The 209884-nt window shown below is 43.9% G+C and carries 183 protein-coding genes (1 of these 183 only partly in view); 117 read left to right on the forward strand and 66 right to left on the reverse strand.

Annotated features, from left to right (window positions below):
• Both CXF65_RS12600 and CXF65_RS12605 read right to left on the reverse strand, forming a co-directional pair.
• Window positions 1-173, reverse strand: partial view of a hypothetical protein gene (locus CXF65_RS12600; protein WP_101212303.1) — the 5' portion only. 949 nt of this gene lie to the left of the window's left edge; only the first 173 of its 1122 coding nucleotides appear in the window; it begins with the start codon at window positions 171-173; the stop codon falls past the left edge of the window.
• A gap of 151 nt (window positions 174-324) precedes the next feature.
• Window positions 325-1230: a LysR family transcriptional regulator gene (locus CXF65_RS12605; protein ID WP_101212305.1), complete on the reverse strand. Its 906-nt coding sequence runs from the start codon at window positions 1228-1230 to the stop codon at window positions 325-327.
• Window positions 1231-1365: 135 nt separating this feature from the next.
• Here CXF65_RS12605 and CXF65_RS12610 point away from each other — a divergent pair, with 135 nt between their 5' ends.
• Genes CXF65_RS12610 through CXF65_RS12620 form a run of 3 tightly spaced genes read left to right on the forward strand, consistent with a single transcriptional unit; the run spans window position 1366 to window position 3096 of the window.
• Window positions 1366-1764, forward strand: a complete 399-nt coding sequence (locus CXF65_RS12610; protein ID WP_101212307.1) for a DoxX family protein — start codon at window positions 1366-1368, stop codon at window positions 1762-1764.
• 32 nt (window positions 1765-1796) lie between these two features.
• Window positions 1797-2351 (forward strand): NADPH-dependent FMN reductase, encoded by a 555-nt coding sequence (locus tag CXF65_RS12615; protein WP_101212309.1) that lies wholly within the window; start codon window positions 1797-1799, stop codon window positions 2349-2351.
• Complete coding sequence (locus CXF65_RS12620) at window positions 2344-3096, forward strand: YoaK family protein (protein WP_201565488.1); 753 nt, start codon at window positions 2344-2346, stop codon at window positions 3094-3096. Before CXF65_RS12615 ends, CXF65_RS12620 begins: the two co-directional genes overlap by 8 nt.
• Window positions 3097-3320: 224 nt before the next feature.
• On the opposite strand, the gene CXF65_RS12625 is transcribed toward CXF65_RS12620, so the two are convergent.
• Window positions 3321-3647 (reverse strand): GNAT family N-acetyltransferase, encoded by a 327-nt coding sequence (locus tag CXF65_RS12625; RefSeq protein WP_025652375.1) that lies wholly within the window; start codon window positions 3645-3647, stop codon window positions 3321-3323.
• Window positions 3648-3948: 301 nt separating this feature from the next.
• On the opposite strand from CXF65_RS12625, the gene CXF65_RS12630 reads away from it, so the two are divergent.
• The 3 genes from CXF65_RS12630 to CXF65_RS12640 all read left to right on the forward strand — a co-directional run bounded on the left by CXF65_RS12630 (window position 3949) and on the right by CXF65_RS12640 (window position 6608).
• A complete protein-coding gene (locus CXF65_RS12630; protein ID WP_101212313.1) occupies window positions 3949-4656 on the forward strand; it encodes a pirin family protein in 708 nt (235 codons plus the stop codon).
• A 181-nt stretch (window positions 4657-4837) separates the two neighbouring features.
• Window positions 4838-5773, forward strand: coding sequence for a pirin family protein (locus CXF65_RS12635; protein WP_101212315.1), 936 nt, complete (start codon window positions 4838-4840; stop codon window positions 5771-5773).
• 226 nt (window positions 5774-5999) lie between these two features.
• On the forward strand, window positions 6000-6608 hold the full coding sequence (locus tag CXF65_RS12640) for a nitroreductase family protein (protein WP_101212317.1): 609 nt from the start codon (window positions 6000-6002) through the stop codon (window positions 6606-6608).
• A 158-nt stretch (window positions 6609-6766) separates the two neighbouring features.
• Here CXF65_RS12640 and CXF65_RS12645 read toward each other — a convergent pair whose 3' ends face one another.
• From CXF65_RS12645 to nadR, 3 genes are all read right to left on the reverse strand, one after another.
• On the reverse strand, window positions 6767-7207 hold the full coding sequence (locus CXF65_RS12645) for a DUF962 domain-containing protein (RefSeq protein WP_101212319.1): 441 nt from the start codon (window positions 7205-7207) through the stop codon (window positions 6767-6769).
• A gap of 162 nt (window positions 7208-7369) precedes the next feature.
• Window positions 7370-8122: a nicotinamide riboside transporter PnuC gene (gene pnuC / locus CXF65_RS12650; RefSeq protein WP_101212320.1), complete on the reverse strand. Its 753-nt coding sequence runs from the start codon at window positions 8120-8122 to the stop codon at window positions 7370-7372.
• Window positions 8123-8242: 120 nt separating this feature from the next.
• A complete protein-coding gene (gene nadR, locus CXF65_RS12655) occupies window positions 8243-9289 on the reverse strand; it encodes a multifunctional transcriptional regulator/nicotinamide-nucleotide adenylyltransferase/ribosylnicotinamide kinase NadR (protein ID WP_101212322.1) in 1047 nt (348 codons plus the stop codon).
• A 569-nt stretch (window positions 9290-9858) separates the two neighbouring features.
• Here nadR and CXF65_RS12660 point away from each other — a divergent pair.
• The 4 genes from CXF65_RS12660 (at window position 9859) to CXF65_RS12675 (ending at window position 14171) form a co-directional block, all read left to right on the forward strand.
• A complete protein-coding gene (locus CXF65_RS12660) occupies window positions 9859-10071 on the forward strand; it encodes a PspC domain-containing protein (RefSeq protein WP_101212324.1) in 213 nt (70 codons plus the stop codon).
• 539 nt (window positions 10072-10610) lie between these two features.
• Window positions 10611-11597 (forward strand): glycine--tRNA ligase subunit alpha, encoded by a 987-nt coding sequence (gene glyQ, locus CXF65_RS12665; RefSeq protein ID WP_025652383.1) that lies wholly within the window; start codon window positions 10611-10613, stop codon window positions 11595-11597.
• 9 nt (window positions 11598-11606) lie between these two features.
• Entirely contained in the window at window positions 11607-13700 is a 2094-nt protein-coding gene (glyS, locus tag CXF65_RS12670) for a glycine--tRNA ligase subunit beta (RefSeq protein WP_101212326.1), read from the forward strand.
• Window positions 13701-13808: 108 nt separating this feature from the next.
• A complete protein-coding gene (locus CXF65_RS12675; RefSeq protein WP_227523267.1) occupies window positions 13809-14171 on the forward strand; it encodes a hypothetical protein in 363 nt (120 codons plus the stop codon).
• A gap of 96 nt (window positions 14172-14267) precedes the next feature.
• On the opposite strand, the gene CXF65_RS12680 is transcribed toward CXF65_RS12675, so the two are convergent.
• Window positions 14268-14744: a cell division protein ZapA gene (locus CXF65_RS12680; RefSeq protein WP_101212328.1), complete on the reverse strand. Its 477-nt coding sequence runs from the start codon at window positions 14742-14744 to the stop codon at window positions 14268-14270.
• 255 nt (window positions 14745-14999) lie between these two features.
• A complete protein-coding gene (locus CXF65_RS12685) occupies window positions 15000-15440 on the reverse strand; it encodes a hypothetical protein (RefSeq protein ID WP_025652387.1) in 441 nt (146 codons plus the stop codon).
• 207 nt (window positions 15441-15647) lie between these two features.
• Here CXF65_RS12685 and CXF65_RS12690 point away from each other — a divergent pair, with 207 nt between their 5' ends.
• The 4 genes from CXF65_RS12690 (at window position 15648) to CXF65_RS12705 (ending at window position 19018) form a co-directional block, all read left to right on the forward strand.
• Window positions 15648-16313: a UPF0149 family protein gene (locus tag CXF65_RS12690; protein WP_101212330.1), complete on the forward strand. Its 666-nt coding sequence runs from the start codon at window positions 15648-15650 to the stop codon at window positions 16311-16313.
• Between the two features lie 59 nt (window positions 16314-16372).
• The gene (locus CXF65_RS12695) at window positions 16373-16855 is read left to right on the forward strand and encodes a nucleoside deaminase (RefSeq protein WP_101212332.1); all 483 of its coding nucleotides are present in this window, start codon (window positions 16373-16375) and stop codon (window positions 16853-16855) included.
• Between the two features lie 33 nt (window positions 16856-16888).
• The gene (gene argE / locus CXF65_RS12700) at window positions 16889-18139 is read left to right on the forward strand and encodes an acetylornithine deacetylase (protein ID WP_227523268.1); all 1251 of its coding nucleotides are present in this window, start codon (window positions 16889-16891) and stop codon (window positions 18137-18139) included.
• 141 nt (window positions 18140-18280) lie between these two features.
• Window positions 18281-19018, forward strand: coding sequence for a LysE family translocator (locus CXF65_RS12705; protein ID WP_101212334.1), 738 nt, complete (start codon window positions 18281-18283; stop codon window positions 19016-19018).
• Between the two features lie 103 nt (window positions 19019-19121).
• On the opposite strand, the gene miaB is transcribed toward CXF65_RS12705, so the two are convergent.
• Window positions 19122-20615 carry a tRNA (N6-isopentenyl adenosine(37)-C2)-methylthiotransferase MiaB gene (miaB, locus tag CXF65_RS12710; RefSeq protein ID WP_101212335.1) on the reverse strand — a complete coding sequence of 498 codons (1494 nt, stop codon included), beginning with the start codon at window positions 20613-20615 and terminating at the stop codon, window positions 19122-19124.
• Between the two features lie 667 nt (window positions 20616-21282).
• Here miaB and CXF65_RS12715 point away from each other — a divergent pair.
• From CXF65_RS12715 to CXF65_RS12730, 4 genes are all read left to right on the forward strand, one after another.
• Window positions 21283-23307 (forward strand): lytic transglycosylase domain-containing protein, encoded by a 2025-nt coding sequence (locus tag CXF65_RS12715; protein WP_264754741.1) that lies wholly within the window; start codon window positions 21283-21285, stop codon window positions 23305-23307.
• 512 nt (window positions 23308-23819) lie between these two features.
• On the forward strand, window positions 23820-24611 hold the full coding sequence (locus CXF65_RS12720; RefSeq protein ID WP_227523270.1) for a hypothetical protein: 792 nt from the start codon (window positions 23820-23822) through the stop codon (window positions 24609-24611).
• Window positions 24612-24990: 379 nt separating this feature from the next.
• Window positions 24991-25974: a malate dehydrogenase gene (locus CXF65_RS12725; protein WP_101212575.1), complete on the forward strand. Its 984-nt coding sequence runs from the start codon at window positions 24991-24993 to the stop codon at window positions 25972-25974.
• Between the two features lie 214 nt (window positions 25975-26188).
• Window positions 26189-26428 (forward strand): DUF2789 family protein, encoded by a 240-nt coding sequence (locus CXF65_RS12730; RefSeq protein ID WP_101212337.1) that lies wholly within the window; start codon window positions 26189-26191, stop codon window positions 26426-26428.
• A 149-nt stretch (window positions 26429-26577) separates the two neighbouring features.
• Here the strand turns inward: CXF65_RS12730 and ribF are convergent, their stop codons facing one another.
• Complete coding sequence (gene ribF / locus CXF65_RS12735) at window positions 26578-27618, reverse strand: riboflavin biosynthesis protein RibF (RefSeq protein WP_101212339.1); 1041 nt, start codon at window positions 27616-27618, stop codon at window positions 26578-26580.
• Between the two features lie 278 nt (window positions 27619-27896).
• Between ribF and CXF65_RS12740 the strand changes: the two genes are divergently transcribed.
• Entirely contained in the window at window positions 27897-28505 is a 609-nt protein-coding gene (locus tag CXF65_RS12740; RefSeq protein WP_025652399.1) for a GNAT family N-acetyltransferase, read from the forward strand.
• An 84-nt stretch (window positions 28506-28589) separates the two neighbouring features.
• Here the strand turns inward: CXF65_RS12740 and CXF65_RS12745 are convergent, their stop codons facing one another.
• From CXF65_RS12745 to ampD, 3 genes are all read right to left on the reverse strand, one after another.
• Window positions 28590-29222: a hypothetical protein gene (locus tag CXF65_RS12745; protein ID WP_101212341.1), complete on the reverse strand. Its 633-nt coding sequence runs from the start codon at window positions 29220-29222 to the stop codon at window positions 28590-28592.
• A 127-nt stretch (window positions 29223-29349) separates the two neighbouring features.
• Window positions 29350-30900, reverse strand: coding sequence for a murein biosynthesis integral membrane protein MurJ (murJ, locus tag CXF65_RS12750; protein WP_025652401.1), 1551 nt, complete (start codon window positions 30898-30900; stop codon window positions 29350-29352).
• Between the two features lie 175 nt (window positions 30901-31075).
• On the reverse strand, window positions 31076-31666 hold the full coding sequence (gene ampD / locus CXF65_RS12755; protein WP_101212343.1) for a 1,6-anhydro-N-acetylmuramyl-L-alanine amidase AmpD: 591 nt from the start codon (window positions 31664-31666) through the stop codon (window positions 31076-31078).
• A gap of 177 nt (window positions 31667-31843) precedes the next feature.
• On the opposite strand from ampD, the gene CXF65_RS12760 reads away from it, so the two are divergent.
• The 13 genes from CXF65_RS12760 (at window position 31844) to lpxC (ending at window position 48075) form a co-directional block, all read left to right on the forward strand.
• Window positions 31844-34039, forward strand: coding sequence for a DUF4105 domain-containing protein (locus CXF65_RS12760; protein WP_198552009.1), 2196 nt, complete (start codon window positions 31844-31846; stop codon window positions 34037-34039).
• Window positions 34040-34048: 9 nt separating this feature from the next.
• On the forward strand, window positions 34049-34888 hold the full coding sequence (locus tag CXF65_RS12765; RefSeq protein WP_101212347.1) for an SDR family oxidoreductase: 840 nt from the start codon (window positions 34049-34051) through the stop codon (window positions 34886-34888).
• 57 nt (window positions 34889-34945) lie between these two features.
• Window positions 34946-35959, forward strand: coding sequence for a hypothetical protein (locus tag CXF65_RS12770; RefSeq protein WP_101212349.1), 1014 nt, complete (start codon window positions 34946-34948; stop codon window positions 35957-35959).
• 61 nt (window positions 35960-36020) lie between these two features.
• Window positions 36021-36749: an orotate phosphoribosyltransferase gene (gene pyrE, locus CXF65_RS12775; RefSeq protein WP_101212351.1), complete on the forward strand. Its 729-nt coding sequence runs from the start codon at window positions 36021-36023 to the stop codon at window positions 36747-36749.
• 57 nt (window positions 36750-36806) lie between these two features.
• Complete coding sequence (gene gshB, locus CXF65_RS12780) at window positions 36807-37778, forward strand: glutathione synthase (RefSeq protein ID WP_101212353.1); 972 nt, start codon at window positions 36807-36809, stop codon at window positions 37776-37778.
• 256 nt (window positions 37779-38034) lie between these two features.
• Window positions 38035-38478: a DUF2147 domain-containing protein gene (locus tag CXF65_RS12785; protein WP_101212355.1), complete on the forward strand. Its 444-nt coding sequence runs from the start codon at window positions 38035-38037 to the stop codon at window positions 38476-38478.
• A gap of 221 nt (window positions 38479-38699) precedes the next feature.
• Window positions 38700-39785: an undecaprenyldiphospho-muramoylpentapeptide beta-N-acetylglucosaminyltransferase gene (gene murG / locus CXF65_RS12790; RefSeq protein ID WP_025652409.1), complete on the forward strand. Its 1086-nt coding sequence runs from the start codon at window positions 38700-38702 to the stop codon at window positions 39783-39785.
• Between the two features lie 79 nt (window positions 39786-39864).
• Window positions 39865-41301, forward strand: a complete 1437-nt coding sequence (gene murC, locus CXF65_RS12795) for a UDP-N-acetylmuramate--L-alanine ligase (protein WP_101212357.1) — start codon at window positions 39865-39867, stop codon at window positions 41299-41301.
• A gap of 31 nt (window positions 41302-41332) precedes the next feature.
• Window positions 41333-42433: a D-alanine--D-alanine ligase gene (locus tag CXF65_RS12800; protein WP_227523271.1), complete on the forward strand. Its 1101-nt coding sequence runs from the start codon at window positions 41333-41335 to the stop codon at window positions 42431-42433.
• 523 nt (window positions 42434-42956) lie between these two features.
• On the forward strand, window positions 42957-43751 hold the full coding sequence (locus tag CXF65_RS12805) for a cell division protein FtsQ/DivIB (RefSeq protein ID WP_025652412.1): 795 nt from the start codon (window positions 42957-42959) through the stop codon (window positions 43749-43751).
• A gap of 162 nt (window positions 43752-43913) precedes the next feature.
• Window positions 43914-45206 carry a cell division protein FtsA gene (gene ftsA / locus CXF65_RS12810; protein WP_198015442.1) on the forward strand — a complete coding sequence of 431 codons (1293 nt, stop codon included), beginning with the start codon at window positions 43914-43916 and terminating at the stop codon, window positions 45204-45206.
• A gap of 305 nt (window positions 45207-45511) precedes the next feature.
• Window positions 45512-46711 (forward strand): cell division protein FtsZ, encoded by a 1200-nt coding sequence (gene ftsZ / locus CXF65_RS12815; RefSeq protein ID WP_025652414.1) that lies wholly within the window; start codon window positions 45512-45514, stop codon window positions 46709-46711.
• Window positions 46712-47157: 446 nt separating this feature from the next.
• On the forward strand, window positions 47158-48075 hold the full coding sequence (gene lpxC / locus CXF65_RS12820) for a UDP-3-O-acyl-N-acetylglucosamine deacetylase (protein ID WP_101212359.1): 918 nt from the start codon (window positions 47158-47160) through the stop codon (window positions 48073-48075).
• 298 nt (window positions 48076-48373) lie between these two features.
• Here lpxC and CXF65_RS12825 read toward each other — a convergent pair whose 3' ends face one another.
• Window positions 48374-48889 (reverse strand): hypothetical protein, encoded by a 516-nt coding sequence (locus CXF65_RS12825; RefSeq protein WP_101212361.1) that lies wholly within the window; start codon window positions 48887-48889, stop codon window positions 48374-48376.
• A gap of 253 nt (window positions 48890-49142) precedes the next feature.
• Between CXF65_RS12825 and CXF65_RS12830 the strand changes: the two genes are divergently transcribed.
• Window positions 49143-49868 carry a CHAP domain-containing protein gene (locus tag CXF65_RS12830; protein WP_025652418.1) on the forward strand — a complete coding sequence of 242 codons (726 nt, stop codon included), beginning with the start codon at window positions 49143-49145 and terminating at the stop codon, window positions 49866-49868.
• A gap of 385 nt (window positions 49869-50253) precedes the next feature.
• On the opposite strand, the gene CXF65_RS12835 is transcribed toward CXF65_RS12830, so the two are convergent.
• Both CXF65_RS12835 and CXF65_RS12840 read right to left on the reverse strand, forming a co-directional pair.
• Window positions 50254-51027 carry a hypothetical protein gene (locus CXF65_RS12835; RefSeq protein ID WP_101212363.1) on the reverse strand — a complete coding sequence of 258 codons (774 nt, stop codon included), beginning with the start codon at window positions 51025-51027 and terminating at the stop codon, window positions 50254-50256.
• Window positions 51028-51273: 246 nt separating this feature from the next.
• Window positions 51274-51585, reverse strand: a complete 312-nt coding sequence (locus CXF65_RS12840; RefSeq protein WP_025652420.1) for a YhbY family RNA-binding protein — start codon at window positions 51583-51585, stop codon at window positions 51274-51276.
• Between the two features lie 349 nt (window positions 51586-51934).
• Between CXF65_RS12840 and CXF65_RS12845 the strand changes: the two genes are divergently transcribed.
• The 7 genes from CXF65_RS12845 to CXF65_RS12875 all read left to right on the forward strand — a co-directional run bounded on the left by CXF65_RS12845 (window position 51935) and on the right by CXF65_RS12875 (window position 59614).
• Window positions 51935-52567 carry an RlmE family RNA methyltransferase gene (locus CXF65_RS12845; protein ID WP_101212365.1) on the forward strand — a complete coding sequence of 211 codons (633 nt, stop codon included), beginning with the start codon at window positions 51935-51937 and terminating at the stop codon, window positions 52565-52567.
• A 346-nt stretch (window positions 52568-52913) separates the two neighbouring features.
• Window positions 52914-54809: an ATP-dependent zinc metalloprotease FtsH gene (gene ftsH, locus CXF65_RS12850; RefSeq protein ID WP_025652422.1), complete on the forward strand. Its 1896-nt coding sequence runs from the start codon at window positions 52914-52916 to the stop codon at window positions 54807-54809.
• A 166-nt stretch (window positions 54810-54975) separates the two neighbouring features.
• Complete coding sequence (folP, locus tag CXF65_RS12855; protein WP_101212366.1) at window positions 54976-55872, forward strand: dihydropteroate synthase; 897 nt, start codon at window positions 54976-54978, stop codon at window positions 55870-55872.
• A gap of 136 nt (window positions 55873-56008) precedes the next feature.
• Window positions 56009-56290: a succinate dehydrogenase assembly factor 2 gene (locus CXF65_RS12860; RefSeq protein WP_101212368.1), complete on the forward strand. Its 282-nt coding sequence runs from the start codon at window positions 56009-56011 to the stop codon at window positions 56288-56290.
• A 141-nt stretch (window positions 56291-56431) separates the two neighbouring features.
• Entirely contained in the window at window positions 56432-56890 is a 459-nt protein-coding gene (locus tag CXF65_RS12865) for a hypothetical protein (RefSeq protein ID WP_101212370.1), read from the forward strand.
• A 205-nt stretch (window positions 56891-57095) separates the two neighbouring features.
• Window positions 57096-57809 carry a YidB family protein gene (locus CXF65_RS12870; RefSeq protein ID WP_101212372.1) on the forward strand — a complete coding sequence of 238 codons (714 nt, stop codon included), beginning with the start codon at window positions 57096-57098 and terminating at the stop codon, window positions 57807-57809.
• A gap of 347 nt (window positions 57810-58156) precedes the next feature.
• On the forward strand, window positions 58157-59614 hold the full coding sequence (locus CXF65_RS12875) for an anion permease (RefSeq protein WP_101212374.1): 1458 nt from the start codon (window positions 58157-58159) through the stop codon (window positions 59612-59614).
• Window positions 59615-59636: 22 nt separating this feature from the next.
• Here the strand turns inward: CXF65_RS12875 and CXF65_RS12880 are convergent, their stop codons facing one another.
• From CXF65_RS12880 to CXF65_RS12895, 4 genes are all read right to left on the reverse strand, one after another.
• Window positions 59637-60743, reverse strand: a complete 1107-nt coding sequence (locus tag CXF65_RS12880; RefSeq protein ID WP_101212376.1) for a regulatory protein RecX — start codon at window positions 60741-60743, stop codon at window positions 59637-59639.
• 57 nt (window positions 60744-60800) lie between these two features.
• A complete protein-coding gene (recA, locus tag CXF65_RS12885; RefSeq protein ID WP_101212378.1) occupies window positions 60801-61859 on the reverse strand; it encodes a recombinase RecA in 1059 nt (352 codons plus the stop codon).
• A gap of 1030 nt (window positions 61860-62889) precedes the next feature.
• Window positions 62890-63687, reverse strand: coding sequence for a tRNA (guanosine(46)-N7)-methyltransferase TrmB (gene trmB, locus CXF65_RS12890; RefSeq protein ID WP_101212380.1), 798 nt, complete (start codon window positions 63685-63687; stop codon window positions 62890-62892).
• A gap of 130 nt (window positions 63688-63817) precedes the next feature.
• Window positions 63818-64252 carry a hypothetical protein gene (locus CXF65_RS12895; protein ID WP_157824077.1) on the reverse strand — a complete coding sequence of 145 codons (435 nt, stop codon included), beginning with the start codon at window positions 64250-64252 and terminating at the stop codon, window positions 63818-63820.
• A gap of 472 nt (window positions 64253-64724) precedes the next feature.
• Here CXF65_RS12895 and CXF65_RS12900 point away from each other — a divergent pair, with 472 nt between their 5' ends.
• Entirely contained in the window at window positions 64725-65654 is a 930-nt protein-coding gene (locus CXF65_RS12900) for a DUF2628 domain-containing protein (RefSeq protein ID WP_101212384.1), read from the forward strand.
• 34 nt (window positions 65655-65688) lie between these two features.
• On the opposite strand, the gene CXF65_RS12905 is transcribed toward CXF65_RS12900, so the two are convergent.
• Complete coding sequence (locus tag CXF65_RS12905; protein WP_025652434.1) at window positions 65689-67548, reverse strand: monovalent cation:proton antiporter-2 (CPA2) family protein; 1860 nt, start codon at window positions 67546-67548, stop codon at window positions 65689-65691.
• Between the two features lie 89 nt (window positions 67549-67637).
• The gene (locus CXF65_RS12910; protein ID WP_101212386.1) at window positions 67638-68342 is read right to left on the reverse strand and encodes a hypothetical protein; all 705 of its coding nucleotides are present in this window, start codon (window positions 68340-68342) and stop codon (window positions 67638-67640) included.
• Between the two features lie 201 nt (window positions 68343-68543).
• On the opposite strand from CXF65_RS12910, the gene CXF65_RS12915 reads away from it, so the two are divergent.
• On the forward strand, window positions 68544-68858 hold the full coding sequence (locus CXF65_RS12915) for a hypothetical protein (protein ID WP_101212388.1): 315 nt from the start codon (window positions 68544-68546) through the stop codon (window positions 68856-68858).
• Window positions 68859-68922: 64 nt separating this feature from the next.
• Here the strand turns inward: CXF65_RS12915 and CXF65_RS12920 are convergent, their stop codons facing one another.
• The 6 genes from CXF65_RS12920 to gmk all read right to left on the reverse strand — a co-directional run bounded on the left by CXF65_RS12920 (window position 68923) and on the right by gmk (window position 77044).
• On the reverse strand, window positions 68923-70116 hold the full coding sequence (locus CXF65_RS12920; protein ID WP_101212390.1) for a cation diffusion facilitator family transporter: 1194 nt from the start codon (window positions 70114-70116) through the stop codon (window positions 68923-68925).
• Window positions 70117-70276: 160 nt separating this feature from the next.
• Window positions 70277-72574: a primosomal protein N' gene (locus CXF65_RS12925; protein WP_198552010.1), complete on the reverse strand. Its 2298-nt coding sequence runs from the start codon at window positions 72572-72574 to the stop codon at window positions 70277-70279.
• A gap of 144 nt (window positions 72575-72718) precedes the next feature.
• Window positions 72719-73099: a RidA family protein gene (locus tag CXF65_RS12930; protein WP_025652439.1), complete on the reverse strand. Its 381-nt coding sequence runs from the start codon at window positions 73097-73099 to the stop codon at window positions 72719-72721.
• Window positions 73100-73275: 176 nt separating this feature from the next.
• Window positions 73276-75462 (reverse strand): RelA/SpoT family protein, encoded by a 2187-nt coding sequence (locus tag CXF65_RS12935; protein WP_101212393.1) that lies wholly within the window; start codon window positions 75460-75462, stop codon window positions 73276-73278.
• Window positions 75463-75936: 474 nt separating this feature from the next.
• Window positions 75937-76197, reverse strand: coding sequence for a DNA-directed RNA polymerase subunit omega (gene rpoZ / locus CXF65_RS12940; protein ID WP_025652441.1), 261 nt, complete (start codon window positions 76195-76197; stop codon window positions 75937-75939).
• A gap of 220 nt (window positions 76198-76417) precedes the next feature.
• Window positions 76418-77044, reverse strand: coding sequence for a guanylate kinase (gmk, locus tag CXF65_RS12945; protein WP_025652442.1), 627 nt, complete (start codon window positions 77042-77044; stop codon window positions 76418-76420).
• A gap of 349 nt (window positions 77045-77393) precedes the next feature.
• Between gmk and ispH the strand changes: the two genes are divergently transcribed.
• The 12 genes from ispH to CXF65_RS13005 all read left to right on the forward strand — a co-directional run bounded on the left by ispH (window position 77394) and on the right by CXF65_RS13005 (window position 89555).
• Window positions 77394-78350 carry a 4-hydroxy-3-methylbut-2-enyl diphosphate reductase gene (gene ispH / locus CXF65_RS12950; RefSeq protein WP_101212395.1) on the forward strand — a complete coding sequence of 319 codons (957 nt, stop codon included), beginning with the start codon at window positions 77394-77396 and terminating at the stop codon, window positions 78348-78350.
• A 1-nt stretch (window position 78351) separates the two neighbouring features.
• Complete coding sequence (locus tag CXF65_RS12955; protein ID WP_025652444.1) at window positions 78352-78597, forward strand: hypothetical protein; 246 nt, start codon at window positions 78352-78354, stop codon at window positions 78595-78597.
• Window positions 78598-78746: 149 nt separating this feature from the next.
• The gene (locus CXF65_RS12960) at window positions 78747-79562 is read left to right on the forward strand and encodes a thioesterase family protein (RefSeq protein ID WP_101212397.1); all 816 of its coding nucleotides are present in this window, start codon (window positions 78747-78749) and stop codon (window positions 79560-79562) included.
• A 474-nt stretch (window positions 79563-80036) separates the two neighbouring features.
• Window positions 80037-81569: a catalase gene (locus CXF65_RS12965; RefSeq protein ID WP_101212399.1), complete on the forward strand. Its 1533-nt coding sequence runs from the start codon at window positions 80037-80039 to the stop codon at window positions 81567-81569.
• 448 nt (window positions 81570-82017) lie between these two features.
• Window positions 82018-84027, forward strand: coding sequence for a molecular chaperone HtpG (gene htpG, locus CXF65_RS12970; protein WP_227523272.1), 2010 nt, complete (start codon window positions 82018-82020; stop codon window positions 84025-84027).
• 346 nt (window positions 84028-84373) lie between these two features.
• The gene (locus tag CXF65_RS12975) at window positions 84374-85855 is read left to right on the forward strand and encodes a C13 family peptidase (protein WP_101212401.1); all 1482 of its coding nucleotides are present in this window, start codon (window positions 84374-84376) and stop codon (window positions 85853-85855) included.
• Between the two features lie 103 nt (window positions 85856-85958).
• A complete protein-coding gene (gene fghA / locus CXF65_RS12980; RefSeq protein ID WP_025652450.1) occupies window positions 85959-86849 on the forward strand; it encodes an S-formylglutathione hydrolase in 891 nt (296 codons plus the stop codon).
• A gap of 145 nt (window positions 86850-86994) precedes the next feature.
• Complete coding sequence (locus tag CXF65_RS15220) at window positions 86995-87348, forward strand: TIGR03643 family protein (protein ID WP_198015446.1); 354 nt, start codon at window positions 86995-86997, stop codon at window positions 87346-87348.
• Between the two features lie 125 nt (window positions 87349-87473).
• The gene (gene rpe / locus CXF65_RS12990; protein ID WP_025652452.1) at window positions 87474-88163 is read left to right on the forward strand and encodes a ribulose-phosphate 3-epimerase; all 690 of its coding nucleotides are present in this window, start codon (window positions 87474-87476) and stop codon (window positions 88161-88163) included.
• A 105-nt stretch (window positions 88164-88268) separates the two neighbouring features.
• Window positions 88269-88604 (forward strand): hypothetical protein, encoded by a 336-nt coding sequence (locus CXF65_RS12995; RefSeq protein ID WP_101212403.1) that lies wholly within the window; start codon window positions 88269-88271, stop codon window positions 88602-88604.
• Window positions 88605-88738: 134 nt separating this feature from the next.
• The gene (locus CXF65_RS13000; RefSeq protein WP_010201409.1) at window positions 88739-89050 is read left to right on the forward strand and encodes a hypothetical protein; all 312 of its coding nucleotides are present in this window, start codon (window positions 88739-88741) and stop codon (window positions 89048-89050) included.
• Between the two features lie 193 nt (window positions 89051-89243).
• Window positions 89244-89555, forward strand: a complete 312-nt coding sequence (locus tag CXF65_RS13005; RefSeq protein ID WP_010201404.1) for a hypothetical protein — start codon at window positions 89244-89246, stop codon at window positions 89553-89555.
• 143 nt (window positions 89556-89698) lie between these two features.
• On the opposite strand, the gene rpmG is transcribed toward CXF65_RS13005, so the two are convergent.
• Together rpmG and rpmB are read right to left on the reverse strand one after the other, a co-directional pair.
• Window positions 89699-89854, reverse strand: coding sequence for a 50S ribosomal protein L33 (gene rpmG / locus CXF65_RS13010; RefSeq protein WP_010201403.1), 156 nt, complete (start codon window positions 89852-89854; stop codon window positions 89699-89701).
• 134 nt (window positions 89855-89988) lie between these two features.
• Complete coding sequence (gene rpmB, locus CXF65_RS13015; RefSeq protein WP_010201401.1) at window positions 89989-90225, reverse strand: 50S ribosomal protein L28; 237 nt, start codon at window positions 90223-90225, stop codon at window positions 89989-89991.
• A 485-nt stretch (window positions 90226-90710) separates the two neighbouring features.
• On the opposite strand from rpmB, the gene CXF65_RS13020 reads away from it, so the two are divergent.
• Together CXF65_RS13020 and purU are read left to right on the forward strand one after the other, a co-directional pair.
• Window positions 90711-98534 carry a hypothetical protein gene (locus tag CXF65_RS13020; RefSeq protein ID WP_157824078.1) on the forward strand — a complete coding sequence of 2608 codons (7824 nt, stop codon included), beginning with the start codon at window positions 90711-90713 and terminating at the stop codon, window positions 98532-98534.
• Window positions 98535-98736: 202 nt separating this feature from the next.
• The gene (gene purU, locus CXF65_RS13025; protein WP_101212581.1) at window positions 98737-99666 is read left to right on the forward strand and encodes a formyltetrahydrofolate deformylase; all 930 of its coding nucleotides are present in this window, start codon (window positions 98737-98739) and stop codon (window positions 99664-99666) included.
• Between the two features lie 129 nt (window positions 99667-99795).
• Here the strand turns inward: purU and CXF65_RS13030 are convergent, their stop codons facing one another.
• Window positions 99796-100560, reverse strand: coding sequence for an inner membrane protein YpjD (locus CXF65_RS13030; RefSeq protein WP_037025430.1), 765 nt, complete (start codon window positions 100558-100560; stop codon window positions 99796-99798).
• A gap of 462 nt (window positions 100561-101022) precedes the next feature.
• On the opposite strand from CXF65_RS13030, the gene ffh reads away from it, so the two are divergent.
• The 7 genes from ffh (at window position 101023) to CXF65_RS13065 (ending at window position 107470) form a co-directional block, all read left to right on the forward strand.
• Complete coding sequence (gene ffh / locus CXF65_RS13035) at window positions 101023-102567, forward strand: signal recognition particle protein (protein ID WP_025652459.1); 1545 nt, start codon at window positions 101023-101025, stop codon at window positions 102565-102567.
• A 195-nt stretch (window positions 102568-102762) separates the two neighbouring features.
• Window positions 102763-103446 carry a tRNA (adenosine(37)-N6)-threonylcarbamoyltransferase complex dimerization subunit type 1 TsaB gene (gene tsaB, locus CXF65_RS13040; RefSeq protein ID WP_025652460.1) on the forward strand — a complete coding sequence of 228 codons (684 nt, stop codon included), beginning with the start codon at window positions 102763-102765 and terminating at the stop codon, window positions 103444-103446.
• Window positions 103447-103543: 97 nt separating this feature from the next.
• Window positions 103544-104386 (forward strand): undecaprenyl-diphosphate phosphatase, encoded by an 843-nt coding sequence (locus tag CXF65_RS13045; protein WP_101212406.1) that lies wholly within the window; start codon window positions 103544-103546, stop codon window positions 104384-104386.
• Between the two features lie 67 nt (window positions 104387-104453).
• The gene (locus tag CXF65_RS13050; RefSeq protein WP_101212408.1) at window positions 104454-105377 is read left to right on the forward strand and encodes a class I SAM-dependent methyltransferase; all 924 of its coding nucleotides are present in this window, start codon (window positions 104454-104456) and stop codon (window positions 105375-105377) included.
• A gap of 157 nt (window positions 105378-105534) precedes the next feature.
• Window positions 105535-105774 carry a hypothetical protein gene (locus CXF65_RS13055; protein WP_101212410.1) on the forward strand — a complete coding sequence of 80 codons (240 nt, stop codon included), beginning with the start codon at window positions 105535-105537 and terminating at the stop codon, window positions 105772-105774.
• Between the two features lie 87 nt (window positions 105775-105861).
• Window positions 105862-106800 (forward strand): 4-hydroxybenzoate octaprenyltransferase, encoded by a 939-nt coding sequence (gene ubiA, locus CXF65_RS13060; protein ID WP_025652464.1) that lies wholly within the window; start codon window positions 105862-105864, stop codon window positions 106798-106800.
• The gene (locus CXF65_RS13065) at window positions 106793-107470 is read left to right on the forward strand and encodes a DUF4112 domain-containing protein (protein WP_025652465.1); all 678 of its coding nucleotides are present in this window, start codon (window positions 106793-106795) and stop codon (window positions 107468-107470) included. Before ubiA ends, CXF65_RS13065 begins: the two co-directional genes overlap by 8 nt.
• Window positions 107471-107576: 106 nt before the next feature.
• Here CXF65_RS13065 and CXF65_RS13070 read toward each other — a convergent pair whose 3' ends face one another.
• The 3 genes from CXF65_RS13070 to CXF65_RS13080 all read right to left on the reverse strand — a co-directional run bounded on the left by CXF65_RS13070 (window position 107577) and on the right by CXF65_RS13080 (window position 109345).
• Window positions 107577-108200: a hypothetical protein gene (locus tag CXF65_RS13070; protein WP_101212412.1), complete on the reverse strand. Its 624-nt coding sequence runs from the start codon at window positions 108198-108200 to the stop codon at window positions 107577-107579.
• A gap of 80 nt (window positions 108201-108280) precedes the next feature.
• Window positions 108281-108718, reverse strand: a complete 438-nt coding sequence (locus CXF65_RS13075) for a secondary thiamine-phosphate synthase enzyme YjbQ (protein ID WP_025652467.1) — start codon at window positions 108716-108718, stop codon at window positions 108281-108283.
• A 9-nt stretch (window positions 108719-108727) separates the two neighbouring features.
• Window positions 108728-109345, reverse strand: coding sequence for a hypothetical protein (locus CXF65_RS13080; protein WP_101212414.1), 618 nt, complete (start codon window positions 109343-109345; stop codon window positions 108728-108730).
• 171 nt (window positions 109346-109516) lie between these two features.
• Between CXF65_RS13080 and yiaA the strand changes: the two genes are divergently transcribed.
• Window positions 109517-110083, forward strand: a complete 567-nt coding sequence (yiaA, locus tag CXF65_RS13085; protein WP_198552011.1) for an inner membrane protein YiaA — start codon at window positions 109517-109519, stop codon at window positions 110081-110083.
• Window positions 110084-110133: 50 nt separating this feature from the next.
• Here the strand turns inward: yiaA and mnmD are convergent, their stop codons facing one another.
• The 4 genes from mnmD to ispZ all read right to left on the reverse strand — a co-directional run bounded on the left by mnmD (window position 110134) and on the right by ispZ (window position 114033).
• On the reverse strand, window positions 110134-112173 hold the full coding sequence (gene mnmD / locus CXF65_RS13090; RefSeq protein ID WP_101212418.1) for a tRNA (5-methylaminomethyl-2-thiouridine)(34)-methyltransferase MnmD: 2040 nt from the start codon (window positions 112171-112173) through the stop codon (window positions 110134-110136).
• A 349-nt stretch (window positions 112174-112522) separates the two neighbouring features.
• A complete protein-coding gene (locus tag CXF65_RS13095; protein ID WP_101212420.1) occupies window positions 112523-112978 on the reverse strand; it encodes a hypothetical protein in 456 nt (151 codons plus the stop codon).
• On the reverse strand, window positions 112975-113304 hold the full coding sequence (locus tag CXF65_RS13100) for a YciI family protein (protein ID WP_101212422.1): 330 nt from the start codon (window positions 113302-113304) through the stop codon (window positions 112975-112977). The genes CXF65_RS13095 and CXF65_RS13100 overlap by 4 nt, the downstream gene beginning before the upstream one ends.
• A gap of 177 nt (window positions 113305-113481) precedes the next feature.
• Complete coding sequence (gene ispZ / locus CXF65_RS13105; RefSeq protein WP_101212424.1) at window positions 113482-114033, reverse strand: septation protein IspZ; 552 nt, start codon at window positions 114031-114033, stop codon at window positions 113482-113484.
• Between the two features lie 171 nt (window positions 114034-114204).
• Here ispZ and CXF65_RS13110 point away from each other — a divergent pair, with 171 nt between their 5' ends.
• Window positions 114205-115086 (forward strand): PHP domain-containing protein, encoded by an 882-nt coding sequence (locus CXF65_RS13110; RefSeq protein ID WP_101212426.1) that lies wholly within the window; start codon window positions 114205-114207, stop codon window positions 115084-115086.
• 241 nt (window positions 115087-115327) lie between these two features.
• A complete protein-coding gene (locus CXF65_RS13115; protein ID WP_198552012.1) occupies window positions 115328-116782 on the forward strand; it encodes a sensor domain-containing diguanylate cyclase in 1455 nt (484 codons plus the stop codon).
• Between the two features lie 168 nt (window positions 116783-116950).
• On the opposite strand, the gene truD is transcribed toward CXF65_RS13115, so the two are convergent.
• Window positions 116951-118180 (reverse strand): tRNA pseudouridine(13) synthase TruD, encoded by a 1230-nt coding sequence (gene truD, locus CXF65_RS13120; RefSeq protein WP_101212431.1) that lies wholly within the window; start codon window positions 118178-118180, stop codon window positions 116951-116953.
• 452 nt (window positions 118181-118632) lie between these two features.
• Here truD and CXF65_RS13130 point away from each other — a divergent pair, with 452 nt between their 5' ends.
• The 5 genes from CXF65_RS13130 (at window position 118633) to CXF65_RS13155 (ending at window position 123592) form a co-directional block, all read left to right on the forward strand.
• Window positions 118633-120270, forward strand: coding sequence for an FAD-dependent oxidoreductase (locus CXF65_RS13130; protein ID WP_101212433.1), 1638 nt, complete (start codon window positions 118633-118635; stop codon window positions 120268-120270).
• 108 nt (window positions 120271-120378) lie between these two features.
• Window positions 120379-121035, forward strand: coding sequence for a GNAT family N-acetyltransferase (locus tag CXF65_RS13135; protein ID WP_101212435.1), 657 nt, complete (start codon window positions 120379-120381; stop codon window positions 121033-121035).
• A gap of 493 nt (window positions 121036-121528) precedes the next feature.
• Window positions 121529-121897 carry a hypothetical protein gene (locus CXF65_RS13145; protein ID WP_101212439.1) on the forward strand — a complete coding sequence of 123 codons (369 nt, stop codon included), beginning with the start codon at window positions 121529-121531 and terminating at the stop codon, window positions 121895-121897.
• A gap of 43 nt (window positions 121898-121940) precedes the next feature.
• Entirely contained in the window at window positions 121941-122441 is a 501-nt protein-coding gene (locus CXF65_RS13150; protein ID WP_101212441.1) for a DUF4870 domain-containing protein, read from the forward strand.
• Window positions 122442-122488: 47 nt separating this feature from the next.
• On the forward strand, window positions 122489-123592 hold the full coding sequence (locus CXF65_RS13155; RefSeq protein ID WP_157824079.1) for an XAC2610-related protein: 1104 nt from the start codon (window positions 122489-122491) through the stop codon (window positions 123590-123592).
• A 124-nt stretch (window positions 123593-123716) separates the two neighbouring features.
• Here the strand turns inward: CXF65_RS13155 and gorA are convergent, their stop codons facing one another.
• The 3 genes from gorA to CXF65_RS13170 form a co-directional block, all read right to left on the reverse strand.
• Entirely contained in the window at window positions 123717-125081 is a 1365-nt protein-coding gene (gene gorA / locus CXF65_RS13160) for a glutathione-disulfide reductase (RefSeq protein WP_101212445.1), read from the reverse strand.
• A gap of 221 nt (window positions 125082-125302) precedes the next feature.
• Entirely contained in the window at window positions 125303-125755 is a 453-nt protein-coding gene (locus CXF65_RS13165; RefSeq protein ID WP_101212447.1) for a threonine/serine exporter family protein, read from the reverse strand.
• Window position 125756: 1 nt separating this feature from the next.
• Window positions 125757-126572, reverse strand: coding sequence for a threonine/serine ThrE exporter family protein (locus CXF65_RS13170; RefSeq protein ID WP_101212448.1), 816 nt, complete (start codon window positions 126570-126572; stop codon window positions 125757-125759).
• 163 nt (window positions 126573-126735) lie between these two features.
• Between CXF65_RS13170 and CXF65_RS13175 the strand changes: the two genes are divergently transcribed.
• The 3 genes from CXF65_RS13175 (at window position 126736) to CXF65_RS13185 (ending at window position 128535) form a co-directional block, all read left to right on the forward strand.
• Window positions 126736-127017: a DUF503 domain-containing protein gene (locus CXF65_RS13175; RefSeq protein ID WP_101212449.1), complete on the forward strand. Its 282-nt coding sequence runs from the start codon at window positions 126736-126738 to the stop codon at window positions 127015-127017.
• Between the two features lie 335 nt (window positions 127018-127352).
• Entirely contained in the window at window positions 127353-128207 is an 855-nt protein-coding gene (locus tag CXF65_RS13180; RefSeq protein WP_101212451.1) for a M48 family metallopeptidase, read from the forward strand.
• A gap of 148 nt (window positions 128208-128355) precedes the next feature.
• Complete coding sequence (locus tag CXF65_RS13185) at window positions 128356-128535, forward strand: DUF503 family protein (RefSeq protein WP_227523274.1); 180 nt, start codon at window positions 128356-128358, stop codon at window positions 128533-128535.
• Window positions 128536-128571: 36 nt separating this feature from the next.
• On the opposite strand, the gene CXF65_RS13190 is transcribed toward CXF65_RS13185, so the two are convergent.
• Both CXF65_RS13190 and uvrA read right to left on the reverse strand, forming a co-directional pair.
• A complete protein-coding gene (locus CXF65_RS13190) occupies window positions 128572-129678 on the reverse strand; it encodes an ArsO family NAD(P)H-dependent flavin-containing monooxygenase (protein WP_101212453.1) in 1107 nt (368 codons plus the stop codon).
• A gap of 123 nt (window positions 129679-129801) precedes the next feature.
• A complete protein-coding gene (gene uvrA / locus CXF65_RS13195) occupies window positions 129802-132696 on the reverse strand; it encodes an excinuclease ABC subunit UvrA (protein WP_101212455.1) in 2895 nt (964 codons plus the stop codon).
• A gap of 805 nt (window positions 132697-133501) precedes the next feature.
• On the opposite strand from uvrA, the gene CXF65_RS13200 reads away from it, so the two are divergent.
• The 15 genes from CXF65_RS13200 to CXF65_RS13270 all read left to right on the forward strand — a co-directional run bounded on the left by CXF65_RS13200 (window position 133502) and on the right by CXF65_RS13270 (window position 149472).
• Window positions 133502-134866, forward strand: a complete 1365-nt coding sequence (locus tag CXF65_RS13200; RefSeq protein WP_101212457.1) for an MFS transporter — start codon at window positions 133502-133504, stop codon at window positions 134864-134866.
• 150 nt (window positions 134867-135016) lie between these two features.
• Window positions 135017-135649 carry a DUF3833 domain-containing protein gene (locus tag CXF65_RS13205; RefSeq protein WP_264754740.1) on the forward strand — a complete coding sequence of 211 codons (633 nt, stop codon included), beginning with the start codon at window positions 135017-135019 and terminating at the stop codon, window positions 135647-135649.
• Window positions 135650-135891: 242 nt separating this feature from the next.
• On the forward strand, window positions 135892-136527 hold the full coding sequence (ssb, locus tag CXF65_RS13210) for a single-stranded DNA-binding protein (RefSeq protein ID WP_025652640.1): 636 nt from the start codon (window positions 135892-135894) through the stop codon (window positions 136525-136527).
• 572 nt (window positions 136528-137099) lie between these two features.
• Window positions 137100-137789, forward strand: a complete 690-nt coding sequence (locus CXF65_RS13215) for a hypothetical protein (protein ID WP_101212460.1) — start codon at window positions 137100-137102, stop codon at window positions 137787-137789.
• Between the two features lie 75 nt (window positions 137790-137864).
• On the forward strand, window positions 137865-138383 hold the full coding sequence (locus CXF65_RS13220) for a BLUF domain-containing protein (RefSeq protein ID WP_025650791.1): 519 nt from the start codon (window positions 137865-137867) through the stop codon (window positions 138381-138383).
• 66 nt (window positions 138384-138449) lie between these two features.
• A complete protein-coding gene (locus tag CXF65_RS13225) occupies window positions 138450-138887 on the forward strand; it encodes a BLUF domain-containing protein (protein WP_025650790.1) in 438 nt (145 codons plus the stop codon).
• Between the two features lie 356 nt (window positions 138888-139243).
• Window positions 139244-139582 (forward strand): IS630 transposase-related protein, encoded by a 339-nt coding sequence (locus CXF65_RS15140; protein ID WP_101212462.1) that lies wholly within the window; start codon window positions 139244-139246, stop codon window positions 139580-139582.
• Entirely contained in the window at window positions 139569-140081 is a 513-nt protein-coding gene (locus CXF65_RS15145) for an IS630 family transposase (protein WP_264754742.1), read from the forward strand. The genes CXF65_RS15140 and CXF65_RS15145 overlap by 14 nt, the downstream gene beginning before the upstream one ends.
• 269 nt (window positions 140082-140350) lie before the next feature.
• On the forward strand, window positions 140351-140674 hold the full coding sequence (locus tag CXF65_RS13240; RefSeq protein WP_025650789.1) for an H-NS family nucleoid-associated regulatory protein: 324 nt from the start codon (window positions 140351-140353) through the stop codon (window positions 140672-140674).
• 325 nt (window positions 140675-140999) lie between these two features.
• Window positions 141000-141815, forward strand: a complete 816-nt coding sequence (gene gspN / locus CXF65_RS13245; protein ID WP_101212466.1) for a type II secretion system protein N — start codon at window positions 141000-141002, stop codon at window positions 141813-141815.
• Window positions 141816-142712, forward strand: a complete 897-nt coding sequence (locus CXF65_RS13250) for a type II secretion system protein N (protein WP_101212468.1) — start codon at window positions 141816-141818, stop codon at window positions 142710-142712.
• 155 nt (window positions 142713-142867) lie between these two features.
• Window positions 142868-145138, forward strand: coding sequence for a type II secretion system secretin GspD (gene gspD / locus CXF65_RS13255; protein ID WP_037025903.1), 2271 nt, complete (start codon window positions 142868-142870; stop codon window positions 145136-145138).
• 487 nt (window positions 145139-145625) lie between these two features.
• Window positions 145626-146666: a TatD family hydrolase gene (locus CXF65_RS13260; RefSeq protein ID WP_101212470.1), complete on the forward strand. Its 1041-nt coding sequence runs from the start codon at window positions 145626-145628 to the stop codon at window positions 146664-146666.
• A 97-nt stretch (window positions 146667-146763) separates the two neighbouring features.
• Complete coding sequence (locus tag CXF65_RS13265) at window positions 146764-147633, forward strand: ThiF family adenylyltransferase (RefSeq protein WP_101212473.1); 870 nt, start codon at window positions 146764-146766, stop codon at window positions 147631-147633.
• A 21-nt stretch (window positions 147634-147654) separates the two neighbouring features.
• On the forward strand, window positions 147655-149472 hold the full coding sequence (locus tag CXF65_RS13270) for an ATP-binding protein (RefSeq protein ID WP_227523275.1): 1818 nt from the start codon (window positions 147655-147657) through the stop codon (window positions 149470-149472).
• Between the two features lie 184 nt (window positions 149473-149656).
• On the opposite strand, the gene efp is transcribed toward CXF65_RS13270, so the two are convergent.
• Window positions 149657-150229: an elongation factor P gene (gene efp, locus CXF65_RS13275; RefSeq protein WP_101212477.1), complete on the reverse strand. Its 573-nt coding sequence runs from the start codon at window positions 150227-150229 to the stop codon at window positions 149657-149659.
• A 165-nt stretch (window positions 150230-150394) separates the two neighbouring features.
• On the opposite strand from efp, the gene epmB reads away from it, so the two are divergent.
• The 8 genes from epmB to CXF65_RS13320 all read left to right on the forward strand — a co-directional run bounded on the left by epmB (window position 150395) and on the right by CXF65_RS13320 (window position 161512).
• Complete coding sequence (gene epmB, locus CXF65_RS13280; protein WP_101212480.1) at window positions 150395-151402, forward strand: EF-P beta-lysylation protein EpmB; 1008 nt, start codon at window positions 150395-150397, stop codon at window positions 151400-151402.
• A gap of 154 nt (window positions 151403-151556) precedes the next feature.
• On the forward strand, window positions 151557-153374 hold the full coding sequence (locus CXF65_RS13285) for a hypothetical protein (RefSeq protein ID WP_198552013.1): 1818 nt from the start codon (window positions 151557-151559) through the stop codon (window positions 153372-153374).
• A 354-nt stretch (window positions 153375-153728) separates the two neighbouring features.
• On the forward strand, window positions 153729-155822 hold the full coding sequence (locus CXF65_RS13295) for an EAL domain-containing protein (protein ID WP_025650779.1): 2094 nt from the start codon (window positions 153729-153731) through the stop codon (window positions 155820-155822).
• Window positions 155823-156209: 387 nt separating this feature from the next.
• Window positions 156210-156671 carry a c-type cytochrome gene (locus CXF65_RS13300; RefSeq protein ID WP_101212482.1) on the forward strand — a complete coding sequence of 154 codons (462 nt, stop codon included), beginning with the start codon at window positions 156210-156212 and terminating at the stop codon, window positions 156669-156671.
• A 113-nt stretch (window positions 156672-156784) separates the two neighbouring features.
• A complete protein-coding gene (locus CXF65_RS13305; RefSeq protein WP_227523278.1) occupies window positions 156785-157756 on the forward strand; it encodes an AAA family ATPase in 972 nt (323 codons plus the stop codon).
• A gap of 89 nt (window positions 157757-157845) precedes the next feature.
• Complete coding sequence (locus CXF65_RS13310; RefSeq protein ID WP_101212486.1) at window positions 157846-158883, forward strand: hypothetical protein; 1038 nt, start codon at window positions 157846-157848, stop codon at window positions 158881-158883.
• A complete protein-coding gene (locus CXF65_RS13315) occupies window positions 158880-161156 on the forward strand; it encodes a transglutaminaseTgpA domain-containing protein (protein WP_101212488.1) in 2277 nt (758 codons plus the stop codon). Before CXF65_RS13310 ends, CXF65_RS13315 begins: the two co-directional genes overlap by 4 nt.
• 68 nt (window positions 161157-161224) lie before the next feature.
• On the forward strand, window positions 161225-161512 hold the full coding sequence (locus tag CXF65_RS13320) for a DUF4031 domain-containing protein (protein WP_101212490.1): 288 nt from the start codon (window positions 161225-161227) through the stop codon (window positions 161510-161512).
• Window positions 161513-161595: 83 nt separating this feature from the next.
• On the opposite strand, the gene CXF65_RS13325 is transcribed toward CXF65_RS13320, so the two are convergent.
• Window positions 161596-162114 (reverse strand): DUF302 domain-containing protein, encoded by a 519-nt coding sequence (locus CXF65_RS13325; protein WP_101212492.1) that lies wholly within the window; start codon window positions 162112-162114, stop codon window positions 161596-161598.
• 156 nt (window positions 162115-162270) lie between these two features.
• Entirely contained in the window at window positions 162271-163179 is a 909-nt protein-coding gene (locus CXF65_RS13330) for a LysR family transcriptional regulator (RefSeq protein WP_101212494.1), read from the reverse strand.
• A 196-nt stretch (window positions 163180-163375) separates the two neighbouring features.
• Here CXF65_RS13330 and CXF65_RS13335 point away from each other — a divergent pair, with 196 nt between their 5' ends.
• Window positions 163376-164500, forward strand: a complete 1125-nt coding sequence (locus CXF65_RS13335) for an S-(hydroxymethyl)glutathione dehydrogenase/class III alcohol dehydrogenase (protein WP_025650771.1) — start codon at window positions 163376-163378, stop codon at window positions 164498-164500.
• Between the two features lie 177 nt (window positions 164501-164677).
• Here the strand turns inward: CXF65_RS13335 and CXF65_RS13340 are convergent, their stop codons facing one another.
• Together CXF65_RS13340 and CXF65_RS13345 are read right to left on the reverse strand one after the other, a co-directional pair.
• Window positions 164678-165373, reverse strand: a complete 696-nt coding sequence (locus tag CXF65_RS13340; RefSeq protein WP_101212496.1) for a haloacid dehalogenase type II — start codon at window positions 165371-165373, stop codon at window positions 164678-164680.
• A gap of 70 nt (window positions 165374-165443) precedes the next feature.
• Window positions 165444-166097, reverse strand: coding sequence for a DsbA family protein (locus tag CXF65_RS13345; RefSeq protein WP_101212498.1), 654 nt, complete (start codon window positions 166095-166097; stop codon window positions 165444-165446).
• 396 nt (window positions 166098-166493) lie between these two features.
• Between CXF65_RS13345 and nfsB the strand changes: the two genes are divergently transcribed.
• The 7 genes from nfsB (at window position 166494) to CXF65_RS13380 (ending at window position 174505) form a co-directional block, all read left to right on the forward strand.
• Window positions 166494-167150, forward strand: coding sequence for an oxygen-insensitive NAD(P)H nitroreductase (gene nfsB / locus CXF65_RS13350; protein ID WP_101212500.1), 657 nt, complete (start codon window positions 166494-166496; stop codon window positions 167148-167150).
• A 571-nt stretch (window positions 167151-167721) separates the two neighbouring features.
• A complete protein-coding gene (locus CXF65_RS13355; protein ID WP_025650766.1) occupies window positions 167722-168378 on the forward strand; it encodes a 2Fe-2S iron-sulfur cluster-binding protein in 657 nt (218 codons plus the stop codon).
• Window positions 168375-169367, forward strand: coding sequence for an FAD binding domain-containing protein (locus CXF65_RS13360; protein ID WP_101212502.1), 993 nt, complete (start codon window positions 168375-168377; stop codon window positions 169365-169367). The genes CXF65_RS13355 and CXF65_RS13360 overlap by 4 nt, the downstream gene beginning before the upstream one ends.
• Before the next feature lie 2 nt (window positions 169368-169369).
• Entirely contained in the window at window positions 169370-171793 is a 2424-nt protein-coding gene (locus tag CXF65_RS13365) for a xanthine dehydrogenase family protein molybdopterin-binding subunit (RefSeq protein ID WP_101212504.1), read from the forward strand.
• A 106-nt stretch (window positions 171794-171899) separates the two neighbouring features.
• On the forward strand, window positions 171900-173228 hold the full coding sequence (locus CXF65_RS13370; protein ID WP_101212506.1) for an XdhC family protein: 1329 nt from the start codon (window positions 171900-171902) through the stop codon (window positions 173226-173228).
• Window positions 173225-173914 (forward strand): nucleotidyltransferase family protein, encoded by a 690-nt coding sequence (locus CXF65_RS13375; protein WP_101212508.1) that lies wholly within the window; start codon window positions 173225-173227, stop codon window positions 173912-173914. The genes CXF65_RS13370 and CXF65_RS13375 overlap by 4 nt, the downstream gene beginning before the upstream one ends.
• Window positions 173915-173932: 18 nt before the next feature.
• Window positions 173933-174505, forward strand: coding sequence for a GNAT family N-acetyltransferase (locus tag CXF65_RS13380; protein WP_101212510.1), 573 nt, complete (start codon window positions 173933-173935; stop codon window positions 174503-174505).
• Window positions 174506-174533: 28 nt separating this feature from the next.
• Here the strand turns inward: CXF65_RS13380 and CXF65_RS13385 are convergent, their stop codons facing one another.
• The 6 genes from CXF65_RS13385 to CXF65_RS13410 all read right to left on the reverse strand — a co-directional run bounded on the left by CXF65_RS13385 (window position 174534) and on the right by CXF65_RS13410 (window position 179233).
• Window positions 174534-175205 (reverse strand): class I SAM-dependent methyltransferase, encoded by a 672-nt coding sequence (locus tag CXF65_RS13385; protein WP_101212512.1) that lies wholly within the window; start codon window positions 175203-175205, stop codon window positions 174534-174536.
• 557 nt (window positions 175206-175762) lie between these two features.
• Window positions 175763-176377: a hypothetical protein gene (locus CXF65_RS13390; RefSeq protein WP_025650759.1), complete on the reverse strand. Its 615-nt coding sequence runs from the start codon at window positions 176375-176377 to the stop codon at window positions 175763-175765.
• A 40-nt stretch (window positions 176378-176417) separates the two neighbouring features.
• Window positions 176418-177047 carry a hypothetical protein gene (locus CXF65_RS13395; RefSeq protein ID WP_025650758.1) on the reverse strand — a complete coding sequence of 210 codons (630 nt, stop codon included), beginning with the start codon at window positions 177045-177047 and terminating at the stop codon, window positions 176418-176420.
• Window positions 177048-177331: 284 nt separating this feature from the next.
• Window positions 177332-178087 (reverse strand): phosphate/phosphite/phosphonate ABC transporter substrate-binding protein, encoded by a 756-nt coding sequence (locus tag CXF65_RS13400; RefSeq protein WP_025650757.1) that lies wholly within the window; start codon window positions 178085-178087, stop codon window positions 177332-177334.
• A 3-nt stretch (window positions 178088-178090) separates the two neighbouring features.
• On the reverse strand, window positions 178091-178585 hold the full coding sequence (locus CXF65_RS13405) for a PAS domain-containing protein (RefSeq protein WP_025650756.1): 495 nt from the start codon (window positions 178583-178585) through the stop codon (window positions 178091-178093).
• A 285-nt stretch (window positions 178586-178870) separates the two neighbouring features.
• The gene (locus CXF65_RS13410) at window positions 178871-179233 is read right to left on the reverse strand and encodes a roadblock/LC7 domain-containing protein (protein WP_010201036.1); all 363 of its coding nucleotides are present in this window, start codon (window positions 179231-179233) and stop codon (window positions 178871-178873) included.
• 665 nt (window positions 179234-179898) lie between these two features.
• Here CXF65_RS13410 and gdhA point away from each other — a divergent pair.
• The 5 genes from gdhA to CXF65_RS13435 all read left to right on the forward strand — a co-directional run bounded on the left by gdhA (window position 179899) and on the right by CXF65_RS13435 (window position 187204).
• Window positions 179899-181245, forward strand: coding sequence for an NADP-specific glutamate dehydrogenase (gdhA, locus tag CXF65_RS13415; RefSeq protein WP_025650755.1), 1347 nt, complete (start codon window positions 179899-179901; stop codon window positions 181243-181245).
• Window positions 181246-181575: 330 nt separating this feature from the next.
• Complete coding sequence (locus tag CXF65_RS13420) at window positions 181576-183468, forward strand: glycosyltransferase family 2 protein (protein WP_157824081.1); 1893 nt, start codon at window positions 181576-181578, stop codon at window positions 183466-183468.
• 102 nt (window positions 183469-183570) lie between these two features.
• The gene (locus CXF65_RS13425) at window positions 183571-184782 is read left to right on the forward strand and encodes a glycosyltransferase (protein WP_101212516.1); all 1212 of its coding nucleotides are present in this window, start codon (window positions 183571-183573) and stop codon (window positions 184780-184782) included.
• Between the two features lie 112 nt (window positions 184783-184894).
• A complete protein-coding gene (locus CXF65_RS13430) occupies window positions 184895-186175 on the forward strand; it encodes a hypothetical protein (protein WP_101212518.1) in 1281 nt (426 codons plus the stop codon).
• Window positions 186176-186226: 51 nt separating this feature from the next.
• Window positions 186227-187204, forward strand: coding sequence for a glycosyltransferase family 2 protein (locus tag CXF65_RS13435; RefSeq protein WP_101212520.1), 978 nt, complete (start codon window positions 186227-186229; stop codon window positions 187202-187204).
• A 177-nt stretch (window positions 187205-187381) separates the two neighbouring features.
• Here the strand turns inward: CXF65_RS13435 and CXF65_RS13440 are convergent, their stop codons facing one another.
• Window positions 187382-188176 carry a hypothetical protein gene (locus CXF65_RS13440; protein WP_101212523.1) on the reverse strand — a complete coding sequence of 265 codons (795 nt, stop codon included), beginning with the start codon at window positions 188174-188176 and terminating at the stop codon, window positions 187382-187384.
• 233 nt (window positions 188177-188409) lie between these two features.
• Between CXF65_RS13440 and CXF65_RS13445 the strand changes: the two genes are divergently transcribed.
• Entirely contained in the window at window positions 188410-188991 is a 582-nt protein-coding gene (locus tag CXF65_RS13445) for a PepSY domain-containing protein (RefSeq protein WP_101212525.1), read from the forward strand.
• Window positions 188992-189154: 163 nt separating this feature from the next.
• Here the strand turns inward: CXF65_RS13445 and hutI are convergent, their stop codons facing one another.
• From hutI to hutU, 5 genes are all read right to left on the reverse strand, one after another.
• Complete coding sequence (hutI, locus tag CXF65_RS13450) at window positions 189155-190471, reverse strand: imidazolonepropionase (RefSeq protein ID WP_101212527.1); 1317 nt, start codon at window positions 190469-190471, stop codon at window positions 189155-189157.
• 201 nt (window positions 190472-190672) lie between these two features.
• Window positions 190673-191779 (reverse strand): formimidoylglutamase, encoded by a 1107-nt coding sequence (locus CXF65_RS13455; protein WP_101212530.1) that lies wholly within the window; start codon window positions 191777-191779, stop codon window positions 190673-190675.
• Between the two features lie 22 nt (window positions 191780-191801).
• A complete protein-coding gene (hutH, locus tag CXF65_RS13460) occupies window positions 191802-193364 on the reverse strand; it encodes a histidine ammonia-lyase (protein ID WP_101212532.1) in 1563 nt (520 codons plus the stop codon).
• A 119-nt stretch (window positions 193365-193483) separates the two neighbouring features.
• Window positions 193484-194845 (reverse strand): YjiH family protein, encoded by a 1362-nt coding sequence (locus CXF65_RS13465; protein WP_101212534.1) that lies wholly within the window; start codon window positions 194843-194845, stop codon window positions 193484-193486.
• A 70-nt stretch (window positions 194846-194915) separates the two neighbouring features.
• A complete protein-coding gene (gene hutU, locus CXF65_RS13470; protein WP_101212537.1) occupies window positions 194916-196634 on the reverse strand; it encodes a urocanate hydratase in 1719 nt (572 codons plus the stop codon).
• Between the two features lie 305 nt (window positions 196635-196939).
• On the opposite strand from hutU, the gene CXF65_RS13475 reads away from it, so the two are divergent.
• The 4 genes from CXF65_RS13475 to CXF65_RS13490 all read left to right on the forward strand — a co-directional run bounded on the left by CXF65_RS13475 (window position 196940) and on the right by CXF65_RS13490 (window position 200580).
• The gene (locus CXF65_RS13475; protein WP_101212539.1) at window positions 196940-197737 is read left to right on the forward strand and encodes a UTRA domain-containing protein; all 798 of its coding nucleotides are present in this window, start codon (window positions 196940-196942) and stop codon (window positions 197735-197737) included.
• 429 nt (window positions 197738-198166) lie between these two features.
• Window positions 198167-199003 (forward strand): amino acid ABC transporter substrate-binding protein, encoded by an 837-nt coding sequence (locus tag CXF65_RS13480; RefSeq protein WP_057761253.1) that lies wholly within the window; start codon window positions 198167-198169, stop codon window positions 199001-199003.
• Between the two features lie 74 nt (window positions 199004-199077).
• Complete coding sequence (locus CXF65_RS13485) at window positions 199078-199761, forward strand: amino acid ABC transporter permease (RefSeq protein ID WP_179797881.1); 684 nt, start codon at window positions 199078-199080, stop codon at window positions 199759-199761.
• 75 nt (window positions 199762-199836) lie between these two features.
• Entirely contained in the window at window positions 199837-200580 is a 744-nt protein-coding gene (locus CXF65_RS13490) for an amino acid ABC transporter ATP-binding protein (RefSeq protein WP_101212541.1), read from the forward strand.
• 112 nt (window positions 200581-200692) lie between these two features.
• Here the strand turns inward: CXF65_RS13490 and CXF65_RS13495 are convergent, their stop codons facing one another.
• The 5 genes from CXF65_RS13495 to CXF65_RS13515 all read right to left on the reverse strand — a co-directional run bounded on the left by CXF65_RS13495 (window position 200693) and on the right by CXF65_RS13515 (window position 205201).
• Window positions 200693-201646, reverse strand: a complete 954-nt coding sequence (locus tag CXF65_RS13495) for a DMT family transporter (protein WP_101212543.1) — start codon at window positions 201644-201646, stop codon at window positions 200693-200695.
• 298 nt (window positions 201647-201944) lie between these two features.
• Window positions 201945-202679: a lysozyme inhibitor LprI family protein gene (locus tag CXF65_RS13500; RefSeq protein ID WP_157824082.1), complete on the reverse strand. Its 735-nt coding sequence runs from the start codon at window positions 202677-202679 to the stop codon at window positions 201945-201947.
• Window positions 202680-202699: 20 nt separating this feature from the next.
• Window positions 202700-203347, reverse strand: a complete 648-nt coding sequence (locus CXF65_RS13505) for an anthranilate synthase component II (RefSeq protein WP_101212546.1) — start codon at window positions 203345-203347, stop codon at window positions 202700-202702.
• Window positions 203348-203419: 72 nt separating this feature from the next.
• Window positions 203420-204838 carry an anthranilate synthase component I family protein gene (locus CXF65_RS13510; RefSeq protein WP_101212548.1) on the reverse strand — a complete coding sequence of 473 codons (1419 nt, stop codon included), beginning with the start codon at window positions 204836-204838 and terminating at the stop codon, window positions 203420-203422.
• An 87-nt stretch (window positions 204839-204925) separates the two neighbouring features.
• Window positions 204926-205201, reverse strand: coding sequence for a Trp family transcriptional regulator (locus tag CXF65_RS13515; protein WP_101212549.1), 276 nt, complete (start codon window positions 205199-205201; stop codon window positions 204926-204928).
• 502 nt (window positions 205202-205703) lie between these two features.
• Between CXF65_RS13515 and CXF65_RS13520 the strand changes: the two genes are divergently transcribed.
• Both CXF65_RS13520 and CXF65_RS13525 read left to right on the forward strand, forming a co-directional pair.
• The gene (locus tag CXF65_RS13520; protein ID WP_101212551.1) at window positions 205704-207791 is read left to right on the forward strand and encodes a TonB-dependent receptor domain-containing protein; all 2088 of its coding nucleotides are present in this window, start codon (window positions 205704-205706) and stop codon (window positions 207789-207791) included.
• A 222-nt stretch (window positions 207792-208013) separates the two neighbouring features.
• The gene (locus tag CXF65_RS13525; RefSeq protein WP_413772506.1) at window positions 208014-209291 is read left to right on the forward strand and encodes a PepSY-associated TM helix domain-containing protein; all 1278 of its coding nucleotides are present in this window, start codon (window positions 208014-208016) and stop codon (window positions 209289-209291) included.
• Window positions 209292-209884: the final 593 nt, after the last annotated feature.

Here is a 209884-nt window from a genome sequence, read left to right on the forward strand (position 1 = left end):
ACTCTAACCATGTCCGCACTTTGGTAAAACTGAACGCAGGGCTCATCGATAAAGCGCTCTCTAAATGCCAGTGCTTGCTTGCGGGCGATGTTGAGGCGCTCTTGTGGTAATGGACTTTGACGAATATCATCAAATTCCTGAATGGCTTTCATGCCGAGTGATGTTAAATCCATGTTGCATTTCCTTATGACTGATGGATAGATTTCTGAAGATTATAGTAGCAACATTATTTTGTTCTTGATAGCAGTATTTAGAATACTGCTAGGTTTACCAAGTTTTATCAAGTAGGTTAATAAGGCATATTAAATAGTTCTATTGAGCGTATCAAAATTCATCCCAATAAGGGTTATCACCAAAACGTTCTGCAATAAATTCAATTAGATAGCGGCAGCGCTGTGATAAAAAGCGGTTCTTTGGGTAAACGGCATAGGCATGGAGTGCGGGTAATTTATATTGCTTGAGAATAGGTACTAGCTCACCTTTGGCCAATCTTTTATAAGCGATAAAAGTTGGGATAAAAACGATGCCGTGGCCTTTTACCGCCAAATCAACTAAGAACTCACCATTAGTCGCTTTGATCTTGGCATTAATAGTATGGTTATGTTTTTTCCCCGTCGCATCAGTCAGCTCGAGATTGCTGGTTTTACTAAGACCATACTGCAAAAACTCATGTTCTTGTAGCTCTTCTAGTGTCTCAGGCATACCCATCTTTTCTAAATACTCAGGGCTGGCGCAGAGTGCATAACGAATCAGCGCCATACGCTTTGCTTGATAACTGGAGTCTTGTAGCTCCCTAATACGAATGGCCAACTCATATCCTTCTTCAATCAAGTCAACGTGTCGATCAGAAAAGTCTAATTCAAAGTTCAGGTTAGGATGCTGGTCGGCGTATTCTGCGATGACATCATTTAAGTGCATCAGTCCAAATGACAAGGGCGCGGTCATTTTTAGCGTACCTTCAATACGCGTGGGGGCACCACTGGTTTGCTCATTGAGCGCATCCACCTCACTCAAGATATTGTTCACTTGCTGATAATATTGCTCACCAGCCTGCGTTAAGTTGGATTGGCGCGTGGTTCGGCTGATTAATTGGCTACCCAAACGTGTTTCCAAATCCTTTAAACGACGGCTGACGGCAGACTTGGCAATGTTTAGCTGTTCTGCAGCTTTAGTGATACTACCTGCTTCGACGATGCGTACAAACATCGCCATATCCTCTAGCTGTCCCATTATTGATGCCTCACAATTGTTATCAAAATCAGAACTCATATTTGTGATTATTGCTGTTTATCTAGGTTCAGTCAATATATACAATGGCGCTATTACTTAGTCAAACACTAACAAACACTTTACTGGAGAGTACCTATGAACAATTTACAGAATCTTAGCGCACCAATTGGTCGCCTATTTTTATCGATGATTTTTATCTTTTCAGGCTTTGGCAAAATCTCAGGTTATGCAGCGACGCAAGGTTATATGGATTCGATGGGTGTGCCTGGTATGCTATTACCGCTAGTCATTGCGCTTGAATTGCTAGGTGGTATCGCTATTCTAATCGGCTTCAAAGCTCGTCTGTTTGCTGTCTTAGTTGCAGGTTTCAGTATTTTATCGGCGTTTATGTTCCACCAATTTTGGTTGGATGAGTCACAAATGAACCCATTCATGAAAAACATTGCGATGGCTGGTGGTTTCCTAATGATATTTGCTCATGGTCCGGGGGCTTATTCAATTGATAATAGCCATACTCGCAAAACCTCAGTATAGTCATTGAAATTTCATCACAAAAAGGAGTCGCTATGAGCGCAGCAACGACCATTGCCTTAGTCATCGGTAGTTTGCGAGAAGAGTCGATTAACCGCAAGTTTGCAGAATATATTGTGTCGCAGTTACCAGAAAGTGTCACGGTAAATGAAGTCAATATTGCAGACTTGCCCCTTTATAATCAAGACTATGATGGCACAACGATTGAAAGCTATGAGCGGGTGCGTCAGCAAATTAAAGATGCTGATGCCGTGTTGATGGTGACACCCGAGCACAACCGTACGATGCCAGCAGCGCTGAAAAATGTGATAGATATCGGTTCACGTCCGTATGGTAGTAGCGTCTGGACTGACAAAAAAGTCGCTGTGGTCACGGCTTCTCCAGGTACTTATGGTGGTAGAAGTAGTGGCCTTGATGTGCGCAAGAGTATGCAGATGCTATCCGCAAAAATGATGATTAGCCCTGAAGTTTACTTGAGTCATGCTACTGACAGCCTTGATGAAAGTGGTGTCAGCAGTGAGCGCACGCAGAAGTTTTTGCAAAAATTTGCTAGTGAGCTGGCCAAATTTGCAGAAAACAGCGGTGTCTAATTCAGTACCTGACAGCAGCGCATCTAAGCGTAGCGCGCACGGCAATAATCAACCAGCACCGTTAAGTTTTTGGCAGCGTTATCAAGCGCCTGTCTTATTAACGCTGGTTGGCGGTGCTATTGATACGATTGGTTTTATCACTTTATTCGGCTTTTTTACGGCCCATGTCACGGGTAACTTGGTGATGGCTGGTAGTGGATTGGTCAACGGTGAAGACGGGCTTTGGATCAAGCTTGCAGCTTTACCGTTGTTTATTTTGACGGTGATGGTAACCAAGGTATTTATCGATAAAAGTCATAAACCACAGTTGATGTTGAGCCATTTGTTTTTGGCAGAGGCGCTTTTCTTAACTGCATTTATGGTAGCCGGTCTATATTTCCAGCCTTTTACAGATGCTGGTGATATCACGGTTGCCATGACTGGCGGTTTAGGCTTGATTGCTTTGGCCATTCGCAATACAGCCAGTAAAACGGTGATCAAACATATGAGTCCGACGGTATTGATGACCGGCAACACCACACAGCTTGGTATCAATCTGACGGATTATTTGCGTAATCGAACGCCTGACAATGCCAAAAAACTGGTGAATAGCTCAGCGTTGGTATTGAGCTTTTTGCTGGGGGCGCTAGTGGGCGCGCTGTTATATCTCAAGTTGAGCTTTTGGGCCGTTGGCTTGTTCGTGCTACCCGTATTATATTTATCGGTTATGGCACGTGATAAAGACTTTTTAAGTCATATTGGTTAAGTGTTTTTACGCTATTCACAGTCGATCGCTGTTGGACTAACTATTTTGAAGCCTATACCGTGCTAGCAGTATTGAAACTGTAAAAACAAAAAACGCCTTATCTAGCAGATAGGGCGTTTTTTGTTTTTAAGTTATAGTCAGTGAAAAGCAATATCGATATATCAGCAATACCGTCGCGCTTTTAAGATATTTTAACTATATATGGATTTCAGCATAGTAAACACTTAAGGCGTTGCGTTATGGAACACAGAGTTGTCTTGGTACTCTGGATGTTTATCAATATAAGCTTTTACATAAGGGCAAGTTGGTTTGACTCGTAGGTGCTTAGCCGCGGCATCGTCTAGGATAGTCTTGACTAAATAGCCTGCAATACCACGTCCGCCAAGCGCTTCTGGCACTTCAGTATGTTTATAATCAATGCCTTTTTCGCCTTGACTGGTAGTAAAAAACTCATAGTCTTCAAAGGCGATATGACCATCCACGTCAATTTCAAAACGTTGTTGTTCAGTGTTATCGACCACTTCATAATCCAATGGTTGCTTGGTTGACATACTTAAACTCCTTTGTATAGTAACGCTTACTTTTTTAGTGCTTTATTAATGTTTTTGATTATCACTATTCAACAGACCCTAACGTTTCTGAGTCGATCTCAATCATAGTAACAGTTAAAAATACTGTCTCTGTTATGATTATATTACCTTATCTAAACCGCTTTATTGTTCTCTGAATTAGAATAGTCATTTGCGATTATCTTGGTTTATCTATCCTTAGACAACAATTATAATAGCTCCATTGTTTAAATACATTCACTAATAATAAATTTATAAACCTATTGATAACCAAGGATAACTTATGAAAACTATCTATCATGCAGCAGATTCTCGTGGCGACGCTAACCACGGTTGGTTAAAAAGCCGTCACACCTTTAGCTTCGCTAACTATCACAATCCAGAACGTATGGGCTTTGGTGCCTTGCGTGTGATTAACGATGACTTCGTTATCGGTGGTCAAGGCTTTGGCAAACACTCACACCGCGATATGGAAATTATCAGTATTCCATTGTCTGGCAAGCTTGGTCATGGTGACAACATCGGCAACAATGGCATCATTGAAACAGGTGAAATCCAAGTGATGTCGGCCGGTACTGGTATCACTCATAGTGAGATGAATGGCGATGACAAAGAAGACGTAAAATTCTTACAAATTTGGGTTATCCCAAACAAAATGAATGTTGAGCCTCGTTATCAGCAAGTACGCATGGATGAAATCATGCAGCCTAATGAGTTTAATCAAGTGCTATCACCAAATGCTGACGATGCGGGTGTCTGGATTCATCAGAATGCTTGGTTCAGCATGGGTGACTTTGATAAAAACGTGACGCAGACTTATGAGCTAAAAGACCCAAACAATGGCGTTTATATCTTTGTCATTAGCGGTAAAGTCGTCGTAAATGACAACACTTTGAATACTCGTGATGGTCTCGGTATCTGGGATACTAAGAACTTCACAATGGACGTCATCGATGACGCTAAAGTCCTATTGATGGAAGTACCTATGTAATTTTAGGCAACTTAGGTGGTTTCAGGTCGCCCTGAGTCTAGCTAAAAAAAACTAACAAGATAGTTATCGGAGTCGGTAGCTATCTGTTAATAAAGTCTAAAAGCCAGATGCTAGCAGCGAACATCTAATAGTCAGAACTGAGAGACAAATGCATCCCCTATCACATAATAAGAGGTGACTCATGACAATTAAAAAGTTTGAACCACGCATTGCTGATGTCGGTGGTATACCGATAGGCTTATTGCCGAACAGAGGCAAAAAGCCTATCGGTGCTTGGTGCTTTTTGGATCATGCTGGCCCTGCTGAATTTGGTGAAGACGAGTCAGGCATGCAAGTCGGCAGACATCCGCATACCAATTTGCAGACCTTTAGTTGGATGATTGAGGGCGAGGTTTTACATAAAGACAGCTTGGGTAACGAGCAAGTCATCTCCAAAAACCAAGTCAATGTCATGACCGCAGGTACAGGTCTCAATCAAGGTATCAGCCACACCGAGCAGAGCGTGTTTCCTGACACTGGTGGCTCAGCAGATGCCGCCCGTGGCATCAGCATGGTACAGTTGTGGATTGCGCTACCGACAGATCAGCAAATCGAGCGCAACTTCCATCATTATCCAGAGCTGCCAATGTGGAGCGAAGATAATGTTGATATGATTCTCACCACGGGTAGTTATACTAGCGTAACTGGCAAGCACTATGAAGCGCCTACCATACAGTATTCAAAATTGATCGGTATCGACGTCAACTTCACGCAAGATGGTGACGTGACGCTCAACTTAGAGCCAGACTTTGAATACGGTATCTTAGTCTTAGAAGGCGAGATTGAGTCTGAGGGCGAGATTTGCGGGCAAGATGAGCTATTCCGCTTCCACGATACTGATGTTGTTAATAACAAAAGCATCAGACTGGTTGCGAAAAAAGGCACTCGGGTGATGTTCATCGGTGGTGAACCATTGAATAACCAAGTACTACTGTGGTGGAACTTTGTTGCCGACAATAAAGCGGAAATTGAACAATCGATCATCGACTGGAACAATGGTCATGAACGCTTCGGTAATGTCGATTCTGATATGAAACGTCTACCGGCACCAGAACTACCAGAAGGTTTTAAAGGTTGAATTATGTAATAAAACTTATTTAATATTGACAACTATTAATTTTTTTTACAAAAAAGGAATAGGGATTTAATCCGTTGTTTCTTATAATAAAGCAGATTGGATTGGGGTATGATTGTTCACTAGCGCTCGTTAATGTGAATGCGACAATGTTAGTAAGTAATCACACCCATCTAACCTTTATCCTATTGGTCTCAATCAATTTATATAAATATCATGGAGAATGACTATGTCAGATTTACAGAAATTACATGAACTTGCTGAAAAGCGTCGTTCTATCTATGCGTTAAACGATCAATTACCAGTCGAAAAAGAAGAAGTGGTTAAATTGGTTGAGCATGCTATTTTACATACGCCCTCATCATTTAACTCACAATCAACGCGTATCGTTGTGTTGTTCGGTGACGATCATCAAAAACTTTGGGATATAACCGAAGCTGCTCTACGTGATATCGTTGGTGACGATGAGAAGTTTACCCCAACCAAGCAAAAAATCGGTGGCTTTAGAGCAGGCGCAGGTACGATTCTGTTCTTTGAAGATCAGACCGTGGTAAGAAACTTACAAGAAGCAGCGCCATTATATGCTGACAAATTCCCTGTATGGGCAGAGCATACCAATGCCATGCATCAGTATGTGATATGGACAGCGCTTGCTAGCATCAATGTTGGTGCGAACTTACAGCATTATAATCCAGTCATCGATAACAAAGTTTCTAGCACTTGGAGTATTGACGACCATTGGGATCTAACGGCACAAATGGTATTCGGTGGTATCGAGCAGTCAGCAGGCGACAAAGAATTCATGCCTGTTGAAGCGCGTATGAAAGTATTTGGTTAAGCCATTGTATTTAGCTAAAATGTAGATAAATAAGAATAAAAAAGCGCCGCCCAACCATCCGTTGAGCGGCGCTTTTTCTGTTTGAAGATTATCAATTAATCGTCGTGCAAATGATTGATAACTACTAATGAGCTGCTACTTATACTTGCAGTGAATGACTATTTACGTCGCATCAGGCTGTTGGCGACCCACGCTGGACCAATTAATAAAAACTGTAAATCTTCAAAAAATGAGGGTTTTTTGCCTTCGATTTTATGACCGATAAACTGCCCAATCCATGCAACGATAAAGATAGCTGCCCAAATTTTAAAGCCTAAAGGGAATAACGTCATCACAGAAAGACAGATGAGAATAAACATGCTCATGGCCAAAAATAATGGTGTCGAGAGTTGCATATAAAACAGTAGTACTAAGGCGCTAAGCACCAAAGTAAACCAAACTGATAATGACATGCCCATTCCTAACAGGCTGACAAAAATAGTGGGGACACAGAGCCAATGGATTTTTTTGTTCACTAGGTTTTGATGACTGACAGCATACTCACTGAGCCATTGCTCAAGGGTACGTTTAGACATCTTCTTTTGATGAGTGCGAGACATACTAACCTCCGTGTTAGTAAATGAATGACTGGTAGTAGCTCAATGAATGAATCTACTGACAACTACCAGTTGTAGCACTAATTTGTGTAATCTACCATATTATCTGGTAAACCGCGCAGTCAAACTGCTTATATTATCGAGTGGAAGATAGTCCATTTTATGCTAATAGTTGTTGCTCGCTGCTAGTTGTTGTTCGCTGCGATACCATTCATAAAGACCCACGAAAGAGTTCACTTGGTAGATGATGGTTTGAATGGCAAAGATATAATTGCCTGACATTAGGTTTACGATGAGCCAGACAAAATTAACGATAATCCATAGCCACCAGCTAAAAGAATAACGCAGAATCATTGCGGCTTGTGCAGTAATAGACAATACAAAAGCAATGACATTAATCCAAAAGAAGGAGATAAAGCCTAAGAATAGACTGTTATCATCCTCTACCACGGCATAGCCATAATTCGCCAGCAAATCATTGACGGTGGGGAAGAGTACCAAACCGATAACAATAAATGCGGCGGTAATTAACCAAACCGCTTTGCTAGCAGATTTTGGGATCATGTCGCCATCAGGGTCAGTGTGCTTTGACCAATAAAAGATACCGTATACATGGGTAAAGAAGTTAAATAATGGTGCTAACATTAGGCCGACTGCCCCCGAAGTCGCTTGTACTACGACTTCGCCAGCGGTTGCGCCCATACCAAAACCATTGCCCATGACGTTTTTTCGGAACGACAGCGATACCACACAGATCAAACCGATAAATGAAACCGCCAAATAAAACCAATCAAGGGTGCGATGTTCGGTAGTGAGCCAAAACCCTGCTGATAAGGCAATAACACCGCAAATAAACCACGTTATGATCCATTGTAGCGCCCATTTCCCAGTAATATTGTCTAATAGCTGAATGCGCATAACTGTTTTTTCCTAAAATAAATATGGCTATCAACAAGGTGCTGATAAAAGACGCTAGGGCACGCCCTAACAGCCGCAATGTTATTATAAATTCATGAATTTTGGGTATATTTTATTACTCTATGGTTTTTTACCATAAATATGCTGATCGATATATAGCAATGCTTGCTGGTAGCGCGCATCGTAATCAGGCTGATCAACCATGTACGGCTTAATATCATGACGGGCAAAAATATCGACGAGGCGCTGCTCAAAGCGTCCACGCGCCTCAGGCGTGCCTAATGAGCGCATGCCATCGTCCACCCACGGCGTATTATTATCTAGCATAATCGTATGATCTAAACGAAACTCATCGATACAGGCAGCGACAAAAGGATGGCGGCGACCTTCGTACTCTTCACAAAATGCTTGAGTAGTCACAAAGTCGGTATCGACGATGGTGACAGGGGCCGTGGCCTCAGCCGCTGCTTCTCGTATTGCCTGCGCATGGTTGAGGGCAATAGGGCCATAATCGCTATACTGTAGCCCAATCTCGCTGCCGCCTAAGTCCGTGCCGACATACAATCGACCCATCTCAAGCGCAAAGCTAGCACCATAATAATTGGCCAACTTATGCACCAGTGTGGTCTTTCCTGAGCTTTCGCCACCAACGATAGCAACGGTCTTGGTATAATCGCCACGTGCTTGTGGATGCAGCGCTGACCAGTACGCCACAGGATTACGAGCGATAGCAAAAGAGTCAAACTCAAGCTGTAATGAGGTAGTGACTACTTGCATCTGCAGTTGCTCTTGGATGCCGCTTTGCGCCAATGGATGGTTATCCGCCACGAATAATACCGTCTTTTCCGGTAGTGCTAATGCCTCTGCCAAACGTTGCAACTTGGCATTACTAACAGCGACATCAATATGAACATCAGCGAAATGCTCGTGCAGTGGTAGCTCAATTTGATCAGTGGTATGAATATGAATAAATGCTAAGTCAGCGCAGGCCATCTGTAGCCAACGCGCTTTGTCCTGTAAGGTAATGGTAAAGTCTGGATGCGGTGATGGATGCGCCATGATGACGATATGCAAGGTCTTCGCTTGTCCTGCTGCTTCCAATATACTGCGCATCTGCCCCAAGTGTAGAGGCTCAAAATGCCCAATCATTAAACCCGTCTCGTACATAGCTGTCCTTATATATGTCTTATTTTGATTTTGTTATATTTTACTGCTTATCTAATATGGGTCTGATGCGGCTTTATTAATTTATCAGCATGGTATAAAGGTTTGAACATAGTTACAGGTAGGTTATTGTAAACAGCCGTTTTATGCTTAGAAAAATACCACAAATCTACCAAATTTATCCTGCATGATTTAATGTTTTTCTGCTTTTATGGTTATGTTTACAATATGTCATAATTGATTGGAATATCAAAAGGTTAGAGTCGCTGTAGTAAAGCCGTAAGGTTATAGAAATAAACCTCACTCTGAAACATTTTGAAATATCTATTTAAAATCAGGGGTTTACGAGGCCTAATGACAGATTAGGGCAAGTTTAAGTAGCATAAACTCACAAAGTACGTCTACATACTCAACAGATAAAAATTTAAACATTGCTATAATTATTCATAAGTTGAGAACGCTAAGCATTTTTGAGAATAAGTGTTTTTAAAAAAATAAGTTTTTTTAACAATAAGTTCTCATATGAAACTAAAAATAAGTAAAAGATAAACTATATCAGAGAGGTATTTGATTTGGCTAAGTTAGCAAAATTACATCGCTCACAGAATAATCGCATGATAGCCGGTGTGATGGGCGGCATTGCAGAATATGTCGGCTGGTCACCTACTTGGGTCAGGTTGTTATTCGTCATTGTTTCTTCATTGAGTGCAGCTGTACCCGGTATTTTGATATACATTATCCTATGGATAATTATGCCAAAAGCCTCTAGCGAGTCGTACCAGTAATAGGTCTTTAACAAAGCAATCGTAAAATCATCAATGTAAATGTAATCAGTAATAGCGTTAAGAACAAAAAGGTTAATATCAAAGCTAGAGCCCATTAAAAACAAAAAGCCTGACCAATCAGGATACCAAAGACATACTTTTCCTCCTGCCCAAATGTTCACGCATTTGGGTATTTTTTTGCCATTTGAGGTTGGCTTCATCACCTCGTTAGTGATGTTTTTATTGCTCGATGAGCAAATATAGTGAGTGAAAAGTAATATCGATATATCAGCAATACTGTCGCGTTTTTAGTATATTTTGACTAGATGCAATATTTCTAGGTTGTTTCTTCAGTTGCCTGATAAATTTAGTTAATGTAAATATGGATAAAATAGTTATTTTTTAGTAAGGTGAGCAGGCGAATAGAGTCGTTGCCGAATAGGCTATACGAGTACTATCAATATTTTATTTCATAATACAAACTCCACAGTGGCTTTATGACGATGCCCCAAACTATGACAACTCAAACTATGACAACTGAAGCGAAAAACTCTCAACCGATGACTTTTCAAGATTTAATCCTAACCCTACAGAATTATTGGGCCGACAAGGGCTGTGTAATATTACAGCCTTATGATATGGAAGTCGGTGCGGGTACTTTTCACACTGCGACGTTTTTGCGCTCCTTAGGTCCTGAGCGTTGGAATGCTGCCTATGTACAGCCATCTCGCCGTCCTACGGATGGGCGCTATGGTGACAATCCAAATCGCTTGCAGCATTATTATCAATTTCAAGTAGTGCTCAAGCCGAATCCACCTAATATTCAAGAGCTATATTTGGACTCACTAAGAGCCATTGGTATCGATCCGTTGGTACATGATGTGCGTTTTGTCGAGGACAACTGGGAGTCGCCTACGCTAGGTGCGTGGGGACTTGGTTGGGAGATTTGGCTTAACGGTATGGAAGTGACCCAGTTTACCTACTTTCAGCAAGTGGGCGGCATTGAGTGTTTCCCAGTGACTGGCGAAATCACTTATGGTCTTGAACGCTTGGCGATGTATGTGCAAGGCGTTGATAGCGTTTACGATTTGGTTTGGGCAGATGGTGAATTTGGTCGTGTGACTTATGGCGATGTTTTTCATCAAAATGAAGTGGAACAGTCTACCTATAACTTTGAGCACGCTGATGTGCCAATGATGGGTCAGATGTTTGACTTTTATGAGCAGCAAGCAGATAAATTGGTTGCTGAAGGGTTGCCATTACCTGCCTATGAAATGGTATTAAAAGCATCACATGCTTTTAATTTACTGGATGCACGCGGTGCAATTTCGGTGACCGAACGTCAGCGCTTTATCTTACGTGTACGTACATTGGCGCGTAAAGTTGCCATTGGTTATGTGGAAGCGCGTGCCAAGCTGGGCTTCCCATTAGCCGATGAGGCGCATCGTCAAGCGGCGCTCGATAAGTATTTGCCAAAAGAAGACGCTGCAACTGAAAGTGCAGAAAACAATCAAGCTACTGACAACAACCAAACTACTAATAAATAGGAGCATCCCATGAGTACTATTCTATTTGAACTGGGGTGTGAAGAGCTACCTCCAAAAAGCCTGAAACCTTTACGTGATGCGCTACAAGCCAGTATCACCGAGCAGTTAAATGAAGCTGAAATTGGCTTCGATAATATTAAAGCCTTTGCCGCGCCGCGTCGTTTGGCGCTTCAAATTGAGGGTATCAGCGACAAGCAACCGGATCGTAGCGAGCAAAAACGTGGTCCAGCGATTAAAGCCGCATTTGATGCTGATGGCAATCCAACGCGTGCGGCGATGGGTTTTGCTAAAGGCTTGGGTATTGAGGCCAGTGAGCTGATAACAATCAACACCGATAAAGGTGATTATGTCGGTTATGAGCAAACCATTCAGGGTCAAGCAACGACTGAATTGCTGCCATCCATTTTTCAGACGGCGCTGGATAATCTACCCATTGCTAAGCGTATGCGTTCAGGCGCAAGCCGCAATGAATTCGTGCGTCCCGTACAATGGGCGGTATTGATGCAGGATAGCACTGTCATTGATGCGACCATCCAAGGGCATCAGACCGGCACGCAAACCCGTGGTCATCGCTTCCACAGTCCTGATTATCACGATATTGGTCATGCCAATGACTATGAAGAATTACTAAGTGGTTTAAAAGTAGTTGCTGATTTTGATAAGCGTCAAATGCTCATCAAAAACCAAGTCAAAGCCTTGGCTGATGAAGTCAATTCTGATGCTATTGTGCCGCAAGACTTGTTAGATGAAGTGACTGCCTTGGTTGATTTTCCGATTGCCTTACGAGCAAGCTTTGAAGCACGCTTTTTACAAGTACCGCAAGAAGCGCTTATCTCGACCATGCAAGCGGATCAAAAGTATTTTTGCTTAACGGATAAAACAGGCAAACTACAACCGTACTTTATTTTTATTACTAATATCGAGTCAAAAGACCCCAATCAAATTATTGAAGGTAATGAGAAAGTCGTGCGTCCACGCTTGGCCGATGCAGAATTTTTCTTCTTACAAGATCAAAAGCAGCCACTATTTGCGCTGACAGAAAGTCTAAAAACTCGTGTATTCCAAGACAAGCTAGGTACGATTTGGGAGAAGTCTGAGCGTATTGCTAAGCTTGCCGCCTTTATTGCCGCCTTGATGCAACAGCAGGGTCAGCAGATTGATATCGATGAAACGGTACGTGCGGGCATTTTGTCCAAAGCCGATTTGGCAAGCTCATTGGTTGGGGAATATCCCGAATTGCAAGGTATCGCCGGTACCTATTATGCGCGTTTGAATGATGAGCATGAAGCGGTCGCCGCAAGTTTAGAAGAGCAATATCTGCCCAAGTTCAGTGGTGATGTATTACCACAGACGCCAATTGGTATTTGCTTAGCACTAGCCGACCGTTTAGATACGCTCGTTGGTATTTTTGCGATTGACCAAGCACCGACGGGCTCAAAAGATCCGTTTAGCTTACGTCGCTCAGCGATTGGTATCTTGCGTATTTTGATTGAAAAGCAGTTACCGATTAATTTGGTAGCGCTCGTTGAGCAGGCGATTAAAGGTTATAGCACGAGCGATGGCAGCAAGATTGCCAAGATGGGCGATACCTTTACCCAAGTCATGGCGTTTCTAAATTCGCGTTATCGGGCGATGTATACCGAGCAAGGCGTTAGTGTCGATACCATTCAGGCAGTGCAAGCGATTAATCCGCATATGCCGCTTGATTTTGATCAGCGTATTCGGGCGGTACAAGCGTTTAGCGCATTACCACAAGCGTCGATGTTGGCTGATTCAAACAAACGTGTCGCCAATATTTTAGCCAAATCAGAAGTAAGTGTCGCCGACAATGTTGATGAAGCGTTATTGTCCGAGCCTGCCGAGCAAGCTTTGTACACGAGTGTGCTGCAAGCACAAACGGCAGTCACGCCAATGCTGGAGCAGGCTGACTATACGCAAGTATTGCAAACGCTTGTTAGTCTAGATGAGCCGTTGACGCAGTTCTTTGCTGATGTCATGGTCAATAGTGAAGATGCGGCGCTAAAGAACAATCGCTTGGCATTGCTTAAGCAAGTTCGTGCATTGTTCCTAACCGTCGCTGATATTAGTGAGCTGCAGCTATAGTTTGAAGACAATCTGAGTATCTATTCGTTCAGTATCTTCCGTATCTATGCGCTCAGCCTGCAGCGTTAAGTTTATAAAGTCTTAATCCATACTCTAAGGAGCAATGCTGTGTTCGCTGCTATTATGATGATAATTATTATCTGGATTGTGATGTGGGGCTTTTATAAGTTTATGTACCCGCGTGCGCCTAGAAGCATGATGCCAAAAGATGGTGATGTGACCACACCGCGTCACTGCGATTTTTGTGGTAATAGCTTGGCTGAATATCGCGGCGTCTTAGAAACTAAGCCGAACTTGGTGGCAAGTAGCGACAGTGCCAGTCATTTAAGTGCCAGTAATTCAAGTGCCAGTCATTTAAGTGACAGTAATTCAAGTGACAGCAATCCGCAAGTTAATAAAGAACTGTTCTTTTGCAACTACGAGCATCAAGCGGACTTTCATGCTGGCAAGGTTTATAGCTCTGCAGATTAACGCAGTGTTTACTGGTTATCGTCAAAAAATAAGCGCTTAGCTGTCATCAGCTAAGCGCTTGTCTTTTTAGAATGCTAATTTAATATCAGTACAAACTTACAAGATAGAGTGTGCATCTTTCATGATTTTATTGAGCAATGCTTCAGACTGTTTATCTCCTTGAATACGATCTTCATCGCTTCTTTGATAAGTATGAATTTTCTCGTATAAATTTAAGCAGCACAGTACTAGCAAGCTCTCTTGGCTCAGGCTTGGCGCATCGCGTTTTAGGTCGAGCGCATAATTATTGATATAAGAGACGGCTGAGTGTAGCTCTTCTTGCTCGTGCACTGGGCAATAGATGGGATAGGTCACCCCAGCAATCGCAATATCTACTTTTTTGATTTGTGGCTCAGGAGTGCTGTTTGTTTTAGGCGCAGGTTTAGCAGCGCCGCTCTGTGGAGCTGAAGTATTTGCAGCTGAAGTATTTGGCGCGATTCTTTGGGATTTAAGCCCATTGGTTGGTAGTTGGTTATTTTGTGATGGATTGTTTGGCGCTTGCTTGTTTAAAGGGTTGGTCTGGTCATCAGTCATGATAAATCCTACAATATATGTCATTAAAGTGAGTAATATAAGAGATTATAAGTGTGAGTCTAGTGGCTTAATCAACGCTGTATTTTTAATAATGAAGGTACTTGATAACTAAAGCACTTAATAGCTAAAGCACTTGATAGCTAAGACAGTTGATAATAAAGGCACTTAGTCAACGTGGCTTTTATCGATAATAAAGTTATTTAAGCAAAAAGACTTAAGCCAAACTCACCACTGACTATCTCGTGCCGCTATGTATCAACCTTCTGCTTGATCGATACGGGTTAAGCGTTTTAACACCACTTGCGTCCGTTCAGCGGCCAACTGATTCTTCTTTTGTAAGTCGCTGTTTTGCTGTTTGATATCGCTGTACTGCTGCTTTAATTCATTATTATGCTGTAGCAGCTCGCTGTTTTCTTGTTGTAATTGGCTGATTTGCTTTTGCAGTTTATCTTGCTCTTCACCGATCATATGATGGGCCTCTGCCAGATTTTGATAGCGCTTATCGAGATCGTTCAGCTGTTTTTTGGCACCGTCACGTTCTGTATAACTGCTATCCAGCTTGCTTTGCAGTGCGGTAAGTTCTTTGGGATCGGTAACAGGGTGTTGTTTGAGGCTGCTAAGTTCAGCACTGACAAGCTGATACTGTTTTTTGATGTCGAGTATCATTTTTTCTAATATTCTAAGTTGATCATACATAGTCAGTTTTTATCCTTAACAAGTAAGCGTGAATGAATTTTGTTCTCTGCGTTTAATAATGCCATAGGTGACCGCATAATATCTATATCAACAAAGTAATTGTATGCCGCTTTGTTTCGTAACTTCTATCAGCCGCCGCTTTATTAATGATAGTGCGCGGCATCTGTTTCTATTTAACACTACTAATCAATTACTAGGACATCTATTATGAATGATAATATCTCTGGCTGGAATACATGGCTGGCCGCGTTTGACGATTGGACTGACGTGTCTATCAGTGAGGTACACGGCTTAATGACGGGACTGATGACCGCTTGCGATGCACCTGGTGAAAAGGTATGGGCCAAGGTGTTTGAGGAGCTGAGTTTTGCGCCATTGCCTGATGAAGCACTAACCTTGTTGACTGAAGAAGCGGAGGACACCGTGTTTCAGTTAAAAGACAAAGACGACGCTTATTCGTATACGCCGCTGGTACCAGATGATGAACATGACTTGTACGAGCGCGTGATGGCACTGAAACAGTGGGCGAATGGCTTTATGACGGGTTTTGGTATTACTGATTGCCGTCTGAGTAGCGATGAAAACGAGATGCTATCGGATTTGGCTAAAATCGGCGGGATTCGTTTAGAAGATGACGAAGACTTTGAAGGTGGTGAAGAGTCTTATCTGCATATCTATGAGTTTGCGCGTATGGTACCAGTGAGCTTTGCCACCCGCCAGCGTAAGCCTGTCAAAGATATTGCGCTGATTTCGGGACTGGCTATCGATGCCAAAACCACCAAAGAGCTACAAGCTGAAGGTAAGGCTTCTAATACTAAGCCAAAACCAATGCCGCCAGTCGTTGATATTATGAATCAAAATCATCCATCATAAGTGATGTGATTGGCAATACAAATGATGTGTTGCGGTAAAAGAATAAAGAGGAGTCTGAGATGATAACTGACCATGATATGCAGCATTTGCGTCGCTGTGTGGCGCTTGCAGCCGAAGCGCTAGAAGCGGGTGATAAACCTTTTGGTAGCGTATTGGTCGATAGTGATGGTCAGGTATTACGCGAAGATCGTAACCGTGCTAATTCGGTCGACGCGACTTATCATCCTGAAATTGCTGTTGCACAATGGGCCGCGCAAAACATGACAGCGGATGCGCGTGCCAAAGCCGTGGTTTATACCTCAGGTGAGCATTGTGCCATGTGCTCGGCGGCTCATGCATGGGCAGGTCTTGGTCGTATCGTCTACGTTAGCTCCTCAAAGCAGTTAGGAAAATGGATGGAGGAGATGGGCGTGACCTCAACATCGCCCATCAACTCATTGAGTATTCAAGAAGTGGCGCCAAACGTACCAGTAGAAGGTCCGATTGCAGGCTTGGATGAAGAAGTCAAAGCATTACAGCGTCGCTCATTGCAAAGAGGGTAGCTCTTTTATTTTATACCGTAATAAGGATGTTTTATGACTATAAAGAACAGCATCGATAATAATAGCACTGATAATAACAGACAAACCTTGGCAACTACTGCTTATCCCACTCAAAGTATTGATTGGCTCACGCGCTTAATTGGCTTTGATACCGTCAGTCGGTATTCAAACTTAGCCCTAATTGAAGATGTAAAAGCGTACTGCGAGCAATTAGGCTTAACAGTCGATTTGACTTTTAACGAAGCCAAAAATAAAGCCAATTTATTCGTTACTGTGCCAGCAGGGGCAAATGCTGACGAAGTCAATCATGGTCTCGTGCTATCTGGTCATACTGATGTCGTGCCAGTCGATGGGCAAGAATGGACGTCAGAGCCGTTCACCGCGACCATTCGTGGTGACAAGCTATATGGACGCGGCGCTTGTGATATGAAAGGCTTTATCGCCTGTGCCTTGACGCTATTGCCACAAGCTGCAAAGCTATCTAAAAATGGTCAGCTACGTCGTCCATTATATTTGGCTTTATCATTTGATGAAGAAGTAGGCTGTTTGGGTGCACCATTAATATTGGCAGATTTAAAAGCACGGGGTATCACCCCTGATTATTGTATCGTTGGCGAGCCGACCAAGATGACGATGGTGGTGGCACATAAAGGCATCGCGGTTTATCGTTGCCGTGTGCATGGCAAGTCTGCGCATTCGTCATTGACTGCACAGGGCGTCAACGCTATTAGCTATGCCAGTCGTTTGATTGGTTATGTTGATACCTTAGCGGAAGAGATCAGTCATCGTAGTGATAATGATGCACTGTTTGATGTGCCTTATTCGACACTGTCTGTAGGCACAATAAAAGGTGGCACGGCGACCAATATTGTCCCCAATCTATGTGAGTTTACCTTTGACTATCGCAATCTGCCGCATATGACTCAAGACGATATCCTCGCGCCGATTCAGGCGAAGGTTGCAGAGCTCAGCGCACAAATGAAAGCACGCGCGCCGGAGACGGGTATTGAGCTGATGCAAGAAGAAAGCGTACCAGCAATGACCGATAGCGACAGCGCCGAGTTACAAGCGTTAATAGCTGCTCTGACGGGTGATGATAAACGTCATAAAGTCGCTTATGCGACTGAGGGTGGTCAGTTTACCAATAGCGGCATCCCCACAATTATCTGCGGTCCGGGTAGTATCGAGCAGGCTCATAAAGCCGATGAATATGTTGAGCTAAGCGAAATTGAACGTTGTGATGGTTTTTTAGAGAAGCTATTAGACAGCTGCACAGTCAACTGATGGATTAAATCAGAAACAGCTTTTTTCTATTATCAGTAAGTCGCGAGCTAGCATAAAATACACCGTCTTTATGGCGGTGTTTATTTTTTTAATTTTTTCGCGTATTCAATTTATTCTAAATAAAAGAGTAGGGGTTGGTCGATGTCTTGGCATCTGTTTGCGATATTTTTTGCAAGTACGTTTTTTATCTCGGCGACCCCTGGTCCCAACATGCTCTTAGCGTTTCAATATGGTATGAACTACGGCGTGAAGCGGACGCTATGGACGCTGGCAGGATTAAGCCTTGGTTTGTTCATTCTGCTACTTTCTACGTTGCTCGGATTGGATGCGATCAGTCGCCAATCACCTTGGCTGCTCACTGTTATTAAAGCAGTAGGCGCAGCATATCTAATTTATTTGGGTATCAGCTCATGGCGTGATGCAGGCGAGGGCAGCTTGATGAATGATGCTCGCGAAATGGGCGAAGAAGTGGCGGCTGACTATCCTGATACGATGCAAACTATGACAGATAAAGAAATGCCGCAGCCGCGCTCGCTATCTAGTGCGGCGGTCAAAGTATCGCCAAGTAATAGCACCTTATTTCGTACCGGTATTTGGGTATCATTGTCCAATCCCAAAGCTATTTTATTCTTCGCTGCTTTCTTTCCTAAATTTATCAATTTCAGTGCGCCGCTATGGCCACAATATATTCTATTGACCGTAGGGTTGTTTTTGAGCGAGACGATTTGGCAAATCGTTTATACGCTCGGTGGCAAGAAGCTGGCGGGCTGGCTGGATGTTGGCGAGCGTTTGGCATGGCTAAATCGCGGCTGCGGGGTGATATTTATTTTAATTGCCGCGGCGTTATTGGCTGAAGTGTTGAATAGTTTTATGGCTTAAAGGTCTTTGTCAGCAATTTAACAGGCCTTGGGCTTACTCATAAAAAAGCCGTTCACTATTAAATAGCGAACGGCTTTTTCATTCATTCAATTTTTCTAAAAATTTAAGCCAATACCTCGACTAGCTCACCTTTCACCATATGCGGACTCACAAAGTCAGTAATACGTACGCTCACGATTTTACCCAACATTTCATCCATTGTATCAACGTCATAAGGGAACATGACCGTACGTGTATTATCCGCCGTACCGATTAAGCAATCAGGATGACGATTGGCGACTTGCTCAACCAATACACGAGTGGTAGTGCCAACCATTTCATGGGTTTTGGCGAGCGTTGAGTCGATGATGACTTTTTGGAATTCAGCTAATCGCTCTTTTTTAGTCTTGAAGCTCACATCATCGGGTAATTCTGCTGCTGGCGTACCCGGACGCTTAGAGTAAATAAAGCTATACGAATGATCGAAGTTTAATTCTTTTGCCAAGTTCAAGGTATCTTGGAAGTCTTGCTCCGTCTCACCGGGGAAACCAATGATAAAGTCGCTCGATAAGTGAATATCAGGGCGAATGGCTTTGAGCTTATTGATCTGGTTGATATAAACATCAATGGTATGGTTACGCTTCATCGCCGCGAGGATAGCGTTCGAGCCACTTTGTACTGGCAAATGCAAGTGCGATACCAGCTCTGGTAATTGCGCATAAGCATCAATGATATCGTCGGTAAATTCTAATGGATGACTGGTGGTATAACGAATGCGCTCGACACCATCGACGTGCGAGACATAATGCAGTAGTTCTGCGAAACGGCAAATACTGCCATCATCTTTTTGGCCGCGATAGCCGTTGACGTTTTGACCCAATAGATTGATTTCACGCACGCCTTGCTCAGCTAAGCTGTCAATCTCTGCTAATACATCATCCAGTGGACGCGATAACTCTTCACCGCGCGTATAAGGAACAACGCAGAATGAACAATACTTTGAGCAGCCTTCCATAATGGATACAAAGGCCTTATAGCCTTCAACGCGCGGCTCAGGTAAAAAGTCAAACTTCTCGATACTAGGGAAGGATACATCTACCGTACCGATACGATTCTTAGGCGCAATTTCACGTTGCTCGTTTGATTGATCATAGAGTTCAGGCAAACGATGCAAGGTTTGTGGGCCAAAAACCATATCGACATAAGGTGCGCGCTTTTGAATGTTATCGCCTTCTTGCGAGGCCACACAGCCGCCGACACCGATCACGAGGTCAGGACGTTTTTCTTTTAACTTGCGCCAGCGACCTAATTCTGAAAAGACTTTTTCTTGCGCTTTTTCACGAATGGAGCAGGTGTTCATTAGCAGCACATCGGCTTCGTCGATATCGTGCGTCACTTCCATACCGTGTGAATCACCCAGCACGTCGAGCATTTTGCCAGAGTCATAGACATTCATCTGACAGCCCTGCGTGGTGACAAACACCTTTTTAGTCGGCGCTTTATTGACAGGCGTTTGGGCTGAACTTGGCTCGTTGAGTGCAGTGACAGCAGGCGCGGTGACAGTCGTCTCAGCAACGGCAGCGTCATTAATGCGGGGATTAAATACAGTAACACTCATAAGGATAAGTCCATGATTGACTAAAATGTAGCGGGGTAAGCGATTAACAGGTGGCGTATTTTATCACAACCCTGTGCCAATGTGAAAAGTAAGCGTGTGCTTTCGATTATAATCAGGATAAATTATTCATAATAGTATCAATTGCTTATCAATAATAGAGCAGAGATTGAAAATCGCTAACCTTTAATAAAGTATTTAGCTTGTACTGTTGTTGATGCTAAAGGTAGGCATGCATAAATTAGTGCTAAGGCGGATCAATATTACTACCGTAAGTAGTGGATATTGGTAAGGCGCAGCTAATTTGTCTTATTATGGAAAATTTTATTGTTTATCTCTACGAGTTAGCCATACTATTATCATTTTTATGCTTCTATCACTTTTATGTTTCGTGCTGCTGTCCTAATTATTAACAAATGGTAAGGATGCTGGTTGAAAGTTAAACAACTATAGTATGATGAGCCTATTCTAAGAGTGTCCTCGACAAAACATTATTCTTGATAAAACATTTCCTCAACAAAGATAAGCACCGACAAGCCAACGATTAAATACCACTACGATGATAAAGAGAGTAAGTATGACAAAGCGCCGCGCTGCCAAACGTAACCATAGCGACAGTTATGACGTCAATGCCATACCCACAGCCAAGACTAGCGAGCAAGCCAGTCCTATGAATACCAGATCGCTGCGCATTGGAGCGCTGAGTGTCGCCACGGCAATGGGCGCCTTAGGTTTGTCTCAGGTGGCGTGTGCTGAGCCAGTATCTTACGGCACTTATCAGCAAGACAGCAGTATTGACTCATTCACGGCAGCAGCCATCGCCGCCGATCGTGGTGATGTCAGTGCGCTCTATAATTATGAGCAAATGATGAGTGGCGGTTTGTTTGCGATGTATCCGACTTACTGGCGGATGAATTTAGATCTAAATTCCCAAAGCTCGGCAGCAGTGTCGCAGTTTGTGCGTCAATATCCAGATACGGTCATGGCCGAAAAGCTCGTGGCTGATTTTGCGGAAACCAAAGCAGGCTCTAATGATTATGCCTCAGTACGCCAAGTGGCAAATTTGATCACCAATGCCGATGCCAGTGAGAAGTGCGCCGTTGCGCTTGGGTTTAATAATGGTGGCGATACCATGCGCGCCATGGCAGCCAAGCCGGATGTTTGGCTGACGACCAAAAAGCAACCCGCCTTGTGTGATCAGCTGGCGATGGAGATGAACAACAACCCTATGATTAGCAATCAAGATCGAGCGGCACGCCTGAAGCGCATGCTACGTAAGGGTAAAACGGGCGATATCATGGCGTTGTCGTCACGTCTGGGCACGCCTATTCCTTATTCTGCACTCAGTGAGATTCAGCTGAGCCCGTCTTCATTTTTTACCCGTTTTACCCGTGAGCCAAACAGTCAAACCAATCAATACTTGTACTTATATGCGATGGGCCGCCTAGCAGATAAATCTTATCGTGCAGCCGCGTTGCAGCTAGATTTTGATATCAAGCAAGACAATCAGCGTTCAGCGAGATTGTTAAATGATGAGACGCGTCGCTATGCGTATCGTACCCTTGGGGTGCAACGTATGAACCATAATACCGATGATGGCTTTAATGCTGAGGCGGTTGATTGGTTCCGTAGTAGCTTAGACGATGACTTTAACTTTGAAGAAGCCGAAGACTACGCCATGGCGGCCATTCGCTTTGGGCGTTGGGATGATGTGGTCGAGGCCATCGCTCACATGGACAGTGAAACGCAAAAAGGCAATCAATGGCAATATTGGTTGGCACGTGCTTATGAGCAATCAAGCGATGCTAACAAGCGCAATACCGCTAAGAAGATGTATCAGAATTTGGCAAAAAGTAATGAGTATTACGGCTTAATGGCAAAAGACAAAGCCGGTCAACGTTTTGATGCCAGTCGTTTGGGTGGTAGCAACTTGCCAAATGTCAGTACTGCCGATCGTGCACGCGTCATGCAAAACGCTAACTTCGCTCGGGCGTTTGCTTTATACAATGCTGATGCCAGTCGTGCCTATGCCAATCGTGAATGGAATTGGGCTGTCAAGCAAGCACGTGACAATCGTGATGATAATTTGATTATCGCTGCGGCGAGCTTGGCACATGACATGGGCTGGCTCGATCGAGCAATTTATGCTGTGGACAATACTGACAGAGTCGACAGCTTGGCTTTATCGCATCCGATGCCGCACCAAGATGCCGTCGTTCGCTACAGCCAATCAGCGGGGATTGATCCGGCATGGGCTTATGGCATCATGCGTCAAGAGAGTCGATTTGTAGCCTCAGCGCGCTCAGGTGTTGGTGCCAGTGGGTTGATGCAAGTCATGCCTGATACAGCAAAATATATCGCCCGTAATTTAGGTGAGACTTATAGTGCCAGTCGCGCTAACAGTGGCGATACCAATATCCGTTATGGGACTTGGTATATGGGTGATATCTTGGGCAAATTAAACTATCAGCCAGTACTGGCAACAGCCGGCTATAATGCAGGTCCTAATAATGCCAAGCGCTGGCAGCCAGTTTATGGTTCACTCGATGCTGACCAATACGTTGAGTCAATTGCTTTTCCGGAAACGCGCAATTATGTGAAGCATGTCATGGAAAACGCCACGATTTATAGTAGCTTATTGGGTCGTAGTCAGCCTATTAGTCAACGCATGGGAACGATTCCTGCTGCATTCTAAAGTGCTCACTTAGCAAAAAAGAAACCATTAACTAAACTGTTAATGGTTTCTTTTTTTTACCGATTTATTTTTAAATACAAATTGTATTTGCACCAATCAGTTGTTCTTCTGCAAGGCATAGTCAAAACATCCTAAAAACGCGACGCTATTGCTGATATCAATTTTTTGTCGCCTCCGTCTGCGCAGGCACAGCAAGCAAGAAAAATTGATATCAGCAGTGCGTGATGGTTCGATATTACTTTTCATTCCCCATAGTTGTTTGTCTTCTAAGCAGTTTTCATGCTACTTCTTCTGTTTAAGCGACACTTAAGTGATGTTTACGTTTCTGCTATAGATTAAAAAAAGCATTTTGCTACCATTGCTTTAGTTAGTGTCCGTATTTTTTGTTGGTTTATTTTTAGCTTGGTTTGATGAATATTGCTACTTTGATTACTTTTATCCAAGCTTACCCACTCTTTTATCATTGCTAGATGCCTTAATCCCTTATGATCAAAAAATATTTCAATCTGACTATGTCAGTGCACGCTAGATTATCGCAAACTAATCGTCAGTTACCGGATCAGACGCGGGTGGATGTGCTGTCGACATCAACGCCCATTAAGCCATCTGCATTATTGAACGACGATGCAGTAAGCAAAAAGCCTGCGATAAGTAGAAAGTGTAAGGATAAAGGGTATACGGCGATGAGTGGTGCTGCCTTGCTAGTGCTACAAAGCGCGATGCTGATGCCAGCTCATGCGGCCAGCGCTGTTAAAAGCGGGCAGCGGGTACTGATGATTGAGATGACACCGGCACTGTGTAGCTTGCAGCCAACACGAGCGCGTATGCGTCAATGTTTAGAGGGTTATTCGTTAACCGTATCAGGTCTGGATATGGGTTATGGCGAGCGCTGCGGGCGTGGTGCCGAGCCACGTCTGACCCCATTGCAGCTAAAAGTTGTCAATCGCATCATGCCAGACACCACGGTACGTAGCCAAGTATGGCAACATTATGGTGCCTGTAGTCCATTGAGTGCCAGCAATTATTTTCGCCAAATCACGAACTATGCCAGCGCTCTAAAACTGCCTAACGAGCTGAATACGGGCAACAGTTATACTGTCTCAAAATCACGTTTTATTGGGCAGATGACCCGCCTTAATAGTGGTATGCCAGCTTCTAGCATCGACTTAATTTGCCAAGCGGGCAGTCGACGCCAGACAATATTGACCGATGTCCATGTTTGCTATGAAGGTAGCGAATTTGGTAGCTGTAATGAGGTAGTAGACAATTGCGGCAAAAAGTTCATTATTTCAGGTGGTAAGTAACGTCCTTTGCGACGGCTAATTGATTGATATGTGTTAATTTACAAACAGGATTGCTCTTAAATTATTGTTGCTAACACTGTTTTTTTTATCCCCTTCTCTTTATTCTTAAACCTTTATACCAAAGGCTTTGTTATCAGCTTTGTCTTGCTATCCGTATAAAATGTAACAATATAGTCGTGCATAGCCTTCTTGCTTTCTCTAGACGATTAATAGGCTGAGGTGCTACACTAGCTATCGGTTTATGACTGCTATATACAGTGAGCAGATCGCTATCTCAAACGATATTCATCAATCAGAACCATCCATTAGAATCATTAATCAGAACTATTCATTAGAATCGTGAATTATCTAATCTATAATTAGGGAGTATTCAATGTCAATGAAACAGCCTTTACGTGTTGCCGTCACTGGTGCCGCTGGTAATATCAGCTATGCTATGTTATTTCGTATTGCCTCTGGTGAGATGCTAGGTAAAGATCAGCCAGTTATTTTGCAATTGCTTGAAATCGCCCCAGCACTTGACGCCCTAAAGGGTGTGGTCATGGAATTAGAAGACTGTGCATTTCCATTATTGGCCGGTATCGTTCAAACTGATGATGCGACCGTTGCATTCAAAGATGTTGACTATGCTCTGCTAGTCGGTTCACGTCCGCGTGGCCCAGGTATGGAACGTAAAGATTTGCTAGAAGCCAATGCTGCGATTTTCTCAGCGCAAGGTAAAGCACTGAACGACGTTGCTAGCCGTGATGTAAAAGTATTGGTCGTCGGCAACCCTGCGAACACCAATGCGCTTATCGCTCAGCGTAATGCACCAGATTTAGATCCACGTAATTTTACGGCTATGACTCGCCTAGATCATAACCGTGCGATGGCACAGTTGGCTGGCAAAACGGACAGCACCGTTAATGACGTGAAAAAAATGATCATTTGGGGTAACCATTCATCAACTCAGTATCCAGATCTAACGGCTGCAACTGTAAACGGCAAGCCAGCACTAGATTTAGTCGATCGTGAGTGGTACGAAGGTACTTATATCCCAGAAGTACAACAACGCGGCGCTGCAATCATTAAAGCTCGCGGTGCATCATCTGCTGCTTCTGCGGCCAACGCAGCCATTGCCCATGTACGTACATGGGCGCTAGGTAGCGATGAGAATGATTGGGTCTCTATGGGCGTTTACTCAAACGGCGAATACGGTATTGCTGAAGGCTTGATCTACTCATTCCCAGTGACCTGTGCTAACGGCGACTGGTCTATCGTAGACGGCGTTGACGTGTCATCGGATTTCTCAAAAGAGAAAATGGCAGCCACTGAACAAGAGCTTAGCGAAGAGCGTGATGCAGTATCACATTTGCTACCATAAGCAGATAATCTATTGATACAGTAATATTAAAAGTAGTATAGAGAGAAGCCTTCTGTCATTAGAGGGCTTTTTTATGTCTTGAGTAACCATCAATACAATTGCTAACGTTAGCTAAACGTTGATTAACAGCTATTAGTATCAAGCTTGCTACAATGAAGTGGTGTATTCTAAATAATAAAGACAATTAAACCGGTAGTATTTAAGGAGAAAAAGTATGCTAGGTGAACCTGAATATAGTATGAATGAGTTATTCGCCCAATTAGGACTAGATAGCTCTGACGAAGCGATTAGTAGTTTTATTGAAAAGCATCAACTGACTAAAAACGAAGAGTTGATAAAATCTGATGTCTGGAATGACAGTCAACGGATGTTTTTACAAGAAGAGTGGACGCAAGATGCTGCATGGGTTGAGACTATTGATGAGCTAAATGTGCGGATGCATCCAGACGCATAAAATCAGCAATACCGTCGCGTTTTTAGGATATTTTGACTATAAGTTTAAAAACAAATAATAAGTCGATTAAAAAACCCACAATTCTATAAATTTAAAATTGTGGGTTTTTGCTGTTCTATATCTCAATTATAATAATTTTAGTTAAGATGCTAACTAGGCTGCTCGGCTCGCCATTCGAGTAACGCTTTTACATCGTTATGGATACCGACTTTTAGCGCCTCTAAGCCATCATAATGACGTTCACCATGTAGGTAATGTAAAAAGCGTACCTGTAGAGTTAGGTCATACAAATCCGCTTGCAACTCTGGAAAGTGCACTTCCAAACGCCAGTTATGCTCTTTATCAATAGAAGGTCTGATACCAATGCTGGCGGTGCCAAATAAGCTATGCGGACGCAAGCCTGCCACGCCTATTTTTCCATCAGTTGCTTGTGTAGTCAAACCATTGGTGATGACTTCGCCATCATCATCTAGACTCACCACATCGACGGCAAATATACCATGTAAGGCTGGCTTTAAGCGTTTTAAGTCAATATTCGCCGTAGGGAAGTCCATAGTGCGACCGATTTTATCACCGCCGACTACCAATCCTGTCATGGCATAATCGCGACCAAGTAGCGCATTAGCAGCGTCAAGGTCGCCAGCCAATAATAAGTCGCGAACGCGAGTGGAGCTAATACGTGCCGCTTTTTCACTACGATCAGTAACCGTATGTAGGTTGGTCACATCTAAGCCATAATCCCGCAAAAACTGACTGTCGCCAGTACGGTCATGACCAAATTTAAAGTCATCACCCAACACCAAGGATTTGACGTTTAAGCGCAGTGCCAAAATATCCGCAAAGGCCTTGGCCGATAGCGATCGAAAATCAGCATCAAAGCCTGCTACAATCAAAGTTTCAACACCATATTCGGCGAGCAATGCTTGTTTTTCTGCCAAATTGGTCAGGCGCACAGGGGCAGTGTCAGGGGCAAAAAACTCACGAGGTTGTGGCTCAAATATCATGACGGCAGAGCCAAGGTTTTGTGCTTGGGCAATCTCCCGAACTTGGGACAGCATCGCTTGATGACCCAGATGGACGCCATCGAAATTACCGATAGTCAACACGCAAGGTGCTAGGTCTATCGGGCTAGTGTTGGTAGGCAAAGCGCTCGGCGACGCAATCAGTTGCTCAAGAAAGTAGGTATTCATAAGTTTTCAGCTATGATAAGACCAGATAAAAAACGAAAAAACACACCTATACTAAAAATCGATGTGTCTAAAAGCAGCCATTATAAAGTAAAATAGCCCTACTAACATCCTATAGTCCTTCCATAATCGAAGTAAGAGGCGATAAGTATCATTATTTATCACTGCTGTATCAATTAAATAGATAGTTCATTTACCAACATTATTGCAGATGGACAGCACTTAATGATTGTCACTTACCAGCAGCTATTACCAACCACGCCATTAACGATGGAGATATTATGACTGACGTTGCCCTGACTACTATACCGCCTATTTTATCAAAATATAATCTAAACGATTCGTTCGTTGTCGAGCGTGCAAGTCAGAACGATTTATCAGAAATTTTGGCTATTTATAATCAAAGCATCGCGGGCAAACAAGCAACGGCCAATCTGACACACGTGACTTGTGAAGAGCGCGAGGCTTGGTTTGATGAGCATTTAAATAGTGCTACTCGACCTATTTATGTCGTGAGAGCAGTGGCGACGGCTGGCGAAAGCGCAGAGCAAACAGCGTCAGCACTGATAGTGGCGTGGGGCAGCTATAGTGATCTGTACGCACGTATGGCCTATCATATCAGCAGTGAGATTAGTATTTATCTACATCAGGACTATCATGGGCAGGGCTTGGGTAGCTCGCTGATACGCTGGATGATGACACAAGCGCCAAGCCTCGGTATTAACAATATCGTCGCCCTTGTGTTCGCCCATAATCAGCCAAGCTTAGGACTGTTCCGTAAGTTTGGCTTTGAGCAGTGGGGCTACATGCCAAAAGTTTGCGATATGGAAGGGTTTATCGCTGATGTCGTGATGCTAGGTAAAGCAGTGACAGCAGATGAATTGTTGTGAGATTGAGATAAAGTATTGCCAAAAAAGCCACTTTAAAAAAGTGGTTTTTTCTAAATTGCTCATGGAAGAATACAGGGTGGCGTCTTAACCCAAAATTTTCCATTGCCCCGCTATTTTTTGCAATTCATAAGTCAAGGGTGCGGGCTCACTCTGACCCTTTAGCATCAGCTCACCAGTGATGGTTGCACGAGTTTTATCAGCATTATATGTCGTATCAAGGATAGTAACACCATCGACGGTTTGCTGAAAAGCAGATTGCGTCTTAGCAAGCTCTGCTTCAAAGTTTGCCATGTCTACTTTATAGTATCCGGCTGATTTTTTCACGTCACCTTGATATAAGCTATCTAATGCTTGCTTAACCGTGTCTTCTGGCGTACCAGATTGAGTCGGGTTAGTGACTAAGCTTGGCTGCTTGGCGTTTTCTTTATCTGCGCTTATCACAGGGTTAATATTGTCACTATCAATAGCTGTTTCGTCTTCAGCGCTATCAGTCATTTGCTCGCCTGCAACCGTGCTCTTCGTATCAACGCCTGCCGTTTGATTGGCTGCATCGATTTCAGGGTTGTCAGCGATGGCGGCTGTATCGCTTGCTGTGTTTGCGCCATCTGTTTCTACATTATCGTTGTTGCTACAACCACTGATGAGCAATCCAGTGCTCAATACACCAGCGGTTATTAGCATTGGTAAGCGTTGCAGCATCGAATGCTTGATTGTCATAGTAACCCTCAGATTTTATTTATTTATCAATAAACAATTATGGCAACTATCAGCGGCATTCACTGTCAATTCTCATATTAAGCTTGTTTTGGTTTAGTAAGTCATTTATTCAACATTCACAGATAAATTAGCCATGCTTTAGCTGACGTGGACGGAAGCCTGTTGCTAGTAATACCACCCCATAAACCAAAGCACCTACTGCACACATAATGAGCAGAGCCGCGATACGTCGCCACTGAGCCTCGTCGGCTGGGAAGTAGGGCAACATGATATAAAGGATGGCAACCATAGAGGCGGTAGAGATTGCAAACTGGGCAAACAGCTTTTTCCAATGGTTGCCAAAACGGAAAATATCGCGCTTATGTAAGAAATAATATAATAAGCCCGCGTTTACGAAGGCCGCTCCTGTGGTCGCAAGGGCAAGACCACCATGCAGAGGTATCTCTAAAAAGTAGAATATCCCGATAAAAATCACACTAAAAACCATATTGGCAAAGACCGATATGATACCGATTTTTACTGGCGTTCTAGTGTCTTGACGGGCAAAAAATGCGGGCGCAAATATTTTAATGAGCATAAAGCCTAAAATCCCACCGGCCATACTGCGTAACGCCAGCGAACTCATTTGCGCATCACGCAAGGTAAATTCACCACGCAAAAACAGCGCTTGCATCAGCACATCAGCCAGTATAAATAGGGCGGCTGAGGCTGGCACACCGACTAAAATAATCAGTCGTGCTGCCCAATCGATGGTCTTTTTAAAGCTAACGTCGTCTTTTTGCGCCTCACTCTTTGATAAGCTTGGCAAAATGACTGTACCAATCGCTACGCCAATCAGTCCTAACGGCAACTCGCTCATACGTTCTGCCGCGTAGAGCCAAGAAACCGATCCGCCAATCATTAATGAGGCAAAAATGGTATTGAGGAGCAGATTAATCTGAGTGACAGAGACGCCAAAAATGGCAGGTAGCATAAGCTTCAAAATACGTCTTACGCCTTCGTGCTGAAAGTCGACCTTGGGTGCGACCAGCAGCTTTTGTTGCCAAAGCTGCGGTAGTTGTAATAAGAGCTGTAGTAAACCAGCGATTGCAACGGCATAACCAAGCGCCATAATCGGTGTATCGAACATAGGGGCAAAAATTAATGCGCCGCCAATCATACACAAGTTTAGTAACACCGGTGCAAAAGCGGGCGCAGCAAAACGCCCGTAGCTTTGCAGAATACCGCTAGCAAAAGCGGTCATAGAAATAAATAATAAATAGGGAAAGGTAAGACGCAGCAGCTCGGCGGTGATGGCAAATTTACCAGGTTGATCAGCAAATCCAGGAGCAAATAAAGTCACTACCCACGGCGCCATCAAAATGACGACCACGGTGAGCATGGATAGAATCAACAACAGCGCCCCTGAGGTACGACTGACTAATATCTGTACCTGTTGTAAGCTATATTTTTCTTTGTATTCGGACAGTACTGGCACGAAAGCTTGGCTAAACGCGCCTTCAGCAAACAGACGCCGCAAAAAGTTTGGTATCTTAAAGGCGACTAAAAAAGCATCCATCAGGCCACCTGCGCCAAAGACACCTAATAACACAATATCGCGTACCAAACCCAAAATACGCGACAGCATGGTCATGCTACTGACCACCATGGTTGAACGAAATAACCGACTTTTTGCCATGAGAACCTATTCTGCTAGTTTGTTTAGGGATGGTTGTTTGCTGATTTACTGTTGTCAAAAAACTGACGGATTATAGCATTTTCATGGCATATCTATAGCATAGATAAATGAATTGAATGTGGAATTGAATGCTGCTGTTATTATGAGTAATCGCTATCTTGCTAATTGTCATAGGTTAGTCGTTCAGCTTTCGCGCTACCAGCCCGCGCAACTTCGCCCAGTCAAAATAATCGCCAGGATCTGTCTTTCGACTCGGTGCGATATCGCTATGACCAGTTAAGTGTCGGCGGGTTTTGGGGTAGGCGTCATATAGTGCAGCGATAACGGCTGCAAGTGTGTCATATTGCACAGAGGTAAAGGACACAAAATCTGACCCTTCCAGTTCGATGCCAATGCTATAATCATTACATTCAGGACGGCCAAGATAGCTGGATCTGCCTGCATGCCATGCGCGCTCGGCAAAGTTTACAAACTGTGTGATAGCACCATCACGTTCTATAAATAGATGTGCTGAGACCTCTGCGCCCTGAATGGTTTGAAAATAAGGATGCGCATCCCAGTCTAATTGATTGGTAAATAATGCTTTTACATAATGAACACCATCACTGCCGCAGACGCCAAACTCATTCGGTGGTAGGCTAATATTGTGAATGATAATGGTGTCAATAGTCAGGTTGTCGGGTCGTTTATTATAGTTCGGCGACATAAGCCAAGTGGCTGAGGATAAGCGCCCGTCTTTGATAGTCATTGGCGGTGTCATGGACATAAGTGCTCTCTTTTATTATGGGGTTAATAAGTGCGTAGCAAATACTCGTGATTACCAATTTTTTATTAATTAATAGCGAAATTTTTTAAAAAACAGCTAATCATAACCTTCTTTTGACGATTAGATAGACCCAATAACGCGATAAGCGTATGGCTCTTACAGTGCGAGATATTACTCATGTCTATATATTCAAACCTTGTGGTGCACTCCAACCTGTTGACGACAGATTATACGCCAACGAAGATGAGCAGGCGCGCGCGTTTACCATTAATGGTTGCAGGTCTGTTGCTGACGGCACAAGCGCAGGCATTTTTGCCAACGCCAGCAGAGCTTGTGACCACAGGCGCGTTAGCGTTGGATAACAAAGCTGATGCTGAGCTAGATAATAACATCAAGCCAAATAGCACCTCAAATAAAGATGTCACTGATCAGCCACGCACCAATAAAACTACTAGCGGTGTCGATAATAACGTCAGTAGTATTACCAACATTACTGCCGAGCAGCTGCTAGCATCGTGGCGCGAGAAGGCAAAAACAGAAAACCTAGCTCAGCATACGACATGGCGACGTTTATTGTACTTCTTTGATGATCAAAAAAACTTAATTGGTAAGAAAAAAGACACAAGTCTCGTTGAGGATGCTAGCTTCTTTTTGAGTGAAAAAGGTCAACAAGACTCAGGTGCAGAGCTTGATGCGTTGCTGGTCGCCCTTGCTGAAGAATTAGCGCCGACGCCTAACACGACCGTTAAAAAAAACACAGCGATTAAAAACAATACCGCTAATAACTCGGTGCTCTGTCGTTTCCCAGCGCGCGTTCAATGGCTGACTGATACGCTAAATATTGATAAGACAAACTGGCAAGCTGAGTGTCCAGAGCTGAATGAGTGGATGCAAACACTAGCGCCCGAGCAGCTGTCTATTATGTTTGCCGAAGAGTATTTGGACAATCCTATATCAGCCTTTGCCCATACTTTATTGCGTATTGACTCAAAGGCCAGTGTGGCTGATCCCAGTCAGATTCATCATGCCTACGCGCTGAATTATACGGTCGATGGTGATCCAGACGACAGCTTTTTGATTTATGCTTTCAAATCTATGACAGGTGGCTATGATAACGCCATCGAAATCGATCCTTATCCAGAAAAGCTGGCGAAGTATCTCAAAGACGATGAGCGTGATGCGTGGACGTATCAGTTGAATTTGACCCCAAGCGAGGTGCAGCAAATCATGTTGCATGTTTGGGAGACCAAAGGGTTAGAGTTACCGTATTACTTCACCACCGATAATTGCGCCTCTGAGGTTTTACGTCTTATCGACGTCGTGCGCCCACAGCAGCATTTATTAAGCCGACTGCCTTATGCCGTCGTACCTTCTGACGTCATTCAGCTGCTTAATGAAGAAGACTTACTGGCAAACCCTAGTTATACGCCAGCTGATGATACTGTGCGTCAAGCCGCGCTCAATCAAGCCAAGGTCGCCGCTAAGCTAGGTTATCAGCCATTGCCTAAAGAGGCAGCCCAAGAGATCAAATCTGCAGAGCGCAATCCAGCATCCAGTATGTCAGCAGATGGTCAAACCATACGCAACCTGCCTATCGTCGCTTCGAACAATAACCCAATAGATAGACATCCATTGCAAATGGCACAGATTGGTGTCGGACAACGCGGTGACAATAACTATATCGATGTGGGTGTGCGTGCAGGTTTTCATGACACCCTTGATCGTACCACTGGGTTTTCACAGTTTTTTAATTTAGAAGGGCTGGCAGCGACGCTACGCTTTTATGATAATGATGACAACAGTAACAATAAACAGCCGGACAGCGTAGTCTTGCAGAACATTACACTGCTGCGTGGCCGCTCATTTAACCCAGTAAATAGCGCTAAGCAAGGCAAAACTTGGGGTGTCAGTGTCGAGGCAACCCGAGTAAACGATGGCTCACAGCAAGCTGGCAGCGATCATTTGGTCGGGAGCGTGGGCTATGAGACGGGCTGGTCGTGGGCGTTTGGTACGCCAAGCGCTGGTACTGGCGAGATGCCGCCGCAGCTATGTTACGCATTGCTATCAGGCACGGGGCAAGCAGGGCGCGGTATCAATAAAGGCTTTCGAGTAGGTGCAGGCGTGAATGCTGGTTGCCGTTATCAGATTAACAATCAGTTACGCGCGCAGGCTGAATTGCAATTGCCATATTGGTATCATGGCAGCAGTGATGACTCTAACGCTCGCGGTCACTACTGGCAGCCGGTCTCAACGTTAGGTCTGCAATACGATATCGATAAAAAACAAGCATTACGCATCAATGCCAACTACGACTGGCAAGATCGCGTCGATGCCAATGACGATGTGCAATTGTCATACAGACGCTATTTTTAAGGATATAAAATGAGTACGCAAAATTTACTGATTATCGGACAAGGTGATATCGGATTGCCAGTCACTAATAAACTTGCTGAGGACGGTTTATCGGTCACAGGTCTTGCCCGCAGTAAACGCGAACATTATGATTTGAATAGTAATGCAAAGTTTATGCAAGCTGATGCGTTGACACTTAGCGCTGAGCAGCTGCAAGAATTTACTCATATTGCAATTATCGTCACTCCTGATGAGTATTCAACCAGCAGTTATCACGACAGTTACTTGGCGATTAATCAACATTTAGCAGAGCTTGCGGATAAGCTAACCAGCCTTGTGCGCGTTGTTTTTATTTCCTCAACGGGTGTTTATGGGCAGGATAGTGGCGAATGGATTGATGAAAATACTGCGCCTGTTACGCCTGAGCGTGAAGCTTCCAAAGTGATATTGCAAGCAGAACAAGCGTTGCAACAAGGTTTTAGTAATAAAGCCATTATCATTCGTCCGAGCGGAATTTACGGACGCGAGCGTCTCATGCGCCTGCGTAAAGCCCGTGAGCCACAGAAAGAGCCCGTTGCAGCAGCGCACTGGAGTAATCGTATTATGGATCGTGATTTGGTCAATATTATCACCAATGTCCTGACCATCGACGCACCAAAGCCCCTTTATATCGCCACTGACTATGCGCCAGTCACGACTTTTGAGCTAGGCGTTTGGCTAAGTGAGCAGATAGGAGAGACGCCTCCTGCTATTGATGATAAAAAAACAGCGGTTACGGGGAAACGCTTACATAGCAACATTCCGTTAGCTTGGCTCAATTATCCTGACTGGCAAGCAGGTTATCGTGATATTTTGAGTTATCAAGAGTAAGATGATAGTTTGATTTAATTAGAATTGTTTTTATGTTTTATAGTTTATGGAGATTTCATGACCCAGCCTTCTACTTCTGATGATCGCTTACCCAGTGCTGAACGCGCAGCAATAGGCGATAAGCTGGCAGAAAACCATGTGCAAAAAAAGGCTGAGCAATCATCTATGCTAGCTGATTCACAGCAGCCTGCAATCGTCCATCCCAATTTTGATCCCAGTCAATCGCCCCTTGATCCTGCACGTCCGTTAAGTGATATCCCAGAACCTGCTCGACGCTTAAATGGTCAATTACGACGGCTTTATGGGAATTCTGCGCGCTTTTATCAGCCTAATGAGGCGACACTATCGAAGTGGGCGCTTATTGCCTCAGAGGCGCTGACTGAGCATTTGTCATTACTCAATGCCGCCCAACTTGTTGAGTTTCCCGACAGCTTTTATCACAATCATAGCGAGCAGCCATTATTATCGCCATTAACCGATATGACTTTGTTGGACATGTCAGATATTCAGCAAGTACTTCGTGCTTATCCAAAACTGCATCGTTACGGTTTTACGCTTGCGGATAGTCCGCTACAGAGCGATCCGAACAAGATTAATAAGAGCACCAAAAGCACTTCAGCGTCGCTGCGTGCATTGACCAAACGCTATAATCCTGATGAATTACTCAACAGCCTCTATGCCGATGATTGGCAAGTGGTTTTGCAGCCGCAGCAGTTTGAGACAGGCGAGGGCAGTTTGGCGACGGATATTATGGCGTGTAGTGTCGCCGTTCATGCCCTAAAGCAATGTAGTACGCGCAAAAGCATCAATCATAGCTATAGCGCTGCGCAAATCTGTCAGCATGTACGCAGCTATCTGCTTAGCCAAATTGTTTGTGAGCCCGCCCAGCGCCATGCTTATCGTCAGATGCGCATATTTGCTGGGCATATCATTGTTGCCGCTTATCATTTAGGCTGGGAGATACAAGTACGGAACGATGGCCAAAGCTATTTTAATGTCTCATCACGTAGTGGCTTACTGACTCGCTATGCCAATATGCAGGATTATGAGATCAATGGTTGGTCAAGCTGATCAATAATGCGTACAATAATGCCAGTTTTTCGCCCCTCTTTTTGCTGATAGGAATGTCATAATGTCTCACGTAGCACGCTCTCAAGACTCCACGTTTTCATCTCATCAATTCATTCAATTGGCCTTAGACAACCAAGTCCTGAAGTTTGGTGAGTTCGTGCTCAAGTCTGGTCGTATCAGTCCGTATTTTTTTAATGCTGGCTTGCTGGCAACGGGTGAGATGTTGTCATTACTAGCACGTGGTTATGCAGATGCTTTGGCTGAGAAAATGGCCGAACAGATGGCAGCTAACAATAACGGTGCAGAGCAGCAAGAGCTGGTCATTTTTGGTGCGGCCTATAAAGGCATTCCATTTGTGGCTGCAACCGCGCAAGCGTTATGGCTGCATCATGGCATTAATGCCGAATGGGGTTATAACCGTAAAGAAGCCAAAACCCACGGTGAAGGGGGTAATTTGGTAGGTGCTGATGTCAGTGGCAAAGCCGTTTGGGTACTTGACGATGTGATTACGGCGGGCACAGCGATGCGCGAAGTGGTCGATATTTTAGAGCAAGCAGGTGCTAGTGTGGCCGGTATTATAGTGGCCCTCGATCGTAAAGAAAAAGGCCAAAGCGATCATTCTGCTATTCAAGAGCTTGCTGCGACCCTAAAAGTACCAGTACGTGCACTCGTCGATATCGACGATTTAATCAGCTATTTAGCGGATGACCATGACGTACAAAGCGGTCAGTATAAAGATGCGACGCAACTGGCAAAAATGCAGCATTACCGCGCGCAGTACGGTGTATAGTTGGGTACTGAAGTTTGAATCTATTCTAATAATAATATAACGTAAGTGAGCCTTATCATGAGCCAAGAAAAGCAAAAAAAATCTCTAAAAATACTCGTCATTATGGATCCTATCGAGCGGGTTAATTATAAAAAAGACACCAGCCTTGCGATGATGTGGGCAGCACAAGATCGAGGACACACACTGGGCTATTGCCAAATACATGATCTATGGTTGGATCGTGGGCAGCTGATGATAGATGCGCAGCCAGTAACCGTTGCACGCAATCCTGAAGATTTTTATACGCTAGGCGACAAGGCGACAGTGTCCGTCAGCGACTATGACGTGATTTTGATGCGTAAAGATCCCCCGTTTGACATGCGCTTTATCTATGCGACTTATATGCTCGATCATGCCAAATCGGCAGGTGTGTTGGTGATCAATGACCCACAAGCAATTCGCGACTGTAATGAGAAATTGTTTGCAACTTGGTTTAGCGACTATATGAGCCCAACGATTGTGACCAGTAAACAAGCGCATATTCGCAAGTTTATCGCTGAACAGCAAGACGTTATCGTCAAGCCGTTAGATGGTATGGGCGGTACTGGTATTTTTCGTTTGACTGCTGATAGCCCAAACATTGGAGTGACGCTGGAGATATTAACTGAGCTTGAGACCTTGCCAATTATGGCACAGCGTTATTTACCAGAGATCAAACAAGGCGATAAGCGCGTGCTAATCGTCGATGGCGTGGTAATCGATTATAGCTTGGCGCGTATTCCTACCAAAGGCGAGACCCGTGGTAATCTGGCTGCCGGCGGTAGCGGTGTGGCTATGCCGCTGACTGACGTTGAGCGTCAAGTCGCAGAAGTGGTCGCGCCAATCGTCAAAGAAAAAGGACTAATGTTCGTCGGCTTAGACTTAATCGGTGGCCGTATTACGGAGATTAACGTCACTAGTCCAACTTGCGTACGTGAGATTGATGACCAATGTGGCACCGATATTGGTACAGACTTTATCGTAGCGATTGAAAATAAATTGGCTGTCTAAGTTCAATAGCTATTTCAAATAAACAGTTATTTGAGCTAAATAGTCATTAACCTTTATAATTATTAAACTGTAAAGCTATCAAGCTTTAGTAGTAAGAAAAGAGTGATTGAAAAGAAACTTATGTTCATAAAAAACCTAATAATTATGCTAAGATATCTTGATTATTTATCATAATTTTATATGATAGGACAGTATTATCGAGCTATAAGATGATACCAAGCACTGTATCAACTCTTTCATAACACAAGGACGTACTATGAATACATTTGCAAAATCACTCTTACTTACCGCAGGCCTAGCATTGGGTTTTAGTGCCAGTGCAGCAGACCAACTCAACAATACCAAATGGACCACTTACAACGATAGTGGTAATCCCGATGCGGTGTTAAGGTTTTCTGAAAGCAACGGTAAGCTTTCGGCCAAAATTGTTGAGATTTTGGACCCTCGTGCCAAAAATAAAAAAGTCTGTGATGAATGTAAAGGTAAATTTAAAAACAAGCCTTTGACGGGAGCGACGGTGCTGTGGGATTTAGAGCCAGATGCTAACGATCCTAATAAATATGTCAATGGTAGCGGTATTGAGCCAGAGACTGGCAGAACCTTTTCTGGAAAAGCAGAATTACAAGGCGATACGCTGAAGCTACGTGGCTATAAAGGCATCTCATTACTGGGTAAAACTCGTATTTTAAAACGCCGTTAAGCATTGACGTTTTACCCTTCAATCTAAGTCATCAACAAAGCCAAGTCGCGATTGCTCACGGCTTGGATTTTTGTTATTGGTAAACCAGAAATTACTGTATATAAGACATTGATTTCCTCTATACTATGCGGGCTTTTACAGTGTCAGTATTCTCTAACGATCGATATGACTGCAGGCTGACAAACCCTTCATATAAATAAAGAAAAGATAGGCAGACGTTCATGAAAACACCGCATATATTGATGATGGCTGCTGGCACAGGTGGGCACGTATTTCCAGCGCTTGCCGTGGCCGAAGCACTAACCGAGCGCGGTGCTATTATCCATTGGTTAGGGACGCCAAACGGTATGGAGAATGGCTTGGTTGCGCCGACTGGGTATCAGTTTCATGCTATCGATATGCAGGGCCTGCGCGGTAAAGGGCTAGGGCGCTTACTAAAATTGCCGGTTACCTTACTCTCAGCTACCATGGCCGCCATCAAAGTCATTCGCAACAATCAGATTGATATTGTCGTTGGCTTTGGCGGTTATGTGACTGCACCCGGTGGGATTGCGGCGCGTCTGACCAAAACACCGCTGATTATTCACGAGCAAAATGCCATTGCTGGTATGAGTAATCGTTATTTGGCTAAGATGGCCACTAAAGTATTACAAGCATTTGAGAATACCTTTGCGAATAGTCAGCTTGATGCTAAGCTTGAAACGGTTGGCAATCCAGTGCGTAACGCCATTACGGGGGTTGCCGAACCGACTGAGCGTTATGATGTCACTGATAGCTCACCACTTAAGTTGTTGGTCGTAGGCGGCTCACTTGGTGCGCAAGTTTTAAACGAAATCGTACCAAAAGCGCTGGCATTAATAGACCGTCCTTTTGAAGTGCGTCATCAGTGTGGTCGTAATAACGACGCAGCCACGCAAACGGCTTATGATAGTGAGAATTTAAGTGCGCATCACTTTACCGTACAGCCCTTTATCGATGACATGGCAGCGGCTTATAATTGGGCGGATATGATTGTTTGCCGCGCAGGCGCATTGACCGTTACCGAAATCCAAAACGTCGGTATCGCTGCGATTTTTGTGCCGCTACCGCATGCCGTTGATGACCATCAAACAGCGAATGCGCGTACCTTGACATCACACGAGGCAGCGATTTTATTACCGCAGTCTGAGCTGACAGCGAAGCGTTTAAGTGATGAGCTTGCTGTACTGGATAGACAAACCTGCTTGACGATGGCCAAAAAAGGCCATGCGCTCGCCAATCGCCGCGCCAGCCAGCAAGTCGCTGATATTATCTGGCAAGCATTATAAGCGTCGGTCTTAGCATTAATTTTGTCAGCGATTTTTTACTTTAGCAAATTTCATTAGCCTTACATAAAGAGAAAACCCTATGTCTATTTCTGCGAAAGCCTTACCTAAGCGTTTGATCGAAATACCAGAGATGCGCCGTATTCAGCACTTGCATTTTGTCGGTATTGGCGGCTCGGGGATGTGCGGTATCGCAGAAGTGATGAAGAATCAGGGCTATCAAGTCAGCGGTTCTGATATTGCTGATAGCCTGGTGACTCGCCGTCTACAGCAGATTGGTATTGAGATATCGATAGGTCACGATTCCAAAAATATTGCCAATGCGGATGTCATCGTTGTATCGTCAGCGATTGATCGCAGCAATCCTGAAGTAAAAGCAGCGCTTGAAGCGCGTCTGCCAGTGGTACGCCGCGCCGATATGTTGGGTGAATTAATGCGTTATCGTCATGGCATTGCCGTGGCCGGCGCGCATGGCAAGACCACAACGACCAGTTTGCTCACTACGATGATGGCAGAAGGGCAGCTCGATCCTACCTACGTGATTGGTGGTAAGCTGAACGCTTCTGGCAAAAATGCCGCACTGGGTAGCAGCCGTTTCTTAGTAGCAGAAGCCGATGAGTCTGATGCCTCGTTTTTGTCTTTGCATCCGATGGCTGCAATTGTGACCAACATCGATCAAGACCATATGGAAACGTATGAAAATAGTTTTGACAAATTAAAAGCCGCTTATATTCAGTTTTTACAAAATATGCCGTTTTATGGTTTGGCCGTCGTGTGCGGTGATGACCCAGAATTATATGCGATGATTGATGATATTGGTCGTCCCGTATTGACCTTTGGGCTTGAGCCTTTTAACGATGTACAGGCCGTTGACTTGGTGACAGAGGGCACAAAAACTCACTTTACCGTATTGCGCCGTGACCGCGAGCCTTTACGTTTGACCCTTAATATTCCTGGTACTCATAACGTCTACAATGCGCTTGCCGCTATTACCATGGCGACAGATGAAGGTGTCGATGACGAGGCCATCAAACGCGCCTTGCAAAAATTCGAAGGCGTGGGTCGTCGTTTTGAGCAGCATGCCTCTGTCAGTATCGATGATGGTGACGTGTTGTTGATTGACGATTATGGTCATCATCCAAAAGAAGTCGACGCGACGATTAAAGCGGCGCGTCAAAGCTTCCCTGAGCGTCGTTTGGTAATGATGTTTCAGCCGCACCGTTATAGCCGTACCCGCGATTGTTTTGATGATTTTGTCGAAGTACTCTCCAGCGTAGATGAGCTATTATTATTAGACGTATATTCAGCAGGTGAAAGCCCGATTACTGGTGCTGATACCAAGTCATTGGCACGTAGCATTCGGCTGCGCGGTGAAGTTGAACCGACGATTATTGACAAGGACAATTTAGCACCGGTCATGCAGCGTTTACTAAAAGCCAATGATATGCTGATTACCCAAGGTGCGGGTAATGTGGGCCAGATAGCAGTCGATTTGGCCGCCAATAACCTTTATATCTAATAAGCTAAAAAGAATTCTAGGAACTATCCTTATGACAAGCAATAATCACCAAAAAAATGCAAACGACCTTCATAAAGCCAGCGATAATGTTGAAGGTAAAGCAACGATTACCAACCCAGAGACAGCACTAGCGGCGGCGGCTCAAGCGGAGCAAGACAAGCTTGCAAGTGATAAAGTCGCTAATGATAGGGCAGAACTAAGCAATAACAACAGCGAAGTAAAAGATGCTGGCCAGTTTGGTAAAGTAGCCGTTATTTATGGTGGCAGTAGCAATGAGCGCAGCGTGTCGTTAGACAGTGGCGCCGCTGTCTTGCAAGCGCTACAAAACCAAGGCGTTGATGCCACTCATTTTGATCCTAAGCATCAGGACATTACTGAGCTGCGTGATTATGATCGCGTGTTTAATGTGTTGCATGGTCGCGGCGGTGAAGATGGTTTGCTACAAGGCGTGTTGCAATGGTTTGATATTCCGCAGACAGGTTCAGGCATTTTGGCATCAGCGCTGGGCATGGACAAGGTTCGTACCAAGCAATTGTGGCAAGGCTGCGGCTTAGCGACGGCACCATTTTCACTATTGACGGCCGATACCGACTGGCAGCAAGTGGTCAATATGCTAGGTCTGCCACTCATTATCAAGCCCGTTCATGAAGGTTCGAGTATTGGCATGACCAAGGTTAATAACTTGGACGAGTTGCCGGCGGCTTATGCAACAGCGGTACAGTGCGGTGATGCTGTCATGGCTGAGCGCTGGATTACTGGTCGCGAGTTTACGATTGTTATTATCGATGACGAAGCCTATCCGGTCATTCGTCTTGAGCCTGCTGATATCACCAACTTCTATGATTTTGAAGCCAAATACAATCGTAACGATACCAGCTACTATATTCCGTGCGGCTTAAGTGACGCTGATGAAAAGCATTTACAAGATTTGAGCCTTGCTGCATTCCGTGCTGTTGATGCCAAAGGGTGGGGGCGTATCGATGCTATGCAGGACGAAGCAGGTAACTTTTGGTTGCTTGAGATTAATACCGTCCCGGGTATGACCAGTCATAGTTTGGTACCGATGGCAGCTAAGGCGCGTGGTATGGATTTCAATACGCTGTGCTGGCACATCCTTACGCAAACATTATAAACAGTTGGTAGATTCAGCTTAAATGTTCTTGTCTGGCTTAATATTCATAACGCAGTTTGTGATAATCGCTATTGATACTATAGAAGTTTGAAAAGTGATTATTAATGGGTAAAAATAATCGTCAAATAGATACTGACATTATTGAATATTTATGAATATAAGCAGAAATGAATGTATCGCTAGCCCTGCTATACCACAGCTTCGTGTAAACTTGTGTAAATTCGTTGTTAGTAGTAAGGGTTAGGCTATTGTTTGACCGCAAAATACGTTAATATTGTAATTATTGAATCGTTTTAGTGATATTTATGTTGTTTTATGAGTATATGTTATAAGTTCTTCATAAAATGAGAAAAATGTTACGTTTGAAATCAGATAACAGGGTTATATCACTCATTTTCGCTAAATATTTTGCTAACATATTCAATCCGTCATTCTCTGCGTCCGTGATGCAGATTAACTTTTAATAGAACGCACTATTGGCTTTATGCAAATAGTTTTATGCAAAATAGGGACAAAGGTCATTATGGCTCAAACTGTCAACGACGTAACTGACTTGATGAGTGATAAAACCCGTCGCCCAAAATCTAACTTCCAAGTACCGACTTCGGTCAGATATTTTTTTATGGTACTGGTGTTGGGTTTATTAGTGCTTATATTGATTATGGGTGGCAAAGCCCTACGCGATGCACCTCCAGCAGCTATTCATGTCAGCAATCAAGGTTTGACAGTCGCTCAGTATCGAGCACTACAGCAAGTGATGAACCAACAGAAAGTCAGCAGTTTTTTTACGTCTGATTTACAAGCACTAAGGGACATCACTACTGGCCTTGCTTGGGTTGACCAAGTGAGTGTGTCTCGGGATTGGCAACGTGGTATCGTCGTCACAGCACTTCCCAAGCAAGCAGTTGCTAATTTTGGTACCGAGCGTTTGGTTGATGCAAAAGGGGCTGTTTTTGTTCCCGCTGACAGTAGAGATTTGACACAAGCGCAATTTGCTACGTTACAAGGTGAGATAACGCAAGCACCGGTTATCATGCAACAAATGCAGCAAATCAATGATTGGTATGCGCCACTTGATATGCAAGTCGCTGATATTATTCTGTCACCAAGAATGACGTGGCTCATTCGTTTTGATAATGGTCAGCGCGTCATTGTTGACAATGAAAACACCGCACAAAAACTGCTGAATCTAAGTCAATTATTAGGTAATCAGTTAAGTAACCGCCGAAAAGAGATACAGTCGGTCGATTTACGTTACAAAAACGGTTTTACCATTGCTTGGAATATGGCACAACCCGAAGCCGAAGCAGCAAAATAATTGACAGTCAGAAAACACAGTCAATAATAAGTAAGCAGAAGTATTGTATAAGCATCAAAATTGAACGTACAGTAGGATATAACAGCGTAGTAATAGCGCTTTTTTAATGATTTAATGGGGACGTCATTTGGTCTCCTGTTTAGCGATAATTTGTCTGGTACCATGAAAAATACTGAAAATCTGGTTGTTGTCCATCTAAGTGCCACGGCAGTTTATGTCGTTATTGGCAGCGTTGTCTCTGCAAAAGACATTCGTATCATGGGTGTGGGGCAAGTTAAAAATAGTGACTTTTATCAAGGTCAAATAAAACATCGTGAACGCTTGCAAGGCGCTATCAAACAAGCCATTCAAGAAGCAGAAGATACTGCTAATTGCCGGGTGCATAGTGTGTGGTTGACCCTAGCGACGCCTGAGCTACTTAGCAAAAACAGTGCTGGCGAAGTGAGAGTAGAGGACGAAGTCGTCCGTGCCAAAGACATGGTACAGGCTTTATCCAATGCCAAATCACGCGACTTATCTTCAGACTATTATTTGATGCATTGTTGTCAGCAAGGTATCTATGTCGATGAACAAGACTTTATGGTCGACGATGCGATCGAAACGGTGGCGCATAATATCAGCGTGATGTATCACATGATGATGATGCCAGTCGCCAGCCGTCAAAATATCCAAAAATTATTACAGAGCTGTGATGTTGGTATCGATCATATTGTCTTCGATGCAGTGACCAGTGCAGAATATAGCCTGATGAGCGACGAGCGTCAGCAGGGTGTGTGCTTGGTCGATATTGGCGCGAGTACGACCAGTATTTGTGTCTACAAAGAAAACAAGCTGATCTTTACACATTGTATCGCCACAGGCAGCCATGAAGTGACGATGGATATTTCAGCAGATGTTGGCATATCAATGATAGAAGCTGAAAAACTTAAAAAATCGCATGGTACGGTTGATGTCAATAGTGTCGATCCTAGCTCGTTCTTTATTTTTAAACCGCAAGGGACCAGCGACGAGATTAATATCGGTATTTATAATTTAGCCCGTATTATCGAAGCGCGTTATGTGCAGATTTTTACTGAAGTGGCGCGTCAACTGCATGAAGCGGATTTGATTAGCTATATCGACAAAGGTATCGTGCTGACAGGCGGCGGTAGTGCTATCAAAGGTATGATACCCTTTGCTAAGAAGTTGCTAAAAATGCCAGTGGTGATGACCAATACTCATCCGGCGATCAGTGCTTATAATCATTTTGATAATGACGAGTCCTTTAAGCAGCTGAATATTCAGGTCAATGATCGCGCTTATCAAACAGCATTTGGTACATTACTATATAGTCAAAGCGAGCAGTTTCGCCACAGTGAAAAAAGCGAGCCGGAAGCGCTTCAAAAAAATAGAGTGACTGGCGTCTTTCAAAGCGCAGGGCAACGTTTTGCTAGTGTGCTCAAAAAGATACTATAGTTTAGCTATCAAACACGTTTGTATGAAGACGTTTATATAAAAACGTGTTTATACAAAGAATGGCTATACAATAAGCGTTGATTTTCTGAAAGATATACCGAAATTAAATGCATAAAGTAGTATTAAAAGTAACATTGAAAGTAATACCCTGAGCAATGACGACATATTTTTGTCCCAGCTTAACGATTTAAGCCATAGCCCTGTTTTATTTAAATACATTTATATATAGTAAGTCGATAGCGCGTCATATGAGTGCGTTAGCATGTATCGACCATCACGCTATCTGCAACTGGAGAATCTTTTTTATGTCAAAATACACCATGCCAGATGATAACCAGCTTCAAAATAACGGCCAAGCAAGCTTCACAGTATTCGGTGTGGGTGGTGGTGGCGGTAATGCTGTTGAACATATGGTACAACAAGGGATTAGAGGTGTGACGTTCGTCTGTGCGAATACGGATAAACAAGCACTTGATCGTTTGACAGCACCGCATAAGTTACAACTGGGCGCAAAAACGAACCGTGGTCTAGGCGCTGGTGCCAATCCAGAAGTCGGACGTGAAGCAGCAGAGAGCGAAGAAGAAGCGATCCGCGCGTTACTCGAACATTCTGACATGGTCTTTATTACCGCTGGAATGGGCGGTGGTACGGGTACGGGCGCAGCACCAGTCGTGGCTCGTATTGCTAAAGAGATGGAAGTATTGACGGTCGCTGTTGTGACCACACCTTTCAAATTCGAAGGCGGTAAACGTATCAAGGCGGCCAAAGCAGGTATTGAGCAGTTGACCAACTTCGTTGACTCTATCATTACCATTCCTAATGATAAGTTGATGAGCGTTTATGGCAATATCTCTATGCAAGATGCGTTCAAAAAAGCGGACGATGTGTTATTACACGCCGTGCAAGGTATCGCTGAAACCATCGCCAGCGAAGGTATGATCAATATTGACTTTAACGATATTCGCACCGCAATGACTGCCAAAGGTCATGCGATGATGGGTATTGGCCGTGCCAGCGGTGACGATCGTGCGCGTCAAGCGACTGAAAAAGCCATCAGATCACCGTTACTTGATGATTTACGTTTAGAGAATGCCAAAGGTCTACTGGTTAACGTGATTTCATCTGAGTCTTTGTCATTGGATGAAATGAGCAAAATCAGTGCAATCGTCGAAGAAATTACTGATATCGATGATGCTCATATTTTCTACGGCTCTGTTATCGATGAAAAAATGGGTGATGATTTGCATGTCACTGTCATCGCAACGGGCTTGACCTTAGATGAACACGCGGGTGAAGAGCCTGAAGTTGTTGAGCAGCCTGTACCTTCGGTGAATAGCACGCAGCCTGTTGATCCTAACTTGCATACCAGCGCGTTAAACAGTCAAAAGCAATCGCAAGCCCAACTGCATCAAGATAGTCTGGCTCGCGCAAATCCGACACAAGAGCAGCCTAAAACCAAGACCAACAGTATCCAAGACTATCTAAAGCGTCAACAAAACAAATAGTTGTTGTTTACTTCTAGTGATTATAAAAAGCCAGTGCTATGTCGCTGGCTTTTTTGTGCTTGTTTATAAGGTATAGTCAAAATATCCTAAAAACGCGACGATATCAGCAGTGCGTGATGGTTCGATATTACTTTTGACTGGCTATATGTTTTTTACGAAATCGAGATGTGCATGTGGTAGGGGTTTTATGAACATTAGCTACTAATACTAAAGCCCTTATTGATAATATGTCTCGAACAAGGTGCAGTGAAGCAAAATTTATTCTTAACAGACTGTTTCCTATAGTTATTTATAGGTTTATTAAATATAATTTGCTTGAATAACAAAGTTACGATAAGAGTTATCAATCAGAGACATAAGCAAATTAACGCTTTTTAACTATGGCGAATTGGGTACGGGTAATGGTACACTAGGTCAATTGTAACAAAATATGTGGGAAAACAGCCATGAACCAACGAACTATAAAAGCAGCGATAGCCGTTACAGGTACCGGTCTCCATAGTGGTCAGCCTGTTGATTTAGAGTTTCATCCACAGCCAGTCGATACTGGTATTGTTTTCGAGCGCTCAGATATCGAAGGTAGTCAACCGATTCCAGCCAGTGCTTTCTTAGTGCAGGACACCATGATGTCATCCAATCTAGTATTTGGAGGGGCACGGGTAGGTACGGTAGAGCATTTATTAAGTGCGATTGCCGGACTTGGCATTGATAACCTATTGATTCGTGTTTCCGCCTCAGAGATACCGATTATGGATGGTAGCGCTGCACCGTTTGTCGCATTACTAATGCAAGCGGGTTTCTGTGAGCAAGAAGGCTTAAAGAAATTCCTTAAGATTTTGAGACCAATCAGAGTAAAATTAGAGGATAAATGGGCAGAGTTACGTCCTTATGAAGGCTTTGAATTAAACTTTGAAATTGATTTTGATCATCCTGCTATCGACAAGAATTTTCAACATGCCCAGCTGCAGTTCTCTACGCAAAACTTCATAGAAGAGCTGAGCTCAGCCCGTACTTTTGGGTTTTTACGCGATATAGAAGCTCTGCGTCAAAACAACTTGGCGTTGGGCGGTAGTATGGAAAATGCGATTGTCATCGATGAAGCCAATATCCTTAACGAAGAAGGTTTACGTTTCAATGACGAGTTCGTGCGCCATAAGATTTTGGATGCGTTAGGCGATTTATATCTGATTGGTTATCCAATTCTGGGTCGTTTTAATGCCTATAAATCTGGTCATGCCTTAAACAATTTGTTGATACGTGAAATATTATCCAATCCTGACAGCTTTGAAATTGTAACTTTTGATGACAATGTAACCTGTCCTATCGAATATTTACCCCTAAAAGGCCTAGCGGTTGAAGGATGAATACAGGAATATACACGAAGTATCGAAACATTTACGCAATATTACATAAAATGGTTATAAGGATAGTTAATTTATATTCTTATAAATGAATATATAAGTTAGTATTTCTAAATAATATAACGTTAGCGTAGATAATACCGACGTTGTAGATAATCAAAAAAATCATCTGTTAGTTACCTTCACAACGTGAATGCGACTAACAGATGATTTTTTTTGTTTACGTCATTACAAAAACCTAGCGTAAGGGCGCTGTTTTCCGAAAATAGTTACATAACTTTACAGGTAGAACTCAAGATTTTTAATGATTGGCCAGACGTAAAAGTGCTTTTTTGAGCTTTTCATCAGTGGTGACATGCTCTGCAGCCTGTGATATAGTCCGCTTTGTGTTTTGGCTAAGAGCCTGATTTTCATTGGCTTTGCGAGACTTTGATGAGGTTGCTGATAACGCAGATAGTTTTTTAGAAGAAGGACTATCCGCAGATATTCTCGCTACAATGACGCGAATTTGCTTGAGTTGTTTAAATGTAATTGACTGCTCTGTTAATACTTGCAAATAAGCGTTCTGTAAATAGCGAATATGATTAGCAGCAGTCATTGAGCCCACACTGAGTGTTAATTGCTCAGCAGTTAAGCCAACGACCCAACAGGTATTAAGAATTTCCTCTGGTAGACAATCTACTAGAAGCTCTTTTATCTCAGCGGTCGCCTGAATATATAGACGCATATTGTCAGCAAGGGTTTGAGGTAGTGCGCTACCAGCAAAAGCTTGATGATCAATAAGCTGGGCAAGCCGATTAGGCTGTTTTTTTGACATCGTAATGACTCATCTAGTAGGTGACAAAATCGATATTCATATTAAACACAGTATATATGGGATGGATAGCAAACGATTTATAAAGCAGATGACCGCGCTGCCAAAGAAACCAGCGTTAGTGACTGTAGAAAGAAGAGTGAGCTGTTGTATTAAGGATTTTATCATGTTTATTTGATGATTATGTCCTCTAAACTAATTGATGCTTCGTTACGGATGACGAGCAGTCTTGTATTAACAAATAGGTAGTAAATTTATGAAACAAGCTTTATTAATTTTGTCAGTACTAGGAATGGGCATAGCACAAACGAGTGGTGCTGCCGAAACCACCTTTCAACCAAATAATACCTTGAGTCATACCATCACCAATATCTCTGCTTCTGCGAACTACGGTTCTAGTCGCAACATCTATAGCACCAATAGCGGCGCTTATGTTTCTAGCAATGACGAGATCAGTCAAGCCATTGACAATTTAAGCGCCCATGCCAAGCAAAAAGAATATCAGCTTGCCTCGCTAACCAGTCGCTTGTCTTATGAGCAGCGCCAGCAGCAAGCGAGTAAAATTCCAGATCGCTATTCTGCTCCTGCTATCGCAGCGGCACGTGCTTCAAGCGTGGCACTATCAAGAAGCTCTGGTTACTGTGCTCGTTATGTGCGTAAGGCTTTACAATCAGCCGGTTATGAATTCACCCCGAATCCTTCAGCGTATCAGTATGCTAGCCGTGGCACACTCAGCAGTGCAGGCTTTAGCAAAATCAGCAACAACATGCCACCCCAAGTTGGCGATGTTGTAGTATATGATCGCAGCTCAAAGCATCCGCATGGTCATATTCAAATATTTGATGGTTCTGACTGGGTTTCTGATTTCCGTCAAAGCAGCATCAGCCCATACAGCGGCGTCTATAACTATACGACATGGCGTGATTCGCAATACGTTGATGATGCATCAGACCGTGGTATCTACCTTGCGATGGCTGACTAATATAGTCAATCCTGTATAAATGAGAGACGGTATCAGGCTTGTTTAGGCTACTATTTGTAATATTTTTATGCGCCTTCCTGATACCCGAATTATCTTATCGACTACAAGCGTCAAGTACATCGAGTTTTAAGTAAATCGTTTTCTCCAGATCCAGTAATGCTCTTAATGACATTACTGGGTTTTTTTTGTTCAAAAATGGGATTAGGGCTTGTCCTCAATTTAACTGATAGGGCTCTAAATGAGCTAAAAATGGTTAAGTCTTACCAAAATATCGTCAAATAGCTAGGTAATATCTCGATATTATCTGCACTCTTTTCCTTGCTTGACTGCAATTTACCTCGTTTTTATAACCATCTTTAAAATGAGGACACGCCCTAGATAAGCATTATCGTTCAGTTGCTATCGATGATGCTAGCTGGTTAAGTAAGGCTGCTTTAGAATCAAACCTAGTCCAGTAGCGACGATTGTGAAAGTCAGGCGGAGAAGCATGACTGGGTGCGAAATATAAAGCAGTCTCACCAAACCATAAAATGACGCAGGGATGTATGTGCTCAACGACCATATTGCTAATAGCAAAATTTTGGCTAGACCGTTCTTTTATCGGTACACTAAAGGTTCGCTTGTAATTATATAATGTGTGCGCTGCTGATGAATTATGAGCGCGGTTAACGCCGACTGACGGCATCTGTAAATCTGGGTGATCAATCCAGTCAATCTTTGCGCATGTACGCCCATTTGCTAATAATAAAGGGGGTGGCGGTAGCGTCGCAGGATTTCGATAGCTTTCGAACTGATAAAGCGCATAACGACCATCTGGGCTGGCATTGACCTCAATATAAGCCGCTGTACTGCTACTATCAGCACTATCCTGATCCAAAGCGCTACCAGCAATAAAACACTCAAGGCAGCTCTCCTCCCACAAATAATCAGTAAAGCCAACGCGTGTTTCCTCCCAAGTCGGCCAATGTAATTGATCGGCTAAAGACTGAGTGGGTAGGGTAATTTGATAGGCTAACTGTAGTTGCAACGTTGGCTGCTGTACGATGGTCGCGTGCACGACCACTCGAATATCATGTAGGGTGTCCGTACTTACGCTAAGCTGCTGCGCATCATTGGCTAGGGTTTCAGTGGCGATACAAAGGTTAAAGGTCTGGCTCATAATTTTCTATGACTCAAAAAGTTGGTACGAGATAAAAGGTCTTTGATACTACCATATGATAAAGTACGTTCAAATAAAGGTATTACGAGGCTGATTTCAAGTCAGCTTTTAATTTAGCTTTCAAGAATATCAATAAAAAAAGCCGCGAGCAGATTGCATCGCGGCTTTTAGGCTGTATCATCATAGCTCAGCTGCTATTTTGGTGAAACGGTAGCCAGTTATTTAAACCAAGCTGAGCATGACATACTACTGCGCATGACGGGCAAGGTTTGATAGCTTAGGGTTGGCATTTGGGTTTTTGCGTAGTAATAGTGCCATACGCCCAATAGAATGAACCAAAGAGGCATTGGCTGCTGCTGCCAATTCAGCACCGATGACATCGCGTTCTTCTTTTGTGCCTGCAGGTAATTTTACCTTAATCAGCTCATGATCCGATAAGGCACGATCAATCTCTTCAGTGATGGTCGGTGTAATGCCTTTATTGCCAATCATGACAATAGGCTTGAGCTCATGACCGATGCCCTTTAGACGTTTAATTGTAGCGTTATCGAGTTCCATAGAATTCCTAGGTGTTGGTAAAAATAAAAGAGTGTACTATCAAAAACAGTTAATGATCATTATAGATAATCTGTGCCTATTTTGCATGAGATCAGCAGGATTTTGCACGATTTTACGTGATGAAAATGTTAAACTGAATGTATAAACACATTATAAACGCTACTGTCTGATAAAGCAGTGTTTAAACCAATAGAATTAAGGCAGTTTACGACTAAAAATGTATGAATCGCTCAATCAACAGAGTATTAAACCTGATTGGCTTGATATTAAGTCTGTTTTATAAGCGTAATGGCTGTTGATTGGATGCTTATTGCAGCTTTGCAAAGTAAGAGTAATAGGAGCAGGTATCTTGGCCACGCGTATTGAGAACAAAAAACTGTCGAAAAGCAGCAGTGCTTGGATGAAAGAGCATATTGACGACCATTATGTCCAAAAAGCGCAAAAAGATGGCTATCGTGCTCGTGCTGCTTATAAGTTATTAGAAATAAATGAAAAGACCAACCTTATCAAAAAAGGCATGACGGTCGTTGATTTGGGTAGTGCGCCGGGCAGTTGGTCACAAGTTGCTGGCCAATTGGTAGGGGAACAAGGTATCTTGATTGCCTCTGATATTTTAGCGATGGATACTTTGCCTGATGTTACCTTTATCCAAGGTGATTTCCGTGAAGCTGAGGTGTTCGACAGCATTATGGCAGAAGTCGGTGACAGGCAGGTCGATGTGGTGCTCTCCGATATGGCACCCAATACCGCTGGTAATAGTGCCATTGATCAGCCGCGTATGATGTACTTGTGCGAGCTGGCGGTGGACTTTGCACTTGCAACCTTACCAGAAGGTGGCGCGCTTATTATGAAAGTGTTTCAAGGCGAGGGTACACAAGAATTACGCAAGCAGATGCAGCTTGATTTTAGTAAGATTCGTAGTATCAAGCCTGGCGCTTCACGACCACGCTCGAAAGAGATGTTTTGGATTGCCATTAAATAGTTTTACTTTCAATGAGTTGCTTTCGTTGTATTTGGAATAAGTCATCACAATATAGCTAGCTTCATGTAAGATTTAACACGCTACAATCGTTAACTGAATAAAAGGAAAACCTGCTTGAATTATGCAGGATAACACCACATATCATGGTATATTAACTTTGTTTCTAGCATATGTTTTAAGCAAAGTCGTCTGAGAATAAGCGCTTTACTGGCTCATTTACGATAGATTTATATGTCATTGATGAGGATAAGTTTCGTATTTGGCAGTTATTGAACTAATGAGCAATGCGTTTATAGACGTCACGTGTCAAGTTGACACACCAATAAGTAAGGGATGGGAATAACTAGTGAGCGACATGGTAAAAAATACCTTATTGTGGCTGGTGGTAATCGGCGTTTTGGTGCTGGTGTTTAGCGGCTTTGACCAATCGTCTGAGCCAGATAGCCTTAACTACTCTGAGTTTGTGACCGCTGTGTCAGAAAGTCAGGTAGCCAGTGTTGAAATTGATGGCGAACAGATCACCGGCGAAAAGAAAAATGGCTCATCATTTGAGACCATTCGACCAGCTGTGGCTGATGAGCAACTAATGCCATTACTGCGCGAGAACCAAGTTGAGGTTCAGGGCACAGCACCGAAACGTCAAAGTGTGCTGATGCAGTTGCTGATAGCCAGTTTCCCAATCCTACTAATTATTGGTCTGTTCTTATTCTTTATGCGTAATATGCAGGGCGGTGCAGGCGGTAAAGGTGGCGGCCCAATGAGCTTTGGCAAGTCAAAAGCCAAGATGCTGACTGAAGACCAAATCAAGGTCAACTTCGAAGATGTGGCAGGTTGTGAAGAAGCCAAAGAAGAAGTGGTCGAAGTGGTCGAATTCTTGCGTGATCCAGATAAATTTACCAAGCTTGGGGCGACGATCCCCCGTGGTATCTTGATGGTAGGTCCTCCAGGTACTGGTAAGACGTTGCTAGCAAGAGCAATTGCTGGTGAAGCCAAAGTACCGTTCTTTTCAATTTCAGGTTCTGATTTTGTTGAGATGTTCGTTGGTGTCGGTGCCTCGCGTGTGCGTGATATGTTTGAGCAAGCGAAGAAAAGCGCGCCTTGTATCATCTTTATCGATGAGATCGATGCAGTTGGTCGTCATCGTGGCTCTGGTATGGGCGGCGGTAACGATGAGCGCGAGCAAACGCTGAACCAACTGTTGGTCGAAATGGATGGTTTTGAGGGCAATGAAGGCGTTATCGTCATTGCTGCTACTAACCGTGCTGACGTACTTGACAAGGCATTATTACGTCCGGGTCGTTTTGACCGTCAGGTACAAGTCGGCTTGCCAGATATCAAAGGCCGTGAACAAATATTAAAAGTACATTTAAGAAAACTGCCGAATACCGTTAGTGTTGATGCCAACTCTTTGGCACGTGGTACGCCCGGTTTTAGTGGCGCGCAATTGGCCAACCTTGTGAACGAAGCCGCTCTGTTTGCTGCGCGTCGTAACAAGCGTAGCGTTGACATGAATGACTTTGAAGATGCGAAAGATAAGCTTTACATGGGTCCTGAGCGCAAATCAATGGTCATCCGTGAAGAAGAGCGCCGTGCCACTGCTTATCATGAAGCAGGTCATGCGCTAGTGGCTGAGCTACTACCGGGTACCGATCCGGTGCATAAAGTGACGATTATGCCGCGTGGTTTTGCTTTGGGTGTCACTTGGCAGCTGCCTGAGCATGATCAAACCAGCATGTATAAATCAAAAATGCTCAGTGATATTGCGATTTTATTTGGTGGTCGTATCGCTGAAGAAGTCTTTATCAATCAAATGTCGACGGGTGCCTCAAACGACTTTGAACGGGCAACCAAAATGGCACGGGCGATGGTAACCAAATACGGCATGTCTGATGCCTTAGGTATCATGGTCTATGAAGATGATGACAACTCACAAGGTTACTTTGGTGGCGGTGGTCGTACGATTTCTGAAGCAACGCAGCAAAAAGTTGACGACGAAGTTCGCCGCATGTTAGAAGAGCAATACGATATCGCGCGCGAATTGATTGAAGGTAATCAAGAAAAAATGCATGCGATGGTTGATGCCTTGATGAAATGGGAGACCATTGACCGTGATCAACTGCAAGATATCTTAGCCGGTGAAGATCCACGTCCGCCTAGAGTATATCAGCACAATGAAGTTAATTTGGCTAAAGATAATGTGAAAACGACGGGTTCAACACCGCCACCATTACCAGCGATGTAGTTTATCGCGCATTAGTAGCCAATATAAGAAGCCCTTTTTAATAGAGGGCTTTTTTATTGTCATCATTTTACGAAGCATTTAGAACAGCAGCAGATTTACTGATATCATGAGATAAAAATAAAGTGCTGACCCAGTGTTTATCAACTTAATTTGCAACGGATTGGTTATGTCATTATTTCAGCCTTTACCTATTTATACGGTCTCTAGTCGCGAAAAAATGTTGGATCTATCGCGACCTCAGATCATGGGTATTCTTAACGTTACACCTGATTCATTTTCGGACGGTGGACAATTTAACGCTATTGATAGCGCGCTTGCTCATGCTAAAGAGATGATAGCGGCGGGTGCGACCATTATTGATATTGGCGGCGAATCTACGCGGCCAAATGCTGCTATTGTCGCGACTAGTGAGGAATTGCAGCGTGTTGTACCGGTCGTCAAAGCGATTAGAGAGCAACTTGGCGATGTAGTTTGGTTGTCTATCGATACCAGTAATCCTACCGTTATGCGGGCAGCTGTTGAGGCGGGTGCTGATATTTGGAATGATGTACGAGCGCTCAAATGCGAGGGTGCTGCAGCGCTAGCGGCTGAGCTTGATATACCAGTTATGTTGATGCACATGCGCGGTGAGCCAACGACGATGAATAATCTGGCGCTCTATGACGACGTGATCGCTGACGTTAGCGCAGAGTTAATAGCCCGTATCGATGAGGTAGTCAGCATTGGTGTCAAGCGTGAGAAAATCATTATCGACCCAGGCTTTGGTTTTGCCAAAAACTACGAGCATCATTGCGCGTTATTGTCGCAGCTAGGAGAATTACAAAGTCTTGGTTTCCCTATGATGTTTGGTATTTCTCGCAAGCGTTTTTTAGCAGAAGTATTAACTAAAAGCGGTATCGAAGCAGTGGCTACAACTGAGGCAATAGAACGTGATACAGTCGGAGTTGCTGCGGGTATATTTGCCTTGCAACAAGGCGCTAGTATTATCCGTACTCATAATGTCGCGATGATGCAGCAAGCTGTGGCGTTATGGCAGCAGTTATCTGCCTACAATCAACACTAAAAAATTAACACTAAAAAATCAATGCTAGAATAGCTCTAATCACTGCTATTGCACTATATGCATATTTGATAGTTAGCGCCAATGATTAACACTTAATATTAATCTGAACACCTATTAAAATAATGAGAGCATTTCTATGACCACTACGACCCAGCCTGAGCCAACCAATGAACAGCGCCGTATCATTTATCAAGCGCGTCGCGGCTTAAAAGAGTTAGACTTCTACATTGACCTTTATGTCAAAGAGATTTACTTAACCGCAGAGCCTACTGAACAAGAGACCTTTGCCCAACTGCTGACTCACGAAGATCCTGATTTACTCGATTATTTTACCAATCAAAACCGTCCAGAAGATGACCGCATATGGGCACTAGTAAATAAAATTAAGACATGGCGTCATGCTAAAGACGTGTCATAGCATTGACATTAATAATTTGATAATTTGACAATTTTAAAATCATTCATATTTTTAGGTTTCTTTTGCGTCGTTAAGTCTATATTGATAGCTGATAAAGTCTGATAGTTATAACGGCTTTCCCCATATGGCGGATTTGCATATATGACGATGATTACCTCCCTAAGGATTGATACTGCTATCAAGCCCGCCAGCTATTTGCGTACTTTACTATATCTTGGTTTGGCGTTAGTCATGCTTGGTTTGGCATGGCTGGCTGCGTTGGCGTTGTGGCAGTATGTACTTATATTGATAGTAACGGCAGCCGTCGTCAGCTATCTGGCACTGTCACGGCCAGTTTTGTTGCATCTCACACAGCCGCCAATTGATAAGCGTATCGATCAACATTGGCAACTTAGGATACGGACGAGCCAAGGCGATGGGCTATGGCAAGCACAACTGCTTGCTGTCCATCATCATCATTGGGCAATGAGCTTTGATTTTATGATTAAAGAGCCTTATCAGCGTTCCATGTCATTGACCGTATTTCGCGATCAAGTGAGCCTTGAGCAATGGCGCGAATTAAATGTTTTAGCAAATGTGAGCGCTGTAACGACTAATTGATACAGCGTGGTGTGGTTTATATAGAGTTATATTAGGTTTAGATGAGCCTTCATAAGCCAATATGGTCAATAACAAAACACCTATCTCGATGGTAAGATAGATTTGCTATATTAAAATATATTCAGCGTTTACGTTATCTGCTGGTTATAGTCAAATAACATAGCGGCTGAAGATAATAAACAAAACGACAAAAAAGGATGAGGTTATGAGCTTATTAGGGAATTTAGTGAGTCAAGTAGCGCGTAGTGCCATGGCGCCAGATGATGCACAGCGTAATCCTGTGAACCAAGGGTCGACATCGCGTCGTACGGGTGGTCTGGGTGATATTTTAGGTAGCGTATTGGGCGGTGGTCAATCTGGTGGTTATAATCCACAGCAGTATAATCGTCAGGCGGATAATGGATTTGGTCTGGACGATATTATGGGCAGTCTCACCGGTGGCAATCAGCGCGGTGGTATGAGCTCTGGTGCTGGCGGCTTGGGTGATATCCTAGGCAGCGTATTGGGTGGTAAGAGTAATAGAAGCGGCTTTGGCGGTGGTAAAGGCATGCTGGTTGCTGCCCTCATGCCCATGGTATTGAGCTGGATTCAACGTAATGGCGGCTTAAGCGCTGCTCTATCGAAAATCACAGGTATGGGTCACGACAATCAAGTGCGCTCTTGGATGAGTAATAATGAAGATAACGACAATTTAGACCCCAACGAGATTAACCAATTATTTGATGAAAACGAGATTCAGCAAGTGGCCGCGAAGACAGGGGCTAATGAGACTGAAGTGCGTCAAGGGCTTGCCGAATTGCTCCCAGAAGTGATGAATCAATTGACTCCGAATGGTAATCTAGACAACGAAGCTGAGGCCAATCAAGAGATTGATCAGATCATCGGTCAGTTATCGAGTCGACTGAGCACGTTAAAATAAATACGTTAAAATAACCACGTTAAAACAACCACTTTAAAAAAACAGCATTGATAAAAATTTAATTAAGAAAGAGTATGTCTGATGGCATGCTCTTTTTTTTGTTGCCAATTTTTATCACCACTATGATAAATCCAGTTTTAGCGACATTTATCTGTTTTGCAATCTAAACAGATATATTAAAAATGGTAAACAATAGCGTAAGGGTAATATAAATATTATAATAGTTTTAAACGAGCTATCCAGTCTTGTTTTATGGCAGCTATTATAGTGCGAATATTCTATAAGATATGACTATGTGATGGTGTAAGAACTTTATAAGATTAATGACTCAATAAGGATGCTTACTCATGCCATTTAAGCCTGTCCAAGCGGCGATTGCTATTTTAGTGGGTTTGATTATTTGGTTTGTCATTCCCGTTCCAACTGGCGTCACGCCTGAAGCGTGGCACATGTTGGCATTATTTATTGCCACTATCGTCGCTATTATAGGCAAGGTATTGCCCATCGGAGCGATTGCTATTATTGCGGTCACTCTAGTGGCACTGACGGGTGTGACAAGTGATAGTCCAAAACAGGCCATTAGCGATGCCTTATCAAGCTACTCAAGCCCGCTAATTTGGCTGATTGGTATCGCGGTAATGATATCTCGTGGCTTAATAAAAACAGGTCTAGGTCGACGTATCGCCTATTATTTCATCTCTATTTTTGGTAAAAAAACGATCGGCGTGGCTTATTCTTTGACTGCGGCTGAATTGATGATAGCGCCCATTACGCCCTCTAATACGGCGCGTGGCGGCGGTATTATCCACCCTATTATGAAGTCCATTGCTCAGAGCTTTCATTCCACTCCAGAAGAGGGTACGCAAAATAAAATTGGTCGCTACTTGGCAATGGTTAACTATCATGCCAACCCTATCACTTCTGGTATGTTTATTACAGCTACTGCGCCCAACCCTTTAGTCGTAGACCTAGTTAATAAGGCGACTGGCGGTGACATTCAGCTGTCATGGACGACGTGGGCAGTAGCGATGTTTGTACCGGGGATACTGTGCTTGGTAATCATGCCCTTAGTTATTTATATGGTTTATCCACCTGATGTCAAAGTCACGCCCGATGCAAAAGGTTTTGCCAAGGACAATTTGGCAGAAATGGGCAAAATAAGTCGCCAAGAAAAAATCATGCTCGGGGTGTTTGCTCTGATGCTGCTGTTGTGGGCAAATATACCGGCACTGATTTTAGGTGAAGAATATAGTGTTGATGCTACCACCACGGCCTTTATTGGTCTAACGACTTTAATATTAACGGGTGTGCTGACTTGGGATGATATCCTAAAAGAGAAATCTGCTTGGGATACCATTATTTGGTTCGGTGCGCTCATTATGATGGCAGCATATCTCAATGAGCTTGGTTTGATAGGCTGGTTTTCAAGCAATATTGAGTCTCTGATTGGTACAACTGGGGTAGGCTGGATCGGTGCCGTGACTATTTTGACTTTGGTTTATTTATATATCCATTACTTCTTTGCTAGTACCACCGCGCATATTACCGCACTATTTGCGGCTTTTTATGCAGTAGGATTGACGTTAGGTGCGCCGCCAATGTTGTATGCGTTAATCTTGGCCGCAGCAGGGAACATCATGATGACGCTTACCCACTATGCGACTGGTACCGCACCTGTTATCTTTAACTCAGGTTATGTCACGTTAAGAGAATGGTGGAGTATTGGCGCGATAATGAGTGTGGTCAATTTGGTGATTTGGATAGGTGCTGGTCTGATTTGGTGGAAGGTGCTCGGCTATTATTAATCAATCGTTATAAGTCACTATCCTAAAAGCGCTCATCTAACGTGTCTAGCGTGTAGTTGAGCGCCACAAAGCAGATATCGGTGTTAAAGCCACGATATTGCAAAAACCGTAGTTGGCGCGCTTTATCTTTTTGCTCAGTAGGAATGTCGTCGCCGTACTTTTTGGTGCGAGCAGCAACAGCGAGCTTGAGCCAATCGACACCATCGACCAAATTGTCAGCGCTGTCATCTACGAATTCGCTAAACTCCTCTGACTCTGCATTCGCCATATCGATTAGCTCATCAATATTACCCGGCATGGCAATTTTTTTACGATAAAACTCCTGCTTGATACGTCCTCGTCCACGACCTTTGCGGATATTTTCGCGAATCAGCATGAGGGTAGTGCGATAGTCACTTTGATAGCCTTTTTCTGCAAACTCTTCAAGCAGCGCATCAACTTTTTCTGGGTCTTGCTCTTTATCGAGCAGCTTTTGCTTAAGCTCAGCCTTGCCATACTCACGTCGCGATAAATAATAAAACGCCAACCAGCGTAAGCGACTTTCGGCTTTGATTGCATCAATATCCGCTTGACGTTGTTCAGGGGTACGCAAGTAGGCTTTAAGCGCCGCCGGTAGGTTATCTGTATGGCTGTCTACTACGCTATGCGTAGAAGTGGTGGTAGCGGTTGCATCTGCTATGTGATTTGATTCTTTATTAAATCTATTGTCATCACCAGTAGCAGCGCTATCGTTTTGCTCACCATGAACGTTGTGTTTGACCTCTGCTAGCATCTCTCTAATGCTTTGCGCTGCAGGTGGTTGATAAGCGGGCACATCACTAGGCTCAGGGCTAAAGTTAGCCGCTGGGTGAAAGCGTTTTTTACGCTTTTTGGATTTAGTAGGGCTTTTTCTAGTAGAAGGGGGTGCGTCAACTGATTCTATCTCAAAGCTGGAGTCATCAGATAACGAAGTAGCTTTACGAGAGTAGGTCGAGCGCTTATGTGTTTTAGCCGACTGTTTAGGCTTGTCTTTAGATGAATGCCGAGAAGTCTTAGAAGATTGGGCAGAATTTTTTGAGTTAGTATTAGCACTACTCGCTGAATCGGTGTCCGATTCAGCAAGTATTTCAGCTAGAGTTTTAATTTTCATAACAATTTAATTTTCATAACAAGTCATGATCATTGATAACGGTGAATAATGGAGCCGTTATTGAACAGGTTCAGAAGCGAGTTCTACATCAGCTTCATTAGTATCCGCTGCTTTGGCTTCTTTTTTCGATCCAAGTTTTTCATCACGAATTTTATCTTCAATCTCTTTCGCAATCGCAGGATTTTCTTTTAAGAACAGTACAGAGTTGGCTTTACCTTGACCAATTTTTTCATCGCCATAGCTATACCAAGAGCCTGCTTTACCAACCGCCCCAATCTCAACGCCTAAGTCAATCACTTCGGCTAAATGATTGGTACCTTCACCATAAGTGATTTCAAACTCTGCTTGGCGGAAGGGCGGTGCCATTTTGTTTTTGATGACCTTGACACGGGTTTGGTTCCCGATGATTTCATCACCATTTTTGACCGCACCGATACGGCGAATATCCATACGGACTGAGGCGTAGAATTTCAGCGCATTACCACCAGTCGTGGTCTCAGGGCTACCAAACATGACACCAATTTTCATACGGATTTGGTTAATAAAGACCACCATACAGTTTGAGCGTTTGGCATTACCGGTAATTTTACGTAGCGCTTGGCTCATCAGACGTGCTTGCAGGCCCATGTGCGAGTCACCCATTTCGCCCTCAATCTCCGCGCGCGGCGTCAACGCAGCCACAGAATCAATGACAATCATATCAACCGCCCCAGACCGCACTAGCATGTCGGTGATTTCAAGTGCTTGCTCACCATTATCAGGCTGAGAAAGCAGTAGGTCATCAGTTCTCACGCCAAGCTTGCGCGCATAAACGGGATCTAGTGCATGCTCAGCATCAATAAAGGCACAGACACCGCCTTGCTTTTGGCATTCTGCAATCGCCTGCAGCGTCATAGTCGTTTTACCAGAGCTTTCTGGGCCATAAATCTCAACGATACGACCTTTTGGCAGACCGCCGATACCAAGCGCAATGTCTAGACCTAGTGAGCCTGTTGATACCACATCAACATCCATAATGGCTGAGTCGTCACCTAGATGCATGATGGTGTTTTTGCCAAACTGCTTTTCGATTTGACCGAGGGCTGCTTTGAGTGCTTTGGCTTTATTGTCGTCCATACTGGATTCCTTTTATTCAATAATTATTTTGAAATGGTAAATAAGATGTCTTTGCTACTATATAACGCTAGGGTAGTGAGGCTAATAATAGGAATGACCTAAATCATAAGAAAGATTCAGCCTTTAAATAGGCTAGCGACGTTGTAATAGGTGGTAATTAGTAAGTAATAGCTAATATATCACTCTACTATACAGTAAAATTAAATAATGAGATAAGTAAAAAAAAGTTCATAATCATCTATGATTATAGGAGGCTTTGGCGTATCAATAGTGAATTAATTAAAGCATATGCTTTGTGCTACTATTGATTAGATAAGGCAATTATAACAAAATCCAAGGACTGGCTTTAGGGTTAGGAAACGCTAAACGACACTAATTGTCGCGTGATAAACAACGATGACTTTATACAAACCATGCTAGCATTTATCTGTTATTTCAGACCGGATAACAGGGTGGTTTGTCAATAGATTTATAAGTTGTCCACAGCGAATAATCAAAGTTTATTCGTCGTGTGTGAAACATCTTTGATAATTGAATAATATTTAAAAATATTAAAAATAAATTATTATGATTTCAAATGATGTCTAAGATATTGAATATTAAGGGTTTTTAAATTGTATAAAAAATGAACGATTTTACCTAACCCTTTAAGCTGCCTAGGAAAATTCTTGTCAAATGGTGACTTATACACAGGGTTATCCACAGCTTATGGGGAGAACTCATGCAGCCCTTATAGTATCAATGTTTGTATGGATAAGTAGGAGCAGAAAATCACTCAGTTATACATTTTTGCTATTATGCAACTATTTCTTCTTCTGTAAATTTCGTCGAAATGGCTATGTTTCACATATTGCTGCTTTGTTAATTTGGATAAATAAAATTCTTCAAAGCACCTCAGACAGAGGGTTCAGCCAATTAAACGCTACATATATTTAGATAGAATGAGGAAAAGCGATACCGATAGTACAAAAAAGCGGCTAGATATCTTAGCCGCTTTGTCAAAAAACCATTAAGGGTAACGTGGTAACGTTTACTCTTTAATATAGATCAAGTCCCAGACACCATGTCCGCGCTCTAAACCACGGCGCTCAAACTTGGTCATTGGACGAAAGTCAGGGCGGTCTGTGAAGTTGCCTGCGCCTGCTTGGTTGGTTAGCCCTGAAAAACCATCTAAAACCTCAACCATCCAAAAGGCATAATGCTCCCAGTCGGTTGCCGTATGGAACCAGCCACCTTGCTTTAAACTGCGCGTGACAATCGCCATACGCTCAGGACTGACAAAACGGCGCTTATAATGGCGCTTCTTTTGCCATGGGTCAGGAAAGTAAAGCTGGATGCGGTCGATATGGTTTTCTGGTAATTGCTTGAGTAATTGAATAGCATCACCGTTAATGATTTTGACATTGTTTAGCTCTTGCGTACCTGCCATATAAGCGCATTTACCGATACCTGGCTCATGGACTTCGACGCCAACGAAATTGCGCGTCGGCTCTGCGGCGGCCATCTCGATGAATGAATCACCCAGCCCAAACCCAATCTCTAAAGTAAGCGGAGCGGCACTGCCATTAGGGCTATCCGCGAATAACACCCGCAAGTCCTCGATGCCGTCGAGATTGCCATCACCGAAGCTATTATTGACCAAATAATGCGCAAATTCTGGATCAGTAAGAGCCATTTCGGCATTCTTATTCATGTGCGTACGCCGTTTCATAAAGGTATTAACAATACGAATATGCTTATCATTTTGTGAAACGGGCTCGATGGCGATATCAGGTTCAGCCACTTGGCTTATAGCGTTTAATTTATCGGTATTAGAAGACTGGTTCATAGGGGCACTAAGACTTTAGAAAGTTGCGAATATGAGCGTATTATAGGTTAAATATCAGCAAGTGTGAACGCTCAATTATTAGACGCTTGCCAATACCGTAAAATGCTTCCCAGCCCCTTCCGAGCTTTTTCTAAGTCTCCGTACATAATTTTAAACCTGCAGCGATGATATCGTCTGTAGGAGCTTTAGAGTCAGCAGATGCTAAATAATTTTTATCTGTTTCAGTGTCTGTAGCAACATCGCGCCAGACTGTATCTTTTGCCCTAAGTATTTTCATTTGCGGCTTATCAATGTTTGTATTTGAATCAGCATTGAGAGTATAACTCTCTCCACTGGGGGTTATTATGGAAATAATGGATTTATTATCAATGTCATCACATCTTATTATTACTGTCTCGACGGCAAACGGCCATTGCCCTACAAAAGTGCTTTTATCCAAACCTAGCTCATTGTTATAAGGATCAGATATTGCACTGATATTAATAATGATAAGGGTTGTAGCAGTAGCAATTAGAACGGTAATAGCGATAATAGTTATGATTATATTGCGCTTGAGTGTAAACATGAGAGGCTCACGAATCAAATGAGGGTAAGAGCTCAGTCGCTCTATGATTGGCTTTTGCATCAGTTTATACTAGAGATATTTTATAAATATGAAATATTAATGAAGAATATAGAGATTGTATTTAGGGTCTGTTGAACATTCAAATGTAGAACTGGCAGTGGCTATTTTTTAGACAATACGCAGTGAAATTTTTGACGCCCAGTCATTCTAGGTTAGATAATTTCGCTATGTATTGGCAAAAAATAGCTCTGCCCTAAAAGGCTGATGCTAAAATCACCCCAAACGTTGTTGTAAACCTAGCTAAGGTCTCGACATTATCGTCGGTTTACGCCTGATTTGATAAAAGGTTTGGGACGATTTTAGCAATCAGCAGTCCTGATATTTGAATGTTCAACAGACCCTAATATAATTATTCGCTGAAGAGTGTCTTACAGTGATTATGAATACGCTTTTTATTTGAGAGCCTACTGTTATGTTATTTATTGAGACGGACTCGCCACCACCGTTTTACCAAGAACAGCTGACAGCTGCCAAGCGTGAGCAGTTGGACAAATGGTTTATCGGTCATCGTACCCAGCGCTATTATCTCAAGCGCTTCGCAGAGTTTGATGAGCAAGGTTATCTGTCGCCAAAATGGCACTGGGCCGCATTTTTTATTACTTTTCCTTGGCTGTTATATCGCAAGCGCTATATGGATGCAATTGTTTACAGCGTAGCAGGCTGGTCTTTTATTCAGCTTAATGTTGCTATTGTGCTGGTCACTTTTGAATTTGTAGCGATGTCTTATATTCCAGATGCATATCAAATGGCAACGCGGCTGGGTATTGCAGCGATTATTTGGCTGTTTTGGGCGTCTATGGTGGCACGTTGGACAGACGCTTATTACTACCGGATGGCACGGCGCGAAATCGCTGATGCGATTGAGGATCATCCGCGAGACGAGGCGGCGCAGCAAGCACATCTGCGCCGAGAGGGCGGGGTCAGTTTATTTGGTTTGGGCTTGGGATTTGGGCTCTTTGCTTTTGCTTTATTGGTGATTAAGGTGCAGTTTTTACCTATTATTGCGAAGCCAAAAGCCAATGAGGTATTGTTTAACGCTTATGACATCACCAAGACGACGCAGAATCGTGTGGCGGTCATTTACCAACAGACCGGGCAGTGTCCCATTGATTTGCCATTTAACATAGATGATCCGCAGGTGCTGGTGCGTATTGATACTCAAGTGCCGGGCGTTCCTAAAACAGATTGTGCCGTCATAGGAACGATTCATAACGTTAAATTCCCACTGCGTTATCTCAATGAGCAAACAGTGGCTTTTTATCATGTGAAAGATAGCAACAGTTGGCAATGTACCAGCTCGCTAAATGAAAAACTTGCGCCGCCAAACTGCTCACCGGATTAAACGGCAATTATCCCTTGGGGTTAGTAGCAATATCCTAGTTTTCATCAACGGGCGCTGCTTGGTTTTTTAGGGCGTCAGAGAACTCACTCAAGTCCATCTTACGTGCCTTACCAATATCCTCATCGAATAAGCTCTCAAGCTCTGTCATTGAGGACTGTACTGACTCTATCAGGCTGGCCTCATCATCATAGATGGCTTGCTGACGCTCAATCAAATCATCATCATAGTCACGGAAAGTTTGCACGGTTTCGCGCGCTTTTTCAGGAGAGATGCCAAGCAGCTGCAAGGACTCACGCGACATATCTAAAGACGATAAATAAGTCTCACGCCAGATATGACGAACCCCAACTTCACGGAGACGGTAATAGTGCTGTCGGTCACGAGCGCGTGCCAAGATAATTAAGTCAGGGTAGTTTTTGCGCAGGTATTGAGCGGTGGTAATAGAGCGCTCTAGGTCGTCAATCGCCAGAATAAAGACGCGGGCTTTTTTGATACCAGCGGCGCGCAATATCTCAGGGTTTTTTGGATCGCCGTAATAGACTTGGTTACCAAAGCGCCGGACGAAATCCACCCGATTTGCAGAGCGTTCGATGGCTGTAAATTCGATATTGTGCATGCGTAATACGCGACCGATAATCTGACCGACACGACCAAAACCAGCGATAATAACCTGATGCTCATGATCAGGAATGGTATCGTACTCACGGCTGGGTTTGCTTTTGGCGAATAACGGCTCTCCTATTTTTTCTAATAATAAGAATGCCAGCGGCGTCAGCGCCATAGAGATGGTCACAATGAGGTTTAGGGTGTTTGCCAGCTCAGGTTGCAAGACATTTTGAGCGGTGGCCACACTGAACAAAACAAATGCAAATTCACCGCCTTGAGCAAGAGTAACCCCTAACCTGATACTGGTTGGCCAGCGATTGCCAGATATTTTTGCGATAGCGGTGACCACACTGAACTTGATAAACATCAATGCCATCGCACAGCCGATAATAAAGATGGGCTTGGCCAAAATGAGTTTGACATCAGTCAGCATTCCGACCGACATAAAAAATAGCCCAAGTAATAACCCTTTAAAAGGTTCAATACTGGCTTCTAACTCGTGACGGTACTCCGAATCCGCCAGCAAAACCCCAGTCAAAAATGCACCAAGCGCCATCGATAGACCAATCTGCCCCATCAAAATAGAGACGCCCATGACGATAAATAGAGCAACTGCGGTTAATAATTCTGATGCGCCACTAGATGCCACAAATTTAAAGAAAGGTCGGATGATATAGCGGCTAGCAAAAATAAGTCCGGCGAAAACCGCAAATACTTTGCCGAAATAGATTAAGTCGTAGCTCTGCTCGCGCACCCCTGACAAAAACGGAATAACCGCCAATAAGGGAATCACGGCAATATCTTGGAATAACAAGATGGTAAACGCTTCGCGACCATGGGTACTAGATAGCTGCTGTTTTTCGGTCAGTATTTGTAGCACAAAAGCAGTGGAGGAGAGCGCTAAGCCGAAGCCGACGATAAAAGCCGTATCGAGTGGTAAGGAGAAAAATTGATAGAGGATACTCATCAATAAGGTGCCAGACAGACCGACTTGTAAGCCACCAAGGACGAATATTGAGCGGCGTAGCGCCCAAAGCCGTGAAGGCTGGAGCTCAAGACCAATGATGAATAGCAGCATCACCACGCCAAATTCAGAAAAATGTAATAAGCTCTCAGCGTCGCCCGCCACATCTAGCGCACTTGGTCCTAATATCAATCCGGTGATTAAATAACCAAGGACGGTCGCAATACCAAAGCGTTTGCCAAGGGGTACAAAGAGCAGGGCAGCTCCTAAGAAAATTGTAGCTTGTAACATTAAATTTGGTGAGCCGGCGGCGGCAGCGAACATCTGGAATCCTCAAAATTGGCAAAAAAATAAGCAATGTAAAACAGTCAATATAAAACAAGAAGGACAATAATAAATAACGCTAGCATACTTTATTTTTTGCGATAAATCTTCCACACGCCGTTATCAGCAAGCGGATTGTTATAAGCATCATTACGACGCTTACGCGGTGTCTGCCGACTGTCTATCATCTTAAAATTGGGCAGTGCATGAACGATAAGTCCAGTGCGATAAAAGCGCACACGTTCGGGCTCTAGCATCTCACCCATACTATCGCGGCAAAAGACGTACGCACGCAAGTCAATAAATTCACGATGTGCGACTAAACGCGCCTCATCATCCTTCTCCAATACGGCAGCCATACGCGCAATCTCATCAGCGCTATAATCCCCGCATTTATCAGTAAGTGCACCTACTGAGCCAAAGCTCTTAGATTCTTTAGCATGAGTTTTGGTTAGATGCAGGCGCTGAACATGATAGATAAATTGAGGTATCTCGAGGCTGGCAGGTAATGGCAGATAATCGGGCGGTAGATTGGCCGCCGGATAAAAGGCCATCGCGCGTTCGAGCAGCGTCTGCCAACGCTGTTGATAGGCTTGGACTTCGGCTAGATTGCCTTCATAAATAGGCATATCACGGATTTGACACAAAATATCAGGCGGGAACTGCGCATCTCGAAAGCTAGCAATGTCTTCTTGCAGCGTTGATAGCAATGTTTTGGCATGCTTTTTACCCTCGCTTGAGATAGGGTCATCAATGTAGCTAGGAGCAACGAAAGGAGCTGAGCGTCTCGACATGGCAAAAGGTCATCAATTGGTTATGAATAAGGGTTTTAAGCCTTAAGTATACAGAATTTATAGGAAAAATATGGCGGCGCGGCCAAATTTTCCATTATTTTTAACATGCTCTTACAATGATAAAAATCTGCCTGATATAAGCTGATTTGCAATAAAGGTCTTTTATTTATCTTTTTTAAGCCACTTTTTAGGCGCTTTTTTATGAATCATCATTCACCTCCTTCGTCCATATATGATAACTGGCGTGGCTTATTAGAAACTGTTGGTAAAATAATTTTAAGGATTATCGGTGCAGGACTGGCGCTGCTATTTGGGTTTTGGTTAATAATGGCATCCAATATGGGACCGGCTTATCTGCCGCACCTCATGAACGGTGCGCTAGATTTTTGGATTCGCATGACGTTGTTAGGGTTGGGGCTAAGTATTTGGCTAATAACAGCGCTGTGGATAATTTGGCTGATGCTGCGTTATTGCCAGCACTTTATAAAAAAATATCAATTAAAACGTCGCTCATAACTGACAGCTAGATAGGCGACGTCTTAATTAATACTTATATGATTTAATATTTAATGTCTTATGCTTAATGGTTGTGACCAATATGATTATTGGTATCAGTCGCCTGCTGTGAGATATCGCAAACTAAAGCATCGCTATGCGTCTTGGTTTGCGGATGCGCTAAGCTTTCAACCTGAATGGTCGCATGGTGAATATCAAGCTCAAGGAGGCTGTGCTCTAAACTGGTAATCAGGATACTGGATTCATAAATACTCATTTCGCCATCGACGACCACGTGACACGATAGGGCGTTGAGACCGCTGGTGATACTCCAAACATGCAGGTCATGGACTTGTCGCACTTGCGGGTGAGCAAGTAATTTGTCTTCGACCTCAACTAGCGATATACCTTCTGGCGTACCTTCCATCAGGATATGGACCGAATCACGGACGACGCGGTAACCACTAAACAAAATCAGTATGGCGACAATCACCGAGGCCGCCGCATCCGCCCAAATCCAGCCAAAGCTCATCATCAAAAGCGCGGCAACAATAGCGGCAACCGAACCCATTAAGTCACTTAATACATGCAAATAAGCACTTTGCATATTCAGATTGACCGGTGCTTTACCCTCATTTTTTCCTTGACTGTCCTCGTTACTGCCTGCATGACTGTGACCATGCGCATCTGTGCCCCGACTGCCACGGTGCATCAGCCAAGCGACCAAAATGTTGACCAACATACCAATGGTAGCAACGATAAGCATACCTTGGGTCGCAATCTCAGGCGGCGAATTAAAGCGCTTAATCGCCTCATAAAAAATCATGATCGCAATAATAACCAGCGTCGCACCATTGACTGTTGCCACTAAAATCTCAAAGCGTTTATAGCCAAACGTCTTTTGATGAGTGGCTGCTTTTTCACCAATTTTGAACGCCATTAACGTCGCGCCAAGGGCTACGGCGTCACTGAGCATATGACCAGCATCAGACAATAGCGCCAAACTGCCCGTGAGCCAGCCACCGATGGCTTCGATAAACATATAGCCAGTAATAATGATAAAACTAAATAGCAAGGTACGCTGATAGCCTTTGGTATCGCGCGGTGCGACCGTCTGTTCTAGGTGTTCATCGTGGTCGTGATTGTCTTGATTATTATCAGTATAACTGTCTTTAATATAATGACCTTCTGCATCCTTTTGACCGTGCTTATGATTATCAGCGGCAGCATTCTCATGAGAATGGTCATTCTTTTCAGATTTTGGGTGATTTTGATTCATAACAACACTCAGGATGATGGAAGGTGAAATTTGATTGCTTATAAAGCTGTGCTTGCTGTATCTAGGCGGTAAACGATAAATGAACTATTTCTAATAGCGTTCTTTAGTAACGGCGAGTTATAGAGGAGTAGTTGGGCTTATAAAGAGTAGTAGTTGGAAGTTACCAACCAACAGGGTCAATATCCAAGGTCAGCTTCAGGTATTTGGCGCTTGGCAAGGTAAGTACAGGTTGCCACCAATGATTTAATACCCGATGCAATTGCTGTCTGTCTTTGCCTAACAGCAGTAAATGCACGTGGTAGCGACTGTTCTTTTTACTCATTGGCGCATCGATAGGACCGAGGACAGCAAGATTATGCCCATTTGGCAAAATAGCAATCGCATCTTTAAGCGTTTGCGTCGTGGCGGCAAGAGTTTTGCCTTCACAGCGTATTAGGGCAGAGTGGCTATGCGGCGGCAAGCCCATCATTTTACGCTCTTGCAATAGCTCACGAGCAAATGAAAGATAACCATCTTTTACCAATTTTAATAACAGCTCATTATCGGGCTGCAGCGTTTGAATCAATACGCGCCCCGATTTATCACCGCGACCGGCACGCCCTGCGACTTGAATCATGAGTTGTGCAGTATGTTCCGGTGAGCGAAAATCGGCTGATAAAAAGCCACGATCAGCATTGGGCAAACAAACAAGCGTAACATTAGGAAAATGATGACCTTTGGCGACCATTTGCGTACCAACTAATATGGCAGGCTTGCCTTCATTGATACGTTGATAGATATTCTCCCAGCTGTCTTTACGTCTGGTGGTATCGCGATCGATTTGGATAATAGGGTAAAGCTCTTTACTGGTTTGCGGATTGGCAAAAATCGCATGCAAGTTTTCGCTGAGCCTTGTAGTGCCCATTCCTTTGGCATCCAAATTTTGACTGCCACAATCAGGACAAACCGTTGGAATATAGGCTTGCCAATCGCAATGGTGGCATTTTAAATATGAGCTGCTTGAATAGGAATTAGATGGCGATTGGCTATTATAATGGACAGTTAAATGGGCATCACAGCGCGGGCAATCTGCTTGCCAACCGCAAGCTTCGCATAGCAAAACTGGTGCATAGCCGCGACGATTTAAAAATATTAATACTTGATCGCCAGCCTCTAGTGTTTGCCGTATTGCGCCGATAAGCGCATCGGTCAGACCAGTATCATAGCGTGCGCCTTCGTTCGTCGTTTGTTGATGCGTACTTTGCAGGCGCGCATCAATCAGCTGCATGCTGGCAAGCTTGGCATTACCGGGGCGAGTTTGCAATTGGCACTCTACCAGTTTACCATCATCGACCAGTTTTAGATGCTCAAGAGACGGGGTGGCGGTCCCAAGTACGACGGGGATATTGGCTTGTAATCCGCGATAAAGCGCGACGTCAGCGGCATGATAGCGCAGCGTATCTTGCTGCTTATAGGAGCCATCATGCGCTTCATCAACCACAATTAAGCCCAAATCTGCAAAGGGATAGAGCACCGCTGAGCGCGTTCCAATGATAATTTGCGCATGACCGGTACGGCAATCTTGCCAACCTTGCAGGCGATGGGTATTGTTCATACCCGAATGCAATAAGACAATATGAGCGGCAAAGCGACTGGCAAAGCGCGCGCGCGTCTGCGGCGTGAGTCCAATCTCTGGCACCAAAATCAAAACTTGCTTGCCGGCTTCTAAGACCGCTTGCATCGCTTGCAAATAAACTTCGGTTTTGCCACTACCGGTAATACCGTTTAATAAAAATCCCGTGTAGCGCTTAGCTTCGTGGGCAGCAATGATAGCGTCGACAGCAAGCTGTTGCTCATCGTTCAGATCAAGTGGCATTTTCGCGAGTTTGACAGGGGCAGGTGCTTGTTTTGGCTCAATATAGCGTTCGATAAGGCCTTTTTCTTCCAGCGTCTTTAAGAAGGCTCTTTGCATGCCTTCCAACAACAAAGTATCTTCACTCGCACCGCGTTCGCCATGCAGTTTAAGCATATCGAATTGCTGCTTTTGTTTTTTGGCATTGGCACGAAAGTCATCATCATTCGCATGCGGCAAAATTCGCCAATGGGTAATCAATAAGTCTAGCGGATTGCCTTGACGAACGAGGGTGGGCAAGATGACTGCTAATACATCACCGAGTGGATAGTGGTAATAACTCGCCAGCCAATAAGCCAGCTTTAGCATGCTGGCGTCCAAAATCGGCTCGGCATCTAAGCACTTATTGATAGGTTTGAGTTTTTTTATTGGTACGCTGCTATCTGCTGCAGCGATATGAGCAATGACGATACCAATTAAAGTCTGACGACCAAATGATACCTCGACGCGGCTACCAATTGGCGGTAGTTGTGATGCAGCCTCATTTAGTGAAATGTTCATATCTGCCGGTAGGCTATAATCAAATACCCGATAAAGGGGCACAGGCAGCGCAACTTGTACCAACATAAAATGCATTCCTAACTTTTGGGTATCTAAATAATAAACTCGATGAGGATAATAACAGTAAGCCCAAATAATGATATTTGGGCTTACGCTAACAACCGTTATTTTGACGCATTCACTTAAGCATTCAGTGTAATAACTTCCGTATTATTCAATGTATAGTATAGACTCAATTTCAACCACACCGCCTTTAGGTAGTGCGGCTACTTGTACCGCTGCACGGGCAGGGTATGGCTCGCTTAAGTTGGCAATGAATACCTCGTTTAAGGTGGCAAAGTCATTCAAATCAGTCAAAGATACATTGAATTTAACCACGTCATTTAGACTGCCACCCGCGGCTTCACAAATGGCTTTAATGTTTTCAAACACTTGCTCAGCCTGTGCTTTAAAACCCTCGCGCAGTTCCATGGTTTCAGGATCAAAACCAAGCTGACCTGAGATATAGACGGTGTTACCGACCTTTACTGCTTGTGAGTAAGTACCAACAGCGGCAGGAGCTTTATCTGTTTGAATGGTTTGACGACTCATATTATATCCTTAACGTATTTTTTTCGTTTGATTGATTGGATTTACTGACTAAAAACGAAGTAGCAAAGTTTATCATTGTTTTGGTTTTTTCTAAAAATTAAGGCTAACTCTATAAGGGTTTAGTGCTTCTTCAATCAGCAAAAAAGTTAGGTATTAAGCATTAATAGCGCTTATAGCTATAGCTGATAAAGTCGCATAATATTAGGAAATCCCAATAGTGAGCGCAGCTCGCGAATGCCTTGTGCTAAGTGATTGCGACTACGCACCACAATATGGATGATGGTGTCAGTATGGCGCACATCGACCGTTTCGACCCCCATATTTAACTGGCGCAGATGGTAGATAACCTCGCTAATTTGTTCGTCGCTGAGGGCAAGAGACAGCTTTAAATAAGCCGAAAAACGGACTTTGCTAGCGTGCTCACCGGACTCATTTTGTTTGATGGCCTTATCATTGCGCCAGCGCAGCTGTATCACTTGGTAAGGGTTGTCCTTACGAATATCATCGAGCGAAAAGCATTTATGGCGATGTACCACCAAGCCATGACGCGATAAATGGCCAACGATAGGGTCGCCATAGATCGGATGACAGCAATTGGCAAAATCAAGCTCAACCCCTGAGGCGTTGACGATCAATTGCTGCGGTTGCGCCGTATCATCGCTGTGTTCTTTGGCCTGCAAGTCACTGACTTCATCGCTAAATAGCCGCGTGACTACCAGCTGAGGCAATAGCGTACCCGAGCTGATCTGCTCAAATAGCGCACTTTTTTCTGCCAGACCGCGCCATTCTGTCAAGTTTTTCCAGTCGCTATCGGTTAAATCATCGAGACTTTTTTGATAGGTTTTTAGCGCGCGATCCAAGGCTTGTTGACCGTGGTGCTGCTTATCAGCTGCAGATAAATCTTTAAACCAGCGTAAAATCTCTTCACGAGCTTTATTGGTTACCACAAATCCTAACCATTCGGCTTTTGGTTCCGAGTGGCTATTCACTTCTATCTCGACCAATTGACCGTTTTTGACCACCGTACCCAGCTTGGCCTTTTTACCATCGATATTGGCACCAACGGCGACATTGCCGACCATAGGTCCAACAGCGTAAGCAAAGTCAAGCGCTGTGGCTCCTTGCGGTAGCTCATAAGCACGACCTTTTGGGCTATAACAGATGATTTTGCTTGAATGCAAATAATCCATCAGCTCATTAATCGTCGAGACCGCAGCGGTAAAGTCAGGGCTGTGTTGATTAAGGCTGTCCTCATCCACCAAGTCCTTCATATTGCGCAGCGATGCTTGAATGACTGATTGGCTGACATCGGAGGCGTGTTCTGCGCCAATGACGCCCAGCCTTGCCGCATTTTGCATCTGTTTGGTCAAGATAGTGACTTTTACAAAGTCGTTATCGCGCTCATAAATAAGGGTCAGTGATTGGTTGCCACCTGGTAATGGACGCCGAATATTGTCAGCGATATGGCCGTCATCGATCTGATATTTTTTGATTAGGTAATAAGCAAGCTTGTCACATTCTTCGATACTATCGAGCACAATCTCAAAAGCGTAGTGACGGAGCAGGGCATTAATCTCACCGCGATTACGGAAAAACTGCCGATATATCACCACACGATTGTCTAATACTTTCACGAGGCCATTGAGCCCTAGATTATTTAAGACAATAGTCAGATAGCTATGAATGGCTTCTCTTTGGAAGTTTCGTCCCAGCCCATGTTGCAGTAGTTTATCCGAAATCTTGTTATACATCTCAGAATCAAGATTTCGATAACATAGCACCTCGATATAATCGGCAATGTCATTGAGACCCATCAGACGGGCAAATGGCACATAAAAATCTAATGTCTCTTGCGCCGTGGTGCGCTGTTTTTCGGGGCGTACCGCATCCAGCGTCGACATATTGTGTAAGCGGTCGGCCAGCTTAATAATGAGCACTCGTGGATCAGCAAGGGTAGCCGTCAGGATTTTATGAAAGGTAGCAGCTTTATTCTGTTGCTTATTATGGGACGAGGATTTTAGTTTGGTGACCCCATCGACCAGCCTCGCCACGACTTTGCCATAACGCTGCTCAATTTGCTCATCACTGACCTCGGTATCTTCGACCGTATCATGTAAAATCGCCGCAATAATTGTATCTCGATCTAAGCGAAAGCCCGCCAATATCTCAGCGACCGCCATCGGATGAGTAATATATGGCTCCCCTGATTTACGCTTGTCTTTAATGTGCGCAATATCGCCGAACTCACAAGCATCAATAATGTCACGGCGTTCAGCAGCAGTCAGATAGCCAACTGAACGGAGCAAATTATATTGAGCATCATCGACTAGGTGATGACTGAGTTTGGGGAGGGTTTGACTCATAAAGTGACGATCCTATTTTCCATTATCTATCATTGATTGAGCGCTGTTAAGGTAAATGGTGACTGAATGAATACTAATCTATCGTTAAAAAAATAATATCGGTGCATGGATATATGGATATAAATGCAACCGCATGCAAGCTGTACTAGCGTATCGTTCACAAGGTTGATACTGTCACGCTTTTAAATTGCAGCGACCATATCATAAAAGAAAACGATCATTGTAAAAGAGCGCGATAATTATAATAGAGAGCAGTAGAAAGGCTAGACCACCCTCTAATTAATCGTAAATCGCCTTCAATGTCAACTGCTAAGCACAGGTGCTAGGAAAAAATTCATAAATTCCAACCCAATGGTACGATTTCGGGTATAAATGGCATTGGTAATCGGCAAAAGAACACTTGTATAAACGAAAAACCACAGCATAAGCTGTGGTTTTATCATCGATATGCAGATGCGTTTCGAGCCGTTCTTATTAAAAGCTATGATCGCCTGACAATGCTAAGTCTAGTGAACTCGTGGCAAAGTTATGCTCTGGCTGATTTAGAATGTCGCGGGTGATTTTGCCAGCAGCAATTTCACGTAGAGCCAGTACCGTAGGCTTGTCGTTATCGACTTCAACCAACGGCTCAGCGATACCTTTGGCCAACTGACGGGCGCGCTTACTTGCGACCAAAACCAGCTCAAAGCGATTATCAACATTATCCAAACAATCTTCAATCGTCACTCGTGCCATAAATACCTACCTCGGTTGTTTTTATCAGTCACGGGCATGGCCCGCCACTCAATAAAAATAATATCAAAAATATAAAGGGGAATAGCTAGACATTGTAGCATTTTTTGCCTAGGTAGGTGGTTGCTTTTTATGTCTGCTGCTACTTATATCGAAGGCGACGCGCACAATGCTCAGATAAGAGGGCAGATAGTGCGATTTTAGCCTTCACCTATTTTTCCGGTTACTCTTCTACTTTGGGATTGAGTAAGTTGGTAATGGTGCGATGATAACGCTGCTGTTGACGTTTTAAGGTCTGTCTATCGGCGACGATAATGGCCTTTAGCTCAGTCAAGGCGACTTCGAAATTGTCATTAATAATGACAAAATCAAAATTCACGTATTGCGCCATCTCTGTTACCGCGCCCGCTAGGCGTTGCTCTATGACTTCCAGGGTATCTTGCGCGCGAGTCGATAAGCGCTGGCGTAAAGTAGCAATACTTGGCGGCAGAATAAAAACCATCGTCGCATCGGTAAATATTTTTTTGACTTGTAGCGCCCCTTGCCAGTCAATCTCCAAAATCACATCGACACCGGCGTCTAACTGCGCACGCACGCTTTGTTCTGAGGTGCCATAATAATTACCAAACACTTCGGCGTGTTCCAAAAATTTATTGTCACCGATAGCAGCCACAAATGTATCAACATCAGTAAAATGATAATGATGACCATCAATTTCACCGGGACGCGGGGCGCGAGTCGTGTGCGACACACTGACGGTCAAGTCATTGGTGGTGGCAAGTAGCTGCTTTACCAATGAAGTTTTGCCCGTGCCGGAGGCGGCGGTAATAATAAATAATGAACCTGTCATACAATGTTTCCTAATGGAGTGCGTCCTGATGGAGTACGTCTTAGTAAAGTGTGTGTTAGTAAACCGCCAAAGCGTCAAAGGCTGGTAAAAATATAAAATGCCATCATGTAAGGTTAGAGAAACCGTAACCGCTGTATAATTATAAACTGCTTTTGGTACTTTTATTTTTTAAAGACCAACCGTTATTTTTTAAAGATCAACTGTGTCTATTACGACTGCGACGGTGGTATTTTAAAAGGCAATAAAAGCAAATTATGCTAAAGTAGGGTATTGAATGCATCCCAACTTTTGAACGTTAAACTTTTGACGTTAAGCTATAAATACAAATTATCTAATGATAGGCCATCTTATGCAAATTTATCTTGCCAATCCACGTGGATTTTGTGCTGGTGTTGATCGTGCGATTGCGATTGTCAACGAAGCGTTGATACGCTTTGAGCCCCCTATTTATGTCCGTCATGAAGTCGTCCATAATAAATTTGTGGTCTCGGATTTGGCCAATCGCGGTGCCGTATTTGTCGAAGAGCTACATGAAGTGCCGGATGGAGCCATTGTCATTTTCTCGGCGCATGGGGTCTCAAAAGCGGTCGAAGATGAGGCGACGCGTCGTGACCTGACCGTCTTTGATGCCACTTGCCCGCTCGTTACCAAAGTACATATCGAAGTCGCTAAATTTGCCCAAGATGGCATGGATGCGGTATTGATCGGCCATGCAGGTCATCCTGAAGTAGAAGGCACGATGGGACGCTTTAATCGTCGCCATGGTGGGGAGATTCATCTGGTCGAAAATGAAGCCGATGTCGCAAAGCTAACTGTGCAGGATGGCGAGCGTTTGGCATTCGTGACCCAAACGACCTTATCGATGGATGATACAGCTCGCGTCATCGATGCCTTGCGTGACAAGTTCCCTAGTATCGAAGGGCCGCGTAAAGACGATATCTGTTACGCCACCCAAAACCGCCAAGATGCGGTCAAAGACTTGGCCAGTCGCTGCGAGATAGTATTGGTCGTTGGTTCACCAAACTCATCGAACTCCAATCGCTTGCGTGAATTGGCAGAGCGGATGAACTGCCGTGCTTACTTGATAGACAATGCTAGCGAAATGGATAACAGCTGGTTCGACGGTATCGACAGTGTGGGTGTCACCGCAGGGGCTTCAGCGCCAGAAATATTGATTCAAGAAGTGTTGCAGCAGCTACAGGATTGGGGTGGTGATTTACCGAGTGAGCTATCAGGGATCGAAGAAAACGTTACTTTCAGCTTGCCCAAAGCGTTACGTATTCCGGTCACACAAGTGGGTAAATAACATGAAAAAACAGAAAAATAAATTCGTACTGGCAGAAGCCTCTGTTGAAGACATTAATAAGCAATTGAAAATCAACATGCTGGTCATTGTCGTACTGATATCGATGTTGGTTCTCAACACCGCGCAATTTATGAAGGATTATAGTCTGTTATATGCTGTTCTCATTGCCATCATGGCTTTTTTCCTCTTTATAATGGCTAAGAGTCGCACGCTGCTTACTATGAGAAAGCAAGCGCTTACTAAATAAACAGTAAAGGTAAGCGCAGTCTAAAAATTACCAGCGGCTGTTTAACACGCTCTGGTAAAGCGTATTTTTTATATAACCATCACCACTTCTCACGGCAGTCAAAAGCGCTGGATGAATGAGAGGGATTCGATTGAAAATCAAGGATATCCATGTCAGCTTATTACAACTTTATTAAACGCGAGCAGCAAAACGATGGTGTGGTAGTCGCCTATTACCAACCAACGAAGAACGTCCAAGGTGCTTGGAATGAGCATGAGCAACATATGGCACCAGCCACAGGAATACTGACCGCTGAGCTCAGTAAATATGCCCCGCAAGCAAATACGCGTATTGCTCGTATTAGCCTTGACATCTTGGGACTGATACCCTTTGATGACTTTACCATTACCACTCGTTGTATTCGTCCGGGTAAAACTATTGAGCTGGTTGAGGCGGTCATGAGTAGTGGCGGTCGTGATGCAATTATTGCACGTGCATGGCGATTAATGACGCAAGATACCAGCGAGATTGCAGGGCTAGAGGATCAAAAAGCGCAGTATCAACCTGAAGCGTTAGCGGACTGGGATGGGATGAAAGGTTGGCCAGGTGGTTTTATTGAAACAGTGCGCTTAGTCACTGATGCCGATCGCCGTGCTGGTCGTGGTATGGTCTGGATCACCAATGATGTTGAAATGGTAGCAGGTGAGCCAACAGATGATTTGGTGCATTTATTGGGTATGGTCGACACTGCGAATGGTGTAGTACCACGGCTTGGCCTTGGCCTCACAACGTTGGAATGGATGTTTCCCAATACAGATTTGCAGATTCATATGCATCGCTCACCGCAGGGTCGTTGGCTTGGCATTGAAGCTGTACAACAGTATGGCGCTGACGGAATAGGGCTTACCAGTGCCGTATTACACGATATACATGGGCCTTTTGGTCGTAGCGAGCAGATTTTGACAATTCGTCCCATGCCTCGTTAATTGCTAAGCAGTATGTAAATAACTAGGGCGCGTCCTCAATTCAAGCGATTGTATCTAAATGGGCTAAATCTTGCCGAACATCGTCAAATAGCTGATTAATATCTCGATATTATTTGCGCTATTTTCCTCATTTGACTGCAATTTATCTCATTTTTATGACCATTTGTAAAATGAGGACACGCCCTAGCTTTTAATCAAAGTTACCCAAAGAAGTAAAGCAATTTAAATCGGTCAAAACAAGCCAGATTGTTCTGAAAAACAAAACCAAAGCATGTAATTAATTAATTATACAAATAAATGGTAATCGGTTGTAATAGCATTCAATAACAGAATCTGACCACCAATTAGACATTACCTATGAAAAAAACAATCCGTTTTTCGAACACGCTGACAACTATTCTGGAACTGTTGCTTGAGGCTTATTCAGAATAGATTTTGTACTTTAATGCATTTAACTTTCAAAGGAGTATCACTATGAGCAATGACATGAGCGCTAAAAAATGTCCTTACGCACCGACCCAATTGACCATGGGCAATGGCGCACCAGTTGCTGACAACCAAAACAGTCTTACCGCCGGCAAGCGTGGACCACTATTGGCACAAGATATTTGGCTAAATGAAAAATTGGGTAACTTTGTCCGTGAAGTGATTCCAGAACGCCGTATGCATGCCAAAGGCTCCGGCGCATTTGGGACCTTTACCGTCACTAATGACATTACCAAATATACCCGCGCTGATATTTTTAGCGAAGTCGGTAAGCAAACGGAGATGTTTGCGCGCTTTAGTACGGTGGCAGGCGAGCGCGGTGCGGCTGATGCCGAGCGTGATATTCGCGGATTTGCGTTGAAGTTCTATACCGAAGAGGGCAACTGGGACATGGTCGGCAACAATACGCCAGTGTTCTTTTTACGTGATCCACGTAAATTCCCAGACTTAAATAAAGCCGTTAAACGCGACCCACGTACCAATATGCGTTCGGCGACCAATAACTGGGATTTTTGGACTTTACTGCCAGAGGCATTTCATCAGGTTACTATCGTGATGAGTGATCGCGGTCTGCCCGCATCGTATCGACACATGCATGGTTTTGGCTCGCATACCTACAGCTTTTGGAATACAGCCAATGAGCGTTTTTGGGTAAAATTCCATTTCCGCACGCAACAAGGCATTAAAAACTTGACCGATGCAGAAGCGGCGGATGTCGTTGGTATGGATCGTGAAAGTCATCAAAAAGATCTGTACGATGCCATCGAAAATGGCGACTTCCCGAAGTGGAAAATGTATGTGCAAATCATGCCAGAAGCTGAGGCTGACACTGTCCCTTATCACCCGTTTGACTTGACCAAGGTCTGGCCAAAAGGCGACTATCCGCTGATCGAAGTGGGCGAGTTTGAATTAAACAAAAACTCTGACAACTACTTTGTCGATGTGGAGCAAGCCGCATTTGCGCCAAGTAACCTAGTACCAGGTATTAGCGTCTCACCAGATAAAATGCTACAAAATCGTTTGATTAACTACGCTGATGCACAGCGTTATCGTGTTGGGGTCAATCATCAGCAGATTCCGGTGAATAAGCCACGTTGCCCTGTGATGAGCAATCATCGTGATGGTCAAGGACGCGTCGATGATAACTACGGCAGTCGTCCGCACTATGAGCCAAACAGCTTTAGCCAGTGGCAAGAGCAGCCTGACTATGCTGAGCCACCATTAAAGATTGATGGCGATGCCGCGCATTATGATTTCCGCGAAGACGACAGCGATTATTTCAGCCAACCTAGAGCGCTGTTTAATTTGATGAGCGCTGAGCAGCAACAAGTACTGTTTGAAAATACTGCTGGCAACCTATCAGGTGTGCCTGACTTTATTCAGTATCGCCATATTCGCAACTGTAATTGGTGTGACCCCGCTTATGGCGCAGGCGTGGCCAAGGCATTAGGCCTAACGGTCGAGGACGCAATGGCAGCGCGCGCGACTGATCCTGCCCGTGATTTACCTAGTTGCTTATAATTATTCAGACGGTTATTAATGATTTAGGCAGTTATCAACCTTGATATTCTAGGGCGTGTCCTCAATTCAACCGATAGCAATCTAAATGGGCTAAAAATGGTTAAATCTTGCCAAACATCGTCAAATAGCTAGGTAATATCTCGATATTATCTGCACTATTTTCCTTGTTTGACTGCAATTTACCTCATTTTTATCACCATTTTTAAAATGAGGACACGCCCTAAACATTATGCCAATAGATTGCTGATACAAAAACACCGCTTTAGGAAACTAGGGCGGTGTTTTTGTTGAATTGAACTTTTTAGCTTGAAATTTTCCGCTGCGCCCCTATTAGTATAAACAGCTTAGCGGTATCCAAATCGTGCTTTTCTCATATCCATTTGAGCAAAAATGGTTTGACTGCTGCTGTTTTACAATAAGTTTTTGACATAAATTAAAGGAGTTTTTTATGAGTGAACAGACCCAAGCGGCTAATAAAAATGCTGATGACATCAACGTTAATAAAAGCAGCCCTGAACTAAAAAAACATACTTTTGAAGCAGAAGTGGCGCAGTTGCTACATTTAGTGACGCATTCTCTGTATTCTAATGCCGATATTTTTGTCCGTGAGTTGGTCTCAAACGCCTCCGATGCTTGCGATAAGCTTCGCTTTGAAGCCACCAATGATGACAGTTTGTACGAAGACGATGGCGAGCTACGTATTCGCATTGCTGTTGATGAAGACGCCAAAACCATTACCTTTACCGATAATGGTATCGGTATGAATGAAGCGGATGCCATCGAAAACTTAGGAACGATTGCCAAATCAGGTACCAAAGCATTCTTAGACAAGCTGTCTGAATCGCAAAAGCAAGAAGGTCAATTGATTGGTCAATTTGGCGTTGGTTTCTATTCAGGCTTTATCGTGGCAGATACGATTAGCGTAGAATCACGTAAAGCAGGCGAGCCTGCTGATCAAGGCGTACGCTGGGTATCAGATGGTACGGGCAGCTTTACCGTTGAGCCGATCAATAAAGCGACGCGCGGCACTGCCATTACTTTGCATTTAAAAGAGCAATATAGTGAGGGCGAAGACAATTATCTAGATCGCGGTAAAATCAAGCGTTTGGTGAATAAATACTCAGACCACATCAGCTTGCCGATTCAAATGCGTAAAGAAGTTTGGCAAGAAGATGTAAAAGAAGAAGGCGACGCTGATGAACAAGCCTCTGCTGGCGGCGAGATGGTGTTGACTGACGAATGGGAAACCATTAATAAGGCCAGCGCGCTGTGGACACGCTCAAGCTCTGAGATTGAAGATGATGAGTACGTCGATTTTTATAAAAACATCTCTTATGATATTGATGCGCCACTAGCATGGACGCATAATCGTGTCGAAGGCCGCGTGCAGTATACGCAGCTATTATATATCCCAAAAAAAGCGCCGGTAGATTTATACACGCGCGAGCAGCAACATGGGCTTAAGCTGTACGTCAAACGCGTCTTTATCATGGACGAGGCAGAGCAGCTGCTACCAATGTATCTGCGCTTTGTCAAAGGGGTGATTGATTCAGCTGACTTGCCATTGAACGTCAGCCGCGAGCTATTGCAAGAATCGCGTGATGTGAAGTCTATCCGTGATGGTAATGCGCGCCGTATTTTGACCTTGCTAGCTAGCCTTGCTAATAGCGAAGACAGTGATAAGCAAGAGAAGTTCGCGCAGTTCTACGCTGAGTTTGGTGATGTCATCAAAGAAGGACTGGGCGAAGATATGGGCAATCAGGAACGCATTGCCAAATTGCTACGTTATGCGACCAGCACCCAAGACAGTGTGACCACCAGCTTTGAAGACTATAAAGCGCGTATGAAAGATGGGCAAAAGGCCATCTATTATATAACGGCTGACAACTTGGCGGCGGCAAAGAACAGCCCACAACTTGAGCTATTTAAGAAAAAAGGCATCGAAGTTATCTTGATGACCAGCCGTGTCGATGAATGGGCGATGAACTTCTTGACCTCATTTGATGAGACCCCGCTACAAAACATCGCCAAAGGGGCGGTTGATTTGGGCGACTTGCAGGACGAAGCTGAAAAGGCTGAAGCTGAGAAAGCGCAAGAGACCATGAAGCCTGTGGTTGATAAGCTAAAAGCAGCATTAGGCGAGCGTGCTAAAGACGTGAAAGTGTCTACACGCTTGGTCGATAGCCCAGCCTGCCTAGTCGTTGGTGAAGGTGAGTTGTCACCGCAAATGATTCAAATGCTCCAGCAAATGGGTCAAGATGTGCCAGCGAGTAAGCCGACGCTCGAGGTCAACCCTGATCATCCATTGATTAAAAAGTTAGAGAGTAGCGAGCAGTCTGACATCGATTTTGACAAGCTGGCGCAAGTGATTTTTGACCAAGCATTGTTAGCAGATGGCGGTCAATTAGACGATCCCGCTGCTTACCTAAAACGCGTCAATGAGCTATTGATGAGATAATGTTTAGTTGTTGATATAAAAGGAGGTCTTGCATGCAAGGTCTCCTTTTTTTATGCTATTTCTGCCTTGATTTAAGCGATTTTTTACAAATCAGCCTTATCCTCTTAACCGACAATCCGTTACAATCGCGATAGATTAGCAAGCTAGACTATTGAGTATAGAACATTGATTCTAGACCATTGGTTTACGCTATTCGCTTCTTATAATTATTCTATAGTGAGTCAAATATAAAATAGATTTGTGTCAGCCGCGTAAAAATGCAATTGAATACTATGAAACGGCTGCTGCATCAAAAATTTATTATTGGCTCGCTTTATTTCTTTCGACTGGCTAGAGGTCTAAGTCTTTGTCACTTGCGTCGCTAAAAACCGTATCGCTTCAGCGCTTTTCACTTAATTTCGCTGCCAATATTATTGCAACCTTATGGATGCTGGTGGGGTCAACACGGGCGTTTTCTTGGGTTAAGCCCACCTTTATTCAGTTTGCGGTATTCGCGCTATTGGCACTTGGTAGTAACGTGCTTTTTTCGTGGCTGGCTGCCGAAAGTGGCAGTATTTTTAATGAGCAAGGGTTGGTCAGTTATTTAATCTGGCCGATGATTATCTTATTGAGTGGTATCATTTTGGCTAGGCGCGCGGGCAATCAAGCGCTGGTTTTTGTGCCGGTGGTGCTATGGTTGGTTGCTGACACCTTGTCGGCCTTGTTACAAAGTCTGGTGCAGTTTTTTGGCAGTTATGGTTGGCTGCCGGACTGGAGTTATTCATTTTTACCCATTCTGTTTTTAGTACTGTTCTTATGGCAGACGCTTGCCTTATTGTGGATTTTTTCTCGTCGCCTGCGCACACCATGGTGGGAGCGTATTATTGTGCTGGTAGGCGCAGTGGCGCTATTGACGATTTGGCAGCGCAATGTCGCTGATCAGCCCATATTTAAGCAAATTCCCGTAGAGCCTGTGTTAGCAGAAGCCGCATTGTACGAGCAACCAAGGCTGTTACAACAAGCGCTGGACGGTATTGATCCAAGTGTCGATGGCAAAACCGACTGGTATTTTATGGGTGTGGCGGGCTTTTCTGATCAAAACGTTTTTCGCTCTGAGATTAATAAAGTACGTGAGCTGTTCGATGTGCGCTTTGGTACCAGCGGTCATTCGCTTGCCCTTATTAACAATATGTATAGTTGGCTCGATGAACCGATTGCGACCAAGACCAGTATTCTACGTGGCTTAAAAAGAATGGGTCAGCAGATGAATGCCGATGAAGACGTGTTATTTCTCACGCTATCCTCACACGGTAACGAAAACATTGTGCAATTGGCCAATCCGCCTCTAGCTATGGATAACTTAGATGCTGCCTGGTTACGTGAAGCGCTAGATGCTTCAGGCATTCGCTGGCGTGTCATCGTCGTATCAGCGTGTTACTCAGGTTCATTTATCGATGAATTGGCGTCTCCAACGACGGTAGTGATTACTGCCTCAGCGGCTGATAAAGCTTCGTTTGGCTGCACCAATACCGCAGAGATGACTTATTTTGGGCAAGCCTTCTTTGCTGAAAGCCTGCGTGAAAATACCAGCTTCGAATCTGCTTTTAAAGATGCTCGTTTGCGGGTGACTGAGCGCGAGAGTGTGATGGGTTTTGAGCCATCAGAGCCGCAGATGGTGATTGGTAGCTTAATGGAAACCGCCTTGCCAGCATTTGAGCAAGTATTGTTTGATAAAACCCGTCTACCAATTGCCGGCATTACCAATAGTGCTGGCTCTACTGCCGTAAATATCGTACCTGATGCTGCTGCTTCAAATACAAGAGTAGAGGCTACCAATGATATTAATTAACTATTTAAGTGTTATATGACTGATTATCAATGCGCTTTTTGCCTTATAAAGCATTTTTCACAAGCCATTGTTTATTTTACCTTGGATAAAAAGGACGTTAATGATGAATAATACTTATAATAAAAGCTTGTCTGCTAATAGCCAGCTCACGCAACAGAGTGTGAACCGCTGCTTTGATGGCGAGCAACATTACTATAGTCATGAGTCGACAGCGACTAAGACACCGATGACATTCAGTATTTATCTACCAGATGAGGCGCTGGCAGGGCGGTTATGTCCTGCGGTTTTATATCTATCGGGTTTGACCTGTAATGCCGATAACGTCACCCATAAAGCGCATTTTCAACAAAAATGTAGCGAGCTTGGCATGATATTTATCGCGCCAGATACCTCTCCTAGAACTAGTGAGGGCAGTGAAGTGCCGAACGATGAGCGCTATTTTGTTGGTCAGGGCGCGAGCTACTATGTGGATGCCACCCAGCAGCCTTGGTCAGACAACTTTAATATGCAAAGCTACATCGTCGATGAGCTATACGATTTGCTACGCTCAGAATTTCCTATTCATAGCGTTGGCATTACTGGACACTCGATGGGTGGTCATGGGGCATTACTTTTAGGTTTTAAATTCCCGAGCAAGTTTGTCAGCGTCTCCGCCTTATCGCCTGTCTGTGCTGCCAGTGAGTCAGCATGGGGGCAAGCCGCCTATACTGAGTATTTCGGTGAGGACCACTCACTATGGTCGCAAGCAGATGCATCGCAGATGATCGAAAAGGTCGGCCAGCAGTATGCCAGCATCTTGGTTGACCAAGGCGCTGCGGATAATTTCTTGGCAGAAGGTCAGTTGCAAACAGCCAAACTTCAAGACGCTTGTATAAAAGCCAAGCAGCCTTTAACATTGCGTTATCAGGCAGGTCATGACCATAGTTATTATTTTATTCAGAGTGTTATCAACGACCATATCGAACATCATTGGCGCATGGCACAACTTAGCTAAGCGTTTATATTGAACTCTTTTCAATAAGCCGCTCAACACGCGCTAATGTTTAAAAGGTAAAATTATGGCAAGTTATCAAGATTTAACAGCACAAAGCTTAGATTCTTCCTCAGCTGAATCAGCGCTGGCGACTATGCAAGCCGAAATGGATGCGGCGCTAAAAAAGAAGCAGCATAGCAACAGTGACCCAGTCTCTAAAGCTAACTTAAATGAGTTCATCGCGAAAAATATCAATGACGCTGGTGACAGAGTGCTTGATGAGACCCAAGTCTCACGAGTTATAGAGATGGCGTGGGAGGATAGAACCCCATTTGGGGCGATCGAGCACAGCTACGGCCTTAATGAAGCGGGGGTTATTAAGCTCATGCGCCAAACGCTAAAGCCGTCGTCTTTTCGGTTATGGCGTCAGCGTGTGAGTAATCGCGCTACCAAACATCAAGCGAAACGTGAGTTTGCAGTTGGTCGCGCCTATTGTAAAACCCAATATAAACAGCGCTAGGGGTTTGAATCCTTAAGATTATTGCTTTAAAGGCTTAAGTTTTTTAACTCATTTAGATGACTATCGAGTGAGTTGAAGACACGCCCTAGTATTTCTTTATTTCAACAAAATTAGGTAGCTCAATTATGATCAGTCCTTCTAAGCCATATCTTATCGCTCCTTCCATTTTATCTGCCGACTTTGCCAGACTGGGCGAAGAAGTTGAAAGAGTATTGGAGTCAGGTGCTGACGTCATTCATTTTGATGTGATGGACAATCATTATGTCCCCAATCTGACCTTTGGCAGTATGATCTGTAAAGCGCTGCGTGATTATGGTATCGATGCACCTATCGATGTTCATCTGATGGTATCGCCGGTGGATAGCATGATTGAGCAATTCTTAGAGGCAGGTGCGAGTGTTATCACTTTTCATCCAGAAGCCAGCGCGCACATTGATCGCTCTTTGCAGCTCATCAAAGATGGCGGCGCTGAATGTGGCTTGGTATTGAATCCAGCTACGCCGCTGCATTATCTAGACTATGTCATGGATAAAGTGGATCAAATCTTACTGATGAGTGTCAACCCTGGTTATGGTGGTCAGTCGTTTATTGAAGGTACTCTGGACAAGGTACGCCAAGTCCGTCAACGTATCATCACCAGTGGTCGCCCAATTAGACTAGAAGTTGATGGTGGTATCAAAGCCAGTAATATCCGAGCCATCGCTGAAGCGGGCGCTGATATGTTCGTCGCTGGTTCTGCGATATTTAACCAAGAAGACTATAAAGCGGCTATCGATGCGATGCGTGCAGAGCTTGCCTTGGCAAATGGGGAGTAACGCCCCATATAGTAAGGTATATACTATTGAATATTAGAGTTACATACTACTGATAGCCGCTGTATGACTGACTATATCAAGCGACGCGTCAGCTAAAGGTGCCATATGAATATACAAAATGCAGAACATAAAAACCAAGATTTGCAACCACGCAGCTTAGTACCCAAAAGCATTACCATTGGCTTGGCTATGTTTGCGCTTGTCTTAAGCTTGGCAGGCTATGGCTTTCGTCTCATGGTAGGTGATGATACTGGCGAAGTATTACGTCATGCTGCGGTCATCGTGCCTGCATTTATGCTGGGTATTCCGCTTTTGTTCTGGATAGGGTCACGCATATTTAACAAGGTTAAAGGCACACATATAGAAGGCTGGAATGCGATTAGCTTGGGCTATTTAACCTCTTGTATATCGATACTATGGTTGATGGGTACTTATAGTTAATTTTTTAGTCGCCAAGATGAGGTTGCTGAATAAATATAACCTTATGAATATAATGGGGCAATATTTTTTATAAGCGGTTTTTACACACTTTTTCATCATTAAGTCAGGCTTTTTAAGCATGACTGGAATTCTACATGCGAATCATACCGACCAAGATTGCCAACATTATCTATCCAAAAGACTTACCAAATGGCTTATTTACCAGCTTAATTATCGCCTGTTTACTGTTAGGGCTGGCGTCACTGCGTCATGGTACAGATTTTCAAGGCTGGCTGAATGTCATCGAAAACTGGCTGCTTATGCTGTTGATATTTCCGACGGCTACCGCTACCGTTGCCTTGCCGTTTAAATATCGAGATCCGACGCTCGAGTTAAAGCTCATGTATTACCTCGGCATGTTTGTGGCCTTCTTATTTACCATCGCAAAACTACGCTATTGGCGTTAACTGGTTTGCAGTGTCAGCAGACGAAAGTCGCATTTATATGTAAGACTTGCGTGACAGCCCTTGAATTCTAAGGTCAAAGCGTCCATTGTATGAGTAAGACAGTTTTACCCGCGTTACTGTAAATTGCTAGCTTTATTAAATGAATTATTAGGGTTTCTTTGCAGCGATAAACGGGTTAATAAGGATAACGTGAATGCCATACGACATTGATAATGAAATAGAAGTAGACAACGAAAGCACCGATCAATTTGCAGGATTTGCCAAAGAGACGACACTCGAGCTAGTAGAGGCGGATGATGGTCGATTGCTATTGCGTGACGCTGAACAAGATGAAGCGCCGCTGATGACCATTGATTTCTCTGAAAAACTCAAAGAGTTGCTTGGTAGTGATACGCAAGCAATCGGTCAGCACATGATTCATGCGGCGATTCAAGTTATCATGCAAAAGCAGATGAGCCAATGGCATGCGCATGTCTATGATAAAGAGCCAACGCACTACAGTTAATTCAATCTGCACAGCTGTTTCTGTATAGCTATTAATAATAGCGAGTAACTTAGTAATGAAAGTTAAGCATAGATAGTCAAAACGTCAGCAATAAAAAAAGGTATATCAATTGATATACCCTTTTTTTGTTCAAATAATAGCAATTATTTGATTTTAGCTTCTTTAAAGATCACATGCTGGCGTACTTTTGGATCAAACTTTTTGATTTCCATTTTGCCAGGCATAGTGCGCTTATTTTTGGTAGTGGTGTAGTAATACCCAGTACCAGCGGTTGATACTAACTTAATTTTATCTCTCATGATAGCTTTCCTGTAAATGAGGGGTCTTCAAACGATAGGTACGGATCTAAAAAATTAAGTGGCTACAATAAATGTAGCAGAATGGCAGCTTAAGTAACAAAGATAATCGATGTCCTTAAGCTACCAGTCGTCACTTATACTTTTTGACCTTGTGCGCGCATATCTGCTAACACTTTATCGATACCAAGTTTGTCAATGGTGCGCATACCTTTGGTAGACACACGTAGACGTACAAAACGATTTTCAGACTCTACCCAAAAACGATGGTTATGAAGGTTTGGTAGAAAGCGACGACGGGTTTTGTTGTTTGCGTGCGAAACATTATTACCCACCATAGGGCGCTTTCCAGTCACTTGGCAAACTCTAGACATGGCGAACTCCTAATCTATGAGGTATGAGGGATTCTCATACCAGTCTGGGCAAGTTGCACGTATTTGCGGCATGGACACAGCAAGCGGCAGCTTTGCACCAAACAAAACTATATGAAGGTTGAGCTGATATGACTGTCATCTAAAGGCAAATAACAGGCTAACCAATTCAGAAAATTTTAAAGCCGACATTTATACCATAAAAGTAATGAATACTCAAATATTTTTATGATAAATGTCTGCTTCAACGCGAGCTATTATACCTGAAATGAGCAGGCTATGTGATTGATTATTTAACGGTAAAGAGTAATTTTTAGTTGTAAGTTATAACAAAAGTCAGTAAAGTTGCTGTTATAAAATTAATACAATCTGTTAATACAACTGACCTTAATGTAAATCTATGTATCATTACCAATCTATTGTGATTTGGTGTAATGATAATTTACTTATTTGCTCGAATAAATTACTGCCGATGCGGAGTTCAAAACATGTCATATAGCTCATTACCTTTTACTTATAAGTTATTTCAACTTACTTCTTTGACTTGCGCTTTGGCACTGGCAGGTTGTGGTGGCGGAGGTGATGGTGACACGGTCGACTCTATTGCTCCTGAACCTGATTTGGGTGTGACGCAGCCTGGTAATGGTGGCAATGGTAATAACGGCGGGGGTGAGCAAGTGCCAGATGTTGAGCCTGAGTTCTTTTTACAGAGACTTAGTACGACGCCGACCATTATCGAGCTATCGGATGAGCAAACGAACTTCAGTGTCACTGTTAAAGCTGCTGAAGTAAGCTCTGGTGGCGCGATGGTTGGTAAAGCAGTGACCTTGAAAGTAGTCAATTCTGAAAATAATGGTATTACTATTGAAGGGCAGAGCACCCAGACTACTGATAGCGATGGTAATGCTGTGTATACGCTTAAGCTCAATCCGCAAGCAGTTGCTGATAAAGATGCGCTAATAGCAGAAGGATTTACCTTAGTAGCCACTGCCAAAAAAGCAGATGGTACTGCTATTGCACCGCAAGAGTTAAAAGTTTCAGTGAGCAAAAAAGGCAGTGGCGATGGTACACAAGTTACCGAAAGTAAACTTGATATCATATCTGTGTTAAGCACAAGTTCAGTCTCTAACAATGCCTTAAACCCTTATGGTGATAGTGCTCAATTGACCGTAATTGCTAAAAATAGTAATGGTGCTCGTGTTCAAGATGTAAAAGTTGGACTGGGTATTAATAGTATTAAAGGCATCTCTATTGTAGGTGGTAATAGTAAAGTCACAAATGCGGATGGTATTGCAACGTTCAACATTAAAGTAGATGAAAATCTTTCGAAAGCTGAGCGTGATGCATTGCTACAAGGTGAAGGTATTGCATACGCAATCAGTATCCAAGAGCAAAATGGCGCTACTAAGCAGGAAACAGGCAATCTATCAATAGAGTTGCCTGTTTCTGATTATGTGCTAGATGTAAAAGGTAGCGATGTAGTGCTCAATGCCTATGGAGATGAGCAACCTCTGACCATCACAGCAACTACCAAAAACTCTAAAGTACCAACCTCTATCAATGGAGCAAAGGGTACAATCAAGCTTAATAACCCAATTACTGGGGTCAAGCTGAGTACAGAGGCTTTTGTCTTTGATGCGGCTGGAAAAGCAATTGTAAACCTCATCGTAGCACCTACGCTTACTGCAGATCAGCGTAAAGAGATTGTAGAGAAAGGCGTGAGTTACACTGTGGTTTTATCAGAGCCTAACCGCTCAGTAACGTCCGATACATATGGCAGTGAAGCATATATTCCTGAGTCTCAGTATCAAATAAAGTTTGCGACGAAAAACAAAAATAGAATCTCTAGTTTTGGTAGTGAGGCCATTATCAGCTTCCGTGTCAATGATAAAGATGGTGGAGCAATTGCCAATCAAAAAGTCACCGCCAGCTTACCTCAAGATCTAATCAAAACAGGGTTATTGAATTTAGACAGTGCTGCTACTCAAGTAACCGATAGTAAAGGCATGGTTAGTTATAATGTGAGTGTGCCAGCAAGCTTGACTGCTGCACAAAGAGCAAAACTAGAAGGTATCGGTGGCTTTATCTTAGCAGCTAAGGTTACTGAGGCCTCAGGAGCTAGTAGCACTATCAACAGTGAGCGTATCCAAGTCACTGCTGCAAGTGAAACAATCCTAAATGTAAAAAACATCCCTAGTGCTGTTAATATATTAAAAAATCAATTCCAAATTCAAGTGGCAGGCAAACGTCCAGATGGTAGTGCGGCAGCTGGTAAAGAAGTGAAGTTGGCTATTAGCAATGTCACAGGCGTAAGTATTCAAGGTAGCCAGCAAACGACAGACGCCTCAGGTAATGTCACATTTACTGTTAATTTAAGCCAAGATCTGACAGAAACACAGCGCCAAGCTTTGGTGAAGTCTGGCATTCCTTATACGGTAACTCTGACTGATGATGATGGTGTGGCTACTAATAAGTATAAAGCGCCAGTTATCATTCCAGTGGCTGAATACAAGCTAAACTTTGGCAGTAGCAGTGTTAGTAAGCTGCTAAGTACAGGTGGTGTCACGACCCTAAGCTTCCGCGTTAATGATAAAAATGGTGGCGTAATAGCCAATCAGACCGTAACAGCAAGCTTACCGACCAGCTTGACTCAAAAGGGTTTGATAACACTTGAAAATGCCGCAAGCCAAGCAACTGATGCTCAAGGCAATGTAAGTTACACGGTTCGCATTCCTGCAGGGCTGTCTGTTACACAGAGAGCAGAGTTAGAAAAAGCTGGTGGGTTCGTGCTAAATACTCGTCTGGTTGAATCATCAGGTGCAAGTATCAATGTAAGTAGTAACCGTATCCCAGTGACTGCTGACCCTAGTAGAAGTAAAACTATCCTCACGGCAAAAACCACTCCTAGCGTCGTGAACGTTTTAAAAGACAAGTTTACGATTCAAGTATCTGCCAAGCGTCCAAATGGTAGTGCTGCTGCAGGTAAATCTGTAAAGCTTGCGATTAATAACGTCAAGGGCGTTAGTATCGAAGGTGGTGAACAAACCACTAACAGTGCTGGTAATGCGGTGTTCACCGTAAATATAGACCAAGCATTGACCTTAGAGCAACGTAAAGCGCTTGAAAAAACAGGCATTGCTTATACAGCCACATTGACTGATGACGATGGTGTTGCCACTGAAAACTACAGTGTGAAAGCATCTGTCCCTAACGCCGAGTACAAAATCAATTTTGGTAGCAGCAGCAATGCGCAATTATCAAGCTCAGGTGGTAGTACTGTCGTTAGCTTCCGAGTGAATGATAAAGACGGTGGCGTTATAGGCAATCAAAAAGTCACAGTGAGTCTCCCGAAGTCTTTAGTTGATGCTGGGCTATTGACCCTAGATAGCGCTGCTACTCAGACAACGAATGACAAAGGTATCGTGAGCTATACCGTTCGTATCCCTACTGGATTATCGACTGCACAAAAATCAGCATTAGAAAAAGCCAGCGGATTTTTCTTGACGGCCAATCTGATCGAGGCATCTGGAGCCAGTACTAGTACCAATAGTGCGCCTATCAGCATAAGCGATAAAATTCAAAAAAGTTTAACGGTCTTAACCTCAGAGACCAACCCTAAGGTAGTGAACGTTTTAAAAGATCAATTTACGATTCGAGTATCGGGTAAGCGCAAAGATGGTAGCGCTGCAGCTGATAAAGTTGTCAAGCTAGTGCTTAATAAAGTAGCCGGCATTACAGTTAAAGATAACGAACAGAAGACTGATGCGTCAGGTAATGCGACATTTATCGTAGATGTAAGCCAAGACTTGACCCAAGCTCAACGCGAAGCACTAGTGAAGTCAGGCATTACTTATACCGCGAGTTTGACTGATAACGATGGTGTCACCACCAGTAATTATAATGCGTCTGTGGTTATCCCTGCTGCACAGTATCAAATTAATTTTGGTAGCAGTGATAAAGTTCAGTTATCAAGTTCAGGTGGTAATGCAGTCATTAGCTTCCGTGTGAATGATAAAAATGGTGGGGTTATTGCTAATCAAAGCGTCACAGCAATGCTACCAAAAGCTCTAATCGACTCTGGCTTACTGACTTTAGACAGTGCTGCGACTCAAATGACCAATGCTCAAGGTGTGGTCAGCTATAAAGTTAGTGTTCCTGCAGGTTTGACTAAATCACAGAAAGATAAGCTAGAAGCACAAAAGGGCTTTGCGTTAACTGCCAAAGCTGTTGAAGCCTCAGGTGCGAGCAGCAGTATCAGTAGTTCGGCTATAAAAATCAGTTCAGAGTTAGCCAAAAGTGATATTAAACTTACTTCGATTAGCTCTCCTAAAGTGGTGACTGTCACAGACAAGCAGTTTACTATTCAAGTATCTGCTAAAAACCCTAATGGTAATGTCGCAGTCGGCAAAAAAGTAAAGCTTGAGATCAGTAATGTGGCAGGCGTCAGCATTCAAGGTAATGAACAAACAACCAATGAAGCTGGCAACGCAGTATTTACTGTCAACCTTAGTCAAGACCTAACAGCAGCACAACGTACAGCTCTAATCAAATCAGGTATTAAATACAATGTTACTTTGACAGATGATGATGGAACAGTCGCCAAAATTGAAAATGCAGTTATTAATGTAGAACAACCAGCAACGAGTTTAGAGTTTGCCTCTATCCTTACGCCTTCTATTAGTGAACTTGGTGGTAGTGGTACTATTAGTATCAAGCTATTGGATAAAGTTAAGCAAACGCCAATGAAAGGGCAAGCAGTTGCTATTCAATTGGGTAAAGCAGCACTTGATTATGGCGTTACTGTCAACGCAGAGTCTGCGACTACTGACTTTAGTGGTGAGACGACGTTTATAGTTACTATCCCAGAAGGCTTATCAGCAAAAGAGCGTACTGAGCTTAAGCGTACAGGTATTAATTATCAGCTGTCGTATGTCGAAAAAGGCGAAACTTATACCTCTGCTATAACAAAAGTAGATATTCTAACTCCAACTGTTGATTTGACAGTACTAAATCCGCCGAACCTTATTAATAACCGTCCTTTTTATACATTGAACGGCGAAGGTGATACGGTGACTGTTAATGCGGCATTAAGTACTCGAAACACTAACCTTAGTATCAGCGATCAGCCTATTAAATTAGATTTTGCTAACAAAGAACTAGCAGCATTATTAATTGTAAATGGTAAGTCAGGATCATTTGCCAATATTGTTCCTACGGACCCTAACGGGGCGGCAAGCTTTACAGTTACTGTGCCAAGCTTAACAGCAGAGCAACAAGCGGCACTCTTAGATCAAAAGCTAACAGCTATCTTGACTGAGACGTTGACAGGTAAAAAACAAGAGATTCAGTTTAATATACAGTCAACCAAAGCGGCTATTGATTTGATAGCTATCACACCAAAAGCACTAAATCTAAACGGTGGTGAGACTCAAGTTGAAGTAATAACCAAAGACAGCAAAGACAATGTCATTGCAAATAAACAAGTTTACTTGGCGCTCCCTGCTTCGGTTGCGGCTCAAGGGGTTAGCTTGGTAACTAGTGGTACACAAACCACAAATGACTCAGGTAAAGCAAGCTTTACGCTTGCTGTGCCAGCTGGTCTTACTGATGCGCAAAAAACGGCCATCGGTGGTAGCTTTGCAGTTGTATTCTCAGCAACTGATGAGAATAACAATATTGCCACGAAAACCAGTACTGTTAAGACAGCTACTCCTGATCTAAACGGTACACAAGAAAGTATAACAATCGGTGCAAATAAAGTCGTTAATACGAAGGGCGATACATTTAAAGTATTTGTGCGTGTAGAGAATAAAAAGGGCAGTATTGCCAATCGTGAAGTGCGTTTGAATGTTGATAATCCTATCAAAACTGGCGTGACGGTTAGTAGTAATACCGCTATGACCAATGGTGATGGTTTAGCAACCTTTGACTTAACACTTACAGATGGTGCTAACGTCAACCAAGCTATCTTAGAAGCAGGCATCAAGCTGACAGCTACCACGACGACTGCAGAAGGTGTCGAGCTACCACAGACCTATATCGTTGCAGTAGATACTGCTACGATTGATAGTTATCAGCTCATAGCGTCCTCTGACAAGTCTACGTTGAATACTGGTGGTGATCAGACCAATGCTACTTTCCGTGTGACCGACAGCAAAGGCGGTATCTTGGCAGGAGTACCTGTACAGTTAAGTATTGAAGACTTAGAGGCCAGTGGTGCGGCGTTAACCACACCAAGTATGGTAACCACTGATGCTAATGGTCAGATCGATGTCGGCGTCATCCTAGCAGCCAACTCTATCAATTCGCGTCTAAATCATAGCGTAGTGATTCACGCTAAAATCGTGACACCGCAATACGATGCAGATGGCAAGGTCAGCATGCAAGTGCGTGAAGAGAAGTCATTAAGCTTATCAGCTATCGGTACAGAGATTACTATTGCAGCTACAGAAGCCAATCTAAAAGATGGCGCTTCTACTACTATCACGACCACATTAGTAGATGGTGCAGGACGTGCTATTGCCAATGCTGGTATGGAGTTGGTCGACGCGAACGGTGATGTTATTCACTCTAGTGCAACTGCTATTAGCAATGCAGATGGTCAAGCGGTGTTTAATATTAACGAAGCTGATTTGACCTTTGATAGCAATGGTAACTTACGTGTATTTGCTCGCGCTTTGGGTGAAAATAGTATCAATATTCAGCGTAGTTTAAATAGTATTGAGCTGATTAAGATTTCTCAAGCGGGCATCAGCTTTATTAATATTGAAGACGTTTATAATGTCGATGAGCCACAATTAATTAATGTTCAAATTCGTGCTGATAGTGCAGAACAGGCAGCAACTCTTGTCGGTAAAGAAGTTGAAGTGCAAACGACTATTGGTAGCTTGATTCCTAACTATTTAGATAAGTTCACTGATAAGGTTATTGTAACTAAGCCTATTAAGGCAACTGATATTCAGGGCAATATCATTACCGTGAAAGTATGGTTAAAATCTAATCTTGCTGGTACCGCTGTATTGCAAGCAACAGTTCTCGGTGAAAATGTCAATGGCCAGCCTCGTTACCAAACGACAGTTGATACACGTTTTCGTGCTACAACACCTGCTAAAATGCTATTCCAAGCGGTGAAGTCGGTTATTACTCCAGGTGGTAGTACTGAAATTGTCGCTACAGTAAAAGATAAAAACGATGTACCAGTTGAAGGACAAACCGTTGTCTTTAGTCGCACGTCAGACTCTTCAGCAGGTCGTTTGTCAGCTGCCACAGCAGTAACAAACAGTAGAGGTGAAGCACGTGTTGTCTACCAAGCCAACGCTAGCTCACCTATTGGCGGTGTGGTTATCAATGCTCGACTACTCGATGATAAATTTAATGTTCCTACTAGAACAACCACTATTACCGTATCAGAAGAAGCAGTGTATACGACCTTAGCATTCGCTGATAAGATATCATCAGATGATATTTATTATACTGTACGTGGTTCGATATCGGTCATGGATGGTTCGGGCCGTGCTGTGCCAAATAAAGAAGTATCAATTAAGTCTTATGCAGTTGAATACGCTCAAGGAAAGGTATGCTTACTGAATACAAATGTAGCTTATCAAGGTGCAAATACTATAGATAAAGATGGTAAAGTAAATACGCCAGCACTTAAGACATCTACTAAGCAAGAACCACTTATCTTTAAGTCTAATTGGTATGATACTGAAGATCCAGAGTATAATTACACTCTAGATAAAGATGCTGACATCAATATCAATGATGATGGTAGTATAGGAAATGGTAGATTAGACCCTATCAATCCAGTAGCTATTATAAATGGCCAAGTATCTGAAGATGGTTATTCATTTACAACTGATGAAGTAGGGCGAGCTGATTTTGAGATTCGTTATCCAATACGCTATTCAACTTGGGTGAAAGTGCGGTTTGATGCTTCAACGTTCTTGAACGGTAGTGAGAGTACACAAAGTATCAACTATGTATTACCGTATCAGTTAGGCGACCTGTCGATAAGTGATTCGAGCTTAATTACACCTTGGATAGATCATGCAAGTCCATTTGGTACTGGTGGTGTTCCATGTATTGATAGTATGAGTATCAATATCGATGCTGAGAAGGATATCTCCAAGGTGGTTTTATCTCCTTATCAGCCAAATTATTCTGTATCTATTAACGGTGAAGGTCCAAGTAACATATCTACAGGTTATAACAGCTTCATAGTAGACTTTAGTAAAGCATTTGACTTAGGGTCTACTATTAGCGTAAATAGTAATGGATTTGGCTTCTCTAAAGTGATTCAAGCCCAGTAGAGATTAACAACCTTATAAAATAAAAAACTATAAATACAAACCCCCAACCCCGCGTTGGGGGTTTTTGCATTTGTAATCTCAATAATTAAATACAAGCAACTCAATCAGCAAAGTCTTGCAAAAGCGATTAGAATAGTCAGTTTCCTATGCTGCTATGCATATTCAAAGTAAGCAGCACGTTTCATTTTTAATTGGGCGCACTATGTCAGACAATACCACGACTGCTACAGCAAGCATAAAGTCGAGCAAAACTTCTCAAAATGTACTATCTACCGATGTTATTGATACCGCGACGCTACTGATTAAGTGTCGTGATCAAGCAGGTATCGTACAGGCCGTATCTGAGTTTATACACCGTTATGGTGGTAATATTATTACGCTCGATCAGTATTCAACGGCTCATGAAGGTGGGCAGTACTTTATGCGTTTGGAGTTTGCGTTAGCAGGCTTGAGCGAGATTATGGATAACTTTGAAGCCAGCTTCGGTCATACGGTGGCCAAGCGTCACAATATGGCGTGGCGCTTGCATAACAATGCGATTAAAACCAAGGTTGGTATTTTAGTATCAAAGTTTGATCATGCGTTGTTGGATTTATTGTGGCGGCATCAGCGTGGATTGCTTGATTGTGAGATTACTTCGGTCATCAGTAATCATGAAGACTTACGCCAAGCGGTAGAAAACTTTGGCATTGATTTTCATTATGTGCCAGTGACCAAGGACAATAAGGCAGAGGCGGAAGAGCAGATTCACGAATTGATGGCAGGCAATGACTTGCTAGTATTAGCGCGCTATATGCAGATACTGTCCTCTGATTTTGTCAAGCGTTGGCCGATGCAAGTTATCAATATTCATCATTCGTTCTTGCCAGCCTTCGTCGGGGCTGATCCGTATCGTCAAGCTTATGACAAAGGCGTCAAGCTTATCGGCGCGACCGCGCATTATGTCACTGCTGAATTAGATCAAGGGCCTATCATTGAGCAAGACGTACACCGTGTGACTCATCGTCAAGGTGTGACAGAGTTGCGGGCTATTGGTCGTGATATCGAACGCAATGTGTTGGCACGTGCCGTTAACTGGCATGTGCAAAACCGCGTGATTGTGACTGGCAATAAAACAGTGGTTTTTAATTAGCTTTTGATTAGAGCATTTTTAAAGTGAAAGGTATGCATTGAATACAGAGTTAATAAAAAGCCGCCAATAGTATTAGATAATACTATTGGCGGCTCCATTTTTAATCACATTACTACGGTAAATCTAAGTTTATAACAGCATCTCTAACACAAACTTGCTACCGACGAAGCCAATGGCCAATAAGATAAAGGCATAAATAGTAATGTTGGCAGCACGTTTGCCACGCCATCCAGCGCGCCAATTACCGAACAGTAGCGCACCGAACAATAACCATGATAGCAAGCTAAACACCGTCTTATGCACGATATGCTGCGCCATCAGATCTTCTACGTAAATAAAGCCGATACCCAGCGCGATGCTAAGCAGGACAAAGCCGACCAACAGCATGTCGAATAACAGACTCTCCATACTTTGTAGTGAGGGCAGTTTATTGACCCAAAAGCGGTGGATGCTTTGATGCTTAAGCTCACGAATTTGCAGCCGCAAAAATAGCGCTTGCACCGCTGCCATCAGCAGCACACAATAGGCGGCCAGCGATAGCAATATATGTGCTTCAAGGCCAACGCTAATATCCGTAAGTGGTTGATAAGGCGCGCGGCCGACATAGCCGACTGTCAATCCTATCAGGGCAGTCGGTGCGGCCAAAATACCGAGGCTCAGAATAGGGCGATAGAGACAGAACAGTACATAAAAGAATAAGAAAAACAAACTGGTGAGGCTCAGCACATTAAACAGATTAAAATTTAGCCCGTATAAGGTCACGACGTAAGGGTAGAGTAGCGTCGCATGCGCGAGCATACCGACCAATAATAAGCCTAAGCTCACGCCTTTATGGATAGGTTTGTCCTGAATCAGCGCCCAACCGATGTGGAAGCTGACGATGATATAAGCCATACTAGCAAGTAAGAATGCAAAGTGCACAGGTAAAAAGCCTCATCTCATCATGAGCGTAAAATAGCCGCTCAATATAATGCTAAAGTGGTTGTGACAGAAGGATTAGAATAATCGTCCAATTTATCATAAAATGGCAGTCAATTGAGTATCATCTTATTTATTCCTCATAAATGCGTAACGATGGCAGGATAAATAAGACCTTGTATCGGTCACTGATAAGCCAACCAAGCAAGCATTTTGCAAAACGTCTATAAATTTTTAACCGTCTTAATGCTATAGTATTGATAATAGGCAGTTTTATTTGCCAGCATTGCACCCAAACCTAAGCATGCATCCTAATATTATTTATAAGCCATTTTCATGGTTTACCTAAGAACTGGTTTGACTAACAATTATTTTAACCAACAACTATCTTAACTGCGAATTACTTTAACTGCGAATCACTTTAACTGAGAGTTATTTATGTTTGATACTTTAACAGAACGCTTATCGTCGAGTCTGCGCAATATTGTCGGGACTGGGCAACTGACCGAAGACAATATCAAAGACACCTTGCGTGAAGTGCGCATGGCATTGTTAGAGGCGGATGTGGCGCTACCGGTCACCCGTGATTTTGTGAAGCGCGTCAAAGAGCAAGCGCTTGGTGCAGAAGTGCTCAAAGAGTTGGCACCGGGTCAAGCATTTGTCAAAATTGTCCATGACGAGCTGACCGAAATGATGGGCAGTGCCAATCAGCAGCTTGAGATGACGGGTAAACCGCCAGTTGTTTATCTACTAGCTGGCTTGCAAGGGGCGGGTAAAACCACCACGGCCGGTAAATTGGCGAAGTTTTTACAAGAGCGTCATAAGAAAAAAGTAATGCTAGTCTCTGCTGACGTTTACCGTCCGGCAGCGATTGCCCAGCTTGAGCAAGTGGCAGGTCAGGTGAATGCCAAATTCGTCAATTCAAGTAGCGACGAAAACCCGATTGATATCGCTCGACGCGCTATTGAAGAAGCAAAAATCCAGTATCAAGATATTTTGATTATCGATACCGCTGGTCGCTTGGCTATTGATGAAGCGATGATGGAGGAGATCAAAGCATTAACTGCTGCGGTCAATCCTTCTGAAACCTTATTCGTCGTCGATGCGATGACCGGTCAAGATGCGGCCAATACTGCCAAAGCCTTTAACGATGCGCTGCCATTAACGGGTGTTATCCTGACTAAAACGGATGGTGATGCTCGCGGCGGTGCAGCACTGTCTGTACGCGCGATCACTGGTAAGCCGATTAAGTTCTTAGGTCGCGGTGAAAAACTAGACGCGCTAGAGCTGTTCCATCCGGAGCGTATCGCCCAGCGTATTCTTGGCATGGGTGACGTCTTAAGCCTAGTCGAAGAAGTTGAACAAAAAATCGATCGTGATAAAGCCGAAAAAATGGCGAAAAAGATGCAAAAGGGCGGCGAGTTCGACCTTGAAGATCTCTTGACTCAGTTCCAACAGATGAAAAGTATGGGCGGTATGGCAGGCTTTTTGGATAAGATGCCAGGTATGGGCGGCTCTGACATGCAAAAAGCGGTTGAAGATGCTAAGCCAGAAGAAAAAGTGCGTGAAATGGAAGCATTGATTAACTCAATGACGCCGTTTGAGCGTAAAAACCCTGATAAGATTAATCCAAGCCGTAAACGCCGTATTGCCGCAGGTTCAGGTCGCGAGATTCAAGACGTCAATCGTTTGCTCAAGCAGCACAAGCAAATGGCAAAAATGATGAAAATGATCTCCAAGCCTGAAGGCATCAGTAAGATGATGAAATCGATGCAAGGATTGATGGGCGGCGGCAGTGGAGCAGGTGGCGGCGGTCCTTTATTCGGCGGCGGTCAACAAGGCGGCGCTAAAGACGTGAACCCACAGCAGATGGCCAAACAGATGGGTCTGGATCCAAACAATATGCCAAGTACCGAAGAGATGCAAAAGCAAATGGCGGAGATGCAAAACCAAGCGCCGAAGGGCTTCAAAAAACGTTTTTAAATGGTTGTTGATTAAATAAGTAGTTGTTAATAAAACCCCCAAGGTGCCAGTCGCTTTGGGGGTTTTCATGTCTGTCATACTTAAATGAATATCGATGGATTAAGTATGAAAATTTTGAAATTAATAAAATTTGCCCATCCTAAATGCTATGATAGGCGCTGTTTTATAATACCAAGCGAATAAGCCGAGGTTATGATGTTTTTAGCAATGGATACCGTGTTCGATCAGTGTTCGATCGCGATTTTAGATGTCAGTGGTCAAGTGCTATCGAGTCATACTGAGACGGGTAAACGCCAGCAAACGCAGCAAATCCTGCCGATGATTGATGCGGCACTGTCCGAAGCTAAGCTCAATCTTGCTGATTTGCAAGCCTTGATATTCAACCGTGGCCCTGGTGCATTTAGCGGTATACGCATTAATACGGCAGTCGTGCAAGCATTGTCTGTTGCTCATGACATTCCTTGTGTGGGTGTCTCAAGCCTACAAGCGATTGCTCAATGTGCGTATCAGAAATACGGTCAGACCGACGTTTATAGCGCCCTTGACGCCCGTATGCAGCAAGTTTATTTTGGGCAATATGCTGCAACAGATGACCTGATGCAGGCGGTTAATCAAGAAAATGGCGAAGATACCGAGCAGTTGCTCGATTATGACAGCCAGACGATGCTTAATATTCCTATCGCTGGTAATGGGGCGTCGCTATTAGCATTACGTGATGGTCAGATAATTCAGGCAGATATTCACCCTGATGCTACTGTGATAGGGCAGCTTGGTATTGCTCAGTTCATGGCGACAGGTGGTACAGAAGCCTCACAAGCTTTACCAAAGTATCTTCGCAATCAAGCGTGGAAAACGCTAAAAGAGCAAGGTAAGGCGTAACCATCATATTAATGCCAGCCATTATCAGCGCTATATAACATATAACAATACTCTAAAAACGCTATTAACCAACCGGTCCGTATCTAGGAAAGCCATCGTGGATATCATTTTATTAATTCAAGCTGTCATCATGGGTATCGTTGAAGGTATCACTGAATTTTTACCCATCTCTAGCACTGGCTACTTGATTTTATCAGCCGATTTGATGGGCTTTTGGACCAAAGAAAAAGTCGATTTGTTTGTGGTAGTCGTGCAGCTTGGCGCTATTTTGGCGGTCATTTATGACTATTGGGGCAGACTGTGGCAAGCACTGATGGGCTTACTGACCGGTAAAGCAGAAGGTATGAGTAATCCAAGACAGCTAGGACTTAGCTTAATTGTGGCGACTATTCCAGTGATGATCGTTGGTTTTACCTTCGCTGACGAAATCAAAGCTTATTTGTTTAATCCTATCGTGGTAGCAATTATGCTGATTATCGGTGGTCTGCTGATATTCTATGTCGAAAATCGCCCTAAAGCGATTATTGCGCAAGAAGCAGAAGACGTCAGTTTAAAAACAGCATTGATGATAGGTCTGCTGCAATGTCTGGCATTGATACCCGGAACATCGCGCTCGGGTGCCACTATTATCGGTGCATTATGGCTCGGTGTCTCGCGTAAAGCTTCCGCTGAGTTCTCTTTCTTTTTGGGTATTCCTGTCATCGTTGGTGCAGCATTATTAGATTTGCTCAAGCATCATGACGTCTTAACCAACAGTGAAGATTGGTTAGTACTCGGCATCGGCACAGTGGTGTCATTTATCGTTGCCTTATTATGTATTCGCCTGTTGGTTGCGTGGGTAAGTCGTCGTGATTTCAAAATCTTTGCGTGGCTACGTATTGTCACTGGCGTCATCGTCTTGGTCGCTGCTTGGGGTTTTGGTTATCAAATGGCAGGCTAAGTTTTATGATGAAATAGGCTTTTATGATAATACATGCGGTTTTGAGTGGTAAGAAGGAAGGGCTATTATGAGCAGTTTGCAACCAGTATCTAATAGCTTTACACATTGCCAACTTGTCTACGTTAGCGAGTCTCAGGATAGTCAGGTTGCAGATATACAAGCGTTGATAATTACTCATCAGCTGCCCATTATTTTACACCTTGAGCTGTTTACTGCTAAGCTTAATCAAAAACGTCGCCAGCAATTAAGCCAGACAGCCACCCAACCTATCTTACTATTAGATGACAAAAACAAGCTATCATGGCTGAGCGATGGACTGAGTGTTGCACCCGAATGGGATAAGCTGCAACGCCGTGTGGTGAGTGCGGGGCGTAAGTCTGAACTATTATTACAAGCGGCAAAAATTACATCGGACAGTCAGGTTATTGATGCCACAGCGGGATTTGGTCATGATAGTCTGATATTGGCCAGTACGGGTGCACAGGTCATTATGCTCGAGCAGCAGCCTTTGATGGCGCTGCTTTTGCTAGCAGAACAGCAGCGTATGAGTGCGCTAGCAAATTGGCAAAAGCTTATGAGTCGGCTACAGATTATCAATACTGATGCGCTCAGTTATTTTAAAAATAGTTATTTTGCAAGCCTACAAGCTGATGCGGATAACGTTAAAGAAGTCGATGCGAAAGCAATCGATGTGGTATATCTGGATCCGATGTTTCCAGAGGATAGTTACCAAGATAGTAAAACAGGTAAAGGTGCTAAAGTGGGCAAGCATATGCAAGCATTGCATCAGTTGGCTAGCCCGCCGACCTCAGAGGAAGAACTGCAATTGCTACAATCTGCGCAAGCAGTCGTTCGTCAAAATGGGCAACACACACAACTACGGGGTCGCGTAGTCGTCAAGCGCCCGCAGTTGGCACCGTTACTCGCTAATCAACAACCCAGTGAAAGCTGGCATAACGAAGCCGTACGCTTTGATGGTTATTTTGTTTGATGGCTGTTATTTTCAAACATGGTTTTTTGATCACTGCTTTTTAATAGCTGTTTTTGATTATCATAAATGTGCTTAGTGAGCAGGTTTCCGATCGTTAACTTTATGATTGCTAACTTTAAATGTATTAAATTTAAGGCTATTAAGTTTAGGAGCAGGGATGACAACGTTGATAATATGGATCATGGGTGCCGGCTTGCTATTGGTAAATATCATCCTGCGCACCCGAATTCTACGGCTGGAAGCACGTCTTAAAGAGTTAGGCAATCCGCAAGAGCAATTGGCGTTTTTGCGTAAGCAGGCAGCACAAAAAGATAAAGTCCCTGCGATTAAAGCCTTACGCAAACAATATCCTGAGATATCACTCATCGAAGCAAATCGACTGTGGCAGAACGTTTAGAGACTGTTTGCGAAGAAATGGCAAACTTAGAGACAGTGCGTTGAAATCTGACTATTTAAAAAAGGTATATTTAGAGGTAAGGGTTCTATGACCAACCATCACTCAGCTTTAAGTTTTAAAGAAAAGCTACACGCTTACCTGCAGCTGACACGCTTTGATAAGCCCGTTGGTATTGAGCTGTTACTCTGGCCAACGCTATGGGGCGTGATGCTGGCTGCTATGGGTCAAGCGCAGCAGCAAGGGGCAACAGCAGGCTTGCCAAGCCTCAAGATATTTGTACTTTTTGCGCTAGGCGCGATTTTTATGCGGGCGGCAGGTTGCGCGATTAATGACTTTGCCGATCGCAAGGTCGATGGTTATGTCAGCCGCACCAAAGGGCGACCGCTTGCCGATGGGCGCTTGTCTGGCAAGGAAGCCATTGCGGCCTTTTTAGTACTGGTATCACTCAGTGCTGGTTTGCTATTTTTCCTGCCCGTTGAAGTGTTCTATTGGTCGCTTGGCGCTCTCATACTGGCCTTCATTTATCCATTTATGAAGCGTTTTACCCATTTGCCGCAAGTGTTTTTAGCTGCCGCTTTTGGTTGGGCGATACCGATGTCATATGTGGCGATACAGGGCGCACCTGATATCTGGGGTTGGCTGTTATTTATCGCTTATATGTGCTGGACAGTGGCCTATGATACCCAGTACGCCATGGCTGACCGTGAGGATGATTTAAAAATTGGGGTAAAATCAACGGCGATATTATTCGGTCGCTACGATGTGATTATTATCTCGCTGCTACAAACATTGTTTTTGCTGATCATGGGCATGGTTATGTGGCATTACTTCGCACCGACGACGTTAGGTGTCATACCCGTATTTGGTTTGGCACTAGTCGCAATGATGTTCGCCAAGCAAAACAGCGCTTGTGCCAGTCGTCAAGCTATGGCTTGTTTTCAGGCGTTTTTAGCCAACATATGGGTAGGGCGTTACGTCTTTGCTCTTATCGCCATCGCTTGTTTATGGACGACTTTTAATGGATAACTTCAAAAAGCTCTCAAAGTCAAAAGCGAAAAAGGGCGCTGATATTAATGCGCCAGTTATCGATTATCAGGCAAAGCTAGCCGCGCATGGCCTAACACGCGCACAAGTCATCGCGACCGAGCGTAAGCTGGCAAAATTTGCCAATACGATGGATTCGCTGGTACGTGTGCCTTTTACCAAGCAAGGCATGGGCGCTGATGCAGCGCTCTCGACCATTCCGCTGGCAGGAGATTTGGCTGGATTGGCTTTGACCAGCTATGCTTTTATATTAGGTCGGCAGTTGGGCGTCCCTGCGCATAAGATGACGCCAGCGGTTAGATTGGCACTGATTGATATGGTCGTGGGTATCGTACCGGGCATTGGCACGTTGCTTGATATCTTTATTCGTCCCAGTCGCAAAACCTTGACCATCGTCCATGAGCATCTACACGATGAGTATGGCATCACGGAAACGATGCATATGGATCGACCGTTTTTGCATCAGTCATTAGAAGATAAGCAGCAGCAAAGCCGCTTTGCTTTCTTTTGGCGTAATCCAGTCGTTGCATGGTTGTATCTACATATTCCCGATATGCTCGGCTTACTCGTCATTGTAGTGATTGGCTGGGGACTGTGGGCAATGATTGGCTGGCTGGTAAGTCTGTTTGGCAACACAACTGGTTTTGGTTAAAGCTCCACAAGCCTAAAAAAGGCGGCAAATATCTATAATATTTGCCGCCTTTTTTATTGCATGCTTTTTTAGTGTCTATTTATTAATGTTAGTTTTTTTGCCATCGTTATTCTGTAATGACTTCCGCTTCAGCACTGACCGCATCAAAGCTGGTAACTTTATTATTGCGAATAAAATCAATACTACCACCACCTGCATGACTGACCAACTGAATACTGCCATCGCTTGAGCGGTAAGTCGGATTGTTGCCTTGACCCTCTGGCGCGCTTAGGGTCATTTTTGGTTTGTTGGGTAAGGTGACGATAGCGTTGAGTATGCCTGCTGCTGAGGTTTCAAAAACGACAGATAACGATTCACCTGCTGCGCTTTTATAGCGAACATCAGTGATTTGAGCGCCCTTGATGGCTTGCTCTGGATTGGGCGCAACAGCCGCGTTGTTTGCTGCGCTATCCGTTGGCTCAAGATCTTTCTCAAGCTCGTTTAAGCTGACATCTTGCGCTGAGTCTACAGTAGTCTCAGCGGCATTTGCCTCTCTATCCGTCACTTCAGGTACATTGATGTTAGAGGTCACAGGTGTCGTTTGGACTGCTGCATCAGTGGTGGTCTCGTTAACTGTCTCAGATTCTGATGACTTTTCACAAGCAGTGACTAAAAACATACTCAAAAAAATAACAGGCAGTACACGAAGATAGCGCGTAGGCTTGGCTGGCGTAAATAGATGGGTTTTCATAAGCAGATGACTATTGGTAAAGAGAGTGTTATTTAAGCACAGTAAAGGGTAAGGAACAATCTACCATTGGTGACCATTGATTAAGTATTGACGGTAATGATAATTTTGCGATTGCCACCATACGTTTCAAGATGGTCTCGATGTTCACATAAATAAATGCCTTGCCACGTTCCTAGTCCTAGCGCCCCATTTACCAGCGGCACAGTCAAACTTACGCCAAACAGCATGCTTTTAAAATGCGCTGGTAGGTCATCCGAACCTTCTAAGATGTGGCGATATTCCGGTTGATCGGCTGGCGCGATTTTGTTCAGCCAGTCTTCGGTATCTAATCTGACATCCGGGTCAGCATTTTCGTTGATGGCTAGGCTTGCGGAGGTATGTTGTAAAAATAGATGCATCAACCCTGCTTTAGCCGAATTCGGTAAGAGCTGACTAATGGCCTCTTCAATCAGCGGCGTTATGATGTGAATGCCGCGCGCGTAGGCAGGAAGGGTTAGGGTGGTTTGTTGATAAGCCATTGGCAGGTCTCACTTTATTTTTAATATATCAGCTGTCGTTCCGCTCTCTTGATATACGTCATCCAAATAGCGACGGCTGGCAAGAAGCTTATCGACGACGCCACTTTGACTTTGGGTATTGAGCTTTTGTGCAAAGTCCAAAATAGAGCGCAATTGTTCCAATACCATGGTGTAGCTGGTCGCTGCTTTATCACTATCAATAATGACGGTTTTTGCATAGTTTGCATCAAGGCTGAGATAGTCATCAATCAATTCAGGAATCCGAGTTTCTATTAATTTATTGAGAGTAAATAATTGTGATTCGGTTATTTGCTGATGATGGGTGCCTTCATACTGTTGACCAATATCGTCCATGATTGCTCGAAAAGCGGACGGTACGCGCTCATCATACAGCCGTTTTATAAAAGGATGCTGCGATGAGAAGTTAATAACGGCAAGTCCATTCGCGACCTCACTTGTAGCCACCTTAGTATTATTCTCTAATGAGGCCTTGGTCGCGGACGCCAGATACTCGCGATGGCGCTGTGTTGAATCAATTTGCAACTGTCGAGACTTTTCTTTCATCACAAAGAATATCGGCACAATAAGGATCAGGCTTAGCAAAATCAGTAAACTAAAAAAAGACATGTTTAGACTCTGTCGTGATAAAAACGATGATGATAAGAGTATCGCTATATTTAAAATATTTCTATATTACAACATAACACATCTGTGTTATTTTACCTGAAGGGACAACACTAGTTGGCGAGTATTACTTTATATTAATAAATAATAATGGATAAGTCGTTAAGGATGATAATGGATAATGACACAATTACGAAGAGTCAGCTAGCAGCTTATAAGCCGACTATTGCTTATGTCGGTACCTCTTGGGCCGTGATGCTGGTAGGCGTATTGGCCTATCTGCTGGGATTATGGAATGCACAAAGTATGCTACTTAATGAGAAAGGCTACTACTTTGCCGTTTTGGCACTGGGTCTATACTCTGCGATTAGCTTGCAAAAAACGTTACGTGATCGCGCTGAGGGTATTCCAACCACCAATTTATATTATTTAATCAGTTGGGCAGCGCTGGCGGTATCCATTTTTCTTATTGCCGTTGGGCTCATGAATGCAGGGGGTTTGAGCTTAAGCGAAAAAGGCTTTTATATGATGGCATTTACCATGAGTCTATTTGCAGCGGTGACGATTCAAAAAAACACTCGCGATGAAGCGCAAATTCGCACGCTTATCGCCCCAACGTTAAACCTAGATAGTGATAGTACGGCGCGAATATCCAATCAAAATACAAACACAGCAGAGTCCGGCAAGTCATTGTTTGGTGCCGTTAAATCAAGAATGGACAGTAGTGATAAAGACAGCTAAACAAAATAGGTAAAAAGTATAGCTAAATTTGTTCGCTATGCTCAAATTGCTTAAATGAGCGACGTCTGCAAGCGTGTACGATTTGGCGACAGGCGCGCAAGCATCGCTGTCGATAAGGGTGGAAACGACCCTAACATCATATCTGCCAAGGCCTCAGCGCATATGGGTGCCAGTGCATAACCCTTAGCACCCATCGCACTCATGAGCCACATCCGTTTGCTGCGGGCTAACTGTCCAACGATTGGATGATAATCAGGTGTTTGAGTGCGGATGCCTGCTCGTCCTTGCCACAAACTGATATCTGTTGGAATAATCGATTTCATCTCGGGAATGGCAGTCACCAGCTTATCGCGGCTAATCTGATGCTCTTCATTGCGGACATCCGTATCTGTATCATTGCGTACAAAGCTCGCCCCCAATAATAAATGCGGTGCACCAGTTATTACCTTATTTAAATCATCGTCACCAGTTTGCGCGATAAATGAGGCGCAGTAACCGCTATATTTAAGCGGTATTTTGGGTAGCTTAGCGTACTGCTCAGCGGTTGGCACAAACCACGAGAGCTGACCGCGAATCTTACGGCAATCAAAAATACGCTTGTCTAGCTTATGACTCTCATAAGCGGCGCAAATAACGACGTTATCAGCGCTAATAGAGAGTAAACTCTTATTCTGGTTACTACCCTCAATACAGACACTAGCCTCCATCTCACTAATATTCGTAACATCCAACTGCTGAAAGTGGATTAATGGATGCGTCAGTATAGTGTTTTTTAACGCCTGCGGATTCACCAAGCCAGATTGAGGTAAGTAGAGATTTTCTAATAAATTTTGTGCTTTTAAGCCACTAACGTTTTGCGCCTGTTCGCAGGATAGTGTGTTTGCCATGTCGTCAGGATAATCAGCGATTTGCTCTGTACCGATATTGGCTTTGATTAATAAATCAAGCGCGCCAGTCGGCTCCAGTATGGGTGCTCCGCTTTCCTTCTCAGCTGTTTTATTTAGCAAGCGATAGAGCCGGTTGCTGTAAAGATAGCCTATGCTATGCAGATGCTCGTCGACATGATGAAGCGGTGTCATCTTAGGTGCAAGCAGAGCACGCGGATTGCCTGAGGCGCCTGCCAAAGGTGCTGATTTGTCTAGTAAGCTGACTTGAATGCCGCGATTGGCCAGCGCCCAAGCCGTTAGCAGGCCAGAGACGCCTGCACCAATGACAATGGTATGGCTCTGCTCGCTAGGTGGCGCAGCATTACCATTTATACTATGGTTATCATCTGCGAGCTTAGGATTACTCATGATTGCCGTTAACATTTCGCGTTTACGGCCAAAGCCCTTTACTTTTTTAATCTGAAAGCCGCACTCTTGCAATGCACGTTTGACGATACCGGCACAGCTATAGGTAGCGGCGGTAGTCATTGGTCGTGATAAACGCTGCATTTGTGCAAAGATAGCGTCAGCCCATAAGCTGCTATTGCAAGAAGGGGCGAAGCCATCTAAAAACCAAGCATCGATGTAGGGCGTAGGCTTAAGGGATGTATCTACTGCTAATTTGCCCAAGCTATCGGCCGCATCGCCAAGCCATATATCAACGGTCAGATTATCCTCAAAAAACTTCAAACGATGACAGCCCGCGATAAGGGGTGGGTATGCCGTTAGTAGAGGCTTGATGAATTCGGTAAGCTCAGGTGCGCGCTGCCCCCACAAGATGAGTATCTGCGTTAAATCTGCAAGGGGAATAGGATATTTTTCTGTCGTTATAAAATGCAGGCGAGCAGTGGCTAAGTGTGGCTGCTTATCACGCAGCTGTCGCCATAGTTGCCAAGTCGCTAAAAGGTTCAGCCCTGTCCCAAAGCCCAACTCAGCGATCGTAAAGCATTGCTTTGGGGCAAGGTCTGCTAGTCGCGCTGGCAGTTGATTGTGTGCTAAAAACACGTGGCGCGACTCTGCTAGACCATCGGCGTGTGAGAAGTAGACATCACCAAACTCGCCTGATACCGGCACTCTATTGCCCGTATCATCCATCTGCCAATCGATGTTGGCAGGCGTAATAATATTGGGCTGTTCAGCATTTTTAATTTGAGCGTTAGACATGGCAAAGTTCTTAGGAGCGTTTTTAGCTATAGTCAGTGAGGAATAATATCGACACATCAGGCACTGCTGATATCCATTTTTCTTGCTTGCTGTGCCTGCGCAGACAGAGGCGACAAAAAATTGATATCAGCAATACCATCGCGTTTTAGAATAGTTTGACTATATGTCAACCATAATATCACGACAGCATCCACCCACCTCACTGACCATAATCACGTATAGCTTGCACTCGGTTTCATTGTATTGATATTATTTTGGATTGACGATATATGAGAAGCATCAGAGAAATTTAAGTCCATCAAATGCCGTTAAGTGCCGTTAAGTGCCGTTAAGTATAGATATGCAGCTATTACCAGCGTTCGCGGCGCACAAATACTAACCAAGACACAAAAATACCCACCAATAAGCTGATCAATACCGTGAACGCGCCATATAAAAACAGCTGACCTTTACTCTCATAAACCAACACATTGGCTTGGGTCTGCAGGTCATTGACCTGTCGTTGTAGTTGGGCATTGCGACTGAGCAGCTCTTGATTGGCAGCGTTTAGCGCCTTGTTGGAAGGTTGCAACTGTGCTGCCAAGGTATTATTTATATCAAGGCTTGAATTTGGCGTCATTGCTGGCGCGGTAGCCGCCTGTTCATCTAACGGCGCTGTCGCTAGCGGATCCGTCGTAGCAGGATTCACATTTGTGACCGTTGGCGCAGCGTGCGCTGTCATTGCTATCGTAGCCGTGATTAGCATGGCGCTAGCAAGACTGCGTTGATAGTAGCGGTTTTTTGACCAGGATACACACTGATTCACGACTTGACTGCTTTGTCTGAGGCGCTATCATCTGGCTTTGGCAAGGTATGGATAAAGGGTCTGATATCGACGTGACTGTATACACCGTCGCGCAGGTAGGGCTCAGCGTTTGCCCATGTTTGGGCTGCCTCGAGTGAGTCAAAGTCGGCGATGATTAAGCTGCCTGACATCTCGCTTTTACCATGCTCAATAGGGGTCGGACCTGCGATAATTAACCGTTGTTCGCGTCCTAATGCTTGCAGACGCTCGACGTGCTCAGCACGAGTGATCTGCCGCTGTGCGCTGCTATTAGCAACGTCATGACCAATAATGGCGAATAAAGACATAATAATTCCTTAATAGACAGTAATAATAAACCGTATCATCATTAATGATTAATCATTATCAATATTAGAATTTAGTAGTAATCAGTTATTATAAGATAATAAACTGGCATACCGAATGGTGAGTGTTGGACTTGTTCTTATGTTTACTTATCTAGCGACTATTTACCTAACCAGTGCTTATTTAGCCGCTTTATCGGTCAGCGCTGGATTGATATGTTTTTTTAATACCGCAAACTGCGCGACCACGAACACCAACATAATGGGTATCCAGCCGTAAGTTTTGAAGTTAATCCAAGCCTCATCTGACATAGTAAATGCCGTGATATAATGTAGTACACCCATCATGGCAAAAAACAGCGCCCAAGCAACGGTTAGCTTCTTCCAACCACTGAGCGTAAGGGTAAAGACCTCTTTCATGGCCAACTGCATCAACGGCTTATTGATAGCGGCACTGACAAATAACGTCAAGGCAAAGATGCCGTTAATAATCGGTGACTTCCAGCGCAAGTAAATGTCATCGCGTAGCAACAGCGTGCCGCCACAGAATACGATGGTTAATAATAAAACCACCCATTGCTGCTTATCAAATTTACCTTTTTGGCGAATAAAGTGAATAGCATAGACAACAATCGTGGCAATCAGTAAAGCGCCTGCTGCCGCCAAAATACCTTGGGTACGGGCGACAATAAAAAAAGCAATTAAGGGAATAAAGTCTAATAGGGCTTTCATAGCGTGTGGCATGTCCAACAAAACGTATAGGGTAGTTTACACGTCTACTGCACCAAAAAAAAGCAATCAACACGATAATCGTTTTATATGACCTGCCTTTGCCATTTTCTTGCATTTTATTGATACCATACTCATGATCATTACCATATTCAAAACCTTAAGGCTATTTTTATGAAAATCGATTTACATTGTCACAGTACTTGCTCTGATGGCACCTATGCGCCAACGGAAGTGGTGCAGCGTGCCCATGCGGCTGGTGTCGATGTATTGGCATTGACAGACCACGATACCCTAGCCGGCATCGATGAGGCGAGGGCAACCGCCACGGGCTGCGGCATGACGCTTATTAACGGCGTTGAAATCAGCTGCGAGCATACGCTGAGCGGTGGTTATGGCAAAAATAAATCTACCAACAAGATCATTCATGTGCTGGGATTGGATTTTACCGATTTTGATAAAATGCACGCAACATTGCAGCAATTACAAGACAGTCGTGCGACTCGTGGTCAGCGTATCGCCGAAAAGCTCAGTACGCTGCTAGAGATTGATTTTGATACGCTATGGCAAGCGATACTGGATAAAGCAGGCGGCAATCCACAAGCGGTTGGACGCGCGCATATTGGTCAAGTGCTGTTTGAGCGCGGTGACGTAAAGACGGTACAAAAAGCCTTTGATAAGTATTTGGCGGACAATAAACCCGCTTATGTGGCAATCGAGGCATTGACGATGCAGCATGGGATTGAGCTGATCCATGCGTGCGGCGGCAAAGCAGTCCTAGCGCACCCAACGCGCTATCAGCTCTCGGCGACGCGAGTACGTAAGCTTATCGAAGAGTTCGCTCAGTTGGGCGGCGATGCTTGTGAGCTGCCTGCCAATAGTGAGCCGATTAGTACTCGTAGAATGGTGGATCGCAGCATAGCCGAGCACCAGCTCGTTACCTCGATAGGGAGTGACTTCCATGGTAGTAATATGCCGTGGCGACGTATAGGTGATGTACCGGTATTGCACCCTGAACAGCAAGGTATTTGGCAGTCTTTTGCGACTTTGTCTTAATTTAAAAATCGTTATAAATAATCGATAAGTATGATTCAACTACTTGATCAACAAATGATTATTTTTTAAACTGAACCCTCATTTTATGAGGATATACCCTAGTATATTAGCCAGTACAGCAACGCTATAAATAAAGTAAAAATTATCAGACTAAACGCGCTATTCAGAGTAAGCTTAAGGCAAAGAGAACTGTTTTTTAATTTGAGCTTACTAACTTTATACTATCTGCGGTAGCCCAATTATGGCTGTAAAGATATCTCATCTAGGCTATAAAAGACTCTCCCGAGTTATTTTTGAATGGCAGGCGGCCGATAGGGCGTCGCTGCTGGCCTTATTTATGGTGATAGAAATCTCCACCCATTGGCTGTGGTGCTTGATGGTCTGGTGCTTTCGAGATGCGCTCGATGATTATGTCAATATCCCTCTGTTATATCCATTATGGTTGGGAGTGACAGTAATGGGGTTGTTTTTTTGGTGGCTGACCGGCTACTTATCTCGTACTAGAGACAACTGTAAAGACTTGAGTAAATGGCAAATTATGTTAATTGTGCCTTATACCCTTTATATTGCTGTGGTCGTCGTGATGATAGGCTACAGCAGTTTGTTTGCAGGAGTATCGTTGGTTGGCGGCGCCATGTTAGGCATGGTGCTGATCAAGCGGCGTTATGCGTGGCGGGTGTTTTTGCTGCAGGTTTTACTGATTTTGTTGGCTATTGTAGCGCCTTATTTCGGTATCGATTTGCCCAATTTGCGCCAGTTAACAGTGATCTACCCCATTCTTGATAGCCCAAGTTATCTAACTTATAACGAAGTCATGGCGGTCGAGAACATGGTTGCCGCTGCCATCTTTAAAAATACAGCGCTAGGCTGGGACAGTGTTAGTGCCTTACAACAATCGTCAACGCTCTTTTGGCGCTCAACTCATGTGTATTTAGCCCTGCCCAAAGCCGTTTTTATCGTATATATGTTTCGTACCCTGTTATTGATATTGGATGATAGTAAAAGCGAGATCTTGTTACATGCCAATCAAGACGAGTTAACCAAGCTCAAAAACCGCCGTTATGGCCTGACACAAATGCAGCAGGCGCTCATGACAGTGGACGAGGATCAAGATTTTAGTGTCATTTTATTGGATTTAGATTGGTTTAAAGAGGTCAATGACAATTATGGACACGATATCGGTGATCAGGTTTTGTTTGAGGTGGCGCAGACGTTATTACAGTCTTTGACAGAGGAGGCGATCGTCAGTCGCTATGGTGGTGAGGAGTTTTTGATTGTGCTGCCAGATACCAAGCACGATAGCGCTATGCTCATTGCTAAGCAGCTACGGCAGGATATAGCGCAGCATATTATAAAGGTCGATGACAGCGTCAGTTTTAGGGTAACGGCCAGTTTAGGACTGTATACGTTGACTCATGATAAGCGCATCTGTATCAAAGAGGATTATGATGCTTTGGTACAAAAAGAGAGTCAGCCAAAATTATCAGTCAGGCAAGCTGCTAAATTACCCGCCAGTAAGCAAGTGGCTAGACAGATATCAAAAGCGCAGCTGCCGAGCGATATTTGCCAGCGTTTGATCCGGGTGGCAGACAAAGCCTTATATGAAGCTAAGGATCGAGGTCGTGATCAAGTAGTGAGCGCCAACAAAATGCTCGCCGCAGAAAAGAAGAATGTTGAGCCGCTTTATGGTACGTAGATGAGTGCCAATTAAATGAAGGGTTCTTGAACGAATACCACCTATTAAGCAAATGCCACTGACCAAGTAAATGCCGCCTAAACGGCTATTCGATTGGCTAGCCGCTTATATGAAATTGACTATACTGTTTTTTGCGCCAAGTCGTTATTTTCGCTAAGTCGTTAACTACTATGTACTTAGTTTCTGAACCAAACTCCCTAATACACTGGTGGCAAAGCTGCCAGTCGTCAATGTAAAGTTTAATACTAGCGTTTGCTCATCATTATTTTGCCACTCCCAGCTCATATCTTCAATTGGTAGTCTCAGCGCTCGTCGTTGTGCTTTCACATCGCGCTTCTCTAACCCTATTGCCAGCTGTGTTAATAACGTATTACTCTGTACAACATCGTTTTCAATTTGAGCTGCTACACTGCTGACTTTGTCATTAGCCATACCCCATAACACGCCAGTCGGATGAATATCACCGCTAGCAACTCGCGCACGTAAAGTGTCGTCTATTGCTTCACTGGTAAATATCGAGCCTGAACCATCTAAGTTAAATACTTCACCTGCCAGCCCTGTATTCCAACTGCTATCCCGTACCCGCGCTGCTAAGATTTCATTAAATATCAAGCTACGCGCAGCAGACAATTCCATGCTGTTTTGCTCGCGCGGTGATTTTTTACGTTTGCTCTTTTTTGGCTGTGGTCTATTATCTGGCGCTGGACGCGCAAACAGCGACAATGCTTCTCTAATATTATTACCATTCCATCCAAAACGCTGTGGACCAAAATAATTGGGCACGCCCGTTATGCTTATATGGGCTAAATGCTGTTCTACAGACGACTTATCGTCGTTTTCCAATTCAATATCTCGCAAGGTGATAATAAATTGATTGGCCCTATGTGTACCGCGATTAAGCTTTTTATTGTGCCAATGTTGGGCAAGTATAGTGACAGACTCGTTGTCGCTGATATCTACAGGTGCAAACTCAGACTCTGGCAATTGCTTTTTTGGTATTCGTAGGCTAAACCACTGCGTCGTCAGCGCATGACGGTCTTTGAGTCCTGAGTAACCGACATCACGTAAGGGAATCTCTGCCCACTCTGACAGTAATTTAGCCAGATAAGCAGTATTTATCCCTGACTTCTCTATATGTAGCCATAGATGCTCACCCTCGCCTGTAAACTCTAACGGCAATATTTCATTGACGACGAAATCTGTATTATGTGTCTTGTAAGTCGCTTGTTTGATAGGTGGCAAGTTTGGCTGTGGTAATTGCGCAGTATCCGTCGCGGCTTCGATATCGACACTAGTGATATCAAGCTGTTCATTATTAGATGGCTTACTGTCTGAGTCAGGTTGAGAAGTAGAATTAACGGTCATTTCGTTCTGGTTGTCTTGATTTTGAGAAGTCATAAAGTTATCTTTTATTTTAATGATAGGTTTTAGATTGGGAGAGTAAAGCGACGTATTAAAGACTAGCAAAAGGATTCGGAAGGTTAGTGAAGGTTAAAAAGTTACGTTTTGCAACGCAGTAAACATACAAATAAACAGCGTACGCTAACTGGGCTTGCTACTATCAATGAATCTGCTTTTTTAAATATAGTAATTCTTAGGGCGTGTCCTCATTTTAAAAATGGTGATAAAAATGAGATAAATTGCAGTCAAACAAGGAAAATAGCGCAGATAATATCGGGATATTAACCAGCTATTTAACGATGTTTGGCAAAATTTAGCCATTTTTAGCCCGTTTAGATATGATCAATTGAATTGAGGACACGCCCTAGTAAACCTGTATTTTTTAAAGTGTATCGAATATCTCAAACGCGTTTTATTCAGTAAACAATTATAACTGTTAAGGATGACCTATGAGCCAAGTTAGTGATAACCAAGCCAATAATAAAATCGCTGCCAAAAATCTAGTGACTATTAATAAGTCTGACATCCCAAGTGGCGGCATGAAGTCATATAAGCAAAAAGACGATAGTATCATTTTAATCACCCGTGATGAGGATGAGTTTTTTGCTTTTGATGGCAAATGCCCTCATGTTGGTGCAGATCTCGGTGACGGTATGCGCTGTGGCAATCGCGTGGTCTGTCCTTGGCACCATGGCAGTTTTGACAGTCGCGATGGCTCGCTCTTAGAGCCTGTTGCTATGCGCGGCCTGACTCAATATGAGCTGACAGATGAGGGCGATAGCCTAATTGTCAATCCCTCAGCGAAGATAGATAATAGTGTTGCTAATGATAAAATGACAGATACGCATACCATTATTGTTGGTGGCGGTGGCGCAGGCTTTATGACCGCCAATCAGTTGCGTCATACAGGTTATGGCGGCAAGATTACCTTAATCAGTAAAGATGATACAGCCCCTTACAACCGTCCTTTATTATCCAAAGCATTTTTGGCAGGGCAACTAAGTGCAGATAAGTTATTGCTTGGCGGTAGCGATTGGGCAAGCAACAATAATATTGAGCTACGCTTAAACCAGACCGTGAGCGAAGTATTGCCTAATGAGCGCACCATCGTCATAACCGACGAAAAAGGCAATAGTGAGCAGCACACAGCAGACTTCTTAGTCGTCGCGACAGGTGCTGAGCCTAAGATACCGCCTTTTAAAGGTGCTGATTTGGATGGTGTCTATACGCTACGCAGTATGGATGATGCCAAAGACATCAAAGCTGCCAGTGATAACAAGCACGTCGTCATTGTAGGTACGGGCTTTATCGGAATGGAAGCAGCGTCTGCTTTAATGGAGGCGGAGAAGGCAGCATCTGTCACCGTTATTGGGCGCAGCCGCCGCGTCATGAGCAATATCGTCTCTAAAACGGTGAGTAATGCGCTCATCAAACTCCACGAAGAAAAAGGGGTGAAGTTCGCATTTGGTGCGGGTGTTGATGAAATCAATGGAGAAGGTAGTAAAGTCAGCGGTGTAAAACTGTCAGATGGCAGTACGATTGCAGCAGATGTTGTCATTTTAGGTACTGGCGTAGCACCACGTACCGAGATTTTAAATGAGGTGAACGCTCCAGATGGCGTCCAAGTGGATGAGCATCTACAACTGCGTGATGGCGTCTATGCGTTGGGTGATATTGCCAAAGCGACCAACCAAATGGGACGTATGCGTATTGAGCATTGGCGGGTGGCTCTGCAACATGGCATCGTGACGGCAGCAGCTATCTTAAATCAAGACAATGTCAACTCGCTAGAGGAACGTATCCCTTTCTTTTGGACGGCACAATATGGCAAAAGCCTACGCTATAGCGGACACGCTGCTTCGCCAGATAGTAAAATCTTGTTTGGCTCGCCAGATACGCTAGATTATATCGAATATTACTTTGATGACGATGGGGAAGATACGCGTGCGAGTGCTGCTAGCACGTTAGGGCGTGATAAAGAGCTGGTCGCCTTTTCTGAGCTACTCCGCCGTGGTCATGCGCCAACGCGCGCGCAAATTAATGCAGGATTTAATCTCATTGAGCAAGCGCAGGCGTTATCACGCTAGCATTTAGAGGGTTATAAGGTTTACTATAAAGGCTGGTCTATTAATTTAGATCAGCCTTTTATCATATAGCCTTTTATACTAAATAGACGGAAAAGGACGACCAGTTTCATGAATAAAGAACAGATAAATAAAGAACAGACAGGCAAAAACCACTTGAATAGAGAATCAGTATTTTTACGACAAGCAGAAGCGGATGATATTGACGCACTCGAACAGTTACTAAACCGTTGCTACCGAGAGACGGAGGGCTGGACCAATGAAGCGGATTTAGTCGGTGGTATTCGTATCACTCAAGCTGAGCTGGCAAGCACCATTGCCAATCCAAAACACTATCTGTTCATTTATCCAAAAACGACCACAGGCGAACGCGGTGGAGATGAAACCGGTGAGCTGTTGGGTTGTATCGCGGTCGATATAAAAGTTGATAGTGATGTAAATAAAGACGACCAAAATACGAGCATTGATAAAAACAAAGCTTATATCGGTATGTTTGCGGTACATCCAGAGCTGCAGGGGCAGGGCGTTGGTAATGTGATATTACAAGCCGCCGAAACTTTCGCTGAAAGACATTTAAAAAGTAACGACCAACCAACCCGTCTTACTATGTCTATTTTGAGCCATCGACCAGAGCTATTGGCTTATTATCAGCGCCGTGGCTATCAGTTGAATGGGAATAAGATGCCGTTTCCAGATGATGGTAATAATGGTGAACCAAAACGTCAGGATTTAGAACTATTAGAGTTAGAGAAAGTCGTTAACGCATAAAGGTTAATTTTATCTATCTCAAACTTGAGCTAACCCCAAAAATGCCCAAAGGTCATAAACAAGCCAATACTTAGCAGAACAAATGCCACGATAATTAAACGCTTAAACCAGTTGAAAGCAGGCAAGCGCGTCGCATTGTCATCTGACATGAGGTATGCGAATAGACATAGTAAGCTACCTGCTAGTGTCATAATCCCAAGACCAATCGGTAAAATATATAGATAAACCTGCCACACAATCATCTCGCAACATCAATAATACCCTCATCATAGCAGTAACTGTCTGATCAAGCATCATAGTTGTCATAAGTCAAAACTATAAAATTTATTTAAAATAATAGGGTTTATTGAACCTTGCAGTAAAAACTCCGTTAAATATTGGAGTCATTCTCATAGTTTGGCTATACACACAGGCAAATATCGAGAAATAAAGTTGGGTTATGAGTTACAGTTATGTATAATTAAAGTAACTTTTTGATTCAATTTGAGAAACCATGACCACTTTTAAAAAACTGGCGATTGTATTATGTCTAACCCCATTATTTATCGCTTGCTCTGATGCACCCTCTGCAACAGTCGTCGAGGGATTGATCCAAGATCAGTATGAGCAAGCAGATAGCCTAATGGATGATGCAGTCGCTCAAGCGGGCGATAACGAGATGGCTCAAGCGATGGGGGGTATGTTCTCGGGTATGATGCCAAAGCTTGAAAGCGTAGAAAACGTCAATTGCGACTCTATTGAAGGCGACAATACATTTATGTGTACCGCCGATATCACCCAAACGATAGCGGGTAATAGCCGTACTGATAAAGGCAGCTTCAAAGTATATCAAGTCAATGATGAGTGGGTTTTGGGCAGGTAAGTCAAAAAAGAGAGCTAACTAATTTAACAGGATAAATGAAGCCATGAATGACAACGCCCAACAAGATCAGATAAATATCAACAAAGATGTTAATCATCCCAATAGCGGTATTCCGGTTAGTGAAGGTGTTACTGCTCAACAAAGTAACCATATAGCCCAAACGGCCAATAATTCGAGTACTGCTACAAAATCACAAGATTCCACAAATCTAGCGCTGATCAACTGGCTCGGTTGCTTATTTTTTGGTTTTATTCCACCACTTATTATCATGCTGGTCAAAAAAGATGATCCTTATGTACAGTCGCAAGCTAAAGAAGCTCTTAATTGGTGTATCACCTTTTTCATTACTTATATCGTGTTATGGATTGTGGCCATGATACTTGGCGCTATTTTGGCATTTATTTGGGCGCCATTAGCCTTTATTCCGATGATATTCGTATTTTTATATGCTTTTTCACACTTAGTCTTTTGTATTATGGGTGCAGTCAAATGCTCATCTGGTCAGGATTTCAAAGTCCCGTTTAATATTAGACTGATTAAATAGTCTTAAGGCAGCTTGATACTTCTAACCTTTGAATGAAGGATGCTAATGTGAGTTGGCATCCTTTTTCTTTAATAGCGCTAAGGATAACGATGACTTTCTTCCATACAACCAAAATATTATTTAAGCTTCGTTTTGTAGCTTTAGCGCTGCTCGGGTTGCCTTTTTTATCACGTACTACCTTAGCTGAAACCTATCAGATTCAGGATTTTTCTGACGATTACTATGCGGTTATTCAGACTAGCGCCGATGAGGATAGTGAAGAAAACACTAGTATAAATATTATAGATGCCAAAACCAAGCAAACCCTGATTAGCCAGCCAACTGATATTGATATAGAGTATGAGCTGAGCAATAGTGAAGCGTACCAACTAGGCAACAAGGTTAGCGCTAATATTGCCAATAGGCATTATGGCGAACATAGCGTACTCATATACGATGACTTTAATTTTGATAATAAAAAAGACTTGGCACTACAAGATGGTCGCTACGGCTGTTACGGCGGGCCTTCTTATCAGGTTTATCTCAAGCAAGGGAGCAGGTTCGTGCTTAGCGAAGGTTTTACTGAACTAGCGCAAGGCTATTGCGGATTTTTTGGCATAGATAAAGACAGTAAAACCTTAAACACGATGACTAAGAGTGGCGCAGCATGGCATCAGTTTAAAGAGTTTAAGGTCATCAATAATAAGCTAGTAGCGGTGCGTATTATTGAGGAAGAATATAACTCAAGAAGCCTGCTATCTATTACTGAAAGCAAAAGGGTCAATGGCAAAATGAAGGTCGAGAATTATGAAATGCTACCGCAATATGATGATCAGAATGCAGCGGGCACACTACCTTATATTTATACCCTTATTATAGATAATGGCAAAAAACTGGTGATTGATAGTCAGTATAAAGATGGCAGCGAGCAATTATATTATGCTTTTGCAAATAAAGAAGACAGAATTGAGCTGCTTTATGAAGGACAGTTTGACTATGATAAAACAACGAAGACACTGAGCTTCACCAACAGACCTGTGCTCTATAAAATCAATAACCAAGGCATCACGGTAAAGCTACCTAACCAGACAGTGCTGTTAAAGTCGCAACCTAATAGTGTGCAAGGCAATTTGGATGAAGTTACTCATTTCAAAAATGTAAGGGTGAGATAAAGAATATCGAAATAATTCGTTAAAGTGAGAGATAGTCCTCAAACCCAGCAAAAAAGGCTACTCTCTCAAGAATAGCCTCTCTACTTACACACCCTATAAAACTAACGCATATATCAACGCGACATTAACGCATGGTCACAAACTCTTCAGAACCTGTCGGATGAATAGCGACGGTATTATCAAAGTCCGCTTTCGTCGCGCCCATCTTGATTGCGACGGCAAAGCCTTGAATCATCTCGTCAACGCCAAAGCCAATCCCATGCAAACCAACGACTTTTTCGTCCTCACCTAAGCACACTAGCTTCATCGTGCATTTTTGCCGATGCTGAGTGACCGCACTAAACATATCAGTAAAGCTTGAGCTATAGCATTTGATATTGTCTTTGCCAAATTGGTTGACAGCGTCAATTTCAGACAAGCCAATCGTGCCGATAGGCGGGTGAGTAAAGATAACTGTCGGTATCAAATCGTAGCTTAGATGCTCATTAGGTTTATCATTAAATAAGCGCTCTGAGAGGCGACGACCTGCCGCAATAGCCACTGGGGTCAGATCAACGCTGTTTTCAATAATATCACCGACCGCATAAATGCCATCGACGTTGGTATTTTGGAACTTATCGACTTTGATTTTATCGTCATCAGTCGTCGCAACGCCAGTCACTTGCAGATTAATATTATCGATAGAGGGCGCACGACCTATCGCCCATATCAAACAATCAACGGTATCGACATGACCTTCGCTATCATCGTTGATAGACAAGCTCAGGCTGTCATCAGCGTTTTTATTGACCTCAGCTATTGCACTATTGGTATGCAAATGAATACCCGCTTGCTCCATCTCTATCAATAACGTTTCGACAATGGTATGGTCAAAGGTGCGTAGCGGCGAGTGTTTGCGCACATACAGATGTACCTCAGAACCAAGACTATTGAGTACACCTGCGATCTCAACCGCGATATAGCCTGCACCGACGATAGCCACGCGTTTTGGTAAATGGGTCAATTTAAAAAAACCATCAGAGTCAATGCCGTGCTCCGCGCCCTTGATATTGGGCTTGATAGGATGACCACCTGTAGCGATTAAGATATGGTCAGCGGTAATATGTTCGCCATTGACCTCGACGGTATTGGTATCGACAAACTTGGCAAAGCCCTTTATGACTTCGACACCGTTTTTGGCGAGATTATTGTCATAAGCGCGGTGGATGTTCTCGATATATTGCTGGCGACTTTGAACTAGCTTTTGAAAGTCAAAGCCTTTTAGCTCAACAGCAAAGCCGTAATCTGGTGCAAACTTATGAATGGTTTCAGCGACATGAGCGCCATACCACATGACCTTTTTGGGCACGCAGCCCCAGTTTACGCAAGTCCCGCCTAATTGCTCCGCTTCGATGATGGCGCATTTTTTGCCATAGCTCGCTGCTCGATTGATTGAAGCAATGCCACCGCTACCGCCACCAATGGAAATATAGTCATAATGTTTGGTCATAGTTAAGTCTCTTTATTTAGTACGTATTGATGCGTATTGGTACAATTTTGCAGTCTATTATTTTTTAATTCTGTTATTTTAAACTCTATTGTAATGGGTATGATAATGAATCTTACAAGGTTTTGCTTATGAAGATGTGCCAGCTAGCACCACGCTATAAAAATATTTAGGCAAAAATAGCCTAACACATAATAATCTCATTTAAACCTATCTAAACCCACTTAAACTATGGCACGACGTCTATAAAATAACAGCCCAGGAATGGACAAACCCAGCACCAATCCTGAGGTAACAAACAAAGCCTCAAACAAATACACCATCATTTGGCTAAATAATTCGTCGGAAAAGCCAAAATAGCCAATCTGTACCATACTGACCATCGCCTTATAAGCAGCGATACCGGGCATCATACAGATGACGCTTGGCGAGATTAACGCTTTGGGCGGTAAGGTATATTTTTTAGAAAAATACACGCCTAAAAAGCTGGCAAGCATCGCCCCAAAAAAGCTGGCTACCACCAGATGGATATGCTGATAGACCAGCGCTGTTTTTAGTCCAAAGCCAAAAGCGGTCATCAGCAAACAAGGCAAAATATAGCGTTTGGGGACGCTGAACATCAGCGTCCAACCAAGGGTAATAATACACGACAGCGCAACGGTTTCAATGAACCACATGTCAAAATCCCCAGTGCTGTATTTGTAGTAAAACCAGCGCCATCACAATGCCAACGCACGCTGACAAGGTTAGCATATAAGTAAAAACGGCACGTCCAATGCCGATATTGACATAGCCCTTTAAGATGTCTGAGAAAGAATTGATTAAAGGAAAGCTTGGAACTAGTAAGAGCACGCTAGAGGCAACGGCAATATCTGCATTATTACCAATATCAAAATAGTAAGTCGTCGCCCCAATCAAAGAGGCGATAAAAGCCGTCACAATGACGGTGATAAAAGGATTGAAATGGTGCTTGGCCAAATAAATGCGAGTGAACATCGCGACCATACCAGCGACAAAGGTCACCGCGGTAATCGACCAACTACCGCCATTAAGATTGGCAAACGCAGCACAAGATGCACCGACAAACACGCCCACTAGCCACGTTGGATAAACCGTTTTATCTAATTCATCAAACGCAAGGGTGGTGCGGTCAGTCAGCTCAGACTTCAGTTTATGGTTATCTAGCTTGTGGCTATTTGTATTGGCTTCGGTTTTATTGATGATTTGCTGGATTTGTACCAATAAATTGACATTGATGCTCTGATTAATCGTGTCTCGAGTGGTGGTGATACAGCGCTCATTACAGATGGTCGTCAAGGTAATAGCATTAAAATTCAGCGAACATTCTACGCTACTCATTCCCAAAGCGAATCCCAAACGTTTAGACAAGTCCACCACCACAGCAGACTCGGCACCATATTGCATAAGGAGTAGTCCGCAGCGCACGCATAATCGAGTAATACGCTGTTGCTGTACGTAGCTGATAGAAGTCATTGGGCGAGTACGCATATTGGCTATTATGATTTTTATGAATGGTATTAGTATAAACAGTGTGAGTCGTTATGAGGTATCGATACGGCAAGGTAACGATAGCATAACTTGCCGTGCTTATTTGCTACTATTATAAAGCGTAAACCACTGTCGCAAGGAGAATAAAATGCATATCGCTATCTTAACGCTGACTTTCGCGCTACCCGGTTGTAGCTCATTAAAAGAAAAACGCCAACGTATGGGTGGCTTGCATGCACGATTTGGTAATACGCTAAGTGTCGCGGTATGTGAAAGCGGCGAGCGTGATCGGCATGATGCCAGCGAATGGACGTTTGTGGTAGTGGGGCTATCTAAACGTGAGGTCGAATCACAATGCAGTCAAATAGAGGAGAAGATAGAGCGGACCGTAGATGCGCGGGTGATGAATGTTGAGAGAGAGTTTATGTAGGTGGGCTTTATTGCAGGCCGCTCTCTGAGTAGAGGTTCTATTAAAAATGATAAAGTTGTATGTTTCAAAGGTAGGTCGGTAAAGCTTAAGACAACGAACAAACAATATACTACAAATTTAATAGACTTTTGTTTTATACCATGATAATCTCCCACTCGGTAATTTAGACACATTACTTACACCTCATTTACATTTTAGTCACATTATTAATTATATATTGCTTTCAGTGCGCGGATTGCATGATATAAATTTTGATAGTGGGATTTTAAGTTCATCAACGCATTACCTTTATTTTAGCCAATCACCTTAATTATATTTCTCAACTAGGACGTCTAATGACAACTTTTAATAACATAAAAAATGCTCTATTGCTTACGACGATTACTACTTTAGTAGGCTGTACTACGATAGCTGATATGTCAGGGTACGATACCAATAGCATGAATGCCGATGCGGCTAAAAATTACTCTCAAGTGGTTTCTAGTGCTAATAGTCAAGGCGCAGTAGATAATACGTCTGCCACTGCTATCCGAGTTAAAAGAGTCTTTAATCGTATGAAGCCCTACGCCGTTCGCGCTAATACGACAGGCGTCCCTTTTGATTGGCAGATCACTGTTCTACGTTCACCTGAATTAAATGCTTGGGCAATGCCGGGTGGTAAGATGGCTTTTTACACCGGTATTGTAGAGAAGTTACAGTTAACGGATGCAGAGATCGCTGCGATCATGGGACATGAAATGACCCATGCGTTAGCTGAGCACAGTAAAAAAGATGCTGGGCAAAAAATTCTGACAGGCTTAGCGCTGCAGTTAGGTGGTGCCGAACTACAGGCAAAAACAGGTTTGAGTGATGATGCGTTGGGTTTGATTAGTGACTACGGACTTGATAAGCCGTTTTCTCGTAGCCAAGAATCACAAGCCGATGCGGGTGGTCTACGCTTGATGGCACAGGCAGGCTACAATCCAGAAGCTGCCGTTGCAGTATGGCAAAAAATGGAAGCCGCCAATGGTCGTAGCAACACCATAGCTACTTTGATGTCTACGCATCCAAACTCTGGGCAGCGTATCGCTAAAATTCAGGCACTCTTACCTGAGGTTACGCCAGTTTATCAAGCGGCTGCGAAAGCACCTGCTAACGCAACTAGTGGGGCAATTACTGGAGTAACTACTAGAACCATTAAACGTAAATAACTCAGTACATATTATCAAAAAAGGTAAGTCAGACGACTTACCTTTTTTTGCAGTGGAATATCTAAAAGTGGTTGATTTAAATTTTATCTGACGTCTTTATATTGAGTGTAGCCAGCTTTACACAAGCTATGCTATGGGCTTTGGCAATATGCAAAGCGTCGCGGTATGTGAGAGCGTTGAGCATAATCGTCATGATGCTAGTGAAGGGACTTTTGTGGTGGTGGGATTGAGTAAGCGTGAGATTGAATACGAGTTTAATAAAATTGAGGACAAGATTCAGCGCGTGGTTGATGCTCGTATTATGGATGTGAAACGTGAGTTTATTTAGCGTTAGCTTGTTAAAAATTAACGTCATCAGACCAACCTACGAATCACCCTTTAAAAACTCAACCAAAGCCGGCATGTTTTCTCGAGCACTGCGCCCAGCACCGATAATAGTCGCTGAAGCAGGGCTGACCCAATCGCCATAGCCAAATAACCATAAGCGAGGCTCTTTTACCGATTGCCCCTGTTCAGTCAATACCTTGCCATCCTCTTCAATCACGCCTAATGGCGCCAAATGCTCAAGTTCAGGATTAAAACCAGTACACCAAATAATGGCATCAACTGATTCCTCTAATCCATTAGACCAGACCACGCCCTGTTCAGTGAAACGCTTAAACATAGGCTGAGTAGTGAGCAGGCCCTTATCTCTGGCTTCTTTAACGGGCGGCATCATCACGATATCGCCTGTAGGTGCGCCCAACTCATCACTGCTATCTTGAGTATCGTCATTGGCATCGTTTTTGACACGCTTTGTGGCTCTTTCAAATAAGACGCGACCATCAACATCATCGGGCAAAAACTGTGGTGGCGTACGTGTGACCCAACTGGCATCCGTCACTTGCACTAATTCTGCAAAGATTTGTGCACCAGAGTTACCACCGCCAACTACTAATACACGTTTATCTTTATAAGCATCGGTACCTGCATAATGAGCGGAGTGGGTTTGTTCACCTTGGAATGATTGCCGTCCTTCAATCTTTGGGATGTAAGGATTGCTCCAAATACCGGTGGCACTGACTACAACACGAGCTAGCCACGTAAACTTGCCGTCGCTGACACATAAGCAGTTATTATCCTCATCTCGCTCTACTCTTTGCACCTCAAAAGGACGATAGATGGGTAGTTTGTAGTGCTTTTCGTAGTTATTAAAATAGCTTAATACATCGTCTAGATAGGGACTGCTATCGTCTTTAGCAGAGGTCATCAGTCTACCGGGTAATGAGCTGACTGTTGCTGGCGAGAACAGGCGTAATGATGGCCAAAAGTTTTGCCAAGCGCCACCGCTCTTGGGTTGCTTGTCTATGATAATAAAGTCGAGGGTTTGTTTTCGGTTGGCACGTTTCAGATAGTAGCCAACCGCTAAGCCGGCTTGACCGCCACCGATGACGATGACGTCGAATATTTTAGTGGCTGGTTTGGATGACATGGTTACCTCATATTTATTATTAGATATCACAATAATCTAACACGAATAAAGCAGCTTTCTAACCCACAAAAAAGGCCCTCCCACAAGGACGGCCTTTTTATAATTTAAACACTCAAACACAATTTACGACGCTCTCTCTAGCATCGGCTTCAAGAACTCACCAGTATATGAGCCTTTGACTTCAGCCACTTCCTCAGGCGTACCTTCAGCGATGATGAGTCCGCCACCTTTACCGCCTTCAGGGCCAAGATCAATCACCCAATCAGCGGTTTTGATGACGTCAAGATTGTGCTCGATGACCACAATAGTATTGCCTTTATCGCGTAGGGTATGCAGGATATGCAGCAGCTTATCGATATCATGGAAATGCAAACCAGTGGTTGGCTCATCCAAGATATAGAGCGTCTGTCCGGTATCACGTTTGGCAAGCTCACGCGCTAATTTAACCCGCTGCGCTTCACCGCCAGATAGCGTTGGCGCAGACTGACCGAGGCGAATATAGCTGAGACCAACATCCATCAGTGCTTGCAGGCGACGATAAATCGCTGGAATGGCTGAGAAGAACTCAGTCGCATCTTCAACAGTCATATCGAGCACGTCCGCGATGGTTTTACCTTTATAGTGAATCTCTAAAGTCTCACGATTATAGCGTTTGCCTTCACAAGTGTCACATGGCACATACATGTCAGGTAAGAAATGCATCTCAACTTTGATCAGACCATCACCCTGACACATCTCACAGCGTCCGCCTTTCACGTTGAAGCTAAATCGACCGGCTTTGTAACCACGAGCGCGCGCTTCTTGCGTTTGTGCAAACATCTCGCGCACTGGCGTAAAGACACCGGTATACGTCGCTGGGTTTGAGCGCGGCGTACGACCAATCGGGCTTTGGTCGATATCGACCATTTTATCCAAATGCTCAAGACCAGTGATGCTGTCATGCTTATCGGCGATGAGCGTTGAAGCGTTATTTAACTGCGTTGCGGCCAATGGCATAAGCGTACGATTAATCAAAGTTGATTTACCAGAACCTGACACCCCAGTGATACAAGTCATAATTCCGATTGGCAGGGTTAAATCAACATTGTGTAAGTTGTTGCCGGATGCGCCTTTTAGCTCGATGGTCATCGGGACTTGCTTGGGTTTGGCTTTACCCTTTACTTCCATATCGATGGTTTTGGCTTTATGGCGAATGCTTGGAATCTCAATTCTTTTCTTACCAGACATATATTGTCCAGTCAGCGATTCTTTATTGGCCATGATGTCATCGACCGTACCTTGAGCGATGATATGACCGCCATGTACGCCTGCACCAACACCGATATCGATGACGTGATCTGCTTGACGAATGGCGTCTTCATCGTGCTCCACGACCAGTACGGTATTGCCTAAATCACGTAAGCGCGTGAGGGTTTTTAGCAAGCGATCATTGTCACGCTGATGCAGACCGATTGATGGTTCATCAAGGACATACATCACGCCCATCAGACCCGCGCCAATTTGGCTGGCAAGACGAATACGTTGCGCTTCACCGCCTGATAAGGTTTCGGCAGAGCGGGCGAGTGATAGATAATCAAGACCGACACTGACAAGGAAGTTTAAGCGCTCGTTAATCTCTTTAAAGATTTTTTCCGCGACTTCGCCTTTATGACCGCCAATCTTTAGCGTTTTATAATAGTCAGCAGCATCACCGATAGACAGCTTAACGATTTGGGCGATGGTTTGATCATCAACGCGGACATTGCGTGATATCTCATTTAGTCGAGCACCATCACAGACGTTACAAGTGGTATCAGCTAAGTATTTCGCCAACTCGTCACGGACAAGATTGCTTTGGGTTTTAGCATAACGACGTTCTAAATAAGGTAACACACCTTCAAATGGTACGGTCTTGTTAGTTTTACGACCGCGCTCATCGGTAAAGTTAAAAGTTAACTTTTCTTTGCCAGAGCCCTGCATGATGAGATCTTGCTGCGCTTTTGGCAGGTCTTGCCACGGTGCATCCATATCAATTTTGAAATGATTGCAGACGGTAGAGAGCAGGCCAAAGTAATAGGCGTGGCGCTTATCCCAACCGTTAATCGCCCCTTGATTGAGGGATTTTTCATGATGAGTAATCAGCTTCTCGGCTGAGAAATACTGACGTTTACCGAGACCATCACAGCTTGGGCAAGCGCCATACGGATTGTTAAAACTGAACATGCGCGGCTCAAGCTCAGACACGGCGCGATCACAAACAGGGCAAGAATGCTTGGCTGACATGACTTGGTTTTCATCGCCGCCTTCTTTTGGATTGCCATCCATAAAGTGTAGAGTGACCAGCCCTTGACCTAAACGCAGGGCAGTCTCCAAACTTTCAGCGACACGGTTACCCAAGTCATCACGGACTTTAAAGCGGTCAACCACGACTTCAATCGTATGCTTTTTCTTTTTATCGAGCGTTGGTAGCTCGTCGGTATCGTAAACATCGCCATCGACGCGTACGCGCACAAAGCCTTGCCCAATCAATTGCTCAAGCAAAACGGTATGCTCGCCTTTACGTTCACGAATGACTGGCGCCAGTATCATCAGTTTGGTGTCGTCCGGCAACGCCATGACCTGATCGACCATTTCAGTGACCGACTGCGCAACCATTGGCTCGCCATGCTCAGGGCAAAACGGTGTGCCAATGCGCGCATAGAGCAGACGCAAATAGTCATAAATCTCGGTAATCGTCCCAACCGTTGAGCGCGGGTTATGGTTGGTCGATTTTTGCTCGATAGCAATCGCTGGCGATAAGCCCTCGATACTATCGACATCTGGTTTTTCCATTTGCGAGAGGAACTGACGTGCATAAGCGGAAAGACTTTCAACATAACGGCGTTGCCCTTCGGCATAAAGCGTATCAAACGCCAATGAAGATTTACCAGAACCTGATAAACCGGTAATTACCACAAATTTATCGCGTGGAATGTCTAAATCGATATTTTTTAGATTGTGGGTACGTGCGCCGCGTATTGCAATATGGTCATGTGCCATCGGTGATAGGTTTCCTATTTGCTAAAATGGTATTCGAAATGAGTATATATAATGTTAAGAAAGACTGGTTATGTCACTGGCTAGATCATGGTTTTAAATGGGTTGTTGCTTTTGTACAATGAGCGTTTCTACAGAAATTCTGATTTTTATTAATATCTGATTTTTATCGGTCAATGTTGGTTGTTATTGCAATTTATTATTAGTAAACCTTGAAGGGTGCTTTCAAACCGTTGCTAGTCATTCAACTGGTATTTAACAGCTAGTGGTATTTAACAGCCAAATGGATGAATTACAAGTAATAGACTAGCCTGATAATAGTGAATTTATTGGCCAAATGACATGTTTCGATTGTCGTTGTTTTATATAAATAGTGGTCGCTATACAATGATTCTATCAGGCGAGAATGTCAGCGACGTTTTACTTTATTGTCATGATAGGCGCATTATTCAAGGTGCGATGACGCATCAGATGCACTTGGTAACAAAATTGTCGAGTAAAATGAATGAAGTGATCTCATATAAGCAGCATAGCGAGGCAAGCCGCATAAACCTCTAACTAAAAAGACATGGACAAAAACTGGTAGGAAGGTAAAAGTCTCGGCAACCAAACGGTGAATGTTTTATACTGTGGGGCTTGCATTATAGGTTGGGCGAAGCAGAGCGTACTTTTTTAAGGCACATTTGCCATAGAGTAAATGGCTCTTGATATCTTTTGAGACGCACACTTGACCTATAAGGATAGTGGCGCTATCTATTATAATAATGGCTAGCGCCCAGTTGTGACGTGATAAACCAGTGAGGCAAGTATGAATAGCGTAGAAAAACGGGCAATCCTCGGGGTCGGTGGCATTTTTGCCTTGCGCATGATTGGTCTGTTTATGATTGTGCCCGTCTTTTCTGTGTATGGTGATAATTATGCGCATGCGACGCCATTCTTGATCGGTTTGGCGGTCGGTATTTATGGGCTAGGGCAAGCTATCTTTCAGATACCGATGAGCCTTGCTGCGGATAAGTTTCCGCGTAAGCCAATTATCTTTTTGGGTCTGGTGCTATTTGCGCTCGGTGGTATCATTGCGGCAAATGCCACAGATATTTACGAAGTCATTATCGGGCGGGCGCTGGCAGGTAGTGGCGCGGTCTCTGCGGTATTGATGGCATTACTCGCTGATGTGACGCGAGAAGAGATGCGTACCAAAGCGATGGCGACGATGGGCTTGACCATTGCGACCTCTATCATGTTGGCTTTTGCTTTCGGCCCTCTATTGGTCGGCTCGCTTGGTATTTCCGGGCTGTTTTGGCTCACGGCAGGCTTTGCGGTGCTAGCGATGCTGCTGCTTTTCTTTGTACCGACACCGCTACGGGTGCTTAAGCATAATCTTGATAATAAATCGATTGGGCAGCAGTTAGCGACGGTGCTCAAAATTGGCGATCTAAATCGCTTGCATATCGGCATTTTTGCCCTGCATCTAACGATGACGGCGATATTTGTTATTTTGCCACATCAGCTGAGTGAGGTGATGGGTTTATCGGTACGCCAGCAGGGTTTGGTCTATTTGCCATTGCTATTTATTGGCTTTGCCGTTGCGATTCCATTCATTATCATCGCTGAAAAGAAACGCAAAATGCGTCAAGTATTCTTGGCGGCGATTGGCTTGATGACCGCAGCCCTCGCGATACTGGCATTAGGCAGTCAGGTCGGCATCGGTATCATTTTAGGATTGTTGCTTTATTTTATGGGCTTTAACTTGCTCGAGGCAACGATTCCGTCGTGGATATCGAAACGTGCGCCAGTGGCTAATAAAGCAACCGCGATGGGACTCAATTCTTCTAGCCAGTTCTTTGGCGCTTTCGTCGGTGGGGCGATGGGTGGTCTATTATTGAGCCAGCCTAATCTGTTAGCATGGGGTATCCTTGCAGCAGTGATGGCAGTGGCGTTGATACTTATTATTCCCATCGCTGATCCGCCGTATTTATCAAGTACCACGGTGACTATTCCCAAGAATATTAATATCCAAGATTGGTCACGGCAAATGTTGGCAGTAGATGGCGTGGATGAACTGGTCGTCATGGCAAAAGAGCAAGTGGCGTATTTAAAACTAGATAAAACCCAGCTCACAGATTTGTCGAGACAAGAGCTGTCACATTTGGCACAAAGCCCGCTCGATATTTAACAGATCGCTTGTCGTTAGCCTCAAAACTTAATAGATCGCTGTTGTTTTGATACGCATTCTTTAAATATACATTGTTTAAATGAAAACGGCTTAAATCATCAGGGTGTTTGCCTAAAGTCGAATTCTGATCTCTGTTTAAAAGGAATTAATATGAGCAAATTTAATACGCTATCTAGTCAGGTGGTCGGCATCAATGCGAAGACCGCCACGCCGTCAGCCATTGTTCATCGCTCGATGGCTAAGATTGCGATTGGTATGGGTCTAGCTGTCACGCTATTGACGACAGGCTGCGCCACTCAAAATATTCAGGCGTATCAAAACACCACACCAACGCTCGATATGCATGAGTTTTTCTCCGGTCAAATCGATGGCTGGGGCATGTTTCAGGGTCGTAATGGCGAGGTCAAAAAACGCTTTTATGTCGATATTGATGCCACTCACGAAGGCGAAAATGTTATTGTTTTGGATGAGAAGTTCTCATGGGCAGATGGCACAAAGTCGCAGCGCATATGGCGATTGACCAAGCAAGCTGATGGTAGCTGGAGAGGCACGGCAGGCGATGTCATCGGTGCAGCAAAAGGTGAGGTCGCGGGTAATACACTGCATTGGCAGTATCTATTAGAGTTGCCCGTCGACGACAAAACTTATAAAGTGAATTTCGATGATTGGATGTATTTAGTCAATAAAGATGTCATGCTCAATCGCTCGGTCATGAAAAAATTTGGTGTGGAGCTGGGTAGTGTCACTCTTAGTATGCATCGCAATAACAATGATTCTAAATAGTTAAATAACGGTTCGCAAAGGGGGGTTATTTACCGAGAAGGATATTTTATTGCTATAAGTCAGCCAGATTTTAGCTTATAAATTATTCACGACAGGTGTTGTCGTATCTTGCCCACAGACTGCTAGATATTTTAAAAGAAAATAGTTAAAGTAAAACCATATTACTGATAGAATTAATTGTTTATATGAAAAACTCGATTAAAGCTCGTAATTAAATTATTCATAAGTAAAAGGACGGAACTATGCGCGGAGTTAATAAAGTTATCATCATTGGTAACCTTGGAGCAGACCCTGAGGCACGTCAATTTAGTAATGGCGGTAGCGTGACCAATATTTCGGTTGCGACCTCAGAACAATGGACAGACAAGCAAAGTGGTGAAAAGAAAGAGGCCACCGAATGGCATCGTATTTCACTCTTTAATCGTTTAGGCGAAATCGCTGCGCAGTATCTACGTAAAGGCAGCAAAGTCTATATCGAAGGCAGCTTGCGTACGCGTAAATATCAAGATCCCAATGGTCAAGATCGTTATATTACTGAGATTCGTGCTGAGCAAATGCAAATGCTAGATGGTGCCACGGGTGGTCAAGACAATGGCGGCTTCAGTAATAATAACCAAGGTGGTCAAAATCAAGGCGGCTATGGCAACCAAGGCGGTCAGAATAATTTTGGTCAGCAAGCAAACAACCAGTCAGCACAGCAAGGTGGTTACAACCAAGCGGGCGCGGCAGCTTCGCAAGGCGGTAATCAGAATAGTTTTAATAACAACCAAAATACGCCTGCTCAGTCGAATCAGTTCAATAATCCAGCGCAAACACCTGCTCAATCAAAACCGACAGCAATGCCAGATGGCCCAGTTGATGATGATATCCCATTTTAGGATTTACCTAAGAATTATTAGTCAGTAATATATTTTAAAACCTCGCTATTAGCGGGGTTTTTTTATGGGAAAAATAAAATAATAAAAAAATGGCACAAGCCATTGTTTAAGTTATTTAATGATGGCTTTGTCGCTATTGTGATCGTTATATAGAGACAGAATATGAATGTTAAATACCGCAGAAATATAAAGACCTAATTTTTGTTTGCAAGATATATTCTTTTTATTTCTTATAATTGCAACATCAGCAACGCATAAAAATAGAGTTGTACACTATTATTCTGATGAATTTTTATATGAAATTTATTCAAATGACCATTTATATCTTATATCAACCGTTCGTTCTATTGAATTTCACTAATGCTAACGCTTTATTAAATGTGTTGATATAATCAAAAACATGAATAATCCAGTAAAGATTAATATTTAGATACTTTAAAAAAATAAATAGTTTGTAAGAAATATTCAAAAGCTCAAGGTAGGGCAGATTTATAGCCCAAAGTATCAAGTCTTATTTAGGTGGCACTGTATTATTATCGTGTTTGCTTAAGTATCAGCGTTAGGTTTATCAGATGAATAGTAGTGATGTGTTTCGAAAAAGTGATTTGGGTCGAGAAGAAATTAAGACGCAAAGTTTGGGCGTGTTGCCGCGAGAAGCGAGAACATTGCTGATCATGATTGATGGCAAAAAAACCTATCAACATTATTTAGATTCGCTTGATAACAGTAAGATGTTCGCTGAGTTTGGTGGGATAGCACCGTTGTTTGAGCTGCTGCAAGAATTCCAGTGTATCGAGCTGATAGTAGGGGATAACGCCAGCGCTTCTAGCCAATCTTATGCGCCGCCTCAATCCGCTGAGCCACAAGTAGCGGCATCGCCACCTACGATGCCGCCGATAGCACCGCCCCCAACGCTGGCTAATGAAGACAACAAAGCATTGCAGCCTGAACCAATGCCATCGCAGAGTGATAATGCCGCTGAGTTTGACGCGACCTTTAATGATAAGTCAGACAAAACCGTACCGTTTGCTAGCTACTTTAAGCGCAAAGCCGCTGATGTGGATTTTGAGACCTTAAAGTCGGAACTAGCGACTTATATCGAAAAAAATGCACCGCCTGAGGATGCGTGGGGTTACCTGCTAAATCTGGAACAGTGTACCGATGCCTCGCAATTATTGGCTCTCACACAAAAGATTCAGCGCTCTACCAGTGGCAGCCTATCACGCGGTGTGGGCGAGTTTGCCAAAAAAATTAAATCTTAAATTTACCCCCTTTATCGCAGCGCTGCATTTGGCTGTCGCCTGTAAAAAAGTACCAATAACTTATCGGAGTGCCTTATGGAAGTCGCTGAGCTGTCAGAAAAAAACACGTTAAACATGTTGCATGGTGAGCATATTATCTTGCGTTTGACTTATATTAGTCGTTATAACAACGACAACCCTAATGGGGAAGTCACGCGTATCCTAGCGCAGGCGCAGCAGAATAATGAGCGTAATGGCATTACGGGCGCATTGGTATTCAATCACAATTACTTTCTTCAAAGCATTGAAGGGGCAAGACCTGTCATCAACGAGCTACTACGCAAGCTTGTAAAAGACGAGCGACATGCTGTCTTACAGATTATCGAATGCCGCGAAGTCGAGCAGCGTCGCTGGAATAAATGGTCAATGAAATATCTTATACCAAGTGATGAGAATAAAGGGCTGGCGCTTAAGTTTTCGACGGGCACTCAATTTAATCCCTACCTTATGAGTACCAACCAAATCATGATGTTGATTGATACCTTGTCAGAGCTCCAAGAGCAAGAAGAAATAGACGCTTCTGCTAAAAAGAAATCATGGTTTGCTATTGGCTAACTGACGTTTATAAAAGCGCTAATATAAAAGTGCTACGTCCCCATTACACCGCCTAAGAGAACAGATATGACCTCACCAAATTCAGATGCACACATCTTAATGAGCATGACCTACGCCAGCCGTGCAAACCCAGACGTATCGGCGAAAGACTTTAATGAGATTTTGCAGCAAGCTCAAGCGAATAACGCTGCCAATGGCATCACGGGGATGCTGACATTTAATAAAGACTATTTTTTACAAACGGTTGAAGGGCCGAGAGCACAGATCAATCGTTTATTATATGGTCTTATTGCCGATCAGCGTCATCACGATTTACAGGTCATTGAAACACGCGAGCTGAAGCATCGAGAATGGGCTAAGTGGTCAATGAACTATGCCTCTCCAACCGAAGCCAATGCCGCAATTTATCTAAAATACTCTACGACGATTGATTTCAATCCGTACTTATTAAGTGCCGAATCCGCTCGTGATTTGATGAGTGAGCTTAGCGCAGGACGCACCTAGGCAGTTTTGGTATTTTCTCGTTAACATCAAAATAATGAGCAGTATGAAATGATAAACATTCAAGGGTTAATTTTATATATAGTCATTCCACTATAAAAGTATTACTGCGTTAACCTCGTTTGAAGTATTAAATATACATCTACACTCGGTTGCCTTGTACTACTTTTAAATTGAATCAACTATAGCCTCCAAGAGGTTTTTATTTATTAGTGTTGTCAGGGTACTGTTTACGAGATTTTTCTTTAGCAGGTTTTGGCACACAATAGGATTATTATCGATCTTCTGTCTAATGCTATAGTACAAACCCAATAAAACCGATACAATACATAAAAACAAATCAATTATTCAAATAAACTATGACCTATTCAACAGACTATCGAAAACAGGTACTGTCTAGCATCGATAACGGTATGACCGTTAGAGAAGCTGCTGCTTTTTATCAGCTTAGCACCAGTACTATACACAGTTGGAGACAAACTTTAGAGCCTAAGACTGGTAGGAGCAAAGCGCCGACTAAAATACCTGATGACGCTTTATTGAACGATGTTAAAGAGCATCCTGATGCCTATCATTATGAACGTGCCCGTCGGTTGAACTGTAGTACAACAGGCATTCAAAATGCCTTAAAGCGCTTGCGTATTAGCAAAAAAAAAGACACTGGAACACCCCAAAGCCTGCAAGATAAAGAGAGCTAGCTACCTAAACAAACTTAACCACTACATTGCTCAAGGCTTTGCTATTGTCTACATGGATGAGAGCGGCTTCGAGTCTGAAACTATAAGACCATATGGCTATGCACCCATTGGAACTCCCTGCATTGACAGCTACAATTGGCAAGGCAAAAAACGAACTAACGTCATTGGTGCCTTGTATAAAAAAGTGCTATTCGCACTTGATTACTTTGAGAAAAATATTAACGGGAATATATTTTATGACTGGTGCAAAGACACACTCATTCCAAGCCTTAAAACCAAGTGCGTGATCGTGATGGACAACGCAAGCTTTCACAAACGAGTTCAAAGATTGCTTAATAGGCACGGTCATCGCCTGTTATTTCTACCGCCATACAGTCCTGATCTAAATCCCATTGAGAAGAAATGGGCACAGGCAAAGTTCTTGCGTCAAGGTTGGATGGAGAATGATTTAAATAAACTCTTTCATGATATGGGCTGTATCGATTTTATGTTGAACTGACTATATAGAAGATACATCATTGACTTAAGTTTGTTATTAATTATTTCTTATTATAGAGACGATTAATTTACTATTGTTATAACTACTGTTTTTGTTTATATTGTCTGTACTCATTAATGCCACGGCTAATACTGTTTTAATAAGTAAGAAACGGAATTGACTATTGAGTTTCGTATCATTACTTATTTATAAATTAGCAATCTTTAGTGCTTAGTAGATAAAATTATATTTATTAAGTTTATATCCCTTATCTTAAAGTTGAGTTTATTATGAATAAGAATACCACCATTGATTTAGACAGCTTAAACGTAGATGAGCTACGTGCCATCACCGAAAATGCCCAGCAGCTGATTGCCAAAAAGCAACATCAGCGTTTATATGATGCTTATATGCAGTTTGAAAAAATCGCTGAAGAGAGTAATAGCACTATCGAAGAGATTTTAAAAGCTGGTGAGACGTTAGAGAAAAAACGTAGCATCAAATATCGCAACACCGATAATAATGAAGAGACTTGGACGGGCCGTGGTCGTAAGCCGACGTGGTTGGTTGACGCGCTAGCAGCAGGTCGTAAGCTTGAAGATTTTGCTATTTAGCCATTTTAAGACCACTAAATGTATCCATGTGCTAATTGATGACACGCATTAGGTGCAAGAAAGGCAAGTAACAGTGCTACCAGTAGACTGAACGAGCCTGATGACATACCTGATTTTTAGTGGATTTAACTATATAGCAATATGTCTTCTACGCTGTTTTTATGGCGTCGTTATAGCGATTGAGCTAACAGCACATCAGTAGACAGAAGCCAGTATCTTTGTTGCCAGTAATTTGGTAAAAAGATACTGGCTTTTTTTCTGTCATCTGTATGCTATTGTTTGTTATGATAATGACGTTTTTACCTTATATAAGAGTTATGTAACCGTGGCCCAAGTCTCTGCGTCGTCTCATAAGCGTCCCCGTAAGTTGTGGTGGCTATTTGGGTTTATATTATTTGCGCTATTTGCATTATTGCAAATGCCTGCGTCGTGGCTACTTGAAAAATATGCACCCAATAGCCCTTATGTGCAGCACGTGTCGGGCAACTTATGGCAAGGCTCAGCGATTTGGCAATTGCCGTTGTCAGCGACGCCGTTGACTGGTGCGGTGAATTGGTCGTGGCAGCCTTGGCAACTATTCTTGGGTAAGTTGAGTGCGGACGTCGATATCACGACAGAGCAGACCAGATTGAACGGTCAAATAAAACTGGGTACCAGCTCATGGCAGATTGATGATATGAGCGGTAAGATTGCAGCGGAAACCTTGACCAGTGTGGTCGATTGGCAGCTGCCCAAGACGCCGATTCAAGTCAATGCGGTGTCTCTAAAACGCCAGACTGGCTCGGATAATGACTCCAATAAAAAGTCCTATGGTTTCAGTGAGGCGGATGGTCAGTTGACGTGGGTCGGTGGTGAAGTGGGCTATCCTAGTGGCGGTAAGGTTTTTTATATCACCATGCCAGCGATGCGTGCCGAGCTGAGTACGGAACAAAAAAATGATAAAAACCTGCTGCACGTTAATTTGTTGAACAATCAAGATAAGCGTTTAGGGGATCTGTATGTCGATGGCGATAATATGCTAGACGTCAGCTTGACCCAGCGTTTGTTGGAGAATATGCCTGAGTATAAAGGACAAGCTCCGCAAGATACCCCTGTCGTCAGTGTGCGCCAGCCCTTGTTAGCTGGTTTGGGGACGCGCTAAATGTCTACTGTTACCGCTAATTTAAAACCTATTATTAATATTCTGAATCGCTGCGCTGGTTGGCTGTTATTATTGGCGATTGCTTGGCTGTGCTGGACGGCGGCACGGCTATTGTGGTTGTTGCTAGCTGCGCCTTTGGCACCAGCATTGCCGCTTGCTCCTTTACAAAGCGCGAATACATCCGGCGATGATTACAGTGGTTTGTTTGCTATTTTTGCCGATCCCGCTCCTATCGCGGCGGCGGTACAGCCACCCCCTAATATTGGCTTGAAAGGGGTTCTGCTCGCGATACCAGAGAGCATGTCGTCAGCCCTGTTAGATGTCAATGGTGAGGTCAAAAACTATCGCATTGGTGACAGTCTAAAGGACAGTGACTATACTCTGATCGCCGTCGATTGGAATGCCGTCATCATTGCTGATGCCAGTGATCAGCAAACCGTCATTAGAATGGTAGAGTCCATGCCACTCGACCAAAGCGATATGCTAGCAGGCGCCGTCAGCAATCAGCGTTTGCCAAACACTAATGCCTTGCCGAGCGCCTCAATCTCAGCACCAGATAATACTGAATCCACAGCAGAGACGACTCCTGAGAGTAGCCCGCAATCCGCTATTGATGAAGCCATCACGGCACTACAAGAAAACCCAGCCAGTTATCTGAGCAGGATGGGCGTTATGGCCTCAGGCGAAAACTATCAGGTGACAGCGGCGATGCCCTCAAAACTACGCAACCGCCTAGGACTGGAGCCGGGTGATCAGGTGCTGACGGTCAATGGTCAAAGTGTGGGTAATAACCCGAGCCAAGATGCTGGTATCCTACAACAAGTCCAGCAAGCGGGCGAAGCACAAATAGAGGTAAAGCGCGGCGATCAAGTGATTACGATTCGCCAGCAATTTTAGACAAATGATTTTAAGTAAACCGTTCGTCATTAAAACGGCTTTAAGTAATTAATAACTATCTGGTTGGGGCTATGCTAGCAACGCACCAGCCGACAATACTCAGTCATACTAAATTCAGTACATACTAAGCGACATCACTGTAGGTAATTATCAATATGGTAAGTTCTCATAAATTTTCAGTTACGCCTTTGCACTATACCTTACAGCGCTTGATGTGCCTATGTCGTCCTCTTTGCTTAGCCGTGCCGCTATGGGCAGCCAGTACAGGTCTCGTTAATGCTGAGAGCTGGAAAGTCAACTTACAAGATGCCGATATCAAAGCCTTTATTAATGAAGTGGCGACCATCACCGATCAAAACTTTGTGCTTGATCCACGTATCAATGGCAATGTGACGGTCATCTCCAATAAAGCCTTATCCCGTGATGAGATTTATCAGCTGTTTTTGAGCGTGATGCAAGTCAATGGTATCGCCGCGATTGATTCTGGAACGACGGTTAAACTGGTACCGGATAATGTCGCCAAGCAGTCTGGAGTCGCCGTCGATTTACGTGGTGATAGCGTCGGTGAAGCACTGGCAACGCGCGTCATTTATTTAACCAATACTCAAGCGGCAGAGGTTCTGGGAGTCATACGACCGCTCATGCCGCAGTCGGCTCATGCTGCTGCTGTACCGGGTGTTAATGCCTTGGTATTGTCGGATCGAGCGGATAGCTTAAACCAATTAACCGCGCTCATCCGTGATTTGGACAGCAACGTCAATGACAGCTTGCAAGTCATACCGCTACGCCATGTCGATGCAGAGCGTATGATGGAGTTGATCAGTGCTTTGGTGGCGAGTGCCGGTAGTGGGCAAGCACAAGGCGGCAATAATCAGCTCAAAGTCATTGCTGATACGTCCAGTGATCGGCTGCTGGTCAAAGGCAGTCCTGAGATGATTGCCAAAGTCCAAGAAATGGTCAGTCAGCTGGATACCACGCCTACCAGACGTCTGAGTGGTTTGCGCGTTTTTCGATTAAAGTATGCCAGCGCTGGTCATATTGCAGATATGCTGCGTGGCTTACTGGCCAATCAATCCATCAATAGCGCTGGCGCGACCTCAACGTTAGAGTCGGCATCTTTGAATGATGCAAGTAGCACCGGCTCATCATTAAATAATAGCGCCAATGATATTCTTGGCAACAGCAGCATTGGTAATAATGCAGCAGCCTCTACCTCGAGTGCTAGCACTGGTGGCACGAGTACAGGTGGTACTGGGGTTGGTGGTCGACCTTTCAGTATCATCGCTGACGAAACCCAAAATGCGGTCATCGTGAATGCAGCGCCCGAGCTGATGTTTGAGATAGAAGATGCCGTCAATCAGCTAGACAGTCGCCGCGCGCAGGTGCTCATTCAAGCTGCTATCGTCGAAGTATCGGGCGATGATGCCACCCAACTGGGGGTGCAGTGGGCACTCGGTAACGCCAACAGTGGCTACGGGGTTGTCAACTTTAATAACGTTGGTGCTAGTGCAGCGTCGCTTGCGGCAGCTGCTTTGTCAGGGGGCGGTGCTGCTAGTATTAGCGCGGCGGCAGGCTCAATTGCTGGTGCGTTGATTGGAATTGGCGATAGCAGTAAGGACAGTCAAGGCAATACCCAGTTTTATGGCGCTATCTTGCAAGCGCTTGATTCGTCTACCAGTGCTAATCTGCTGTCTATGCCATCGATTTTGACACTAGACAATGAAAAAGCCAGTATTTTAGTCGGTCAAAACGTGCCCTTTGTTACCGGCTCTTACACCACCAGTGGCAACTCCTCAACCAATCCATTTCAGACTATCGACCGCCAAGATATTGGTATTAATCTGAACGTCATTCCACACATTGGTGACAATGGCACGGTGCGTTTAGAGGTGTCGCAGGAAGTGTCTTCAGTCGTGCCCGGTAGCACGGGAAATGCCAGTGGTTTGATTACCAATAAGAGCCTTATTAATACCACTATTTTAGCAGACGACCAACAGACCATCGCTCTGGGCGGTTTGATGCGGGATAACACCACCACACGTCAACAAAAAGTGCCGGGCTTGGGCAATGTGCCGGTTATCGGTCGCCTGTTTCGCTCGGACAATGACAACACGCAAAAAAGCAACTTAATCATCTTCCTACAGCCGACTATTCTACGCGATGGCGGTGCAGTGGCGAGTGTGACCGAGCGTAAATATAACCAAATGCGCGTCTTACAGCTGGTCATCGACAAGAATGGAACGATTAAGCAATTGCCATTGAGTGGTACGGAAGGCTGGAATGGGGATGTCAGTGCAGATTACGAGCTGATGCCACTGAATCCGCTCGTACCTAAGCGCGATCAAACGCCAAAAGCTACCTCGCAAGGATTTACTAAAGTAGAGAGTCCTAACAGCGGTATCACGACTTATCCTCTCAAGCGTTAAACGCTAACTCACGCATATTATCCTTTGGTACGGTGTCATCAAAAACATGACACCGTACATTAGCTTGCGTATTCATAACACAGATAAACACAGCCATTGCTATATCCCAGATATACTAAGATATCTCTGTATACTAAGATTTAGACATATTGAAGGCGAGCAAAACAAAATAGCAAGATAACGTTTGAATGTACTTTAAATGTACCTTAGAAAATGTAACTCAAAAGCTAAATAAGCAGTAAAGAGGCGAACGTAATGGCACAGCGGATTAATAAAAAAAGATGGCTTATGTTGGGCGCTGTTGCTACTGCTTTATTATTGATACCGCGACGTAGTAGTCAACGAGCAGACAGTAGCCTACAGAACGACACTAAGAATAAGACGAATAACAATTCAAATGCTAAAGATTAACTGCTCTCACTATTTATTTTATAATAAATATTTTCGTTAAAAAAATGCTAATAATAATAAAATTTGGAATTTGTTAATGACTGCTCTTGATTCATCGTATATCGCTCCTCATTGTTCGTCTGCTGCTTTGCCACTGATTGACACGCATACACATTTTGACGCGCCAGTATTTGATAGCGATAGAGCGGTACAAGTAAAAAAAGCCTGTGAGCAAGGCGTGCGCCACCTTATGCTGGTGGGTTATTTATATGAGCATTTTGAACGTCTGTATGATATTAAACGCCTGATTAACGAGCAAGTTCAGGTCAATGAGAACAGTCAGGCAATTGCGACGCCAGCAGTTGCAACGGAGGCTGGCAATCAAAACCACTCGTCTCCTGAGGTTCATATCGCTCTAGGTCTACACCCTTTTTATATCACGCAGCATACAGAAGCTCATCTACAGAGTATGGCAAAGATGCTGACTGAGCAGTGCCCATTGGCAATCGGTGAGATTGGTTTGGATACTTTTACCGACGAGATGAAGCAGCCGCATATGCTGGCCAAACAAGAGCAGTTTTTTAAGGCGCAACTGGATATGGCAGTGGCGCATCAGCTACCCGTCATGCTGCATATTCGTAAAGCCCATGCTGAAGCCTTAGCGATATTAAAAGCGCACGATTATGATGCGCACAAGTTGGGCGGTGTCGCTCACAGTTTTAGTGGTGGTGAGCAAGAGGCAAAGGCCTTTGTAAAACTCGGCTTTAAGCTCGGGGTCACTGGACAAGTCACCAATCCGAATGCCAAAAAACTGCGTCGGGCGATTCAAGCAGCAGTTGATACTTATGGTCTTGAATGTTTGGTGATTGAGACGGATTGTCCGGATATGACTCCCATCATGTGCCAGCACTCAGATAGCAATCCGTCAACCAATAATCAGTCAGCGCTTGGACAAAGTCCTGATAGTGAATGGGGTGATGCGCCCGATCATAATAGGAATGTTCCTGCCAATTTGCCATGGGTGCTGCTCAGTCTCAGTGAGTTACTTGATGTGCCACCAGCTCGTCTTGCTGAGCAACTATGGCAAAATAGTTGCGATGCCTTGCGCACACAATGGCTGTATCCTAGGCAGTCATAAAAGCTACTGTTGTTCAAAGTAAAATAGTACAGAATAAAATAAGAGCAACATAAGTTATCGTTGATTATATACCCCTCAAAAGAGCGTTTAATCTGTTATGAGTGAAGCAAAATTATTTGACCAGTCGTTTGTAGAGCCTAATGCCGTTGAGCATTCTGTCGCTCATGACGACAGTGGTAGCGCAAGTGAGCAATACGAGCGACGTTTCCAAGGGACGAAAACTCTCTACGGTGGCTCAGCCGTTGATACTTTTGCGGCAGCGCATGTGTATGTGATTGGTATCGGAGGTGTTGGCTCTTGGGCAGCTGAAGCGCTGGCTCGTACTGCGGTTGGTACTATTACGTTGATTGATTTAGACGTATTGGTGGCTTCTAATGTCAATCGGCAATTGCCAGCGCTGGACAGCACCTTTGGTCAAAGCAAAATTGCAGCGATGGCGCAGCGCATTGCTGAGATTAACCCCAAGGTCACGGTCAATTTAATTGATGATTTTCTCACCACTGATAATGTCACTGCACTGCTGCCGAGTCGTGACGAAGCCAAGGCTGCCATTGCTCAAGGTCATCCTATTGCCGTGCTAGATTGTGTCGATGATATGAATGCCAAACTTGCTATTGCCCTGCATTGCCGTTTTAATAAACTAAAATTGGTTTGCGCAGGCGGTGCGGGTGGTAAGATAGACCCAAGCAAAATTACGGTGAGTGACTTGCGTGATAGCTATCAAGATCCATTACTCGCCAAGCTCCGCAATAAGCTGCGTCATGAAAAAGGCATTAACAGTGCTTTAAAAGAAAAATTTGGAATCAAATGCGTTTATTCCACAGAACCACCACGCGTCGATAAAAGCTGTCAAACGGGCGGTTTACACTGTGGCGGTTACGGTTCAGCGGTCGTAGTGACATCGGTTGTGGCTATGCTGATGGTGAGCGAAGCGTTACAATTATTGATAAAGCAGACAGGCGTCTGATTTTAATGAATGGAGTCCACTTTGACGATACCTAACTCACCTAAGCGCCGCTACCCGGTCGCCGCAGATGAAGTAGAGCGCATTAATAAGCTCAAAAAACATCAGGTGCTCAACAACAATGATGAGCCTGCCTTTGCGCGTCTGACTGAACTTGCCAAGTTGTTTTTTGATATGCCGGTCGTCACCATTACCTTTATGGATGAAGAAACCCAGTATCTAAAATCTGTGCACGGGCTTGGCGGGGTATGTACGACGACGCGCCAAGTGGCTATTTGCAACTATACCGTGCTGTCTGACGAGGTATTTGTGGTTGCGGATTTGACAAAAGATAGCCGCTTTAGTCAAAATCCATTGGTGACAGAATCTCCGTACCTGCGCTTTTATGCCGGGGCGCCCATTATTATGTATGAAGACAATAAGACGTACCGTTTAGGCTCTTTTTGTCTGATGGATATGAAACCCCATGATGATTTTGATAATAAGCAAGCGCAATTATTGGCGCAGTTCGCGATGATGGCAGCCGATGCGCTACAACTACAAGACAAACAACGGGTCGCCAAACATGCCAACGAGATGAAGTCGGACTTTTTGGCCAATATGAGCCATGAAATACGCACACCGATGAATGGTATTATCGGCATGGTAGAGATGCTTAGCGAGACTGATCTTAGTCACGAACAACAAGAGTATGTGGACAATATCAAAGTCTCCAATGAGCATTTGCTAGCGATTATCAACGGTATCTTGGACTTATCGAAAGTTGAGTCTGGTAAAATGACCATTGATACCATTCCGATGAATCTGTCCACCTTATGCAATGAAGTAGTCAGTCTTTTTGCGATCAAAGCTCGCCAGCGCGGCTTGATTTTAGATTACCATTATACTGAGTCGTTATCACCTTATGTGCAAGGCGATCCGGTACGTCTTAAACAAATCATGGTCAACCTTGTCAATAATGCCATCAAGTTCACCCGTGAAGGTGGGCGAGTCAGTATCGATGTCAAGCACGTGCCCAATTGCCATTGTATCGATGACAATGCTGAAAAACATGAAAGCAATGGCGGGTTTGCTGATGGTATTATTGGTGAAGAGAATATTACTAAAGAGAACATTACCAAAGAGAGTATTGCTTACGAAAACATGACTCTATGTATTGAGGTCACCGATACGGGTGTCGGTATTAAGCCTGAATCATTGGACGCGATATTCGATGCCTATGATCAAGCCAATAAATCAACCCATCGTCTTTATGGTGGTACGGGTCTGGGGCTGTCTGTATGTAAGTCTCTGGTGGATTTAATGGGTGGGCGCATCGACGTCGATAGTGTGGTCGGTGAGGGTACAACCTTCACAGTATTGTTGCCGCTCGCTACTATCGATGAGGAACAGTATGAAAATTGGCAAGTTGCCAACGACTTTACCATGACCGCCCCGAGTCAGGAGCGTTCTGGTCACATACTGTTGGTTGAAGACGATAGTGTCAATGCGACAATTGCCAAAAAAGCCTTGAGTAATAGCGGCCATACGGTAACCCACGTCACCGATGGACAGCAAGCGATTGAGGCTTTTGCTTTGTACCCTGAGCGTTATGATCTCATTTTGATGGATCATCATATGCCGATTATGGATGGCGTACAGGCGACCATTAAGTTGCATGAGCTGTATGACCCTCAAGTATTGCCACCCATTATCGCCTTGACTGCCAATGCGATGGATGGCGAGCGCCAAAAATACCTTGATGTGGGCATGCAGGATTATTGCACCAAGCCTTTTAAGCAAGAACAGTTAAATGCTTTGGTACAATATTGGCTAATGCATAAGCAATCATTAGAAAAATAGGATTTAATGTAAAATCTTGGGATATGAGAAATAATAGATGTTACTTAGCGCTGTTTTCTATGCTTGTTTAAATGTCAGTTATTAATAAATGATAGAAATACTGTAGAACATTTGGCATAAAAAAAGCTTAACCATTTAATGATGGTTAAGCTTTTTTTATGCGCCACTCAATCAAGTTGAGCGATTAGCTCACGCGAGTTTGGTAGTCACCAGTACGGGTATCGACACGCACGACTTCACCTTGCTGGACGAATAGTGGCACACGTACCACCGCACCCGTCTCTAACGTGGCAGGTTTGCCACCGCCACCTGAAGTATCGCCGCGTACGCCTGGATCGGTTTCGGTAATCTGCAATTCAACAAAGTTAGGCGGGGTGATTGATAATGGCACGCCATTAAATAAGGTAATGGTACAAAGTGCATTGCTGTTGTCTTTAAGCCATTTTAACGCGTCGCCAATGGCTGTTTTGTCCGCTTGAATCTGCTCAAAACTTTCTGGATGCATAAAGTGCCAAAACTCACCATCGTTATACAGATAGTTCATTTCAGTATCCATTACGTCAGCCGCTTCTAGGCTATCACCTGACTTAAACGTTTGCTCTAGCGTTCTGCCACTGCGTAGATTGCGCAATTTAACGCGGTTAAACGCTTGTCCTTTACCAGGTTTGACGAACTCATTTTCGAGAATGGCACAGGGATTGCCATCGAGCATGACTTTTAGACCGGCTTTAAATTCATTAGTAGAAAAACTTGCCACAAGAAACTCCTAAGGGTTACGAATATATGATCGGTATTTGGGTGTGGAGCTGACTGTGCTAAACGCTGTCGTCACGCCAAGTATTGATGGCTGACGGGTATGCTTTGATAGGGCACTCACTAAGGGCGTATAATGACGCCTTTTAGGCACAGGTACTAGGTTGTCATGATAAACCATTTAATCACACAAAAAAACTGGCAAACGCAATTATCCGAAGGGATTACTAGCATCGATGAATTACTTGGTATCCTAAAGCTCGAATCGCTACGTGCAGAGGTTTATGTGCCTGAGCATTTCGAGCTACGCGTGCCACGTGCTTTTGTCGCAAAAATGACTGTCGGCGATAGCGATGATCCCTTATTAAAGCAAGTGCTACCTGATCGACAAGAGCAAATCGCAGTGACTGGCTATGTGGCAGATCCTTTAGCGGAAAACGCTCATAACCCGACCAAAGGCTTATTGCATAAATACCAATCCAGAGTGCTGCTGACGATTACGGGTGCTTGTGCAATTCATTGTCGTTATTGCTTCCGTCAGCATTTTGACTACAGTGCCAATATGCCCACCGCCGATGCCAAACAAAGCATAATCGATTATATTACCGCCCATCCCGACATTAATGAGGTGATTTTAAGTGGCGGCGATCCTTTAAACGTGACCAACAGACGACTGTTTGCTTGGCTTGATACTTTAGAGGCCATTCCGCAATTGACCACCATTCGGCTCCATACTCGGTTGCCAATTGTGATTCCAGCGCGTTTAGATGCGCCATTATTAGAGCGGCTAGCACAAAGTCGCTGTCATATCGTCATGGTCATTCACTGTAACCATGCCAATGAAATCGATACGCTCACAGCAGAATATTTGCAGCGGGCGCGGGCGGCTGGCGTGACGCTATTGAATCAAGCTGTGCTTTTAAAAGGTATCAATGACAGCGTGGCTGCTCAAACTGCCTTAAGTCAACGTTTATTCTCTGCTGGGGTATTGCCTTATTATCTACACGTATTGGATAAAGTAGCAGGCGCGGCACATTTCGATAGCGACGAGCGGTCAGCAATAGCGCTTTACTGGTCACTATTGGCAGCATTACCCGGCTATCTAGTACCTAAGCTGGTTAGAGAGTTGCCAGATAGACCGTTTAAGGTGCCGATTGACATTTACAATGAAGTCTAAAAGTTGCATTATGATAAAGTAGCGCTATTAGCAGACAAATAATGACTAATAAGTGCGTAAGCAGCCGTTATTATAGCCAATCGATAGCTAAAGCTTACCTAACTGCTTGCTACTAACTTGTACAGCCGTTACTGTGCAATGACTAAGGATAGTAATGATAACTTTATCAGTTTTTCAACAGCAGTTGGCGTCGATTGCAGCGTTACCTGCAGCATCTGGTAAATCGACCGACGGCCAAGAGCAGCACCTACGCAACTGGGTAGCGCTGATGCCATCGCAAACAGAAGCGCAGCAAACGGAGCAATTGGAAAAAGTACTCATGGAATTGAGGGTGGCTGATGTAGATGATCAGCAACGCTTTACCTTAATAACTATCGTCCTTGAAGCGGCTGATCGGCTGATCGCCGCTTTACGTCAGTATTATATTTATGAAGCAGGAGCGCTAAGTGACGCGCAGTTGGCTCATGTTGCTCAAGTAAAATCCTTATACTATCTCATTGTTTTAACTTATGACGGGGTGATACGCCGCGAAATAGCATTGCTAGATCAGCAAAAACCCCCAGCAAGTAGTGGCTGGCAGCGCCACTTCACGGGCGAAAAGTCTTCTCCCGTTAGGTTAGCTATTGCCATTTACCAGACGCTACTCATGTATCAAAAGCTATTGATTGAAGACGCGCTTTGTTATCAAAAGGCACCGTCGTATGTATGGGCTGCAATCAATCGATTGTATTATCTTGCCCATCAGCGCCATGCTGCTACCCTTGACCTGAGCGGTCATGTCGTCACCAATCGTGCAGACACTATACATCGCTTGTACTGTCAAATATGTCTGCACAGTTTACTCAATGTGCGTGGCATGCGCCGCCCTAATATGCTGCTGGTTCAGCGCTTGCTACCTGAGTGGGCTGAGCCAATCGTTGCGACCATAGAGCCGCAAACTGAGACGCGGGTCTTCGTTAACTTGCATAGTGACAGTCCACCTACTTATTTGACCGCGCATTCTGATATCAATCCTTACGAAAACCAGTACGACTGTCTCTTTATTGAGCTAGCACCAGTGGTCGCCTATCTAAAAGCACGCCGGCAAGCGTTAATGAATGAGGGTAGCGAAGGCGTTGAGTGTTGTTTGCTCGATAGGATGGCCATGGCGCTAACCTATCGTTATATTCAGCCGCAATTGACCGTACCGACCAAGTATAGTCCTAAGCAAAACGCCACAATGGTGACCGGATTTAATGACATTCACTATCATGCTAGCCATGCGCAAGGTCTAATAAGTTTGATTGGCACTAAAGAGCTGCCGGATGCGCAGCGACCTCGCTATGATACCGTGCCAAAAAAACAAACGACCAATGGCTTATTATCCGTTGAGACTTTCGACAGTAAGGACGCCCTGTCGCATTTTCGCACGCTGCGCTTGATTATCAATCCTGAAGATATATCTGCTGTTACCGAAGACAAGGTTGTAACCCCAAGCACCGCCACGATAACGACAATGAGCAAAGTCGGTAGCCAAGCGAGTAGTATGGTAGCAGTGATGGACAGCAATACTACTAATGCTGATATTCATCCTGGCGATACTGCACCGCCACCGTTGCAAATGATGAGTCTCTTTTTATTATGCCGTTCTGAGACGAAGACCGCAGCTGATTGGTCGATGGGAGTGGTGCGTTGGCTCAATCTTAATACGCGAAACCCAGAAGTAGAATGGCAAGTGCTCGGTCACAAGCTCATCTCTTGTGGGCTGCGCCTAGAGGACAGAGACTCACGCAGTCAGCATTTTGTGCCAGCTTTTATGATTGCTGGTGATGAGCAGCTACAGACGACTTGTAGCTTAGTCGTGCCGACCTCTCATTTTCAAACCAGTGATAGAGTGATAATGCGCCTAAATAATAAACAGAAATCCTTACGCTTATTAAATCCTTTACTGGTTACCGATGAGTTTAGCCAATATGAAGTAGTACAATTGTAATCTGCTCAATTAGGGCGTGTCCTAAATACCAGCATGGATATAAGTGTAGATGGTTACATGGCGAAGGTGCAGGTATAACCACTTTATCTGACGGTATGAGTAATAAGTTAAGCTGCAGTCGGTCAAATTATTGTCTATAATGACGCATACCATGACTTAAGTTTGATAGATAAGATATGTCTACTAAGCCAGTCAGCCTAGATCATATCAATAAACCAGTATTGTCAGTACCGCCCGAACCGAACCCGAATAGTGCTTATCTATTTGCCGCGCTATCTAAATATTGATAAAAGGGCGAGGTATCGAAGTTAAGCGATAAAAATAAATACGATCATAAGATTCAAAAGGCCTCCTATGCGTACTCAGTCCGTCTTAAATCTATTAGTTATCGATGACGATCAGCTCTATGCTGAGCGCCTAGTGGATTTGCTAGATTCTTATTATGACAGCGTCAACCTAGGCTTTTTGGATGACAAGGAAGAACTGCTCAAATCGCTACGCCAGCCGTGGGATGTCTTAGTCTTTGGGCAAGCCTATGATATGGGCTTTACCGACGTTGTGGGTATCGTACAAGAGCAAAGCATTGACTTGCCGATGATATGCTTGATGAGTGCGGAGATGGCTGCGACTGCCCATAACGAGGAAGGTTTGCCTGCGGTCATGAATAGCACGATGGTTAAGGCGCTTAGGGCAGACCAAGAGACAGCGGTAGTGATGGCCATCTGTTTACAGCATGGTAATTTGCGGAGTCGTCATCAGCTTAAAGCCTTGCGTCACGTGTTATCTGAAGCAGAGCAGCGCGCTAATATCTTGATCAAAAACTCTAAAAGTGCGGTTGCCTACCTTGATCAAGGGATTCATATCTTTGCCAATGACCCTTATCTTCAGCTATTCGGTTTTGACTCAATGAACGATATCATTGGCGTACCGGTTATTGACTTGATCGCAGGCGGTGATAACATCAAAGCCTTTAAGCAGTTTTTGCGGCAGTTTGATAAAGGGAGCCGTGACGAAGTCGAGTTCAAGTTTGAGAGTCTGCGTACGGATGGCAGTACCTTTGAGGCAAAATTACAGCTGGCAGCAGCTACCTTGGATAGTGAGCCGGTTACCCAGATTATTATTCAACAAAATAACAGTAATAGTGCTGAGGTTGCTAAGCGCTTGGCAGAAGCTGAGCGTAAGGACAGCTTGACAGGCATCAATAACCGTCGTGGTTTTGAAGAGCAGTTGGCGATATTACACCAGCAAGCGTTGGCTGGTACTCTGACTGCTGGGCTGTTGTATGTTCAGCTCGATAACATTGGTAAGATCAGAAGTAGCTTGGGCTTGCAAGGTGTCGATACGACAGTCAGACAGGTCGCTTATGCTTTAGATGAGCTGGTGCCAGAAGGCTATGTGAGCCGCTTTAGTGACACAGCATTTACGATACTAGTAGAAAACCAGACCACCGACGATCTCGAAAAGCTTGCGGAGCATATTGGCCTACGGATTAGTGGCATGCTTATTGAAGTCGATAAGCGCACGACCAGCACGACGGCGAGTATTGGTATTGTCAAAATCGAAAGAAATACTGCTGAGCCTAAAATAGTACTCGAGCGAGCGATGGATGCCATCGCCCAGATTATGACCGAGACCTCCAATAACGGTGGTACTTATCATCTATATGATCCAAGCGAACATGCCAATAGTGATGACCATGCGCTGGCGGAGTCTTTAGTCGATGCCATTGCCAATAATCGCTTTGAGCTATCATTCCAAGCGATATATGACATCAATCATGATCGTAGTGACTTTTTTGAAGTCTATCTGCGTTTGCCATTGGCAGATGCTGACAATACAGTATTGACCCCTGATCAATTTATGGCGGTTGCAAAGACGCATCAACTGTTAGAAAAAATAGATCGCTGGGTGCTGATCAATGCCTGCAAAAAAATAAACGATGTACGTAAAACCCATCCTGAGGCGCGACTACTGGTACAATTGACCAGTGCTTCGCTGGTGGATAAAAAGCTGCCCAATGTCGCCAGTCAGCTGATTAATGCGGTTGGCGGTGCGGCAGGAGTGTTAACGCTACAGTTCAACGAAAAAGATATTGCCGATCATTTAACAGTCGCCAAATCTCAGTTTGAGGCCCTTAATAAAGTGAGCTGTCAGCTTGGCGTCAATAACTTCGGCTCATCTACTAAGTCTATTGAGATTGCCAGCTTTGTGCAGCCAGATGTGGTGCGTTTGGCCCGCAGTTATGTACAAGATATCGACTCTGCAGATAATTTAGAAGCCGTTAAATCACTAATCGTACGTACCAATACGGTTAATATTGATGTGTTGATGCCTTACATTGAAGAGGCGGCAACCATGTCTGTCGCTTGGAGTGTGGGTGCGCGTTACCTGCAAGGGTATTATTTGGAAGAGCCAAGCAGTACAATGAAAGTTGCTAGTGGCACATAAGAGAACCTAGGGCGTGTCCTCAATTCAAGCGCTTGTATCTAACTGGGCTAAAAATGACTAAATTTTGCCAAATATCGTCAAATAGCGTCAAATAGCTGAATAATATCCCGATATTATTTGCGCTATTTTTCTCATTTGACGGCAATTTATCTCATTTTTACGACCATTTTTAAAATGAGGATACGCCCTAATCTCATGTGTGATTATAAAGCTATAATCCTAGACGTTTCTTAAGCGTGATTTATTGGTTTAGCTGCCGATAAATTGCGCTCTATTTTTAAACAGCTATCTATGTGTGCCGCCTGATGTTGCTTTCTACATGGTTTTTCAATGCACTATGCCTGTTGTCTCACATAGCTGGCGCTCCTCAACTAAAGATTGCCAAAAATGTCTATCATCAATACATCAATATTGAGCGGTATTTTTTCCGCTGTTCTGCTACTCACCGCCTGCGGGGAAAGTATCCCACCTGATCATCGCGCGCCTGTCACGCTGCCAATATATACTGAAGGTGATGCCGATAATGGTGCTCTAATTTATCAAGACGCTTGTGGCCAATGCCATCAGAGGAATGCTGGACTCAATAAAAAAGGCCCGCAGTTGATGAATATATATGGCGCGCCCGCTGCAGAGTTAGCAGATTATACCTATAGTGACGGGCTAAAAAACTCAGGTTGGGTATGGGATGCAGCAACGCTCGACCCTTATATTGCAGATGCGGAAAAAGCCATGCCAAACTCAAAGATGCTATCAGACCCGATGCCAGATGCACAAGAGCGTGCGGATGTGATCGCTTATCTGTCAACGCTGCGCGCCGCCGCGCCGATCGTTGCAGATGAGTCAAAATAATTCCTAATGATTCCTAATGATTCCTAATGATTCAAAAAACGAGCCAATAATTGACTATGACCCACGCCGCTACCGATAGAGCCATTACAACGACACCTCAATCAGCATCCGAGATGGTTAATAAGTCGACGTTCAGCGTTGCCGACTATCGTCACAATCAGCAGAAAATTGCCCAGCTTATGGCGCAGTTAAATCAAATCGTGTTAGATAAGCCACAAGCCGTTAAGTTGGCGCTCAGCGGTATATTGGCAGGTGGTCATCTATTGTTGCAAGATATACCGGGTATGGGTAAAACCACTTTGGCGCAAGGCTTGGCGCAGTTATTAGGTTTGAGCTTTAGCCGTGTACAGTTCACCAATGATATGCTGCCAGCAGATATTTTAGGAATGAACATTTACGATCAAAGTAAACAGCAATTTGAGTTTCGTGCTGGCCCTATCTTTACTCAGCTGTTACTCGCTGATGAGATTAATCGCTCTAGCCCCAAGACGCAAAGTGCCTTACTAGAAGCAATGGAAGAACGGCAAGTCACCCAAGATGGTCAAAGCTATCCTTTGCCTCAGCCGTTCTTTGTGATTGCAACTCAAAACCCTTTGCAGCAAGCAGGCGTCTATCCGCTGCCTGAATCGCAGTTAGATCGATTCTTGCTATGCTTGTCGCTTGGCTATCCATCACCTGCCGCAGAGCGTGAGCTTTTAAAAGGTCAGGATCGCCGTGAGTTACTAAAAGAGTTGTCTGCGGTACTTGATACCGAGGCGGTCTTGTTAGCGCAGCAAGGCGTCAAGCAAGTATATGTCGCGGATGTGGTCTTGGACTATCTACAAAGACTGGTGGCAAAAACACGATCAAGCCAAGAGTATCATGGCTTATCACCACGTGGCGTGCTGTCGCTACAGCGTGCCGCACAAGCCTATGCCTATGTATCGGGGCATATGGAGATGACGCCTGAAGACATTCAAGCGGTGTTTGCCGCCGTCACTGATCACCGTCTCGGTCAGCGTTTTGTACCCGCGCATGTGACGGGAGGACAAGCGACGCAGACCATCGCCCAACGCATTTTGGCAGACGTAGCGGTTGTTGTTTAAGAGTCCGTTATTTAATCGCATGCTTATTTTTCAAACGATCATTCAGTTATCGATGAGAGTATCCATTTTATGGTAAGGATAGGGTAGTCATGAGCTTTTTGCCAAAAGCCTTAACCGTACCAGCTACTTCAGCATTAAGCCGTTGGTTTGCTTCGCGTGCGCCCAAAAGTGATAGTGCCACCCTCAATTTGCGTAACGTCTATATCTTTTTTAGTCGTGAAGGGATGCTATTTGCTGTCTTACTGGTCATTACCTTTATCGCTGGTATCAACTATGGCAATAACTTGGTATTGGGCTTATGTTTTTATCTAATCAGTGTCTGGCTGATCAGCTTTCATGTGACCTTTGCTCATATCTCAGGTCTAAAGGTACAGCTAATAGAGGTGACCATGGCAGAAGCGGGTGCGCCTGTCTGGGTGACCCTGCAACTGCGTAGTGAGAGTCGCCAGCCAAGACGCCAGCTGCTATTTAGCTTTGCGCAGACTGATAAAGAGATGGATAAAAAATCTGGTAAGAAAATCAAACATCACGTGGATAGTCAACATTCTGTACTTGTTACACGGTTACAAGATGAGCAAATTATTCGTTTGCCGGTGCAGACGCATAATCGTGGCGCGTTTGAGTTGCCACGATTAACCATCAAAACCGTTTATCCATTAGGGATCATGCGTGCATGGTCTTATGTCTATTTTGCCCGTAGCGCTTGGGTCTATCCAAAACCTGAAGCCTTTGACTGGCAGACGCAGTATTCGGTCGCAAGTTTAGAGGACTTGCCAACAGGCGGGCAATATCGTCAAGGTCAAGATGACTTTGAGCGGCTCGATAATTATATCGAAGGTGAGTCGCTGGCTCGGGTTTCTTGGGGTCACGTGGCGCGCGGTCAAGGCATGTTTACCAAGCATTTCGCTGATCCAGTCGGTGATGAGCAAACATTGGATTATGCCGATATGCCAGCAGCCCATCATGAACAGAGGCTGGCACAACTGGCTTATGGCGTCGTGACATTAGGTGAGCTGGGTGTGCCATTTAACATGCGCTTAGCCGGCGACGCGCCTTCTGCTGCAACAATGGGTGAAGGCGATAGCTTTGCACGAGCATGCTTGTTAAGGCTGGCGAAAGCACCATGATCAATTTTAAAAATTCCTCTACAAATGAGACAGAGATCAATCCTGCAAGCTTTGAGCAATTGGCTTTGGGTCAACATATCACTTCTCACACTGAGCAGGCTAGCAATGCTAAATGGACTCACAAGCTACTCGCCTTACCAGCCTATTATTGGGTATTAATTGCTCAAGTTGTCATTATCTTACCGCATGCAGCGCACTTGCCATTATGGCTAATGGGTTTTGCGGTGGTCAGTATCATTGCTCAGATGCCGCGTGTAAAAGCGCGATTCAAAAAATTAGCGCATCTAAAACGTGTCTATCAAAGCATGCAAATGCTCGGCTTCTTATTGGGGCTTACAGGTCTGTGGCTGACTTATAATACCGCTTTCGGCCTCGATATGGGCGTAGCGTTTTTGGTGCTATGTCTCATCAGTAAGCTGTGGGAGTTGTATAAGCGCCGTGATGCTTATGTGGTATTGAATCTTTCACTGTTTGTCCTTGCCGCGCTATTTTTGATGGATCAAGGTCTTGTGACGACGTTAGAAGTAATCGTCGGGGCGGTCATTGTGTTGTTGGCATTTATTGCGCTAAATGACGATGGCAATACTCATGGTGATGGTCGCTTGCGTACTTTAGGTGTATTAGGTCTTGGGGCATTGCCGTTATTGGTCGTGTTGTTTTTGTTCTTTCCGCGCTTGCCACCGCTATGGTCAGTACAACTATCAGGGCAGCAGGCGACCACGGGTGTCTCTGATAGTATGTCGCCCGGTGATTTTGCCAATTTGGGACAATCGACTGAGCTGGCGTTTCGGGTAGAGTTTGCAGATAAGCGCCCACCACAGCAGCAGCTATATTGGCGCGGCTTGGTATTTAGCGACTTTGACGGGGTGACGTGGCGTCCTAGCCCTCAGCAACGACAGTGGCAGCCGACGCAGCGAATACCTGCTTGGATTGAGAATGCCTTTGCTACTATCCCTGATGAGGTGAAAGCTGCGCCGACCAGCTATGAGATTATTCTAGAGCCCACGCAACAAAACTGGCTATTTGGCCTTGATTATCCTTTTGCTCAGCGTCAAGACATTAGTATTACTTCAAACTTTACTTTATTAAAAGACCAGCCGGTTACCCAACAGCTGCGCTACGAGGTATTACAGTTTGCCCCGATGGGTATCGATACGATTCTCTCTGATGAGTCACGCCGTCTGAATCTTGCCCTGCCAGCTGACGGCAATCCCAAAGCAAAAGCACTGGCGCAGCAGCTGTTTGTTCAATCAGACTCAGACCCAGTACGCTACATGCAAGCACTTGAGCGCTGGATCAACCAAACGGACTTTCGTTATACGTTGTCGCCGCCACGATTGCATAAGAACCGTATTGATGAGTTTTTATTTGACACCAAAGCGGGGTTTTGTGAGCACTATTCTTCCAGCTTCACCTTTATGATGCGCGCTGCTGGCATTCCAGCACGCGTCGTGGCGGGCTATCAAGGTGGTGAGCTGAGCCGCGGTGGTAATGTTTGGGAAGTACGGCAAAAGGATGCGCACGCTTGGACGGAGGTTTGGCTTGACGGTCAAGGTTGGGTACGTGTCGATCCGACGGCTTTTGTAGCGCCTGAGCGTGTCGAGCAAGGTATGGATGCACTGACGCAGGCACAAGGGGCAGCAATGTTCGGTGATGGGGCTAGTGCGCAAATCAGCTATCAGCAGTATCAAATGCTACAAACCTTACGCCGCCTCTCAGATCAAGCCAGCTACTATTGGCAAAAAGACGTCGTTGGTTACGATCAGGATAAGCAAGCTGACTCATTACTCAAGTGGTTTAACATCCGCTCAATCATGCAGCAAATTATTTGGCTAGCGGTGAGTGCTATTACTGTCATGGTGATTTTGGTCTTTGTCATTTGGCAACGTCGCCGTAAGCGTTGGCATCCAGCCGATCTACCACTTGCACAATTATCAAAGCGCATTGGCAAAGCGGATAAATCGCTCGCTCGCGATAACAACGAAGGGCAATTGGCTTGGCTTGAGCGTTTGGCAGCGGCGGTTAATAACCGAGGCAATGATATAAATAGTGACATGGATAGCCGTAACAATACTGTAAGTAGCGGTGCGGGTGGTAAAGTTAGTAAGCTAACAGATAGCGGTCACTCAGAGATTGTACAAGCAAAAATAATACAGATGAAGCAGGACTATCGTCAACTGCGTTATGGACGCCTAAGCAGCCTTGAAACCAATGATAGCGAATACCAAGTCGTACTGAAACAGCTTAAGAAAGATGCAAGTGAATTGTTCTAATGGCTGTGTTGTGAAAGCGTTGTTTAGCACATGATAAAATAGCCATTGATAATAAAGGAGGCGACTCTATGGCGATATACGTTGATTTTATGCAGATAGAATTTAAAGGCTATAAATGGTGCCATATGCTGGCTGATACCCTGCAAGAGTTGCATGACTTTGCCGCATTGATTGAAGTGGATAAGCGCTTATTTCACCGTAATGCCAGTTATCCGCACTATGATGTCACGGTACAAATGCGCTTAACTGCTATCGAAAACGGCGCTATTCCTGCCAATCGAAAGAAAATTATTGAATGTGCAAAGAAGTTGAAAGTAGAGTTACATGAGCAAATAGCACAATCTGAGAATCGCTAATAATTTAATTTTCTAAAACATGAGAAAGGTGGGTTATGCTTTTGTATCCCACCTTTTTACTTGTTTAGACTCTCATTTATAGCTTACTTTGCAATAGCGGCTTTACTAACGCCATCCAATGCTTTTGCCATATTAGCAAGCTGGGTATCACAACCTTTTATATTATGACGGTCTTTGAGATAGTCAGGATTATTGTACGACAACCAGACCTTTTTATCGGCATCTTCACTGATAAGGATTTTTTGCGGCAAATCAATAGCGACGCTTTGCTCGCAATTCATCAATGGCGTACCCGCTTTCGGATTACCAAACATAATCACTTGCGTCGGTCTTAATGTTAAATCAACACCTTGCGCATTTTTCTGATGATCGACGCGCGCAAATACTTTCATACCTTTACTTTCGATAATCGCTGCTAGCTTATCCGCAGTATCTTGAACGGAGTGATTACTTTGCATCGTCACCAAACCCTTCTCAGCATTGATAGCAGTCATCGTTTCTGGCGTTGATTGCACCTTATCTGGCGCGTTTAAAATATTTTCAACACTGGCGCAAGAGGATACAGCCAAAGCTAACGCCGCAATAGAGATAATTTTAAGCATAAAAAGTCCTTTTTTATGGTGGTTGTTTATTCAGTGATTGATGGTTAGCAACATCGAATATTCATTGTGAGCTATAACACTGTGCGTAATAAACTGCGCATAGTAAAGGGTCGCATTACAACACCTCTTAAAGAATGACTAAGCCAAAACTATCATCTAAGCCAAACGCTCTGCTAGATAATCTACGAGCAACCGAATCTTTGGCGATAAATGACGGTTGTGCGGATAGACGGCCCAGATACTTTCTTCAGGCTCTCTATAGTTATCCAGTAAGCTGACCAACGCACCTGATGCTAAGTGTTTTTGCACATAATAATCAGGTAGCTGCACGATACCCAGACCTTTTAAGGCAGCATCGACTAGGCTGTGACCACTGTTGTATTGCACAGTGCCAGACACTCGCAGGTTTTTTTCTTTATCAGCGTCTTTTCCAGAACCTGTTTTTTTAGAATCTGTTTTTTTAAAATCTATAAAGTGCCAATAGTCACGAGTGCCAAGTAAGCAGTTATGTTGGCTTAGCTCGGACAAAGCATGAGGCGTGCCGTATTTTTCAAGATAAGCGGGTGCGGCACAGACGAAGTTGGTACGACGGCTGAGTTTTTTTGCCATCATGGTTGAGTCGCTTAATTTGCCAATACGAATTGCCAAGTCATAGCCGCCATCAATTAGGTCGATTTTTTGATTGCTCAAAAATACCGTCACTTCGATATCACTATATTGCACCATGAAATCATTGACCAGTGGCAATAATTGCTGCTCGCCATAAGTGACAGGGGCGGTCAGTTTAATCCTGCCTTGGGGTTTTGATTGTAAGTTACTCACCGCTTGCTCAGCGGCATCCAAGCCATCGAGTACACTGCGGCAATGCTGATAAAACACGCGGCCTTCTTCAGTCAGTGTTACCTTACGAGTTGTACGATATAGCAATTTAATATTGAGACGTTTCTCTAAAGCGCTTATCTGCCGACTGACTTGCGCGGTTGAGATGCCCAATTCTTTGGCAGCACGTGTGAAGCTCTCATACTCCGCCACATAGACGAACTCGCTAATACCATCCCAGCGCATGATTATTACCACTGTGTAAAAGATATTTGTAAATATAGCACATTGTTATCATGGCAGAAACGACTATAATGGTCAGTATAAAGTTTAATGCTTCACAGACTGGTACAACTGTAGCTTGCCTCTACTAAGTCAGCAATATAAGATGAATAGGTCTGTGCTCAATAACCGATAAAACTAATTAAAAAGAGAGACAACTATGTCAGATAAATTTATTAAATCAAAAGCCGCCATCGCTTGGGGCCCAAACCAACCACTATCTATCGAAGAAGTGGATGTCATGCTGCCGCGCAAAGGCGAAGTATTGGTAAAAATCATCGCCAGTGGCGTCTGCCACACTGATGCCTTTACCTTATCTGGTGAAGATCCAGAAGGCGTATTCCCAGCTATCTTAGGTCATGAAGGTGGCGGTATCGTTGAACAAATCGGCGAAGGCGTGACCAGCGTCCAAGTCGGCGATCACGTTATTCCTTTATATACCGCAGAGTGCGGCGTTTGTAAATTCTGTACTTCAGGTAAAACCAACCTATGCTCAGCCGTACGCGAGACTCAAGGTAAAGGCTTAATGCCAGACGGCACCACGCGCTTTTATAAAGACGGTGAGCCAATTTATCATTACATGGGCTGCTCAACTTTCTCTGAATATACCGTCTTGCCAGAGATCTCTTTAGCCAAAGTGGACAAAGACGCACCATTAGAAAAAGTTTGTTTGCTAGGTTGTGGCGTGACCACCGGCATGGGCGCGGTTATGAATACCGCTAAGGTTGAAGAAGGTTCTACCGTTGCTGTTTTCGGTCTTGGTGGTATTGGCCTCGCCGCCATCATTGGTGCAAAAATGGCAAAAGCCAGTCGTATTATCGGTATTGATATTAACGAAGATAAATTTGAGTTGGCTAAGAAGCTTGGCGCGACTGATTGCATCAATTCTAAAGACTATGACAAGCCTATCCAAGAGGTCATCGTTGAGATGACTGATGGCGGCGTAGACTATTCGTTTGAATGTATTGGTAATGTCGATGTCATGCGTTCAGCGCTTGAGTGCTGCCATAAAGGTTGGGGCGAGTCGGTCATCATCGGTGTCGCTGGTGCAGGGAAAGAAATCTCAACCCGTCCATTCCAGCTAGTGACGGGCCGGGTCTGGAAAGGCTCAGCATTTGGGGGCGTCAAAGGCCGTTCAGAGCTGCCTGGCTACGTTGAGCGTTATTTAGCAGGCGATATCCCCTTAGAGGACTTTATCACTCACACTATGCCATTAGAAGATATCAACGAAGCCTTTGACTTGATGCACAAGGGTGAGAGTATTCGTACGGTGATTCATTTTTAAGAGATAATCTTGAAGACACGCCCTAGTTTTATAAGATAGAAAAACCAAAAATGCCGTCCCTATATAAGGGCGGCATTTTTTTAGCATTAAAAATATAGTCAGTGAAAAGTAATATCGATATATCAGCAACATCGTAGCATTTTTAGGATATGTTGACGATAGGCTTATAAATAACGGTTAGCCTTGAGTATCAAGAATGATCTGCTCAGCAAGTGTGACAAGATCTGAGGCCACAAAGTCCGGTGTTGGCACATTGGAGGCGGGCAACATAGCGTTATAAGGACGTTTAAGAAATGCTCCTTGACAGCCAGCCGCTTGCGCGCCAATCGTATCCCAAAGATGACAAGCGACAAGGCACAAATCTGACATTTCAACAGCCAGCTCTTTAGTGATCATTTGATAAGTCTCAGGCGCAGGCTTGAATTTTGCAACCTTCTCAACGCTAAAAGACTGCTCAAAAAACTCACTCAACCCTGCCTTTTCAAGTGGCGTAGGGGACGGGCTGCTCGCTGAGTTGGTTAACGTTACCAGTCGAAACCCTGCGTCACGTAGTTTGGTTAATGCCGGTATTGCATCAGGATGAGCAGGCATTTCGCTCATGCGCTCTTTTAACTCATCGATATCGTCATCTGTCAGCGTGATTTCATGGATATCAGCGGTCATCTGCAACGCATCGACACCAAGCTCACCAAAAGGCGTATAGAGTCCTGATAAAGTCATGGTTTGCGAGTAAAGCACCAATTGGGCAAACCACTCTCTGAGTATCTGCTTGTCATCGAACAGTCGAGCAAATAATGGTTCAAGAGTGGTAATGTCGAGTAGCGTCTCATTGACATCGAACACGATAATCGAGGGTGATTTATTAGAGGACATAAAAGATCCTTTTATGAGTAGCGAACGAAATTTTGTTAACAAAGCTAGTCAGGAAATCCTATCAACAAAGCTAGTCTGGCATGTCAGCTAATTGCTGCAAAATATTCGTGAAATTCTCTACACCTTGCGCACCGCTAACCAGATGACGTTCATTAAAAATTACCGCCGGCACGCTTTGAATGCCTTGCTGCTGCCAATGTTGCTCAGCCTCTCTTACTGCTTTAGCAAAACGCTGGTCGTCTAACACGGCTAGTGCTTCATTACGATCCAAGCCGGTCTCTGCAGCGATATCGGCGAGCACGGCATTGTCAGAAATATTGCGACCATGGGTAAAGTGTGCGGCGAACAACGCTTGCTTTAAGTCGTGCATACAGCCTTGCTGATCTGCCCAGTGCAAGAGCTGATGCAGATTAAAGGTATTATGCATACGTGTGTCATCGTTAAAGTTAAATTCAAAGCCGACCTCACGACCAGCTTCTATTAATCGAGCACGGCTAGCATCAGATTCTTGCTTACTCGAACCATACTTTTCCATAATATGTTCACGCATATTTTGTCCTTCGCTGGGCATATTTGGATTAAGCTCAAACGGATGCCAGCGAATCTCATGTTCGGTGTTGGTTTGCTTGAGCGCTTCTGCCAGCTGGCGGTAACCAATGACGCACCAAGGGCATACAACGTCTGAGACGATGTCTATTCGGAGTGGTTTTTCTGATGTGCTCATATATCCTCGCAAGCATTATTGTTTATTTTTTATGACGGTATTTTATAGCTAGACATATCAGCCAAAGCGACTTGGTTGAATCAGCTTTGGATAATATCACTCAGTCAATATTAAGAGAATGAGGGAGCGATTACAATGTAGTCTGCACAGTCTGCGTTATCACTTAGGTAGCTCAATTGTAACTATTATCAGTAGGATAGCCGAAATTTTTGCAAAAACGGTCTAACAACTGACGCACTGATAACAAAACCCATGACTACTTAACCAATCTGCCGTGGTCACAAAACAGGTTTTTATTTAAAGTTGCTCCATTGAAATTAGCGATGATTATTTATAAATAACGCTAATAATAATTCAATAAACAATAAAAACTTAACACTCACTATGGTGTCATATATGAAAAATATCACTGAAGCAATGAAATGGCGTTACAGCACCAAAGAGTTTGATACCAACAAAAAAATATCAGCAGAAGACTTTCAGAGTCTAAAAGATATCTTACGTCTCAGTCCGTCGAGCACCAATATTCAGCCTTGGCATTTTGTGATTGCTGATGACGAAGCGGGTAAAGCTCGAATTGCAAAAGGCACTGAGGGCATGTATGAATTCAATGATGCCAAAGTAAAAGATGCCTCGCATGTCATCGTATTCTGTAGCCGTGTCTATGCCGATGACGAGTTTTTAGAAGGCTTGCTCGATAAAGAAGATGCTGATGGTCGCTTTGCAGAACCAAAACTCAAAGAGCAAATGCATCAAACGCGTAAAATGTTCTTGGACATTCGTCGTTATGAGCAAAAAGACGAGCCGCATTGGTTGATAGAGCAGTTGTATCTCAATATGGGTGCATTACTACTAGGCGCTGCTACTTTGGGTATTGATGCTGTGCCGATGGAAGGCGCAGATTTAAAAGCGCTTGATGAAGAGTTTGATTTACGTAGTAAGGGCTATACAGCGGTCGCAATGGTTTCTCTTGGCTATCGTAGTGAAGATGATTTTAATGCTGATCTGCCTAAGTCTCGATTTGACGAAGAAACAATCATCACTAAAGCCTAGTTTTAGGTGTTTGATTTGAAATGATCATTCTAAAGTAGCCTCATAATAGTCCTATAAACTTTCGTTTGTGGGGCTTTTCTTTATTGAAGTCTATTTAATATACTACCTTTTTCTAAAAAATAGATTGCCCACTTCACATAATATAGTCAATCCTAAATAAAACAGATACATTATATATCAAGGTGGAACTGGTCTAAATTTTCCTTGTGTGCTGTACCTACGCAGACAGAGGCTGCGAAAAATTTATCCCAGTCCCACTGTATCGTTTTTATACTGAATTCACTATATATTGCTAAATCATATGGCCTGAATTTGAGTGCTGATAAATTAAAACCAATTAATACTAGCTAGCAGCAGATGGTTAGGCTGATTGAGGTAAATGATTATCAGTTAGCTTACAGCGATTGGTAGTACACACTTTTAGGTACTGCCTCGGATTAAAAACTATACTGCAACAACTACAAAATAAAAACAAAACAAGTTTTTTGGTACGCCATAATGGATTTATTGCCGCCGTAGCTATAAGGCGCTTTTTTCACCCATTATATTCATCTGCCAGCGAGAAGCCAGCATGTCTACCTTGACGTTAACAATCAATAAGCAGGATTATCAGCTCGAGAATCTTGACGCCCGTACGACACTGCTCGACGTCTGTCGTCAACATTTACAAATTACTGGACCCAAAAAAGGCTGCGACCACGGCCAATGCGGCGCTTGTACCATGCTCATCAATGGTCGCCGAGTCAACTCTTGTCTCACACTTGCTATCATGCATGATGGTGATGAGATTACGACCATCGAAGGCATCGGTATGCCGGATTCACTATCGGCGCTGCAACAAGCCTTTAAAGATAACGATGCCTTTCAGTGCGGATATTGCACCCCAGGTCAAATTTGTTCAGCGACTGCCTTAATAGAAGAAGTAAAACAAAATTGGCCAAGCCATGTGAGCACAGACTTACAACATCCTGATAGCCTTCTGGTACAAGAAATCGCTGAGCGCATGAGTGGTAATGTCTGTCGCTGCTCCGCTTATCCCAATATCATCAAAGCCATCTCACAAGTACTTGAAAATGAGATGTCAGAGTCTGCTGCCCAGACCAATGACACCTCTACACAAAATTCAAGCGTAACAGGTATTTGGTCACCGCCGTCAAGCGAGGCTCAGTTCCATAAAGCCTCAGCGAATAACAAAACAATAACAGGCAAGGCAGGAGACCACTCATGAAACGTTTTGAATATAGCCGCGCTGATGCACCTAAGCAAGCCGCAACCTCTGCTAGCGGCAAAGACGCTTCTTTTATCGCAGGTGGTACCAACTTATTAGATCTCATGAAACTAGAGATTGAAACGCCAACTAAATTAGTTGATGTGACGCGCTTAGAATTACAACAGATAGAAACGACTGATGACGGCGGACTGCGTATCGGTACGCTGGTCAGCAATAGTGATTTGGCTGCCCATCCTGACGTCATTGCAAATTATCCGGTATTGTCTCGTGCCATATTGGCAGGAGCGACTGGTCAGCTACGTAACAGAGCGACAACGGGCGGCAACTTTTTGCAGCGTACTCGTTGCTATTATTTTTATCAAACAGACAGCGCTTGTAATAAACGTGAACCGGGTACAGGATGTCCTGCTATCAACGGGGAGAACCGTACCCTAGCTGTCTTAGGTACCAGTGATTCATGTATTGCTCAGCACCCATCCGATATGGCAGTGGCAATGCGCTTACTGGATGCCACGATAGAGACAGTTAAAGCAGATGGCTCGACTCGCGCTATCGATGTGAAAGATTTTTATTGTTTGCCAAAAGACACGCCGCATATCGAAAATGTGCTAGAAGCAGGCGAGCTGATTACTCATGTTGTATTACCTGCCCCTATTAAGGGCATGCATACCTATGACAAAGTGCGTGATCGCGCTTCTTACGCTTTTGCACTGGTATCTTGTGCCGCAGTCATCGATGCTGACGACAATGGCAACCTAAAGACAGTACGTTTGGCGTTCGGCGGCATCGGTACCAAGCCATGGCGTAATGAAGAGGTTGAGGCACTATTAATGGATACCGATGGCAATAGCGATGTTATCACGCAGGCCGCTGATCTATTATTGCATGATGCCAAAGGTAATGGTCAGAACGACTTTAAAATACCGTTGACGCGTCGCCTACTAAAACAAGTTATTCAGCGCGCATTAGCGGGCGAGGGAGCATAATCATGGCACTATTAGAATCAATCACACAGTCAGAACCAACCAAAAAACTGACCATGGATGAGCCTGTTGAAACGCTATTTAGCACAACGGCAAGCAAGCTAGTTGGTAAGCCAATCAACCGTGTTGATGGTTCCCTAAAGGTTAGCGGTCAAGCGAAATACAGTGCCGAAATACACTTGGACAATCAAGCCTATGGTGTATTGGTAGGCGCGACCATTGCTAAAGGTCAAGTTGAGAGTATCGATAGTGACTCTCTAAAAGGCATTCCTAATATTATTAAAGTGGTGACCGATCCTGAGCACTTCTTACGTAATTCGCAACAGGGCGGGGCAACAAAAGCACCAACTCAAGGTGTGAGTGAAGTGTTTTATCATGGTCAGCCCATAGCTGTTGTAATCGCCGAAACTTTTGAGGCGGCAAGAGAAGGCGCTAAAGCGCTGAAAGTGACTTATAAGGATGAGACTGACCAAGCGGCATTAAACTTTACCCAAGAGCTCTCTAACGCACATGCGGTAGATGAAGAAAAAGGCTCTGATAAAAATAATGTCCAAGGCGATCCAGACCAAGGCTTAGCTGATGCGGCAGTGACCGTTGATCGCTTTTATCATACCCCAAGTCAAAGCAACTCTCCGATGGAGCCCCATACAACGTTGGCTCATTGGGAAGGCGATAAGCTCGTTTTGTATACTTCCAATCAGATGATCGCTTCTTGCAAACAGCAAGTCATGGATGCTCTGGACCTAAATAAAGATCAAATACAACTGATCGCACACTATGTGGGTGGTGGGTTCGGTAGTAAGCTCGGTATTGCTCCTGAATCTATTGCAGCGGCGATTGCTGCGAAAGATCTGGGTCGTCCTGTGCTAATCACTATGACGCGTTCACAAGTGATGGAAGCAACGGTCAGACGCTCAAACACGCGTCAGCGTATCGCTATTGGTTGTAATAAAGAAGGTATTATCAACACATTTATTCATGATACTACGACCAGTAATTTGCCAGGAGAAGCTTTTTTTGAGCCGACGGCATTATCTACCCATTATCTATACCGTGGTGAAAACCGCCGTGTACATTATCAGATGGTAGATATGAATCAAGTATTATCAGGCTCGATGCGTGCGCCGGGTGAGGCGGTGGGTTTGATTGCGGTTGAATGTGCCATGGACGAGCTAGCCTCACAGCTGGACATTGATCCAATCGAGCTGCGCCGCCGTAATGAGCCTGAAGAGGACCCTACCGAAGAGATTCCTTTCTCCACCCGTCAGCTAGTCGCTTGTATGGAGAAGGGCGCTGAACAGTTTGGTTGGGATAAGCATAATCCCAAGCCTGCCAGTCAATTAGAAGGTGACTGGTGGATAGGTACAGGCATGGCGGCGGCTGCCCGTGGTAACCAATTACAGCCATCTGAAGCACGTGCAACCCTACAGGTAGATGAGTCAAAAGCACTTGGTATCAAAGCAGTTATCGAGACAGACATGACAGACATCGGTACAGGGTCTTATACGGTGTTTTCTCAGGTAGCGGCAGACCTGTTAGGACTGCCTATCGACCATGTTGAGATGAAACTAGGTGACAGTGCATTGCCACCAGCATCAGGCTCAGGTGGCAGTTGGGGTGCTGCGAGTGCGGGTAGTGGTGTCTATCTTGCTTGTGAGCAGCTGCGTGAAATGCTAGCAGAAAAAGTTGGTCTGTATCCTGACAACATTCAGTTAGACAATGGTCAAATCAAGAAAACAGGCGAGCATGCTTTAACGGCAATGGAGGCTGCCAAAAAGAGCGGCCAATCATTTGCTGACAGCACTATTGATAAGCTATCGCAAACCACAGGGCTTTCGCTATCAGGACAGTCAGCATCACAAGAGTATGATTTTGATAATACAGAGTCTTATGCGCTTGCGGATGTGGTCGCTGACTATGATGAGCAAAAAATCACTGCTAAAGGCCAGATAAAACCGGGTAAGAACGGTAAGAGCCATCGCCAAGCCTCTTTTGGCGCGAACTTCGCTGAAGTGGCGGTTCATAAAGTCACTGGTGAGATTCGGGTGAAACGTATGACAGGTGCATTTGCCGCTGGTCGTATTCTGAACCACAAAACTGCAACGTCGCAATGCTATGGCGGTATGGTGTTTGGGATTGGATCCGCGCTAATGGAGGAAGTCATCCATGACAAGCGCGATGGTCGTCTTTGTAACCATGACCTTGCCGAGTATCATGTGCCAGTTAATGCGGACGTACCGCAGTTAGATGTCATATTGGTAGAAGAAGATGATCCTTATACCAATCCAATGCACATCAAAGGTATCGGTGAGACGGCTATTGCAGGTGCTGCTGCCGCGATTGCCAATGCTATCTATAATGCGGTCGGTGTGCGTGTTTATGACTTCCCAATTACGCTTGATAAGCTGCTTGCTGAAATGCCAGAGTGATTTTTAACTCAAGTTTTATTAAAGAAACCCGCCTAAGCTGCGGGTTTTTACACCCTAACGGTTTATAACATAAGCAAGTTATAACATAAGCAAAACAAGAGGCGTTATGAATCAAATCGCTGACATTCTCAAGCTAGCAGGTGAGGCCGCTCAACAAAACGTTGATGCTGTACTGGCAACGGTCGTCCGTACCGAAGGCTCAGCGTACCGTCGTGCTGGCGCGATGATGCTTATATGCGCAGATGGACGCTCGGTCGGAATGATAAGTGGTGGCTGCCTTGAGCCGCATATTATCAAACGTGCCTTTTGGCTTACTCGTAATGGCGCAAGCGTACAAGTTTATCAAACGGGCGATGATATTGAATACACCAAAAATGGCGAAGCGAAAGCAGCTGCTAAAGAAGAGACGTCCGAAAATGATTTTTTAAATGTTGATTTCCATGACGAGCCAGATCTTGATTTAGACGAGTTGAATTTTGGCTTAGGATGTAATGGACGGGTACATGTTTTGTTTGAGCGCTTGGCAACTGCGACGCCGTTGTTAGATACCATTAGTCAAGTTCGACATACTCAGCAGTCCGTCACGATAGCCACATTAATTCGCTCTGCTAGTCGCCAAAACTCAAATCTTGAACTGCAAATCGGTATGCGCATTAATTTGGATAATTATACCGAGTCAGAACAAATTACGACTATAGGCGCTAATGGTATTGGCACTAGTAACAGCTTAAATCAAGCCGGGTTTGATGTTTCAAATACTCTTTTCAATACGGTCGAAAACCTAGCTCAACATGAGCTTGGTAATAAAAAGACCGAATACGTTGTTGTGAAAGATGATGACCATTATGACAACGTTAATTTAGCGACAGAGTGGTTGATACAACGACTAGAGCCACAAATCCGTCTGCTGATTTGCGGGGCAGGCAATGATGTGATGCCGCTGGTCATCATGGCAAAATTGCAAGATTGGCATGTCACCGTTGTAGATAGTCGCGCGCAATACGCCACACGTATACGTTTCCCGCAAGCAGATGAAGTGCTGCCGTTATCGTTGGAAGATACGGATACTTTGCTAAAGCTCAGTCATAACGCTGCTGTGGCACTGATGTCACATAGCCTCAGTCAAGACCGTGCTCGCCTTGCGGTACTATTGACACGTGCCAATCACTATAAGTACCTCGGACAATTAGGCCCGCGCTATCGTACCGAGCGTCTGATAGATGAGATTAAGGCTACTAAATCTGATCCTAATATTTTAAACAACGGTATCAATAAGCTACAGTATCCTATCGGCTATAAGTTAGGTGGCGATGGGCCCGAAGCTTTGGCGCTGGGTATCATGGCGCAAATAAACGCGGTTATGCATGGACAAACGCCACCAGCTAAATGTGTAGATTTAGATAATAGTGACTTAACTATGATGAGCCACGCATGATGACTCAAAATCATGCGGTTATCATTTTGGCAAGTGGTCTTAGTCAGCGTTTGGGTCAAGCGAAGCAACTACTCTGCAAAGATGATGAGCCATTAATCCGCTATATGACCAAGCTTGCATTAGCGACTCAGCCGCAAGCCATTATCATTGTTATTCCTGAAGATAATCCATCAATAGCCAGTGCGATTACCGAGTTAGCTACTCAGCATGCCATTGTTAACACGGTAATGAATCCAATACCCAAAATGGGTATGGCGCATAGTTTATATTTAGGTATTGAGGCGTTAGTTAATCTTGACGACAGTCTTATTAAGCGTGTTTTGATAATGGGGATTGACCAAGTACTGCTAGATGAAGAGCATTTGCTAACCTTGCTAGCAGGCACACAGATGGTGGTTGCAAGTGGCTATAGTAGTTTGAGACATTGGAGTAATGGGCAGGATTTAGATAAAACAGCCGATACTGAAACCTTTAAAAAAGATATCATCGGATTGCCTTTAGCGATTGATTACGAGTTGCTAAAACAATGGCAAGCATCGTTAACAGGAGATAAAGGGCTGCGTTACTTAATTAGAGGACTGCCTTCTAGCCAAATAAGTACCGTGAATAAGCATCAGCTCAGCTATGATATTGACACGCCTGAGCAACTGACTTATGCCAAGCAACAAGGCTGGCTTGATACATAATCACAGATAGAGGCTTCAATGACAAAGGTGATAGAAACTAAACGTCTTTATTTGAGACAGTGGCAGCCAGCTGACTTTGGGGTATTTGCTGAAATGAATGCCGATCCAGAAGTCATGCGTTATTTCCCCAAGCTATTGTCGCCAAAATTGAGCGATGTAATAGCCAATAAATGCCAGCAGCTGATTGCAGATAATGGCTGGGGGTTTTGGGCAGTGAGTGAAAAAGACGGCCCAAAAGCGGACAATAGCTTTATTGGCATGGTGGGTTTAAATGCAGCTCATGCGGATATGTCATTTGCGCCTTGTGTGGAGATTGCTTGGCGGCTGCATAAAGACTATTGGGGACAGGGTTACGCCACTGAAGCCGCGCGTGCAGCGCTGAAATTTGCTTTTGAAGTTCTAGCGCTTAACGAGGTCGTCGCTTTCACCGCAGTCATTAATAGACACTCGCAGCTTATCATGCAGCGCCTTGGCATGGCGGATACACAGGAAGATTTTTATCACCCTATGCTTGATGCTAGACACCCACTTGCCAAGCATGTGTTATACAAAATAACGCGGCAGCAATGGCAAAACACTATCGAAAATTGACTGTATTTATAATTACCATTTATAGGATTTACTTACTATTATCCCGCGAAAACGTCAAAATGTGCCCTTTAAATGGCAAGTCAAGATAAGTGGTATTCTCGGGCTTGACGTGTTGACTGCTAAAACCATATTCAAGCATTTTATTGGTCAGCTTGTTTTTGCGCCCACGCCCAGGGTCTACGACGATGACCTCACATTTTGGTAACGCATGACGTTCGATAAATTCAGCCAAAATATCAATATGTTGGTCTTCATAGAGTAAATCACTACCGATAATGATATCGAACTTGCCAAGGTGGCTATTGTCTTCTGCCCAATCTAAACGCTCAAAGTTAATCTCTTTATTGTTATTCAAGGTGGTATTGCGATCAAGGAAGTACTCAACTGTCGGATGATAGTCGGTCGCCGTAATGTCTGCATGCCGATGATTGAGCAGCAGGCTCGATAATGCCATGCCGCAGCCAACCTCCAAGATACGCTTGCCCGCAATATCATAATCGAGCATGTGATTGGCCAATACCAAGCTTGACGGCCAAATCACGCCAAACATCGGCCAAGAAGCCGAGCAAATACCTAGGTTAAGCGCCTCATCGTCAGGGTCGCTAAATTGTTGGTTGTCACGTAAGGTGCAAATATGGATATCGGTGTTGCCAATTTCAATCGTTTGATAACGCACGCGCACAGTGGTCAGCGAAGTCATAAACTGTCCTAAAAAATAAGCAAGAATGCAAGCTTTGGCAGAGGGTGCCACTTTCAATGAGGGGAAAAGCTGTTGGGTAGGGTTTGCAGCGTTTAAATCTTGGAGAGGTGATAAGCGTCAAGTAAAAGAATAGGTAGAAAAAATATTCTCATTTGGACGATGATAGTATGACCTAACATTTGACAAGTTGTTGTTAATTCTGAGGAGGTTATTCTTACTAATTACCGATTAGCTAACTAATTATCAAATATTTAGTAGCAATTAGCTATAGTCAAAATATTCTAAAACGTGACGGTATTGCTGATATCAATTTTTTGTAGCCTCTGTCTGCGCAGGCACAGCAAGCAAGAAAAGTTGATATCAGCAGTGCATGATGGTTCGATATTACTTTTCACTCACTATATGACACGTTGAACATAGCGCAAGCGTAGAAAAATAGCTTATATAAAAAGTGAATAGTGCTTATTACTTATTACTTATCCTAAGGCGCAGCAATAGAGGCGAGGTATCCAGCCTAATACGTTAGATTGTGACCCGCTTAAAGTCAGGCAGTCACTTTAATTCAAAAATCTTAGTCCAGACGTTTTTAATGCCCAGACCAACTCCACAAAGGCACGACTATTGGTCAGAGGCTCACCATCGATGATGAGTACATAACCTGAACCATCAATCCATAAGAATACAAAGCTGGTCTCAGGAATCAACAAGTCTACTTGCTGAAAGAACGAAATCGCTTGGCTTTCTACTGCCCAGCCGCGTTGCTTCTGGCGTAGCATAAAGCCTGAAAAGTCAGCCGCCGCCACACTTAGCATATCCGCTTCTTCTTGACTATAGCCAATCCGAGCAAGACAAAACCCTTCATCAGAGCCAATGGCTGCTCGGCGCTTACCAGATAAGCTCGCTACCACGTAGGGTAGAAATTGATCCAAGGGCAGATTGGGCGCGGGTAAAAACAGAGACAGCTTTTCAATCCAACCTTGTTCAATAAAGCTTTGTAACCACCCGTCAGAGTAGCGTGCTAGCCAGTCAGCAGCCAGTAGTGTCTGCTCATAGGATAATAAATCCTGTAAAGACAGCTGCGCATCGGTCGGCTCGTTTTGTGAAAATGCCTCAAAAATACCGGCTGGGGTTAAGGTCAGATAGGTTTTATCAGCGTTTAAGTAAGAAGACATAGCGGCTACCGTTGTTGGGAAGTTTTAAATAGGCGATAAGTTAAGTTTTGATATTCTGGCCGTTAGTTTGGTCAAGGCGTTGCTGGCAATGGTTCCAACGTTCATCAAACTGCCAATCGCTTTTGCCTAAGCGAAACCAAACTAATGAGAAGGCAAGGCGATCATGGCGCGCGATACAGTGGGCAAAGAACTCATTTTCGATTTGCTCAATCGTGCCCCAGTCTTGATTATTGCGTGCTTGCATCAGCTCAGTGGTGATGTCTTTTGCAATCTCTTTGGCATCATCGCTACTGATACGCAAACGCTTTGTCTGCTCGTTCAGCGATGGCGACACCAGCACGCTCCAACGGGTCGCCAGCATACTATTGCGCTGAATATAGCTTTTTTTATTAATACAGTCGCGAAAACCCTGCTCAACCTGCGGATACAGGCGGTCTTGAATACGAGTAAATAAATTGGTCACATCGTAAGGAATGTCATACCAGCAGCCATAAAAAAAGTCCGCCACAGCACCTTGTAGCGGTTCTTTCTCGTTTAATAACAGTGCTGCATTGATACGTTGTTCGTGAAAATACCGATTATTGGGCGCCAAGAATACCTTGCGCGAGTAAAAACGAAACACCTTGCGCGCGGCCATCTCACTTTCTTTAATAAGGTCTACATCAGACATAATGGTGTCCTTTAGGTCATCGCTCGCACTCGAGTGCCATAGGCGATAACCTAACTAAGCAAAATAAAACCAAGGTGAAGCAGAATGCTAAGCAAAACGCTAGATAACATACTAGGGCGTGTCTTCAACTCATTCGATAGTCATCTAAATGGGTTAAAAATGGCTAAATCTTGCCAAACATCGTCAAATAGCTGGTTAATATCCCGATATTATCTGCGCTATTTTTTCTTGTTTGACGGCAATTTATCTCATTTTTAGCACCATTTTTGAAATGAAGACACGCCCTAGTCAAGCAAGGTCTGCATCAAATCTATCATAAACTCAGCGTCTTCTTCACTCATAGGCTCAAATCCTTCAGGCATACCCAGTTCAGCCAGTGCTTCTTGACCATCGTCATCCTTATTAAAATTCAGGACAGCATCGGTGATCGCTGCGGCATCGGCAACATCGTCTTTGATTAATAAAACGTGACTGATATCTGCCAAATCACTTTCGATAAGTACCGATAGCTGGGTTTTGGTCAGACGTGAAAAGCCATGGAAAATCTCTGCCAAAAAGAACGCCGCTTGGACCTCCCCTTTGATGACTTTGCGCGCGGCGGCTTGGTAGGTTTCGGTGACATCCCAATTGAGATCCGAATCTTCTATATCAACCGCTTCGAGTAAACGTAAGCCAATCAGCTTAACATCACGGTTGTCCGCCATCGCTACTGTCGCGCCAGCACGGATATCTTCTAAACGATTAATATCGCTATTTGCCGCTGCCGCAATGACCATTTCATCCGATTTTCCGATAGGGCGGGCAATAGCACGGTAGCCTTGCTCGCGTATCAGCGCCGCTGCATCAAAGGGATTGGCGTAAATGACATGGACGTTGCCTGCTTTGATAAGGGCTTCTTGTTCAGCATACGACGTCGGTGTGTTGAGATGCATATGAATGCCCGCACGCTTTTGCATAAGGGTGTTAAACATATGCCAACCAGCAAAGCGCTCAGGAGAAAAATCAGGGGCGATTAATAAGTTATACGTGGGTTCACTCATGATTTAGCCTTCCTCATTTTGTTTCATTTCAGCATACTGAGCCATTGCTGCATCAATCTTGCTGCGTGATGGCTTACGGCGGACCGAGGTATAACCCACCGTTTCGCCGTGACGAATATTAGGCACGACCGTGGCATAGACCCAATAATGGCTGCCGTCTTTGCATAAGTTTTTGACGTAACCGTGCCATTTCTGCCCAGACTCGGCGGTATCCCACAAGTCTTTATAAGCCGCTTTAGGCATGTCAGGATGACGCAAAATATAGTGCTGTTTGCCGATTAACTCGTCGACATTGTAGCCACTAATCTCGACAAAGGCGTCGTTGACGTGCGTTAAAATGCCGTCCAAATCTGTACGCGAGACGATAAGCTTGCCGTCTGGGTAGGGGCGTTCAATACCAGTATCATAGACAGTACGCGATGTACCATCGTGATAAGTCAGCATGATTTGTTCTGCAGGTAACTCAGGTTTTTGTGCATCAGGGAGTGGAGAACCCATCGTAATCTCCTTTATTTAACGTTGTATTCATAAGGGTTAAAAAGCGGATTTGGTGTGTTAGCGGTCGATAATAGAATGAATGATAAGCCAGATATTTTTTATTGTTCTAATAAGTTCATCGCTCATCTCTTCTCTCATCATTGAAGCCTTTCATATAAACAGTGTGCACTACCTTAAATAGTTTTTATAAGACATAGCACCAATTTTAATTTAGAGTAGGGCTGATAACTTGTTATCTATAGCGATAACCATAACGCGGCATCGACAGTGCTTTATGCTCACCAATTAGATGAGTTTGGCTAGGGCTTCTGAGGCGCGCTTGATATCCAAGAATATCAAACCAAGCTTGGCATTGGGTTTTGCCATAATGGTCAAGACAGCCTCATCACCTGAGGAAGTCATAATCACGTAGCCTTTTTCACCTTGAATCATAATGCGATCGATACTGCCGCGTGCGAGCTCACGACCTGCGCGGTCACCCAAGGATAAAAGCGCGGCTGACATGGCGCCAACGCGATCTTCATCAACGCCCGTTGGTAAGGCTGAAGCAATCATCAGACCATCGTTAGAAATAAGGGCAGATGCTTCTACATCGGCTGATGAGCTGTTTAGGTCTTCCAAAATCTGCTGGAATGAATCTGTACGCATATCGCTTTCTCTGTACTGGTGGTTGGTATGTATTTGTGAACGAGTGGCGTTAGCCAAAATATCCTTGCTTTAAGAAGGGCATTATAATTCCTTACTAATAATATTGATATACGATTATGCCAATAAAAGAGGTGTTTTCTAGATATTTTACTGCTTAGTGGTCGATTTCTACTTTTTATCACTATCTCTGATATATATTTTAATAAAATATTGAATAGTTATTTATTTTTATACCTCATTACCACTGATTTAACGTTTTTTAACAAGTGAATTGTGCGATAGATTCTTTTCGTTAAAAAGGTTTAGTGATAGGCGAATAATTGCTGCTCATCGTTTGACTATGGAGTACAAACAAAAACCTGCCGCATCAACTATACTGAAAAAAGTCACATCACTTTTCATGATGGTGATATTTACTAGACTTATAGACCCTAAAAATGATATATAGATATGAGATAAAAATAGTTGTTACCTATTAGCTATGCATTTAACCGATTATTTATAGAAGACAAACAGTTGGCGTTCAATCCCATTAGTTTTTATACCGACCTGTGTATAGGAGCGTTTTAATCCCACATCGGCGTTTATAATCCTATCGTTTGCTAGCAAATGATAAGACGTGGATGTATATCAACAGATCACAATTTTTACCTTAAGGAAGCTATATGAGTATCAGTCAGGCCATCGAAAAAATCGAAGAACGTTATGCCCATCAACCTGAATTCGTGCAAGCGGTAAAAGAAGTTGCGCTTACCATCGCACCTCTGTATGACGCTCATCCAGAATATGAACATTTAAAGATATTTGAGCGTTTGGTTGAGCCTGATCGTATTATTTGCTTCCGTATTAACTGGGAAAATGATCAAGGCGAAGTGCAGGTCAATCGCGGCTGGCGTGTTCAGTTTAGTAATGCCTTAGGCCCGTACAAAGGTGGCGTTCGCTTCCATCCTACCGTCAACCAATCCGTATTGAAGTTTTTGGGCTTTGAGCAAATCTTTAAAAACGCCTTAACAGGTCTACCAATGGGCGGCGGTAAAGGTGGTGCTGACTTTGATCCTAAAGGTAAGTCGGACAGCGAAATCCGCCGTTTTTGTTATGCCTTTATGCGCGAGTTACATCAGTACGTCAGCAAGGACATTGACGTACCAGCAGGCGATATCGGTGTGGGTGGACGTGAAGTCAGCTATATGTTTGCCATGTATAAAAACTTGACTCGCGAGCACGGCGGTGTCTTGACTGGTAAAGGCGTTGGTTTTGGTGGTAGCTTAATGCGCACAGAAGCGACAGGCTACGGCGCGGTTTATTTCTTAGAAAATATGATGGCTGCGCAAAACGAAAACATCAAAGGCAAAAAAGTGCTGATCTCAGGGGCGGGTAACGTCTCACTGCACGCCGCCGAAAAAGCGAATATGCTAGGCGCAACCGTACTGACAGTATCTGACTCACAAGGTACGTTGTATGATGAAAAAGGCATGGATCAAGAAAAAATTGATTGGCTAAAAAATCAAAAAGCACAAAGCAAGCCACTGTGTGATTATGTGGATGTTTATGGTGGTGAGTGGTTTGCCAAGCAAAAACCATGGCACATCAAAGGTGATATCGCTATCCCATCAGCGACACAGAACGAAGTCAACGAAGACGATGCTAAATTAATGGTTGAAAACGGCATCAAATATATCGCTGAAGGCGCTAACATGCCATTGACTGCCGAAGCTGTTGATTATATTCGTCTGCACCGTGTCCACTATGCACCAGGCAAAGCGGCTAACGCTGGCGGTGTGGCAGTATCTGGTCTTGAGATGTCACAAAACTCAGTGCGCCAATATAAAACCTTTGAAGAAATCGATGAGCGCCTAAAGCGTATTATGAAAAATATTCATGATTGTGCCGCTGAAGCATCAGAAAACTATGGTCAGACTGATGATGGCTATATCGACTATATGGCTGGCGCCAATATCGTGGGCTTCAAGCGCGTGGCTGATGCGTTATGTGCCTACGGTATCTTGAACTAACTTTTGGTATTTTGAGCTAAAAGGACAGTTTCTCTTAGTTCGCTTATTGAAATTTTAAATACCGCTTCTATCTCTAATAGGGGCGGTATTTTTTTGTTTGAAATTTTTTTGCCTTTTTTGACAGGACGCTCACTAAAGTTTTTTGGCTTATAAGTACCTAATTTATAACTGTTTTTACATGTTTTACTTGAAGTTACATTAATCTATTTTATTAGACAGATTATAAGTAATCATTATTAGTTCTTTTGACTATTATCAATTCTCTAAGCTTATTTTAGCTTACCTAAAGCTTTTACCTACAGTATCGATATGTTCATCAAAGGATTAACCATGACCGTCAATAAGGAAGTCTATACTGGCACACGCTCAATTTTTTTGAGCTCACTTCCTATGATGGAAAATAGGCTAAGCGCTTATTTGTTTAGCGATGGCATCTTTAACGATCGCATTCTTGGCAATAGCACTGTTAATGACTCTAAAAACGATTTCAATCCTTTAATGATTGACTTATTGAAATCTGCCGTACCAAAAATTGAACGATCTAAAGTTGGCTTATATAAAGACAGTGCGTTAAAAGGTAATCGTGTTCTAAAAGATTATAATGGCAGCATGGATGGCTATGCTGATGTTGCGGGCTATTCTAGAGACACTCTAAATATCCATACAGGGCGTTCTTATACCTCAGAAAATCCTATCCGCTTAAGTTTCCAGCTGATGACTCGTGCTGAGCCGGCAGCAATGGTCATTGAAACGATTAAGTCGTTGTTAGCTATCAAAGCGGACGATGATGAGATTTTAATTGTCGATAATAATAATACCCAAACGACCTTATACGAGCCATTAGCACAGTTCTGTGCCATTCTTGCTGCGCGTCATAATGTACATTTTTATCATATCGATTCAGTCGCAGGCTTTAAAGCAGGTGCGCTTAATTTGGCGTTGGGACTCATGGATCCTAATTGCAGTCATATAGTAGTAGTCGACAGTGATTATAAGGCGTTACCGCAGGCGCGAATATCAATTGCAAATGCTATCGAACGCTATCCGTCTCATGCGCTCTTGCAATTTCCGCAGTTTTATCGGGACGCAGGGCGAGTCGATATTCATAGCGAGTTAAATCATTATTTCAATCATCATTTATACCGTCCATTCAACCGTAAACGTGCGCTATCAACAGGGACTTATGCGGTTATTCGTCGTCGCGCGCTACTAGATTTAGGCGGCTGGTCAGGCGCATCAATTACCGAAGATGCGCAGATGGGTGTGCTGATGCATGGTCGCGGCTTGCGCAGTCAGTTTGTCCCTGAGGTTATCGCGACAGGACTGCTACCCACTACCTTGCACGACTTGATGAGCCAGCGGCGACGTTGGATCTACGGCAATATGCAAGTGCTTAATACTTATTTTTCTACGGCGTCAAATTCGTCTACGGCAAGTTTATCTACAAAAAAGAAACTTAGTGAGCGCCTAGCGTACATGGGTGCACACTTATCTCAACTTAGTGCTTGGGTGAACTTTACCGGTATCTTTATCGTAATGCAGCTATTGACGCTACTTATTATTACGGGCGCGCTACTATTCAGCAGTAGTTTGAATATTCATGCTTTGCTCGCGCCGCTATATATCGTGTATGCAAGCTACGCCATATTTTTGGGTAGGCGCTTATGGGCATATATGCAGGATAGTGCACCGCTCAATCAGCAAACTAGCAATGGAGCTGCACCAAGTTTAAGTAATCGTTTGCGGGTTTGGGCTGTGCATCTGAATTTTTGGGAGTTGGGCGCTTTATCATGGTGGCCAGTACTATGGGGACAAAAGAAGCCGTTTATCTGTACGCCGAAGCAAGAGTTGATACGTACGCGAAAATCAGTTTATGTTGCCAATTTAATGGCGATGCCTAAAGTATTGCTAATGTTAAATATAACCACAGCCATAATTGTATCGCCATTTTCCCTGTTATATTCACCGCTACTATTTGGCTGCGCCGTGATGGTTTGTATTCTAAAAGTATGGGCTGCCAAGGTGATGCTGGATAATTACAGCTATGAAGAATATCAGGTTGCAAATAAAAAGGTAGCTGCTGAGACCTTAATTACTAAAAACCTCAGTGCTAAAAGCTTCGTTACTAAAAACTTGTCTCAGCCGCACATGATTAGTATTGCTAAATCAAAAGACAAACCTTTGACGTCTTCATTTAAAGATGACAATGCTGTTAATTTTTAACAACATTAATTTTAATCTCTACAATTTTTATCTGTACCTAATGACTGTCATTCAACTCATATTTAGTTAATTTATACTTAATAAATTCATATTGGACTTGTTATGCTATCTAGCCCTACTGTCGATATATCAAGTATTACTGCTTACCGTGATGCTAGCGTAATAGATACTCCTGTATTGCGCATTGCCATTATTGCGCATTCTCTATATCCAATCGCGCAGCCATATGCTGGCGGTCTTGAGATGATTACCGAGCTTATATGTGATGAATTGGTCGCTCAAGGACATGAAGTGTTGCTCTATGCGCATGCTGATAGTCAGACTAATGCGACACTCGTGCCCTTTATGACGCGCACGCAGTTTGATGCGTTGGTCTATGACAATGAGCATGATTCGGTAGGTATGAGTCGCGAAGAGTTGTATCAGTATTTGGTCTATCAGCAAGCCATGCGCGATATCATCAGTCGTGATGAGCAGAGCATGATCGATGTGGTGCACAATCACAGCTTGCACCATATACCGATGATGATGGGACAGGCATTTGGCGCGCGTTTTTTTACCACCTTTCATACACCGATTTTCCCGCAGCTGCGCTTAGCATTATTGACACTACGTCAAGGCACGCAAACCCAGTTCACCGCGATTAGTGGTCATCAGCAGCAGTTATTTGCTGAGTTCGTGCCTTCTCATGTGGTCTATAACGGTATTGATGTACAGTCATTTGATGCCAATACAAACCCAATTGAAGAGGATGTTTACTTTTGGTATGGACGTATTTGTGTGGAGAAAGGCACCCATTTAGCGATGGAGTATTGCAAAGCGGCAGGCAAGCGCCTCATTATTGCAGGGCCTAAGAGTAATGAGGAATATTTTGATGAGTACGTTGCGCCGCTACTAGAAGAGGATAAAAACGCTGGGTCTTTATTCGATTACGTCGGCCATCTGAGTAAGGATCAAATCAATGAATGCTTAAGCCAAGTCACTGCTATGCTATTTACCAGTACTTGGGACGAGCCTTATGGCTTAACGCTGGCTGAGAGCTTGGCTTGCGGTACGCCAGTGATTGGGTTTGATGTTGGTGCGAGCAGCGAAATCATCACGTCATCGACTGGTATTATCGTACCTAAGATGGACAAAGACGCTTTCATTCAAGCTTTTGCTGATATTAAAAGTATTTCTCGCATGGCATGTCGCCTTCGTGCTGAACAGTTTTGTTCCGTTGCTACGATGGTGGATGGTTATCTGCGGCTATACGAGCAGGCTTTGGAAAGTGGTGATAGTAATAGTGCTCAGATTCAGTCTTTGTCTTTCTAGATGCTACTTATGATTCAAGTTCTAGCCTACTAAAATTTTCTAAAATTAACAGACTAACTTCACTAGATATTTGAGTGTCATTTCTCAATAAGTAAATTCTAGGACATCTTTTATGCGTATTGGCTATTATGCCCATCATCATGGTTCAGGTCACTGCCGCCAAGCAGATAAATTGGCTGCTCTATTGCCGCCTAAATTACGCTCGCAGATGACAGTGTTTACCAGTTTGCCTAATGACGGTTATCACTTTAGCGCGATAACTGATGAGCAAATCGTACGTTTAAGCGCTGAGGATCAGCTACCAGAAGATGTACTACTAGGGCGAGCTGGAAAATATTGGCAGCCAAGTAGTTTGCATTATTCACCAGTAGGTAATCGCAATGTGCAGATGCGCAGCTGGCAGTTACTCGATGAGATTCGTCAGCGTCAGATTGACCTAATGATTATCGATGTGAGCGCCGAAGTCGCTATGCTGTGCCGTGCTGCTAGTGTGCCTTATTTATACGTAAGGCTGGCAGGCGAGCGCGATGATATGCCGCACTTGAACGCCTTTGCTGGCGCGCTGGGATTATTAACCCCTTACCCAAAGGCACTTGAAGCGGCGGCAACGCCAGACTGGGTGTGCCAAAAAACGCTATATCTTGACTTCATGCCTAATAAAACAAATGAGCTGTTAACGTTCGCAGCCTTTATAAATAAGCTGACGACGCTCACTACTGATAAAACCATTCATGAGCGACTGCACTCGCGTTTGGATGCTGTTGATAAATCAGCTGAAGGCAATGCTAAAGACAATGCTAACGAAGGCAATGCTAACGAAGGCAACATTGTTACCGTTATTAAGGGCTATGGCGGTCACGACGCAATTGATGCCAAGCTGCCCGAGCTACGCCGTGCATTACCGAATGCATTGATTATATCGCTTGGACCTATTAACGACGAGGCACGACATTGTGTTGATATTGCTGCTCACGTAAATGATGTGACGCCATTTATTGCCTATAGTGACCTGCTGTTGATGGCGTGTGGTTTGAACGGTATAGCGCAAGCCTATGACTATGCGACGCCGCTCGTGGTGTTGCCAGATGAGCGTCCGCATCGTGAGCAGGAAGTCATGGCAGAGGCGCTGATTGAGCAAGGTCGTGCTCTAAGTTGGGCACAGTTTATGGCTCAAAATTCAAGTTTGGGTAGTCAGGATATACCGTCTTTTTTATCAGTTAACAATAAGTCAATTAGCAATGAATCAATCAACACTGATAAGACTGCTCTAACGGATAATCAAGATAATACGCCAGCGCAAAAATTTATGGATAGCATTGTTGACTATACTTCCGTCAAAGCTTGGTTTGAAGAATGGTTATTGCCACAATTGGGCCTAAAACCTGAAAGATAATAAGAAACCTGAAAAATAAGAGGTTTTATAATAATAAGAGCAAATATTTCTATGACAACGACAACCAAAGCGCAAGAGGCCACTCATGCCACTACTCCCGTTAGCGTGCCTTTAAGCGTCATTACTACCTGCTACGGTCGCAATCGGCATCTCTACAACCTACTCGGTAGCTTGGAGCAGGGTAGTGTCAAACCAGCAGAAGTTATTATCGTTAATGATGACGCTGAGCCTGAACGTCTGGCAGCATACGATTTAAATATCATTAAGATAGCAACGACTACAGCGACTGAGAATGGACTAGCAATTAGCGCATCATTTGATATCGGTCGTAACCGTAACCTTGGAGCGGCGCGCGGCACGTATGATGCCATGATTTTCTTGGATGTAGACTGTATCGTCGCGCCAACCTTTATTGAGCAGCTATATAGTAAACTTCAAGCACGTCCCAACGCCTTACTGATGGGTCAACCGCGTTATCTGACGCGTCCTTTGACGGATAATGAGGGTAGACAGCTACAACAAGGTAAATTAGCAACCGACTTTTTAGACAAGCTGTCTGTATTTAACCCTTATCGGGATAACTTTGATTTACAACATCAGGGTACGTCTATTAAACAGACGCAAGACTATGGTGCGTTTTGGAGTCTTTGCTTTGCTATTATGCACAGTCAGTTTGAGCAAATTGGTGGCTTTGATACGGATTATGTCGGCTATGGCGCTGAAGATACGGATTTTGCTTTTATGGCGCGCGCGTTAAATATCGATTTTTATTTAACTGATGATGTGATTTACCATCAACAGCATAGCGTCCATAGACCGCCGCTTAATCATTTGGATAGTATCGTTATCAATGCCAATCGCTTTTATGAAAAATGGCAACATTGGCCGATGTCAGGATGGTTAGCGGAATTTTCGCAATTACAACTGATTAACTGGCGAGACGAGCAGACAGTACCGATTGCTATCAATCGACAGCCAAGTGAAGTCGAGATTAGAGCGGCTCATTATCCGGATGCGCCTTATGTGTAGATATATAGTCGATACTAAATAAAATAGATACATTGCATTAATACGCTAGACTGGTACAAATTTCTTTTGCATGCTGTGCCTGCGCAGACAGAGGCTGCAAGAAATTTATCCCAGTCTCGCTATATCAGTTTTAAAGTGAATCAACTATAAGTGTTTAATCTTATTAGTAGTGTTCTATTAGTACTGACGAATAATCTCGACACTATTAGGCGGCGTCGCAAGCTCTTGTCTCTCAAACGCCCAATTATGCCCATCCCAAAAGTGCGCTGTTTTGTCATCATTATTAAAGCCCAACATGACTATCGATAGCGGAGTCGCAGCGTTCTGTCGCTGCTGCACATGTAAGCGCGCCGCCAATAATAGCCGATATAACAGAAACCCTGAGGTCGGCGCTGATGAATGGATATCAGCAAAAATAGGATAATCTGCCACCACGCTATCCTGCTCTGATAACACGCGACAATGCTCATCGCTATGCAATAATTCATTTAGCAGTTCTGGAATCTCTAATACTCGGCTAGCTGTTATTGGGTCATCATTGGGTCTAGGGTCGTCGCTTGGCAATGGAAACTGGTAGTCAGTATTGCCAAACAAGATGCCAAATGGTGCATGCTTTGCCATATCGAGCATCGCCGTCAAATTATTACTGCGCGGCGGCATACCAAAATGCAATAAACTGTCGCCAATTTTTCTAAAGAATAATAGTTTTGGTAGATCTTTAGCGCTAGGATGATGGGCAAAAAAATCAGCATGAATAAAATCATTAAACAAAACCAGCATATCTGTCGGCTGCAACAGCGCCTCTAAGCTCGCTGTATCTATTGAAGGATTATTTGCTATCAATACGATACGCTGCTGTTGTAATAGCGCTTTCTGTATGATAATTGGCAAAGTGTCAAAAGCGGCGGTTGAAGGGTCTGATTGATCATAATTACTGTTGTAAAGTAAGTTTTGTAGCGTGTTTCGCATCATTAATTATGGTCTCAATATTTGGAAATTCAGAGAAGGAAATGGCAGACATATTATAGCGCTTACTCGCTCAAATTAATATATAAACCAAAGAGTTATCTCGTGTTCTTTCCACATGTGCTTGCTTTAGAAGCATAAACAGGAAAGCTACATTACGCTACCTTTTTATCTGCTGTTCATCCTTATATATCCGTATCATAAAAGCAATTCCATAATGACTACAAGGATAAAGAGATATGAGTAACATTATTAAAAAATTTCAATTAACGACATTGGGTGCTTGTCTAACTCTAGCATTGAGCGCAGGCGTAATGAGTACCATGGTTAATGCTGCCAGTGAGGCTGATGAAGTGAGTGCTGCTCAAGCAGCGAAAATTAGCCTAAAGCAGGCGATTACTACGGCGAGCAAAGAAGCTTCCGGTACTTTAATCAGCGCAGAGTTTGATGACGATGATAGCGATGCTGAGGGTGATGGCGGTGTCTATGAGCTGGAATTTAGTACTAATACCACTGGTTATGAAATCAAAGTTGATGCTATAACTGGCAAAATCGTAAAGACTGAAACCGAACGTCTGGATAGGGACGATTTGGCTGACTATAAGGCTCAGCAGCAAGCAAAAATCAAGGTGATGGATGCGATGAGTATCGCTGAGAAGCAAACGGGTGGTCGCATTCTCGAAATTGAGTTTAAGAATGATCGCGATTATGCTAATCATGCGTCCTACTACGAAACCCAACTTCTCAAAGGCAATAGTCTGCTTTGGCTAAATATCGATGCCGATACGGGGAGTACATTTAAAAACAAGTTTAAAAAATAACTGAGCGACATAAATAAATATCAGCAGTGCATGATGTATCGATATTGTTTTTTACTGACTATAGAGTAGCAGTGTCTTAACTTCTATCGATAGCCAATAAAAAAACCCCAATCATTTAATGATTGGGGTTTCTTTAATTATGCTAAATGTTTATATAAATTTGCTACACCGTTTCACGCCATTGTCCTTGAACCATAATACCCGCAATAGGATTTAGCCCCATTTGATAAGCAAGGTCAGCAGAGCGGGCGATATCCCATAATGCCAAATCAGCATCGTAACCCACTTCTATTTTACCTTTGTTGGCGAGACCTAATGCTTGTGCCGCATGAACAGTTGCGCCTGCCAACACTTCTTCAGGGGTTAAATAAAATAGGGTACAGCCCATATTCATCGCTAATAACAGCGACGTTAATGGGGAAGTGCCGGGGTTGCAATCTGTTGAAACGGCAATCGGAACTTGATGTTTACGCAATGCTTCAATCGGTGGCAACTTAGTATCACGTAGCGTATAAAAAGCACCCGGCAATAGCACGGCTACCGTGTTGCTTGCGGCCATTTTTTCAATATCGTCTTCTACTAAGTGCTCAAGATGGTCGCTTGATAGTCCTTGGTATTCTGCTACCAAAGCACTAGCGCCTATGTTTGAGAGCTGTTCAGAATGCAACTTCACTGGCAAGTCTAACGAACGAGCGACTTCAAAGACGCGCTTGATTTGCGCAGCATTAAAGGCAATGTTTTCACAAAAGCCATCGACCGCATCGACCAAGCCCTCGCTATGCAAGATTGGTAACCACTGGCAAACTTGCTCGATATAGTCATCGGCATTGTCTTTATACTCTGGCGGTAGCGCATGGGCGGCCAAATAAGTGGTGCTAACATGAATGTTGTGCTTATCACCGAGCGCTCGGGCGACTTTTAGCATTTTTCGCTCAGTTTCTAAATCCAGTCCATAGCCAGATTTGATTTCGACACTGGTCACGCCTTCTTTTATGAGCGCGAGCAGACGTTTTTCACTTTGCGCAAACAATTCTTCCTCATTCGCTACGCGGGTAGCGCTAACGGTTGAGACAATGCCGCCACCTTGTGCCGCGATATCTTGATAACTGGCACCTTGCAATCGCGCTTCGAACTCGTTGCTGCGGTTACCGCCATAAACGATATGGGTATGACAATCGATGAGTCCAGGCGTGACCCAGTTGCCGTCAACGTCTTTGATTTGATCATTTTTATATTGGGTAAGGTGCGGCTTTATTTGCTCATGCGTGCCAACCCATGCAATTTTGCCATCTTTGATACCGATAGCGGCGTTCATTAATTGACCATAAGGGGTGCTATCTTGTTGACTATCGCTATAAATATTAAACCTGTATTGCGCTGAAAAGGTGGCGAGATTGGCATTGATAATAATGTTGTCAAACGATGTCAGAGTGGAATCGTTTATAGGCGTTTGGTCTGTAGAATTTGTCGTATTAGTCATAATGTGCTCCTGCTTATTTTAGTTTAGAGCTAGCAATTTTGAGTAAGAAGCTACAGTCAGTTCAAATAATAGCGTTATAACTATTATAATGTGCTACTAGAGTAAATTTTCCTTGCTTGCTGTGCCTACGCAGACAGAGGCTGCGGAAAATGTACTCTAGTAGCACTGTAACTTGTTTATAATGAACTGACTGTATTTCGTCTATGTTAATAGTAGATGCTGCTCGATAATAGTCGCTAAGAGGCGAGCCGCGACTTTACAGCTGCGCGAATCAACATCAAAGGTCGGGTTAATCTCGGCGATATCAGCCATCTTTACTTTGTTTGACGCCATAATAAGTTTGACCGCGCGCTCAACGAATGCCAAGTTAATACCATAGGCGGCTGGCGCACTGACACCAGGTACGATGCTCGATGGCAAGCAATCCATATCAATGGTTAAGTAGACCACATCAACGTCATTGATAAAATTTTCTATTTGAGCAGCAATTTTTTTCCATTTCTTATTGGTGCAGTCTTCGTCACTGATAATGTGTACGCCTAACTGCTCAGCACGGTCAAAGAGCGCGGCAGTATTGGAAAACTGGCTGACGCCGATACAGCAGTAGTGAAATGGCTGATCCTGTTCATCAAGGTGCTCGGCTATTTGGCGAAATGGCGTACCAGACGTGGCGAAATCCGATTGGCGAATATCTAGATGCGCATCAAAGTTAATCACCCCGATGCTAGGCATTGCACTCGTATGGCTTTTAACATGGCTTTCGACATTATTTCCAAAATAGTTTTTGACATTGCTAACGTCATTAGTAGGCTGATCGGCTTTTGATGACAGCGCCTGCCATAATCCTAAAAAGCTACCGTAAGCGATCGCATGACCACCACCAAGACCAATGGGTAGGCCGCCTTGTTTGACGATAGCGCCCACCTTATCCGCATATTTGAGCTGAGCTTGCTCAAGAGTGTGCGCGGCAAAGTCATCATCGTCGTGACAATGAATGTCGCCAGCATCACCTAGCAATGTCGCCAGTTGATTGTCATATCGTGTCTGCACCGACGCAATCACTGGCAGCGTCGCAAACGCTTGGCGAATCAGCGGTGGGGCAGCTCGTGCACCCACGCGGCCTTGATTGCGCCTAACCCCTTGATCACATGCAAAGCCAATTAGCCCAATATTTTGATCCTCGTAAGGCTTTGCGAGCTGATACCAGTAGCGGGCACGTGCCGTCTCAAATAGCTCTGCACGACCTGTCCACAGCGTCATGTCAGCCGCTGTGTGACTCACGGTTGTGCTAATTTTCGTCATGGCCATTGCTCATTCCCTTATCTAACGCTTATTTAGACTCATACCAGTCGCTACGCAATGATTGCCAGTGCTCAGCAAGCGTACCGTCTAATACCAATTGCTTGGCCGCTTCGATATCAGGCGCTAGGTAGCGATCTTTGTCATAGAAAGTCACCTTCTCACGCAGTTTCTTATGTGCCACTGTTAAAGGCTCTGAAGTCTCTAATCCGCGATGAAAATCAATCCCTTGACCGGCAGACAGTAGCTCAATACCGATAATGGTGGCAGTATTCTGTGCCATCTCGTATAGGCGGCGTGCGCAATAGGTCGCCATAGACACATGATCTTCCTGATTGGCGGAGGTCGGGATACTGTCAACACTGCCTGGGTGAGCGATAGACTTGTTCTCTGAGGCTAGCGCCGCTGCGGTCACGTGGGCAATCATAAAGCCTGAGTTTACCCCAGCATTATCAACTAAGAATGGCGGTAAGCCGCCTGATAAGGTTGCATCAATCAATAAAGCCACACGGCGCTCAGACATAGAGCCAATCTCGGCGATTGCCAAGGCCAGAATATCAGCGGCAAAAGCGACTGGCTCAGCATGGAAGTTACCACCTGAAATAGCGACTGGGCCATCTTCATTATTAAAAATAAGTGGGTTGTCGGTCACCGCATTGGATTCGATTAGTAGCGTTTTACCTGCTTGATTGATGATATCAAGACAGGCACCCATGACTTGCGGCTGACAACGCAGGCAGTAAGGGTCTTGTACTCGGTCATCCTGCTCACCATCATGCGAGGCGCGAATCGCACTGCCTTTGATCAGTTGACGATGTGCTTTGGCGATTTCAATTTGACCATGATGCCCACGTACTTCGTGAATACGCGCATCAAATGGTGAGTCCGATCCTTTGGCCGCATCAATTGACAGGGAGCCAACGATAGTCGCTGTCTCAAGCAAATCACGCGCTAAGAAATAACCCCGTAATGCCAATGCGGTTGAGACTTGCGTGCCGTTGATAAGTGCGAGACCTTCTTTGGCTGCTAGGATAATCGGCTCAAGTCCATGCTGGGCTAGCGCTTCTGCTGCAGGCACTTTTTCGCCAGCGACAAACACATCACCTTCACCCATCATTGCAAGTGTCATGTGTGATAAAGGCGCTAAATCACCAGAGGCACCAACAGAGCCTTTTGCCGGAATGTTTGGCGTGATTTGATTATTGATTAAGGCAAGTAAGCTGTCCACTACCTCGCGGCGTACGCCTGATACACCTTGTGCTAGGCTGGCCACTTTCATCACCATAATCAGTCGCACTACGCCGTCTGGTAACGCTTCACCAGTGCCTACTGAGTGAGAAACAATCAGGTTACGTTGAAGTAGCTCAAGCTGATCATCACTGATACGGGTCTTTGCTAACAGGCCAAAACCAGTATTGATACCATAAGCGCTTTTGTCTCGTGCAATGATGGTTCGTACATCTTCGTGTGAGGCATCTATTGCGGCATACGCACTCTCAGGCAGTGTCAATATGACAGGCTGCTCATAGATATCACGTAGCATCTTAAAGCTAAGCTGACGAGGGTGTAGCGTTAATTGTTTGATATCGTTCATAGGGTGATCCTAGTATTGTAAGACATATGGGTTATATTATTTTTGATTCATGTCTTTGTTGAAATGACGTTTTTTAAATGTTTTTAGTTAACGTAATACTTGTTATTAAATTTGTTTTTTTAGCCAATCCAGTTGAAGTACATGGCTAGATGTCCGAATGCCGCAGCCAATAAAATACTGAGTACCACACGCTCAAACCAGATAATGACCATTTTGCCGACAGATAATGGTATTTCAGTGGCAAGCACACAAGGAATCATGGCAGAGAAAAACAACACGCTGCTAATAGAGATGACCCCTGCAACATAGCGAGTCAGTATATCAGCCTCACTGAGGAGCAGTGCTGGCAAGAACATTTCAGCCAATCCCGCTGACATACCTTTGGCGGCAACCAGAGGCTCTGGTAAGCCGCTAAGCCATGTAAATGGATAAAGAAGCAAGCCTAAAGCATCGAATACAGGCGTATACTTTGCTAATATCAATCCTGTCAAGCCAACTGCGATGATAGAAGGCACAATCGCCGCTGCCATCGTCAGCCCATCGCGAAAGTTAGACCATAAGATTTGTTTTAGGTCAGTGGCACGGCGCGAAGTGGACAAACCCAAATCAAATGCTGCCGCCAAACGTGTACCACGTTTATGGTCTAAAGCCGGACGTTCAACGCTATCATCAACAAGGCTAATGGGTGGAATACGAGCAGTAATCGCAGTGACGATAAAGGTAATCACTAGCGTAGACCAAAAAAATAGGTTCCAAAACTCCATCAGACCAAGCGTTTTGGCAACAATGACCATAAATGCCGCTGATACGGTCGAAAATCCAGTCGCAATGATAATGGCTTCGCGCGCTGAATATTGCTTTTGCAAATACACGCGATTAGTAATGAGCAGCCCGATAGAGTAGCTACCAACAAAGGATGCGACCGCATCAATCGCTGATGAACCTGGGGTTTTCCAGATAGGTTTCATGATCGGCTGCATGAGCACACCGACCATCTCGAGCAAACCAAAACCTACCAAAAATGCCAATATCAACGCTCCAAGCGGTACAATCATACCAACTGGTAATGCCAGTTTTTCAAACAGAAACGGCAGCATGTCCTTTTCCATCATAAAGGCAGGCGCTACGTCAGCAACATACATCACTGCCAGTATCAGACCAATGATTTTAAAAACAGTCATGATTATATGGGTAATGTTTTTACGCCATGAGCCGTCTATAAATGGCTTGCTTACCCCAAAGATCATCAGTAAAAACAATAACGTCACAGACAATGTATGCTGCTGATTGACCAGATAAGTTGCCCCATGATCGAACAAAATCGTGCTTTTCTCACCAATGGTAAATGGCACAAAAAACATGACCAAACCGATAGCACTAAAGACTATCAATTGCAGTAACGCTATAGGTTTAGACAGTAGTGCTTCAGTTGGTGTCGCTGCTGCATCCTTGAGATTTAGTGTCGTATTTTGCTCAATCATATTATCCTCCTTGATAAAATGTCGATGATATCCTTATGTCAAGTAATCACTTATAAGGATAAAGTGTATGCTACTTAATCATCGGTAGATTTAAGCCATATTCTTTGGCTGTTTTGATGGCCAGCTCATAGCCCGCATCCGCATGACGCATCACACCTGAGCCGCAATCATTGACCAGTACTCGCGCCAAGCGCTTGGCAGCCGCATCTGTGCCATCGGCGACGATGACCATGCCAGAGTGCTGCGAGTAACCCATACCCACGCCGCCGCCATGATGCAATGACACCCAAGTGGCACCGCCTGCGACATTGAGCATGCCATTTAATAATGCCCAGTCAGATACAGCGTCCGAGCCATCTTTCATACTTTCTGTTTCACGGTTGGGGCTGGCAACAGAGCCAGTATCTAAATGGTCACGACCGATAACGATAGGACCTTTCAACTCACCACTTTTAACCATTTCGTTAAATGCCAAGCCTGCTTTATCACGTTCACCAAGACCTAACCAGCAGATACGCGCTGGCAAGCCTTGAAATTGAATACGCTCTTTAGCCATGTCTAGCCAGCGATGAATATGCTGATTTTCAGGGAACAACTCTTTAATTTTTTGATCGGTTTTGTAGATATCTTCTGGATCACCTGATAATGCGACCCAGCGGAATGGACCTTTACCTTGGCAAAACAGCGGACGAATATAAGCAGGGACAAAACCCGGGAAATTAAAGGCATTTTTTACCCCTTCATCAAAGGCAACTTGACGAATGTTATTACCATAATCAGTCGTTGGGATACCCATTTCTTGTAGATCTAGCATGGCCTGCACGTGTACGGCACAAGATGCAGCAGCATCTTTGGTTAAGGCGGCATGTTGGTCTGGATTTTCTTGTGCTGCTTTCCATTCTTCAACTGTCCAGCCAACTGGCAAGTAACCATTGATCAAGTCATGTGCTGAGGTTTGGTCAGTGACCAAATCAGGCTTCATGCCACCATCGTGCGCACGCTTGACCATTTCAGGTAGGATATCTGCGGCATTACCAAGTAGGGCAATAGAGACCGCTTCACCTGCGTCGGTATGCTGTTTGATCAATTCATAAGCATGGTCGAGATCATCGGCTTGCTTATCGACATAACCAGTACGCAAGCGGAAATCGATACTAGACTGTTGGCACTCAATGTTCAGTGAAGTTGCCCCTGCAAAAGTAGCCGCAAGTGGCTGCGCGCCGCCCATACCGCCCAGACCCGCGGTTAAAATCCAACGTCCTGCCCAGCTACCATCATAATGCTGACGACCTGCTTCCACAAAGGTCTCATATGTCCCTTGCACGATGCCTTGGGTGCCAATATAAATCCAGCTACCAGCCGTCATTTGACCATACATCATCAAGTCTTTGCGATCGAGCTCGTTAAAATGCTCCCACGTCGCCCAGCGCGGCACAAGGTTAGAGTTTGCAATCAATACACGCGGTGCATTTTCGTGCGTTTGAAACACGCCAACTGGTTTGCCAGATTGCACCAATAAGGTTTCATCGTCTTCCAATTCTTTTAATGACGCTAGGATTTGATCGTAGCTTTCCCAATTGCGGGCTGCGCGTCCGATACCACCATAGACCACGAGGCTTTTAGGATTTTCGGCCACATCAGGATGCAAATTGTTTTGCAGCATACGATAAGGGGCTTCGGTCAGCCAGCTTTTGCAATGTAGAGTACTGCCAGTGGGCGCGGCGATTTCGCGGCTCTCATCACGGCGAGTCAGCTTAGTCTCTTTATTGGTTCCATGGTCAGTAGTCATTATCATATCCTTGTGATATCTGTTAAGACGATAAAGTAATCAAAGTAAGTGTTTTACAGTCAGTCTATAAATTTAGCGAAACATCGATTAGATGACGCAAATTTTTTAGCACTGTCATAAAGTTGTATATACAAATTATCAAAGATATTTTTTTCATGCAAGCAGTTTTTGTTAAATGACTCAATTATTTTTGTGAGGGTTTTGGTAGATAGATAAATGTCACAGTGTTTTGACAAGGTTCATGACGTTATCTCGTGATATTATGGCGCTACTATTATTGGTGAAACTAACGGTTAAACACGGACATGACAAAGACAATCCCGGCATATCAGCGGATTAAAAACGCCATATTAGACAATATACACTCGGGTAAATGGCAAGCGGGCAATGCAATTTCTACAGAAATGGCGTTGGCAAAAGAATTTGGCGTATCGCGTATGACGGTCAATCGCGCCCTAAAAGAGCTGAGCGAAGAGCGAGTGCTAGAGCGCCGGCAAGGGTCGGGGACGTTTGTCGCCCAGCAGCAGTTCAATCATACCTTTGTAGAAGTGCGCAATATCGCGCAGGATTTAAAATCTGCCAACCGCGATTATCAGGCGCAAGTGGTGAGTAAACGCATACTTACGGCTGCGATGTTAGACGATGAATTACGGCGTAAATTTGATATTAATAAAGTAGCTGTGTCTTCTGATACAAGCGCTAACACAAACGCTGATACAACCGTAATGGATGACAGTACTGGCGCAGATAGTAGTAGCGACGTTGCTGTTTTATATGAGGTAAAAATCATTCACTTTGCGGATGGTCAGCCCATACAGTTCGAAGAGCGCTGGGTGGATGCGCAAAAGGTGCCAGAATTTATTGAGCAGGATTTTAGTGTGGTCAACACCAGTGATTATCTCATTGCCAAAAGTCCACTAGAGCGCGGTCGCTATACCATTCGTGCACTGGCGGCACCAGATGAGATAGCTGCGCTACTGCAAATCGCACCGCAGTCGCCGACATTGGTATTGCGTCGCCAGACCTATTCAGCAGGTCGAGTATTGACCTTTGTGAAGATGTGGCATGCAGGCGATCGCTATCAGTTCTCAGGCGAGTTGTAGCAGATATAGTCAAGCCTATATAAATCCGCTACATCCTCATCCTCGCTAAGCATACTCATGTATAACTTGCACTCGGTTTCCTTGTATCGAAATTATATTGAACTGACTATAGCTTACGTATGCTCACTGATTGTGTACGTTTTTCTGTCTAAAGTGAGATACTATATCCATAAGCTGCTATTTAATAAGATAGCAATTGGCGTTAATTAAAGTCATCAGAATATTTGAACAATCGTTAAAAATTAAAATATAATATAGAAACAGTATTGAAAAATAGCCCAAATAGCCTCAAATCGGGCAACCAAAGCCGAAAATCATAGAAGAGCTTATATTGTTCTTCTGTGTCGGCTTGCCCTATTTATTAGCACCGTATATTTTATTAGCATTATGTGTTTTTACTTTATTCATTCACTCTTATAAGGACGTCTTATGAAACGTCGTACTCTTTTAGCTCTTGCCGCTAGCACCATGTTCCTTGCCGCTTGTGGTCAATCTACTACCAACGAAGCCGATACCAGTGCAACTGACAGCGCTGCAACAGGCGGTTCTGATTTGCTACAACGTATCAACAACGGCGGCACTATCAACGTCGGTACAGAGGGGACTTATCCTCCGTTCACGTATCATGATGAGAGCGGCAAACTAACGGGTTATGATGTTGAAGTAACGCGTGCAGTCGCGGATAAACTAGGCGTAGACGTTGAGTTCAAAGAAACCCAGTGGGATGCGATGCTGGCTGGTTTGGATTCAAAACGTTTTGATATGGTGGCTAACCAAGTCAGTTTGACCACGCCTGAGCGTAAAGCAAAGTATGACAAAGCGATGGCTTATAGCTGGTCAGGTGCGGTTGTATTGGCACCTACTGATGACAACCGTTATAGCTCGTGGGAAGGTTTAAAAGGCCTACGTACGGCGCAATCACTTAGCAGTAACTACGGTGAGCTTGCAGAGCGTTATGGCGCAGAGATCGTTCCTGTCGACGGTATGGCGCAAGCGATTCAATTAGTGAAGCAAGACCGTGCTGACTTTACAATGAATGACAATCTGGCGGTATTGGATTATCTCAAAAAATTCCCAGATTCTGATCTTGAGATTAAACTAACTGCACCTGCTAGCGAGTTACGTGGTTCAGGGCTAGTGCTTATCAAAGGTGATGATGAAGTTGTAGCTAAATTAGATGAAGCAATGGCTGAATTGGCGGCTGAAGGCACGCTAACTAAGCTTAGCGAACAGTTCTTTGGTGCTGATATAAGTCAACAAAAATAATGTCAGTTTCTATCATGTCAGCTTCTGTAATGTCTACATCATGGTTCGCGGACTTATTGGCAGTATTGCCATTTATGAGCCCTGATCGAGCGCAGATCGTCATCTCGTCGTTTTGGCCAATGCTCAAAGGCGGTATCTATTATTCGATACCGCTGGCATTGATCTCATTTGCGATTGGTATGGCCATTGCACTGACAGTGGCATTGATTCGTATCATTCCGCGTGCCACTTGGTTCCATGAAATCATCTATCGGCTCGCTCGTGTCTATGTGTCCGCCATTCGCGGTACACCGATGCTGGTTCAGCTGTTTATTATTTTTTATGGTTTGCCAAGTGTTGGGGTGAAGCTCGATCCCTTTCCTTCAGCGATTATTGCATTCTCACTGAACATCGGTGCTTATGCATCGGAGACAGTGCGTGCTTCGATTTTGTCAATACCAAAAGGGCAGTGGGAAGCAGGCTCGACGGTTGGTTTGACGTATCTACAGACGTTTCGTCATGTGATTTTACCGCAGGCGCTTAGAGTATCGGTGCCGCCGTTGTCCAATACCTTTATCAGTCTGGTAAAAGATACCTCACTTGCTTCATTGGTACTGGTCACTGAGCTATTCAAACAAGCGCAAATTATCACGGCTCGTAACTATGAGTTTATGCTGGTCTATACAGAAGCGGCGATTATCTATTGGGGTATTTGTCTGTTCTTGACCTTTATCCAAGGCAAGCTTGAAACCCGCCTTGATCGTTATGTGGCAAAGTAGACTGTTGCTATTGGCACAACAGGCATCAGCACAACTAAGACTAGAAATACAGAGACCAGCACAACAGGAATTTTTATGATCAAAGTCACTAATATTCATAAAGCCTTTGGTGGAAATCAGGTGCTAAAAGGCATCGACTTGACCATCAATAAAGGCAAAGTGGTCGTAATATTAGGACCTTCAGGATCGGGTAAAACCACCTTTTTGCGTTGCTTAAATGTGTTAGAGATTCCTGATCAAGGTGTGATTGCTTTTGATGACGATAGCTTGAGCGTCGACTTTGCGACTAAGCCAAGTAAAAAAACGCTACTAGCTTTACAGCGTAAGTCAGGTATGGTGTTTCAGTCTTATAACTTGTTTCCCCATAAGACAGCCATTGAAAACTTGATGCTTGGGCCTACAGTGGTACAAGGACAGAGCAAAGCGCAAGCCCGTGAGCAGGCACTGGTACTACTTGAGAAAGTTGGACTGTCGGACAAAGCGGATCTCTATCCTTTCCAGCTATCTGGTGGTCAGCAGCAGCGTATTGGTATTGCCCGTGCGCTTGCTATTGAGCCGTCATTGTTACTATTTGATGAGCCAACGTCGGCGCTGGATCCAGAGTTGGTACAGGATGTGCTTGAGACGATGAAGCAGCTCGCCTCTGAAGGTTGGACGATGGTCGTAGTGACTCACGAAATCAACTTTGCCCGCGACGTTGCCGATCATGTTGTACTGATTGAAGATGGTTATGTGGTCGAAGAAGGCAGTGCCAAGCAGCTGTTTGAGGACTCAAAGCATCCTCGTACGCAGGCATTTTTGCAACGTATTGAGCAGTAAAAACGCTTGTTTTTGCGTAAGTAATAAAACAAAAAGGCCCCAATCATGATGCAATGGCTGGGGCTTTTTTTATCGCAATAAATAGGACGTATTTCAAATAATAGACAGTAAACTATATTTTTTGTCGTTGCTTTAACCAGCGAGGTACGCGAGTAGCAGTACCATTTAATACAGCATTTAACAAAGCCGCCAGCAAAATAAGCGCCACGCCCAGATATTGAATCCAAGACAAAGATTGATGTAGTAAAAACATCGCGAGCGCAATAGCAGTTAATGGCTCAAAAATCGTAAATACTGATGCGCGAGAGGCAGGCAGCTTTTCTAATGCTTTCATATATAGCGCAAATGGTACGACAGTTCCTAGCAAAGACAGCCCTAGGACATACCCCCACGTCATTAGCGGTAGGGTTAGCAGTTTTTCATAAGTATGATAAGTTTCTGGTAATAATAACAGCATGCAAGCACTGATGATAATAGAGGTAAAAAACACCAATGGGGCAGGGTGAGCATCGTGCATCGCACGTTTGCCCAGCACGCCATATAAGGAGTAGCACATTCCCGCTAACAGCCCCAATAAGATACCCCAGTTGACTTGAGCATGCTCGCCTAACATCGTCAAACCAACACCAAAGACAGCCATTAGAGCCAGTAGGGCTGATTGACGAGTAATGGATTCATTGAGCAAGACTGCCGAAAATAATAGGCTAAAAACCGGTGCAGTATATAATAAGGCTACGGCTGGTCCTGCACCGACGTAGATAACAGCAAAGAAATAACACAACGACATGCCAAGGACACCTATCAACGACTGCATCGCCAGTCCAAGCCATTGTTTTGGCTGTAACTTGATAAGGTGGGGCCACAGTGTTGGTAGCATGGCTAAGATGATAAAGGCCGCCGTGACAATGCGTAATATCGTTACCTGCCAACCACTAAATCCAATTTGGTTTAGGTAAGTCGAGAATATACCCAACGTGCCCCAGCAAATAGCAGCCGTGATGATTTGAATGGTGCCTAGCCATGATTGATGCGAATGGTTCGTCATTCCGTTGTCGATGTTTGCCATACTGTTTTCTTCTTACGATCTAAGTGACACAAGATGTTGTAAGATTGCTATTGATACAATCTCTCTAAGCAATACTGAAATAAGAAAAGACAACCTGATTAAAGGCTGTCTTTTGTTTGTTCTTTTGAGTCTATCACTAAAAGATAATAAGTGGCTACTAGGTCGTATGATAAATTCAATCAATAGTTATTCAAATGGCTAAAAAATGGCTAGCGTTTGCTAAATAACCTAAGTAATATCGAATTATTAACTCATATCATATTCGTGTTCGCGTCATTTTTTCTTTCTACAGTCTCTGTTAATCAATCCATAAAAAGAATGTTTGCTCTCGGAGAGCATTTCGCTGAATAAAGCACACTTTTTCCAATTGGGTTCTTGGTAAATGATCCGTATCAGCCCCGCAGTTTTTTGAGCGCTGTTTTATCCACTGAGTCTGCTCTTTTTTAAGATTAGCCGCCATATCCTCACCGTACAGGCGTCTGACTTCATTTCGCGTTACTCTGTAGCTTTCATTCAATGCTTTATCAGACGTGTTATATATCTGATCAACCAAATCAGCTTGTGATGCTAATGGCAGATAAATCTCGTTTTCTTTGTAGGTGGCACTATAGGTATCGACTGTCCATTTACTTCTTATAGATATCTCATGGTTCGAGGTATCTATAAACCCATCAAAATCTTCGCCCTCAAAGGTATAACCCTGAAATCGACACGGGGTCACGCCATCTTTACATAAGCTATGCTTGGTTTCCGCAGAGTAGTATTTGACAGCGTAGGGCGACTTACTAGATTCTGGTGTTGTCTGCAATAGTCGTCCTAAATCGGGAGCGACCAGTAGCATATTGTTGCAAGTAACGCTTCCTTCTGCACATCTCTCATAAAGGTTAAGACGTTGACCTTGGATGTCCATGCCCATTGTAAAGTTTGCCTGTACAGGAGCTACAGCCGAACTGACAGACGTCATTAGCGTTAAGCTCAAGAGCAACGCAGTACGTCTGAGTAAGCTGTATTTATTTAGGCTTGAGCTAGACATGGAGACGGACATATATAGGTTTATACCTGCAGCAAAAAGTTACTCAGCAATCGCTTAGCGCCCTCAGTGGCAAACGACTCAGGGTGAAACTGCACACCTTGGATTGGGTACTCTTTGTGCGCCAGTCCCATAATCTCATCACCAGTCAATGCTGACTCAGCAAAGCTCAATTCAGCACGGCTGTCATTAGCGACTACCGAGGTAATTGTCAGACAGCTTGGGATGGTGTCGGCTTTTACCATCAGTGAGTGATAGCGCATGATCTCAAGCTCTTGTGGTAAGCCTTGATAAATACCTGAATTATCATGGCGAATTGATGAGACCTTACCATGCATCGGCACACTAGCGCGTACCACATCACCACCGAACACATGAGCAATGCCTTGCATACCCAAGCAAACGCCTAGTAGCGGCACAGTTTTGCCTAGTGTTTCAATGACCTCGCTACAGATACCAAAGTAAGCGGGATCATCAGGGGAGCCAGGGCCAGGTGAAATGATAATTCTATCAAGATTCATCGCTTCTACGTCTGCTAAAGTAATTTCGTTATTGCGTTTAACGATGACGCTGGCTTCTTCATCACTGTCTAAGGTTTGCAAAATCTCGCCCACGTATTGGTAGAGGTTAAAGGTAAATGAGTCGTAGTTATCAATAATTAAAACATTCATGGGTCATAAACTCTTTTGTGAAAATAGTGCTAGGTAAAATATGGTCAATTTATGCAGTACGTTTAGCTTCAATTATGATTGCATAAAGCTGTCTAACACGACTTTCATCGCCGACAGTTTACGCTGAATCTCTAAGTACTCATCGGCTGGGTTTGAGTCGTAAACGTTGCCACCACAAGTTTGAGCGTAGGCAGACTCGCCATTGATAAAGAGGCTGCGAATAGGAATGGCGAAGATACAATCACCATTAAAATTGAACGAGCCTAATGCACCGCCGTAAGCACCGCGACCATCTGGCTCTAGCTCATTGATCACCTTAATGGCTTCTACTTTAGGTGCGCCTGATAGTGTCCCAGCAGGGAAATTGCTAGCAAGCGCACTAAACATGTCTTCGTTAGGATGCAAGATACCAACGATTTCAGAAGAAATATGCTGCACGTGAGAGAAGCGTTTGATATCCATCAGGCTACGTACTTTTACCGTACCAAAACGTGCCACTCGGCCAATATCATTGCGATGCAAATCGACTAGCATATTGTGCTCGGCAATTTCTTTATCATCGTTGAGCAAGGCGCGGGCAAGCTTACGGTCTTCGATCACATCGGCGCCGCGCTTGGCAGTTCCTGCGAGCGGATAGGTTTCCATTTCACCCTGACGCAAGCGGAATAGTAGCTCAGGCGAGGCACCAATGATGCACTGCTGGGCAAATTTCATAAAATACATATGCGGCGATGGATTGACGGCACGTAGCTTTTCATAAATCGGCATCTTGTCACCGGCAATACGGTATTTAGACTTAAAGCCTACCTCACACTGAAAGATGCGACCAGCGATGATGTCTTCTTTGACTTGCATGACGACATTGGCATGCTCTTCTTGGCTCATACCATCACCTAAAAATTCAACTTTAGGCGCTTCATAGCTAGGCGTTGGCTCATCGAGTAGGGCTTTGATTTGCTCAATACGGTTTTCTTGCTGAGCGGTTGGGTAATAAAAGTAGAAGATTTCCCCAGTCATTTTATCTAGGGTCAATCCATCTAAATACACGCCAAACTTAAATGGTTCAAAGTCTTCGCTGGCTTTTGCATTGAGACTAGGTTCAAAGAAGTTCACGCAGTCATAACCCAAATACCCAACCAGACCACCGCTTTGATCGCGGGCAATAACATGCTGCGGCGTTATGTCGCGCAGTAGTTGATAAGGGTTGTCGGTTTGATAATGGCTTGTTTCAGCAGCTTTATTGTCGGTAATCGCAAGCGTGTTGCGGTCTAATGCAGCGATAGTGGTCACAGGGTCAAAGCCAATCGCATGGTGGCGCGAGATATGGCTGTCTTCACCCAATGATTCGAGCAAATAGCAGGTATCAAACGCGCTTTCAATACGTTTGAATAATGCAAAAAAATCGATATCTTGCGTCAGTTTAATGCGTTGTGGTTTGCTCGGAATATCGATAGGAGCAGGTTTGGTCTGTGTGCGAGTACTAGAGGTCATAACAAAGTCCGAAATGGTTCAAATATATGTCGATTAATAAGTAAGAAAGTAGCAATTAAAAAGGTGGATAGTGCTGAAATAAGTGGCTTAAGAGCGACTTCTATGAGTGGCCAGCAACCCACTTACATCATGGCTTTGCTTGGCCTTGGCACCACGAGAGACAGTTGCGATACCAACGCCTAGTTGCTCAGAGATATCACGTTGCGTGATGCCGCAATCTAGCAAATCAAAAATCCGAATACGATTGGCGATGTCATGCTGTTCTTTATCCGTCAGCAGTGCACTGAGCAGCTTGTCAATATCTGAGCTATCAGTACAGTTGGTCAAATGTTTCACTAAGCTCTGATAAGGATCGGTAGTCATAATAGGTAATCTTAGCTAAAGAAAATAGATAGGTCGTTTATTAAGCGATTTTTCGCTGAGAACTATCTTGTTTCAGTATTCTAGTACAGTAGTACAAAAAAAACAAGTGATGAGCTAAGTTAATATCAGACTACTATAGAAGTGATAAGCGCCTACGCCTGACTATATATAGCCTTAATACATAGCCAGAATAATATTGAATGATAATTTTATAACCAGTATCGAAGCATTTTTGCACTCTCTCAGCATATTCAGGGCTAAAACAGAGAATTTATTATATTAATTATTGCCAAAGTGTTAATACTTCGTTATTATGTCTCTCATTATTTAAACGCAAATCATTATCATTAACATTAATCATGTTATTCGCACAATAAGCTTAAGCGTTTTCAAGATATTCCATCTTCTGGTAGGCACTATTTTAAGGGTTTTCGATGATAGCCCTTAAAAATAATTCCAAAAATTCTAATTTCTGACAGTAAATAAAGTGAGTAAATGTGTTATGCGCGAAGTAAAGTTATCTAGTCAATTGACAGTATTGTCTATCGGTGTTGCCGCTGTATTGTGGACGCAAGCTGCCAGTGCCGCAACGGCAGCAGATATGCCAAACACGACATTGCAGACTATCACTGTAACAGCAAATAGCTCAGTACGTGACGCTGTACAAGAAGACTCTGTCTACATAGATGACTACACCCCAGCTGCACAAGCCAGCCATTTGAGCGATTTTCTGGACGTTGTGCCAGGGGTGAGCGTGGGCGGCACCTCATCGGTCAACCAACGTATTCGTGTACGCGGTCTTGATGATACTAATCTAAAAGTCACGATTGATGGCGCACGTCAAGAAGGCGCGTTGTTCTACCATATGGGTGATGTCACTATTGATCCAGATCTGCTAAAACAAGCAGAAGTATCAGTGGGTAATAACTCAGTGACGCTAGGCAATGATGCCATCGGCGGCGCGGTTGCTTTTGAGACAGTCGACGCGGCAGATTTACTCAAGCCAGGTCAAAAGGTAGGTGCTAAGCTGCATACAGGTTATGCTAGTAACAATGATGAACTGCTAACCTCAGCCACTGTGTATGGTGCGCCAACAGAAAATGTTGATTTACTGGCTTATTATGGCAAACGCAATGCGGACGCTGGTGAAGACGGTAAAGGTCGTAAAATCCAAACTGAAGACAGCGAAGGCGAAAACATCCTATTAAAAGCGGGTGCTTATATTGCTGATGATCATCATGTAGGTGCTAGCTTTAGCCGTACCGAAAACAAAGGCAAGTTCCCATTACGTCCAGATTTTCCTGCTGGTGGCTGGAACCCAATCATCCCGCAGGAAGTCAAACGTGATACCTATGCGCTTGACTACGCATATAGTCCTGCCAACCAGTTGGTCAATGTAGACGCCAATGTATATCAGACCAGCACGCAGATTTTGCGTAACTCTGATGGCGTACCTGGGTTTGAGTTTGATGCAGAAGTCAAAACCACAGGTGCAAAAGTACAAAACACCAGTATCATCGATAGTAGTATTATCAATGGTGTGCCAGGGGTTCACAAGTTAATCGCTGGGGTTGAGCATTACAAAAAAGAATCTGAGATGACACGTGACTTTGGTAATGCGAGCACTGATGAGGCAACCAATACTTCAGTGTATCTAGAAGACCAATGGCAAATGGGTAAGCTTAGCTTAACGCCAGGCGTCCGTTATGACCGTTATGAGTCTCCAGAGTATGTATCGGCTGGCAAGACTTATGACAATGTCGTTGGCGCATTGGCTGCTAGCTATGAGATTGCACCGCGCACCCAGCTATTTGCAAGCTATACTCAGTTATTTAATGGTCCAGATCTTAGCCAAACGATTTTTAACACCGATGGCGCTGATACGTATGTGAACAATGACCTAAAAGCAGAAGAAGGTGACAATGCAGAAGTCGGTATTGCTACAACGCTGCGTGGTCTGACTATGGCTGATGACTCTTTAAAATTAAGTGCTAAGTACTTTGAAACCAATATCGAAAACTATATTGAGTTTGTACGTGCAGGTGGTAGTAGAACTGGCATGAATTGCACAACTGGGCAACTAGGTACAAGTGCTGCCCCTGAAGCCTGCCAAGGTGTCATCAATAATGATGAAGATTTCAAAATCAAAGGTGTAGAGCTATCAGCCGATTATCGCGCAGATAACTTCAACATGGGTCTAAGCTATGCTCGTGCACGTAGCAAAGGCGAAGATACAGGTTACAATATCTCTTCTGTCAGTGGCAGTGGCTCTGAGTCTGGCGATAAGTACATGGTCAATCTAGGTTACGCTCCAACCAATACTACTGAGCTTGGCTGGCGCAGTACTTATGTCGCCGATGTGACACCGAATACCGCTGGTGATGACAACGAAAAACCAGGCTATGATGTGCACGATATCTTCATGACTTACACGCCAACTCAAATCGAAGGTTTGAAGGCCACGCTAGGTGTATACAACATCTTTGATGAGACTTATGCAAGCCATGCGTCACGTAACTCTATCGATGATGCCTATACTGATTTTGAAATGGGACGTAATATCAAAACGTCTTTAACTTATCAGTTCTAATCTAGCTTATCGGATTTAAGTCTAATCGTACTTATAAAGTCAGCTGTCTTACACGGGAGCTGGCTTTTTATTGCCTACTAGCTTTTACATTGGCTATAACAGCAATGACGTGCCAACTTATAAGTACCTACCAAAACAACAAATGACAAAGAACTAAGACTAATGATTTCATTCAATCTTCATCAAGCTTGCCTATGGCTCCATCGTTATACTGGGCTTGCCATGGCAGCTTTCTTAATTATCACTGGTATTACTGGCACGTTATTGGCATTTCATGACGAGCTAGATGATATCTTCAACCATAAACTGGCTCAGGTTGAGAAACAAAACGCATCACATCTGCCTATTGCCGAGCTTCATGATAAGGTCATCAGTGCGTACCCTCAATATGCTTTTTCTAGCATGCCAACCTCGGTAGCAGCAGAGAGGTCAGCCGTATTTTCGGTAGATAGAGCACGAGGAAAAGCCGCCCAAAACCAGCCAAAAGCACCGTTTCAACAAGTTTATGTCCATCCTTATACTGGCGATATCATTGGTACTCGTGATAGAAATGAGTGGGCATGGCACAACACCATGTGGAAAGTGTTTTGGTTACATCGCGATTTATTACTGGGTGATATTGGAAAATTGCTACTAGGGGTTGTCGCGCTCGTGTGGACGATTAATTGCTTTATTGGCTTTTACTTAACGTTTCCTAGAGCGATCAAAAAGAAAAAAGCACAGAATAAAACCTCGCCTAAAAAACGTGCCTCCTTTTTTAAACGTTGGTTACCAGCGTGGAAAATCCGTACCAAAAGTAATATGTTCAAATTGAATTATGATCTACACCATGCTTTTGGATTATGGCTTTGGGGGATCTTATTTGTCATCGCGTGGTCTAGTGTTGGTTTTAACCTAAGAGAGGTCTATCAACCTGTGATGCACGCTGTCGTAGGGCTTGAAGGAAGGGGTGAGAGACAGGAGAACTCAAGAAAACCATCAGAAAAAGCAGAGCAGGCGTCTGGTGCAGAAACAGCGACTAGGGTTAAGGTTGTAAACAATGAGGTTGTCGATGTCGAGTCTGTTGATGTGGTCAATAAAGCCAATAGCATTGCTTATTTAAGTGAGCAGGCAAACACTGCTGCCCAAAGCAAGGGTATGCTAGTACGAGAGTTTTTAGGCATACGTTGGATTGAGGACGAGGGTCAATGGCAGCTGCGTTTTAAAACAGATAGAGATATCGGTAAAAAAGGCGGCGCTTCGTCTATTACCGTCAATGCAAGGACTGGTAGCATCGAGCGTGTAAATTTTGGCTATCAAAGTTCATCATTTGGCAGCAAAGCCGATCAATGGCTATCGACCTTACATATGGGGCATATCAGTCAAGGTATTGGCCATTTGCTGTATCAAATATTTTTAGCATTGATAGGTTTGGCTGTGACAGTGTTGTCTATTACTGGTGTTTATCTATGGTGGAAAGGGCGTCAAAGTCGATTGAAGGCGTTGCAAAAGGGTAGGTAATATTGCCAGATTTCTAAGGTAGGCTTTTAATTCGGTAAATAGCTGTGTACTGCATTAAAGGCATGCCCTAGTTATCACTTGAATTGCAAAAATATTGTGTATGCTATCAAGACAGTAAAAATAAAGGAAGAAAATCTCTCACCTAGCATCACCCATTTATGCCATGTATTATTTTCATCGTAGTTCTTTGTGTAATCTACTGAAGAGATGTTTTGAGTAAAATCCATAGGAATAACCACCAATCTTAAAGCATATAAAGTGATTCCTAACCAAAAAAAGGTATTTGATATCTCTTTATTTAAAGCATTAAAAATGAATAAGCAAAAGCTAATTACTAAAATTAATATAGATAGATTTTTATAGTTTATCCATCGATGGCTCAATAGGATCTTATGCATCAAAAATTCCTTTTTTCGTCTGCAAAATGCTGTACTTAAACCGTATAGTAGAGCCTTTATAAAAGTGGTACAGTCGTTTTAAAACAAGCGAAAAGTAAAAAGATTATGACTTATTCAGCAGACTTCCGTGCTCAAGTGATTAAAAGTGTTAAACAACAAGATATGAGTATCAGACAAGCTTGTGCATTTTATGAT

Origin of the sequence: Psychrobacter sp. Sarcosine-3u-12 (genome assembly GCF_002836005.1) — a bacterium.
GTDB lineage: Bacteria > Pseudomonadota > Gammaproteobacteria > Pseudomonadales > Moraxellaceae > Psychrobacter > Psychrobacter okhotskensis.

Coding starts and splice junctions, on each gene's coding strand:
- CXF65_RS12605 (WP_101212305.1), bottom strand. CDS start 1,230: ATGGGACAGCTAGAGGATATGGCGATGTTTGTACGCATCGTCGAAGCA.
- CXF65_RS12610 (WP_101212307.1), top strand. CDS start 1,366: ATGAACAATTTACAGAATCTTAGCGCACCAATTGGTCGCCTATTTTTA.
- CXF65_RS12615 (WP_101212309.1), top strand. CDS start 1,797: ATGAGCGCAGCAACGACCATTGCCTTAGTCATCGGTAGTTTGCGAGAA.
- CXF65_RS12625 (WP_025652375.1), bottom strand. CDS start 3,647: ATGTCAACCAAGCAACCATTGGATTATGAAGTGGTCGATAACACTGAA.
- CXF65_RS12630 (WP_101212313.1), top strand. CDS start 3,949: ATGAAAACTATCTATCATGCAGCAGATTCTCGTGGCGACGCTAACCAC.
- CXF65_RS12635 (WP_101212315.1), top strand. CDS start 4,838: ATGACAATTAAAAAGTTTGAACCACGCATTGCTGATGTCGGTGGTATA.
- CXF65_RS12640 (WP_101212317.1), top strand. CDS start 6,000: ATGTCAGATTTACAGAAATTACATGAACTTGCTGAAAAGCGTCGTTCT.
- CXF65_RS12645 (WP_101212319.1), bottom strand. CDS start 7,207: ATGTCTCGCACTCATCAAAAGAAGATGTCTAAACGTACCCTTGAGCAA.
- pnuC (WP_101212320.1), bottom strand. CDS start 8,122: ATGCGCATTCAGCTATTAGACAATATTACTGGGAAATGGGCGCTACAA.
- nadR (WP_101212322.1), bottom strand. CDS start 9,289: ATGTACGAGACGGGTTTAATGATTGGGCATTTTGAGCCTCTACACTTG.
- glyQ (WP_025652383.1), top strand. CDS start 10,611: ATGACTTTTCAAGATTTAATCCTAACCCTACAGAATTATTGGGCCGAC.
- glyS (WP_101212326.1), top strand. CDS start 11,607: ATGAGTACTATTCTATTTGAACTGGGGTGTGAAGAGCTACCTCCAAAA.
- CXF65_RS12680 (WP_101212328.1), bottom strand. CDS start 14,744: ATGACTGATGACCAGACCAACCCTTTAAACAAGCAAGCGCCAAACAAT.
- CXF65_RS12685 (WP_025652387.1), bottom strand. CDS start 15,440: ATGTATGATCAACTTAGAATATTAGAAAAAATGATACTCGACATCAAA.
- CXF65_RS12690 (WP_101212330.1), top strand. CDS start 15,648: ATGAATGATAATATCTCTGGCTGGAATACATGGCTGGCCGCGTTTGAC.
- CXF65_RS12695 (WP_101212332.1), top strand. CDS start 16,373: ATGATAACTGACCATGATATGCAGCATTTGCGTCGCTGTGTGGCGCTT.
- argE (WP_227523268.1), top strand. CDS start 16,889: ATGACTATAAAGAACAGCATCGATAATAATAGCACTGATAATAACAGA.
- CXF65_RS12705 (WP_101212334.1), top strand. CDS start 18,281: ATGTCTTGGCATCTGTTTGCGATATTTTTTGCAAGTACGTTTTTTATC.
- miaB (WP_101212335.1), bottom strand. CDS start 20,615: ATGAGTGTTACTGTATTTAATCCCCGCATTAATGACGCTGCCGTTGCT.
- CXF65_RS12715 (WP_264754741.1), top strand. CDS start 21,283: ATGAATACCAGATCGCTGCGCATTGGAGCGCTGAGTGTCGCCACGGCA.
- CXF65_RS12720 (WP_227523270.1), top strand. CDS start 23,820: ATGTCAGTGCACGCTAGATTATCGCAAACTAATCGTCAGTTACCGGAT.
- CXF65_RS12725 (WP_101212575.1), top strand. CDS start 24,991: ATGAAACAGCCTTTACGTGTTGCCGTCACTGGTGCCGCTGGTAATATC.
- CXF65_RS12730 (WP_101212337.1), top strand. CDS start 26,189: ATGCTAGGTGAACCTGAATATAGTATGAATGAGTTATTCGCCCAATTA.
- ribF (WP_101212339.1), bottom strand. CDS start 27,618: ATGAATACCTACTTTCTTGAGCAACTGATTGCGTCGCCGAGCGCTTTG.
- CXF65_RS12740 (WP_025652399.1), top strand. CDS start 27,897: ATGACTGACGTTGCCCTGACTACTATACCGCCTATTTTATCAAAATAT.
- CXF65_RS12745 (WP_101212341.1), bottom strand. CDS start 29,222: ATGACAATCAAGCATTCGATGCTGCAACGCTTACCAATGCTAATAACC.
- murJ (WP_025652401.1), bottom strand. CDS start 30,900: ATGGCAAAAAGTCGGTTATTTCGTTCAACCATGGTGGTCAGTAGCATG.
- ampD (WP_101212343.1), bottom strand. CDS start 31,666: ATGTCCATGACACCGCCAATGACTATCAAAGACGGGCGCTTATCCTCA.
- CXF65_RS12760 (WP_198552009.1), top strand. CDS start 31,844: ATGTCTATATATTCAAACCTTGTGGTGCACTCCAACCTGTTGACGACA.
- CXF65_RS12765 (WP_101212347.1), top strand. CDS start 34,049: ATGAGTACGCAAAATTTACTGATTATCGGACAAGGTGATATCGGATTG.
- CXF65_RS12770 (WP_101212349.1), top strand. CDS start 34,946: ATGACCCAGCCTTCTACTTCTGATGATCGCTTACCCAGTGCTGAACGC.
- pyrE (WP_101212351.1), top strand. CDS start 36,021: ATGTCTCACGTAGCACGCTCTCAAGACTCCACGTTTTCATCTCATCAA.
- gshB (WP_101212353.1), top strand. CDS start 36,807: ATGAGCCAAGAAAAGCAAAAAAAATCTCTAAAAATACTCGTCATTATG.
- CXF65_RS12785 (WP_101212355.1), top strand. CDS start 38,035: ATGAATACATTTGCAAAATCACTCTTACTTACCGCAGGCCTAGCATTG.
- murG (WP_025652409.1), top strand. CDS start 38,700: ATGAAAACACCGCATATATTGATGATGGCTGCTGGCACAGGTGGGCAC.
- murC (WP_101212357.1), top strand. CDS start 39,865: ATGTCTATTTCTGCGAAAGCCTTACCTAAGCGTTTGATCGAAATACCA.
- CXF65_RS12800 (WP_227523271.1), top strand. CDS start 41,333: ATGACAAGCAATAATCACCAAAAAAATGCAAACGACCTTCATAAAGCC.
- CXF65_RS12805 (WP_025652412.1), top strand. CDS start 42,957: ATGGCTCAAACTGTCAACGACGTAACTGACTTGATGAGTGATAAAACC.
- ftsA (WP_198015442.1), top strand. CDS start 43,914: ATGAAAAATACTGAAAATCTGGTTGTTGTCCATCTAAGTGCCACGGCA.
- ftsZ (WP_025652414.1), top strand. CDS start 45,512: ATGTCAAAATACACCATGCCAGATGATAACCAGCTTCAAAATAACGGC.
- lpxC (WP_101212359.1), top strand. CDS start 47,158: ATGAACCAACGAACTATAAAAGCAGCGATAGCCGTTACAGGTACCGGT.
- CXF65_RS12825 (WP_101212361.1), bottom strand. CDS start 48,889: ATGTCAAAAAAACAGCCTAATCGGCTTGCCCAGCTTATTGATCATCAA.
- CXF65_RS12830 (WP_025652418.1), top strand. CDS start 49,143: ATGAAACAAGCTTTATTAATTTTGTCAGTACTAGGAATGGGCATAGCA.
- CXF65_RS12835 (WP_101212363.1), bottom strand. CDS start 51,027: ATGAGCCAGACCTTTAACCTTTGTATCGCCACTGAAACCCTAGCCAAT.
- CXF65_RS12840 (WP_025652420.1), bottom strand. CDS start 51,585: ATGGAACTCGATAACGCTACAATTAAACGTCTAAAGGGCATCGGTCAT.
- folP (WP_101212366.1), top strand. CDS start 54,976: ATGTCATTATTTCAGCCTTTACCTATTTATACGGTCTCTAGTCGCGAA.
- CXF65_RS12860 (WP_101212368.1), top strand. CDS start 56,009: ATGACCACTACGACCCAGCCTGAGCCAACCAATGAACAGCGCCGTATC.
- CXF65_RS12865 (WP_101212370.1), top strand. CDS start 56,432: ATGACGATGATTACCTCCCTAAGGATTGATACTGCTATCAAGCCCGCC.
- CXF65_RS12870 (WP_101212372.1), top strand. CDS start 57,096: ATGAGCTTATTAGGGAATTTAGTGAGTCAAGTAGCGCGTAGTGCCATG.
- CXF65_RS12875 (WP_101212374.1), top strand. CDS start 58,157: ATGCCATTTAAGCCTGTCCAAGCGGCGATTGCTATTTTAGTGGGTTTG.
- CXF65_RS12880 (WP_101212376.1), bottom strand. CDS start 60,743: ATGAAAATTAAAACTCTAGCTGAAATACTTGCTGAATCGGACACCGAT.
- recA (WP_101212378.1), bottom strand. CDS start 61,859: ATGGACGACAATAAAGCCAAAGCACTCAAAGCAGCCCTCGGTCAAATC.
- trmB (WP_101212380.1), bottom strand. CDS start 63,687: ATGAACCAGTCTTCTAATACCGATAAATTAAACGCTATAAGCCAAGTG.
- CXF65_RS12895 (WP_157824077.1), bottom strand. CDS start 64,252: ATGTTTACACTCAAGCGCAATATAATCATAACTATTATCGCTATTACC.
- CXF65_RS12900 (WP_101212384.1), top strand. CDS start 64,725: ATGTTATTTATTGAGACGGACTCGCCACCACCGTTTTACCAAGAACAG.
- CXF65_RS12905 (WP_025652434.1), bottom strand. CDS start 67,548: ATGTTCGCTGCCGCCGCCGGCTCACCAAATTTAATGTTACAAGCTACA.
- CXF65_RS12910 (WP_101212386.1), bottom strand. CDS start 68,342: ATGTCGAGACGCTCAGCTCCTTTCGTTGCTCCTAGCTACATTGATGAC.
- CXF65_RS12915 (WP_101212388.1), top strand. CDS start 68,544: ATGAATCATCATTCACCTCCTTCGTCCATATATGATAACTGGCGTGGC.
- CXF65_RS12920 (WP_101212390.1), bottom strand. CDS start 70,116: ATGAATCAAAATCACCCAAAATCTGAAAAGAATGACCATTCTCATGAG.
- CXF65_RS12925 (WP_198552010.1), bottom strand. CDS start 72,574: ATGTTGGTACAAGTTGCGCTGCCTGTGCCCCTTTATCGGGTATTTGAT.
- CXF65_RS12930 (WP_025652439.1), bottom strand. CDS start 73,099: ATGAGTCGTCAAACCATTCAAACAGATAAAGCTCCTGCCGCTGTTGGT.
- CXF65_RS12935 (WP_101212393.1), bottom strand. CDS start 75,462: ATGAGTCAAACCCTCCCCAAACTCAGTCATCACCTAGTCGATGATGCT.
- rpoZ (WP_025652441.1), bottom strand. CDS start 76,197: ATGGCACGAGTGACGATTGAAGATTGTTTGGATAATGTTGATAATCGC.
- gmk (WP_025652442.1), bottom strand. CDS start 77,044: ATGACAGGTTCATTATTTATTATTACCGCCGCCTCCGGCACGGGCAAA.
- ispH (WP_101212395.1), top strand. CDS start 77,394: ATGCAAATTTATCTTGCCAATCCACGTGGATTTTGTGCTGGTGTTGAT.
- CXF65_RS12955 (WP_025652444.1), top strand. CDS start 78,352: ATGAAAAAACAGAAAAATAAATTCGTACTGGCAGAAGCCTCTGTTGAA.
- CXF65_RS12960 (WP_101212397.1), top strand. CDS start 78,747: ATGTCAGCTTATTACAACTTTATTAAACGCGAGCAGCAAAACGATGGT.
- CXF65_RS12965 (WP_101212399.1), top strand. CDS start 80,037: ATGAGCAATGACATGAGCGCTAAAAAATGTCCTTACGCACCGACCCAA.
- htpG (WP_227523272.1), top strand. CDS start 82,018: ATGAGTGAACAGACCCAAGCGGCTAATAAAAATGCTGATGACATCAAC.
- fghA (WP_025652450.1), top strand. CDS start 85,959: ATGAATAATACTTATAATAAAAGCTTGTCTGCTAATAGCCAGCTCACG.
- CXF65_RS15220 (WP_198015446.1), top strand. CDS start 86,995: ATGGATGCGGCGCTAAAAAAGAAGCAGCATAGCAACAGTGACCCAGTC.
- rpe (WP_025652452.1), top strand. CDS start 87,474: ATGATCAGTCCTTCTAAGCCATATCTTATCGCTCCTTCCATTTTATCT.
- CXF65_RS12995 (WP_101212403.1), top strand. CDS start 88,269: ATGAATATACAAAATGCAGAACATAAAAACCAAGATTTGCAACCACGC.
- CXF65_RS13000 (WP_010201409.1), top strand. CDS start 88,739: ATGCGAATCATACCGACCAAGATTGCCAACATTATCTATCCAAAAGAC.
- CXF65_RS13005 (WP_010201404.1), top strand. CDS start 89,244: ATGCCATACGACATTGATAATGAAATAGAAGTAGACAACGAAAGCACC.
- rpmG (WP_010201403.1), bottom strand. CDS start 89,854: ATGAGAGATAAAATTAAGTTAGTATCAACCGCTGGTACTGGGTATTAC.
- rpmB (WP_010201401.1), bottom strand. CDS start 90,225: ATGTCTAGAGTTTGCCAAGTGACTGGAAAGCGCCCTATGGTGGGTAAT.
- CXF65_RS13020 (WP_157824078.1), top strand. CDS start 90,711: ATGTCATATAGCTCATTACCTTTTACTTATAAGTTATTTCAACTTACT.
- purU (WP_101212581.1), top strand. CDS start 98,737: ATGTCAGACAATACCACGACTGCTACAGCAAGCATAAAGTCGAGCAAA.
- CXF65_RS13030 (WP_037025430.1), bottom strand. CDS start 100,560: ATGGCTTATATCATCGTCAGCTTCCACATCGGTTGGGCGCTGATTCAG.
- ffh (WP_025652459.1), top strand. CDS start 101,023: ATGTTTGATACTTTAACAGAACGCTTATCGTCGAGTCTGCGCAATATT.
- tsaB (WP_025652460.1), top strand. CDS start 102,763: ATGTTTTTAGCAATGGATACCGTGTTCGATCAGTGTTCGATCGCGATT.
- CXF65_RS13050 (WP_101212408.1), top strand. CDS start 104,454: ATGAGCAGTTTGCAACCAGTATCTAATAGCTTTACACATTGCCAACTT.
- CXF65_RS13055 (WP_101212410.1), top strand. CDS start 105,535: ATGACAACGTTGATAATATGGATCATGGGTGCCGGCTTGCTATTGGTA.
- ubiA (WP_025652464.1), top strand. CDS start 105,862: ATGACCAACCATCACTCAGCTTTAAGTTTTAAAGAAAAGCTACACGCT.
- CXF65_RS13065 (WP_025652465.1), top strand. CDS start 106,793: ATGGATAACTTCAAAAAGCTCTCAAAGTCAAAAGCGAAAAAGGGCGCT.
- CXF65_RS13070 (WP_101212412.1), bottom strand. CDS start 108,200: ATGAAAACCCATCTATTTACGCCAGCCAAGCCTACGCGCTATCTTCGT.
- CXF65_RS13075 (WP_025652467.1), bottom strand. CDS start 108,718: ATGGCTTATCAACAAACCACCCTAACCCTTCCTGCCTACGCGCGCGGC.
- CXF65_RS13080 (WP_101212414.1), bottom strand. CDS start 109,345: ATGTCTTTTTTTAGTTTACTGATTTTGCTAAGCCTGATCCTTATTGTG.
- yiaA (WP_198552011.1), top strand. CDS start 109,517: ATGGATAATGACACAATTACGAAGAGTCAGCTAGCAGCTTATAAGCCG.
- mnmD (WP_101212418.1), bottom strand. CDS start 112,173: ATGTCTAACGCTCAAATTAAAAATGCTGAACAGCCCAATATTATTACG.
- CXF65_RS13100 (WP_101212422.1), bottom strand. CDS start 113,304: ATGTCTTTATTCGCCATTATTGGTCATGACGTTGCTAATAGCAGCGCA.
- ispZ (WP_101212424.1), bottom strand. CDS start 114,033: ATGAAAGCCCTATTAGACTTTATTCCCTTAATTGCTTTTTTTATTGTC.
- CXF65_RS13110 (WP_101212426.1), top strand. CDS start 114,205: ATGAAAATCGATTTACATTGTCACAGTACTTGCTCTGATGGCACCTAT.
- CXF65_RS13115 (WP_198552012.1), top strand. CDS start 115,328: ATGGCTGTAAAGATATCTCATCTAGGCTATAAAAGACTCTCCCGAGTT.
- truD (WP_101212431.1), bottom strand. CDS start 118,180: ATGACTTCTCAAAATCAAGACAACCAGAACGAAATGACCGTTAATTCT.
- CXF65_RS13130 (WP_101212433.1), top strand. CDS start 118,633: ATGAGCCAAGTTAGTGATAACCAAGCCAATAATAAAATCGCTGCCAAA.
- CXF65_RS13135 (WP_101212435.1), top strand. CDS start 120,379: ATGAATAAAGAACAGATAAATAAAGAACAGACAGGCAAAAACCACTTG.
- CXF65_RS13145 (WP_101212439.1), top strand. CDS start 121,529: ATGACCACTTTTAAAAAACTGGCGATTGTATTATGTCTAACCCCATTA.
- CXF65_RS13150 (WP_101212441.1), top strand. CDS start 121,941: ATGAATGACAACGCCCAACAAGATCAGATAAATATCAACAAAGATGTT.
- gorA (WP_101212445.1), bottom strand. CDS start 125,081: ATGACCAAACATTATGACTATATTTCCATTGGTGGCGGTAGCGGTGGC.
- CXF65_RS13165 (WP_101212447.1), bottom strand. CDS start 125,755: ATGTGGTTCATTGAAACCGTTGCGCTGTCGTGTATTATTACCCTTGGT.
- CXF65_RS13170 (WP_101212448.1), bottom strand. CDS start 126,572: ATGACTTCTATCAGCTACGTACAGCAACAGCGTATTACTCGATTATGC.
- CXF65_RS13175 (WP_101212449.1), top strand. CDS start 126,736: ATGCATATCGCTATCTTAACGCTGACTTTCGCGCTACCCGGTTGTAGC.
- CXF65_RS13180 (WP_101212451.1), top strand. CDS start 127,353: ATGACAACTTTTAATAACATAAAAAATGCTCTATTGCTTACGACGATT.
- CXF65_RS13185 (WP_227523274.1), top strand. CDS start 128,356: ATGCAAAGCGTCGCGGTATGTGAGAGCGTTGAGCATAATCGTCATGAT.
- CXF65_RS13190 (WP_101212453.1), bottom strand. CDS start 129,678: ATGTCATCCAAACCAGCCACTAAAATATTCGACGTCATCGTCATCGGT.
- uvrA (WP_101212455.1), bottom strand. CDS start 132,696: ATGGCACATGACCATATTGCAATACGCGGCGCACGTACCCACAATCTA.
- CXF65_RS13200 (WP_101212457.1), top strand. CDS start 133,502: ATGAATAGCGTAGAAAAACGGGCAATCCTCGGGGTCGGTGGCATTTTT.
- CXF65_RS13205 (WP_264754740.1), top strand. CDS start 135,017: ATGAGCAAATTTAATACGCTATCTAGTCAGGTGGTCGGCATCAATGCG.
- ssb (WP_025652640.1), top strand. CDS start 135,892: ATGCGCGGAGTTAATAAAGTTATCATCATTGGTAACCTTGGAGCAGAC.
- CXF65_RS13215 (WP_101212460.1), top strand. CDS start 137,100: ATGAATAGTAGTGATGTGTTTCGAAAAAGTGATTTGGGTCGAGAAGAA.
- CXF65_RS13220 (WP_025650791.1), top strand. CDS start 137,865: ATGGAAGTCGCTGAGCTGTCAGAAAAAAACACGTTAAACATGTTGCAT.
- CXF65_RS13225 (WP_025650790.1), top strand. CDS start 138,450: ATGACCTCACCAAATTCAGATGCACACATCTTAATGAGCATGACCTAC.
- CXF65_RS15140 (WP_101212462.1), top strand. CDS start 139,244: ATGACCTATTCAACAGACTATCGAAAACAGGTACTGTCTAGCATCGAT.
- CXF65_RS13240 (WP_025650789.1), top strand. CDS start 140,351: ATGAATAAGAATACCACCATTGATTTAGACAGCTTAAACGTAGATGAG.
- CXF65_RS13250 (WP_101212468.1), top strand. CDS start 141,816: ATGTCTACTGTTACCGCTAATTTAAAACCTATTATTAATATTCTGAAT.
- gspD (WP_037025903.1), top strand. CDS start 142,868: ATGGTAAGTTCTCATAAATTTTCAGTTACGCCTTTGCACTATACCTTA.
- CXF65_RS13260 (WP_101212470.1), top strand. CDS start 145,626: ATGACTGCTCTTGATTCATCGTATATCGCTCCTCATTGTTCGTCTGCT.
- CXF65_RS13265 (WP_101212473.1), top strand. CDS start 146,764: ATGAGTGAAGCAAAATTATTTGACCAGTCGTTTGTAGAGCCTAATGCC.
- epmB (WP_101212480.1), top strand. CDS start 150,395: ATGATAAACCATTTAATCACACAAAAAAACTGGCAAACGCAATTATCC.
- CXF65_RS13285 (WP_198552013.1), top strand. CDS start 151,557: ATGATAACTTTATCAGTTTTTCAACAGCAGTTGGCGTCGATTGCAGCG.
- CXF65_RS13295 (WP_025650779.1), top strand. CDS start 153,729: ATGCGTACTCAGTCCGTCTTAAATCTATTAGTTATCGATGACGATCAG.
- CXF65_RS13300 (WP_101212482.1), top strand. CDS start 156,210: ATGTCTATCATCAATACATCAATATTGAGCGGTATTTTTTCCGCTGTT.
- CXF65_RS13305 (WP_227523278.1), top strand. CDS start 156,785: ATGGTTAATAAGTCGACGTTCAGCGTTGCCGACTATCGTCACAATCAG.
- CXF65_RS13310 (WP_101212486.1), top strand. CDS start 157,846: ATGAGCTTTTTGCCAAAAGCCTTAACCGTACCAGCTACTTCAGCATTA.
- CXF65_RS13315 (WP_101212488.1), top strand. CDS start 158,880: ATGATCAATTTTAAAAATTCCTCTACAAATGAGACAGAGATCAATCCT.
- CXF65_RS13320 (WP_101212490.1), top strand. CDS start 161,225: ATGGCGATATACGTTGATTTTATGCAGATAGAATTTAAAGGCTATAAA.
- CXF65_RS13325 (WP_101212492.1), bottom strand. CDS start 162,114: ATGCTTAAAATTATCTCTATTGCGGCGTTAGCTTTGGCTGTATCCTCT.
- CXF65_RS13330 (WP_101212494.1), bottom strand. CDS start 163,179: ATGCGCTGGGATGGTATTAGCGAGTTCGTCTATGTGGCGGAGTATGAG.
- CXF65_RS13335 (WP_025650771.1), top strand. CDS start 163,376: ATGTCAGATAAATTTATTAAATCAAAAGCCGCCATCGCTTGGGGCCCA.
- CXF65_RS13340 (WP_101212496.1), bottom strand. CDS start 165,373: ATGTCCTCTAATAAATCACCCTCGATTATCGTGTTCGATGTCAATGAG.
- CXF65_RS13345 (WP_101212498.1), bottom strand. CDS start 166,097: ATGAGCACATCAGAAAAACCACTCCGAATAGACATCGTCTCAGACGTT.
- nfsB (WP_101212500.1), top strand. CDS start 166,494: ATGAAAAATATCACTGAAGCAATGAAATGGCGTTACAGCACCAAAGAG.
- CXF65_RS13355 (WP_025650766.1), top strand. CDS start 167,722: ATGTCTACCTTGACGTTAACAATCAATAAGCAGGATTATCAGCTCGAG.
- CXF65_RS13360 (WP_101212502.1), top strand. CDS start 168,375: ATGAAACGTTTTGAATATAGCCGCGCTGATGCACCTAAGCAAGCCGCA.
- CXF65_RS13365 (WP_101212504.1), top strand. CDS start 169,370: ATGGCACTATTAGAATCAATCACACAGTCAGAACCAACCAAAAAACTG.
- CXF65_RS13370 (WP_101212506.1), top strand. CDS start 171,900: ATGAATCAAATCGCTGACATTCTCAAGCTAGCAGGTGAGGCCGCTCAA.
- CXF65_RS13375 (WP_101212508.1), top strand. CDS start 173,225: ATGATGACTCAAAATCATGCGGTTATCATTTTGGCAAGTGGTCTTAGT.
- CXF65_RS13380 (WP_101212510.1), top strand. CDS start 173,933: ATGACAAAGGTGATAGAAACTAAACGTCTTTATTTGAGACAGTGGCAG.
- CXF65_RS13385 (WP_101212512.1), bottom strand. CDS start 175,205: ATGACTTCGCTGACCACTGTGCGCGTGCGTTATCAAACGATTGAAATT.
- CXF65_RS13390 (WP_025650759.1), bottom strand. CDS start 176,377: ATGTCTTCTTACTTAAACGCTGATAAAACCTATCTGACCTTAACCCCA.
- CXF65_RS13395 (WP_025650758.1), bottom strand. CDS start 177,047: ATGTCTGATGTAGACCTTATTAAAGAAAGTGAGATGGCCGCGCGCAAG.
- CXF65_RS13400 (WP_025650757.1), bottom strand. CDS start 178,087: ATGAGTGAACCCACGTATAACTTATTAATCGCCCCTGATTTTTCTCCT.
- CXF65_RS13405 (WP_025650756.1), bottom strand. CDS start 178,585: ATGGGTTCTCCACTCCCTGATGCACAAAAACCTGAGTTACCTGCAGAA.
- CXF65_RS13410 (WP_010201036.1), bottom strand. CDS start 179,233: ATGCGTACAGATTCATTCCAGCAGATTTTGGAAGACCTAAACAGCTCA.
- gdhA (WP_025650755.1), top strand. CDS start 179,899: ATGAGTATCAGTCAGGCCATCGAAAAAATCGAAGAACGTTATGCCCAT.
- CXF65_RS13420 (WP_157824081.1), top strand. CDS start 181,576: ATGACCGTCAATAAGGAAGTCTATACTGGCACACGCTCAATTTTTTTG.
- CXF65_RS13425 (WP_101212516.1), top strand. CDS start 183,571: ATGCTATCTAGCCCTACTGTCGATATATCAAGTATTACTGCTTACCGT.
- CXF65_RS13430 (WP_101212518.1), top strand. CDS start 184,895: ATGCGTATTGGCTATTATGCCCATCATCATGGTTCAGGTCACTGCCGC.
- CXF65_RS13435 (WP_101212520.1), top strand. CDS start 186,227: ATGACAACGACAACCAAAGCGCAAGAGGCCACTCATGCCACTACTCCC.
- CXF65_RS13440 (WP_101212523.1), bottom strand. CDS start 188,176: ATGATGCGAAACACGCTACAAAACTTACTTTACAACAGTAATTATGAT.
- CXF65_RS13445 (WP_101212525.1), top strand. CDS start 188,410: ATGAGTAACATTATTAAAAAATTTCAATTAACGACATTGGGTGCTTGT.
- hutI (WP_101212527.1), bottom strand. CDS start 190,471: ATGACTAATACGACAAATTCTACAGACCAAACGCCTATAAACGATTCC.
- CXF65_RS13455 (WP_101212530.1), bottom strand. CDS start 191,779: ATGGCCATGACGAAAATTAGCACAACCGTGAGTCACACAGCGGCTGAC.
- hutH (WP_101212532.1), bottom strand. CDS start 193,364: ATGAACGATATCAAACAATTAACGCTACACCCTCGTCAGCTTAGCTTT.
- CXF65_RS13465 (WP_101212534.1), bottom strand. CDS start 194,845: ATGATTGAGCAAAATACGACACTAAATCTCAAGGATGCAGCAGCGACA.
- hutU (WP_101212537.1), bottom strand. CDS start 196,634: ATGACTACTGACCATGGAACCAATAAAGAGACTAAGCTGACTCGCCGT.
- CXF65_RS13475 (WP_101212539.1), top strand. CDS start 196,940: ATGACAAAGACAATCCCGGCATATCAGCGGATTAAAAACGCCATATTA.
- CXF65_RS13480 (WP_057761253.1), top strand. CDS start 198,167: ATGAAACGTCGTACTCTTTTAGCTCTTGCCGCTAGCACCATGTTCCTT.
- CXF65_RS13485 (WP_179797881.1), top strand. CDS start 199,078: ATGAGCCCTGATCGAGCGCAGATCGTCATCTCGTCGTTTTGGCCAATG.
- CXF65_RS13490 (WP_101212541.1), top strand. CDS start 199,837: ATGATCAAAGTCACTAATATTCATAAAGCCTTTGGTGGAAATCAGGTG.
- CXF65_RS13495 (WP_101212543.1), bottom strand. CDS start 201,646: ATGGCAAACATCGACAACGGAATGACGAACCATTCGCATCAATCATGG.
- CXF65_RS13500 (WP_157824082.1), bottom strand. CDS start 202,679: ATGTCTAGCTCAAGCCTAAATAAATACAGCTTACTCAGACGTACTGCG.
- CXF65_RS13505 (WP_101212546.1), bottom strand. CDS start 203,347: ATGAATGTTTTAATTATTGATAACTACGACTCATTTACCTTTAACCTC.
- CXF65_RS13510 (WP_101212548.1), bottom strand. CDS start 204,838: ATGACCTCTAGTACTCGCACACAGACCAAACCTGCTCCTATCGATATT.
- CXF65_RS13515 (WP_101212549.1), bottom strand. CDS start 205,201: ATGACTACCGATCCTTATCAGAGCTTAGTGAAACATTTGACCAACTGT.
- CXF65_RS13520 (WP_101212551.1), top strand. CDS start 205,704: ATGCGCGAAGTAAAGTTATCTAGTCAATTGACAGTATTGTCTATCGGT.
- CXF65_RS13525 (WP_413772506.1), top strand. CDS start 208,014: ATGGCAGCTTTCTTAATTATCACTGGTATTACTGGCACGTTATTGGCA.